General features: G+C 45.9%; 156 protein-coding genes and 1 tRNA gene (1 of these 157 only partly in view). 94 read left to right on the forward strand and 63 right to left on the reverse strand.

The features are described from left to right. The 5 genes from ACYVD4_RS28315 to ACYVD4_RS28335 all read left to right on the forward strand — a co-directional run. Positions 1-504, forward strand: partial view of an NADH-quinone oxidoreductase subunit J family protein gene (locus ACYVD4_RS28315; protein ID WP_460951367.1) — the 3' portion only. Its footprint begins 54 nt before the window's first position; only the last 504 of its 558 coding nucleotides appear in the window; its start codon lies off the left edge, out of view; its stop codon occupies positions 502-504. A gap of 132 nt (positions 505-636) precedes the next feature. After that, the gene (gene rimO / locus ACYVD4_RS28320) at positions 637-1947 is read left to right on the forward strand and encodes a 30S ribosomal protein S12 methylthiotransferase RimO (RefSeq protein WP_460951369.1); all 1311 of its coding nucleotides are present in this window, start codon (positions 637-639) and stop codon (positions 1945-1947) included. 79 nt (positions 1948-2026) lie between these two features. Next, positions 2027-3574 (forward strand): bacillithiol biosynthesis cysteine-adding enzyme BshC, encoded by a 1548-nt coding sequence (gene bshC / locus ACYVD4_RS28325; protein WP_460951371.1) that lies wholly within the window; start codon positions 2027-2029, stop codon positions 3572-3574. Positions 3575-3603: 29 nt separating this feature from the next. Next, positions 3604-4179: a 5-formyltetrahydrofolate cyclo-ligase gene (locus ACYVD4_RS28330; protein WP_460951372.1), complete on the forward strand. Its 576-nt coding sequence runs from the start codon at positions 3604-3606 to the stop codon at positions 4177-4179. A 200-nt stretch (positions 4180-4379) separates the two neighbouring features. Then, positions 4380-4994, forward strand: a complete 615-nt coding sequence (locus tag ACYVD4_RS28335) for a porin family protein (RefSeq protein ID WP_460951373.1) — start codon at positions 4380-4382, stop codon at positions 4992-4994. Between the two features lie 82 nt (positions 4995-5076). Here the strand turns inward: ACYVD4_RS28335 and ACYVD4_RS28340 are convergent, their stop codons facing one another. Next, positions 5077-6552: a M48 family metalloprotease gene (locus ACYVD4_RS28340; protein WP_460951375.1), complete on the reverse strand. Its 1476-nt coding sequence runs from the start codon at positions 6550-6552 to the stop codon at positions 5077-5079. Between the two features lie 314 nt (positions 6553-6866). Here ACYVD4_RS28340 and ACYVD4_RS28345 point away from each other — a divergent pair, with 314 nt between their 5' ends. Continuing rightward, entirely contained in the window at positions 6867-7598 is a 732-nt protein-coding gene (locus ACYVD4_RS28345; protein WP_460951376.1) for an FkbM family methyltransferase, read from the forward strand. Between the two features lie 8 nt (positions 7599-7606). Here ACYVD4_RS28345 and ACYVD4_RS28350 read toward each other — a convergent pair whose 3' ends face one another. From ACYVD4_RS28350 to ACYVD4_RS28360, 3 genes are all read right to left on the reverse strand, one after another. Continuing rightward, complete coding sequence (locus ACYVD4_RS28350) at positions 7607-8662, reverse strand: glycosyltransferase family 4 protein (protein WP_460951378.1); 1056 nt, start codon at positions 8660-8662, stop codon at positions 7607-7609. A 61-nt stretch (positions 8663-8723) separates the two neighbouring features. Then, a complete protein-coding gene (locus ACYVD4_RS28355) occupies positions 8724-9182 on the reverse strand; it encodes a regulatory protein RecX (protein WP_460951379.1) in 459 nt (152 codons plus the stop codon). A 97-nt stretch (positions 9183-9279) separates the two neighbouring features. After that, complete coding sequence (locus tag ACYVD4_RS28360) at positions 9280-10236, reverse strand: nucleoside hydrolase (protein ID WP_460951381.1); 957 nt, start codon at positions 10234-10236, stop codon at positions 9280-9282. 110 nt (positions 10237-10346) lie between these two features. On the opposite strand from ACYVD4_RS28360, the gene ACYVD4_RS28365 reads away from it, so the two are divergent. Then, positions 10347-11522, forward strand: a complete 1176-nt coding sequence (locus ACYVD4_RS28365; RefSeq protein ID WP_460951383.1) for a glutathionylspermidine synthase family protein — start codon at positions 10347-10349, stop codon at positions 11520-11522. Positions 11523-11680: 158 nt separating this feature from the next. Here the strand turns inward: ACYVD4_RS28365 and ACYVD4_RS28370 are convergent, their stop codons facing one another. From ACYVD4_RS28370 to ACYVD4_RS28380, 3 genes are all read right to left on the reverse strand, one after another. Continuing rightward, positions 11681-12439, reverse strand: coding sequence for a succinate dehydrogenase/fumarate reductase iron-sulfur subunit (locus tag ACYVD4_RS28370; RefSeq protein ID WP_460951384.1), 759 nt, complete (start codon positions 12437-12439; stop codon positions 11681-11683). Between the two features lie 132 nt (positions 12440-12571). Continuing rightward, entirely contained in the window at positions 12572-14509 is a 1938-nt protein-coding gene (locus tag ACYVD4_RS28375; RefSeq protein ID WP_460951386.1) for a fumarate reductase/succinate dehydrogenase flavoprotein subunit, read from the reverse strand. A gap of 87 nt (positions 14510-14596) precedes the next feature. Beyond that, entirely contained in the window at positions 14597-15292 is a 696-nt protein-coding gene (locus ACYVD4_RS28380; protein WP_460951387.1) for a succinate dehydrogenase cytochrome b subunit, read from the reverse strand. A gap of 392 nt (positions 15293-15684) precedes the next feature. Between ACYVD4_RS28380 and fabD the strand changes: the two genes are divergently transcribed. From fabD to ACYVD4_RS28395, 3 genes are all read left to right on the forward strand, one after another. Next, positions 15685-16560 carry an ACP S-malonyltransferase gene (gene fabD / locus ACYVD4_RS28385; RefSeq protein ID WP_460951389.1) on the forward strand — a complete coding sequence of 292 codons (876 nt, stop codon included), beginning with the start codon at positions 15685-15687 and terminating at the stop codon, positions 16558-16560. Between the two features lie 118 nt (positions 16561-16678). After that, positions 16679-16749: transfer RNA gene (locus tag ACYVD4_RS28390), tRNA-Gln, on the forward strand. Positions 16750-17074: 325 nt separating this feature from the next. Beyond that, positions 17075-17767 (forward strand): TetR/AcrR family transcriptional regulator, encoded by a 693-nt coding sequence (locus ACYVD4_RS28395; protein ID WP_460951390.1) that lies wholly within the window; start codon positions 17075-17077, stop codon positions 17765-17767. A 194-nt stretch (positions 17768-17961) separates the two neighbouring features. Here the strand turns inward: ACYVD4_RS28395 and ACYVD4_RS28400 are convergent, their stop codons facing one another. The 6 genes from ACYVD4_RS28400 to ACYVD4_RS28425 all read right to left on the reverse strand — a co-directional run bounded on the left by ACYVD4_RS28400 (position 17962) and on the right by ACYVD4_RS28425 (position 34375). Further along, the gene (locus ACYVD4_RS28400; RefSeq protein ID WP_460951392.1) at positions 17962-19317 is read right to left on the reverse strand and encodes a vanadium-dependent haloperoxidase; all 1356 of its coding nucleotides are present in this window, start codon (positions 19315-19317) and stop codon (positions 17962-17964) included. A 96-nt stretch (positions 19318-19413) separates the two neighbouring features. After that, positions 19414-22782: a VCBS repeat-containing protein gene (locus ACYVD4_RS28405; protein WP_460951393.1), complete on the reverse strand. Its 3369-nt coding sequence runs from the start codon at positions 22780-22782 to the stop codon at positions 19414-19416. Beyond that, on the reverse strand, positions 22779-26177 hold the full coding sequence (locus tag ACYVD4_RS28410; protein WP_460951395.1) for a VCBS repeat-containing protein: 3399 nt from the start codon (positions 26175-26177) through the stop codon (positions 22779-22781). The genes ACYVD4_RS28405 and ACYVD4_RS28410 overlap by 4 nt, the downstream gene beginning before the upstream one ends. 155 nt (positions 26178-26332) lie before the next feature. Beyond that, entirely contained in the window at positions 26333-29533 is a 3201-nt protein-coding gene (locus ACYVD4_RS28415; protein ID WP_460951396.1) for a VCBS repeat-containing protein, read from the reverse strand. A gap of 99 nt (positions 29534-29632) precedes the next feature. Further along, complete coding sequence (locus ACYVD4_RS28420; protein ID WP_460951398.1) at positions 29633-31204, reverse strand: RagB/SusD family nutrient uptake outer membrane protein; 1572 nt, start codon at positions 31202-31204, stop codon at positions 29633-29635. Between the two features lie 105 nt (positions 31205-31309). Continuing rightward, the gene (locus ACYVD4_RS28425) at positions 31310-34375 is read right to left on the reverse strand and encodes a SusC/RagA family TonB-linked outer membrane protein (RefSeq protein ID WP_460951399.1); all 3066 of its coding nucleotides are present in this window, start codon (positions 34373-34375) and stop codon (positions 31310-31312) included. Positions 34376-34850: 475 nt separating this feature from the next. Here ACYVD4_RS28425 and ACYVD4_RS28430 point away from each other — a divergent pair, with 475 nt between their 5' ends. Together ACYVD4_RS28430 and ACYVD4_RS28435 are read left to right on the forward strand one after the other, a co-directional pair. Then, entirely contained in the window at positions 34851-37802 is a 2952-nt protein-coding gene (locus ACYVD4_RS28430; RefSeq protein ID WP_460951401.1) for an FAD-binding and (Fe-S)-binding domain-containing protein, read from the forward strand. 268 nt (positions 37803-38070) lie between these two features. Beyond that, positions 38071-40635 (forward strand): GEVED domain-containing protein, encoded by a 2565-nt coding sequence (locus tag ACYVD4_RS28435; RefSeq protein ID WP_460951403.1) that lies wholly within the window; start codon positions 38071-38073, stop codon positions 40633-40635. 11 nt (positions 40636-40646) lie between these two features. Here ACYVD4_RS28435 and ACYVD4_RS28440 read toward each other — a convergent pair whose 3' ends face one another. Then, positions 40647-42044, reverse strand: a complete 1398-nt coding sequence (locus ACYVD4_RS28440) for an APC family permease (protein WP_460951405.1) — start codon at positions 42042-42044, stop codon at positions 40647-40649. Positions 42045-42205: 161 nt separating this feature from the next. Further along, entirely contained in the window at positions 42206-45223 is a 3018-nt protein-coding gene (locus ACYVD4_RS28445; RefSeq protein WP_460951406.1) for a TonB-dependent receptor, read from the reverse strand. Positions 45224-45439: 216 nt separating this feature from the next. On the opposite strand from ACYVD4_RS28445, the gene ACYVD4_RS28450 reads away from it, so the two are divergent. Continuing rightward, entirely contained in the window at positions 45440-46798 is a 1359-nt protein-coding gene (locus ACYVD4_RS28450; RefSeq protein WP_460951407.1) for a Gfo/Idh/MocA family protein, read from the forward strand. A gap of 44 nt (positions 46799-46842) precedes the next feature. Here the strand turns inward: ACYVD4_RS28450 and ACYVD4_RS28455 are convergent, their stop codons facing one another. The 3 genes from ACYVD4_RS28455 to ACYVD4_RS28465 form a co-directional block, all read right to left on the reverse strand. Further along, positions 46843-47736, reverse strand: coding sequence for an FAD:protein FMN transferase (locus tag ACYVD4_RS28455; protein ID WP_460951408.1), 894 nt, complete (start codon positions 47734-47736; stop codon positions 46843-46845). 168 nt (positions 47737-47904) lie between these two features. Continuing rightward, positions 47905-49008, reverse strand: coding sequence for a chorismate synthase (gene aroC / locus ACYVD4_RS28460; RefSeq protein WP_460951410.1), 1104 nt, complete (start codon positions 49006-49008; stop codon positions 47905-47907). 113 nt (positions 49009-49121) lie between these two features. Next, positions 49122-50429, reverse strand: coding sequence for a BatD family protein (locus ACYVD4_RS28465; RefSeq protein WP_460951411.1), 1308 nt, complete (start codon positions 50427-50429; stop codon positions 49122-49124). A gap of 266 nt (positions 50430-50695) precedes the next feature. Here ACYVD4_RS28465 and ACYVD4_RS28470 point away from each other — a divergent pair, with 266 nt between their 5' ends. After that, complete coding sequence (locus ACYVD4_RS28470) at positions 50696-50908, forward strand: hypothetical protein (protein WP_460951413.1); 213 nt, start codon at positions 50696-50698, stop codon at positions 50906-50908. Positions 50909-50968: 60 nt separating this feature from the next. On the opposite strand, the gene ACYVD4_RS28475 is transcribed toward ACYVD4_RS28470, so the two are convergent. Then, positions 50969-52363, reverse strand: coding sequence for an MBL fold metallo-hydrolase RNA specificity domain-containing protein (locus ACYVD4_RS28475; RefSeq protein WP_460951415.1), 1395 nt, complete (start codon positions 52361-52363; stop codon positions 50969-50971). A 148-nt stretch (positions 52364-52511) separates the two neighbouring features. On the opposite strand from ACYVD4_RS28475, the gene pbpC reads away from it, so the two are divergent. The 7 genes from pbpC (at position 52512) to ACYVD4_RS28510 (ending at position 66845) form a co-directional block, all read left to right on the forward strand. Next, entirely contained in the window at positions 52512-54842 is a 2331-nt protein-coding gene (pbpC, locus tag ACYVD4_RS28480; RefSeq protein WP_460951417.1) for a penicillin-binding protein 1C, read from the forward strand. A gap of 149 nt (positions 54843-54991) precedes the next feature. Then, the gene (locus ACYVD4_RS28485; RefSeq protein WP_460951419.1) at positions 54992-60475 is read left to right on the forward strand and encodes an alpha-2-macroglobulin family protein; all 5484 of its coding nucleotides are present in this window, start codon (positions 54992-54994) and stop codon (positions 60473-60475) included. A 136-nt stretch (positions 60476-60611) separates the two neighbouring features. Continuing rightward, positions 60612-61973 (forward strand): sll1863 family stress response protein, encoded by a 1362-nt coding sequence (locus ACYVD4_RS28490; protein ID WP_460951421.1) that lies wholly within the window; start codon positions 60612-60614, stop codon positions 61971-61973. A gap of 237 nt (positions 61974-62210) precedes the next feature. Beyond that, positions 62211-63389 (forward strand): acetyl-CoA C-acyltransferase, encoded by a 1179-nt coding sequence (locus ACYVD4_RS28495; RefSeq protein WP_460951423.1) that lies wholly within the window; start codon positions 62211-62213, stop codon positions 63387-63389. A 190-nt stretch (positions 63390-63579) separates the two neighbouring features. Beyond that, positions 63580-65391 (forward strand): acyl-CoA dehydrogenase family protein, encoded by a 1812-nt coding sequence (locus ACYVD4_RS28500; protein ID WP_460951425.1) that lies wholly within the window; start codon positions 63580-63582, stop codon positions 65389-65391. A gap of 166 nt (positions 65392-65557) precedes the next feature. Next, a complete protein-coding gene (locus ACYVD4_RS28505; protein ID WP_460951426.1) occupies positions 65558-66283 on the forward strand; it encodes a YqjF family protein in 726 nt (241 codons plus the stop codon). Positions 66284-66359: 76 nt separating this feature from the next. Then, positions 66360-66845, forward strand: coding sequence for a GyrI-like domain-containing protein (locus ACYVD4_RS28510; protein ID WP_460951428.1), 486 nt, complete (start codon positions 66360-66362; stop codon positions 66843-66845). 61 nt (positions 66846-66906) lie between these two features. On the opposite strand, the gene ACYVD4_RS28515 is transcribed toward ACYVD4_RS28510, so the two are convergent. Continuing rightward, positions 66907-67596: a porin family protein gene (locus tag ACYVD4_RS28515; RefSeq protein ID WP_460951430.1), complete on the reverse strand. Its 690-nt coding sequence runs from the start codon at positions 67594-67596 to the stop codon at positions 66907-66909. Positions 67597-67911: 315 nt separating this feature from the next. Between ACYVD4_RS28515 and ACYVD4_RS28520 the strand changes: the two genes are divergently transcribed. The 7 genes from ACYVD4_RS28520 to ACYVD4_RS28550 all read left to right on the forward strand — a co-directional run bounded on the left by ACYVD4_RS28520 (position 67912) and on the right by ACYVD4_RS28550 (position 77076). Continuing rightward, positions 67912-69078, forward strand: coding sequence for a Gfo/Idh/MocA family protein (locus ACYVD4_RS28520; protein ID WP_460951432.1), 1167 nt, complete (start codon positions 67912-67914; stop codon positions 69076-69078). Positions 69079-69399: 321 nt separating this feature from the next. Then, the gene (locus tag ACYVD4_RS28525) at positions 69400-71703 is read left to right on the forward strand and encodes a TonB-dependent receptor (protein WP_460951434.1); all 2304 of its coding nucleotides are present in this window, start codon (positions 69400-69402) and stop codon (positions 71701-71703) included. 82 nt (positions 71704-71785) lie between these two features. Further along, a complete protein-coding gene (locus ACYVD4_RS28530; RefSeq protein WP_460951436.1) occupies positions 71786-73177 on the forward strand; it encodes an HmuY family protein in 1392 nt (463 codons plus the stop codon). 68 nt (positions 73178-73245) lie between these two features. Then, positions 73246-74118: a heme/hemin ABC transporter substrate-binding protein gene (locus ACYVD4_RS28535; RefSeq protein ID WP_460951438.1), complete on the forward strand. Its 873-nt coding sequence runs from the start codon at positions 73246-73248 to the stop codon at positions 74116-74118. A gap of 5 nt (positions 74119-74123) precedes the next feature. Further along, on the forward strand, positions 74124-75227 hold the full coding sequence (locus tag ACYVD4_RS28540) for a FecCD family ABC transporter permease (RefSeq protein ID WP_460951440.1): 1104 nt from the start codon (positions 74124-74126) through the stop codon (positions 75225-75227). Between the two features lie 11 nt (positions 75228-75238). After that, positions 75239-76054 carry a heme ABC transporter ATP-binding protein gene (locus ACYVD4_RS28545; RefSeq protein WP_460951442.1) on the forward strand — a complete coding sequence of 272 codons (816 nt, stop codon included), beginning with the start codon at positions 75239-75241 and terminating at the stop codon, positions 76052-76054. Beyond that, positions 76051-77076, forward strand: a complete 1026-nt coding sequence (locus ACYVD4_RS28550; protein WP_460951444.1) for a hemin-degrading factor — start codon at positions 76051-76053, stop codon at positions 77074-77076. Before ACYVD4_RS28545 ends, ACYVD4_RS28550 begins: the two co-directional genes overlap by 4 nt. A gap of 77 nt (positions 77077-77153) precedes the next feature. On the opposite strand, the gene ACYVD4_RS28555 is transcribed toward ACYVD4_RS28550, so the two are convergent. The 5 genes from ACYVD4_RS28555 to malQ all read right to left on the reverse strand — a co-directional run bounded on the left by ACYVD4_RS28555 (position 77154) and on the right by malQ (position 84606). Then, a complete protein-coding gene (locus ACYVD4_RS28555) occupies positions 77154-77633 on the reverse strand; it encodes a heme-binding domain-containing protein (RefSeq protein ID WP_460951445.1) in 480 nt (159 codons plus the stop codon). Between the two features lie 59 nt (positions 77634-77692). After that, the gene (locus ACYVD4_RS28560) at positions 77693-78415 is read right to left on the reverse strand and encodes an ABC transporter ATP-binding protein (protein WP_460951447.1); all 723 of its coding nucleotides are present in this window, start codon (positions 78413-78415) and stop codon (positions 77693-77695) included. Positions 78416-78467: 52 nt separating this feature from the next. Then, positions 78468-81503, reverse strand: a complete 3036-nt coding sequence (locus ACYVD4_RS28565; RefSeq protein WP_460951449.1) for a tetratricopeptide repeat protein — start codon at positions 81501-81503, stop codon at positions 78468-78470. Positions 81504-81690: 187 nt separating this feature from the next. Next, entirely contained in the window at positions 81691-82767 is a 1077-nt protein-coding gene (locus tag ACYVD4_RS28570) for a hypothetical protein (RefSeq protein ID WP_460951450.1), read from the reverse strand. Between the two features lie 255 nt (positions 82768-83022). Beyond that, positions 83023-84606, reverse strand: coding sequence for a 4-alpha-glucanotransferase (gene malQ / locus ACYVD4_RS28575; RefSeq protein WP_460951451.1), 1584 nt, complete (start codon positions 84604-84606; stop codon positions 83023-83025). Positions 84607-84926: 320 nt separating this feature from the next. Between malQ and atpD the strand changes: the two genes are divergently transcribed. The 4 genes from atpD to udk all read left to right on the forward strand — a co-directional run bounded on the left by atpD (position 84927) and on the right by udk (position 88308). Beyond that, positions 84927-86453, forward strand: a complete 1527-nt coding sequence (gene atpD, locus ACYVD4_RS28580; RefSeq protein ID WP_460951453.1) for a F0F1 ATP synthase subunit beta — start codon at positions 84927-84929, stop codon at positions 86451-86453. A 113-nt stretch (positions 86454-86566) separates the two neighbouring features. Further along, positions 86567-87232, forward strand: a complete 666-nt coding sequence (locus ACYVD4_RS28585; protein WP_460951455.1) for a hypothetical protein — start codon at positions 86567-86569, stop codon at positions 87230-87232. A gap of 90 nt (positions 87233-87322) precedes the next feature. Further along, positions 87323-87568 (forward strand): ATP synthase F1 subunit epsilon, encoded by a 246-nt coding sequence (gene atpC, locus ACYVD4_RS28590; protein ID WP_460951456.1) that lies wholly within the window; start codon positions 87323-87325, stop codon positions 87566-87568. Positions 87569-87687: 119 nt separating this feature from the next. Next, complete coding sequence (gene udk / locus ACYVD4_RS28595) at positions 87688-88308, forward strand: uridine kinase (protein ID WP_460951458.1); 621 nt, start codon at positions 87688-87690, stop codon at positions 88306-88308. Positions 88309-88345: 37 nt separating this feature from the next. Here udk and ACYVD4_RS28600 read toward each other — a convergent pair whose 3' ends face one another. Continuing rightward, positions 88346-89404, reverse strand: a complete 1059-nt coding sequence (locus ACYVD4_RS28600) for a 2Fe-2S iron-sulfur cluster-binding protein (protein ID WP_460951459.1) — start codon at positions 89402-89404, stop codon at positions 88346-88348. A 170-nt stretch (positions 89405-89574) separates the two neighbouring features. Here ACYVD4_RS28600 and nadA point away from each other — a divergent pair, with 170 nt between their 5' ends. From nadA to ACYVD4_RS28655, 11 genes are all read left to right on the forward strand, one after another. Beyond that, positions 89575-90564: a quinolinate synthase NadA gene (gene nadA / locus ACYVD4_RS28605; protein WP_460951461.1), complete on the forward strand. Its 990-nt coding sequence runs from the start codon at positions 89575-89577 to the stop codon at positions 90562-90564. Between the two features lie 60 nt (positions 90565-90624). Beyond that, positions 90625-92214: an L-aspartate oxidase gene (nadB, locus tag ACYVD4_RS28610; RefSeq protein ID WP_460951462.1), complete on the forward strand. Its 1590-nt coding sequence runs from the start codon at positions 90625-90627 to the stop codon at positions 92212-92214. A gap of 219 nt (positions 92215-92433) precedes the next feature. After that, positions 92434-93807: a glutamine synthetase family protein gene (locus tag ACYVD4_RS28615; protein ID WP_460951464.1), complete on the forward strand. Its 1374-nt coding sequence runs from the start codon at positions 92434-92436 to the stop codon at positions 93805-93807. A 57-nt stretch (positions 93808-93864) separates the two neighbouring features. After that, entirely contained in the window at positions 93865-94908 is a 1044-nt protein-coding gene (locus ACYVD4_RS28620) for an aminoglycoside phosphotransferase/kinase family protein (RefSeq protein WP_460951466.1), read from the forward strand. Positions 94909-94922: 14 nt separating this feature from the next. Continuing rightward, complete coding sequence (locus ACYVD4_RS28625) at positions 94923-95516, forward strand: RNA polymerase sigma factor (protein ID WP_460951468.1); 594 nt, start codon at positions 94923-94925, stop codon at positions 95514-95516. A gap of 64 nt (positions 95517-95580) precedes the next feature. Next, the gene (locus ACYVD4_RS28630) at positions 95581-95904 is read left to right on the forward strand and encodes a hypothetical protein (protein WP_460951470.1); all 324 of its coding nucleotides are present in this window, start codon (positions 95581-95583) and stop codon (positions 95902-95904) included. Continuing rightward, complete coding sequence (locus tag ACYVD4_RS28635; RefSeq protein WP_460951472.1) at positions 95883-96428, forward strand: periplasmic heavy metal sensor; 546 nt, start codon at positions 95883-95885, stop codon at positions 96426-96428. Before ACYVD4_RS28630 ends, ACYVD4_RS28635 begins: the two co-directional genes overlap by 22 nt. Before the next feature lie 49 nt (positions 96429-96477). Next, on the forward strand, positions 96478-97293 hold the full coding sequence (locus tag ACYVD4_RS28640; protein WP_460951473.1) for a YHYH protein: 816 nt from the start codon (positions 96478-96480) through the stop codon (positions 97291-97293). Next, the gene (locus ACYVD4_RS28645) at positions 97265-97867 is read left to right on the forward strand and encodes a toxin-antitoxin system YwqK family antitoxin (protein WP_460951475.1); all 603 of its coding nucleotides are present in this window, start codon (positions 97265-97267) and stop codon (positions 97865-97867) included. Before ACYVD4_RS28640 ends, ACYVD4_RS28645 begins: the two co-directional genes overlap by 29 nt. After that, positions 97836-98543 carry an SCO family protein gene (locus tag ACYVD4_RS28650; RefSeq protein WP_460951477.1) on the forward strand — a complete coding sequence of 236 codons (708 nt, stop codon included), beginning with the start codon at positions 97836-97838 and terminating at the stop codon, positions 98541-98543. Before ACYVD4_RS28645 ends, ACYVD4_RS28650 begins: the two co-directional genes overlap by 32 nt. Positions 98544-98619: 76 nt before the next feature. Then, the gene (locus ACYVD4_RS28655; RefSeq protein WP_460951630.1) at positions 98620-99468 is read left to right on the forward strand and encodes a TIGR01459 family HAD-type hydrolase; all 849 of its coding nucleotides are present in this window, start codon (positions 98620-98622) and stop codon (positions 99466-99468) included. Here ACYVD4_RS28655 and kdsA read toward each other — a convergent pair whose 3' ends face one another. Continuing rightward, the gene (gene kdsA, locus ACYVD4_RS28660) at positions 99469-100278 is read right to left on the reverse strand and encodes a 3-deoxy-8-phosphooctulonate synthase (protein ID WP_460951479.1); all 810 of its coding nucleotides are present in this window, start codon (positions 100276-100278) and stop codon (positions 99469-99471) included. Positions 100279-100516: 238 nt separating this feature from the next. Here kdsA and ACYVD4_RS28665 point away from each other — a divergent pair, with 238 nt between their 5' ends. From ACYVD4_RS28665 to ACYVD4_RS28680, 4 genes are all read left to right on the forward strand, one after another. Beyond that, a complete protein-coding gene (locus ACYVD4_RS28665) occupies positions 100517-100756 on the forward strand; it encodes an acyl carrier protein (RefSeq protein WP_018617787.1) in 240 nt (79 codons plus the stop codon). Between the two features lie 92 nt (positions 100757-100848). Next, on the forward strand, positions 100849-102099 hold the full coding sequence (fabF, locus tag ACYVD4_RS28670) for a beta-ketoacyl-ACP synthase II (RefSeq protein ID WP_460951481.1): 1251 nt from the start codon (positions 100849-100851) through the stop codon (positions 102097-102099). 3 nt (positions 102100-102102) lie between these two features. Then, positions 102103-102864: a ribonuclease III gene (rnc, locus tag ACYVD4_RS28675; protein WP_460951483.1), complete on the forward strand. Its 762-nt coding sequence runs from the start codon at positions 102103-102105 to the stop codon at positions 102862-102864. 451 nt (positions 102865-103315) lie between these two features. Beyond that, positions 103316-104836, forward strand: a complete 1521-nt coding sequence (locus tag ACYVD4_RS28680; RefSeq protein WP_460951485.1) for a Do family serine endopeptidase — start codon at positions 103316-103318, stop codon at positions 104834-104836. A 75-nt stretch (positions 104837-104911) separates the two neighbouring features. On the opposite strand, the gene gmd is transcribed toward ACYVD4_RS28680, so the two are convergent. Both gmd and ACYVD4_RS28690 read right to left on the reverse strand, forming a co-directional pair. Beyond that, complete coding sequence (gene gmd / locus ACYVD4_RS28685) at positions 104912-106024, reverse strand: GDP-mannose 4,6-dehydratase (protein WP_460951486.1); 1113 nt, start codon at positions 106022-106024, stop codon at positions 104912-104914. An 82-nt stretch (positions 106025-106106) separates the two neighbouring features. Beyond that, positions 106107-106685 (reverse strand): SPOR domain-containing protein, encoded by a 579-nt coding sequence (locus ACYVD4_RS28690; protein ID WP_460951488.1) that lies wholly within the window; start codon positions 106683-106685, stop codon positions 106107-106109. Positions 106686-106807: 122 nt separating this feature from the next. On the opposite strand from ACYVD4_RS28690, the gene murB reads away from it, so the two are divergent. Then, positions 106808-107833 (forward strand): UDP-N-acetylmuramate dehydrogenase, encoded by a 1026-nt coding sequence (gene murB, locus ACYVD4_RS28695; RefSeq protein ID WP_460951490.1) that lies wholly within the window; start codon positions 106808-106810, stop codon positions 107831-107833. A 73-nt stretch (positions 107834-107906) separates the two neighbouring features. On the opposite strand, the gene ACYVD4_RS28700 is transcribed toward murB, so the two are convergent. Then, on the reverse strand, positions 107907-108821 hold the full coding sequence (locus tag ACYVD4_RS28700) for an ROK family protein (protein ID WP_460951492.1): 915 nt from the start codon (positions 108819-108821) through the stop codon (positions 107907-107909). A 117-nt stretch (positions 108822-108938) separates the two neighbouring features. After that, positions 108939-109613, reverse strand: a complete 675-nt coding sequence (locus ACYVD4_RS28705) for an SDR family oxidoreductase (RefSeq protein WP_460951493.1) — start codon at positions 109611-109613, stop codon at positions 108939-108941. Between the two features lie 158 nt (positions 109614-109771). Here ACYVD4_RS28705 and ACYVD4_RS28710 point away from each other — a divergent pair, with 158 nt between their 5' ends. Continuing rightward, complete coding sequence (locus ACYVD4_RS28710; RefSeq protein ID WP_460951495.1) at positions 109772-110503, forward strand: MlaE family ABC transporter permease; 732 nt, start codon at positions 109772-109774, stop codon at positions 110501-110503. Positions 110504-110595: 92 nt separating this feature from the next. Continuing rightward, entirely contained in the window at positions 110596-111348 is a 753-nt protein-coding gene (locus tag ACYVD4_RS28715) for an ABC transporter ATP-binding protein (RefSeq protein ID WP_460951497.1), read from the forward strand. 128 nt (positions 111349-111476) lie between these two features. Here the strand turns inward: ACYVD4_RS28715 and ACYVD4_RS28720 are convergent, their stop codons facing one another. Both ACYVD4_RS28720 and ACYVD4_RS28725 read right to left on the reverse strand, forming a co-directional pair. Then, a complete protein-coding gene (locus tag ACYVD4_RS28720; RefSeq protein WP_460951499.1) occupies positions 111477-113555 on the reverse strand; it encodes a ComEA family DNA-binding protein in 2079 nt (692 codons plus the stop codon). 132 nt (positions 113556-113687) lie between these two features. After that, on the reverse strand, positions 113688-114992 hold the full coding sequence (locus ACYVD4_RS28725; protein ID WP_460951501.1) for a hypothetical protein: 1305 nt from the start codon (positions 114990-114992) through the stop codon (positions 113688-113690). A 206-nt stretch (positions 114993-115198) separates the two neighbouring features. Here ACYVD4_RS28725 and ACYVD4_RS28730 point away from each other — a divergent pair, with 206 nt between their 5' ends. Both ACYVD4_RS28730 and porZ read left to right on the forward strand, forming a co-directional pair. Further along, the gene (locus tag ACYVD4_RS28730; RefSeq protein ID WP_460951502.1) at positions 115199-115834 is read left to right on the forward strand and encodes a thymidine kinase; all 636 of its coding nucleotides are present in this window, start codon (positions 115199-115201) and stop codon (positions 115832-115834) included. Next, entirely contained in the window at positions 115831-118077 is a 2247-nt protein-coding gene (gene porZ / locus ACYVD4_RS28735; RefSeq protein ID WP_460951504.1) for a type IX secretion system anionic LPS delivery protein PorZ, read from the forward strand. The genes ACYVD4_RS28730 and porZ overlap by 4 nt, the downstream gene beginning before the upstream one ends. Positions 118078-118082: 5 nt before the next feature. Here porZ and ACYVD4_RS28740 read toward each other — a convergent pair whose 3' ends face one another. From ACYVD4_RS28740 to msrB, 3 genes are all read right to left on the reverse strand, one after another. After that, on the reverse strand, positions 118083-119384 hold the full coding sequence (locus ACYVD4_RS28740) for a D-alanyl-D-alanine carboxypeptidase/D-alanyl-D-alanine-endopeptidase (protein WP_460951506.1): 1302 nt from the start codon (positions 119382-119384) through the stop codon (positions 118083-118085). 86 nt (positions 119385-119470) lie between these two features. Beyond that, positions 119471-122065 carry a T9SS type A sorting domain-containing protein gene (locus tag ACYVD4_RS28745; RefSeq protein ID WP_460951508.1) on the reverse strand — a complete coding sequence of 865 codons (2595 nt, stop codon included), beginning with the start codon at positions 122063-122065 and terminating at the stop codon, positions 119471-119473. A 214-nt stretch (positions 122066-122279) separates the two neighbouring features. After that, entirely contained in the window at positions 122280-122687 is a 408-nt protein-coding gene (gene msrB / locus ACYVD4_RS28750) for a peptide-methionine (R)-S-oxide reductase MsrB (RefSeq protein ID WP_460951510.1), read from the reverse strand. Positions 122688-122903: 216 nt separating this feature from the next. Here msrB and ACYVD4_RS28755 point away from each other — a divergent pair, with 216 nt between their 5' ends. From ACYVD4_RS28755 to ACYVD4_RS28830, 16 genes are all read left to right on the forward strand, one after another. Further along, positions 122904-124817 carry a RecQ family ATP-dependent DNA helicase gene (locus ACYVD4_RS28755; RefSeq protein WP_460951511.1) on the forward strand — a complete coding sequence of 638 codons (1914 nt, stop codon included), beginning with the start codon at positions 122904-122906 and terminating at the stop codon, positions 124815-124817. A gap of 113 nt (positions 124818-124930) precedes the next feature. After that, positions 124931-125383, forward strand: coding sequence for a DUF2141 domain-containing protein (locus tag ACYVD4_RS28760; protein ID WP_460951513.1), 453 nt, complete (start codon positions 124931-124933; stop codon positions 125381-125383). A 396-nt stretch (positions 125384-125779) separates the two neighbouring features. Then, positions 125780-127228, forward strand: coding sequence for an anthranilate synthase component I family protein (locus tag ACYVD4_RS28765; protein WP_460951514.1), 1449 nt, complete (start codon positions 125780-125782; stop codon positions 127226-127228). Positions 127229-127332: 104 nt separating this feature from the next. Then, on the forward strand, positions 127333-127899 hold the full coding sequence (locus tag ACYVD4_RS28770) for an anthranilate synthase component II (RefSeq protein ID WP_460951516.1): 567 nt from the start codon (positions 127333-127335) through the stop codon (positions 127897-127899). Continuing rightward, complete coding sequence (locus ACYVD4_RS28775) at positions 127896-128591, forward strand: SAM-dependent methyltransferase (RefSeq protein ID WP_460951517.1); 696 nt, start codon at positions 127896-127898, stop codon at positions 128589-128591. The genes ACYVD4_RS28770 and ACYVD4_RS28775 overlap by 4 nt, the downstream gene beginning before the upstream one ends. Before the next feature lie 10 nt (positions 128592-128601). Continuing rightward, positions 128602-129591 (forward strand): anthranilate phosphoribosyltransferase, encoded by a 990-nt coding sequence (trpD, locus tag ACYVD4_RS28780; RefSeq protein WP_460951518.1) that lies wholly within the window; start codon positions 128602-128604, stop codon positions 129589-129591. A 69-nt stretch (positions 129592-129660) separates the two neighbouring features. After that, positions 129661-130470 (forward strand): indole-3-glycerol phosphate synthase TrpC, encoded by an 810-nt coding sequence (gene trpC / locus ACYVD4_RS28785; RefSeq protein ID WP_460951520.1) that lies wholly within the window; start codon positions 129661-129663, stop codon positions 130468-130470. An 11-nt stretch (positions 130471-130481) separates the two neighbouring features. Then, entirely contained in the window at positions 130482-131126 is a 645-nt protein-coding gene (locus ACYVD4_RS28790) for a phosphoribosylanthranilate isomerase (RefSeq protein ID WP_460951522.1), read from the forward strand. 49 nt (positions 131127-131175) lie between these two features. Further along, the gene (locus ACYVD4_RS28795; protein WP_460951524.1) at positions 131176-131385 is read left to right on the forward strand and encodes a hypothetical protein; all 210 of its coding nucleotides are present in this window, start codon (positions 131176-131178) and stop codon (positions 131383-131385) included. Further along, on the forward strand, positions 131382-131774 hold the full coding sequence (locus ACYVD4_RS28800) for a PIN domain-containing protein (protein WP_460951525.1): 393 nt from the start codon (positions 131382-131384) through the stop codon (positions 131772-131774). The genes ACYVD4_RS28795 and ACYVD4_RS28800 overlap by 4 nt, the downstream gene beginning before the upstream one ends. Before the next feature lie 5 nt (positions 131775-131779). Then, positions 131780-132979, forward strand: a complete 1200-nt coding sequence (trpB, locus tag ACYVD4_RS28805; RefSeq protein ID WP_460951527.1) for a tryptophan synthase subunit beta — start codon at positions 131780-131782, stop codon at positions 132977-132979. A gap of 9 nt (positions 132980-132988) precedes the next feature. Further along, a complete protein-coding gene (trpA, locus tag ACYVD4_RS28810) occupies positions 132989-133789 on the forward strand; it encodes a tryptophan synthase subunit alpha (RefSeq protein WP_460951529.1) in 801 nt (266 codons plus the stop codon). A gap of 17 nt (positions 133790-133806) precedes the next feature. Beyond that, positions 133807-134430 (forward strand): bifunctional phosphoribosyl-AMP cyclohydrolase/phosphoribosyl-ATP diphosphatase HisIE, encoded by a 624-nt coding sequence (gene hisIE / locus ACYVD4_RS28815; RefSeq protein ID WP_460951530.1) that lies wholly within the window; start codon positions 133807-133809, stop codon positions 134428-134430. A 90-nt stretch (positions 134431-134520) separates the two neighbouring features. Continuing rightward, positions 134521-134856 (forward strand): phage holin family protein, encoded by a 336-nt coding sequence (locus ACYVD4_RS28820; RefSeq protein ID WP_460951531.1) that lies wholly within the window; start codon positions 134521-134523, stop codon positions 134854-134856. 77 nt (positions 134857-134933) lie between these two features. Next, positions 134934-135329 (forward strand): Rid family detoxifying hydrolase, encoded by a 396-nt coding sequence (locus tag ACYVD4_RS28825; RefSeq protein ID WP_460951533.1) that lies wholly within the window; start codon positions 134934-134936, stop codon positions 135327-135329. Between the two features lie 439 nt (positions 135330-135768). Next, positions 135769-136074, forward strand: coding sequence for a hypothetical protein (locus ACYVD4_RS28830; RefSeq protein WP_460951534.1), 306 nt, complete (start codon positions 135769-135771; stop codon positions 136072-136074). Here ACYVD4_RS28830 and ACYVD4_RS28835 read toward each other — a convergent pair. From ACYVD4_RS28835 to ACYVD4_RS28845, 3 genes are all read right to left on the reverse strand, one after another. Next, positions 136071-142151, reverse strand: a complete 6081-nt coding sequence (locus ACYVD4_RS28835; RefSeq protein ID WP_460951536.1) for an alpha-2-macroglobulin family protein — start codon at positions 142149-142151, stop codon at positions 136071-136073. The genes ACYVD4_RS28830 and ACYVD4_RS28835 overlap by 4 nt on opposite strands. 130 nt (positions 142152-142281) lie before the next feature. Beyond that, entirely contained in the window at positions 142282-145368 is a 3087-nt protein-coding gene (locus ACYVD4_RS28840; protein WP_460951538.1) for a PVC-type heme-binding CxxCH protein, read from the reverse strand. Positions 145369-145507: 139 nt separating this feature from the next. After that, positions 145508-146365, reverse strand: coding sequence for a sugar phosphate isomerase/epimerase family protein (locus ACYVD4_RS28845; protein WP_460951540.1), 858 nt, complete (start codon positions 146363-146365; stop codon positions 145508-145510). Between the two features lie 161 nt (positions 146366-146526). On the opposite strand from ACYVD4_RS28845, the gene ACYVD4_RS28850 reads away from it, so the two are divergent. From ACYVD4_RS28850 to ACYVD4_RS28890, 9 genes are all read left to right on the forward strand, one after another. After that, on the forward strand, positions 146527-147078 hold the full coding sequence (locus ACYVD4_RS28850; protein ID WP_460951541.1) for an RNA polymerase sigma factor: 552 nt from the start codon (positions 146527-146529) through the stop codon (positions 147076-147078). Positions 147079-147093: 15 nt separating this feature from the next. Further along, the gene (locus ACYVD4_RS28855; protein ID WP_460951543.1) at positions 147094-148707 is read left to right on the forward strand and encodes a hypothetical protein; all 1614 of its coding nucleotides are present in this window, start codon (positions 147094-147096) and stop codon (positions 148705-148707) included. A 12-nt stretch (positions 148708-148719) separates the two neighbouring features. Then, positions 148720-149196, forward strand: a complete 477-nt coding sequence (locus tag ACYVD4_RS28860) for a hypothetical protein (RefSeq protein ID WP_460951544.1) — start codon at positions 148720-148722, stop codon at positions 149194-149196. A gap of 296 nt (positions 149197-149492) precedes the next feature. Continuing rightward, entirely contained in the window at positions 149493-150734 is a 1242-nt protein-coding gene (locus ACYVD4_RS28865; RefSeq protein ID WP_460951545.1) for a serpin family protein, read from the forward strand. Positions 150735-150835: 101 nt separating this feature from the next. Then, entirely contained in the window at positions 150836-151291 is a 456-nt protein-coding gene (locus ACYVD4_RS28870) for an META domain-containing protein (protein WP_460951547.1), read from the forward strand. Next, positions 151291-151719: a hypothetical protein gene (locus ACYVD4_RS28875; protein WP_460951549.1), complete on the forward strand. Its 429-nt coding sequence runs from the start codon at positions 151291-151293 to the stop codon at positions 151717-151719. The genes ACYVD4_RS28870 and ACYVD4_RS28875 overlap by 1 nt, the downstream gene beginning before the upstream one ends. A 129-nt stretch (positions 151720-151848) precedes the next feature. Then, positions 151849-153138 (forward strand): LVIVD repeat-containing protein, encoded by a 1290-nt coding sequence (locus ACYVD4_RS28880; RefSeq protein ID WP_460951550.1) that lies wholly within the window; start codon positions 151849-151851, stop codon positions 153136-153138. 12 nt (positions 153139-153150) lie between these two features. Continuing rightward, the gene (locus ACYVD4_RS28885; protein WP_460951552.1) at positions 153151-153729 is read left to right on the forward strand and encodes a hypothetical protein; all 579 of its coding nucleotides are present in this window, start codon (positions 153151-153153) and stop codon (positions 153727-153729) included. Between the two features lie 390 nt (positions 153730-154119). Continuing rightward, the gene (locus ACYVD4_RS28890; protein ID WP_460951554.1) at positions 154120-154320 is read left to right on the forward strand and encodes a hypothetical protein; all 201 of its coding nucleotides are present in this window, start codon (positions 154120-154122) and stop codon (positions 154318-154320) included. Positions 154321-154460: 140 nt separating this feature from the next. Here the strand turns inward: ACYVD4_RS28890 and typA are convergent, their stop codons facing one another. Together typA and ACYVD4_RS28900 are read right to left on the reverse strand one after the other, a co-directional pair. After that, positions 154461-156275, reverse strand: coding sequence for a translational GTPase TypA (gene typA / locus ACYVD4_RS28895; RefSeq protein ID WP_460951556.1), 1815 nt, complete (start codon positions 156273-156275; stop codon positions 154461-154463). A gap of 238 nt (positions 156276-156513) precedes the next feature. Continuing rightward, the gene (locus ACYVD4_RS28900) at positions 156514-156720 is read right to left on the reverse strand and encodes a hypothetical protein (RefSeq protein WP_460951557.1); all 207 of its coding nucleotides are present in this window, start codon (positions 156718-156720) and stop codon (positions 156514-156516) included. A 78-nt stretch (positions 156721-156798) separates the two neighbouring features. On the opposite strand from ACYVD4_RS28900, the gene ACYVD4_RS28905 reads away from it, so the two are divergent. Beyond that, positions 156799-157221, forward strand: a complete 423-nt coding sequence (locus ACYVD4_RS28905) for a gamma-glutamylcyclotransferase family protein (RefSeq protein WP_460951559.1) — start codon at positions 156799-156801, stop codon at positions 157219-157221. Between the two features lie 17 nt (positions 157222-157238). Here ACYVD4_RS28905 and ACYVD4_RS28910 read toward each other — a convergent pair whose 3' ends face one another. Genes ACYVD4_RS28910 through ACYVD4_RS28920 form a run of 3 tightly spaced genes read right to left on the reverse strand, consistent with a single transcriptional unit; the run spans position 157239 to position 159132 of the window. Continuing rightward, positions 157239-158201 (reverse strand): polysaccharide deacetylase family protein, encoded by a 963-nt coding sequence (locus ACYVD4_RS28910; protein WP_460951560.1) that lies wholly within the window; start codon positions 158199-158201, stop codon positions 157239-157241. Further along, the gene (gene ybeY, locus ACYVD4_RS28915) at positions 158198-158614 is read right to left on the reverse strand and encodes an rRNA maturation RNase YbeY (RefSeq protein ID WP_460951561.1); all 417 of its coding nucleotides are present in this window, start codon (positions 158612-158614) and stop codon (positions 158198-158200) included. Before ybeY ends, ACYVD4_RS28910 begins: the two co-directional genes overlap by 4 nt. Further along, entirely contained in the window at positions 158611-159132 is a 522-nt protein-coding gene (locus ACYVD4_RS28920; protein WP_460951563.1) for a GNAT family N-acetyltransferase, read from the reverse strand. The genes ybeY and ACYVD4_RS28920 overlap by 4 nt, the downstream gene beginning before the upstream one ends. Positions 159133-159274: 142 nt before the next feature. Here ACYVD4_RS28920 and ACYVD4_RS28925 point away from each other — a divergent pair, with 142 nt between their 5' ends. Beyond that, positions 159275-160306, forward strand: coding sequence for a zinc-binding dehydrogenase (locus ACYVD4_RS28925; RefSeq protein ID WP_460951565.1), 1032 nt, complete (start codon positions 159275-159277; stop codon positions 160304-160306). A gap of 266 nt (positions 160307-160572) precedes the next feature. Here ACYVD4_RS28925 and ACYVD4_RS28930 read toward each other — a convergent pair whose 3' ends face one another. Both ACYVD4_RS28930 and ACYVD4_RS28935 read right to left on the reverse strand, forming a co-directional pair. Then, positions 160573-161406, reverse strand: coding sequence for an aminotransferase class IV (locus tag ACYVD4_RS28930; RefSeq protein ID WP_460951567.1), 834 nt, complete (start codon positions 161404-161406; stop codon positions 160573-160575). Between the two features lie 68 nt (positions 161407-161474). Further along, a complete protein-coding gene (locus ACYVD4_RS28935; protein WP_460951631.1) occupies positions 161475-163871 on the reverse strand; it encodes a TonB-dependent receptor in 2397 nt (798 codons plus the stop codon). A 256-nt stretch (positions 163872-164127) separates the two neighbouring features. Here ACYVD4_RS28935 and ACYVD4_RS28940 point away from each other — a divergent pair, with 256 nt between their 5' ends. From ACYVD4_RS28940 to serS, 5 genes are all read left to right on the forward strand, one after another. Then, positions 164128-164361, forward strand: a complete 234-nt coding sequence (locus ACYVD4_RS28940) for a DUF4926 domain-containing protein (protein WP_460951568.1) — start codon at positions 164128-164130, stop codon at positions 164359-164361. 76 nt (positions 164362-164437) lie between these two features. Continuing rightward, the gene (locus ACYVD4_RS28945) at positions 164438-165133 is read left to right on the forward strand and encodes a tetratricopeptide repeat protein (RefSeq protein ID WP_460951570.1); all 696 of its coding nucleotides are present in this window, start codon (positions 164438-164440) and stop codon (positions 165131-165133) included. A gap of 81 nt (positions 165134-165214) precedes the next feature. Continuing rightward, entirely contained in the window at positions 165215-165715 is a 501-nt protein-coding gene (gene ribH / locus ACYVD4_RS28950; RefSeq protein WP_460951572.1) for a 6,7-dimethyl-8-ribityllumazine synthase, read from the forward strand. An 89-nt stretch (positions 165716-165804) separates the two neighbouring features. Beyond that, entirely contained in the window at positions 165805-167130 is a 1326-nt protein-coding gene (locus tag ACYVD4_RS28955) for an aspartate kinase (protein ID WP_460951574.1), read from the forward strand. A 76-nt stretch (positions 167131-167206) separates the two neighbouring features. Then, positions 167207-168493, forward strand: a complete 1287-nt coding sequence (serS, locus tag ACYVD4_RS28960) for a serine--tRNA ligase (protein ID WP_460951575.1) — start codon at positions 167207-167209, stop codon at positions 168491-168493. Here serS and ACYVD4_RS28965 read toward each other — a convergent pair. Continuing rightward, positions 168490-168765, reverse strand: coding sequence for a hypothetical protein (locus ACYVD4_RS28965; protein ID WP_460951577.1), 276 nt, complete (start codon positions 168763-168765; stop codon positions 168490-168492). The genes serS and ACYVD4_RS28965 overlap by 4 nt on opposite strands. A gap of 82 nt (positions 168766-168847) precedes the next feature. Continuing rightward, a complete protein-coding gene (locus ACYVD4_RS28970; protein WP_460951579.1) occupies positions 168848-170122 on the reverse strand; it encodes a DUF349 domain-containing protein in 1275 nt (424 codons plus the stop codon). Positions 170123-170196: 74 nt separating this feature from the next. On the opposite strand from ACYVD4_RS28970, the gene ettA reads away from it, so the two are divergent. The 3 genes from ettA to ACYVD4_RS28985 are packed head-to-tail and all read left to right on the forward strand — an operon-like array spanning position 170197 to position 172528. Continuing rightward, positions 170197-171864 (forward strand): energy-dependent translational throttle protein EttA, encoded by a 1668-nt coding sequence (ettA, locus tag ACYVD4_RS28975; protein WP_460951581.1) that lies wholly within the window; start codon positions 170197-170199, stop codon positions 171862-171864. A 3-nt stretch (positions 171865-171867) separates the two neighbouring features. Further along, the gene (locus tag ACYVD4_RS28980; RefSeq protein ID WP_460951582.1) at positions 171868-172170 is read left to right on the forward strand and encodes a type II toxin-antitoxin system HigB family toxin; all 303 of its coding nucleotides are present in this window, start codon (positions 171868-171870) and stop codon (positions 172168-172170) included. Between the two features lie 4 nt (positions 172171-172174). Then, positions 172175-172528, forward strand: a complete 354-nt coding sequence (locus ACYVD4_RS28985) for a helix-turn-helix domain-containing protein (protein ID WP_460951584.1) — start codon at positions 172175-172177, stop codon at positions 172526-172528. A gap of 129 nt (positions 172529-172657) precedes the next feature. Here ACYVD4_RS28985 and ACYVD4_RS28990 read toward each other — a convergent pair whose 3' ends face one another. Continuing rightward, complete coding sequence (locus ACYVD4_RS28990; protein ID WP_460951586.1) at positions 172658-175279, reverse strand: PQQ-dependent sugar dehydrogenase; 2622 nt, start codon at positions 175277-175279, stop codon at positions 172658-172660. Positions 175280-175403: 124 nt separating this feature from the next. Beyond that, positions 175404-176543 carry a cystathionine gamma-synthase gene (locus ACYVD4_RS28995; RefSeq protein WP_460951587.1) on the reverse strand — a complete coding sequence of 380 codons (1140 nt, stop codon included), beginning with the start codon at positions 176541-176543 and terminating at the stop codon, positions 175404-175406. 74 nt (positions 176544-176617) lie between these two features. Between ACYVD4_RS28995 and ACYVD4_RS29000 the strand changes: the two genes are divergently transcribed. Next, positions 176618-177289 (forward strand): TVP38/TMEM64 family protein, encoded by a 672-nt coding sequence (locus ACYVD4_RS29000; RefSeq protein WP_460951589.1) that lies wholly within the window; start codon positions 176618-176620, stop codon positions 177287-177289. Between the two features lie 8 nt (positions 177290-177297). Here the strand turns inward: ACYVD4_RS29000 and ACYVD4_RS29005 are convergent, their stop codons facing one another. Continuing rightward, positions 177298-178125 carry an alpha/beta fold hydrolase gene (locus tag ACYVD4_RS29005; RefSeq protein WP_460951591.1) on the reverse strand — a complete coding sequence of 276 codons (828 nt, stop codon included), beginning with the start codon at positions 178123-178125 and terminating at the stop codon, positions 177298-177300. 113 nt (positions 178126-178238) lie between these two features. Here ACYVD4_RS29005 and ACYVD4_RS29010 point away from each other — a divergent pair, with 113 nt between their 5' ends. Together ACYVD4_RS29010 and ACYVD4_RS29015 are read left to right on the forward strand one after the other, a co-directional pair. Continuing rightward, a complete protein-coding gene (locus ACYVD4_RS29010) occupies positions 178239-179408 on the forward strand; it encodes an acyl-CoA dehydrogenase (protein ID WP_460951592.1) in 1170 nt (389 codons plus the stop codon). 173 nt (positions 179409-179581) lie between these two features. Next, positions 179582-180508, forward strand: a complete 927-nt coding sequence (locus ACYVD4_RS29015) for an AraC family transcriptional regulator (RefSeq protein WP_460951593.1) — start codon at positions 179582-179584, stop codon at positions 180506-180508. Positions 180509-180568: 60 nt separating this feature from the next. On the opposite strand, the gene ACYVD4_RS29020 is transcribed toward ACYVD4_RS29015, so the two are convergent. The 5 genes from ACYVD4_RS29020 to ACYVD4_RS29040 all read right to left on the reverse strand — a co-directional run bounded on the left by ACYVD4_RS29020 (position 180569) and on the right by ACYVD4_RS29040 (position 183369). Beyond that, positions 180569-181000, reverse strand: coding sequence for an energy transducer TonB (locus ACYVD4_RS29020; RefSeq protein WP_460951595.1), 432 nt, complete (start codon positions 180998-181000; stop codon positions 180569-180571). 3 nt (positions 181001-181003) lie between these two features. Beyond that, positions 181004-181753: a phosphoglycerol geranylgeranyltransferase gene (locus ACYVD4_RS29025; RefSeq protein ID WP_460951597.1), complete on the reverse strand. Its 750-nt coding sequence runs from the start codon at positions 181751-181753 to the stop codon at positions 181004-181006. Then, a complete protein-coding gene (locus ACYVD4_RS29030; protein WP_460951599.1) occupies positions 181737-182255 on the reverse strand; it encodes a hypothetical protein in 519 nt (172 codons plus the stop codon). The genes ACYVD4_RS29025 and ACYVD4_RS29030 overlap by 17 nt, the downstream gene beginning before the upstream one ends. An 83-nt stretch (positions 182256-182338) precedes the next feature. Beyond that, the gene (locus tag ACYVD4_RS29035) at positions 182339-182758 is read right to left on the reverse strand and encodes a phage holin family protein (RefSeq protein WP_460951601.1); all 420 of its coding nucleotides are present in this window, start codon (positions 182756-182758) and stop codon (positions 182339-182341) included. 224 nt (positions 182759-182982) lie between these two features. Beyond that, on the reverse strand, positions 182983-183369 hold the full coding sequence (locus ACYVD4_RS29040; protein WP_460951603.1) for a TraR/DksA family transcriptional regulator: 387 nt from the start codon (positions 183367-183369) through the stop codon (positions 182983-182985). A 336-nt stretch (positions 183370-183705) separates the two neighbouring features. Here ACYVD4_RS29040 and ACYVD4_RS29045 point away from each other — a divergent pair, with 336 nt between their 5' ends. Continuing rightward, on the forward strand, positions 183706-184980 hold the full coding sequence (locus ACYVD4_RS29045) for a Glu/Leu/Phe/Val family dehydrogenase (RefSeq protein ID WP_460951605.1): 1275 nt from the start codon (positions 183706-183708) through the stop codon (positions 184978-184980). 93 nt (positions 184981-185073) lie between these two features. Then, positions 185074-185742 (forward strand): phosphatidylserine decarboxylase family protein, encoded by a 669-nt coding sequence (locus ACYVD4_RS29050; protein ID WP_460951607.1) that lies wholly within the window; start codon positions 185074-185076, stop codon positions 185740-185742. A gap of 42 nt (positions 185743-185784) precedes the next feature. Here ACYVD4_RS29050 and ACYVD4_RS29055 read toward each other — a convergent pair whose 3' ends face one another. The 7 genes from ACYVD4_RS29055 to prmA all read right to left on the reverse strand — a co-directional run bounded on the left by ACYVD4_RS29055 (position 185785) and on the right by prmA (position 198215). Beyond that, on the reverse strand, positions 185785-186591 hold the full coding sequence (locus tag ACYVD4_RS29055; protein ID WP_460951609.1) for an SMP-30/gluconolactonase/LRE family protein: 807 nt from the start codon (positions 186589-186591) through the stop codon (positions 185785-185787). Between the two features lie 228 nt (positions 186592-186819). Further along, a complete protein-coding gene (locus ACYVD4_RS29060; RefSeq protein ID WP_460951611.1) occupies positions 186820-188199 on the reverse strand; it encodes a Gfo/Idh/MocA family protein in 1380 nt (459 codons plus the stop codon). Between the two features lie 51 nt (positions 188200-188250). Then, positions 188251-189435: an alpha/beta hydrolase gene (locus ACYVD4_RS29065; protein WP_460951613.1), complete on the reverse strand. Its 1185-nt coding sequence runs from the start codon at positions 189433-189435 to the stop codon at positions 188251-188253. 58 nt (positions 189436-189493) lie between these two features. Continuing rightward, a complete protein-coding gene (locus tag ACYVD4_RS29070; RefSeq protein ID WP_460951615.1) occupies positions 189494-191218 on the reverse strand; it encodes a GMC oxidoreductase in 1725 nt (574 codons plus the stop codon). An 80-nt stretch (positions 191219-191298) separates the two neighbouring features. Next, a complete protein-coding gene (locus ACYVD4_RS29075) occupies positions 191299-192240 on the reverse strand; it encodes a CPBP family intramembrane glutamic endopeptidase (protein ID WP_460951617.1) in 942 nt (313 codons plus the stop codon). Positions 192241-192299: 59 nt separating this feature from the next. Further along, positions 192300-197318 (reverse strand): hypothetical protein, encoded by a 5019-nt coding sequence (locus ACYVD4_RS29080; protein WP_460951618.1) that lies wholly within the window; start codon positions 197316-197318, stop codon positions 192300-192302. Positions 197319-197360: 42 nt separating this feature from the next. Beyond that, the gene (gene prmA, locus ACYVD4_RS29085; protein ID WP_460951620.1) at positions 197361-198215 is read right to left on the reverse strand and encodes a 50S ribosomal protein L11 methyltransferase; all 855 of its coding nucleotides are present in this window, start codon (positions 198213-198215) and stop codon (positions 197361-197363) included. A 121-nt stretch (positions 198216-198336) separates the two neighbouring features. Between prmA and ACYVD4_RS29090 the strand changes: the two genes are divergently transcribed. Both ACYVD4_RS29090 and ACYVD4_RS29095 read left to right on the forward strand, forming a co-directional pair. Continuing rightward, the gene (locus ACYVD4_RS29090; protein WP_460951621.1) at positions 198337-199122 is read left to right on the forward strand and encodes a cysteine hydrolase family protein; all 786 of its coding nucleotides are present in this window, start codon (positions 198337-198339) and stop codon (positions 199120-199122) included. A 9-nt stretch (positions 199123-199131) separates the two neighbouring features. Beyond that, the gene (locus tag ACYVD4_RS29095) at positions 199132-199761 is read left to right on the forward strand and encodes an LON peptidase substrate-binding domain-containing protein (protein WP_460951623.1); all 630 of its coding nucleotides are present in this window, start codon (positions 199132-199134) and stop codon (positions 199759-199761) included. Positions 199762-199903: the final 142 nt, after the last annotated feature.

Raw genomic sequence — 199903 nt, forward strand, 5'->3', positions numbered from 1 at the left:
CTTATTCTGACAGCCCTTACGCTGTTTAGTGCGATTGGAGTAGTAACAGCGCGTAACCCAATTTTTAGCGTACTGGCCCTTATTGCTACGTTCTTCTGTCTGTCGGGTCATTACATTCTTCTGAATGCGCAGTTTCTGGCAGCCGTCAACATAATTGTTTATGCCGGTGCCATCATGGTATTATTTCTCTTCACCATCATGTTCCTGAATCTTCGTAGAGAAGACGAAGAATCGAAAACAAATCTGACCAAAATGGCTTCGGTTGTGGTGGGCGGTTTGCTAATGGTGATGCTGATTACGATTTTCAGAGCTAAAAGTGCACAGGTGCCAACAGTTAGCCCCAATTCGCCTTTTGACCCCAAAACGGGCTTGGTTGAGCAGCTCGGCAGTTTACTATATAGCGATTATATTCTGCCGTTTGAGCTGGTATCTGTCCTGTTTCTGGTAGCAATGGTCGGTGCTGTAATGCTTGGTAAACGCGAAGCGGGCGACCGTCATTTCTAAGCGAAACGGCTTTCTCGCCAACGTAACATTGGGCCGCTCCTATGAGCGGCTTTTTCTTTCTGGCAATACATCCGAACTTTGTCGATAAAGAGCAACGTTATCAGCAAACGACGATTTGACAATTTATCTGTTTTGAAAACCAAAGGATTACGTACCAATAAAATCAATATTGTTACGCTCGGCTGTTCCAAGAATCTGGTCGATTCAGAAGTGCTGTTTACACAGCTCAAAGGCAATGGCATGGACGTAACGCACGAGTCGAAAAAAGACGACGCCAACATCGTTGTGATCAATACGTGTGGCTTCATCGACAATGCGAAAGAAGAATCGGTCAATACCATTCTGCGCTATGTTGATGCGAAAGAAGCGGGCGTAGTCGATAAAGTATACGTAACGGGCTGTTTATCGCATCGATACAAAGACGAACTGGAAGTCGAAATTCCAACGGTTGATGCGTGGTTTGGTACGAACGAAATGCCTCGTTTGCTGAAAACGCTACGTGCCGATTACAAGCACGAACTCGTTGGCGAGCGACTGCTGACCACACCGGCTCACTTTGCTTATCTCAAAATTGCTGAAGGCTGCGACCGGCCCTGTTCGTTCTGTGCGATTCCGCTAATGCGTGGCGTACACGTATCACGCCCAATCGATGAGTTGCTAACCGAAGCGAAATCACTGGCTCGTCGGGGAACAAAAGAATTGATTCTGATTGCACAGGACCTGACCTATTACGGTCTTGACCTGTATAAGAAGCGTAACCTTGCCGACCTCATAGACCAGCTGGCCGATGTAGAAGGTATCGACTGGATTCGCTTACAATATGCTTACCCCTCTGGCTTCCCGCTCGACGTATTGGACGTAATGAAAAATCGTCCAAACGTTTGCAATTATCTGGACATGCCTTTGCAAACTGGCTCAACTGAATTGCTGAAGCTGATGCGCCGGGGCATCACCCGCGAAAAAACAGAAGCATTGATTCACACCATTCGCGAAAAAATACCCGACATTACGTTACGTACTACGTTGATTGTTGGGCACCCCGGCGAAACCGATGCTATGTTTCAGGAAACCTACGATTTCGTGGAGCGGATGCGCTTCGACCGGATGGGCGTATTTACGTATTCGCACGAAGAAAATACCCATTCCTATTCGATGCCCGACGATGTTCCGGCCGACATAAAACAGGAACGGGCCGACGAATTGATGGAATTGCAGCAGGGAATTTCGCAGGAGCTGAATCAACGGAAAGTTGGTCAGACCTACAAAGTCCTCTTCGACCGCAAAGAAGGCGGTTATTTTATCGGACGTACCGCTGCTGATTCGCCCGAAGTCGACAACGAAGTGCTGGTTCCTGCTAGTCAGTACGTTCGGCTTGGCGACTTTGCCAACGTAGTGATTGAACGTGCCGAAGAGTTCGATCTGTACGGAACTGTCGTTAGCTAATTGTTATAAGCCCGCAAGACACGAACCTTGCGGGTTTTTCTATTGTTGAGCCGAATAAATACCTATCGTTGCCCACCGGATGGACTGTCAGTACCTGCCCCTTGCCTCAACCGGCCAGTTTTCGCCTTTATTTCTCGATTACATAAATCAAAAAGATAGTCTAAAAGCTTTCTACAATCGGTTTCCGCAATTGTCGGCTTTCGGCGACCAATTGGCCGAGAAGTCGTTTGATGAGTCGAAACGCCAGATTCTGGTCGACGCTCTTGCGCGCCAATATCAGTCTATTGAGCAGAAGCCTGATTTCTCGGTGCTACTCCAGCCAAATACGTTTACGGTAACGACGGGACATCAGCTCAACATTTTTACGGGACCGCTTTATATTCTTTATAAGCTCATTACGACCATTAAACTGGCTCGTAAGCTGAAAGAGACGTACCCAGATTACAATTTCGTGCCCATCTACTGGATGGCAACCGAAGACCACGATTTTGCGGAGATCAATCACTTTTCGATGTTCGGAAAGAGTTATGCCTGGCAAACCGAACAACGTGGTGCCGTAGGGCGAATGAATCCGCAGGAGTTGAAAAGTCTGTTCAAGGAAATTCCCGAAAAACTGACACTTTTCGAGAACGCTTATTTAAAGCACGATACGTTGGCCGATGCAGTTCGTTACTACGTTAATGAGTTGTTTGGCGCTGAAGGTTTAGTTTGTCTGGATGCCGACGATGCATCATTAAAACGGGTTTTTGCGCCCGTAATGCAGGATGAATTGCTACGTCAGTCGTCGGGTGAGCTGGTGCAGAAACAAACCAGTCTGCTAGAAAATCTGGGCTACAAAACCGTTATTACCCCCCGCGATATTAACCTGTTTTATCTGGACGATCAACTTCGTGAACGTATCGAACGGACAGAAGATGGAACGTATCGGGTGTTGCACACAAAACTAAAGTTTTCGGAAAGCGAACTGCTGTCGTTACTGAACGAACATCCCGAACGGTTCAGTCCGAACGTAGTGCTCCGGCCACTTTATCAGGAAACAATTCTACCCAATCTGGCCTACATTGGCGGGCCATCGGAAGTGCCTTACTGGTTGCAGTTAAAACCTGTTTTCGATCATTTCCAGACGCCATTTCCAATGCTGATGCCACGTAATTTTGCCATGTACGTGCCATCGGTGAGTGCCAAACGTATCTGCAAATTAGGCTTAACACCCGAAGAGTTGTTTCAGGATACGCTTAAACTCAAACGCGAATTTATTGAGCATCACACACGCCATTCGCTCAAGTTCGATAACGAGAATAAGACAGTAAATAAAGCGCTGGACGCCATTTTGCACAAAGCGCAGATGGTTGACCCTACGCTTGAAAAAGCGGTTCTAGCCGAAACCAAGCGGTTTGCCGATGCGGTAGCCCGACTGGAAAAGAAAATGCGCCGTGCTGAAGAACGCAATCAGGAAACCGGCGTACGTCAGTTGCTTGCCGTTAAGAATGAGTTATTCCCTAATGGTAGCTTACAGGAACGTAGCGAAAACTTCCTGACATTCTACCTGAACGATCGGCAGTTCCTGCAAAAAATGCTTTCGGTTTTCGACCCGCTCGATTTCCGTATGCAGCTTTGTCTGGAATAAGCCATACGGATTTTTTGCTGGGAGCGTGTATGACTAAAGCTGATTTACGAAAGTTATTTCTGGCAAAACGAAAAGCGTTATCACCCAAAGACGTAGCAGAACGTAGTGAGCAGATAGCCTGGCATTTTTTTGATTTTCTGAAGAGAAATGACTTTTCTGATACATCGGTGTTGGTTCATATTTTTTTACCAATCGAGCGTCAGAACGAAGTCGATACGTGGCTTATTATTAAGTCAATATGGGCGGATTTTCCTCGTATTCAACTGGCTGTTTCCGTAACGGACACTAAAACGTATCAACTCAATCATTACCCTTTAAATCGTGATACTCAATTGCAGAAAAATCGCTGGGGAATTCCCGAGCCGATTGCCATTGAGCAAATGCAATCAATTACCAGCAATCAATTCGATATAATACTTGTACCACTTCTTGTTTTCGATAAACAGAGCCATCGTGTTGGTTATGGAAAAGGATATTATGATCGTTTTCTGGCCGAATGCCGTCCGGATTGTTTAACGATCGGTCTATCGTTATTTGAACCTATAGACGTCATTGATGATATTCAGGAAACAGACATACCTCTGGGTTCTTTTATCGTTCCGTAAGGCTTATTTCTATTAAGAACAATAATATATTTCGTAATATTATTCAACATAAACATCTAGCTTTCAATCAATTAAAAAATACATCATATTTAAATCAATAAAAACATTGTAGACAATTTTAGTAAATAATAGTTGTACTTTCTGGCTTCGATAGAATTCATCGACGTCTATTCCATCAATTTACTCATACGTTAAATTTCATGAAAACGATCGCATTTGTTACGTTGTTCTTCGCAAGTATTACGTCATACGCTCAGGTTCGGGTTGGCATTGTTGGAGCCGGTGTAGTTAGCAATTTTTCTTATCAGGACCGAACTGGTGGCGATGATAGTAAATCGATTATTGGCGTTCAGGCTGGTTTGATGTTCGATGCTCCTTTGGGAAACAGTTGGTCTATTCGCCCACAGGTTCTTTATGCGCTTAAAGGTGCGAAACAGCAAGTTGGCAACTCTGAGGCTTCGCTTCATTTAAATTATATTGAAGTTCCCGTTCAATTTATGTACGGAATCCCAGCCGGGGCGGGACGGGTTATGTTAGGAGTTGGGCCTTATTTGGGCTATGCTTTTAGCGGAACATTGAACACCAATATTGGCGGTCGTGAAACGAAGGAATCTATTACGTTTGGTTCGGCACAGGATCAGTATCGGCAAGTTGATTTCGGTCTGCGCTTATCTGCGGGTTATGAAGTATCGTCTGGCGTAGGAGTTTCTCTGTTTTTTTCGCCTGGCCTGGCCAATATCAGCAATTATACAAACGGTGCTATTCGGAACACAAACGTTGGAATTTCGCTGGGATATTGGCTTAGTCGCCGATAAAAAGTTGTGCTAAATGATGTTTACAAAAATGCCCCGCTACGTATAGTGGGGCATTTTTTGTGGAGTAAAGCAAAGCACTACGTTAACGTCCAACAATTTTCAGCAACGCCCCTTTCGCAACACGATCTTCGACTTTCATGCTGTTTAGAACGCCCAATTCTTCGATACGTTTGGCGGGAATTCCAAAGGTTGTCATAACCTCCTGAAACGAACCATCGCGCGGGGCTGGTTTTATCAACATCCGTTCAGGCTTCCGGTTCAGTTTATCAGCATCGTTCAGTGACCGGAAGTTGTTAGCGACCTGCCGGAACGTTGGAAATAGATTGTTGAAATCAGCCGCTGCCGACAGTCCGTGAAGTGCATAAACAACATTGTTATATTGAATGAGCCACGTACCTATCTGAAGCGTTGTTTTGGGATCGGCTTGTTGCTGCTGCTGTCCTTGTTGAGGTTGCTGCTGCTGTTGTGAAACAAGCACATAAGCCGGATTGCCATTAATAGTTGTTTTACTATTTTCCAGTACTTTCAAACTGAGTTCTTTAACCAGATTCTGTGATGCTTCATCGAGCGTATTTCCCTTGGCCAGCATGAGAATCATTGCCGATTTTCCATCTTTAGGAGCCATCTGAAACTGAGAAGGTGCGTTTTGATGCTGCCAATCCTTAGGCACAGGAAACTGAAACTTTAGCTCGGGATGGTAGAACATATCATTTTCAACGAAGCCTTGACGAGGGTCTTCGCCATAAATAATACCGTCAATCATCTTCAGATAATTCTCCCGGTCGATCTGATACGTAGCAGGATTCTGTGTCTGATACGCTTTAGCCATTTCGTGAACTTTACTGAGACGGTCACCCGGATCGGGATGCGTCGACATAAACTGTGGTACTGCCTGCCCGGAGTTATCCTGAATCCGCTTAATGGTACCAAAAAAGTTGGCCATTTGATGGGCATCATAACCAATTTTACTGGAATACTCCACACCAATTTTGTCGGATTCGGATTCGTGGGCGCGACTATATCCTAACAAAGCCAGTTGTAATCCCTGCGCAGCCGCTTCGGTAAACTGCCCGGTTTTATCGAGAAATACAGAACCCAGAATTAGCCCGGCGGTACCAAACAACTGGCTTGTTTGCTGGCGAGCCGAGTGCCGAGCCGTAATATGCCCAATTTCGTGGCCCAATACACCTGCAAATTCGGCTTCATTGTTGAAATGTGCCATGATGCCCCGGGTAAAATAGACGTAGCCGCCGGGTACGGCAAAAGCATTCACAACCGGCGAGTCGACAATATAAAATTGGTACGGTAAATCTGGGCGATGCGATATTTGTGCCATCGCCTTCCCTTTTTCGTTAATGAATGCCTGTAATTTTTTATCCTCATAAAGCCCCATTGTTGCCACCACCGACGGATGCGACTCCTGCCCAAGAGCAATTTCCTGCTCTTTCGACATCAAAATAACTTCTCGCTTTCCCGTAACGGGATTTCTTGAACAAGCAGACCAAACGAGCAGGCCGCCGAAAAATATAATTTGGCGGCATGTAGTAGAAAAGTTCATGGTAAAGGGTAAATAAATTTCAATTGGTATTACTGACGAAACTACAATCTAAATCAGGCTTTAGCCAATCTATCTATTTGAAGGTATATTTATTTAGATACGATATAGCTAAATCATTTGCATTTACAGGCTATATAGCATTTAACTTGCTTAGGCATATATACTACCATGTAGACCGTTCTATAAACTATTAACAACTATCTCACCTAAACTCATTACTTTGTAGCCTATCTATTCTAAAAGAGCTTATGGCGGTAACGGGTATTAATCGGTATTTCAGGTTGTGGAAACATATTGGGAACCCTGGCGAGTATATGTTTCGGAAAGGCGAACGCCGTCGGCGCGATCTTCTTTTTACTACCCGACCCATACCCGTCAATTTTCGCGTTCCTGAAAGTCTTTACCAGCTTTTCAAAGAGATTTTCATGGCCGATGTCTACGAGATAGATGAGCTTGCTCGCGAATTGCCCGATTCACCCGTTATTCTCGATATTGGCGCCAATGCCGGCTTTTTCCCAATTCAGTTATTATCAAAAATTCAAAAGGCTACCATTTATGCTTATGAACCTGTTCCGGCTAACGTAGCAGCGTTTCAAGAAACAGTCGACAAAAACCCGCGACTAGCCCAGAATATTCAGATTTTTCAGATGGCTGTAACTGGAAAACCGCTCGAAAAATTGGAATTGTTTATGGAATCGGCAGGAAAAAATCAGGTGGTCGCATCTGTATTCTCCAATTTTCACGAGAATAATACAGAGAAAATCAATGTTCCTTGTATCAGGCTTACCGATATAATCCAGACAAATAAACTTAAGACAATCAATTTGTTGAAACTCGACTGTGAAGGCAGTGAGTATGATATTATTTATAATACAGCACCCGAGCTAATCAGACAGATTGATAAGATAATTGTGGAAGTACATGACCTAGACGATAAACGGAATAACGTAACAAGTTTCAATCAATACGTGCAATCATTGGGATACGTAACAAGCTACGAACCGATCAACTCGTTCTGCTACGCGCTGACAGCAACGAAGAAATAAAACGCCTGTTAAGTACGTATCAATTCCTGATAAAGTTGCCAATATTCGGCCGCTGCAATTTCCCAGCGAAATTTTGCGCTCTGCTGTTTGAGTCGTTCTGGCATAGTAGTATCATTCCGATACGTTTCCATGCCTTTCTGATATGTATCGACAATCGAAGCAGCATCAAATGATGGGAAATAAAAGGCTTCTCCCCCGCCCACTTCGGGAAGGCTGGTCAACGCGGAGCTAAATACGGGTTTGCCAAACGCCATGGCTTCAACAACCGGAATACCGAAACCCTCCATAAGCGACGGAAACATAAATGCTTCGCAGTGGGCATAAAACCACCATTTTGTCGACTCATCAATGGGACCCGGCATCATCAATCGGTCGGCAACGCCCAGTTCACGGGCCATTTCCCAAATCTTCTGGCTGTATTCGGGTTTGTCGGGGCCGGCCAATACTAACCAGAGATTAGCGTTTGCAGCCAGAATCGGGAGTAAGACATGTACGTTTTTATACGATTGCATCATCCCGATAAAGAATAAAAATGCCCCTCCCGGTTTAACTAAAGGCTCCGTCATTGGTCGGCTGTCGGGAATATCAACACCACAGTAAATGGTACGTATCGGTGTAGCAGATGGTACGTTCAGTTGCTGGGTTACGTCTGATGCTACATATCTGGATATGGTTGTTACAACCTGCGCTTGTCTGATTCGGGCCTGATAATGCTTTTTACGACGTTCTTTCCGCTGAGCAGAATACTGCGGAAGCGACAGATAATTTAGATCAAGAATAGTATAAACGAATCGGGTCGATAGTGTTGGATAAAAGCGGGTATCCTGATACAATGAGTGCCACACATCATACTTCCACCATCGCCATATCCGGCCCCATCGGGTTGCAATACGGTAGTTTACCGATGGCCCAAAAATGCCTATCTGATGTCGTTTTACCAGAAATGTCAGCTCCCAGTCAGCAGGTTTCTGACGTACCAGTTCATGCCCCAGATGCAGACAAAGTTGTCCCAGACCACTGTTCAGATTGGCCATTCGTTCGGTATCCAGAAATAAGCTGGGCATGAGTAACACAGATAGTTAGTCCGCAAAATAGGCGAAAAACTTCTCTTCGGGAAATACTCTATTATTCTTCGGTACCTAATACGGCAAAAATCAGATCCGATTCATAGCCTTTACTAAGTGCATAACGTACCAGTTTTTGCTTCACCACCAGTGGGTTAACATCTCGGATAGTACGTCGTTTGCGGTCTAACAAATCAGCCAATGTAGTCCGATAGTCGTCAGAAGCGATCTCTTTCATGGCCTGATCCAGATTGTATCCCGAAATGCCCCGCTGCTGGAGATGTTGTTTAATCTTTCGTTTTCCCCATCCCTTCACCCGAAATTTCCCCCCGGCAAAGGATTTGGCAAATCGTTCTTCATTTAAGTAGTTCTGCTCAATCAGCTCAGCAATAACCTCTTCGGCATCATCGCCCCAAACACCCCATTCTTTCAATCGGTCGCGCACTTCCTGTTGCGTTCGCTCCTGATATGCGCAAAACATGGCGGCTTTCTGAAGGACTTCTTTTACTACGTCTGTCATTGTATGTATAGAACAAAAGAGAGCCCGAAATGCTTCATTTCTGCCCCTATTTCCAGTAATAAATTGGGGCAGAAACTAGCAAAACCCACTACATATCTTATTTTTTTGGCTGATGCTGCATCAACTCATTTATAAGTGCTTCGACCTGCGAAACTGGCATTTTCACAATTAAATGTTTATGGTCTTTCCCCGCATCTTCCCAACCATTCGAACCATCTTCATTCATCGTTAATCGCCCTGATTTGACACTATAATAAGGTTCATACCCGCGAACGCCCACCAGCACAGCCGTCTGGTCCCAGCTCATCCGACCGTTTACGTCTTCTTTTGCTTTAGGCAGTGAAATTGTAAATACGTCTTTTACCGGGCTATTTTTAATGGCTTTATTCTGCGTAAGCGGCAAGCCAGAATGAATTTGCTTTCCGATTTCAAAACCGCTTAGCAAGATGGGCGTTGGCCAGTTAGCAAAAACAGTTTTTGAAGCAGGCGTATCTCGATGAACATTGTATTCGCGGCCTTTTGGAAACGTACCTGCCATACTGACCAGTTGTTTCACTTTTTGATCAACCAGCTCTTTTCCTGATAATTTAGAATACTGATCTGGCTCAGAACTTAACAGATTCGCTACGTTTGTTAAAAAGCCAACCGTAATAATTGTTACGCTGTGATCGGGTTGTTTGGCCAGTATCTGGCGATATAATGCAACAGCATCGGGAACGCTGTTGTTAGAAACAATTTTGTGTGGATAACGCGCCACAAGGGTATCAGACCAGTGCTGGAAATCTTTATCGCTAACTGCTTGTCCTTTGGGAACACCAATCGGCACATTTGGCCGTTTAAAATACGTATTCAATACACTTAGCACGGCTGCTACGTTCGGATAGTTCGTACTGGCAATGGTGGCCAGAATACGTGCTTCTCCCCTGTCAGCAAAGGCGTGCAGCATCGTAATTGCGCCCACATCGTCATAATCGGGGCCCATATCAGTGTCAAAAATCACAGGTTCGGCCGTCTTTTTCGAAACCGATTGTCCATTTACCAGACCAGTTGTCATGGAAACAAGCAAACAAATACAAAATAGGTACGTTCGGGTCATAAAGATTACGAGATTTAGGTTTGCGAATTTCGCAGGAACCAACCTTTCTCCCTAATAAATTTATCCGTATGATTTCATTAAGACCACTCGCCCTATCGCCAAACATACAGCTTCGTAATCTGGGCTGGGACTGGATGCTCGGTCAGGACACGCTTCCCTATCTGACCAACGAGGTTGTGCAGGTGAATCAGAACGAAACTGATGCGTACTACGATGCAGCAAACGAGCTGTTCGAGATGTACGTAGCGGCTGGCCAACACGTAATTGATCAGAATCGTTTTTCGGAACTGGGCATTCCTGATAACCTAATCGAATTGATAAAGCTTTCGTGGGAAGATGATCGAAATATCCATCTGTATGGCCGTTTTGATCTGGCGGGGGGAGTTGGCAAGAATCCTTCTATCAAACTTATTGAATTCAATGCCGATACGGCAACCTGCCTGCCCGAAACAGCCGTTGTCCAATATGCGCATTTACGGGCAAATGGTCTGGATGAAAGTCAGCAGTTTAATACGGTATTTGAAACCCTAACCACGCAGTTTGAGGAACTTCTAGCCATTAACCCCGATTTGCAGCCTACAATACTCTTATCGGCCGTGCGCGATTGTCCGGAAGATGATGCTAACGTAGCGTTACTTGGCGAAGCCGCTCGTGAAGCAGGCTATGAGGTTGAATTTGAATTTATTGACAACGTTGAATTTTCTGCAGAAGAAGGAATTTTCTGCCAAAATTCAAAGAATGGGCATTTTAAGAAAATCGATTTCTGGTTCAAGTTAGTGCCTTGGGAATCGATTGCCGAAGATGAACCCGAACTGACCGAAATCCTGACCGAAATCGTTCGTAAACGATTAGCCGTTGTCCTGAATCCGGCCTATACATTGCTGTTTCAGTCAAAATATATTCTGAAAATTCTTTGGGAGCTTTACCCCAACCATCCACTTTTACTGGAAACCGCCAGCCATAGGTTAGTAGGTAAGCCTTGTGTTGAGAAAGTGTTGTTTGGCCGTGAAGGAGCCAACACACGCATTCTCAATACCGATGGCAGCGAACGGCAGGCATCTGATGGCGATTATGGTGGTTATCCTAAAATTTATCAGGAATACGTTGAGTTTCCGCAAGATTCGGCTGGTTATAAATATCAAGCAGGTGTATTTTACGCTGGCGACGCCTGTGGGCTTGGTTTCCGACGGGGGGGACTCATTCTCGACAATGGTGCCGGATTTGTTGGACACATAGTAGATTAGTTCTTACCCTAGACCTCATAGAAGCCTTAACGATTTCGGGAGGTTATTGGATAAACGTAATTTACGCATCGGCTTAGACTGCTTTTACTCGTAATACGTAAAATCCGACACTTTCTACGCAATAGAAAGTGTCGGATTTTACGTATTACGAGTGATTCTTACCCGTTAACGTTATCAGACGTTAAGCGCGCTCCTAAGTATTCACGATTCAGACGGGCAATGTGGTCAAGTGAGATTGATTTTGGACACTCAACGGAACAAGCTCCTGTAAATGAACAGGCCCCGAAGCCTTCAGCATCCATTTGAGCAACCATGCGCTCAGCCCGCTCTTTATGTTCCGACTTGCCTTGAGGCAGAATTGCCAACTGTGATACTTTTGCCGAAACGAACAACATGGCCGAAGCATTTTTACATGCTGCTACGCAAGCTCCACAACCAATACAGGCTGCCGCATCCATCGCTTCATCGGCAATGCTACGTGGAATCAGGATTTCATTAGCATCGGGAGCCGAACCTGTATTAACCGATACGTAACCACCTGCCTGCATAATCCGGTCGAAGGCAAGCCGGTCGACCATTAGATCTTTGATGATCGGGAAAGCCCGCGCCCGCCAGGGCTCTACCACAATTGTGTCGCCATCGTTGAACGAACGCATGTGAAGCTGACACGTAGTAGCACCCGTTTGTGGACCGTGTGGCCGCCCGTTGATATACATCGAGCACGTACCACAAATACCTTCGCGGCAATCGTGGTCGAATGCAACGGGTTCTTCGCCTTTACGGGTCAGCGAATCATTAAGTACGTCGAACATCTCCAGAAACGACATATCTTCTGATACGTTATCCAGTTGATATTCAACTAGCTTACCGGCTGTATTATTATTTTTCTGTCTCCAGACTTTCAGTGTGATTTTCATCTTACAAAAGTTGTAAGGTTGTAGAGTTGTAGTGTTAGAAGGTTCAATAGTTGTAGTGTTAGGAAGTTGATATTGGCTATCCACTTTGCAACCCTAGAACTATACAACCGTATAACCTTACAACTTTATAACTTATTTATAACTCCGTTGTGTCAGTTTCACGTTTTCAAATACTAACGGCTCTTTATTAAGCAATTCGGGCTGACCTTCTCCCTGGTATTCCCAGGCCGCTACGTAGGTATAGTTTTCATCGTCGCGAAGGGCTTCACCGTCGGGCGTCTGATACTCTTCCCGGAAGTGTCCGCCACAGGATTCATTTCGGTTCAGCGCATCATCAACCATCAGCTCGCCCAGTTCCATGAAATCGGCCACGCGCGATGCTTGTTCGAGCGCCTGATTCATTTCATCAGCGTCACCAAGAATTTTAGCGTTTGTCCAGAATTCTTTACGTAACGCCTGAATTTTCTCTTTAGCGACTTTTAAGCCTTCGGCTGTACGTGACATACCGCAGTATTCCCACATGATATGACCCAGTTCTTTGTGCAAATCATCGACAGGACGCTGGCCTTTAATCGACATAAGCTTTTGAATCTGGTTCTGAATTTCTTTTTCAGCTTCCTTAAAAGCAGGCGAATCAACCGGAATTTTGTCGGCAGGGCCAATCGTTGCTAGGTAATCGCCAACAGTGTACGGAATAACAAAGTATCCGTCAGCCAAACCCTGCATCAGGGCTGAAGCTCCAAGACGGTTAGCACCGTGATCCGAGAAGTTTGCTTCTCCTAGTGCGTATAGACCCGGAATGCTTGTCATCAGGTTGTAATCTACCCAAAGGCCACCCATTGTATAGTGAACAGCAGGGTAAATCATCATCGGCGTTTCGTAGGGATTTTCGCCGGTGATTTTTTCATACATCTCGAAGAGGTTACCGTATTTAGCCTCGATAGTTTTCAGACCATCTCGCTTAATAGCATCGGCAAAATCGAGATATACTGCTAGTCCTGTTTTAGCAACACCCCGGCCCTCATCGCACATATTTTTTGCGTTACGTGACGCTACGTCGCGAGGCACCAAGTTTCCGAACGAAGGGTAACGCCGTTCGAGGAAGTAATCACGTTTATCGTCAGATAAATCTGAAGGCTTTAACTGGCCTTTCCGAATTTTTTCGGCATCCTCTTTTGTTTTCGGTACCCACACTCGCCCGTCGTTACGTAGCGATTCCGACATCAGCGTTAGTTTCGACTGATAGTGGCCCGATACCGGAATACAGGTTGGGTGAATCTGCGTAAAGCATGGGTTACCAAACACGGCTCCTTTTCGGTGAGCACGCCAGGCCGCTGTTACGTTACAGCCCATTGCATTGGTCGACAAGTAAAATACGTTCCCATATCCACCTGTACATAGCAGTACGGCATGTGCCGAATGCGATTCAATTTTCCCGGTTACCAGATTGCGGGTAATGATTCCGCGTGCTTTACCACCTTCAACAACCAGATCAAGCATTTCGGTACGGGTGTACAATTTCACCTTACCTGTAGCAACCTGACGGCTTAGCGCCGAATAAGCACCTAATAATAACTGCTGACCAGTCTGACCACGTGCATAGAACGTACGGGACACCTGGGCTCCACCAAATGAACGATTCGCTAACGTGCCGCCATATTCACGAGCAAAGGGAACACCTTGAGCCACACATTGGTCGATGATGTTAACGCTAACCTCGGCTAACCGGTGTACATTACCCTCGCGAGCGCGATAATCGCCCCCTTTGATTGTATCGTAGAAGAGTCGGAATACGCTGTCACCGTCGTTCTGATAGTTTTTAGCGGCATTGATTCCACCCTGAGCCGCAATTGAGTGTGCCCGGCGTGGACTATCCTGAAAACAGAAAGCCTTTACGTTATAGCCTAATTCTGCTAACGATGCTGCTGCTGACGCACCGGCTAGTCCTGTACCAACAACGATAATATCGTATTTCCGCTTATTCGCAGGGTTAACCAGTTTTAATGCAAACTTATGCCGTGCCCATTTTTCGGCTAGAGGGCCTTCGGGGATTTTAGATTCCAGTTTCATTCGTCAAATCTTGAATGATCGAATGATTGACTGATTGAATTAATAATCGAGTAGTGATAACTGCGATTAATTCAATCAGTCAATCATTCAAATTATATGATGAACCTGTAGATACACGTAAATAGGCATAGCTGCAAAAGCCGCCGGAATAATGATAGCAAAGAAATACGTACCCAGAAACTCAATAATGGGTGTATACTTTTTGTGACGAATCCCCAATGTCTGGAAACCACTCTGGAAGCCATGCCAAAGGTGATAGCCAATGGCTACCATACAGATAACGTACAGAGCTACGTACCATAACTGACTAAATGCCTCTTGTACCACAACGTATAAATCTTTGTACTGCTTACCATCATATTCTGCCATCGGTACCGAACCAAAGTGCATTTCGTACCAGAACGTACGCATATGAATAATGATAAACAGCAGCAGAACCGTGCCTAGAATACCCATATTACGTGATGACCACGCACTATTTGATTCGGGTTTACTATAAGCATATTTTACTGGCCGTGATGCCTGATTGTGGCGCGTAAGGACTAAAGCCATTAACGCGTGAACCAAGATCGATGTGTAGAGTAAATACGATACAGTCTTGATGAGCGGGTTGTGCGTCATGAAGTACGTATACTCATTGAAAGCTCGACCCCCATCTCCTTTGAATAACTGGAGATTACCGGCCATATGAACAATCAGAAATGAACAGAGAAATAGTCCCGTCAGCGACATAATAACCTTTCTGCCGAGGGAACTGGATAGCGTTTGTGTTACCCAAGCCATAGGATGAACGACACGAAATTTTAGTGGTAAACTATTGAAAAAAAGCCGGTTTGAATGGCGCATCAAAACTAAAGCACAAACCCGATGGAAACAAGATTAAACGCCTTTATCAGCAGCTTTACAGCTTATTTACAGTCGGTATAAATTAGACTAAATAGAATGTATGATATGATAACTGAATGATTAGCCAAGTAGTTAGGCTAGTAAACGTATTGATTGAGACGAATTTGATAAATTATCTAATCCATCTGTGTAATAATAGTGTTCAGGAATTTTATAATCAATTGAAAATGAATTCATTTCCAGCAACGTAGTGAATTCATTTTTGAACAACCCGTATTATACGGCTAATTTGCACCCCTACGACGATTTGTTTACTAACCGACTTTATAATGAAAGCATACGTATTCCCGGGTCAGGGCTCCCAATTTCGGGGTATGGGATTGGACCTTTACCAAAATTCAGAAGCCGCGCGTCAGTTATTCGATAAGGCAAACGATGTATTGGGCTACAACCTGACTGCTATCATGTTTGAAGGTTCTGACGAAGAACTAAAGCAAACAATTTATACTCAACCTGCGGTGTTTCTGCATGGTGTAGCGATGGCTTTATCGTCAGATTCATTTGCTCCGGATATGGTTGCCGGTCATTCATTAGGAGAGCTATCAGCACTCACAGCCGCTGGCGTCCTTTCGTTTGAAGATGGGCTTCGTCTAGCATCAGTACGTGCCACAGCGATGCAACGTGCCTGCGAGATTACGCCCTCAACAATGGCTGCTGTGCTAAATCTTGCTGATAACGTTATTGAAACTATATGTGGCGCAATCACAGATGAGATTGTTGTTCCGGCCAATTATAATTGTCCGGGTCAGGTTGTTATTTCGGGAAGCGTGCCCGGCATCCAGCTAGCCGAAGAACGCTTAAAAGCGGCTGGTGCTAAGCGGGTTGTTCAATTAGCGGTAAGTGGAGCTTTCCATTCGCCTTTTATGGAGCCCGCACGCACTGAATTTGCCGAAGCCGTAGAGCGTATGCCCTTTAATACACCACGTTGCCCAGTTTATCAGAATGTAAATGCCCAGCCAGTTACTGATCCTGTTCAACTGAAAGCAAATCTGATTGCCCAGTTAACATCCCCTGTTCGTTGGACCCAGTCTGTTGAACGCATGGTATCTGATGGTGCTACTGATTTTTTCGAATGTGGTCCCGGTAAAGTGTTACAAGGACTTATCAAAAAGATTAATCCTTCTGTATCATCGATTGGTATATAAGATAGCTTGTAGAAAAATAGTATTGAAAACGAGTTTAGGCAATACGTTCATATTTTTTCAATGCTCTATTTGCTTTTCACAATCGAAAAGAGTTATCTTTGCACTCGCAATTGCCGATAGCCCGATAGTATAAGGGTAGTACGACAGATTTTGGTTCTGTTTGTCTAGGTTCGAATCCTGGTCGGGCTACTACAAAAAGCCGCTTTACGAATTCGTAAAGCGGCTTTTCATTTATTTTCATTTCTATAAATACATTTATCATAAATATATAGCCCCCAATAATTAAGCATACATTTATTCACTTATAATATAAATCACAAGCTATAAGAATGTGCTTGGTAGTAAATTTTACATCACTTATCACCTAACCTCCTCTTGTGATAGCATTTATTTTATGTACGATTGTATATAAAATAATAAACCCATTTGTTAGCGTATTTCCTCTAATACGAAATCTAAAGTGACTTTATCACAAAGTTATAGTCTGATAGAGAATAGATACATGAAATAATTTATGAATGCCGTTAATATGGAGAAAGATGAGAAAGTAAGACGCAATCGGGTAAAGACCACCCAACGTATCGTAGAAGCTTTAGAAGAAGTTATTGCTGAACGCGGACTCGAAGGGGTTGGTGTAAACCGTGTTGCCGAAAAAGCCAATGTAAGTAAAGTTTTGATCTATCGTTACTTCGGTGGTATGGAAGGTTTACTGGAATACTACGTTAAGATGGGTAAACTATTTCCAGTATTTACAACTACATTACTTGACCAGATTCGTCCTCTACATGAATCCGACGTAGCGCGTATCTGGTATCGGCAAGTCATTCAAACCTATCGTTATTTCCGCACCTTTAAAGCTGCCCGCGAAATTATCAAAGCTAGTGTGATCGAAAATGATTCTATAGCCGAGACAACTGCCCGTGCACAAGATGAGGAAATGACACGTTTAGTAAGTCAGCTATCTTTTGTAAAAGGAGCTGATATACAAGCAATTTCGGCTGTTGTTTTAGGTGCAATGAATTATTTAACGATTATGGCTCAGAATGATCGGACCATGATCAGCATTGACCTACGTAGCGAAGAAGGTTGGCAACGGATCGAGAATGCAATTAAAACTATTTATATAGCTTTAAATAAACTGGCGATTTCTTCAAAAGAAGTAGAGCTAGAGCTCCAATCGGCTCATTTACCGATGGCTAAATGGTAAGTAATTTAGAGCGAACGCCCAATAAGTCATATACTTATGCGGCTCTTTACCTTGCGAATATTACTAACATTCGGTAATAGTCTTTACTGTTCGCTCTTTGAGGTCATCAATTCTCCTTTCCAATACAATAATAGCTGCTAAATACAATGTGATTTAGCAGCTATTATTTTTTAGCGTATTTGAACTACCAGCAATTAACGACTAGCAATTTTTGATTTTCTCGACCGGATTTTATCTATAACCCATTTACCTACTTTTTCGCCCTCAACCTGCCCATTTTCTAGCGCTGAGCGGTAGTGAATCCCTCCATATAATCGGCTAATTGATGCCTCATCTGCCGCAGCACGTAACGACTTAAATGAGCGCACACCGTGCCCATATTTAAACTCCGTAGAGTCTATAAAGGCAATATTGTCCCCAAAAAGCTGGGTTAAAACTGTCGCAGCCGCTGTAGAAATCACACTATGACCGCTTGGATATTCAGGAAAGGGGGGAGTTTGTAAGAAAGGAGTCCATTTAGGATCAATATGTTTGTTGATGACGGTTTCAGGACGTACTGTTTTAGTACGATATTTCTCGTCCCAGCAAGATATAAACCCATCACTCAAGGCAAAAGAAGCTAACGCATAGGCTTCGACCGTTTGGATCATATTGAATTTTTTCTGTCTCGCTACAGTCTGGGTGATGGCAAGCCAGTGACCTCCTGGTGTCATTTTTTTGCTGGCAAACATCACATGGCCTGCTACGTTCATCACAAATGCGTTATCATCCCAGAAATAAGCGATATCCTGTTTCTCTTTATCAAGGTTTTTACCTGTCAGATATACTTCATCCAATTCCTTTTCATAAGCACTACCCTTCGCCAAACTATACTGTAAAGGGCGAGGAGGCATAAACTGATTACAGGTATCCATTGCCCAGCAACGGATCTTATTCCATTGAGGTTCAGCGGCATCCATATAAGCTGGAGGAGTTGGCACCCAGGTTCCTTCCTCATTAGTTACTGTATGCTTAAAGCCCCGGGTTTGCTTATAATTATCTTTTGCGGCATAATCCAGTATATGTTTGGCAACAGCTTCTCCATAGGCCATTGAGCGCTCATATACTTCGTCTGGAACACCATCTTTTTTATACTGTTCGTAAAAAGGCTTCTCAAACTCGTCGTAAAATTCAACAGAAAACGTAAGCGCCCGCGCCACTGTCATAAAAGCACGCGTACTCGCCAAAGGAAAACAGTAATCTTTGCCTGTTTCTGGTTTAGGACCACTCTGAAAGCGTTTCAATTTGCCACCCAACGACTCATATTCTGTATCAAAAGGAACCAATGCTTCATAACCAGCCAAATTTGCATAAGAGTAAATTCGGCTAGCAACAGGAGGAGAAAAAATATCATGAATAATAACCTCAGTAAGCTTATTAAGTGCCGAATTGTAGTACTCAGGATTTGAGGTTTTCGTATTATACTCAGCCGGAGAGGCATCCTTCTTGCAACCGCTAATTCCTGTGAATAAAATACCCAAGACTAATCCAAAGCGAAACAATGATTTCATAGGGTCAAAGACAAGTTAAAGATCAGAATAGTCTGAATAGTAGCCATTCTGTGCTAACAAAATTAGCAGAAATTACTGGACTAAATGGACTGTTATTTAGTTTACAGGTATCTCCGAAGGTTTAAATACCTGAATACCTGAGCCGTTACGAGCCACGAGTATTAGCATCCCTCGGTTAGTTTTAATCGATTGAATATCACGTATTTCACCATTCAACAGAAAGCCACTGTCTATTGGCGACAAGGCTATAAACTCACCTTTCCCATCATTACGTAGTACCAATCCGTAGCTAGCATCGTACCGCCCCTGATACGTACTGACACCAAAGAAATTGCCACCTCCTAATACGTCTAAATCGCCATCATGATCGATGTCGATAGCTTTTAGTGCAAATATTTTCGATACCTGCGCCATCATTGGCAGTTCGTGCACCACGAACTTTCCGTTTTGATTTTCCAGATATACGGACGCAAATTGATTAACAGTAAATTCCTCCGCCCCTTTCAACTCATCATCTTTTACGACTTGATCCAGCGTTTTTCCAGCAAATGATACGTAGTCAGTAAATCGCTTGTTAATAATACCGGGCATTTGTTTCCCTAATTCATCTTTGAAAGCCAGCGGATACCATTCTTTCCCACGATTGTAGGCGATAATCTGTTCTGTACTTTGGTTATTATCGACATCTTTTACCCACATTCGTAATTGCGAGTCGGGCGTTTTTCGAAGCTTTGTGTTGGTACCAAGATTACCAGCGATCAGGTCAATATCGCCATCCTTGTCAAAATCTGCCGCAACGATACGTTGGTAAAAGCCATTTAGTGGCGTTTCATTGGCAGTGATATTTTTGATCTCTTCGAACGTACCCTTATTATTCGCAAAAACACGGATAGGCATCCAATCACCAGCCAGAATCAAATCCATATCCTTATCACCGTCGAAATCCTGCCACGTAGCATCAGTAATCATACCTGCTTTGCGTAAACCATTGGCTAATTTATCCGTCTGGTCTGTAAATCGCCCTTTCCCATCGTTGATTAATAGATACGAATTAGGTGATTTACCATAGCCAAAGCCTACCACACGGCCTCCCACAAATAAGTCAAGATCACCATCACCATCAATATCGTATGGCCGAACACAGCTTTTATTGTCATACATTGGCGGTAATGCGTTCACAGCACGGCTAAAATTTCCCTTCCCATCGTTAATATAGAGACGGTCGAACTGCTCCTGCATCTGGCCATAATACTCGTTTCCGCCCGACACTACGTATAAATCAAGATCTTTATCGCCATCGGCATCAAAGAAGACGGCATCAACATCTTCATATATAGAATCACGAGTAAAGGTAGATTGTACACTTGGTTTAAATGTACCGTTGCTCTGCTGAAGCAATAAACTTCCCGCTGTCCACTTCGCACCACCAGCATACATGTCGTCCAATCCATCACTATTTACATCACCAATGGCCAGATGGGGTCCTTCTGTCGATAGTTGAAAGGGCATTAGCGGCTCGCGAACGTAGTCGAAATAATCTCGATTTTCCAGATGGCGATATGGAATTGAATCTATCATCATTTGGCTAGCAAAAAGCGGCTGCCTTTTTATGTTCGTATAATGATACGTAGCAGCATCCTGTTTAGCATCGATCTGTTTCAAAAGCAGCGTTTGATTTGTTACTACGTTAGTACGTACTTCCATCCGCTGATTAGGCCATATAACAATCAACGAGTCGACCTTTTCCCGGCTTCCTGTACCAAAAATTAACTCAGGAGCTACTGATGATTCGAATCCTCGTGTGGGCATCAGTTGCTGCAACTGAATCGTATCACCACCGTATTTCAAAATAACCTTCGCCCCTACGCCAAACGTATTTGGCGCACTTCCCTTAAGTTTAATGGATAGATGTTTATTGGAAGGAAATAACTCGTTGGCATCGTTGCGATAAACTCCAGCAGGATCGTCGATATTATTGGTCACTAAATCTAGGTCACCGTCATTATCGAGGTCGGCATACGTAGCACCACAGGAAATCGTTTGAGTTGCAAAACCCCAAGCTTCTGACTTATCTTCAAACTGAAGGCCTTTTGTACCACGATACAAGTAGTTATGCACTTTGCCTTCAGGCATCTGTTGAATAGCTTTTTCATTGAGCTTTGATGAAGTGCTCATTTTTCGCTGAAGAGAGCCGTCAGAAATGTATTTAATGTAATCCAAATCGTTAGGTCGACGCGAAATGCCATTGGCCACAAATAAATCTTTTATGCCATCATTGTCGTAATCAGCCAGTAACGGAGCCCAGCTCCAGTCGGTTGCAGCTACACCAGCTAGCACACCTACATCCATAAACCTCTGACCCGACAGGCTGACTTGTAAGCAATTACGACTATACTGATTCATGTAACCATACGAAAGCTTGTACCGATAAATATCGATCGGATCTTCGCCTTGCGATGCTTTTTCAACTGCTTCATCGGCCGGATACATATCGAGGGTCATTATATCGGGATAGCCGTCGTTATTAATGTCAGCCACGTCATTTCCCATCGAGAAACGGCTAGTGTGTTCAAATACATCTCGGATGCTTTCTTTAAAGCCCCCTTTATGGTTATTTACGTAGTAATAATCATCTTCATGAAAATCGTTCGAAACGTAAATATCCTCCCAACCATCGTTATTGATATCAGCCACTGCTAGGCCCAATCCATAGCCCATGGCGGCCCCAAAAATACCTGCCTGGTCACTGACATCCGTAAACGTTACGTGTCCTTGTCGGATGCCGTCGTTGCGGAATAGGTAATCTCCCGAATCTTCATTGCGGATTTTACGGGCTGAAACATAATCAAAACTTCTTGAGGTATGAACGGCATGGTTTAGGAGAAAACAATCCAGATCGCCGTCGTGATCATAATCGAAAAAGGCCGCTTGTGTTGAGAAACCTGCAAAGTTCAGTCCGTACTCAGCAGCTCGTTCGGTAAAAGTAGGGATACCATCTACCCCCGGCCCGTTGTTGATGTATAGCTCATTTGTGCCATGCAAGCCTTTGAATTTGCTCACAGCGCAAACATAAACATCTAGCAAACCATCGCCATTCACATCTGCCATTGTAACACCCGTTTGCCAATCGGCTAAGCCAGCGGTTTTCGATTGCTGCGTTATGTCGACAAAAGCAAAGCGTCCTTTGTTGAGATATAGTTTATTCGGCCCCTGATTTGATACAAAATACAGGTCGGTTAGTCCATCGTTATTCAAATCGCCAGCAGCAACACCCCCGCCATTGTAAAAATACAGATAGTCAAGAATAGAAAGGCTATCTGTGTTTTGAAGTCGATTCGTAAAAGTCACACCTGTCTGACTAGAGTCAAGCGACTGAAATAGTGGCTTTTCAGTTATGGATGATTCTGACGAACAAGATGCCATAAACAAACCGAAAGCCGTAAGAAGTAACGCAATACGGATCATGGTTTGCTGTCTTTTGAGACCGTAAATAGCTGAGCACGGTCGTTATTCTTAGCTAATACAATGAATTGGCTTCCATTGGCTCCGCGTACCGCCTGCATCCGGCGAACCTGCCCCCTCACAAAAAAGCCTGTTTGCTCAGGTTTAGTACCCGCAAACCGCCCTTTTCCATTGCCCAACAATAACAAACCATAATTAGCGTCGTAACGACCTACTTCGCTAAGAACATCAAAGAAGTTACCCGTTAGCAAAATGTCCGTTTTGCCATCACGGTTATAATCGCCTGTCAAAATAGCATGGATTGGTGAAGTCTGAGCTTGAATCGGTAGAGCTTCAATCTTAAAATTGCCTTTGCCATCGTTAAGTAAAATGGATGTTTCGGCGGTCTGCACCGTTTTCACCGTCATTCCCTCACGTTGCTGAGCCGAGAAAATATCCTCAAAACTTGCCTTTGCATAATCAACATGTTTGATATACTTCGTTTTGATGGATGGAATACGCTTCTGTAAGTCAGGTTTCTGAACCATTACACATTCATGTGGTTGCCCATCCTTATCCGGCCTAAAGCACGTAATGATTTGCTCATAAGAGCCGTTTCGGTCGAAATCATTACCATATAGATGGGCCGGCCCATTAATAGAGGCTACCATGCGGCTATTGAGACCAAGGTTTCCTACTACAAAATCAATATCACCATCGTCATCAAGGTCGGCTGCACGGATCGTATTCCACCACCCACCAGTTGCGGCAAGCACCTTGTTGTCAATACGTTCAAATCCTTTCCCCTTTTTGTTTTTCAGGATCGTAATGGGCATCCAGTCGCCCACCTGAATCAGATCAGGGTAACTGTCGTTATCGACATCAGCCCAGACGGCATCTTTCACCATACCTAGATCTTTTGAAAAGGGCATCAGTTCCTCTGTGGCTTTCTGAAAGGAGCCTTTTCCATCATTAACCAACAACAACTGATCGGGATTCTGGCCATATTGTCCCGAAACCATTCGCCCACCTACAAATAAATCTTGATCGCCATCTCGATCAAAATCGGCGGCTACAACGCAGGAATTATTATCGGCACTACGTGGTAAGGTTTTATCCCAGGTAAAATTTCCTTTGCCGTCGTTGCGATACAAGCGATCCGCTAAATCGACGGATTCTACAAACTCATTACCACCGGTTGCTACATAGAGATCAATATCTCCATCCCCATCAGCATCGAAGAACGTAGCAGCTACATCTTCAGTGTAATTGGCATCAAGTAGAAATGGTTGCTTTTGGGCACTAAATACGCCACCGGGTTGCTGGATGTATAGCGATCGGGACGTATTAGCCGCTCCGCCCAGAAAAATATCGTCTAAACCATCACCATTCACATCTCCTACGGCCAGTGCCGGTCCTTCGCGAGAAAGCATCTGTTTCAAAAGCCCATCACGGTTGTAATCAACAAAGTCGTTTTCCTTATGTACAAAATCCAGTTTGGAGACGGTTGTTACGTCGGTGAATAGACGTGCTGGCTGTGGAAAAGTTGGTAGTGCTTTCAGCGTCTGGTTTGCATGGCTGGCATCCAGGCGAAGAGTACTGTTGATTTTAGGCTGGCGAATCACTTGTTTTTTATCAGGTTCATTAAGGAGCCCCGGCCAAATAACGGTTAATGAATCAATAACAGGCTTTTTACCAGTATTATCACTACCCAGACCGAAAACCATTGTCAAGTCGACTGATGACTGAAAACCTCGGTTTGGCATCTGCTGTAGATACTGTGTTTCATGCCCCTGATGCACATACACTTTTGTTCCAATGGCATTCAAGTTTTGTGCTGAACCGTGCAATTGCACCCGCAGGAAGTTTTTCTGCGCTTTTTCAACGGACAGATTCTTAAATATTGATACGGGCGAATTGTTGTTGTTAACCACTAAATCCAGATCGCCGTCGTTATCAAGATCACCATAGGCCGAGCCATTTGAAAAACTAGGATCACCTAACCCCCAGTCGGCGGCTTTGTTTTCGAATTTCATTCCACTGCCCGTATTTCGGAAGGCATAATTAGGCAGTGGACTAGAGCCCATTTTATTGACGTACTCTTTGTAGTCAAACTTTTTAGTACCTTCAATCATTGACCTCAGATCGGGATTATCGGACAAAAACGAGACATAATCCTGATCCGTCAGGTCTTTCAGAATACCATTTGCCACGAAAATATCTTTCTTGCCATCCATATCCATATCGAACAGCAATGCCCCCCAACTCCAGTCCGTTGAACTAGTTCCGGCCATTCTCCCAATCTCCGAAAACGTACCATTACCGTTATTCAGATGAAGCATATTACGGGAGTCTTGGTGGTAAAAATCACGGGACTCCTTGAGCTGATTTACCTCATAGCCGTCAAATGAGGTAGTGGTTTTAAGTCGATAGTCATCTTCGGGCAGCATATCTGTCACGAAAATATCCAGATTGCCATCGTTATTGATATCAGCTATATCGGCACCCATCGAAGCAAGGCTAATGTGCCCCATCTGGTTTTCAATGTCTTCTTTGAACGTACCGTTTTTCTGGTTGATATATAGATAGTCTCGCTCATAAAAATCATTCGAGATATAAATATCCAGCCAGTTATCGTTATTGACATCGCCAATGGTGATTCCCAATCCAAATCCGATCAGGCTTCCATAAATACCAGCCTGCGCACTTACATCGGTGAATTTTTTACCGGTCCCCTCATTCCGAAACAGCTTGTCTCCACCTAATTTATCTCGGGTATCGCGCATGTTGGCATAGCCCAGCCTGTCCATTGGAGTAAAGCTATTATTGAGCAAATACATATCAAGGTCACCGTCACGATCATAATCGAAAAAGGCTGCGTGGGTCGAGAAACCGCCATCTTCCAGACCGTATTCCTTAGCCTTTTCTACGAAGGTTGGCATAGCAGGCGCATTACTACGTTGTTGGATGCCCTGATTAATATATAATTGATTACCGCGTGCATCCCGACTCCCTGAATTGCAAACGTAAATATCCAACAGGCCATCACCGTTTACATCGGCCATCGTGACTCCTGTTGACCAAAATTTTTTGCCTGTAATTCCAGCTTTCTCTGTAACATCTTCGAACTTCATACCACCCTTATTCAGGTACAATTTGTTGTTCTCGAAATTAGAGGTTAGAAATAGATCGGGGAGGCCGTCGTTGTTAATGTCACCGATAGCGACACCTCCGCCGTTATAGAAATTCCGGTAACTGAAAATATTGAAATCCTTTCGGTCAAGGCTTCGATTGACAAAATCGACCCCCGTTTCGGAAGCGGGCAAATTATCAAACAATCTGTTTGCACTCTCTTTGCTGCCATTACACGACCATAAGCTCCATAGGACTATCGTTAGCAAGCCCAGTTTTATATTCATTTTTGTCGGGTTAATCAAGATTACGTTTTATTGCTGAAGCGGTTTAAAACTTCTAAGAAAGGTTAAAACATCGTTTATCACTCTTTCTCAATTAGACTAAAAGCAGTTAGTACTAGTTACTGTCTTAACATTTTCCTTCGACACACGCCAACTATCTATCGTTGCTTAAAGGCCTTTAGCTTCTGGCCAGTCAACCCAACCAGTATGTATTGACCGGCTTTTTTCAGATCGCGCACATCGCCCCGTGCAAACAGCCCTGTTTTCGCCGATGAAATTTCCTCAAACTGCCATTTGCCGCGATTACTAAGCACGAGGCCATGATTGGCATCTACTTTTCCGATACGTAGCCGCATTTGTGAGTTATTCCCCATTAATAGTAAATCAGTAGTACCATTATGATCGAAGTCGTCGGCCACGATGCCAAACACAGGCGAATATTGCGCAACTAAGGGCAGTGCATGTGGTATCAGTTCACCGTTCTGATTTTCTAATACAAGTGTACGCAGTTCGGTAATTTTTCTTGTTTTTGCCTGACTAAGTTGCTGTTCATCGAAACAGGTTTCCAGACTGGCATCGGCATACGCTTTATAGGATGTAAATCGCTTCCGCAACGTAGGCAGTTGCTCGCAAATCTCGTCACGTGAATAGGCCGGATAAGGTTTACCCTGAATCAGGTAACTCATAATAAAGTCCATCGTTCCGTTATGATCAAAGTCATCGTAGGTTAAGGTGGCAGGTTGTTGTTCAGTAGCTGCAACCTGCGTATTCAGGCCCAAATTGCCTACGATCAGATCCTCGTCACCATCATTATCTAAGTCAGCTTTTTCAATCTGATTCCACCAACCCGACAGGTTTTCGTAAGCTTTTGCCTCTTTAGACGATATACGGCCTTTCTGATTGAAGAGTATCGTTACAGGCATCCATTCTCCTACCAGCACAAGATCCTGCCATCCGTCTTTATTGATATCGGTCACAACAGCATCCGAGATTAGCCCTAAAGAACCCAGAGACTGCTTCGTAAAATTGGCCTGTCCGTCGTTTACAAGCAGGAAACTTTCATCAGCTGCCGGAAATCGAAATGGCTTTATTGAACCACCTACAAATAAATCCAGATCACCGTCATGATCTATATCGATTGGGTTCACACAGCTACCATTTTCGGTTTCAACAGGCAAGGGCTTCGGCATTAGAGTTCCCCCCTTCTGGATTAACCAGAGTTGGTCTTGCTGTTTCTGAGCCTCGCGGACATTATAGCCACCGTTTACTACGTATAAATCAGGTACTTTATCACCATTAAAATCCGCAAAGACCGCAGCCTTGTTGATTCGTTTATCCTGATTCATGATTATCTGAGGACTGAACGAGCCACTCGACTGCTGATAAAAAATCTGTCCTGGCTGCGATAGGTTTCCGCCAACAAATACATCTGGTAAGGCATCTGCGTTTACATCACCCACGGCAAAGCAAGGGCCTGTAGCGGCATATTGCATAGGTAGTAAGATCTGATTATCGAAACTATTAGTTGAATCCCTTTGATGAACGTAGTTAATGCCCGTAGCTGACTCTGTAAAAAACGGCGGATTGCTATCGTCTAATGTTACAATTTCAGTTTTCGCCTGCCGATAATCCAACACAATAGGCTGGTTTGGTTTAACATTACTACGTGTCTGCTGCTTGCCGTCAGGCCATTGTACAGTAACCCTAATCATTTTAGTATCGCTTCCCAAGCCGAATAATAGATTACCGTGGCTGCATGACTCAAAACCACGTGTTGGGTAATATTCCTGTACCTGGCGGCCACTATCGGTTTCAACGGTCACCTTTCCTCCAATACCAAACCGATTATTGGCCGAGCCCTTAAGTTGAACTGTTAGGTAATTAACTGGAGACGTTTCCTGAGCTTTGTTTCGATAGACCCGTGCCTGTTCGTTCAGGTTGTTTGTAATGATGTCTAGATCACCATCATTATCCAGATCGGCATACGCACATCCGTTGGCAGTTGTTGGCTCGTCGAAACCCCAGGCTGCCTGTTCGTTAACAAATGTCAGATCGTGATTATTTCGGAAGATATAATTTTTCGTTGGCGTGGAGGGCATCTGTTTAATCTGCTCAAGTATAGGCTGGCTTGTTACGTTGTCTGAAAATTTAATAAAATCAGCATCAGTGAAGTCGCGAAGAATACCATTACTGATAAAAATATCTTTGTAGCCATCTAGGTCAAAATCGGCCAGTAGAACTCCCCAACTCCAGTCGGTTGCAGCCACACCCGCTAGTTGACCAATTTCGGCAAACTGTCCATTGGGTTGCTGCATCTGGAGCATATTGCGCATATTCTGATGCCAGAATCCATTCCTGATTTGTGCTTGATAGACATTCCAGTTATCGGGCCAGGGCAAAAGTTTCTGGCGGGCATTGCTCTCGGGCAGCATATCGAGCGTCATAATATCAGGACGCATGTCATTATTCAAATCTGCTACGTCGGCACCCATAGCCGAATACGATGTGTGCTCAACTCGCTCACGTAACTCATCCCGAAACGTACCGTTACGTTGGTTGATGTAGCAATAATCATCTTCTACGTAATCATTGGTAATATATATATCAGGATAACCATCACCATTTAAGTCAGATACAGAAACACCCAGACCAAACCCTAACGGATTTCCCTTAATCCCGGCTTGCGCCGAAACATCGTTGAAATGGCCATTATCATTTCTAAATAGCTTATCTCCTGCATTATAGTCACGCTCGGCCCGCATTACGGCAGCTTCTTTGCGCTGATAATTTTTGAGGTTATGGTTGATCAGAAAACAATCCAGATCACCATCGCGATCATAATCGAAGAAATTAGCCTGTACCGAATAGCCAGCATCGTCCAAACCATACGTAGCTGCCTGATCGGTAAAGGTAAGATTATGATTGTTGATGAATAATTGATTTCGACGTAGTGAATCGGGGCGAAGACCCGAGTACGATACGTAAATATCGAGCCAACCATCGGCATTAACATCCGCCAACGTAACACCTGTTTTCCAGCCGTTCGCACGCCCCGAAACGCCTGCCTTTTCGGTTACTTCGTCAAACCTAAAGTCTCCTTTATTAATATATAATTTATTATCTACCTGATTACCTGCAAAATATAAATCGACTCGTCCATCGTTATTCAGATCGCCAGCAGCTACACCAGCACCGTTATAAAAATATTCGAAGGCAAGTACATTCTCTTGCTCCGTCTCTTTTAGTTGATTAGTAAATGAAATTCCAGTAGTAGTGGCGTCTGTTTTTTCAAATAATACTTTATGCTTTTGGCATCCGAGACAGACGAGTAAGAGCAGAAAAGAAACGATAAATTTCATTCAACAGTAACGTAAAAAGTCGCTCTTCATTCTATTAGGCCAATAAACAAACAGCAGCCCATGAATGAGCTGCTGTTTGCAACCAATATACAATTAGATTTAGTAACCAGCGTTTTGCTTCAAATTTGGGTTACTATCAAGAGCCCGTTGTGGGATTGGATAAATAACTTTCGTATCAGCCGACTTCGTAGGACGGTTGTCAACAGGATCGAGGAACGTACCAAAACGAATTTGGTCATTCCGGCGCCAGCCTTCGTAATATAACTCAAAACCACGCTCAGCCAGAATGGCTTTCAGATCGATAGGCGTTTTAGCGGCTACGCTACGATTTGCCCGAAGGTCATTAACAAGCTTTTCAGCCGTTTGACCCATTGGATCTGTACCTCCCCGAAGAATAGCTTCTGCCTTCATCAGTACTACGTCAGCATACCGGAAGAATACGTAGTCATTCGAAGGGCTATCTAAGGCTCCTGGCTGAGGTAAATACTTCATAACCCGAATCCCTTTTGCTTCGGTTGCATACGACAGATTCACATCTGGTGTAAAGATCAGCGGGTTACCACTACGGTCTTTCAACGCAACGCCTTTTTCATCATATTGTTGACCAACCAGAAAGCCAGCCCGTGTACCGATTTTGTCAGTCACACCCGGATAAGCTTTTCCTAAACGCTCATCAGCCTTATCAAAGCTGTTATAAAAATCAGCCAGAGTTGTAAAGCCATTCCAGCCACTAGGTTGCTGACTATAGTGCAAGCCCATGTAATAACGGTTACGCACGTTGCCCGGCTGAGACGAGTTATCATTAGGAATAACGAAGATACTTTCTTTCGACAGATTTGTGTTGTCAGGCGCAAACATGTCGAAATAGCCACCTTTAGGTTGTATCGAGAATTTACCCGACGACATAATTGCGTTACAAGCGGCAATAGCAGCATCCATATCTGCCTTGGCAAACGTGAATGGCCCAGCTGGTGTAGCGGGAGACTGTTTGTAAACCGCTTTGTTCAGCAGAACTTTGGCCAGCAGAAACTGAGCGGCTTCCTTGGAAGCAACAGGCACAGCAGTTGTAGGAACTGTATAGCCAGCTAAGTTAGGGATAGCAGCCGTTAAATCGGCAATAATATAGTCCGTAGCGGCTGAACGATCAAGTACTTTTGGGTTCGCATCAGCAGCATCAGTAACTTCACGAATAGGAACCTGACCATATAAGTCAACTACGTAAAACATGAAGAATGCCCGCAGAAACTGAGCCTGCGCTTTGATAGATGCATTACTACCAGCTACTGAAATCGTTTGTGTCGCTTTGAACACACCACTGTTCAAGTTATTCCAGGCGTCGATAATCTGATTATGTTGCGAATCCCAGGTATGCTGGTGTAGTTTACGCCACGTACCAAAGTCATCCCAGTCAGTTCCCCGTGTCGGACCCTGCATTTCATCAGTTGAATGCTCTTCCAGCGCGTATTGGTTTGCCTGATCCGCAAAAGAGTTTAGAGCCGAATAAACGCCTTGCAACGAACTTGCAGGGTCAATGACCACACCTCCTGTACCTGTAGCCTCTTTAGATGATAACTTACCAAGTACTGTATCATCTAAATTGGAACAACCTGCTGTACCGAGCAACAAGCTAGTGCACAGCAGCGTAATTGTTTGATATTTTGAGAAATTCATGAATTGAATTATTAAATAGTTGTTGACCAATCCCGAACCTTTTGTATGCTTTTCCTGAATCCACTATCTACATTGAGCCATACAAAAGGTTCGAACTATCAGCTTTTAAAATCCAACATTAAGTCCTAGCGTAACTGTGCGAGGCACAGGGAACGGTGTATAGTCGATAGCCAGCGACGGAATGTTGTTCAACGTTTTGATCGAGTTCACCTCTGGATCCAAGCCCGTATAATTCGTAATCAATAACAAGTTTTGGCCTGTAAGCGATACGTTCAACGTTTTAGCAAATCCGCCCTGTGGCAAAGCAAATGTATAGCCAATCGATGCATTTGCTAACCTCACGAAATCACTTTTCTCAAGGAAGCGTGTTGATACAGCTCCTGAATTCAACGCATTTTCAGGGCTGCTCAATACGTCCTTGGTCACATTTCGGCCATTTTTCAAAATACCTTTCAGGAACAGCGCATTGGCAGTATTATTGTACACGTAGCCCCCAAACTGGCTGTTGAAGAATAAGCTGGCATTGAATTTACCAAACGAAAAATTGTTTGTTAAGCCAATGCGGAGCCGTGGGAATGGATCACCCTGAATAGATGAGCTACCATTGTCAGCATACGTACCATAACCGCTCGCGTCATATCCTGTGAATACAGGAATATTAAACGAGAATGGAGCATAGCCATCCCGAACCGTTTGCGCATATGCGCCTGACAGACCTTGACCATTGACGGGCCCTGTTGGAACAATCGTACCGATACCCTTCACAACAGGCTTCAGAATAGTAGCGTTGGCCGATACATCCCAGCTAAAATTCTGCTTCTGAACAGCCTGATAGTTTAATACTACCTCAACGCCTTTGTTAATCACGGAGCCAGGTAGGTTTACCCATTTGTAATCAACAGGGGCGGGTTGTGCATAAAACACCTGAAAGAGCAGGTTGGTCGTCGATTTATTAAAATAATCAATAGAGCCACTCAACCGACCTTTCAACACAGTAAAGTCAAGACCCGCCCCGTAGGTTGTGTTTTGTTCCCACTTGATATCCGGATTGGGGTTGTTATCCTGCCGGGTTGATCCGTCCGAATTCCGGGTAAAGATGATTTTCGATACACCTCCCGCAAAATCCTGGTTACCCGTAACACCATAGTTGGCACGTAGCTTCAGATCATCGAAAACGCTCTTAGGTACGAAGCTCTCCTGCGATAAACGCCATGCACCGGCCAATGATGGGAAAATACCGTATTTGTTGTTTATCCCAAATCGAGATGAACCATCAGCACGTACCGTAGCGGTAATCAAATACTTGTCTGCGATATTGTAGTTAACACGGCCGAAGTACGACTGCAGGTCATTCTTGCTGTGATCCGACGTAGCACCAAATGCTTTGTTTGTCAATCCATTTGCACCACCCAGATTATCAGTGTAGCTTATCAAATCAAGGTCATAGCCAAAGTAGCCAGCAAAAGTCGTGTTCTGCTGGTTATTGAAGTTCTGGTATGAAAAACCGGCCAGCGCTTCCAACGTATTGTCACCCATCTTTTTGTTGTAATTCAGGGTATACTCTACCAGCTTGGATGTACGGAATTTGTTATTGATAATGGCCGCTCCATTTCCCTGAACAGCTACCTGGTTATTGCTGATACCCAAGCTGAAGTTACCAAACAGACGCGAATCTAGCTCCGTACGACGAACAGCGCTCGAATTGTCGATACCAAAGTTAGCTTTTGCCTGTAATCCATCGGTAATCTGCCATGTAATGCTTGCATTAGCCAGCGTCCGGTCGGTTATACCGTTGTCGTTGATATATTCTAACAAAGACGTCGGATTACGGAAGTCACCACCTGGGTTGTAAAACGTACCGTCAGCATTCCGTACTGGATACGTTGGGTTAGCCTGAATAGCAGCCCCAATCAGGTTACCTTGTGCGCCAGCGTTGGTTGTATTTAAGACATAAGCGTCCTGAACATTCGACGTAGTAGCATTCAGAGCCAGCGTCACTTTGTGATTGAACAAATCATGGCTGGCATTGACACGACCAGTGATACGTTTCTGAGCCGATTTTTTGATAATACCAGGCTGGTCCTGATAACCAAATGAGAAGCGATAACGAGTGTTTTCGTTTCCACCACCAAAACCAATGTTATAGTTCTGGGTTACGCTTGTCCGTAAAATTTCGTCCTGCCAATCTGTATTTGCTTTTTTATCGACAGATGCCAAATCACCACCTGCAGCCTGTACACCCGATAAGAATTGCTGTGCATTTAATAGATCATACCGCTTGTAAGCCGAAGCCACACTGGCCGAAGCCGAGAAAGTCAAATCGCTCTGACCCGCTCTGCCTTTTTTGGTTGTAATCAGAACAACGCCATTAGCACCCCGTGCACCATAAATAGCAGCCGCCGACGCATCTTTCAATACAGAGATATTCTCAATATCGGATGGGTTCAAAAAGCTCAATGGGTTACGCGGAGGAGACGTACCACCACCGAAATCAGTTGACGTGCCGCTATCGCCACCATCGAGGGGGACACCATCAATAACGAACAAAGGATTGTTACCCGCACGAAGCGATACAGCTCCCCGAATCGATACGTTAATCCCTGCACCAGGTTCACCGCTGGCTGGGGTGATCTGTACGCCTGATACACGACCTTGTAGCAGTTGTTCTGGCGAAGCAATTACCCCTTTGTTGAAATCTTTGGGACCAATCGATGCAACAGAACCCGTTGCATCTTTTACTTTTTGCGTACCATAACCAACAACAACAACTTCCTGAAGTGCTTTGGCATCGTCTGCCATCTTCACATCAACCGCAGCCTGATTACCCACTGGAATCTCTTGAGTAGAGAAGCCAATGAAGCTGAATATCAGTGTGCTGTTATCAGGAACATTTGCCACTGAGTACTTACCGTCCATATCGGTAGTTGTACCCCGTTGGGTTCCTTTAATCTGTACTGTTACGCCCGGAAGCCCCGAACCTGTAGGATCCGTTACGCGTCCCGTTACCGTACGTCCCTGTGCCCATGCAGCTGAATTACCTAGCAGCATGATCATCATAAGCATCGACAGAAAGCCTACCAGAGCTTTCCGGCCCGACACCCGAGGTTGATTTCGCTCAACCTTACCTACGAAACCACCTAGGGGGCTTCCTTTGTAGGATTTGTTCATCATAGGTTTACAATAAAAGTTTAACATATATTAGGTGATATAATTCGAGATAAGGCTACTAAATCTCATCGATCCGGATTATTCCTTTTCTTATTTGTCACCAAAAGTGACAAATAGTAGTATCATCCTGAGAATTTATAGAACGTAAGCCCGAACCATTGAGCAAATTACAACATGTTATTACCAAAATACAAGAATGCTCAGGTTAAAATCTGATAAGTCCTTATCAATATTGTGTCATAATATTTGTTAAATCATAGAATACTATTTGAATTATTTCAATTTTTAAAATATTTTTCTATATCTTATCAACTGATTTTCAATATATAAATCTACATAATCCTTCTTTTTTTTATAACTTATTGGAGATACGTTTATTCATTCCAAAATCTTATAAGCTCGGAATATTATAGGCAAATACCCCTATTTTTGTGCAACAATTTTTACTAGCTGCTTTCTATAAGCAGTTTACAGTTATATGCGGGCAGAATCTCTTAAAAAATTAGCGGTTCAATTAACTGGCGACCTCTTCGACGACCTTACTCACCGGACACTTTATGCTACCGATGCGTCAGCATATAGGGAAATGCCTACCGCTGTGGCAGTACCCAAAACAGTAGATGATCTAAAGACGCTCATTGCTTTTGCACAAGAACATCAAACAGCCCTGATTCCGCGTACTGCCGGTACGTCGTTGGCTGGTCAGGTAGTGGGTAGTGGCATCGTTGTCGATGTATCTAAACATTTTACCAAAATTCTGGAAATCAATCCTGCAGAACGCTGGGTACGGGTGCAACCGGGTGTAGTACGTGACGAATTGAACCAGTTCCTGAAACCTTATGGCCTTTATTTTGGTCCAGAAACCTCAACGGCCAATCGGGCCATGATTGGTGGCATGGTCGGAAACAATTCCTGTGGGTCAAATTCGGTAGTGTATCGGGCTACCCGCGAACATACGATATCGGTTAAAGTGCTTTTATCGGACGGCTCCGAAATTGAATTTGGCCCTATGAGCGGCTGGGATTTCACAAAGCAGATTGGAGAAGCAAGCCGTAAAAATGGTTCTGCTACGTTGGCCGATAAAATACTATTGAAAACAAATTCCATCTTATCCAATCAAGCCAATCAGGAGGAGATACGTAAGAATTTCCCAAAAAAAACTATTGAGCGACGTAACACGGGCTATGCGCTTGATACGTTGCTCGATATGGAACCGTTTACATCGGCGGGTGAGCCTTTCAACATGGCAAAATTCATTGCAGGGTCAGAGGGAACGCTCTGTTTCTTAACCGAAATCAAGCTGAATATCGTACCGTTGCCGCCTAAAGAAAGTGGGCTCGTTTGTGTTCACTGTCATTCTATAGATGAAGCGCTACGTGCTACGTTGGTTGCGTTGAACTACAAACCTTACGCGGTTGAATTAATCGACGATATTATTCTGGAACGGGCCGATACCAACCCCGAACAGCGTAAAAACAGTTTCTTCGTTCAAAAAACACCAACTGATCACTTCCCAATTATTCTGGTAGTAGATCTCTCGCGAGATACACGTACTGAAATTGAGGAGCTTACTGCAGCTATGGTGGCCGACATGCAGGCAGCAGGAATGGGTTATCATTATCCGTTACTCTTTGGAGAAGACTCTAAAAAAATCTGGACACTACGTAAAGCTGGATTAGGATTACTGGGCAATTTGCCCGGCGACGAAAAAGCCGTTGCAGTTATTGAAGATACCGCTGTCGACGTAGCAGACCTGCCCGACTATATTCGAGAATTCAACGAAATTCTGCAAAAGCATAAAATGCACTCGGTTCACTACGCCCACGCGGGTTCAGGCGAGTTGCATTTACGGCCAATTATTAACCTAAAAACCGAAGAAGGTCACCGGCAGTATCGGCTCATTGCCGAAGAGATTGCCACGTTGGTTAAGAAATATGACGGGTCGCTATCAGGCGAGCATGGCGATGGACGCCTTCGGGGTGAATTTATTCCACAAATGGTTGGGGCGCACAATTACGAATTGATGCGGCAGATTAAACACACTTGGGACCCTAACGGCATTTTTAACCCCGGTAAAATTGTAGAAACACCCCCAATGGATACGTTTCTGCGCTACGAAGCGGGTCAGCAAACACCAACGTTCCAGACTTATTTCCGCTATAAAGACCAGACTGTTCTTCAGCACGCCGAGCAGTGTAATGGTTCGGGCGATTGCCGTAAAACAGAGGCATCAGGCGGAACCATGTGCCCCAGCTACATGGCCACTCGTAACGAGAAAGATACAACCCGGGCCCGGGCAAATATTCTGCGGGAGATGCTAACGCGCTCTACGAAAGAGAACCGCTTCGATCATCAGGAAATTAAAAATGTATACGATTTATGTCTGTCGTGTAAAGCCTGCAAAAGCGAGTGTCCTTCCAATGTCGACGTAGCAAAACTGAAAGCCGAGTTTCTTCAGCATTATCACGACGCAAATGGCGTTCCTGTTCGGTCGTGGCTCATTGCTAATTTTGCGCGGCTTTCGAACGTAGCATCGTTGGTTCCCTGGGCGTGGAACGGTGTCTTAGGAACTCCTTCGCTCCGACGTATCGCCAATCGCATTGTTGGCTTTCACCCAGATCGGTCGATGCCATCGATGGGTAAAACAACACTGAAAAAGTGGTTTACCAACAGAAAGGGTACTACGTTTCCCAAACAGTTGCCCACTGTATTACTTTTCTGTGATGAGTTCACCAATTTCAACGATGTAGAAGTTGGTCAGAAGGCCGTTCAGTTATTTGAGCGTTTAGGCTATAACGTTATCATGCCCGAACATGGTGAAAGCGGTCGGGCAGCTTTTTCAAAAGGTATGTTGACATACGCCAAAACACTGGCCGAACGTAACGTAAAGCTTTTGAAAGACGTAGTATCAGCCGATACACCATTAGTGGGGCTGGAACCATCAGCTATTCTGACATTCCGAGACGAATATCCTGATCTGGTCGATGAGTCGCTCGTAGCCGATGCCAAACGTATTGCCGAACATACGTTGACATTTGAAGAATTTATTGCCCGTGAAATGGATGCTGGTCGTATTCAAACTGAACAGTTTACGGCTGATACCCGTCTTATTAAACTACACAGCCATTGTCAGCAAAAGGCTGTTTCATCGCAGGTTCACGGAAAAAGAGCGTTATCATTACCAAAGAATTATTCCGTACAGCTAATTCCGTCGGGTTGTTGTGGTATGGCAGGCTCATTTGGTTACGAAGCCGAACACTACGACGTATCGATGAAAGTAGGGGAGCTAGTATTGTTCCCAACCGTTCGGCAACAGCCTGATGATGTGTTGATCGCGGCTCCCGGCACTTCCTGCCGCCATCAAATCAAAGACGGAACGCATCGAATTGCTAAACATCCGGTCGAGATTCTATATGACGCATTAAACTAAGGTTTTAGTAGATACCCACTGCCGTGTTGTAGAAATAACTGCTTTGTACCCAATCGTAGCACCAGGCTAATACGTATATGCAAGTATACCGTATCGGCCTGGTGTTCTCTTTTTGTCTCCATAAAATAGTATTCGATAAATATTTTTTTTTCTTATGTGATTTTCTTGCACCTATGCAGTCATAAGTTAATATTTCTGTTTCCCTAATAACTAAAACTTAAACACATGAAAAATTTCAAACCCATAATGACATCATGTCGTAACATACATGACAAAACGGTTACTCATTCTTTTTGTGAGTTTAGGTTTACTACCTCATTGGTATTTGTTAGCACAGCGAATTCAATCTAATGGACCTACTTGTAATGTTGTTGAACTTACGTCAGACGAGCGTCAGACGTTGGAAAAACAAGTAATGTTGGCATTTAAGGCTAAACAGGCTACCAATGCTGCATTCTCCACAATTACGTATGTTCCTATAAGGCCGCATGTATTACGTCGTAGCGATGGCACTGGTGGTATATCCACAGCCAATATAAACTACGTAATCGCCATAACGAACCGGTACTACCTGTTTAATGGGTATGGTATTCAGTTTTATCTGGCTGGCGACAAACCCGATTACATCGATAACACAGATCAATATAATAGCTTCACAGACGAAAGGGCCCTTACAAGAGGGCATGATGTTAACAATGCGCTGAATCAATATTATATCAACAAATTTGCCTCGGGTATAGGTGGATATTCGTATTACCCCGCCAATAATGTACAGTCGACCCGTTCATTCGTCCTTCACGAACCATCTGGTCTGGACGATATGGCTCATCGCTTAATCCCCCACGAACTGGGTCATAACTTCAATTTGATTCATACGTTTGGCAATAACAACGGCACTACTGGTACAAGTGAGCTTGTAACACGGAGCGAAGGAGCCAATTGCTCCACAGACGGCGATCTGGTTTGTGATACGCCCGCCGACCCATACAATATGAGCGGGGCAAAGCTACTGTACGATGGCAACGGCTGCCCTCAATATGATCCGAACAGCACAGCGCGAGATGCAAAAGGTATGGCCTACACGCCATCAATCACGAATCTGATGTCTTATTACTTTCCATGTTCGCATGAGTTCACAACTGGCCAGTTTGAGCGCATGCAGGCGGCTTTAGCACTACGTCAGACTCATACAGCTTATTCGTTATCGTATCCACCAGCCAATGCTGCGGCCCCCGGAAATCTGATTGCATCTATCGTAAATGGTGTTGTAACGCTCACCTGGCAGGATAATGCAACCAACGAAATGGGATATTTTATTGAACGTTCAACTTCTCCCTCATCAGGTTTTATACCAATTGCTGGCGTAGGAACCAATGAAACCTCATTTTCTGACACTAAAACGCTTAGTAACACAACCTACTATTACCGAATTAAACCATCGAATAATACTACCTCAGGTTTTAGCTCGATTGCCAGCGTAACGACCTCTACCTGTCAGCCCAGATTTACAATAGGATGTCGGGAAGGCGATGGATTAGCCGGATTTACCTTCAATAACGTAACGTTGAGTCAGAATTCGGAATGCAGCCAGGGAAGCTACTCATCTTTCACAACCACAGCCGCCGTAACGCCAGGACGATCATATACGTTTACGGGCTCGACTCTTCAGTCTACGTATAACCAGGGCGTTAGCATCTGGGCAGACCTTAACCAGAACGGTACGTTCGAACCAACATTAGGCGAAATAATCTATCAAACAGTTGTACCTGCCTCAGCGGGTGTATTTTCGGGAAGCATCACGCTCCCAGCTAGCCTGACGGCTGGTTTTATTCCGCTTCGGGTAACGGTGAACTATAATACGATTCCAAGCGATGCCTGTGGTATATACACCTGGGGAGAAACAGAAGATTATCGGCTTCAGGTAACCGGAGAAGCAATAGCTGACCTGAGTGTGTCACTAATTTCCAGCACTCGTATCGCTCAGCCAAATCGGCCTGTAAGCTATTCGCTTACTATACGTAACGATGGACCAGATGACGCTACGGGCATTCGTTGGGAAAATCAACTACCACCCGGACTCAATTTCACCAGTGGTTCTTCCGATGTAACAGCCTCTGCCAATGCATTGTATGCAACTAGTAGCCTTTCACTGGCAGCCGGAAAATCAATTACGATGACCTATCAGTTACATCCATCTCAACTGGGTACGTATCGTAACGCAGTTCAGATTATAAGCTCCGATCAGACAGATCCCGATAGTGAACCAAATTCTGGTACCAACGATGGGCAGGATGACTCAGCAACCGTTGATTTTCGGACGACAATCGCTCACGATACGTTATATACTTCTCCAAATTCGGGGCAAAAACCACTTCCTGCCGCCGTAACAAATCAGCCCCTATCCGACGCTGGCAAAGCCGATTTATCATTGAAAATAGCGTCTAGTTGCCACGTAGCAGTGTTAAATAAACCGGTAAATTTTACAGTAAGCGTGTATAATGCTGGCGGACTGGAAGCTAAAAATATTGTTGTCCGCGATACGCTACGTGGTCTGGAGCCTATGTATTCGTTTGCAGGCGTAAACATAGTTTCTACCTCTTCAGAGTACACTGTTCTTGACATTATAATCGATGCAATACCAGCTAACGAGAAGGTAGATTTTGACTTTTCGGCTATAGTCAGGAATAAGAATATTGCTCGAAATGCGGGTCAGATATGGGCTGTCAACGTAGCAGATCCCGATTCTCGTCCAGGTTCTGCAACACCTGCTCCTGCTCTTTTTACTGGAGAAGACGACGAAGCCGGGGTTGATCTCCGTGTAATATCCAAGTGACAGGCTTGCCACTACGTATCCGAAAAAGGCCAGCGTTTTCTCAAAGCTGATGAGACTAGAAAAGCAATGATTCCCAAACCAATAACAATCAATCCTGAGATCATAAAAGTTACGCCGGTCGAGAAAAAGATAAACAGCCATATACCAATGGCCAGCAATACCGGCAACGGATAGAAAGGCATACGAAAAGGGAACGTAGCAGCCGCTCGACGGCGGTGAAGCAATAATAAGCCAATAGCCTGCCCAACAAACTGGATAACAATCCGCATAGCCAGAATTGCCGTAATTACATCACCTAACCGAAATAATAAGCTAAAAAGAAAACCTAATCCACCCAGAAACAGGAGCGAAATGTACGGAAACTGACGGGTAGGATGCAGCCGGGCAAAGATCGGGAAAAACTGCCCATCGGCTGCAGCTGCGTAAGGAACACGGGAATAGCCCAGCAGTACGGCAAAAAGCGACGAGAAAGCCACTAAAAGCACCAGAACAGTTGCCAAGCGAGCAGCGTCGTGCCCATAAAGTGTTTCGACAAACGTGCTGACAATAAAGTCGCTATCCTGAGCAATTTGCCAGGGTACTACGCTAACTACACTCAGATTCATGAGCAGATAAAGCCCGGCAATACCCACAATTGAGATAAACATACTTGCCGGAATATTACGCGCCGGTTGTTTGATTTCGCTTCCTAAATGACAGACATTATAGTAGCCCAGATAACAATAAATCGTTTTAACGGATGCTTGCCCTATTCCAGCCGCCAGAAGCCCGCCACTTACTGAACTGATCGACTCGAACGTAGTAGCCAGTGGAATACGGGCATTACTCAATCCACCGATAATAATCCAACCCAGCGTTAGCAACACAGCACCCCACATAACCAACCCAATTTTACCGATTGAATCAATTTTTCGGTAGAGCAACGCAATGATTAGTAAGACAATAGCACCCGAAACGGCTTTTCGTTGCCATTCATCCAACGGAACCAGATAGGACGCATACTGTGCGAAACCAATTGCACCGGAAGCAACAACTAGTGGGGCTTGTATCAGTGTTTGCCAAACGTACAGAAATGACAGTAGCCGTCCCCAGCGTTGTTCGCCGTAGGAGATTTTAAGAAAATTATAGCTTCCACCAGCCTGTGGAAAAGCCGCTCCCAGTTCGGCCCAAACAAAGGCATCGATCAACGATACTACTGCCCCTAGCACCCACGCCCAGATAAAGAGCGGGCCGCCCAGTGTTTTAATAACCAGCGGCAACACCACAAACGGCCCAATACCAACCATATCGATCATATTCAACGCCGTTCCCTGTAAGAGTGTAAGACGACGTGGTAATTCCTGATTGGAGAGTTGGGGAGTATCGGAAGGAGAATCGGAATCTGAGTGCGGAGATGTAGAATCAATCAATAGTGTAACAGTCTGCAGAACAATGAAAATGATTAACCTAACTATCGGGCAACGGACAGATACTAGGTAAAAGTTCGGTTTTAAGGCTGTATGGCAATAAAAATGCCCTCGCCCGATACGTATCGGGCGAGGGCATCAGCAAAACCAACTAAATGATTGAATTAATTCATCAATTCGTCGAACGAAAGGCTTACGTAGTACATCGAACCAATCAGCGGATTACCCCATGACTGGCGATACAGCGAGCCGGTCAGGTTGGTACCACCAATTTTGAGGATAGATTTGATACCCGAAAGCTTTTTGCTAACCTGCGCATCCAACGTGCTGTAAGCAGGTACAATCGTTTGTTTACGACCCGTAGCTTCGGTATTACCAAAACTACCCTCCCAAAGGAAAGCATCCTGGGCACGGAATACTACGTTAAACCCAAAGCCTGAGCCACCCACGTTGCGGTTACCGAACGTAACGTTATAGCGGTATTTAGGCGTATTGAAGAACGTAACAAAACCTACCGGAATTTTATCTTCTTCTACCAGATAGTTCGCCGATATGTTACCACCAATCGTATAGTTTTTTGGTAACAGATAATCTAATCCAAGTGCCCAACCAGCATTTTTCAACTGAGTTGGCGAGTTTGTCGGATACGAATATACATTACGTGTATTGCTGCTGATCAGTTGAAGCGCCGTGGCAGGATTTGTAAGCGAAACAGGTGAAATGCCCTGAACAGCAACTTCACTACCCAAAAAATTCAGGAAGCGGTTGTAATAATAATAAGCATCGATAAACAGCTTATTGCCCAACAAACCTTTATAGCCCACTTCGTAGGTTTCTACGCGCTCTGGATCATAACCGAGATCAACCGTAGGCTTCAGCAGAGCAAGTGCTTGTGGTAACGCAGCCTGTCCACCCTGTTGCAGAGCGGCTCCAAATGCCTGTACCGACTGAAGCGTATAGGTAGGATTGCTACTGAAATTATAGCGTTGTTTCAGGAAAGGTAGTCCACCAATCAGGCGCGCCGATGGTGTATTGAGGTCGATATATTGATCCTGATTGGTCGGAATACGGAAACCACGCTGGAACGACGCCCGAAAATTATGTACTTTGGCCACTGTCAACACGGCCGATAAACGCGGACTAACCTGAGCTTTAAAGTTCTGGTTTTTGTCATAACGTAACGAACCGGTCAATTTCAGCACATCGGCGATGGTTTTAGATGCCTGAGCGTAAGCCCCGTATTCGTCAATATTAAACTCCTTACCACCTTCATCACGCGCAAAAAGCGTTCCCTCTGAGTTCAGCGTATACCGACGGAAATTTGCTCCAACCAACAACTCAACAATTTTAGGGCTTAAAAGCTTGTTGAAGTTGTACATAAACTCGCCATGATACAGGTTCGTTTTGTCAAGGAATTTTGCGCCTACACCGCTGGCATTTCCCGGAATCGGCCGTCCTGTTACGTCGGTCAGTGCCCGGTCAAATTCGGGCGTACCGGGAAGGTAACGGCCTTGATCGGCAGCACCTCTTGCCTGATTTAACAGTGCGTTCTGTTGGCTTGTTACGTAAGCTTGCGCAGCCGCCAGTGCAGCCGCTGGTGCCTGACCAGCACCTAAAGCAGTCAAATAAGCACCGGCATAACCTTGCAAGGCGCTTTGTCCATACGTACCAAAGAAAGTTGGGAACCACTTGGCCACACTACCGCTCCAGGCTTCGTTTATACCCTGTCCCAGCGTCGACGTAGCATAGGCATCGCCCGAACGCTCCTGCGTTGTGTAAGCTCGTACAAAGAAATTAGAACCACGTAGTTCCAGTTTGTATTGGCCCAACTGGAATCCCTTAATATAATACCGGTCAGCCCCCGTATACACTGTTGTGCCCGTACCCCAGTTGGCCTGAAGAATTGCTTCTACGTTCTCATTCAGCCGATAATGCAAGGCACCATTCAGCTTCAGGTTGGTAGCATCATAATTAACTAAATCTCCCTCCTGATAGCCTGTCCGGGAAATATTTACGTTTGGAATAATGGCGTTAAAAATCTGCTGGGGTGTCATACCCGTCAACTGTGGCAAGGTTCTGTTTCCCGCCTGCGCAATTTGCGTCGTTGCGATGGCTCCTAACAAAGCCGACGTACCGTTCGTACCATTTCCAACCTGACCGTTACCGAAAAGCGAAGAATACATATTTGCGCTTGCATCGCCATAAATGTTGATACCATCATACCCCTGGTTATTAGCCCGGTTACCGGTTTCCAGATTAAATCCATTCGAGAAGCTTTGGTCGCGGTAATCGGTAGCCTGCCAGTCTTTCGACGATAGGAAAGACACCCCTACTTTAAAGGCAAATTTGTTGTTAAAAGCCTTGGCATAACGGAAAGCAGCATCATAAAAAGGCGTCGTGGCGGTTGTGCGATTACTGGCGTTCATAACACCCGTTTTTACATACGCACTCAAGCCCTGATACTGGAATGGACTTTTAGACGTCATTAGCAACAACCCGTTGATAGCATTCGGGCCGTATAAAGCCGAGGCCGCTCCGGGCAACAGTTCAACACTTTCCAGATCAAGCTCCGATACGCCCGCAATGTTTCCGACGGAAAAATTCAGACCCGGCGCCTGGTTATCCATACCATCCAATAGCTGAACTACCCGAGTATTACCGTTTGAGCCAAACCCACGAATGTTAACCGACTTAAACGTCTGGCTCTGGGTGTTCATGTCTACCCCTTTGATGTTCTGAAGGGCATCATAAAACGAAGCGGACGGCGTATTCTGAAACGACCGAATGTCTAGCCGTTCCACCGACACCGGCGATTTCAATACGCTTTCTTCTACCCGTGAAGCCGATACAACAACCTCCTGCCCCATCACAACCTGCTCTTTCAAACTAACGTTAATGTCGTTGCGATCGCCATTGATGACAACTTCCTGTGTTTGAAAACCAACGCCTGAGATGGCAATGGTGAATGGCGTAGCCGTGTTGGTTGATAAAGAAAAATTTCCTTTCTGGTCGGTAATTGTTCCAATAACTTTACCTTTTACCGCGATGTTGATACCCGCCAGAGCGTCTTTCTTGACATCATCAGTCACCTTCCCGGCAATACGTGTCTGGGCCAGTGTCGAAATGCTTAATAAGCACAGAAACGCCCACAAAAACGTCGAATATGTAGTCGATCTCATCATAAATAAATACTAATTAGTGAACAGGAAACCCCTGAATTACGTTGACGCTAAACTTACAGATAAGTCTGCTTTTTGTACAAAAATTTCTTGCAATTAATAAATAATTTTTTGTTCACTTTCCCCGAAATCAGTAGCGATTATTTAGACAAATAGTAAATTCGAAGCTGTATTTTCTTTTTTAACCTGCAACTCTCTCAACCAAAATTTTCAGTAGATATGACCAACGAATCGAACCAAGACCGGCGGGATTTCCTTAAAACCTCTGGTCTGTTAACCGGCAGCGCGCTCCTGAGCAGTTTGCCCTTCCAGACAAAAGCAACACCGGGCTATCATTTCTCGGCAAACGATACCATTAAAGTTGCACTGATTGGTTGTGGCGGGCGCGGTACGGGTGCAGCTCAACAGGCGTTAAGCACCAAGCAAAACGTACAGATTGTGGCAATGGCCGACGCGTTTCAAGATCGTTTGGACGAATCGTATCAGAATATCAGCAACTTTCTTACGGCTAAAAACTTAAAAGCTCCGGATGGTTCGTCGAAACTGAACGTACCAGCCGATCATAAATTTGTTGGTTTCGATGCTTACAAACAGGCAATGGCGCTGGCCGACGTAGTGATTCTGGCTACTCCTCCGGGTTTCCGGCCCAGCCATTTCGAAGAAGCGGTTAAGCAGAGCAAACAGATTTTTATGGAAAAACCGGTTGCTACCGACGCGCCGGGAGTTCGTCGTGTACTGGCTGCTGCAGAAGAAGCGAAAAAGAAAAAACTAAACGTAGTGGTTGGGCTTCAACGGCATTATCAGCCCAATTATCGCGAAATGATTAAGCGTATTCACGATGGCGCATTGGGCGACATTGTGGGTGGTCAGGTTTATTGGATTAGCGGTGGCGTATGGCATAAGCCCCGCAAAACGAACCAGACTGAAATGGATTACCAGATGCGCAACTGGTATTATTTCAACTGGCTCTGTGGCGATCACATCAACGAGCAGCACATTCACAATATCGACGTAGCAAACTGGGTCAAGAAAGGCTATCCGGTTTCATGCCAGGGCACGGGTGGTCGTCAGGTACGTAACGGCAAGGAAGACGGCGAAATTTTCGACCATCATATTGTCGACTTTACCTATGCCGACGGCACAACTATCAACAGCCAATGCCGCCACTACGAAGGTACATATAGCAAAGTAGATGAAATGTTTTTGGGTACGAAAGGACGAGTCGATTCGTTCGGTCAGAAAAGTGTATTGATGGGTTACAATGGTCAGCCAATTTACACGCATAACGGTAAAGCAGATGGCAACCCATACCAAATTGAGCATGATGAACTTTTTGCAGCTATTGCCAAAGGTGAATATAAATTTGCCGATGCTGAAAATGGCGCTAAAAGCACGATGACAGCCATTATGGGCCGCATGGCAACCTATTCGGGTAAAGTAGTAAAGTGGGACGAAGCGCTCAATTCACAGATTGATCTTTTCCCAACCACACTGGCTTGGGATGCCCAACCGAAAAGCCTGCCCGACAAAGACGGTTTCTATCAAATTGCCGTTCCCGGCAAAACAATCGCCGTGTAGAGACACGGCACGCCGTGTCTAACTAGCGTCAGCAATAACAATTTTCAGAATGGGGCCGATTGCCATTTGTGTAGTCGGCCCCGTTTATTTTCCAGAATTAGCAATTTGATACTCGGCAAACGCCTTATCAATCGGCGGCTTCGGCGAATACCTGCTACGCAGAAAACCTTTGTAAAGGCATCGGCCTGATAACCTTCGGGTGCCAGTACGGTAGCGCAAACAAAATGACGCAAACCAAGTCCGGAACGTGGATTCATTATATGTGAATATCGTCTCCCCTGAATTTCAAGAAAACGATACGTATCGCCCGACGTAGTAATGGCCGCGTTTTTGAGTGAAATCGTTGTTGTATCCCGATCGTCCTTCTTTCCTGTTCCCACCATAACGCGCCAGCCAGTACTACCTGGAGGAGCATTGCCCGCCAGAATATCGCCACCAATATCAATCAGGGCAGCCCGAATACCGAACTGATTTAATACAAGAAGTGCTTCATCAACGGCAAAGCCCTGCCCAATTCCACCAACGTCCAACCGCATCCCCGCCCGAAGCAACCGTACCGAATACGTAGCACTGTCGAGCTCCATAAATCGATAGCCAACAGCCCGATGTGCCTTCTGCCGAACGCTACGTGCTGGAAATTCTTTCCGCCGGACAGCCCTGCGCCATAAGAGCGATAGTGGCCCAATCGTTGGATCGTAACGACCCTTCGAAAACTCAGCAATTGCCTTCGCTTTTTTCAATACGTTAAACAAGTCGGTCGATACAGGAATCCATCTACCCGAGCCAGCCGCCGATGAGAGTCGATTGATTTCTGAACCATCCAGATAATCGCTCATTACCTGATTGAGCGTATCCATACGGGCCGATACGGCTGCGTAAGCACGTTGGGCTGTCAAGCTATCTGGCGCGTAAAACAATACGTTAAACTGTGTTCCCATAAGCCCTCGGTGAAATTCAAACCGAGGTTGTCCCAGTGCTACGTGTGTCAGTAATAAAAAAAGAAAGTTGCAAAAAAGCCGTTTGTGGTTCCACAAACGGCTGTATATCTTAACGTGAATCAATATAAGCGTTGAATAGATTGTCAATAAACTTCTACACGAACCTGTTTACAAAACTCCCGATTCCTTTTTTTCGACCTGAGAAACCTTATTCCGCAGATACATATCGGCTAAAACCAGCGCTGCCATTGATTCGACAATCGGTACGGCACGGGGTACTACGCAAGGATCATGACGGCCTTTGCCTGACACCGTAACTGACTGACCGTGAATATCAACACTGTCCTGATCCTGCATAATCGTGGCAACCGGTTTGAAGGCCGTCCGGAAATAAATGTCTTCACCATTGCTGATTCCGCCCTGAATACCGCCCGACTGATTAGTTTTCGTCCGAACTCGACCATCCGTATCCGTATAGAATTCGTCGTTGTGCTGCGAACCATATAATTCCGCACCGGCAAAACCGCTACCGTATTCAAAGCCTTTTACAGCGTTGATACTCAGCATAGCTTTACCAAGCTCAGCATGTAATTTATCAAAAACGGGTTCGCCCCAACCAGCCGGAACACCCGAAACAACACAATCGACTACACCCCCAATCGAATCACCCCGTTTGCGGGTTTCGTCGATATACTGAAACATTTGTTCGGCAGTTTCGGGGTCAGGACAACGAACTGCATTTTCTTCAGCCAAGCCCAGATTCAGTTCCTGATACGGCTTTGTCAGCTTTAACGTACCAACCTGCGATACGTATGCCTGAATCTGAACACCTTGTTGTGCCAGTAGTAATTTCGCAACAGCACCAGCCGCTACACGAGCCGCCGTTTCGCGCGCTGACGAACGGCCTCCACCCCGATAATCGCGGGAGCCGTATTTTGTCTGATACGTATAATCGGCATGTGACGGGCGAAACTGTTCGGAAATATGTCCATAATCTTTGCTACGTTGGTCGGTGTTCCGAATTAACAAAGCAATAGGCGTTCCTTGAGTAACACCTTCAAATACGCCTGAGAGTACTTCAAACTCATCAGCTTCGCGCCGTTGCGTGGTGATACGTGATTGACCGGGTTTCCGCCGATCTAGTTCGTGCTGAATGAAATCGGTATCAAATGAAAGTCCCGCTGGACAGCCGTCAATCACAACGCCGATACCCGGCCCGTGCGATTCTCCGAAAGTAGAAATTCTAAATAATGTGCCGTATGTACTGCTCATGCTAACCAACGCTACGTAATAGAAGTCCCAAAAATAGTGAAGAGTCGGCAGGTGGTTGCGCTATACGTACCAACTTCAGCCATGAATATCAGTTAACTGCCGAAAATGACCGCTTATTTCTTAAAAAAAACAACCACCATCCCCAAAAGCATCAGGATAATCAGCACATTCGCCACATTTCGGAATAAGGCCGATAAACTGATTGGTTGCTTTGTACTGTCCATCGCTTCGATACCTGCATAAAAGGAACCACCCGATGTAGCGGCTGAAGCGGCATCGCCCGTCAGCCCCGACGAGCTAGTTGCTACGTCACTATTGCCAGCAGGTGAAGTACTTCCGCCCACCAACAACCGATATTGTGGCACCAACGTATCATATTTTGCGGACTTAGGATCGAAGTAAATCCATTGGAATCTATCAGATAATGTTAAGGGGCCATTTTGGTGTGGTACAAGAAAATAGGTAAAGGTTTTATTTCCACTTATTCGGCGTCCGTTATGGTTGATAGTATGTCGTTCTTCCGGCGGAAAAATATCGAGTAAAGCATTATTATTCAGAAGTGTAGGTGCCGAAAGCGTAGCTATATTTCCTTCTCCTGTGATTGTGAACATATAACGCACACTTTTTCCCGCTGCCACATGCTGCCGTTCCAGACTTTCTTCGAGTTGAAATTCACCTACTGGCACTCGACCACGTAGCGGATGCTTCGGTAATGTTTTTACAGAAACAAGGAGTGGCATGCTGGTAAAAGTTACCAATTCGGTTTGGGCAGTTGGCGGGCCAATAACAGGACGTGGTCGAGCTAACTGCAGCGAAACCGCCGGAATACGTAGCGGCTGATTGGACAGTGGAAAAAAAACAGACTGATAAAGCCGAAATTCCCGAAACTTTTTGCCTTTGATAGTTACCGGAAGTGGCTTTAAATCATTTATTGGCAGATTTTCTTCCCAGGCATTGGCCGGCCGAATTTTTTTAATTATAGTCTGTAACTGTTTGTCAAGTGCGGTAAAATTTAAAACGTATGGGTAATTATCGGCCACAAAAAACGACAGTGTCATTGCCACGCCCTCACCCGAATAAATAGACTTACGTGAGGCACGTAACGCTAAAAAAGCTGCGCCGGTTGGTGTAATATCTTCTGTTGTTAACGCATCATTTTCAGGAGCGGGTGTATTCGCGGAAGGTTGTACAACAAGCGTAGCCCCTTCCGACTGTACGGTTTCATCGTTAACTGTAACCGTAAAAGACGCCAATCGGTACCGACCAGGAGCACGTGCCTGATAGTTTTGTGTAATCACCTGAGAGATAACTGATTTCCCTCCTACATCACTCGACGTAGTGCTCGTTGAGGTTCCTTTTTTCGAAAAGCCATCAATATCTGGAAACTGAACTGTAGCTCGCGTTTCGCTATTGGGAATCACAACAGAGATTGTGAAGGGCCTCTCAATAGGAAAAGTAGTTGCTCCCAATTCAATAGACGCAACGTTATCAGGCACTTGTGCTATACACACAAGTGTGTTAATGAAAAATAATACAAGAAATTTGCGGAATACTACAAGAAACATTAGTATTTTTGAGCAACAAAACAGCCTAAAAATCGTTACGATTCTAGAACCACATCATGAACATATCTGTCAACCCTTTTTTTGTATCCTTAGGTTTCTTTAACCAAAAAAATTAATAGTTTATGCTCTCTATGCTCGAGTACATCAAAACCATCCTTCAGAAGGTGAGTTTTGACAAAGGCCTCTTTGAGAAAGAATTAACTAAGGCTATTAAGTTATTAATTCCTAAAGAAATAAAGCAATTAAAACGCTGGTGTTACGTCCAATTCGGTAAAATGTACCGGGTTGTCTTAAACCGGTGCTTCACACGAGTACCTCGTTTGCGATTTACCTGACTACATAACGTATAAAAAAGCCCCGGTTGTAAAGCCGGGGCTTTTTTATGTCCCATTTTTTTACAAAGTCGATTTATCACGCATAGCGGGTATATCAACGTGCCGGAATCCGGCCCGATGCAAATGCTCTTTCCAGATGAGTTGCTTCTCGTATTCGCCATGAACCAGAAAAACAGCTTTAACTTTAGAGGGGTCCTGACAGCTTAAGAACTGGAGCATTTCTTTATAATCGCCATGCGCCGAAAAAGAGTCCATCGTTTCGATGCGAGCAATAACCGGAAGTCGCTCGCCAAAAATAGTCACTTCTTTATCACCACGCTTTAGCGCTCCGCCCAAACTGGTTGGCGATGCATAACCTACCATCAGAATGGTTGTGTTCGGCTTCGTGATATTGTTTCTGATATGGTGTTTAATACGTCCGGCCTCAGCCATACCCGAAGCAGAAATAATAATGCAAGGCTCTTTGCTGTCGTTAATCGCCTTCGAATCATTTACGTCCGTTACGTAGTGCAGGTTCGGGAAGTTGAACGCATCGCCATCTTTCTTGATGTACGCCAGAATTTCAGGATTGAAATAATCTTCATTATCGCGCATGGCATCGGTAGCCAGCACCGCCATTGGGCTATCAATATAAACAGGAATTACAGGCAATTTGCCTTCACTCGATAGCTGATCAAGGGCGTAAATCAACTCCTGCGTCCGGTCGACGGCAAAGGCGGGAATAATAAGTTTACCGCGATTTTCTACACAGGTTTTCCGAACGATACGTAGCAAATGCGCTTTCACATCCGGTTCCGGTTCATGCAAACGGTCACCGTAGGTCGATTCGCAAATGATATAATCAGCCTGCGGAAACGGCTCGGGTGAACGTAGTATTTTATCGTCATGCCGGCCAATATCACCGCTGAAAAATAATTTTTTCTCCGTGCCTTCTTCCTGAATCGTTAAGCTAATAGCGGCACTGCCCAACAAATGTCCGGCATCAGTAAGCATCCCCGTTACGCCGTCGCAGATAACGAATTTCTGACCGTATTCAACCGGGCGCATCTGATCGAGTGCTTTCTGCACATCGGCTTCATCGTATAGCGCTTCAAGTTCCGGCTCACCCCGCTTCACACGACGTTCGTTTACCCGTTCCAGATCACGTTCCTGAATACGGGCACTATCCATCAGCATGATTGCGCATAAATCTATCGTGGCCGACGTAGTGTAAATTGGGCCATCGAATCCTTTTCCTACCAGACGCGGAATCAAACCAGTATGGTCGATGTGCGCGTGCGATAATACCATATAATCGACCTGCGCCGGATCGAAACCGAGTTGCTGGTTTAACTCATCGGTATTGATACCCTGAAATAAGCCACAGTCGAGCAAAATTTGTTTGCCGCTGGCCGTAGTAAGTAGGTGTTTGCTGCCGGTAACGGTACGGGCAGCACCAAAAAATTGAATTGTCATCGTTTAAATTGCGTCGGCAAGCCGGCTGGGTTTTGTTGATTAAGGGAATATTTTAACGATTCGTATGACCTGAAAGGCCACCAAAATGTCACAGCGTATATCCATGCGAAGGCCAATATTGAAAAACGTTCTCGGTATTGTCAACCGTATGTGGAAATCGCATGTGGTAAAAACTCTGATCGGGGTCTTATTGATTGGTTTTACCCTCGATTTTTTCTTTCCTGTTCCGGTAAATGTGCCGTATTCAACGCTTATCACCGCCCGCGACGGCTCAATTTTACACGCTTTTCTGAGTCGTGACGACAAATGGCGGATGTACGCCGAACTGGACGAAATTACGCCTACCCTTCGCGATGCCATTCTGTTTAAAGAGGATAAATATTTCCGGTATCACTTCGGTTTCAATCCGGTAGCCATGATCCGTGCTACGTTCCGTAACATGATTAAGGGACGTAGAACGTCGGGAGCCTCAACCATTACGATGCAGACAATACGTTTGATTGAGCCTCGTGAACGTACCTATGGCAGTAAGTTTATTGAGTTGCTACGTGCCATTCAACTTGAACTGCACTACTCGAAAGATGAAATTTTGCAGCTTTATCTCAATCTGATTCCGTACGGAAGCAACATCGAAGGACTAAAATCGGCGTCGTTACTTTATTTCGGAAAACCGCCCGTTTTGCTCAGTCTAGCCGAAATCACTACGTTGACGATTATTCCCAACCGTCCGTCGAGCTTACGGCTGGGCAGACGTAACGCACTGGTTGTGCAAGAGCGCAATCGCTGGCTAAAACGATTTCAGGCGGCCAAACTATTCGACGAATCGACAATTTCCGACGCGCTCAATGAACCGCTTACGGTATATCGTCGGACGGCTCCTCAACAGGCCCCACATTTATCGCGTCGATTATTGGCTACGTACCCCAGCGAACCGATTATTCACACTATGCTACGTCCTGTAATTCAGGCAACCGCCGAACGAATTGTTCAGAATTATGCGAATCGAATGCGGTCATTGGGTATCCACAATTCGGCAGTATTGGTGGTGGATAACAAAACGCAGGAGGTTTTAGGTTATGTCGGATCGACTAATTTCAACGACGTTTACGATGGCGGTCAGGTCGATGGAGTACGGGCGGTACGTTCGCCGGGGAGCGCGCTTAAACCGCTTTTATATGGCCTGTCGTTTGATGCGGGTAACATTACCCCAAAAACCAAACTGGCCGATGTACCGACGAATTTTTCCGGCTACGAGCCCGATAATTACGACCGGCGTTTCAACGGTCCCGTTACCGCTGAATTTGCACTGGCAAACTCGCTTAACCTTCCGGCTGTGGCCTTACTGGAGGAAATTGGTACGTCATCGTTCATCGCAACGCTTCGACGTGCGGGTTTCTCAACTATAAAAAAACAGGCTAAAGGACTTGGCCTATCGATGATTCTGGGCGGCTGTGGCGTCACGCTTGAAGAAATGACCCGGCTCTATGTTGGTTTTGCCAATAATGGCCAAATTAAGCCTTTACAATTACGAGCAACAGACGTAGTGCATCCCTCCCCTGAAATCAGGGAAGGGGCCGGAGTAAACATACTATCGCCCGAAGCGGCTTATCTGGTGACGCATACACTTACGCAGATTACCCGCCCCGATTTGCCAAACAATTTTGACAACAGCTATCATTTGCCCCGAATTGCCTGGAAAACCGGTACGTCGTATGGTCGACGGGATGCGTGGAGCATTGGTTATAATCAACGGTATACGATTGGCGTTTGGGTTGGTAATTTTTCGGGGGCTGGCGTTGCCGAACTCAGTGGAGCCAACACAGCAACCCCACTCCTATTCCAGCTTTTCAACGCTCTTGATGATAATGCTTCAAATGGCTGGTTTCGTAACCCTAAAAATTCGGCCGCGTCACAACTAAGCATGCGACTCGTTTGTCCCGAAACAGGCGACGTACCCGGCGAATTCTGTACCAATCCAGTGACGGATTACTGCATTATGGGCGTATCGCGTTACCGGCGATGCCAACACCGAAAAGCGGTTTTCACCAACGTAGCAGGTACGATTTCATATTGCGCTCACTGCCGACCGGATTCAGGTTCAGTACGTCGGTCGTATCCAAATCTGGCGCCCGAAGTAGCCGCATTTTATCAAAGCAGTCATATTCCATTTGAGCGAATTCCCCCGCACAATCCAGCTTGTGAGCGCATATTTGGCGGTACGTCGGGGCCATTGATAACTAGCCTGAACGAGGGAAGTGAATATTTTATTAATCCAAAACAGCCCGCCGAAATGGAACTTGGTTGTCAGGCCGCGAACGATGTACAAACGGTTTATTGGTATCTGAACGATAAATTATACCGAAAAGCAAGCCCCTCACAAACTGTGTTTTTTCGACCACAACCGGGTACATTGAAAATATCCTGCGCCGATGATAAAGGCAGGCATAGCGACTTGCGTGTACTCATCAAAAGCGAGTAGTCGGCAGGTTTCCGTATCTTTTCGACCAAAACAAAACGCAGTTTGTCGTTAGTTTTCTGGCCCCTGTTGCCGCTCAGTAAGTTGCCTTGTTCGCCATACAATTTCGAGTCAGGTTTTTCGTCTATATTCGGCTTCTCACCCTTATTGCCATGCAAACGACTCCACAGATTTTACTACGTTCGTTAACGCTTATTTTTAGTCTTGCTTTTCTATTACTGATTGGTTGCTCCCGGCTGTCGTTCAACGAAGTATCGGTGGTTGGGCGCAATTTCGAGGACGAAGTACAGCAGACGCAGAACCTGACCTTTACCTTCAACAAAAACGTTGGCCCGACGAATGCACTCGATGAGTGGGACTCAACTCAATATGTTCGTTTTAAGCCAGCTATGCGCGGCAAATTTAAATGGACAGCCCCAAACGAACTGGTTTTTTCACCTGCTGTAGCCTTTGCCCCCGCCACCGATTACCGCGCCGAACTCACCGACGATATTTTAAAGCAATCGACGCAGAAAGACCTGAAAGTATCGGGCGATGACATTGCTTTTCATACACCTTATCTGCAACTCGCCAACACCGAGAGCTGGTGGGCACGCTCGCGCGAGACAGGTCAGCCTGTGGCAAAAGTCCGGCTTAATTTTAATTATCCGGTTAATTCTGCTGACGTATCAAGCAAACTAGCTGTTGTTTCCGACGACAAATCACTGGCAACCCAGACCGTTCAAAGTGATGCCCAAAACGTAGTAACACTAGCACTAACGAACGCTCCGGCCGTTAAAAGCGAGCAACCTCTGAATCTTAAAGTCGAAAAAGGATTAAAAGTTGCTACTACGTCCTATGTAAGTCAGGAAGCAATCGAGCAAAACGCTACGTTACCATCGCGTTATCAGGTCGACATTGCGGATGTACAAACCAGCTATGAGAACAGTCAGGGCGTGGTTCGGGTCATTACCACGCAGGAGCTTCAACCCGGAAATCTGAATCAGTATTACAGCATCCAGCCCCAGGTTGAAACTACTGCCGAACTTACCGAGAATGGGTTTATTATCCGGGGTGATTTTAACGAAACCGATACGTACGTACTAAATCTCACCGATCAGATTCGCGGAGTACTGGGAACAAAAATGAGCGAAGGCGTTACGCGGGACTTATTTTTCGGGAAGATGCCCGCCAGTATTCAGTTTGCCGCTCGGAAAGGGCTGTATATGTCGTCAAAAGGGTCACGTAACATCGGGCTAAAGATTGTGAACGTACCGAAAGTGCAGGTAAAGATTGCCAAGGTTTACGAAAACAACATCCTGAATTATCTCCGCACGAACCGCTACGAAGACTATCAGGAAGATGCATCGGGAAATTGGGGTCCGTCGGGCTCATTTAGTTATAGCGGTGACGACCAAAGCGACCTGAGCGACGTACTGGTCAACAAAACGGTTGAAACAGCCGATCTTCCCAAAGTCAAAGGTGTTTCGGCGCTGAACCTTTCGGTGCCCGATCAGAACAACAATTTTCGGGGTGTATATCTGGTATCCGTCGACTCGAAAGACGAAGCGTATTTACAGGCAAATCAACTCGTATCACTTTCAGACATTGGCCTGGTTGCCCGACAAACTAAAGATGAAGTACTGGTCTGGGCCAACTCCATTCGAACAGCCGAGCCGATTCAGGGCGTCGACGTAACGCTTGTCAGCAATAACAATCAGTCGGTCTTTACCCTGAAAACCGATGGCAGTGGTTTCGTAAAGTTCGAGAAAGTAGGCGAAAAAGCACCGGGTTTTAAAATCGCGATGCTGACGGCACGTACCGACGACGATTTTAACATCCTTTTCCTGCCCGATACCGAAGTCGAAACGTCGCGTTTTGACGTGGAAGGAAAACGCGATAACGAATCAGGCTTCGATGCATTCGTATACGGTGACCGTGATATTTACCGACCCGGCGAAACCATTCATTTCAATACGGTTATTCGCTCGCAAAGCTGGAAAAGCGTTGGCGAAGTTCCGGTGCTGATACGTGTTCTGATGCCTAATGGACATGAATACCGGGCATTACGTAAAACTACCAATGCGCAGGGAGCCGTCGAAACCGACGTAGCACTCGACCCGGCCGCTGTGACTGGTACGTATACTATTGAAATACTGAATGCGAATAAAGTGCTCTTGACCTCGCAGCCGGTGAGCGTTGAAGAGTTTATTCCCGACCGAATCAAAGTCGACTTATTGACCGACCGAACGAATTATAAATCGGGGCAGACCGTAACGATTTCGGCAACGGCCATGAACCTGTTTGGCCCACCTGCCGCCGACCGTTCCTATGAAATCGAACTTCAACTGAAGCGTAAAGTCTTTGCGCCGAAAGGATTTGAAGAATACAGCTTTTCGATTCCGAATTTATCAGCCGATGCCAAAGATGCGTTCCCGAAAGATTTACGACAGGGACGTACCAACGCCAATGGGCAAGCCACCGAACGATTCGAAATTCCTGCGCTTTATCAGGACATTGGTTTGCTCGAAGGTAAATTATTCGTTACGGTTTTTGACGAAAATGGCCGACCCGTCAATCGGCTTCGGCGGTTCGATGTGCGCACGCAGGAAACATTCTTCGGCCTGCGCCTACCCGACCGCTACGTAACAACCAACGCGCCCATTGCGGTCGATTTGGTTGCCGTTGACCCAGCTGGTCAGCTACGTCCTTCGGCAACCGCATTGGTCGACGTAATACGTTATGATTACCAGACAGTTATTGAGAAGAAGAATGATCAGATTAAATACACGACCCGCCGTCGGGAGAAATCGGTCTATACCAATACGTTGACGTTTAAGGAAGGGAAAGCCCAGTTTCGTTACGTACCGACGGTTTCGGGTGAGTACGAGATTCGCACCCGCCGACCCGAAGCAACGAACTATGCCGCCACCGGATTCTATGCGTACGGTTACGGCAGTACGTCGGCATCTTCGTTTGATGTGAGTCAGGAAGGTCAGGTATTGATGACGCTGGACAAACCAGCTTATCAGACCGGCGATAAGGCCAAAGTCCTGTTCAAAGCGCCTTTCGATGGCAAATTGCTCATAACTGTCGAGCGGAATCGGGTTCTGGAACATCACTGGGTAACTACCAGCAATAAATCGGCGGAGTGGAGTTTCTCTGTCGGTGATGAGCATTTGCCCAATATATACGTAACGGCCACGCTCATTCGGGCTATGGACGATACGAATTTACCGCTGACGGTGGCTCACGGTTTTGCGCCCGTACCCGTGCAGGACGATAATACTAAACTTCCTGTAACGATTACAGCAACGACGCAATCGCGCTCGAAAACGAAACAGACTATCCGGGTTAAAACGGCACGTAACGCACAGGTAACGTTAGCCGTTGTCGACGAAGGAATTCTTCAGTTGAAGAACTTCAAAACCCCTGATCCACATGGATTTTTCTACCAGAAAAGAGCTTTAGAAGTGGGCAGTCATGATTTATACGCGCTGCTGTATCCTGAACTTTCGCTCAAATCATCGTCCAGCGTTGGGGGCGATGGCTATGATCTCGAACGGCGGGTGAATCCGCTCAGCAATGGTCGAGTACGGCTGGTTGCGCTCTGGAGCGGCATTCTCGATACCGGATTAAATGGCGAAGCAGAATTTACGGTGGATATTCCTCAATTTTCGGGCGATTTGCGTGTGATGGTTGTTGCTTACAAAGACAATGCGTTTGGCTCAGCCAACACCAACATGAAAGTGGCCGATCCGATTGTGATCAGCACCGGTGTACCTCGTTTCCTCACGCCCGGCGATCAGCTCGAACTTCCGGTTAATCTGAGCAATACCACCCAAAAAGCAGCTACGGTTACCGCTAAACTTAGTCTGACAGGGCCGCTACAGGCCGATAGTATCATTACAAAACAGGTAACAATTCAGCCCGGTCGGGAAAGCCGCACTACGTTCCGGATTTCGGCGAAACAAGCGATTGGCCCCGGAGCTGTCACTATTTCGGCAATTGGTCTGGGCGAAACCTTCACCGAAAAAACCGACGTAACAGTACGTCCAGCTGCTTCGTTGCAGAAACTGACGCAGTCGGGCGTAGTGGCTGGCGGAAAAAATCAATCAATTAGTATAGCTGGCAATGGCTTTCTACCGGGTACAGCCCGCGCTAGTCTGACGCTGAGCCGTTCACCAGTGGCGCAGTATGGTCGTGAATTGTCGTATTTGCTGGGCTATCCGCATGGTTGTATCGAACAGACCATTTCAAAAGCGTTTCCGCAGTTGTATTTTGCTGACTTGACCAAACAGCTTTCGGCCAATACGTACTTCGTTCGGGCGGGTGAGAGCGATTTCAATCCATCAACCAATGTTCGGGAAGCCATTCAGAAAGTAGAAGGTTTACAAATACCCAATGGCGGTTTTACAATGTGGCCCGGACTCGTTACGTCGTCGGGTAATGCGCGTGATTTAGTCGACGAATGGGCCACGGCCTATGCCGTTCATTTCCTGACCGAATCGCAGGAAGCTGGTTACGCCGTTCGTTCGTCGGTGCTCAGTTCGGCCATCGATTACCTCACTACGTTCACCAGCACTCCATCGACCGAAGACGTTTATTCGTACGATGAAACGGGCACCCGAACAATTCAGAAAGTGGCGAACCGTACGAGCCTATATGCTTTATACGTATTGGCAAGTGCAGGCAAACCGAACCGTTCGGCTATGAATTACTACAAGCAGAATGCAAAACTGCTTACACCCGATAGCCGTTATTTGCTGGCAACAGCCTTTTTCCGGCTTGGCGATACCCGTAGTTACACAGCTCTGCTCCCGAAACGCTACGTCGACAATACAACAGGCCGACAAACAGGGGGCAGCTATGCATCTCCGCTACGTAACATGGCGCTAGTGCTCGATGCATTGGTCGACACTGACCGCGATAACCTGCAAATTCCAGCATTGGCACGGCAACTTTCTACCGCATTACGTCAGTCGGCCTATGTGAATACGCAGGAAGCTGCTTTTGCTTTTCTGGCGCTTGGTAAACTGGCCCGTCAAAATGCCAACAGTACGGCTACTGCTACGTTGCTGGCGGCTGGGAAATCGCTTGGAACCATGAAAGACGCCTTTCTGAACCTGAAGCGAGTACCAACAAATCAGCCGCTTCAACTGAACACGCAAGGCTCAGGAAATGTCTATTATTTCGCGCAAAGCGAAGGAATACCGGCTAATGGTAAAATTGCCGAAGAAGATAACGGGCTGATTGTTCGTCGGCAATATCTTACCCGCGATGGTCAGCCAGCAACCGATATTCGCCAGAATGATTTAGTGGTTATAAAAGTCACGCTTGGAAGTACGAACGGGTTAGCCGTCGAAAACGTAGTGGTTACCGATCTGCTTCCGGCGGGTCTGGAAGTAGAGAACCCACGTCTGACCGAACAGCGGGATATGCCGTGGATTCAGAAACCCAGCACGCCCGACCACCTTGACCTCCGCGACGACCGGATTAATTTTTACACGACCGCAACAGGCACACAAAAAACGTTCTACTATTTAGCTCGGGCTATCTCAAAAGGTCGTTTTATACTGGGGCCCGTATCGGCAGATGCGATGTATAACGGCGAGTTCAGAAGTTACAATGGAGCGGGCAACGTAACGGTTCGGTAGGGAATTTACTCCACAATTTATCGGGCAATAGCCTCCCCAAAAAAAAGGCGAAAGTGGCAACTGGGCTCAAAAAGCGACATGGTACGTTTTTTGAGCCCAGTTGCCATATTGACGTACAAACAAATGATTAAACGTTATGAAAAGGAAAGTATGGGTAGTAGGAACATTACTCGCAACGACATTTAGTTTATCCTCCTGCGCATCGTTCGAAGGCTGGTTATATGGTGACTCGAAAAACAGTCGTCAGGATATGGTTCAGCGCGACCGTACCAGCAATTCGCGCGATAGCCGTGACGAACGAGACCGCAAAGACGATAACGAACGTAGTGACCGCGATGAACGGAAAGGCGGTTTGTTTAGCCGGAAAAACAAGGACGATGATCGCAGAGATCGCGACGAACGACGTAGTGACCGGGATGCTGATCGCGACGAATATGCCAATAGTACGTATCGGAACCCATATCGCAGCGATTCGAGGTCTTACGATGACCGCGATAGCAGGGCCAGCCGTATGTCAGGCAGCGATTCGTATCGGAATCGGTATGATGACAGGGATCGGGATATGGACAGGGATGATGATCGGGACGACAGAGATCGGAATGACCGCTCAGATTACAGAGATTCCAGAAGACGCAACGATGATGATCGCGACGAACGGTATTCGATGAATGGCCGGTCTGATCGCTACGATAATTATGACAATGACCGTCGGAATGATTCCCGATCTGAGCGGTACAACTCGTACCGCTCAGAACGACGCGATGACCGTGATGATAATCGGCGGGACGACTATCGCGATGATAGACGTGATGACCGCGACAACAGAGATTCCTACGATAATCGCCGGGATGGTCAGTACAGTCGTAACGACGATGATCGCAGAGACGATCGGAACGACCGAAATGATGTAAGAGATCGGGACAACTATAGAGACGATCGCGATCGGGAACGTAATAGTGGAGGTGGCCTGTTCGGTCGACGTAACGATGATGATCGTAGAGACAGCAATAATGATGTTGACCGTGATCGGGAACGTAACAGCGGAGGTGGTTTATTCGGTCGACGTAATGACGACGACCGCAGAGATCGCGATGATCGACGGAACGACCGTGATAATGATGTTGATCGCAATGACCGACGTAACGATCGCGACGACGATGCCAACCGCAACGACCGCTCGTCGAACAACAGCTCATTTGAACGCGACCGCAAGGATTTGTCCAACCAGATCGCCGATCAGATGGACAAAATCGATAAGCAGATCGATGAAGCGAAAGCTGAAGTGAAAGGCGAAAGTCGCAAAGAACGTAAAGCGCGCGAGGAACGTGTTGACGACTTACAGGATAAGCGTCGCCAACTAGCCGATTCGTTTTACAAAGTGCAACGGTCTTCCGAGGACGACTTCAAAAAAGTGAAGCGAGAAGCAAATCGCACTATCGATGATATAGAAGATGCTTTCGAAAAAATGGTAGATAAAGTAAAAGACGATAAAAAATAATCGTCGCGAATAATTAATAGACACCTCACAACAAAGCGCTTCGCTACGTTGTGAGGTGTTTTTGTTTGTAGCTAAAAAGGGGACACGCCAGCCAAGCACTTTCTTAAGTGATTAACTTTAAAAAGGTCAAGTCAAAAATAGTATGCTTGCATAATAATTTCTTTTAGCTTTGTAATTATTCCAGCAGTGAATCGGTTAATCGGGTAGATTCCTGCCAAACCAGTAATCAAGAAAAACATGGATGCATACATCGTAGCCGGATACCGTACCGCCGTAGGGAAAGCTCCTCGCGGGGGTCTCCGTTTTACCCGCCCCGACGATATGGCGGCCGAAGTTATCAAGCATTTACTAAGCCAGGTTCCCAACCTCGACCCGGCTCGTGTCGAAGACCTTATTGTTGGCAACGCCGTTCCCGAAGCTGAACAGGGTATGCAGATTGCCCGATATATAGCCTTGCTTTCGTTACCGAAAAGCGTTCCGGGCATGACCATCAATCGCTACTGTGGTTCTGGACTGGAAGCCATTGCTATTGCCTCCGCAAAAATTCATGCGGGACTGGCCGATTGCATTATTGCGGGCGGTACCGAATCTATGTCGCTAGTGCCTGTGATGGGCTGGAAAACAGCGTTAAACTACGAAATCGCCAAAGCGCATCCTGATTATTATATCGGCATGGGTCTTACCGCAGAACAGGTTGCGCAACAGTTTAAAATTAGCCGCGACGCGCAGGACGAATTCGCTTTTGAATCCCATAAAAAAGCACTGGCAGCCCAGAAAGACGGGAAATTCACGGATGAAATTGTACCGATTAAGGTAAGCGAAACCTATTTCGACACCGAAAGCGGTAAGAAGAAAACCCGCGAATGGACTGTCAGTCAGGATGAAGGCCCCCGAAAAGACACCAGTGCCGAAGGACTGGCAAAGCTTAAGCCCGTTTTTGCCGCTGGCGGTTCGGTTACAGCCGGTAATTCATCGCAAACGTCAGACGGGGCCGCTTTCGTAGTCGTGATGTCAGAACGGTTGGTCAAGGAATTAAATCTACAGCCCGTAGCCCGTATGGTGTCGTACGCAACGGCTGGCGTAGAACCCAAAATTATGGGTATCGGCCCGGTAGCGGCCATTCCTATTGCTCTCCAGAAAGCTGGACTGAAACAGGATGACATCGACCAGATTGAACTGAACGAAGCCTTCGCTGCTCAATCGCTGGCGGTTATTCAGGAGCTTGGCCTTGATGCCAGCAAAATCAATCCGAACGGTGGAGCTATTGCCCTAGGTCACGCATTGGGTTCAACTGGAGCGCGTCTATCGGTTCAGTTATTAAATGAAATGCGTCGTCAGAATCAAAAATACGGCATGGTATCGGCCTGTGTTGGTGGCGGTCAGGGCGTAGCGGGCATTTTCGAACGATTAAATTAGTAACGCGGACATTCTGTCCGCCGTGTCAGGTGTTGGTTTACTTGCACTTTAAACTTAACACGGCGGACAGAATGCTGGTATGCCAGTCCGACCACGTTACATAAATTCTTAATAGTATGCTTGCATACTATTTTTAATAATACTTTCTTTGTTATATAATTAGTATGCAAGCATAACAATATCACAGACAATGATTGCAACCGAACCAAAAGCCTCCATTAAGGGTGGCGAATTTCTCATCAAGGAAACCGAAGCCTCGCAGGTATTTATTCCTGAAGAATTTACAGAAGAGCAGCAAATGATTGCGGCCACCTGCCGCGAGTTTCTGGAACGTGAAATCTGGCCACGTCTCAACGAAATCGACAGTGCAAAATCGCCGGAGTTGATTTCGTCGCTGATGGACAAAGCTGGTGAGCTGGGCTTACTCGGCACGTCGGTACCCGAAGAGTACGGCGGTTTCGGAACCAATTTCAATACGTCGATGCTGGTGGCCGAAACTACGGGGGCTGGTCATTCATTTTCGGTAGCGGTATCGGCTCACACAGGCATCGGTACGTTACCTATTGTATACTACGGCAACGAAGAGCAAAAGTCGAAATACCTGCCCAAACTAGCTTCCGGTGAGTTCAAAGCAGCCTACTGCCTGACCGAGCCCGACTCGGGTTCAGATGCCAATTCAGGTAAAACCAAAGCCATTCTGAGCGAAGACGGAAAACACTACGTGCTGAACGGTCAGAAAATGTGGATTACCAACGGCGGTTTCGCAGATGTCTATATCGTGTTTGCCAAAATTGACGAATCAGGTCAGACTGATAAGAATCTGTCGGCTTTCATTGTTGAGCGCACCTATCAAGGCATCACAATGAACGAGCCTGAGCACAAGATGGGCATTAAAGGCTCAGACACCCGCCAGATTTTCTTTAACGATGTAAAAGTACCCGTCGAAAACCTACTTTCGGAGAGAGGTAACGGTTTCAAAATTGCCGTGAATATCCTCAACATCGGTCGGATTAAGCTTGGCGTGGCGGCCGTTGGTGGTTCGAAAGAGGTAATTAACAACGCCGTACGTTACGCTAACGAACGCAAACAGTTTAAAACGGCTATTGCTAATTTTGGCGCGATCAAACATAAAATTGCCGAGATGGCAATAAAAGTTTATGCGTCTGAAACGGCTTCATATCGGGCTGGTCAAAATATTGATGATCTGATTGAAGACCTTAAAGCTAAAGGCGAGGAGGATGCAAAAGCTAAATTGAAAGCGCTGGAGCAGTTCGCCATTGAGTGCGCCATTATGAAAGTGCACGGCTCCGAAATGCTGGATTATGTAGTAGACGAAGGCGTTCAGATTTATGGTGGTATGGGCTATTCTGCCGACGCGCCAATGGATCGGGCTTACCGGGATGCACGTATCAATCGGATTTTTGAAGGCACCAACGAAATTAACCGGATGCTCATCGTCGACATGCTGCTGAAGCGTGCCATGAAAGGCGAACTCGACCTGATGACACCTGCTATGGCCGTTGCCAAAGAAATCATGTCGATTCCTGATTTCAATACCGAAGAAGAAGAAGGCATATTCGTAGCGGAGAAAAAAGTGCTTCGGAATCTGAAAAAAGCGGCTCTGATGGTAGCTGGTGCCGCTGTGCAGAAGTTCATGATGACCCTTTCGGAAGAACAGGAGATTCTGATGAACGTAGCGGATATGGCTATTGAAATCTACGCGGCCGAATCGATGTTGCTACGTGTCGAAAAACTGATCGGCATCAAAGGCGAAGAAGCTGTTACGTTACAAAAACAAATGGCACTGGTTTATCTTCAGGAAGCCGTTGAGAAAGTAAATAACGCCGGTCGCGCTGCCGTTACGTCCTTTGCCGAAGGTGACGAGCTGCGGGGTATGCTCATGGGAATAAAACGGTTCACCAAAATTGAGCCTATGAACCTGAAAAATGCCCGACGTCAGATTGCCGACGCCATCATTGCGGAAAACCGCTATATATTCTAATAACCATCAACAGCTAAAGACGTGAAGCCAGATCATATTAAGGTCTGGCTTTCGCGTTTATAAGGATTTACGTATCTATATTTAGTGGCAAAGCACATAGCGCATCTGAGATTTCTGTAAAATCGAATACTTTTCTTTCTATCGCAAACCTTTCGAATACCTCAATATGGAAAAACGAACCTTTCTCAGTGCGGAGTGGCGGAACCTGCTTATGCTCAACTATGAAGTAGATCCAGACATATTACTTCCGCACTTGCCGCCCGCCACCGAGCTGGATCTATGGAAAGGAAAGGCGTTGGTCAGTATGGTTGGTTTTCGGTTCCTAAACACAAAAGTGCTTGGTGTAAAATGGCCCTGGCATGTCAATTTCGAAGAAGTAAACCTCCGTTTCTATGTGCGCTATTTCGACGGAAACGAGTGGAAACGTGGTGTCGTTTTTATTAGCGAAATTGTTCCAAAAATCATTATTTCAACGGTGGCCAACGTATTGTATCACGAACGGTACAGTTCGATGCCGATGCGCCATACGATTGAACCGGTTGATGCTGAAAATACGCTCGTGCGTTATGAGTGGAAACACAAAGGTCGCTGGAATGCGCTTGGTGGCACTGTTTCCACTACGTTACAAACGATGCCGCCCGACGGTGCTGAAGCGTTTATTTTTGAACACTATTGGGGCTATAATAAGCTAAGCGAACGTAGTACGCATGAGTATCAGGTCGAGCACATTAGCTGGCAAATTGCCGAAGTACGTAACGCGTTTCTAGATGCAGACGTAGCGGATTTATACGGCAAAGAATTTGTTCCGTTTTTAGCCCAATCGCCCGTTTCTGTTTTCTATGCCGATGGTTCGCCGGTGTCCGTTCGGATAGCTGGTAAAATTCATAAGTAGTCCGTTTTCTGCTGACATACCGCTGTCACTACGTTGATCGATCTTTGTTGCAGTCAATCACCAATTCTCAACATCCATGACAACGCAACTGTCGATTCCAGTAAACGCTTTATCTGTTCAGGAAACCACTCCATTTACCGCGCTTACGTTCACCACACGTACTACGTTAAGTACGATCTCGCAATACGTGCGTACTGTTGCGGAAGACCTTTATGCAGAAGCCGCTCGGCTTAATCTCGACGTATCTGGCCCTATTTACTGGGTTTATACCGACGCCCGTGGCGATGAAAATCATGAGTTTCAACTGGAAATTGCCTTGCCGATTAGTCAGCCGGGCGAATCTTCCAGCCAATTTTCGTACAAAACATTTCCCTCCTTTCGCTCCGCAAACTATACCTACGCCGGTCCCTGGAGCGATTTTAAAGAGGTATATGCTATCCTGTTTGGCCAATTTTACCGGGATGGTTATCAGGGCAATGGCAACGTTCGTGAGGTGTATACTGTCATTGATTTTGAAAATCAGGAAAACTGCGTAACCGATATTCAGATTGAAATCGCTTAAGCGATTTTTCCCGAACTAACGTAGTGACATTCAGTATGTCGACGTACCGAATGTCACTACGTTAAAACCGGTATTCCAGCGAAAGAGACGCGTTTCGGTTTTTATAACTTCCGGTATAAAAAGGGAAATAAACATCGCCTGTGGGTACAATGTTTCTCATACCCAGTTCATAACCAACGCTGATAATTGTTTTACCCAACTCAACCCCAATGCCAGTGCCAATGCCATAATCGAACTTTTTCAGTCCGCGATTGCTGAATGTCGGTTCTTCAATTGTGCTGTAATCGATCATGTCGCCGTAAATAATGTCACCTGTCAGCTCAGTTTTACCACCAATTCCGTACGCAAAATAAAGTCCAGCATTAACGACAATAGTTGCCGCAGGAGACACTCTAATTTTATAGCCGATAAAAAGCGGAGTCTGCACATACATCTGGTTACTTTTTAGCTGTGCCTCCCGACCCGGATAGAGTATTCGGTCAGTAAAGCCAATTGGCGCATCACCTTTAATTTTAGCTCCTTTAGTCGTAAATGATAGCCCAGACTGAAGAAAAAGATTGTTTGTAAACGTATACGTCGTTGTAACACCTACATTTCCTCCAAATCGTATACCACCCGGAACATCGGTTTTCGCTAATGCTAATTGAGAGAAATTCCAGCCCCCTTTCAAGCCAAATTCGAATTTGGCAATTTGAGCCTGCGCGGTCAAGCTGGCAAAAAATAAACAGATGATTAGTAAAACGTTTTTCATCAGACGTAACATGAGTGGGGAAATTGATTAAGTGAGTAAGGAGACGTATCGGAAAACGGATATGATCATTCCCGATTAATAAACTGACTCATCCGCTTACCAAATAGTTGGAACGAAAATAAAATTTCTATGCGCACCTTTAATCATCCCAATAGTCTCCTGCTGTTTGAATGATAGCGATGTTTGAGCCTGTTTGGGTCTATACTCTAAGATCTCCCTCCTGAACAGTAAACAACCGAGTCCCGATGCTGGTAGAAAAATCAGCGTCGGGACTTTTTTACTACGTAGCGTTTTACAAGCCAACAACCGCCTTCCATGAAAAATAAACCATCTAATTCACGAAGAGATTTTCTACGCAATCTGGGTGCAGGCGCGTCGGCCTTATCGCTCCCGCTTTTGGGCCATGCCAACGATTCATTCGTCCATAACACCACTACTGGACTTTATACAAAACCACTATCTGAATTAGGTCAGCCGGGGCGAAAGCTGGGCATTGCTTTAGTTGGGCTTGGGGGCTACAGCAAAGGTCGGCTGGCCCCCGCGTTGCAGGAAACGCAGTATTGTAAGCTGGCTGGCATTGTAACAGGTACGCCAGCGAAAGCCGACGAATGGATGCAGAAATACAACATTCCGAAAGCCAACGTCTACGATTACAAAAATTTCGACCGAATTGCCGACAATAAAGATATTGACGTAATCTACGTAGTGTTGCCCAACTCAATGCACGAGGAATACGTAATACGAGCCGCTCAGGCCGGGAAACACGTTATCTGCGAAAAGCCGATGGCCATTTTTCCAAAAGCCTGCCAAAACATGATCGATGCCTGTAAAAAAGCGGGAAAAGAGCTTGCAGTCGGCTACCGGCTTCACTACGAGCCATTTACAAAAGAAGCAATGCGACTTGGACAGGAAAAAGTGTTTGGTCCGGTCAAATTTATCGAAAGCAGCGACGGCTTCCGCATTGGCGATCCGACCCAGTGGCGGATGAAAAAATCGATGGCAGGTGGTGGCCCACTCATGGATGTAGGTATTTACGCTGTACAGGGCTCGCGCTACGTTACGGGCGAAGAGCCCGTTTCGGTTACAGCCCAATTTTCGCCCAAAACCGAGCCGGAAAAATTCAAAGATGTGGAGGAGACGATGTTCTGGCAGTTCCAGTTTCCGAGTGGTGCCGTATCGAACTCAACAACGAGTTATACGGCTGGTATCGAACGCTTACGGGCTTCGTGCGAAAAGGGGTGGTTCGAATTGTCGCCTGCTTTCGGTTATGGTCCTCTAAAAGGTCAAACCAGCAAAGGACCCATGGATTTTCCGATCATTAACCATCAGGCGGCTCATATGGACGGTATTTGTAAAGACTTACTCGATGGCAAAAAACTTCCCAACCATGTTACTGGAGAAGAAGGTCTACGCGACGTGAAATTACTTCAGGCTATTTATCAAGCTGCTGAAACGGGGCGGAAAATCAATCTGAAAGCCTGACAGTAGCGAACTTCTTATTTATTGATAATCAACGAAGTCCCGCTTATCGGGGCTTTTTTTATGTCCAGTATTTATTTCTGATTGATTATTGTATGCTGATTAAATTAATTCAGACAAATTCTAAATAATTATTGACAACCTCATTTCCTTATCTCTATATTTGCGATCTATTTTTAATAAGTCTACATAGCAATAACACGTTTAATAGTTCTGTATCGCTACGTATACGAATCAGTTGCCCCTAATAACATTCTGACATAAAGCCTTTTATGGCTTTACTGATCAGCTTTATCAATACGTTAATTCGTATTAGCATATAGGATGAGAAATAGACTTTACGTTATTCTGTACCAACTGGGCTTACTGTTTTCACTGAGTGTTTCCACAAGCTGGGCACAGCACTCGGCAGGGAATCGTGTAGAAGGCACCGTTTATTTAGCCGACGGAACACCTGCAGCCTTTGCAACCATTCGGGTTGCTGGACTACAAAAAGTTACAGCGGCCGACGCCAACGGTCGTTTCACGCTATCTGATCTAAATTCCGGCAAGCATCAACTGCAAATTTCGATGATGGGCTACGAGCCTTTCCAGCAATCGATTACAATCAGAAATGAGCAGCCAACAAAATTATCAGCCCGTTTACAATCGGCTGATAATCAGCTAAACGAAGTTGTTGTAACAGGTCAATATGAACCTCAGTCGCTAAAAAAATCGGTTTACAACGTTCGAGTTATCGATAGCGAACGAATTCGTTTACGGGCCGCCGTGAACGTAATGGGTGTACTGAACAATGAGTTAGGCTTTCGTTTTTCCAATGATCTGACGCTTGGCACTACCGATGTTCAGCTAATGGGAATGTCGGGACGTAACGTAAAAATTCTGCTGGATGGACTGCCAATGGTCGACCGGGGCGATACGCGGGAAAGCCTCAACCAGATTGACATTAACAACATCGAACGTATCGAAATTGTGGAAGGGCCTATGTCGGTTTCTTACGGTTCTGATGCGTTGGCGGGAGTAATCAATATTATCACGAAAAAGCCCGGTAGTGAGCAACTCGGTATTAACGCACGAATTCAGGAAGAAACCGCCAATAAAGAATATAATTTCCTGAACAATGCAGGATTACACATTCAGAGTGCGGGTGTTACGTGGCAGAAAAAAGCCTGGAACGCTTCGGCAGGTGTCACCAATAACACGTTCGGTGGTTGGCAGGGGCAGGCTCCCGGACGTACTAAAGACTGGCTTCCGAAAGACCAGTTATTCGGGCACGGTAAAATCGGCTATCGTACCGAAAACGTAAACGTTTACTACCGGCTCGACGCACTAAAAGAAAACCTGTTGAGTCAGGGCATAGAGAACCCTACTACGAATCTGGCCCGCGATCAACGCTATATTACCAACCGCTATGTCCACCAATTTCAGAGCGATTTCAAATTAAGCGAGCGCCTTCAGCTTAATGCACAGGCTTCTTACACCGATTATCAACGCCGGACTCAGACTACCATTCTGGACGTAGCAACAGGTCGGCGTACACTTTCGTTGGGCGAAGGGGAGCAGGACGTATCAATCTTTATCAGTCAGACGTATCGGGCAACGGCTTCGTATAAAGCTTCCTCAATGGTATCGTTTCAGCCCGGTATCGATATTAATCTGGATGGCAGTTCCGGAGCCCGGATTTCAGGTTCGCCGAACATTAACGATTACGCGTTTTTCATCTCGTCGACCATCAATCCGAATGCGCGGCTGAGTATCCGTCCGGGTTTGCGGTTCATCAAGAATTCGGTATACAGTGCTCCACCGATTATTCCTTCGCTCAACGCCAAACTTGCCCTTACCCCTACTCTCGATCTTCGCCTGTCGTATGCGCGTGGGTTCCGTTCGCCAGCGTTGCGTGAGTTGTATTTCAATTTCTTCGACGCCAGCCATTCAATTAAAGGAAACCCAAATCTAAAGGCCGAAAACTCAACTAGTTTCAGCGGATCACTCGCCTGGCAAGCTAGTCGTAAGTTCAAATCGACGCTGAATCTTTTTTACAACAATTTCAATAACCTCATCAGTTACGGCATCGACCCGAACGACCCGAGAATTACGATGAATATCAACATCGACAAATTCAAAACAACGGGTGGTACGTTAGAAAACGTCTTCACCTGGAAAGACATTCAGGCCACGGTGGGCTTCTCGTATATCGGTCGCTACAACAACCTGCTGACCACAACCGATACCGTAAACTATGCTAGCGGCAAACTGAACAAATTCATTTGGTCGCCGGAGGTAAATACGAATTTCACGTATACGCTACGTAAACTCGACACCAAGCTTAGCCTTTTCTACAAATACTCCGGAAAACGCCCGAGTTATCTCGCTGTTGCCAACGCCGATGGTCAGGTAAGAGCGGTGTTGACCGAGATCGCTCCTTTTCACTGGGCCGATTTCACCATCACCAAACCGATGTTCAAGTATCTGACGCTGACAGCCGGGGTGAAAAACCTATTCAACATTACCCGGCTGGCCAATACGTCGCTCGACACCGGTGGAGCACACAGTACAGGTGGTCCGGCCCCTGTTAGCTACGGTCGTTCCTACTTCTTAGGTCTTACGTTCCAATGGTATAAACGGTAGGTATTATCACCAGACCTAACCCATAAATAACTGATTACAAACGCAATACACAAGCTAAATACCCACAATAAGTTTATATCGTATGAAAAAATCCATTTTGTTCGTTTTCGTCTTCGCCGTCACCGCGTTGAATGCCTGTAAAGAAAGCGAACCACCACTACCCGATAATTTAGTACAGTTTGAAAGTGCTGAACAAGGCTTAGATGCCGCTACGAAAGAAGCAACCATTAAATTGAAACTATCACGTGCGGTTGATGCGGCTACAGCCATAACAGTGCAGGTAGCTCCAGCCGGTATTGCCTACGGAACTCAGTTTACAACCATACCTGCCGCTACCAACAACTCGCTTACCGTAACCTTGCCAGCGGGTAGTAGCGAAGGTTCGTTCAAATTAACGAAGGCCGATAATCTCTTCCTGAGCGGTTCGGAAACCATCGATTTCACCATTGCATCGGCTGCAAGCCCGGTTCTGGTTGGAACGACAAAAGCCCTGAAAGTTAAGTTTACCTCGATTGTTTCGGCAGGTACTACGTTGACCCTCGACGGCGGAACGGGAGGAGCAAGCGCTATTAATGCCGTCTATACCGATCTGAGCAACAATGCGGGCACGTCGGTAAGACGGTCATCGTGGGATTTGGGCTTTTATACAGGTACCGATTTCCGCGTAATCCTGAACAACATGACGGGTGCGGCTGCCATTGCGCTCAACAAAACTGATCTGGCTCAGGTAACGGCTGCCGATACGGTTGGTGTCAATTTGACCTTCAGCTCTACCAGCCCTGCTGCTGCAGATATGAAACTGCTTGACGACGTATCGGGCGATCTGACCAAAACGGTTATTCCGAGCATTTCAGCCACCGACGCCGAGAATAAAGTGTATCTCATCAACCGGGGCGTTGGCGGAGCAACACTAGCTAAAGCCTGGGTAAAAATACGTGTACTACGTAACAGTACAACGGGTTATACGCTGCAATACGCAGGTATCAGAGAAACCACGTTCAAAACTGTTTCGATTACGAAAGACGCAGCTTATAACTTCAAATTCGTATCGTTCGACACAGGTGCGCTGGTTGACGTAGAGCCCGCCAAAGCGCGTTGGGATTTTGTCTGGACAGCCGCGATGAGCAAAACCTCTTTTGGTGCAGCCGAGGTTCCGTACTATTTCTCCGATCAGGTATTTATCAACCATTTAGGTGGCGTAACGGCAGCCGAAGTTCTGACAAGCGCTGTTACGTATGATGCTTACGCCGAGAGCAATATTGCTTCTACTACGTTCAAGAACGACAAGAACGTAATTGGCGCTAACTGGCGTAACACCACGGGTACAGTTGGCGTAAAAACCGACCGTTTCTACGTGATTAAAGACGTAGTTGGTAACGTTTACAAACTCAAGTTTGTCAGCTTCACTACGCAAGATGGCGGTGAGCGGGGTAAACCTAAAGTCGAGTTTAAGCTGGTTAAACAGGCTTCCTAATCAGAAAATGGTACGAGTTATTGGCACCTGCTAACAACTCGTACCATTTATACTAAACGACAGTAACAATGAAAAAACTAGTTGTTTTCACTACGTGGCTGGGCTGCCTGCTAACCGGTTTTTTAGCTGGTCAATTTGCGTTTGCTACGTCTCCACAAAAAGACGAACCCGTCCGGATTGTTTCGCTCGATGGTACGGTAAGTGAGATTCTTTGTGATTTAGGTTTACAATCGCACCTGATTGGCGTCGACGTAACGAGTACGTATCCCGAATCGCTTCAGAAACTGCCGAAAGTTGGTCATAATCGGAACATCTCGGCAGAAGGTGTCATTTCGCTAAAACCAACGCTGGTGTTAACGTCTGTAAACGCTGGAACGAAACCCGAAGTAATTGAGCAAATTAAATCGGCAGGTATAAAAGTCATTACGTTTCAGCAGGAATATAGCCTTGCCGGAACCAAAAAGCTGATTCAGGACGTAGCGGCTACGTGTCAGGTGCCTTCAAAGGCGAAACCCCTTCTTAAAAAACTCGACGCGGATATGGCGCAGGTAAAAAAGGCGTCAAACAGCCCGAAAGTCCTGTTCATTTATGCGCGCGGCACGGGTACCATGATGGTATCGGGAAAAGGAACACAGGTTGATAAAATGATCGAACTGGCTGGTGGCACCAATGCGGCATCTGGTTTCGACAATTACAAACCGCTTACAGCCGAAGCACTCGTTGCAGCCAATCCCGATGTAATTCTTCTCTTCGACAGTGGTTTGGAAAGCGTAGGTGGTGCCGAAGGATTATCCAAAGTGCAAGGTATTGCCCAGACGAATGCCGGTAAAAATGGCCATATCATTACGATGGATGGGCATTTGTTGTCAGGTTTTTCGCCCCGTTTAGGCAAAGCCCTTCAGGAACTGACGCAGAAAATCTCTCAGAAACCTAAAGCCTAGTTTTGATGGATTCAATAGCAACGATAAGTCCTTCCCGCGATACGTATCAGGCATCGAAATCGGCCATTAAAACGGTGGTCAATCCATGGCTGATGCCGGTTCTGGTTGTTACGTTACTCATCACCATCATCGTATCGGTGGGTATCGGCGCGCTATACGTAACGCCCTACGAGATTGGACTCATTCTTGCAAAATCGCTGGGTTATTCTGTCGAAGTCGATTCGACGAAAGAAGCTATTCTGCTGGCCATTCGCCTTCCCAGAGTTTGTCTGGCGGTACTGATTGGCGCAGGTTTAGCTATTTCAGGAGCCGCCATTCAGGGATTATTCCGCAACCCATTGGCCGATCCGGGACTCATTGGCATTTCGTCGGGTGCATCGCTGGCGGCTGTTACGATGATCGTACTGGAAGTAACGTTTTTCCAAACGCTTACAGGTATACTGGGCATGTATGCCTTATCGGCCGTAGCGTTTATAGGCGCCTGCGCCACCGCTTTTCTGGTGTATCGGATTGCTCGTGTAGCTGGTAAAGATGTGATCACAACCATGCTGCTCGCCGGAATTGCTATCAACGCGCTATCAGGAGCCATAACCGGCATTATGACGTATCTGGCAACCGACGAACAGCTACGTAACATTACGTTCTGGAGTCTAGGAAGTCTGGGCGGAGCAAGCTGGACATCGGTTCTGGCCATTCTACCGTTTACAGTTGTTGCGTTGATAGGTATTCCAAGGCTGGCAAAATCGCTGAACTTGCTGGCCTTGGGAGAAAGTCAGGCGAGTATGCTGGGCGTAAATCTGAAAAGCGTTAAACGACAGGTCATTATTTTCTCGACAATGGCCGTCGGTACGTCGGTAGCCGTAGCGGGCATTATTGGTTTCGTGGGGTTAGTGATTCCGCACCTGATACGTATGGGCGCGGGTTCAGACCATCGCCGTATGCTCACCGGGTCAGCTTTGGGCGGAGCTATTGTACTGACACTTGCCGATTCGCTGGCCCGCACCATCGTGGCTCCTGCCGAACTTCCAATCGGTATTCTGACCGCTTTAGTCGGTACGCCCGTGTTCTTGTGGATTTTATTTCGGGAAAGACGTCGAAACGGCTCATAAACCACATAAAGATGCTGGAAGTCAGAAACCTAACGTATCAACTTCGAAATCGTAAACTCCTGAACGATGTTTCGTTTGATGCGAAACCGGGCCAGTTAGTTGCTATTGTTGGTGCCAACGGGGCCGGCAAATCGACGCTACTCAAATCGTGTACCCGCGAGTTAAAGGCATCACAGGGGGAAATTCGGCTGAATAATAAATCAATTAATACCTATTCGGATAAGGAGCTTTCCTTATTCCGGGCCGTATTGCCACAGCAAAACGCGGTTGTGTTTCCATTTCTGGTGAGCGAACTGGTGCTGATGGGTCGATATCCGCACTTCGATTTCCACCCGTCAGACCACGATTACTACGTAGCAGAAATGGCGTTGCGCAAAGTAGGCATGTGGGATTTTGCGTCCCGCGTGTTCACTACGTTGTCGGGTGGCGAACAGCAACGGGTGCAACTTGCCCGCGTACTGGCGCAAATCTGGGACGTATCACAGGGCATTTTATTTCTGGATGAACCCACCACCGGTCTCGATTTACTGCACCAGCACCATATGCTGGAACTGGCGCGTGAGTTTACAGCCAAAGGCTTTTGTGCGGTTGTTATTCTGCACGATTTAAATCTGGCCGCTCAATATGCCGACCAGATTGTGATGCTACGTGCCGGACGTATCGAAGCCATTGGCACACCTCAGCAAGTCATTACTGTCGAAACGATCAAACACGTCTTCAATCTAAATGTATGGCTCGTTGCGCATCCCGAAATGGATTGCCCGATGGTCATTCCTCAACAAAATCAATTTACTAACCGACCAACTAAAACCGTCGACATCCCATGATTACAACACAAGGTCTCAAAGAACGCTGGGCTACGTTTAAAGAAGAAAACCCAAAAACAAGAATCCGCGATGCGGCTAAACAACTGGGTGTAAGCGAAGCCGATCTGCTGGCAACTCAACTCGGCGAAACCGTTCAACGGCTGGAAGGTGATTTCAAGGAATTGCTTAAAGACGTACCAACGCTTGGCTACGTAATGGCCCTGACACGTAACGACAACATCGTTCACGAGCGTAAAGGCGTATACGAAAAAGTATCCTTCAACGCGCATACAGGCTTGGTACTTGGTGAAGATATCGACCTGCGGTTGTTCATGTCGCACTGGCATTTTGGCTTTGCAGTCGATGAAAATGGCCGCAAGAGTCTTCAGTTTTTCGATCAGGACGGTCAGGCTGTGCACAAAATCTACATGACCGATCAGTCGGACGTAGCCGCTTATGATGCGTTGGTTCAGAAATACCTGAGCGAAGATCAAACCAATCCAATCGTTACGGTAAGCTATCCTGAAAAGGAGGTTAAAGAAGTAAACGAAGATGTTGATGTTCAGGCATTTCAGGAAGCCTGGTTAGCCATGCAGGATACGCACGAATTCTTCGGCCTGCTACGTAAATACAACCTCGAACGTCAGCAGGGAATTCGTTTAGCACCAGCCGGTCACGCGGAGCAAATTTCGGTCGATCAGTTCAAAAAGCTGTTTGAAACCGTTGCCGAACGTGAACTGCCTATCATGATTTTTGCGTCGAGCCCCGGTTGTATTCAGATTCACACCGGTCTGGTGAAAAAGCTCGTAAGCATGGGGCCTTGGTACAACGTACTAGATCCTGAGTTCAACATGCACCTACGCGAAGATCAGATCGACACGATTTGGGTAACCCGCAAGCCAACCAAAGATGGTATCGTGACCGGCCTTGATCTGTTCGATAAAGACGGAAATAACATTGCGCTGGTATTCGGCAAACGAAAGCCCGGCATTCCTGAAATGAAAGAGTGGCAGGACGTGGTGTCTGAAGTTATTGCTGCCTAGTTGCTTGTTAGCCTAAAAAAAATGAAAGCCATAACGCTCTGTTATGGCTTTCATTTTTTTAGAAATCTACATCCATACTAATGATGATGGTCTTCTTCATCTGCCGGAGCGGGTATCTGATTCCGTAGATTACTAGCCCAATCGGCAATCAATTTAGCTTCTTCTGATTTCAATTTAGCGTCGTGATGAATCCAGAGATAGGAACCTAACGGCATCCAGCCATCCGTAACCGCTTCGCCAACTTCCTCTAATTTATGACGCGCTTTCTTGGGCGAATACGTAGCAAATTCCGAGAAATTCAGTTCTTCTTTACCCTCTTCGATATGGTTACTGAGCCACCAGGCCACTGGCTGAATGTTGTAGTACCAGGGATACGTAGTGCTGTTAGAATGGCAATCGAAACAGGAGCGTTTCAACACCGCAGCTACGTTATCAGGCAGTGCATATTTAGTAGTAATGTCGGTTGGCGATACGCCTTCAGCCTGATTTTTTTCGGGCCGAAAAAACTGTATAATAACGAGAACGGCCAGCAAGGCCAGTAAGGTTTTACGGAGCATAGGAGTAGAATGTATTATATAGAGCCTAAATATAATTCTCCCAATAGCCACGTCCAAACTTACTCCAACGACTGCATCAGCGTTTGCGCCTTTCGAATGTTTGTGTTAACCCGATCAGTTTCAATGAGCCCATCACGTAACCGAATGATTCGGTGGGCGTATTCGGCAATGTCTTCTTCGTGCGTCACCATAATTACCGTATTGCCTTTACTATGAATCTGATCAAAGAGATCCATAATTTCATACGAGGTTTTGGTATCGAGGTTACCAGTTGGTTCATCGGCCAGCAGAATACTCGGATCGTTTACTAAAGCACGCGCCACCGCCACCCGTTGCCGTTGACCACCCGATAATTCGTTTGGGCGGTGGCCCGCCCGATTTTCCAGACCAACATTTTTGAGCGCCAGCATAGCTTTTTCGGTACGGTCGGCTTTGCTATATCCGGCGTAAATCAGGGGCAACGCTACATTCTCCAGCGATGTCTGGCGAGGAAGCAGATTAAATGTCTGGAAAACGAAGCCGATTTCTTTGTTACGTACCTCGGCCAGCTCGTTTTCGCCCATTCGGCTAACATCTTGCTCGTTAAGAATATATTGACCAGAAGTAGGAGAATCAAGACAACCGACGATATTCATCAGGGTTGATTTGCCCGACCCCGATGGCCCCATAAATGCTACGTATTCGCCTTTTTTAATACTGATGGTAATGGATTTGAGCGCATCGACTACTTCCGTACCCATTACGTAGCGCTTGGCGATATTACGTGTTTCAATAATATTCATATAGAAATGTCGATGATGGTTATCAACAGGTAACTAGGAAAACAAATCTACCTTATTGCATGAATTTTTGACGACTGTTTTCGACCGACGCCAGTTTTTCCTGATAAATCGTTGCAAATGCCTGATAATCGGCCGGTGCGGCCACCGCACGGTATTTTTCGAAGCCGCTCTGCGCATAATCGAACAGACTTAAATCGAGACACAACGTAACATAGGTTTTGAGCAGCTCCGCATTATCTTCATTAAAAGGCAAAGCTGTTAAAACCAGTTCATAAGCTTGTTTTGTTTGCTTTTGCTGTTGCTCAAATTGAGCGGCTGAGGCAACAATACGGGCATTTATCGGTGCCAGCCTCAAGGCTTGCCTGTATGCTTGCCGAGCCTTCGCTACGTAGCGAGTTCGTTCGTAGGTCTGTGCCAGCCAGTATTCCTGCTCAGCCCGGTAGTCGGGTACGATTGTTGTTTTCGCCATCGTTTCGGCCGAGCCAACACTACGTCGGAAAGCCGACAAACGGATAGCCGCTACGTTACGTAGTGATAAAGCAATTGGGCTAATGTGCGTAGAATCGGGCAAACCGGCCAATACCAGTTGAGCATTCCGCCACTGTAACTGATTCAGAAAATCATTCGTAAGAGCCGCTCCTGCAATCGTTTTAAGACTTGGGTCCTGAATGGTTTCCCAATACGCGCCCCGGTTCGGGTCGTCGATTCGATACGTAGCGTAAAAGGCTTTTTCAAAATCGGTTTGCGGTTTTCGCTCCTGATAATAAACCTGCTTTATGGCCGCTACAGCCGGATCGCCTTTGGAAGCCGTTTCCCACAACGATTGCGCTATAATCGGATCATAAGCCTTAGTAAAGGCAATGGCTCGGTAATATATCGACGTAGTATCTGTATTATAACCAAACGTTTCGGCGGCTTTCCGATACAAACCCTGTTCGATCATCCACAATCCAGTAATTGACCGATAAGCCGCCCCATTCTGCGGATTAGCCGATGATGATTCTCCTTCGGTCAGTTGATGTAGCAACCCAAAAGCTACAGCGTGGTTATGGTTTTTATATTCCGCAGTTGCTCGTGCCAATAACAATTCGTCGGTAAAATCCTGATTCACGGGCATACCTGCCATTTTCTGTAACGTAGCAGCCAACGTAGTGTCTGTTTGTTTAGTGGCTAACGCATAGTTATACAGACTGGCAAAACGCCCAACGCTTAATCCTTCGGTAGCTTGCTTTCCGGTTAACCAGGAAGGCTGCCGAGGCTGGGTAGTATCGACCTGCGCAACCAGCCGTAACGCCAGCGCATTGGCCTGATACGATTCATAGCTCGATTCGCCTGCACTTTTTGCCAATGTCGAATCGGCCTGTAAAATTCTGGGATTACGGGCATATAGTGACAGAAGATTTGCTTCGGGAACTTCGCTCCGCCCCGACTTGCTGGCCGCCGATTTGAAATAATAAAAAGCGGAATCGGCTACACTTGTACGGGCATAGAGATAACCCAGATTATTCTGCAACTCGCCACTTTTGGGGAAATCACGAATGCCTTTTTGGAGGGCTTTGATGGCTTCAAAAAATAGGTTCGATTGCAGATAAGCCTGGCTCAAACCGACATAATCCTGCGCTTGTGGCTGTTTCAGCAGTGCCTGTTTATAATAAAAAGCGGCTACGGGCTGATTGTTCTGCGCCATCGCGAGCGACGCCATTGCATAATTCGACTTATGATTCTGGAATTCACGCTCTAACGCCAACTGATAAAACGCATTGGCCGATGCAACTTGATTATCTGCTACGTAGTAATCGCCAATTCCATTATAATAGCCCGCTACGCTCTGGCGAAACGTAATATCGCTTCCAACGACCATAAATACCACTACGCCAAAAACTGCCGCTACGCGAAACAAACTCAATTCCAGACGCTTGGGCTTATACAAAACTCGGTATACAGGCAAATTTTGCTTATATACTGGCCAGAAATTAATCAGTACATAGGCTAGAAAAAACACGCCCATTACCAGATGGGTATCGACAACAATATCTTCAAACAGCTCAATGATCGGATCATTGGCCGTAACAAAGGCATACCCAATGGTGAGGGTTGTAAGCATTGCCAAACCTGCATACAGAAAAGCGCCTGAATCGCGAAACGAAACCGTATCCTGTTGCTGAATCAGCCGACGGAATCCCCAGATACCCAACGAAACCGAGATCAGATAAATAACAAACGGGCTTATCGACAGAATATCCCAGTCAATCGATTTTGTATTTTTCAGCCATATAAGTACGAGGTTCACAAAATACAAACCACTTACAAACAGCAGATTGTTAATGCCCAATACACGTTTTGGCGTTATTTGAGTCGGCGAACTAGTTTCTCGTCCAACCGACGTTAGCCAGACTAATCCGGCAATAATTTCGATAGAAATAAAGAAGATGAAGCCTGCGCTAATCACGAGTAGCACCGGCATACCATAACTCGCCAGCATGAGCGCCGGAAACGTAACAGTCGCTAACGAGCCTAAACCGATGGCGACCAGCCCGGTAAGTGCCCCAAAAACGCCGATTCGGTTCAGAATCGGTAAATCGGAACGAAAGGCATGGAAATAATAACTTACCGAGCCAAATAAGAAGGTAAGAAGCAAAAACACATAATTTCCGCCCAAGCCCGGCACTTCAAGCATTTCCCAACGAAAGAAAGCAAGTCCCAGAATCAAAAGGCCCATACCAACCAGATAGCGAACCCGGTCGAAGCGGGTAAGTGCGCTAATAATCAATACAAACGCAATACAGATACCGGCCAGTAAAGCTGTAGCCATTTCGGGTTGCACCTGCATAGCTCCGGCGATAAATTGCTCAGAAACCGCATAAGCTTTCCCATTTACAGCATAATCCAGCAGCCCATCGGAGAACATATGAAAAATAACTGGAACGTCGTTCAGTTCACTTAATACATCCCAATCCACTACGTTACCTAGCCCACGCAGCCAGGCAATGGCAAACAACAATAAGCTGATAATGAATAGACTAAAACTAATCAGATAAGCTAGTCGGTAGGGCCGACGCCACTGGTTCCAGAAAAATAAAGATGACATGAAAGAGAAACGTAACAGCTACTACGTTAGTGCCTATGAGCCAACGTATCATCTGTTTCGAAATGATAGTAATCCCGCAAATCTCGAACGACGCTACGTCATTTTCAAACTCAAATAGTCATAAAAAATGCCGGAAGACCCATTCCGCGAATAGGCTCTCCGGCAAAGGTGTGAAACAGAAATTCGATTAGTTGGAAATTTCCCAGTTGTAACGAACCTGATAATGTCCGCCATGATCAACATAGTTGAGCGTCTGGATTGGTGAATTCATGCTACCGTTGAACGTAGCGTTGATGCTACCAAATTCAGCAATGGCAACCTGCGGAGCAAACGTATCATCCTGAATCAGACCAACAATCCATTCAACCAGAGCGCCCAAAATAAACCCAATTGCGGCACCCGCCAGAATTCCTAACGGTCCGCCCACGGCACCACCAATAGCACCGCCTACAGCCGCTCCGATGGCACCACCAACAGCAGTGAAAACAGCCTGTAGTTTGTCTTTGATGGCATCGTAGAGTTTTTTAATAAACGTAGCAAAACCACCGCCATCTTTTTCGGAAAGCGCTAGAAAGACGGCATAGCTTTTGGGGAACGTACCGGTCGATGTAAACGGAAACTGTTTCAACACTTTAGCCGGATTGTAGGTCTTCACATCGCCATCGTCGAAATTACCGCCAACAAAAATCTCGTTGATCATCGATTCCTGTTTCGTATCGCTGAGGGCAATGCCACCCATCGCAATTTCGTCGCTGCCTGGCCATTCGGGGTTGGTTTCGTCAACACACTTCACTGTGTGCACCTTGAATTTGAGGTTTTTATTCACCGTGGCACCCCCACCGTTGCCGATCAGTTGTATCCCCATATACTTCTCAGCAAATTTTTTGTAATACGCTTCGTTGAAGGTGCTGTTGATAAAACTGAAATCGCTTTTCAGATTGATTTGCGTGGTTGCCAGCTTGGTTGCCCGCAAATCGACACCACGTAGCACCGCAAAATTCTGTAGATCAGGGCTAATCAGGTTGGTGGTTTTCAATCTTGTGTTGAATACTTTCTGACGATCGGCAGGCATTTTCTCGATACGTTCGGCTACGGCGGTTCCTACCTTACTCGTGCCTTTTTTCATCTTGAAAATAGCTGGCTGCGAACGTACTTGCAATTCCTGCAACACCTCAAGCTTAAGCATGTTTGTTACTTTGTTGACCAGTTCATTAAATACCTGATCATCGACCTTTGTAGTGTCGGCTAAACGAATAGTGTCCATGAGAATAAGGAGTAAAAAGGGTGATTGAGAAGTTTACCGATGCAAAGTTTGCCGACAATCGCCTACCCTTTTAGAGTCCAAACCCCTGATTTTCAATAGCATTATCTTTACGTAGTATCCACTGTTTTCCAAGCGAAGATACGTTTTTGCCTATATACGTAGTGTAGCTCAACTTAATCGTTTACCACTACGTAGTCAGCTACGTTCTTTGTTACGTAGTATCACCTATGTTACCAAAAATATTATTACAAAAACTTATCCTCGACCTGTCATCCGGGTTAGTTTCAGCAGTTTTTTAGCAACCTTAATAGTCAACTGTCCCGACTGCAAACGCCACTGCCAGCTTCGACCTCCCAGCCCCGGCGTGTTCATCCTATGAGTTTCATCAAGATTTAAAATATCCTGAACGGGCATAATGGCCAGACGGGCAACGGACTGCATCGTTAGTCGGCAAACCTGATCGACCACATTTTTTTCTGTGACCCTGAAGCCAAGATAATTATCCATACGTCGCCGATGAATCTCGTCGGATTCCCGGAACCATCCAAGTGTGGTGTTATTGTCGTGCGTGCCTGAATAGACCACAAAGTTTTCGGTGTGGTTGTGAATTGCATACGTCGAGGTAGCCATATCATGGCCGAAACCAAACTGAACAACGCGCATACCGGGAATGCCATAATGACGCAAATAAGGCTGAATATCAGCCGCTTTAGCGCCTAAATCCTCGGCGATAATGGGTAAATTCACAAACTGTCGGTGCATGGCATGCATGAAAGGCTCAATAGGTGCTTTGACCCACTCCCCTACTCGCGCTGTTGGTTCGCTGGCTGGAATTTCCCAGTATTCGGCAAAGCCCAGAAAATGATCCAGACGCGTCAGACTATACAGCGACATCTGATGCCGTAATCGCTGCATCCACCAGGCAAATCCGGTACGTTCGTGTTCGGGCCAGTCGTATATAGGATTTCCCCAGCGTTGGCCGTATTCGCTGAAGTAATCGGGCGGTGCTCCGGCAACAAATAGCGGCTGAAAATTGGCGTCAAGTTTAAACAGGGTCGGATTGGCCCAGACATCGGCGCTGTTGAATTGAACATAAATCGGGATGTCGCCTACGATGTGAATTTTTTTCTGATAACAGTAAGCCGTTAGTTCGTTCCATTGCCTAAGGAAGAAATACTGCATCACTTTTACGACCTCGATAGAATCATGAAGTAGTTTCTGTTGATGGGCTAGCGCAGCCGGGCTACGTCGCACCAGTTCTTCTGGCCAGCGTACCCAGGTTGGCTCACCAGTGGCCTCCTGTAAGGCAGAAAAAAGGGCGTAATCGTTGAGCCAGTCGGCCTGCCAGGCGCAAAAACGGTCATAATCGCTACGTTGCGCAGGATCTGCTTTTCGTAAAAAATTCTCAGCGGCCTTTTGCAGCAAAGGCCGTTTTTTTATCCAGGCAGCATGTAGAGTCGAAGGAGCCAGTACTAACGGCCCAGCCAATACGCCCACATCAATATTCCCCGAAGTAGGGGGTGGCGACGTAACGGTTACGTCCTGTATGGGCTGTTCATTAAATATACTCAGATCATTTTTGGTCAGCCATTTTTCCTGTGCCAGTTTCTCCAGACTAATCATCAGGATATTTCCGGCAAAGGCTGATGGACTACTATACGGCGAAAAACCAGAGCCCGGATCAACAGGCGTAAGCGGCAGAATTTGCCAGTACGTTTGTCCGGAAGACTCCAGAAAATCAGCAAAGCGATACGCTTCAGGGCCTAAATCGCCGACGCCGTGTGCCGAAGGCAATGACGTAATATGGAGGAGTAATCCGCTGGATCGTTGTTGAAGCATGCAAAAAAGGTTGTATCCAGACCGCCGGAGTGGCCAATAGTCGTTAGCGGTTAGTTAGTAGCGATAGCTGACTATAGATTCCTGACTAGCAACTATCGACCGCTCCGGCGGCCCGACGATAACAGCCAACTAACTTTTGTACAAATCCGCCTGGGGCCGATTTTGTTTAGGTTTTTACGTAAAAACCTTATTGCCAAACCCCTTCGGTTCAAAAATGATCGGAAAATGACAAAGTCGATTCTTGACCTTACGCTGTTTTTCTCCTAATTTTGCAGTCCCAAACAAAGGGCAATCGTAAAATCAAGCAATACCATATACAAATGACAACGGCAACGGCAGTCAATACAGGTAAGATTACGCAAATAATCGGGCCGGTTGTGGACGTGAGTTTTGAGGGTGAAGGCACCCGAATTCCCGCCATTCTGGACGCTCTCAAAGTAACGAAAAGCAATGGTCAGGAGGTAATTCTGGAAGTTCAGCAACACCTTGGCGAAGACCGCGTTCGGGCCATTGCCATGGACTCGACAGACGGATTATACCGTGGTCTGGATGTAATTGACCTGGGCGTACAAATCACAATGCCAGCTGGTGAAGGTATCCGTGGCCGACTATTCAACGTAGTAGGTCAGGCAATCGACGGTATTCCTCAACCAACATCGATTGGTGCTGGTCTGCCAATTCACCGGCCTGCTCCAAAATTTGAAGATCTCGCTACGTCGACCGAAGTACTTTTCACGGGTATTAAAGTAATAGACCTGCTGGAGCCTTACGCAAAAGGTGGTAAAATTGGTCTCTTCGGTGGTGCCGGTGTAGGTAAAACCGTATTGATTCAGGAGTTGATCAACAACATCGCGAAAGCGTACTCTGGTCTGTCGGTATTTGCCGGTGTGGGCGAACGTACTCGCGAAGGAAATGACTTGCTCCGTGAAATGATTGAAGCTGGTATCATCAAATATGGTGAAGGCTTTAAGCATTCGATGGAAGAAGGCGGATGGGATCTGTCTAAAGTAGATCTGGAAGAAATGAAGGCAAGTCAGGCAACCTTCGTATTCGGACAAATGAACGAGCCACCAGGAGCCCGCGCTCGGGTTGCCCTGTCGGGTCTGACCATTGCTGAACACTTCCGTGATGGTGATGGCGAAGGCGCTGGTCGTGACATTCTGTTCTTCGTTGATAACATTTTCCGGTTCACGCAGGCTGGTTCAGAAGTATCGGCTCTGTTGGGTCGGATGCCATCGGCTGTAGGTTACCAGCCTACACTGGCTACCGAAATGGGTGTGATGCAGGAACGTATTACGTCAACCAAGCGTGGTTCGATTACGTCGGTACAGGCTGTTTACGTACCTGCCGATGACTTGACTGACCCAGCTCCTGCTACTACGTTCGCTCACTTAGATGCAACGACGGTATTGAGCCGGAAAATCTCTGAGTTAGGTATCTATCCTGCTGTTGACCCACTCGATTCTACGTCGCGGATTCTAAGCGCCGAAGTTCTGGGCGACGAACACTACAACACGGCTCAACGTGTGAAGCAGATTCTGCAACGCTACAAAGAGCTTCAGGATATTATCGCTATTCTGGGTCTGGAAGAACTTTCGGAAGAAGATAAGCAAGTTGTTGCGCGCGCTCGTCGTGTACAACGCTTCCTGTCGCAACCGTTCTTCGTGGCTGAACAGTTCACTGGTTTGAAAGGCGTACTGGTTCCAATTGAAGATACGATCAAAGGTTTCAACGAAATCATTGACGGTAAATATGACCACCTGCCAGAAGCTGCGTTCAACCTTGTCGGTACCATCGAAGATGCTGTTGCGAAGGGCGAACGCATCATGAAAGAAGCGGGTCAGTAGTCATTTTCTCCAGTATATAGTTGATAATCTTAACCGTTTATTAACTATATACTGGAAACCAATAGTGATTCCTCAAGTCTAATAGTTGACAAACAAAACAGCTAATTAGTTTTATGAAAACTATTCGATTTACAGCAGGGGTAGCCCTTGTTTCCTTAAGCTTGATCACGGCAACAGCCATATCAGCGCAGCCTGAAACAGTAGCTGTACCTACGAAGTCTATTGCAAGTGGTGCCATCAAAGAGTCAGTGATTGCACCCGCTCAGGACGTATCGGCAACGGCTCACCTCGATAATGCGGTTGCAGCACTTAGCAAAGGCGATAAGTCGGCCACAACGCAGGAACTTCAGGCAGGTATTAGCGGTCTCGAAGCCGAAGCACAGGCCAAACCAACCTCGTTTAAGGACAAACTATTAGCCCAGGTTAGTAACCTGAAAGCGTTACTTCCCTTGATTCCAACAGGTGCTTTAGGCAACGGTGTTTTGGGGAAAGCGGTAAATCTAGCCAAACTAGCTTCTGGCGGTAATCAGCTTGAGGGACTTTTAGCCGCAGGCTCACTTATTGGTAAAGGAAGTCAGCTAACCAGTGGATTGTCTGGAATTGGTAGCGCTTTGTCAGGTCTGGGCGGCAGTACGCAATCATCAGGTCAGTCGTTGGTTTCTACGGCACTGGCCACGGTTGGCAAACTCAATCAGGGTGGTATAGCTGCTAAAGCCGCCGAGCCAGCAGCGAAGTCACAAATTGGCAGCGTACTTAATTTAGTAAAAGGAGCTTTATAAAGAATATATGATGTAGGATGTATGAAATAGTAAGGTGATTCTACATTATATTTCCTATTTCCTACATTATATATCATACCTCTTTCTTGTATGACATTAGAAATTATCACTCCCGACCGTAAGGTTTTTTCCGGCGAAGCCAGTGCTGTTACGTTTCCGGGTAGCGAAGGTCAGTTTCAGGTATTGAACAACCACGCTCCAATGGTTAGCACGCTCGACCGTGGGCCAATTATTGTGCAGACAGCATCAGGTCAGGAAACGTTTACCGTTGATGGTGGCGTTGTTGAAGTCCTGCAAAACAAGGTTCTGGTGCTGGCCGAAGCTATAGTAGCTTGAATAAATGTCTATTTTTAGTTGAAAAGCGATTCACTTAGTTTAGGTGGACCGCTTTTTTTTTGCCTATCTAGGTTTCCTGAATTATTTTTCCCCCATCTCTTGGGCAAGTTTACTTCATCATGGCTACTAAACCTTTCATCGTCGGTATTACTGGAGGCAGTGCATCTGGCAAAACTTCATTTCTTCGAGACGTAGTAAACGCGTTTACCGACGAACAGATTTGCCTGATTTCGCAGGATAATTATTATCGCACCCTCGATCATATTCCAGTCGATCAGAACGGTGTTTACAACTTCGATTTACCTGCTACGATTAATCATGAGCTGTTTGCAGAACATCTTAGCGAGATTCACGCCGGAAAAATTGTAGAAACGCCCGAATACACGTTTAATAATCCGGACGCTATTGCGCGAACGCTGGTGTATCGCCCAACGCCGATTATAATCGTAGAAGGCTTATTCGTTTTTCACTTTCCGGACGTAGGCAGCCAGCTTGATTTAAAAGTGTACATAACGGCCAAAAACCAGATAAAACTGGATCGGCGAATGCTACGTGATCAGGCCGAACGCGGGTTAAGCGAAGAAATGATTCATTATCAGTGGAAACACCATGTACGTCCGGCTTATCGCGAATTCGTGAAGCCTCATAAGGACGAAGCAGATATTGTTATCCCAAATAATCATCATTATAAAAAAGGCCTGGACGTATTGATTGCCTTTTTAAAGACAAAAATTGTATAACGCATTTGACTCGTGTAGTGCGGACAGAATGTCCGCACTACACGAGTTCTATCACAACACCGTCGCTTTCGGGATAGCCGGTGCAGGTCAATACCCAACCAGCAGCCAGATCTCGTTCGGTCAATACGTCGTTGATCGTCATGTGTACTTTTCCCGAAACACATTTGGCCGCGCAGGTCGAACAACGGCCACCCCGACAACTATAGGGTAACGTAACGCCTTCGTCCAGAGCCGCCTGTAGAATAGATTTATAAGCTGGAACCTGAATTTCAATTTCACGCGCTCGTAAACGTAGCATAACAGTTCGGTCCTGAGCAACTGTTGGCGGTGGCGCTAAAAAAACGGGTTCTATCACAAAATTTTCGCGACGTATCTGATCCAGCCGAAAGCCACTGAAAACCAGCGTAAACTGAACCATACGCATATAGTCGCTGGGGCCGCAAACGTAAAATCGTAATGAATCTGCATCGGAATTACCAACCAACTCTGGCAGTAAGCGCTCAAGCATTACGTTATTCAGCCGACCGCGCAACCCATTCCAATCTTCCGACGCATTACTCAGCAACTGTATTAACCGAAACCGCTCTGGAAACTGTGTTTGTAAAAACGTCAGCTCTTCCCGAAAAATGATGCCACGTTCGTTTGAATTGCTGTAGAGCAACGTAGCGCGACGAGTGGTGCTTGTCGATAAAATTTCTTTCAGAATGGCGAACAAAGGCGTAATGCCGCTCCCGGCTCCCAAAAGCACTACGTCGCCTGTTTCATGTTCATCTAACGTAAATCGCCCGGCGGGACGTAAGCTGTTTACTACGTCGCCAACTCGTAACGTATCATGCAAATACCGGGAAATTTCGCCATTCTCAACCCGCTTAATCGTTAGACGTAGCATTTCGCCGGGTGCCGAACTAAGCGAATAGGAACGTCGTACCTCATGACCACTCGGTCCGCCGTCGCGGTGCTGTAGAATTAACGTCAAAAACTGACCCGCGCGATACGTAACGGGTTGACCATCCAGCGGTTTCAGGAAATAACTGTTCGCTTCACTCGTTTCAGGAACGATGCGAACGATACGTAGCTTCAGGAAATCGTCGGTCATAAATAGAGAAAGCTTTGTTTTATAACGAATCAAATCAGTAACGTTGTTTGAAAGCCGAAAACGTTTCCTGAAATTCGTGCCTTCCGACAGCTTTGATTATACAGGAAAAGGCTGATTCTGTGACATTTTTCACCATTCATCGTTACTAGTATAAAGCAACTACACAACTAATGGAAACTCTCCTGGAAGAAGTTCAACGCATTGGCTACGTTAACAAGCCTGTTGCCGAAGAAATAGATCTGGTCGCTGAAATTAATCGGCTTAAAAAAGAGAAAAATGCGGTTATTCTGGCGCACTACTACGTCGATGGTGCGATTCAGGATCTGGCTGATTACATTGGCGATAGTCTCGGTTTGAGCCAGCAGGCTGCCGCTACGCCCGCCGACATGATTGTTTTCTGTGGCGTTCATTTCATGGGCGAAACGGCGAAAATCCTGTCGCCTGAAAAGAAAGTAGTCATTCCTGACCTGAACGCGGGTTGCTCACTGGCAGATTCGGCACCGGCTGATAAATTCGCGGCTTTCAAGGCGCAGTATCCCGACCATATTGTGCTGTCGTACATTAACTGCTCGGCTGATATCAAAGCTTTATCAGACATCATCGTTACGTCATCGAACGCGTTGAAAATTGTCGAAAGTCTGCCGAAAGATCAGAAAATCATTTTCGCCCCAGACGCCAACCTTGGTCGATATATTTCGAAAAAGACCGGACGTGACATGGTGCTCTGGGATGGTGCCTGCATTGTTCATATCGATATTTCGCTCGAAAAACTGCACAAACTACGTGTACAATATCCCGACGCGAAATTCATTGCGCACCCAGAATGTCAGGAGCATATTCTGAGCGAAGCTGATTACGTAGGTTCGACTACGGCGTTGCTGAAATACGTAGTAGACAGCCCGGAACAAACATTTATTGTAGGAACTGAAGCGGGAATTCTGCACAAAATGAAACAGGCGGCTCCGCATAAGAAAATCATTCCGGCACCAGCCAGCCAAAACAATACCTGCGCCTGTTCCGAATGTCCGTATATGAAGATGAACACGCTTGAGAAAGTGTACAATTGTATGCTCTACGAACAGCCGGAAATCTTTGTTGCTGAGGACGTTCGTCTGAAAGCGTATGAATCCGTTGCGCGAATGCTGGAACTGAGTAAGTAATTTGCTTACCGCTTGTTCCTTTTTCCTGAACCATTTTATAATTCGAGAACAACGTATCGAATGCCCCATCAATTCGATTTTCTGATTATCGGCTCCGGTATTGCGGGCCTGAGCTACGCCACCAAGCTGGCTATGCATTTTGAAAAAATAGGCCAGGACATTCGGATTGGCGTTATTACGAAAGTGCAGGCCGATGAAACCAATACCAAATACGCGCAGGGAGGTATTGCCGCCGTATGGTCGGAAGATGATTCGTTTGAGAAGCACATTGAAGACACGATGATAGCGGGTGATTTTCTGAGCGACCGCCACATTGTTGAAATCGTTGTTCGGGAGGGGCCCGGCCGAATTCAGGAGCTGATTGACTACGGCACCCGGTTCGATAAGGAGCACGACGGTACCGATTACGATCTGGCAAAGGAAGGTGGCCACTCCGACTTTCGTATTCTTCATTTCAAAGATATTACAGGCGCCGAAATTGAGCGGGCGTTACTGGACAAGGCTAATTCACTGAAGTCGATTGAAATTTTCACGCATTTCTATGCCGTCGAACTCATCACGCGGCATCAACTTGGTGAAACCGTTCATCGCTACGATTCTGACAACAAATGCTTTGGTGCCTACGTATTGAATACGAAAACCGGGCAAGTCGAGCGTTTTCTGGCTAAAACTACGCTATTGGCAACGGGCGGTATTGGTAACATTTACCAGAGCACAACCAACCCAAGTATTGCTACGGGCGATGGTATTGCGATGGCGTATCGCGCTAAAGGTATTTGCAAGGACATGGAATTTATTCAGTTCCATCCAACGGCACTTTATGAACCGGGCAAGAAACCTAACTTCCTGATTTCGGAAGCGGTACGTGGTTTTGGTGGTGTGCTACGTAACAAAAAGGGCGATACGTTCATGGAAAACTACGATCCTCGCCTATCGCTTGCTCCACGCGACGTAGTAGCCCGTGCGATTGACTCGGAAATGAAAAAATCGGGGGATTCGCATGTATATCTGGACGTAACACATTGCGACTACGAACGATTTGTTGAGCATTTCCCCACCATCACGGCCTACTGTCGCGACCGATTGGGGCTGGATTTACGTAAAGATTATATCCCGGTCGTACCGGCGCAACATTACCTCTGCGGAGGTATTCGCGTAAACGAGTGGGGGCAAACAAATATTCAGTTTTTATACGCCGTTGGCGAATGCTCCTGTACGGGTTTACACGGCGCGAACCGGCTGGCGTCCAACTCATTGCTCGAAGCAGTTGTATTCGGCCATCGGGCATACGAGAAAACCGTTGAGTTGCTTGATCAGGCTGTTTCGCCTGAAAATATACCTGACTGGAACGATGCGGGCACTACGCATCCGGAAGAACTGGTGTTGGTAACGGAGATGAAAAAAGAACTGGAGTCAATCATGTCGAACTATGTAGGAATTGTTCGTACCAACCGACGTCTGAAACGCGCTATGGATAGGCTCGAACTAATTTATCTGGAGCACGAAGAATTGTATCGCCAGTCGAAAGTTTCTGCACCGATTTGCGAGCTACGTAATATGATTGAGGTGGCTTATCTGGTTATAAAAATGGCAATGGCTCGGCGCGAAAACACGGGACTGCATTTTAATCTGGATAACGTAAAGGCCTAAAAAATATACTGAATGAAACTCAAGCGACAAGGCTGATACTGTCTTTGGGTGTTCGGCAACGGAACCTCGCAAAAATTTTGCACAATTTGCCATACATTCTTACAATGTATCAGTTGATAAACAGCCAGAGCTAGTTTCAGCCATTTAATTCACTGCTATTTAGGAGGATGTCAGTAACTTTGGCCGTTACGAATAGGCTGATGTAATATCAGGCATACTATGAATCACCAGGATATTATCGACTTCATCAACCAGACCGACAGCCCTAAAATAAAGTACGCCTTTACGGATATTGACGGGGTTTTACGGGGAAAAATCATTCACCGACAGAAATTTCTGGACGGTTTGACCGATGGCTTTGGCTTTTGCGACGTAGTATGGGGCTGGGATTCCGCCGATACGCCTTACGATAACGGTCATACAACAGGCTGGCATTCTGGTTATCCTGACGCGCCCGTACGGATTGATGTTGCTACGTTCCGCCAGCTTCCGTGGGAAGATAATATTCCGTTTTTTATTGCCGATTTTAGCCCGAAACCTAACACAGAACCAACTCATTACGCACAAGCGGCATGCCCACGTAGCCTGCTTAAACGTATCGCGGAGCAATGTCGGGAAATGGGTTTCCATTCGGAGTTTGCACAGGAATTTGAGTGGTTTAACTTTCGTGAAACACCGCATAGCTTACAGCAAAAAAGCTTTCAAAATCTGGAGCCGCTTACACCGGGTATGTTCGGTTACTCCATTCTGCGTCCGTCGCTCGAAAGTGCTTTTTACCACGATCTTTTCGATTTGTTAGCTCAGTTTGATATTCCACTCGAAGGCCTGCACACCGAAACTGGGCCGGGTGTTTATGAAGCTGCGATTCTACACGACGAGGTAGTTAGAGCGGCCGATAAAGCTGCGTTGTTCAAAACAGCAGTTAAGGAAATTGCGTACCGTCATAACGTAGTAGCTACGTTCATGGCAAAATGGAATGCCGATTTACCGGGCTGTAGTGGTCATATTCATCAGAGTTTGTGGAATCCGGAACAGACGCAGAATCTTTTTTTCGACGCGACTCAGCCTGATAATATGAGCGAATTGATGCGGCACTATATAGCTGGTCAGTTGTTTTGTCTGCCGCATATTACGCCCATGTTTGCTCCCACCATCAACAGCTATAAACGACTTGTCGAAGGAGCTTGGGCACCAACCACCATTACCTGGTCGGTAGATAATCGCACAACGGCACTTCGGGTATTGAATCATAAAGAAGCATATACCCGCGTTGAGCATCGCGTATCGGGGGCCGATACGAATCCGTATCTAGCATTGGCGGCTTCGCTGGCTTCGGGGCTATATGGTATCAAGCACAAATTAACGCTCGATATTCCCGCTTCTAAAGGAAATGGATATGCGGATAAACGTAACGGAATTCTCCCAACTAATCTGGACGAGGCAACCCGAAAAATGGCGGATTCACCGGTAGCAACCGAACTGTTCGGAGCAGATTTTGTTGACCACTTTACCCGTACCCGCAACTGGGAATGGCGTCAGTATTTGCGTCAGGTCAGTGATTGGGAGTTGAAGCGATATTTTGAAATTATTTGATTATTAGGCTTGAGCGAAAGACTTCACTTTTTCTTACGTCCTGCATAGTTCTTTTTTATGCGTCTGGTCGATTACCCTACAATAATAAAAAAAGCCTGGGCTGAATTCGATGGTTCTGTGGCGATTCACAGCATCGAAGATATTAGTGCCCGGGTTTCTACAAACCACGTTTTCAGAGTCAGGTTTGAAGACGGAGAACATATTATTGCCAAGCTCTCTTATTTTGGCAAATACGAGCATTTTCTGGAAGACCATCGCATTATTCATGCTTTGTCCAATAACCTGCTGTTTCCGTTCGAGAATGTACTGGCGAAATCACTCGTGCGAGATGGGCAGGTGTATACGTATCGACACAAAGACGCTTTTATCGATGCCTGGGTTGTGTTTTATAATCCAATACGTATCCAGCAAAAATTACCTCGACGGCCAGAAGAACATCAGATACAGATGTTAGGCCGTCAGATTGCCAAGTTTCATAAGGCCTGTTCACGAGTTAGCCCAGTATTACCTAAATCAAGCAAAACGCTACGTTCCGATATCTGGGATTTACTAGATCTGCTCGACACTGAGGTGGGGCAGTTTGAACACCGGCTCAATGTTGATGAACTCAAACGTCAGTGTGAATTATTCCTGACGAATCGGCAAAAACTGGTAGCGGGCACAGTGGAAACGATGCCTGTTTTTGTCGATTGGAATATTGGCAATTTCTCCGTTACACCGAATCTTGAATTATACTCCCGATGGGATTATGACTGGTTTCGAGTGAGTTACCGGGTTATGGATTTTTACTTTTTCAGCCGGGTAGCCTCAAACGTTGGTGACCGGACTGTTTTTAGTTACGGAATCGGCCCGTTAATGGAAGACCGTTTTCTGCTTTTTTTGAAGGAATATCACGCTGTTTACCCCTTAACAGAGAATGAAATTCGGTTCTTACCCGAAGCATATCGCTTTTTCATTCTCAACTATGTTATCAAATACGGTCGGTATTTTTTCCACCGAACCTACGCAACCAAACTTCAGCGCGAAGCCTACAAAACGTATTTTCCCTCTATTGAAACGTTTGATGCCGATAAGATTCTGAAAGCGTTAGGAATTTCCTGATTTTCAGTTCAGTAGTGAACGATAAGAAAAACCTGTTTCTACTAATTGAGCCGCTTCGGCAAGGCGATGAATCCGCCTTCCGGCTATTTTATGAATCGACGAAAAGCCGTGTATTTAATACGGCTCTCAGCTACGTGCGTTCACGAGAGGATGCAGAGGAAATCACACAGGACGTGTTCGTTGACGTATTTCGGTCAATCAGCAGCTTTAAAGGCGATGCAGATGTAACAACCTGGATTTACCAGATTACGATTAACAAATCGCTGGATTTCCTGAAATATAAAAAACGGCAGAAGCGGTTTGCTTTCCTGACCAGTCTGTTTGAGAAAAACACAGGCGAAATTCTTCATCATCCACCAGATTTTGCGCATCCGGGTATCAAACTTGAAAATCAGGAAAATGCTACCCGATTGTTTCAGGCCATTGACACCCTTCCAGACAAACAAAAAACGGCTTATATCCTCACACGTATCGAAGGGCTCAGCAACATTGAGGCTGCACAGGTTATGACGACCAGTGTTGGTGCTGTTGAGTCGCTTTTACAACGAGCAAACGAAAATTTAAAGAAACAGCTAGTCAGTGTATATAAGTCGCTGGTTGGTCGCTAGCAGAACGTAATGGTTAAACTAGTAACGCCCGTAGGAATCATCTATAGTTGTCGTCTCAATCAATATGGAACCGGAAAAAGAAAAATGGATTAACAACGCACTACGTAGTACAGACGGCATCGAACGGGCCGAGCCAAGCCCATTCCTGTACGCTAAAATCCGCCATCGCCTGTTTGAAGCCACTCCATCGGTTTATCTTCCTACTCGAACCGTTTGGCTGACTGCTACGTCATTTGCGCTATTATTATTGCTGAACTGGCGCGTAGTGAGTCAACAAGCAAGTCGTGTCAATACAGATGATACCGAATTGAGTACTATAGTTTCCGAAATGCAGCTTTATCCGGCAACAAATCAGCCCTACAGCGTATGGAGCGAACAAAACTATTGACTATCTCCGTTGTGGGCTTGCTTATCCTCAATCTACTCACGATTGGCTTTCTGGTATTCAAATCAGGACGACAGCCCGAGTTTACCGATCATCAGCATCCGCCAATGGATGGACCATTCCGCATTATTGTCGAACGGCTTCATTTTGATGAGGAGCAGCAACGACAATATAGAGAGATGGGTAATCAGCACCATCGACAAACAGAGCAACTCAACGAAGAATCGGTTCAATTGTTTCAGACGTATTACAAGCTACTGGCCCAACCCCAGCCCGATTCGGCTAAATCCAGTGTCTTGGTTCGGCAAATTGCCGATGTTCAACGACGTATTGCTGAGTTAAACTTCGCTCACTTTCAAGAGATTAAATCATTGTGTCGTCCCGATCAACAGGCTGACTTTACGAAACTGGTAGACGATCTAGCTCGCTTGTTTGGGAGACCACAACGGCGTCACGGCCCCGGCAATGGTGGCCCGCCGGAAGGTCGTCCTGATAGACCATCAGAAAATTTTCCGCCCCACCCGTAGGAATCGCAGGGGAGCATCGTCTAACGTGATACTTAACAAACAGATTAGTATGAATCGCTCTCACCTATTCACTACGTTACCCCTTATACTCGGGTTAATTACGTTTATTGCCTGTCAAAAGGGTAATGATGCCGTTACGCCAACAACAGGCACAACATCGGGTACTACGTCTGGTTCGACCAGTACAACAACGACGACTTCAGTTGGTACTGGGGTTCCGGAGGTTTACAAGAAAATTTACGGTGCTACCGAAATTTACGTCGAAGGTGCTAGCATCGTGATTAAAACCAAGAGCCTCCCAGACCATAAAAGCCCGTATTATCAGGGCACAACCTGGGCAAGTGCGCAGTACGAAGCATATAACGGCACCAACACCAAGTTCAATTTGAATCCGAATCTAATTAGTCAGAGCAATCTTACATTTAAAATTCCGCTGAATCCTACTGTCGATGCAAACCATGCGTCAACCCCCGGTGGGCCAATCGGTGTTTCGTTAAATGGTGTTCCGTTTTTTAATCAATACGCAGCCATGAGCGCTCCGCTGACAAATGAAATCGACAGTTTCGACCAATACGGAGGGCACCCACAGCAGCAAGGGCAATATCATTACCACATAGAGCCTACATATCTTACCAAGACTAAAGGGAAAGACGTATTGTTAGGTTTTCTGCTGGATGGGTTCCCGGTTTACGGCCCTACCGAAAATGGAAAAACCGTTACTAATGCCAGTTTGGATAAATACCACGGTCATACTCATGCTACATCTGATTATCCCAACGGCATTTATCATTATCACATTACGTCAGAGGACCCTTACCTTAATGGCAGCGGATTTTATGGCAAATCGGGCACTGTTTCGCAATAAGCTAGTTGGATTAACTGGTCTTTTGCTCATACTTTGCCAGTGTCGGCAAAAGACCGCCGAAAGCCCTATTATCCCCTCTATTTTTTCCAATTCAAACCTGACTGGCTGGCAACGTAGCGAAGGCCGTTTATGGTTAAACAACAAACCATTCAGCGGTTGGCAATACTCACTTTCTACCTCTGGCGACACTACGTTCATGGGAGCGTATTTTGATGGGAAAGCCGAAGGGCAACATCGTTCTTGGTACGAGAACAGGAAGCAAAAAGAGGTTCGACAATACAAAAATGGCTGGCAGGAAGGCGAGCAACGCGGTTGGTTCGAATCAGGGAAACCGGCCTTTGTTTATCATTTTCAGAATGATATGTATCAGGGCAATCGAAAAGAATGGCTAGCGAATAGTCGGCTGATATACGACGGAAATTACCGTGAAGGCCAGGAAGAGGGCGCGCAACGGCAATGGTTTGCCGACGGCAGCTTAAAAATGAATTATGTGGTTCGCAATGGCCGAACGTATGGATTCACAGGAGTTAAAAACTGCGTCAATGTCTGGGATTCGATTACTGTTGCTCACTAAACAAGTAATGCGACCGGGTCGCAAGGCGCGTTACTTCCTACTCATAATTGGTTGGGCTGCCGTTTTAGTCAGTTGTCAGCATAAGGAACAGCTTTCCGGTAACTCTGTACCTTATTACAATACGCCTGACTTCACACCCATCTGGTTGGATAAGTCTGGCGACGTAGCGCAGAAAATCACGCACTACGTTGCTGATTTTTCATTCCATAATCAGGCAAATCAGGTAGTTACACAGGAAACAGTAGCGAACAAAATTCACGTAGCAAACTTTTTCTTTACATCCTGCCCTAGCATTTGCCCCAAGATGACGAATCTTCTTAAAGCCGTGCAGGATACGTTTCAGCACGAGCCAAACGTAGTGCTGCTCTCCTACAGCGTAACGCCCTGGCTCGATTCAGTGCCCCGGCTACGTCGCTATGCTGATGCAAAGGGAGTCATAGTCAACAAATGGCATTTACTGACAGGCGAGCGTGGCAAGATTTATGACCTGGCCCGCCGATCTTACTTTGCCGAAGAAGCCATTGGTTTTACCAAAGACTCCACCGAATTTCTGCATACGGAACATCTGATTCTGGTAGACAAAAGTCGCAGGATTCGAGGGATTTACAATGGTACCACTCCGCTCGACGTTGATAAACTCATTACAGATATTCGAATTCTATTGAAAGAAAACTGATTAAAGACTCGGTCTGTATCGTATTTTTACGAATAATTTATAGATGAGTATCAACTCTGCCACATTTTATTCGTTTATGCAGCTTACCGATTTTAAGACCGCAGCCGCTAATTATAAAGTAATTTTTTTCGATGCATTTGGTGTACTCAAGAATTCTGAGGGCATTTTGCCGGGGATCGAAAAAACGTTTGAGTGGCTTCGGGAAACCGGAAAGACGTTTTACGTATTGACCAACGATGCATCGCGTGGCCCTCAGGAGTTAGCCGAATCGTATTATCGACAGGGTTTCTATGCTATCACACCCGAACGTATCATATCATCGGGTATGCTTGCCCGTGAATACCTCGATTTAAAAGTTCACCAGGGTACCGTGGCTTATCTGGGCACCGAAAAATCGGCGCACTATCTGGAAGCTTCCGGCCTAAAAACGTTGCCCATCAGTCAGGTTGACCTGAAAGAAATCGACGATATTAATGCACTCGTGTTACTCGATGACGAAGGTTTCGACTGGAATACGGATTTGACCAAAACCGTTAATCTGCTCCGGAAACGTAACATTCCGGTTATTGTAGCCAATACCGATGCTACGTATCCGGTTTCGAAGAATCGGATTTCTATTGCTATTGGCGCCGTTGCCAAAATGATCGAAGGCATTGTTGGCAAGCAATTCATCCGGTTTGGGAAGCCCGATGCTCAGGTGTTTATGTTTGCCTACGAACGTCTTGAAAACGCAGAACGTGTAAGCAAACGCGACATTCTGATGGTAGGTGATACGTTAAAAACCGACATCCTTGGCGGTAACAAATTTGGCCTCGATACTATGCTTGTGCTATCGGGAAATACACAGCCGCAAGACGCTGAAATTCTGATACGTAGCACGGGCATTATCCCAACCTACGTCTGCAAATCGATCATTATCAAATAATTACATAATGCTTTCACGCACCCGAACGAGTTTTTCAAGAAGCCCTTCCAACTGATCAAGCGGTAACATGTTTGCGCCATCAGATTTTGCTTCAGATGGATTTGGGTGCGTCTCGATAAACAAACCATCGGCCCCAACTGCGATAGCGGCTTTAGCAATGGTAGCAATCAGTGCAGGTTTCCCACCTGTTACACCTGAGCTTTGATTGGGTTGCTGGAGCGAATGGGTACAGTCCATCACTACGGGTACGCCAAAGGCTTGCATGGCCGGCAAATTTCGGTAATCGACTACCAGATCGCCGTAGCCAAATGAATTACCCCGGTCAGTCAGAAAAACAGTAGCGGCTGGATTGGTTGCTTTTACTTTTTCGACGGCAAATCCCATACTTTCGCCCGATAGAAACTGCCCTTTTTTCACGTTAACAGCCCGACCCGTTTTTGCCGCAGCTTCCAGTAACTCGGTTTGCCGACACAAAAACGCCGGAATCTGTAATACGTCGACAAAAGGGGCAGCGATGGCCGCTTCGTCTGATTCATGAATATCGGTTACTGTCGGAATATCGAACGTATCGCCTACCTCTTTCAGGATCGCCAACGCCTTTTCATCACCGATTCCTGTAAATGAGTTAAGTTTCGTTCGGTTGGCTTTTCGGTAAGACCCCTTGAAAATGTAAGGAATTCCAAGCTTATTTGTAATGGTAACGATACGTTCAGCAATTTGGAGCGCCATATCACGGCCTTCAATAGCACAGGGGCCTGCCATCAGGAAAAATTGGTTTCCATTAGCATGTTTCAACTTGTCGATTTGCATAACTGAGAATCCTTATTTGGAGTGCAAAGTTGCGTAAAACCGCTGAACTGTTCCCAATAATAAACTAATTTCAAGCCATAGCGTAAAACACTACGTTTAGAGCAAAAACCTGATTTTTAATCGTTTCAAACAAGGGCAGATTGAAGGCGGAAACGGCTTGGGGCCTAAAAAATTGTTTGATAATACAAAGGTAAATCCGTTTCTTTGCGCAGTTTTTTAACTCGAACAGACTACGAAAATGTCGGACATTGCACAAAAAGTTAAGAATATCATTGTAGAAAAACTGGGCGTTGAAGAGTCAGAAGTAACGCCTGAGGCAAGCTTCACCAACGATCTGGGTGCTGATTCGCTCGATACAGTAGAGCTGATTATGGAATTTGAAAAAGAATTCAATCTGCCTATTCCTGACGATGAAGCAGAGAAAATCTCTACGGTTGGTCTAGCCATCGAATATCTGGAAAAACACATTGGTAAGTAAGCCAGTGCCGAAATCCATTTAGTACCCGAAAGCCAGCGTAACAAATTTGACATTTGCGTTGTTTTTCAATTTTCATTACGCAGTAAAGCTGTATGACATTCAAGCGAGTAGTAGTGACCGGCCTCGGTGCGTTGACGCCGATTGGTAATGATGTAACCACATACTGGAACAATTTAGCCGCCGGTGTAAGCGGGGCCGGTCCCATTACGAAGTTTGACGCCAGCAAGTTTCGGACGCAATTTGCTTGCGAAGTAAAGGGACTGGACGTAACGCAGCACATTCCCCGACAGGAAGCGCGCAAAATGGATGGGTTTACCCACTATGCGCTTATTGCAACCGAACAAGCTGTTCAAGATGCTAACCTAAACCTCGATACGCTCGACAAAAACAAAGTTGGCGTGATCTGGGGTTCTGGTATTGGTGGTCTTAAGTCATTTGAAGATGAGATGATTGATTATGCCAAAGGCGACGGTACGCCACGTATCAATCCATTCTTTATTGTTCGAATGATTGCCGACAGCGCGTCAGGTCAAATTTCGATGCGGTATGGTTTCCGTGGTACGAACTACGTAACGGTATCAGCCTGTGCTTCGACCAACAACGCCATTATCGACGCATTAAATTACATCCGACTTGGCCGGTTAAATATGTGCGTTGTAGGCGGTTCGGAAGCGGCTGTTACGAAAGCTGGTATTGGTGGATTTAACGCCAACCGGGCTCTTTCGGAACGTAACGACTCGCCCGAAACAGCTTCCCGCCCTTACGATAAAGACCGAGACGGTTTTGTGATGGGTGAAGGCGCTGGCTCAATTATTCTTGAAGAATACGAACATGCCAAAGCTCGCGGAGCCAAAATCTACGCAGAACTAATTGGTGGCGGCATGTCGTCCGATGCATATCACATCACGGCTCCTCACCCCGACGGATTAGGTGCTTTTCTGGCGATGCAGGATGCGCTTAATGATGCTGGTATTGCTCCTGAAGCGATTGATTACATCAATACACACGGTACGTCTACACCCATCGGCGACCCTCAGGAGCTGAAAGCTATTCATCAGTTATTCGGTGAGCATTCGTTTAAACTGAATATCAGCTCAACGAAATCAATGACTGGCCATTTGCTTGGTGCTGCAGGTGCTGTTGAAGCAATTGCCTGTATTAAGGCACTCGAACATCAGATTGTGCCGCCAACGATTAATCATTTCACCAAAGACGACGAAATAGACCCTCGTTTTAACCTGACGTTCAATACGGCACAGGCACGCCCTTTAACCACCGTAATGAGCAACGCGTTTGGGTTTGGAGGCCACAACGCCATCGTCATTTTCCGTAAACTTAGCTGAGTCGTGCAAATCGCTCTGCCACGTAGTTTGTTCAATCCGTTCGACTGGTTTCGGTCCGGTAACAAAGACCCACGTAAGAATCTGCGTCGGTCCATTGGGCATATTATTGGCTCAAGTCCATCCAATCTGGGCTTGTATCAGTTGGCACTACGTCATACTTCGGCATCGAAGGCTACGGCTATTGAGGGATTCCGGGAATCGAACGAACGGCTGGAATATTTAGGCGATGCGGTTCTCGGTATGGTTATCGCTGAGTTTCTTTTCAAAAAATACCCCTACAAAGACGAAGGTTTTCTAACCGAAATTCGCTCTCGCATCGTGAATCGGGAAACCCTGAACGGTATTGCCCGAAAGATCGGTCTCGATCAGTTAATTGAATTCGATGGCAGTCGCACACGTAGTATGCCGGCTCGTACATCGATGTATGGCGATGCACTTGAAGCATTGGTAGGTGCCATTTATCTAGATAAAGGATTTCGGTTTACCCGCCGATTTATCCTAAAAAATCTCCTCTCGCACTACGATATTGAATCTGTAGTACAAAACAACGGTAACTTCAAGAGCCGCCTGATTGAATGGGCGCAACGCGAAGGAAAAGAAATTCGCTTTGAAATAGTTTCTGAAAAAGGGAATAGCCATTTCCGCGAGTTCATTGCTCAGGTGTTAGTCAATGAAGAAGCTTTTGCTATAGGCAGTGGCTATAGTAAAAAGAAAGCGGAACAGGCTGCTGCCGAAAAAGCGTTCGAACTACTAGCTATCAAATAATCTATTCTACCTTCATTCCTGCTTCTGTGCAGATATATGAGATAAGATACGACTAGTTATTTCTCCAACAGTCGGTTTCTACTACGTCATTCTGTCATAAAAAGCGTCCAATTAGTCTATAGTACGCCAAAATTGCCGTATACCGTCTGCGATTTTCGGTTGGTATGCTATTTGAAACTACTTATACGTCTGATTATCTGTTTGTGATAAACACGGTAACGCGAAATAGAGCCTTATATAGGAACCTGAAATAGCTTCCCTCAGAGCGAGAGTCTATGAAGGAATCCTGCGTGCTTTTTGTTAACTTGAAGGCCCTTTAACAAAGCTCTGTTAAATTTTGTTAAGGTCATGCCAGAGTCGAATTTTTCGGAATCAGGTTTCCGTTATACCAACAGACAACAATAGCTGTTTTCAACACAAATAAAGCAATTAGATTTCTCTCAATTAAATCATGAAAAGCAACTGGAAATTATTAGCGCTGATGGCCCTCATGTCGAGTGCAATCACGCTTGCCGCTTACAACCTGTTGGGTTTCAACAACCGGGATGTAATCTTCAACGAGTCGAACCCTAATGCTACCAGTACCAATCGTCTGATATCGATGCCTGGTGGCCCTACTGCAATTCCGGGTGATTTCTCAACAGCCGCCGAAGCTGTAACGCCTACAGTTGTACACATTCGTACAACGATGACACGTACTGTACGTCAGCAACAAATGCCCGATATCTTCCGGGAGTTCTTCGGTGATGAATTCGGTGGTGGCCAACGCCAACCACGTCGCCAGCAAGGACAGGCTTCGGGATCTGGTGTAATCATCAGCAAAGATGGTTACATCGTAACGAATAATCACGTAGTGCAGGATGCCGATGAAGTTGAGGTAGTTATGACCGATAAGCGTAGCTTTAAAGCAAAAGTTATCGGTACAGATCCTTTAACTGATCTTGCGGTTATCAAAGTAGAAGCAAACAACCTCCCTGCTATTACATTGGGAGATTCCGATGGCCTTAAATTAGGCGAGTGGGTTCTGGCAGTTGGTTATCCGTTGGATCTGGAATCAACCGTTACTGCGGGTATCGTAAGTGCCAAAGGTCGTCGGATTGGTATTCTGGATCAGAATATCAACCGTAACGAAGAAAAGCCAGATTCTCCTGTAGAATCGTTCATCCAAACCGATGCCGCTATCAATCCAGGTAACTCAGGTGGAGCCTTAGTTAACCTACGTGGCGAACTGGTGGGTATTAACTCTGCTATCGCTTCGGCAACAGGTTACTACAGTGGTTATGGTTTTGCAGTACCTGTATCGCTCGTGAAAAAAGTATCGGCCGATCTGCTCAAATACGGTAACGTACAACGTGGTTATATCGGTATTCTGCCACAAGAGCTAAATAGTACGCTTGCTAAAGAGAAAGGCACGAAAGTAGGCCGTGGTATCTATGTAAACGAGGTAGTTGCCAAAGGCGCTGCCGAATCTGCCGGCCTGAAAAAAGGTGATGTTATCGTAAAAATGGAAGGCCAATCGCTTGATTCTGACGCACAAATGCGTGAAATCATCGGTCGTCGTCGTCCAGGTGACGTAGTAACTGTAACCGTAAATCGCGATGGTACCGAGCGAGATTTCAAAGTTGAATTGCGCAATCGGAATGGTGGTCGTGATATTATCAAAAAGGCCGATGTTACTGCCGCTGCTACGTCCCTTAAATCGCTTGGAGCCAATTTCGAGGCACTAACAGCTCAGGAAGCCAAACAATTAGGCGTGAGTGGCGGTGTTAAGGTTGCGAAAATTGTGGATGGTAAACTGGCCGAAACCGACGTAGAAGAAGGCTTTATTATTGTAAAGGCCAACGGCAAAAACGTTAAAACAACCAAAGACCTTCAGGATATTCTTGCTTCGGTTAAAGAAGGTGAAGGCCTGATGTTGATCGGCATGTATCCGAACAGTTCGCGGATGTACTACTACGCGGTGCCTGTGTAAACACAAGCAACAACACCCAAAAAGAAAGGCTGACGTGGATACGTCAGCCTTTCTTTTTGGGTGTGTATAAAAAAATTATTCGAAGTAATTCGGAACTTGATGGCCTTTCTCAGCAAGAATCTGGTCGCGCCGGAACAATTTGATATCAGCCCTCATCATATCTTCAACAAGTGCTTTCAAGTCGTATTTAGGCTTCCAGTTCAATTGGGTCATAGCTTTCGTAGGATCTCCTAATAGTAAATCCACTTCAGTGGGGCGATAATAACGCGGATCAACGCAAACAACTGCTTGACCAATAGCTACAGGGAATTCAGCATTCGAAGTACTTACAACTTTACCAACTTCGGCAGCACCCTCGCCACTGAATTCTAGTTCTACACCTATTTCGGCAAATGCCATCCGCACAAAATCCCGAACGCTGGTTGTTACGCCGGTAGCTACCACAAAATCCTCAGGTTTTTCCTGTTGAAGTATAAGATACATAGCCTCAACGTAATCTTTCGCATGCCCCCAGTCACGTAACGAATCAAGGTTACCAAGATATACTTTGTCCTGAAGGCCTAATCCGATTCGGGCAACAGCACGCGTGATCTTACGGGTTACGAATGTTTCGCCACGTAGTGGCGACTCATGATTGAAAAGAATACCGTTGCAGGCGTACATGCCGTATGCCTCGCGATAGTTGACCGTAATCCAGTAACCATATAGTTTAGCAACAGCGTAGGGAGAACGAGGGTAAAATGGTGTTGTTTCAGACTGCGCATGCCCCTGAACACCTCCATATAACTCCGACGTAGATGCCTGATAAATGCGCGTTTTATGTGTGAGCCCCAATAAACGAACGGCTTCCAGAATTCGCAACGTACCAATACCATCGACCTGCGCTGTATATTCTGGCTCCTCAAAACTTACACGCACGTGCGACATTGCACCAAGGTTGTAAATTTCATCGGGTTGAACTTCCTGGATAATACGTATAATATTCGTCGAATCTGATAAATCGCCATAATGAAGCTTGAAGCGAATATTTTTCTCATGCGGATCTTCATAAATATGGTCAATCCGCTGCGTATTGAAGAGTGAACTCCGGCGTTTGATGCCGTGAACTTCATAGCCTTTTTCTAAAAGAAGTTCGGCTAAATAAGCTCCGTCCTGTCCGGTAATTCCGGTAATAATTGCCTTCTTCATAATAACCTATGCTGGTCAAAGCTCCTGCCTGAAATTGTACAAAATCCGGCAAAGGTAAACCTAACCTATCAAATTTTATAACTTATTTTATTAACAGGCTGCGTCGAATATCGACTTTATCGGGCTGTAACTGAGACCCTCCAATTAATTTCCGGATTGATGTATAATACCGTTCAGCATCAATTCTGCGCATAAAATCGCCCACCTTAAGCTTATACGTTGGCTGATTATACGTCAGATATGGGTTGAGTTCCGGGAAATTCTGATAAATCAGCAATTTGGCAGCATCAGCTTCCTGACGCTGATTGCCTACGTAAACTTGGATTCGAAAACCAGGCGCATATCGTATAGTACGATTTTGCGTAGCAATCGTATCAAGAACCAAATCCAGACGTCGGTTAATGTGTGTTGCTTCAACTAATGTATTTGGTTTGCGCGTGTCGGTACGACGAGGAGCAGTGGTCGTTGTTGCGTTCGTATTACTTACTGAGGTTGGTTTATTGGCTGTTGAACCCACCGTATATACAGGACGTACCGATGATAAGTCTTCGCTATAACTGTTATAATCTATGGATCGGCCTGTAGTAACTGGTCGGCTACTAGCACAGCCTGTCATCAATAAGAGGCTCAATATCCAGATTTCACCTAATCTGCCTTGCATAATTATTATCAAACAATGCTGTAAAATTAGCCATTTTGTGGGTTCTAAAACGTATCAGTACTGGCTTTGTTATAAAGCCAGTTAGTAATTGGTTAATTTTGGACGTTTACTTCGCGCTCCTTATGCTGAATATACAAAGCCACGTATCGCTTAAGCCTTATAATACATTTGGAATAGATGCTTCTGCACGATACTGGATCGAGATTTTCTCTGAAAACGATTTACAGACCTTACTACAGCTATCTGAGTATCTCGATACATCCAAATTCATTCTTGGCGGTGGCAGCAACGTATTGCTTTGTCAGGATTTTGACGGAATGGTTGTCAAAATGAATATTCAGGGTATAACTATTCTTCGTGAAGATGATAACCATATTTTCCTAACGGCCGGCGCTGGTGTCAACTGGCATGAGCTGGTCCAGTTTTGCGTAGCTCATAATTACGCAGGTATTGAAAATCTGTCGCTCATTCCAGGCACAGTTGGCGCTGCGCCTATGCAGAATATTGGTGCCTATGGCGTCGAATTAGAACAAGTATTTGAGTCACTAACGGCTATTCACATAACAACTGGAGAAAAGAGAACCTTTACCCATGCCGACTGTGCTTTTGGTTATCGGGAAAGCGTATTTAAACACAACCTGAAGGGACAATACATTATTACAAGTGTTACGTTCCGGCTCGATAAACACCCTATTTTTCACACGCGTTATGGAGCTATTCAGGAAACGCTTACTGACATGGGAGTAACTGAAAATACGCTGTCGATAAAGGCTATTAGTGAGGCTGTCATTCATATAAGACGTAGTAAACTACCTGATCCGGCCCAAATCGGAAACGCTGGTAGCTTTTTCAAAAATCCAGAAATTCCAAAAAGCCAATTCGATAGCTTGAAAGAGAGCTTCCCCGATTTGCCGGGTTATCCAGTAAGCGATAACGTAGTGAAAGTGCCTGCAGGCTGGCTTATTGAACGAGCTGGCTGGAAAGGATACCGCTCAGGTGATGCGGGCGTACACGCGAAACAAGCGTTAGTGCTGGTTAATTATGGAAATGCCACTGGAAACGAAATCATTGACCTGGCCAAACGCGTGCAGGCGTCAGTAGCAGATCAGTTTGGCATACGTATTTCGCCAGAAGTAAATATGATTTAACTAGAATAGCGCTGAAAGGAGGTTCTATTTTCCTTTTCAACGCTATTCTTATATCCTTTAAAGCACCAGATTACTAGTCAAAACAAAGCGAAGCTGCCCCGAGCAAGCCAGCATCGTTACCTAACGTAGCACGTTTGATACTCAGGCCATTTTTGTAATATTCGTTCAGCCAGTAATCAAGGGTTTTATTAACGGCAGGAAGAATGTAATCAAATGACGCCGATAAGCCTCCTCCTATTAACACTTGCTTGATATCCAGAATTTTAATCAACGACGCCAGACCTTCGGCCAGAATTTCGCCAACTTCTGTCCAGATTTGCAAAGCCAATTCATCACCTTCAGCGGCTGCTGCAACTAGTCCTGTTGTTGAAATATTACCATCGTCTGGTAACTGAGTTTCTCCTTCATATGCTTTCCGGCGCTCATTGGCGAGTTGCAGCAATTCTACTTTACCAATGTTACGTTCCAGCACACGCCCATTCCGGGAAGGAATGTGGCCCGGTTCCATCGCGTTACCGTCGCCACCCGTAAAGATTTTCTTATTGATAATGGCGGCTCCGCCAACACCAGTACCTAACGTAATGAAGATATAATTTTCGGTAATTTTCTCTTCAGCGAAATAATATTCGCCCAGAGCAGCCGCGTTGGCGTCGTTTGCCAGAAAAAATTGCGTTCCCGGAAAGCGTTTGCTCAACAAATCGACCATCGGAATATCATTGATTTCTGGAATAGCCGTAATTTCGAGCGGCACGGTACGTTCCCGGTTAAGCATACCCGGCAAGCCAATACCTACTTTCTTGACATCTTTATTGCTAAGCAATTGCAATGCAACGGCATCGCCAAAGCGATCGATAAAATGTCCCGATTCGCGCCAGCTAATGGTGTCGTGGCTATAGAAATTGGAGATTTTACCAGTATTGGCATCAACAATGCCCATTTTGACGTTTGTTCCACCAACGTCAATACCCAGATACTCAACGGATGCCATTCTTAACAGAAATCAGTTACAGTTAACAGTTAATTCGGTCAGGATTCGATGTAATAGGGCGCAAGATACGAAAGAGTGCTTAGTCAATCGCATCCGGGCCGCTGTTTCTAGTAAACGCTACAGGTCGCCCAATTGCGGACGTATCAAAATTTCCTCAACAACGGCACTTTTCGAGAGTGAGAAAGCGGCCCAAATGCTGTCTGCTACGTCGCCGGGTTTCATAAATCGATCCTCAGGCAAGTCTGTTCCGTCCCAGCTTGCGGTCAACGTAGCACCGGGCAAAACGGCTGTTACTTTCACGTCATGCGGTTTTAATTCTTCACGTATCACCCGACTCATACCCAGCAACGCAAATTTCGAGATACAATACGAACCTCCGTTTGTGTAAGCTGTAATACTTGCCGTTGAGCACATCATGAAAATATGCCCTTTCCGATGGGTAATCATATCACCAACAAGCCCACGCGTCAGATGATACGCACTTGCTACGTTGGTATTCATGAGCAGCTCAAACGTGCCCTCTTCCTCATTATGAATCTGCCCCGGCCGAAATATACCCGTGTTGTTCAGGAGCATATCAACAGGACGATTCAGCGACTGAATATAATTTACCAACGAGTTAACTCCTTCTCGAGTCGACAAATCGGCAGCAAACGGCAAGAGGCCATTCCCTGCTACGTTATCAATTGAACGGGCACAGACAACTGCATCGAAACCTTCGGCAATAAATCGTTCGGCCACCGCCCGGCCAATTCCTTTTGTACCTCCGGTAACAACAATAAGTGGATTCATAGTTAAAAAAGACCTTTTACAACTCGAAAAACCTCAATTCATTAAGGTTTAGTAAAGAGCGCAAGTTACGTCAGAAACCATTCTATCTTTACGGGGGTTCTCCCGAATGAAGCCTATTGCGTTTATGGCTGGGTTGATTCGTTTCGCTACACGTTTTTATGTCACGATTAGGTAATTATTTTATTTTTCTGGGCACCCTTTTCCGAAACCGGGAAAAGCTTCGTGTTTACCTGAATCTTATTCTGAACGAATGTACATCGATTGGCGTCGGGTCTATTTTTATTGTTGCGCTGGTCAATACGTTTATTGGTGCTGTTACGTGCGTGCAGACGGCCTATAACCTCACCAATCCGTTTGTGCCGAAAAACATTATTGCGCTTATTGTACGCGATAGTTCTATTCTGGAACTGGCTCCTACCCTTTCGTGCATTGTTTTAGCCGGAAAAGTGGGGTCCAATATTGCCGGTGAATTGGGCACGATGCGTATTACCGAACAAATTGATGCACTGGAAGTTATGGGCATCAATTCAAGTTCCTATCTGGTATTGCCCAAGGTGATTGCTTCCGTACTGATGTTTCCGTTACTGGTAATTATGGCAGGCTTTCTATCGATTCTGGGCGGTTACATTGCAGGCACGTTAGCAGGTGTGATTTCGCCTGAGGAATATGTATCAGGTCTCCGAGTCGATTACAAACCGTTCGGTGTTGTTTTCGCGCTAATTAAAACGTTTGTGTTTGCCTTTCTGGTTTCGACGATTTCAGCCTATCAGGGCTACAACGTGCGTGGTGGAGCATTGGAAGTGGGTGCCGCTTCGACCTCGGCTGTTACCAACAGTTGCATCGCTATTGTAGCCGCAGACTTCGTTCTGACACAGTTGTTACTTACTTAATTTTGAATGATTGAGTGGTTGAATGATTGACTAGAAAGTGACAAAACATCTACTCAATCATTCAACCACTCAATCATTTAATCATTACTACGATGATCGAAATCAAGAATATAGCTAAAACCTTTGGTGATCGGCAGGTTCTGGCGGGTATTAATGGTACGTTTGAACCGGGTAAAACAACGCTGGTTATTGGCGGTAGTGGAACCGGCAAAAGCGTGCTGCTCAAATGCATGATTGGGTTGGTAAAACCTGATGCTGGCGAGGTTCTTTACGACGGTCGTAATTTTCTAACCGCAGATATAAACGAACAAAAAGCAATTCGACGCGAAATGGGTGTACTGTTTCAGGGATCTGCGCTGTTCGATTCAAAAACCGTTCTTCAGAATGTCCGCTTTCCGCTCGATATGCTTACCGATTTGTCGGAAAGTGAAAAAGTTGACCGCTCTCAGGAGTGCCTTCAGCGGGTAGGGTTAGGCGATGCAGGCGAACGGATGCCTTCTGAAATTAGTGGTGGCATGAAAAAGCGGGTCGGTATTGCCCGAGCTATTGTCCTGAATCCCAAATACTTGTTTTGCGACGAACCTAATTCAGGTCTCGACCCGCTGACGTCTATAAAAATCGACCAGCTTATCTCTGAAATCACAGACGAGTATCAGATTACGACCGTGGTGATTACGCACGACATGAACTCAATGATGGAGATTGGCGAGAAAATCATGTTCCTCTACAAAGGCAAAAAACTCTGGGAAGGTAACAGTAATACGTTAACGCACTCAAGCATTGATGAATTGAACGAGTTTATCAATGCCAACAAACTCATCCGCGAAATGGGAATAAATGGTTAAGTTTTCCGCCATCAACGTAGTATCAGTGACTAAAGCTGAAGGCACGAATAGAGTTTGTATTTCTAAAAAATATAAATCGTGGTTTTGCTAAAGCCATGAAACTACTCGCTTTAACGTAGCAGGAGTGGTTAAAAACGCCAGCGGGCCTGTACTTTCACTTCCGATTTGTGCGGAGCATTGATCTGGTCGAGGTCAGAGCCAACCGTAGGTCGATTTGTTACGTTGATTCGAGCCCAACGCACCCAAATGTCGAGATGGCGACTTAGGTTGTATTGGGCCAGCACATAATGCCGGAAACCTCGATAGAAATAAGCTGGAAATGAAAACGCGTAAAGCACATCCCGTTCGTAAACGTACTGGCGACTGTCATAATCGTCGGTCCCAAACAGTGCGACCCTCCCGCTAACACTCAGCCGTCGATAATCGAACGTAGCGTCCTGCACAACTGCAAAACCACGCGAAGGCGATTGCCCCTGATACGTAAAACCTCCCCATTGCATGCGCGAACGTAACACTAAACCCTGCACAGGTTTGTACTCAGCATTCAATACGTAGTTTCGGCGGGTGGTGCCCACTACGTTCCGAGCCTTATCACCGGGCAGATTTTTCTCTTTTTTCTCGTCGTGATAAACGGCGTAGAAAGTTGTCTTACGGTTCGGTGTGTAACGTATCTGAACCAGATAATCGAAACCCTGCGCTGGTTTATCAACCAGATATTTCAGCCAAGGAAAACGAAAATAGTCGACAAAACCGCCGATCGTAATTTTCCGGTAAACGCTGTATTTCAACCCTAGATACGCACCTGATTCGTTGATGCTACGTCCGCCTTCGCTAAACCCATTGCTATAGAAACTATGAAAATTACGGTCGTAATGACGTAGCACCAATGCCGCATCTATTTTCCGTGTCAGGCTAACCAGCGTACCACCCACAAAACCCAATCCACCCGAATTCGTTGCCGAACCCGAACTTCGGGCTACTTCAGCAAACAGATTCCAGTTGTGCCAGATATAACTTCCGTGCACACCAGCTACTACGTTTTGCTTACCGGTAAATTCGTACTGATTGTATGGAAGATCCCGCTTTCGAACAAATGTATCGAATGTAGTACGCAATGCCGTAAAGCCAAGTTGCAACTGGTTTCGATTGCGATACAGAAGATGAGCGCCCAGATTCGTCTCTATAAGACTGCCCAGATCGGCAATTTCGGAAGGCGTTCGGTGCAGACCCGATGTCTGAAGCGACGTAGCAGTAACTCCTTCAGCACCTTCAACCGTATTGGCATCCCGCCGATTACGAGCCGTTAGAAGCATTACGTCGATTTTGGGACTTATGGCATACGTAGCGCTTATACCCCGAAAGTAACCGTATTCTGTTAGAGACGTGTAAGGTCGAGTACCAAGAGTTGGACGGCGAACTGTTTGCACCGTTGCCGCGCTTTTCCCCAATGTGAAGCCAGCGGAGAGAACCAGCCCCTGACCCGCCTGTACCTGATAATCGCCAACTAAAATTGTACGCCATTTACCTCTATTCTGCAACTGAGCATGAAATGATACGTAGTCAGCTCCATATCGGTTACCCGACGGTTGCCAGACTAACTGCTCTCCAGCGTCTTTTTCGAGCGTCAGGCCAATGCTAAATGCACGAGGTCGGCTATATCGATAACGAACGTACCACTGATTTGGCCCACCCAGATACCGAGTCGGGAGTTTCCCATTTTTATCTGGCGTAGCGTCTGAAAAACCTTTCTGCTGCTCCAGGATGCGTTCGTAACGTAGTACCACGTAATTGTCGGTAGGCGTGGGGAGTTTGTGTAACAATCCAGATGTATTTCCAACCGTTACAAAAGGCATTAGCCTGCGGATGGTCGGTACGTCAAAATCAGGAACGGCCTGAAGCTCGTAGATGGACAACAAATCCCCCAAATTAGTCCGATACGTAGTGAAGCTGTTGAGTTGCCGTTCACTAAGCAGATATGTTGCCGCGAGTTCTTCCCGGGTCGCCCGATTAAGGTCGAGGGGTTGGGCGTAGAGTTGCGTTAGCGCATCATAAACAGCCTCGTAGTCAACGCCTTCGCTTTGAAACGGAAACAAATCCTGTAAATAAAGGCTTAGCTCTCCTTCGCGACGAGAAGGTACATTTGTTTGAGACCATGCCGGTATATAAGCGAAGCAACCGACAAATAACAATACATAAATAGTTCGCAACGTCTTTCCTGAGATTCGGTATAAGCACCATCATCCCAATCAGACTTACGAACTATATATTGGCGATGAAGGCGATCTATAGGACGATCAACCCTCAAAAAAGATACAATTCTAAAAAAAAAGGATACAATTCTAAGCAAACCGACGTTTGAGAATTTCAACCAGTTCGCTTACTTCATCGCTACTCATGTCCCACAAATACTGCGATGCATACCGATACGAAATCAGATCGAGGGCTTGTCCGTAGTTATTCAGTTTATCAATCTCATCGACGGCTTGATTATAAGCACTCGAATTGCCATTAAAAAGCTGGTTGATAAACCGAAATTTCTGGTTGAGCGAAATGCTACGTGCTACGCTCTCAATGGGTGCCCGATTAAACTTCTCCGCAACAGAAGCGGGTTCAGCAGGTGTAGTTTCGCGCAACGTATCATTTAACGTGGTAGCTGACGTATCAGCCGAACGAGCTGGTTCTGACGGGGCAGGTGGTGTAATGGCGCCCGTTGGCATCGGCGATGGCTGACTAATGGGCGCAACCGGCTTAGGCCCTGATTCTCCATTCAGGAATTTTGTTCCAATAACCGTCGAGTCATAATCAACATCATGAAGCGGCCGTTCAATCGTCTTTGGTCGTTCCTGCGGTGTGTCTGTTTCCACAGAGTACGTTGGCTGTGGCGGCACGGCGGGCGTTACGCTTGCTGGAATTGAATCGACCGGGACTAATGGTGCCGGAGGAACCGCAGGTTCGTTAGACGTAGCCGTATCGAAGAACGAACGGGCGGGATTTGCCGGAATCGAATCGGGAACATGGCTTCGTAACAGCATCGATACGTCCATCGGAAGCTTCTCCGAAAACTGAGCCACAAATTTATCGTAGTGTTCAATTTCGTGACCACGTTGTGTCAGAGCTTCATCCAGATAGGTCAATGCCTGATTTACGTAAACAAAGGGTCGACCATTTACCCGCTGCATGATATGCTGTGGAATAAACTGGTTAATTTTTGTATATCGCACAATTTGTTTCAGGGCAGCGGCTGTTACCGTAAACTCGGGCTGTTCACGCAACACATCATCGAAGTACGATCTGGGGTCGAAAATCATGATGATAGCCCGGCGGGTGGCATCGGCCAGCAACGGTTCGAGGTGTTCGCGCCGAACCGAAATATGCTGCGATACTACGTTCATGAAATTCTGAAGCGCTTCCTGAACTTCGGCATCCGTAAAGTCGAAATAAGGACTACGAAATTTTTCCGCATCGGCCTGCCATTTATCAGATAAACTACTAATAATAAATAGGTTAACTTGAACAATAGGCGTCAACTTTAAAATTTGCTGACCATTAATCGTTGCATGATTCTGGAAAAAATCAGCCGCTATCCGACGGGCGTAGGACTTACTATATTCGCTAAGTGCGTTCGCGTTAAACTTGTTCGACATTAGGAAAAGCCTTTGTTTTGTAAATATATAGCTTTCGGGAACAAACCGACCTTTCTCATTAAAGAAATCAAATTCGGCAGGTCGTAAACCATGATTTAATCCTTGTACAGGTAATCTGTCTGGGTAGATGAAACTAGGCTCGTTTCGGTTAATCATGGTTACGATTATAGCTAATTTATATTGATTTTGTTACTTGTTTTAAAATTATGTTTATTGAACCTACCCGACGACGTGAACCACCCCATCTCCGCACAGGATGGATTGAAGTAATTTGTGGCTCTATGTTTTCGGGAAAGACCGAAGAGTTGATTCGACGGCTCACGCGGGCTCGAATTGCGAAGCTCAATGTTCAGATTTTTAAGCCCGGTTTAGATACTCGATATCACGCTGAAAATATCGTTTCTCACTCGGCCCACACAATTCATTCTACTCCCCTGCAAACAGCGGGCCAAATTTTAACGTTAGCCGGTGATTGTGATGTAGTTGGTATCGACGAGGCACAATTTTTTGATTCCGAAATCACAGAAGTGGTCAATACGTTGGCTAACCAGGGCAAACGGGTGATCATAGCGGGTCTCGATATGGATTTTTCGGGAAAACCATTTGGCTGTATGCCTCAACTGATGAGCATTGCCGAATACGTAACGAAAGTTCACGCCATCTGTGTTGTTTGTGGTGATATTGCCCACTATTCGTATCGGCTTGTTCCTTCGAAAGAACGGGTTCTTTTAGGCGAAACGGATAGTTATGAAGCCCGTTGCCGACGTTGTTTCAGCCTCGGCGACGAAGCCGGACGCAAGGAATGGGCGTATGAAGACGTTGAGAATAATAAAAATGTATGATGTATAATGTAGGATATAGGATGCGCCCTGTTCGTAAACCCATTCGACGGAGCTGTAAACTCATTATACATCATATATTATACATCATATACTTATTCGGCAACTCCTCTTCTTTCGCGCAAATCGGTACGTGGCAAACGCACGTCAGTTATTTGTCGGGGCAGTCAGTGGCACTAGTCGAAAATAAAGTTTATGCCGCCAGCCAGAACGGTTTTTTCTACTACGATAAGTCGACCAATGAAACCACTGTATTAGGTAAATCGCAGGGATTCAGCGACATGTCTGTGAGTCGGCTTCTGTATCTGGCCGATCAGCACCGACTACTTATTGCGTATCAAAACGGCAATCTGGATTTTCTGACCGTATCGGCTACAGGTGAACCGGGCGAAATCAAAAACGTCAATACCATTCTTTCATCGCTTGGTTCGGCTGGTCTTTATCACATCAATCGGGTCGGGAATGTGGCGTATTTAAGCGCCAGTTTTGGTGTAGTTGTGCTCGATCTGCTTAAAGATGAGATTCGTGATACGTATTTTACCCCACAATCCGGGGCACCTCTTTATTTAACAACAGAAACAGCTGTTGCGAACGATAGTCTATATGCGTTGATTCCACCAGCCAGCGACATACGTAATACGTATCAGATACGTTCGATACGACTTTCGCCATCGGTCAACATTGCAGATCCGGCCAATTGGCGTACCGTTACGTTACCCGGCAAAGGAGCTATTTCCCTGATTTCCAAAGACGGCAAATTGTTGGCAAGCGTTAGCGGAGAAGGAATTTATGAGCGGCAAAGCGGCAAATGGACATTGACACAGTCGCTTTCAAATTTGACCATCCGGCAGTTTTCCAGCACAAACGGGTTAATTCTTGCCACCGATAAAGCTGTTACATTACCGGGTCAGGCCCCATTTTCAGGTAATTTACTAACAAATCCACGTGAAGTGGTGGCCGATGGTAATACGGTTTGGGTCGCGGATACGCGCAATGGTTTGTTGTTTGGCAGCAACGCTACGTTCCAGCGTATTACACCAGAAGGGCCAAGTACAGATACGTTCTCACGCTTATATGCCTACCCGAATGGTCTTGTACCCATGATTTCGCAACCGGCACTTGAGTTATTTTCAATACCAACTGGTCGCTGGCAAACTACGCCACTAACTGGCGTTACGTCCGGTTTTTCGTCAGCGGCTTATCTACCTAACGAACAGCGGCTTTATCTGGCCGGACTCGCAGCCGGGCTATGGAGTTATAACGAAGGTAGTGCGCCCGCCCGCGTTACGTTGCCAGCCAACATTCCAATTAACATTACCAGCCTGAATGCTGACCTTGAGGGAAACCTGTGGATATCCACAAACACCCCCACTAGTACGCAGGCCGTTTTACACGTTCGGCGGCCCGATGGCCAGTTTCAATCGTTTCCATTTATCGGCCAACCGTTTATAACGCAAGTCGTAGCCGACGACAACGGATTTGTCTGGCTTAATTTAGGCAGTTCAGGAATTATGGTTGTCGATCCGCAAAACAATCGCAGCCGTTATCTGACTACTACCCGTGGACAGGGCGGGTTACTGACGAATAGTATACAAACATTGGCAAAAGATAAACAGGGAGTTATCTGGGTAGGCACAAGTCTGGGCCCTATGGTATTCGACAATCCGGCCGGTGCTTTCGATGCTTCGATTGATGCCCAATCACCTATCCTGAATCGACGTCGTTTGTTAGCGAATGAGAATATTATTTCTATAGCCGTCGATGGTGGAAATCGGAAATGGATAGGAACACCCAATGGCGTTTATCGAATCGCGGCAGACGGCTCACAGCTTCTCGAAAACTTCACAACCGCAAATAGCCCTCTACCGAATAACTACGTATCATCAATAACCGTTGAACCTGTTAGTGGGCTGGTTTTCATGCAGACTACGAACGGAATTCTATCATACCGAGGAGCGGCTACAGAACCCGCCGAAGAACTTAATAAATTGACGATTTATCCCAATCCGGTACGTCCTGATTTTACAGGTTCGGTGGGTATTAATGGGCTCACAGACAAAGCCACTGTGAAAATTCTCGATGCGGGTGGACAACTGGTTTATGAAACCCGTTCGCAGGGAGGAACAGCCACCTGGAACCTGCGTGATTATCGCAATCGACCTGCACAAACGGGTGTTTATCTGATCGTTACTGTTACGTCTGATGGCTCAGAGAGTTTATCCGGAAAGCTTGCGGTAGTACGTTAACTAGCCTAAAACCGCTCGTGAATTTCTTTCAGTAACGCTGCCGTCCGTTGGCGTATTTCGCTGACCGACTGCGTAAAATTATTGTGCATTATACTGAAATAGAGCAATTTATTCCGCTTAGAAAGGACGTAGCCACTCAGATTATAAACGCCTGTCATGGAGCCAGACTTCGCAAATACGTACGGTTTTCCGTTCAAATCCAGATTACGTAGCGTACCTGACCGCCCCGATGCAGGCAAGAGCGTAAACAAGCGTTGCTGTGGAACAAGCAGGTAAATTTTCACCAGCAAATCAATCAATACGTTCGGCGTAAACACATTATACCGCGATAACCCCGAGCCATCGACCCATCTCGCTACGTTACGTCCCGACGGGGTAGTTAATCCAAGCGTGTCGGCTATTCGACGCAATTCAACCGTAGGCTCCAGCATTGACGCACTACGTTCTGCCGAAATCATAAACAACACCTGTTCGGCAAATTGATTATCGCTCACATGAAGCATCCGTTTATAAAGCGAATCGGACGAAGAACCACGTAACAATTGGGTATTGGCCGGAACAGCTATTCTGACAAGCCCTACAGGTCGGTGCAGCGTATCGGCCAGCAGTTGTGTTACTAAATCCGACGACCATCGAAATGGTACGTCCTGCCGGTTTTTCTGGGTATCTGATTGTCGCGTAAACTGATTCGCAAATTCAGAACGCTGAATACTTCCTGCTCCTTTATTCTCTGCCGCAATTCGAATACTATCGGCAAATTGACGTGGTTTTATCTGATTGGCGGTGTACGTTCCTTTCGGAAAACGCAGCACATTCCCATAAATGGGCATTGGCGCTAATTCGGCTGAATAATCGTCGTTATAATCATCCCACGCCCAGCCCGGTCCAAAACGCGGACCTTCGTAGTTCTCGGCCGAAAAAAACAGTTTCTCTGATCGATTCCGGAGAAATGCCAGTGCTGTTGTGTCGGGCAAATCGGGGTGCAAGAGCAATGGATTTCCCGTACCCCAGAAAATAAGCGAATCACCCCGCACAACGTAACGCAACGCCGGAAGCGAATCACGTAATGAAATCAGGCCCGCATAAAAGCTGAATAGTTTGGTATTTGATGCCGGTGTAAATGGTTTGTCGGCGTTGTGCTGAATCAGATATTGTTGCCGAACCGGATCGTAGAGCGATACGCCGGTAAAATGATCCGTATAAGTCGATTCAGTACGTAGTGCACGAGTGATACGTCGGGCTGAAGAACACCCGATCACAATCAGCAAACTAAAAAAACACAGCGATTTTATGAAGAAGAAGCGCATCAGGCGATGGTAACCAATACGTTAGTTTATCGGAATATTCATTCTCGTAAATTAACGTATTAGCAGCGTAGCGTCAAAACCTTAACTTATTCAGCAACCAGCACTTTTTTGGTCAGTATCAGGTCGTTGGCTTTAAGTTGCAAAAAGTAAAGTCCCGTTGGCAACGGCCCCATCTCGAAAAGTTCGTTTACGCGCGTGCCACTCACTTTTAATGCCTGTTGACGAATGGTTTGTCCTGATACGTCGGTAAGCGAAAGATTGGCCTCAGATACCACTTTGGGGAAATCGGCAACGATACGTATCGACCCTTTATTTACTGGATTGGGATAGAATGAGAACGTAGCGGCTGCGGTCGGTTCTTCAGCCAATATTACCGGAGGAGCCGACTGAATCCGCAGATTGTCGATAGCCCATCCCCAGCCGTACGACAACTGGTCGGCAAAAAGGCGAAACCGAATCAGAATCTGGTCGCCCGCTTTAAAGGCGCTCCCTTGTTTCAATAACGAAATTTCCCGACGACGATATAAGGCTGGAACACCCGCCGTTGTCGAATTATCAGCAACGATACTGGCTTTGTATGCGTTGGCCCATTCGGTCTTATCGCGCGAACTATACGCATCGACCAGCGGCTTCCAGGTCAATCCGTTGTTACTGGAACCCTCCACAATCACATAATCGTAGAAATTGGCATCGCCCAGCTTGCTTCCGGCCTCACTCGGCTCAACCAGCACAATTTCATCGAACCGAATCATGGCGCTGTCAGGGTTTGTTTTTACCCGGATTGGCGACAGTAATACGTATTCATAATTGCTCTGTGCTCGAAAATCAGAGCCATTTCGGTACGGATGTTCGGAATGAATAGCCGGGTCGCTAAAACCCGCAACCGTCGTTACGCTAAAGCCGTATCCAATAAAATCATTGGCCGACGTAGCATCACTAAACGTATTAACGTATTGATCACGAGCCGCTCGCGGAGCCAACACCGGAATCTCGTAAAAACCATTGGCCGGATTGAACGTCTGATTTTTCGCTTTCGACATATCGACAGCCACAATACGATACGTAATCTTGTCGCCCGCTTTCAACGAATTAGCTGGAAAGTTGATTCGATTGACGTACATGCTATCGTACGTAACGTTATTGACGGTAAGCCGGGAAAATCTCAACGCTAGATTTGGCTGAGCTACTCCGTTGATTTTATACTCGACATAAGCCGCACTAATACCAGCCCGATTATCCTTAATTCGTGCGTAAATGGGCAGGCTGTCTGCCGCTGTCGAAGCAAATATGTAATTTTTGGTGGGCGAATACTGAATAACCGGCGCTACGTTATCGGGCCCCATCTGGGTATGGTGTACTACCTGTGTACCATCGGCTAGCTTACCCGGATTGGTATAGGTTCGTCCTAATCCGTCTTTCGCCACAAAATAGTACCATATGTCGCCCTGCGCCTGTGCTGATGGGAGTGTGTAGCGGTACTCGCCAGTAGTGCCCACCTGCGTAGGTGTGACGGTTGTAAATACCGAATCTTTTGCGGTTGGCTGCGTTTTTCGGTAAAGCAACCGAACCGAATTCGGTGTTAGCGTGGTGTCACTAATTACCCGTGTACTGAAAACGAGGTCGCCGGGATCTTCGCTACCAATTATAGGCTCATGAAGCACAGACGTTGTTTTCCACTCTAAATCTGCCAGAAAATTTAACACTATCGGCCCCGGATTGTGTATCGATTCTGCCTGAGCGAGCATAGGAGTCATTAACGAATTGATACTACCGGGCGGGTACGTATCTTCATTCAAATGATACACACTGGTAGACCGATCGAAATCGTACGGAGCGTGCAAACGGGCACGGTCGCCCGTAACCTGCTTGAGTGTTGTCCCGTTAACATACAGATTATGACCAGCTAACTGAAGTTTCAATGCTTCCGAATCGTTCGGAAAATCTTTCGTTGAGGTTACCAGTCGCTTTCCCTGACCTGTTTCGATAAACTGATCATATACCGATGAAAGAGCTTGTGTATAAAGGCCATTATCGCCAACCACTGTAAAAAATCCGATGAAGCCTAACCCATGTGCCAGCTCGTGCAAAACGGCCGTTACCAGATCCGTTTGCCCCTTTGGTGTTTTGCCATCGGTGCCGAAGTACCAATCGTTATTCCGGTTAAAATCAGCGATAATGTCGGGTTCATCAGTGCCGTTCAGTTCGCGTCGGGCTATTTTTTCGGCCAGTGCTATCGGATAAAACGCATAGGCTCTCTGCCCGCCATCGGCATTGTACCGATACGTAGCTGGTCCTGCCGAACCCAGCACATTAGGTTTCTGCGAAACCCAATTGGCCTGAATTCGAATCGGTACCGGCGATACGATCAGCGTTGACCAGATATCTACGGCATACTGAAAAGCCTGTTTTGCTTCGGTTGTAAATCCGTTATACGTAACAACAAACTGCGCCGTAGGAGCCGCAAGCCGACCGTTGGCAAGTTTTTTCAACGAAATGTTAGGAGCAGCTATTTGTGTAAGAGCGTCACGTTCGGCCTTGTAATACTCAATTCGTGGCCCAATAGCAGGGGTTCCAATCGGTGAGTTTGGTAAAACGGTATTTACTTTCTGCGCGATTACGCCATTCATGACCAACATGAACCCCAGCACCAACCCAGCTTCCCTCAACTTCCAGTCCTTCATTGTGTAAACCTGTAACTATCAAGGCTAAGTTCTGCTTCAGATGTTCACCTGAATAGCCTTTTCTCGACAAATACTTTCCCTAACAACCTATATTATAAATAAAACAGGCCTGAAATACAAAGCAATATGGGAAACTATTTGATTAAATGGGCAATGCTACGCCTGTTTTTAGCGTAGCATCGGGTATACACATGAAGATTGTATACTAGATAATCTACGTAGCGTCAGTAGTTCGTTTCAATACTAAAGCCACTGAATTCAGGCAGTAGCGCATGCCGGTTGGTGGTGGACCATCGTTAAATACGTGCCCCAGATGCGCGTCGCAGACATTGCACAACACCTCGACCCGAATCATACCGTAGCTATTGTCTTTCTCTAGTTTAATTCGCTCTTCCTCAATCGGTTCGGTAAAACTAGGCCAGCCTGTTCCCGACTCAAATTTGGTTGTTGACTCAAATAATTCGGTGCCGCAACATACACACGCATACAGGCCGGGGTCGTGTGCTTCGCAATATTCGCCAGTGAAGGGCCGTTCGGTACCTTTCGTACGCGTAACACGATATTGTTCGGGCGTGAGCTGTGCGCGCCACTCTTCGTCTGATTTTATAACTTTCTGAATCATAACTGCTCATTCTAGTGGTTGAGTATATAACTATAAACGTAAACTGTTCCGTTTCCGATTTGTCTATTCTACACCGTAAATTTGCGTGATAGTCGGTAAATGATCGACACCGACAGGCTGTGCCCGTTGGTGTAGCAGCAGTGGCTAACGACAACTCATCCGGCAATTCCGACAGACAGAGCCTGTCGGGGCCAATTTAACTAACGACTGATTACTTTGACTGTCCGGCAGATTTTACAGCAATTTTGGGGGTATCCTACGTTCCGGCCAATGCAGGAGGACGTAGTGAATGCTGTGCTGGAACAACAGGACGTATTGACACTGATGCCAACCGGTGGTGGAAAATCGATTTGTTTTCAGGTACCAGCACTGGCCATGCGGGGCGTTTGCATTGTGGTCACTCCGCTCATCGCCCTGATGAAAGATCAGGTTGAGCAACTGCGTAAACGTGGTATTCCTGCGGCTGCTATCTATTCGGGCATGCACCATCGCGAAATCGATACCACGCTTGATAACTGCATCTATGGCAATCTTAAATTTCTATACCTCTCGCCCGAACGGCTACGCACTGAAATTGTGATCGAGCGGGTGAAGCAGATGACGGTTTGCTTACTTGCTGTCGATGAAGCGCACTGTATTTCGGCATGGGGCTATGATTTCCGACCACCTTACCTTCAAATTGCTGAATTTCGTGAGTTAATTCCCACAACGCCCATTATCGCCCTAACAGCTTCGGCAACGCCCGATGTACAGGCTGATATTGTCGATAAGCTAACGCTACGTACTCCCCAGATTTTTAAGCAAACCTTTGCCCGTCCAAATCTATCCTACTCAGCCGTGCTGGAAGAGCATAAAGAATCCCGATTGCTACGTGTGCTGAACAACGTACCGGGCTGTGCGGTGGTGTATGTACGTAGCCGCAGGCAAACCCAGCAGATTGCCCAATGGCTTAGTAAACAGGGCATTTCGGCAGATTTTTACCATGCTGGACTAACTACGCAGCAACGATCGGATAAGCAGGATGCCTGGATTCAGGATAAAACCCGGGTTATGGTGGCAACCAATGCATTTGGCATGGGCATCGACAAACCGGATGTGCGTGTTGTGGTGCATCTGGACGTACCGGATTCGCTCGAAGCGTATTATCAGGAAGCGGGCCGAGCCGGGCGCGATGGACAAAAAGCGTATGCCGTTATGCTCTATACGCCGAACGATCTGGAAACGCTACGTTCGCGCACGGAGCAACTCTATCAACCCGTCGAGATGCTACGTCGGGTTTATCAGGCGTTGGCTAATTACACGGCTGTGCCGGTTGGTGGGGGCGAATTCAATAGTTATGACTTCGACATGGGCGCTTTTACCGCTACGTTCGGCCTTCCTCCGCAGGAAACGCACTACGCCCTAAAACAACTTCAGCTTGAGGGATTCATTCAGTTGAACGAAAACTATTATCATCCTTCCCGACTGGCAATCATACTGGACAATCGGCAGCTATACGAATTTCAGGTTATGAATTCCCGTTTCGATTCATTCCTGAAACTATTACTACGCTTGTATGGTGGCGAATTATTTACCGATTTCGTAACCATTTCTGAATCAACGCTGGCGCGTGCGTATCTAATGAATCAGGGCGAAGTAGAGAATCTGATAGAACAGCTTCATCAACGGAACGTAGTGATTTACGAAAAACAGAAAGACAAGCCCCAGCTTACTTTCCTGACACCCCGCTTCGACGCACCTTCGTTACCGATCAACGTAGCGGAGCTGAATCGTCGGAAAGAACTGGCGCTACGTAAAGTAAATGCGGCAACCATTTATGTTGAACATGCTACGCAATGCCGAACGCGGTTGTTACAGGCTTATTTCGGCGAAAAACCGGGTGACGCCTGCGGCATTTGCGACAATTGCCTTAAAAAGAAGAAAAAAGCGGAGAACGCACTTTCGTCAATACGGGAGCAGGTTCGGGAATACGTAGCACTTGCCAACGGCCCCGGCGTGCCACCCAAACAGCTTGCTCATCATTTTGCCCAAACAGATACCGATACGCTCGCGCAAATTGTTAAACAAATGCTGGCCGAAGAAGAAATTCGATACACGAAAAGTGGGAATCTAACGCTGAATCTGGATTAGTCAGCCCGTTAAACGTACCATTTGTCCCAAATTCCTGCTGTTCGTCCCTTTGGGTGAAAACGTAAATCGCGGTCTTATATGTTTGTGTCATCGAACCAAGACAAACACAAGCTATGAAAACGATTATTGCCTTTGCTACTGTCTTATTTTTTACAAATCTCGCTGCTGCTCAGCAGACTAGTTCTACTACGTCGACTACAGCGACTAAAGGCTATTCACTCACCGTTGTTGTTCATAATATAAACAATCGCACGGGGAAATTATACATTGGATTGGCCGATAGCCCGGCCAGTTTTAATGGAGAATCGAAGAATCCTAAATCTATTGACGTAACGCCATCGGGCGAAATCAGTGTTACGTTTGATGGACTCGCTCCCGGACGTTACGCGGTTCGGCTTTATCAGGATTTAAACGCCAATCAGAAACTGGATTTCTCCGGCCAGATGCCAACCGAACCGTTTGGCCTTTCGAACGTAACGATGCTTATGGGGCCACCCGACTTCGACCAGACTTCGTTTGAACTGAATGAGAACAAGAGCATCCGTATCGGTCTGATGGAAATGTAATGCATTTTGAAAAAATTCTAAAAAAAATAATTGGTCATTGACCAGAATTCCGCAAACGCTTTATATTTGTGCCCTTAATGCACTGTCGCAGTGCTACGTTCGGGATATAAGGTGCGAATCCTGTTGCCCCGATCAGCAAACAGAAAATTTTACAGCGATATAACGCTATGAATAATACGGTTAACAATATGATTTGGTGGTGGCACTCTCCTACGTTGGGATGAGGGTTGCCGCTATTGTTGTTTACCAACACAGTTTTAAAGGCTCACCGTCATCCCGGTGAGCCTTATTTTTTTGGTCTGGCTCCAACAGACTCCGGCTGTTGGAATCGCAATAACGAGTAATCAGTAACTAACCCGATAGCCGGAGCCTGTCGGAGCCAACTTGACTAGATTTATGACTCTTGATGTAAAACCCACTTACCGCGTTGTCAGCCGCCACAAGCGTATGCTGGCCGACATCATTACGCCAGTAAGCATTTACCTGCGTATCCGCGACCGCTTTCTAAACAGCATTCTGCTCGAAAGCTCCGATTATCACGGCAACGACAACAGTTTTTCGTACATCGCCTTCGATCCGGTTGCCCGATTCTCGTATCAGGATGGAAAGCTCACGACGCAATTGCCGGGTGAAACAGAACAGACACAAGTGTTGCCGATTCAGTCGATGCGGGAAGCGCTGCAACAGTTTAAAGACAGCTTCAAGCACGAAAAAGCGCCTTTCCCGTTTATTACCAATGGGTTATTCGGTTATTTTGGCTATCCGTCGGTACAGGGTTTTGAGGATATTACGCTTGAGGCTGCGGTACCAACCGAAAACCAGATTCCGGCGGCTGTATTTACAGTTTATCGCTACGTATTGGCCATCAATCATTTCAAGGACGAGCTTCACCTGTTTGAGCATAGCTACCTTCCTGAAGGAAGTGATGAGTCACACAATCCTGACTCAACCGAGGGATTAGATTATATCAGCGATCTGATTACGAGCCGCAATTATCCGACGTATACGTTCAGCCCGGCTGGCCCGGAGGTTTCCAATTTTACGGACGATGAGTTTCGAAGCGTTATTCAGAAGGGAAAAGACCATTGCCAGCGGGGCGATGTATTCCAGATTGTTTTATCACGCCGATTTTCGACACCTTTTCAGGGCGATGAATTCAATGTTTATCGGGCGCTACGTTCTCTGAACCCTTCGCCTTATCTGTTTTACTTCGATTATGGCAATTACAAGTTGTTTGGCTCATCGCCTGAATCGCAGATCGTTGTCAAAAAACGGCAGGCAACCATTTATCCAATTGCCGGTACGTTCCGGAGAACGGGCGATGACGTACGCGATGCTGAACTAGCGCAGAAACTGTATGACGATCCTAAAGAATCGGCGGAGCACGTAATGCTGGTCGATCTGGCACGTAACGACCTGAGCCGCAACTGCGACGTAGTGAAAGTAGAAACGTTTAAGGAAGTTCAGTACTATTCGCACGTTATTCACCTCGTGTCGAAAGTTGTGGGAGAGCTGACAGAAGATGCTGATCCACTGCAAATTGTAGCTGAAACGTTTCCGGCTGGTACGTTGTCGGGCGCACCCAAACACATGGCTATGCAACTCATCGACCGGTACGAAAATATCAGCCGTAGTTTTTATTCGGGTAGTATCGGGTATATGGGTTTCGATGGTGAGTTTAACCACGCCATTATGATTCGGACATTCATGAGCAAAGACAATACGTTGTATTATCAGGCGGGTGCCGGTATCGTAGCCAAATCGGTGGTTGAAAGTGAGCTTCAGGAAGTTCACAACAAATTGGCCGCCCTTCGAACCGCTCTTGAGCAAGCAAAACAACTGTAAACTATGAAGTACTAGGAGCGAGGAGTGCATAGTGAGAATGCTGCCGCATTATACCCGCCGGACGGATTCTTACTACTCGCTCCTAACTCCTAACTCCTAAAAATATGAAACTTCTCGTCTTAGATAATTACGATTCATTTACCTACAATCTCGTGTATATTCTGCGTGAGTTGGGACAGAAACCGGATGTTATTCGGAACAATAAAATCGCGCTCGAAGATGTCGGGCAGTACGACAAAATCTTGCTATCGCCGGGGCCGGGGATTCCGTCAGAAGCAGGTATAATGCAGGATTTGGTACGTGAATACGGCTCAACCAAGAGTATTCTGGGCATTTGTCTTGGACATCAGGGTATCGGCGAAGTATACGGCGCTCGGCTGGAAAACCTGGGCGACGTATTACACGGTGTTGCCCATCATGCAACCGTTACCGATCGCACCGAGAAGCTCTTTAATGACATTCCCGACGAATTGACCGTTGGCCGTTATCATTCCTGGACCGTTGTACCGGATTCGATGCCCGATGAGCTACGTATCACGGCCATTGACGAACTAGGCCGTGTTATGGGGCTGGCTCATACGAAATACGATGTTCGCGGCTTACAGTTTCACCCCGAATCTGTGCTGACCAAAAACGGGGTGACGATGATTGAAAACTGGTTGAAACAATGAAACTAGCCGAGGTTGTACCATGGGGCCGAACACTTGACGAATATCAGCGAATGTTCAACCTTACAGACACGGATTTATCCAAACGCATAGTAGGCGTAGGTGATGGTCCAGCCAGTTTCAACGCGGAAATGTCGGCAGTGGGCCACTCAGTTGTATCTATCGACCCAATTTATATCTTTTCAGAAACCGAGCTTAAACAACGTATCGATGATACGTATCAAACGGTGAAACGTCAGCTACACGAACATAGTGAGCAGTATAACTGGACAACTTTTCGAGATGTTGAGTCGGTATGCCATGAGCGTATGCGTGCGATGAATCTGTTTCTGAGTGATTACGAACAAGGTTTGCAGCAAAGTCGCTATCTGCCTATTTCATTACCAAAACTGCCGTTCTCTGACGGCTCGTTCGACGTAGTGTTGTGTTCACATTTGCTCTTTCTGTATTCTGAGCAACTATCCGAAACGTTTCATTTGGAATCGATACGTGAACTAATCCGTGTGGCAAACGATGTTCGGATTTTCCCGATCATCTCACTAGATGGTCAGCCATCATCCTATTTGTCTACCGTTGTAATGGAATGTCAGGCAAAGGGGATTCAGGCGGATATTGTGAATGTCGATTATCATTTCCAGAAAGGGGCACACCAAATGCTACGTCTTTCCACAAACTTTACGGAGCCTAACCGCTAACTAGTCAATAATGAAAGCCATTCTAAATCAATTATTTGAATACAAATCGCTAACAAAAAGCCAGGCACGCGAAGTATTGCTCGGCATTGGTCGGGGTGAATACAATTCGGCACAGATTGCTTCTTTTCTGACTGTGTTTATGATGCGTAGTATCCGTCTGGAAGAACTAGAGGGCTTCCGCGACGCCATGCTCGAACTTTGCCTCCCCGTCGATTTATCGGCATATGACCCGATGGATCTTTGCGGTACGGGTGGCGATGGAAAAGATACGTTCAACATTTCAACGTTGTCGTCTTTTGTCGTGGCTGGTGCAGGTCAGTGCGTTGCCAAACACGGAAATCACGGTGTATCATCACTGGTTGGTTCGTCGACAGTTATGGAACGGCTGGGCTATAAATTCACGAATGACGTGGGCGAGTTGCAGCGCAAGATGGAAACGGCGGGCATCTGTTTTCTGCACGCTCCATTATTCCATCCGGCCATGAAGAACGTAGCACCCATTCGGAAGGATTTGGGCGTGAAAACGTTTTTCAACGTACTGGGTCCGATGATTAATCCGGCGAAGCCTCAAAAACAGCTCGTTGGCGTGTTTAGCCTTGAATTGGCGCGATTATATGCGTACCTTTATCAGCAAACCGACAAGCGATTCATGATTCTGCACACGTTGGATGGTTACGATGAAATTTCACTCACCGGGCCGTTTAAAGTCATTAGCAACCAGACCGAGCAGATTCTGGAACCCGACGAATTGGGCATGGAAAAACTCACTCCCGACGTACTGGCGGGTGGGAGTACCCTCGATGAATCGGCACAGATATTCATGAACGTATTGAATAACGAAGCTACGTCGGCTCAAAAGCAGGCCGTTTTAGCGAATTCGGCGATGGCCTTACTGGCAGCCGGAAAAGCAACCACGCGCGAAGAAGGTATAAGTATTGCCCGCGAATCGCTGGAAAGTGGTCGGGCGTTAACCAGTTTTAAGAAATTGATTCAAGATTAAGCGACAGACGTAGAAGGATACGTAGCAATTTCATCCTTCAGTTAACCTCTTTCGCCCACCGAACGAAGTATGACGATTCTTGATAAAATTATTGCCCAGAAACGAATCGAAGTAGCCCAGCGCAAAGAAATTACGCCTGTAACTGCACTGGAACAAATGCCTGACTTCAAGCGGTATTGCCTTTCCGCACGTGACGCCGTTCAGAGTTTTCAATCGACGGGAATTATTGCCGAATTCAAGCGCAAATCTCCTTCCAAAGGCATTATTAACGATAAAGCCGACGTAACAGCAACCACACAGGGATACGTTGGGGCCGGAGCAGCAGTATTATCAGTTCTGACTGACGAACCCTTTTTTGGCGGTACACCCGCTGATTTACAAGCGGCTCGGCTGGCGAATCCGGAAACTCCTATTCTACGTAAAGATTTCATCGTTGACCGCTATCAGTTGCTCGAAGCCAAGGCTTGGGGTGCCGACGTAGTGTTGCTCATTGCGGCCTGTCTATCAGCCGAAGAAATGGCGGAACTGAGCCTTCAGGCCCACGACTTGAGTTTGCAGGTACTTCTTGAAGTGCATGACGAAGAAGAACTCGACCGAAGCTTGACGCCAAATATCGATTTGGTGGGTGTCAACAACCGCAACCTGAAAACGTTCACTACGTCTATAGACACATCGCTACGTTTGGTTGAGCGGATTCCGGATACGTTCGCCAAAATTACCGAAAGCGGGTTGCACGATGCAGAAACGATGTATTCGTTGTTTCGGGCGGGTTTTGATGGTTTCCTGATTGGGGAGGCATTTATGAAAACCGACAATCCGGCACAGGCTCTTACTACGTTGGTTTCTGAATTTAACCTATATAAAACGCCCTCAATTTAACTTGTACAGCCATGAAAATCAAAGTGTGCGGTCTGCGTGATGCCGACAACCTGAAAGAGATTGCCGCCCTTGGTCCTGACTTCGTTGGATTTATTTTCTATGACCAGTCCCCTCGCTTTGTTGGCGACGAGTTAGATGAAGAAGTCGTAAAATCCCTACCCCGGTCGATCCGGAAAGTGGGCGTGTTTGTCAACGCCAGTCCCGATTACATCCTGCGTAACGTAAAGAAATTTGATTTTCAATACGTTCAGCTACACGGCACCGAAACCCCAGAATACTGCCGAAGTCTGCGCAATCGGGGAATCAACATTATTAAAGCGTTTCGGGTCGATGAGTCATTCAACTTTTCGATGCTCAACAACTTCAAAGCCCAGTGCGATTTTTTCCTGTTCGACGCAAAAGGCGATCAGCCCGGCGGCAACGGCGTTACGTTCGACTGGAGTATCCTGAGCCGCTACGATAATGAAAAACCATTCTTCATCAGCGGAGGCATTGGTCTGGATAATCTTAATCTGCTCGATCAACTCAAAGGTATGAAGGTGTATGGCGTTGATGTAAACAGTCAGGTTGAAATAGCCCCCGGTGTGAAAGACGTAGCGAAAGTAAAAGAACTGATCAATCGGGTCAGACCGATTGAAGAGGAAGAAACGGTTTAGCCAACTTTTTGCAGCGTCCATCTTGTTAACCCGTTAAACAACAACGCTAATGGAAACGACAAAGAAACTTGATGATGAGATTCCTCCACTAAGGAGAGGGCGAAGCTATAAACCTGAAGATATTAAACGTTGGGGGGTAGAGCGTTTCTTCGACGCAGTTATACCCAAGACTCCATTTACTCGTCAATTTCCAGATTTTACAGAGGAAGAGAATCGGCGGATGGATGAACTATTGGCAGAAGGCGACCGTGGTGCATGATTTACGATACTAATTTACTAATACAGCACATTCGGCAAAAAACGTTACCACCAGCCCGAACAATATTGGTTATTGTTGTCATCGGTGAACTTGAAGCTTTTGCGTTGAAATCCGATTGGGGAGTACAAAAGTTAGATTTCATGCGCGATATGGTGGAACAATACCCGCCTGTCGACATAACAAATGACCTAATAAGGTATTACGCTGAAATAGATGCATATAGTCAGGGAAAATTAGATGGATATTCACTAGGCTCATCTGCCCGGAATATGGGCAAAAACGATATCTGGATAGCTGCGACAGCCTTGTACTTGGACATAGAATTGCACACGACAGATAATGACTTCGATCATCTAACTGCTTTAGGATTACGATTAGTTAAGCATTGATTACCATGCAAACCACCCTCGAACCAACAACCTCGTTTGAGGTTTCTGATAAAGGATTTTATGGTCATTTCGGCGGGGCGTTTATTCCCGAAATGCTTTATCCGAACGTAGAAGAACTACGTCAGAACTACCTCAATATCATTGCCGACCCTACTTTTCAGGCCGAATTCTGGCAATTGCTGGAAGATTATGTTGGGCGGCCAACACCTTTATTTTTAGCCAAACGGCTTTCCGAAAAAATTGGTGCTACGATCTATCTCAAGCGTGAAGACCTTTGCCATACAGGAGCGCATAAAGTAAACAATACGATTGGGCAAATTCTGGTAGCTCAGCGACTCGGCAAGAAACGTATCGTTGCCGAAACCGGAGCGGGTCAGCACGGAGTGGCAACGGCTACCGTTTGCGCCTTGATGGGTCTGGAATGTATTGTCTATATGGGCAGCATCGACATGGAACGTCAGCAACCCAACGTCGACCGGATGCGGATGCTGGGTGCTACGGTTGTTCCGGCAAAATCGGGCAGCCAGACATTGAAAGATGCGACCAACGAAGCCATGCGTCACTGGATTAACAACCCGGTCGATACGCACTATATTATTGGCTCGGTAGTCGGGCCTCACCCCTACCCGGATATGGTTGCCCGGTTTCAATCGGTTATTTCCGAAGAAATCAAGAAGCAGCTTGTTGCCAAAACGGGTCGTGAGAATCCTGACTACGTAGTAGCTTGTGTTGGCGGAGGCAGCAATGCGGCCGGAGCTTTTTTTCATTACCTCAATGAGCCTTCAGTACGGCTAGTAGCGGCTGAAGCGGCTGGTCAGGGCGTTACGTCGGGACATTCGGCAGCAACAACGGCGCTGGGAAAACCGGGCGTTTTACACGGAAGCCGAACCATTCTGATGCAAACCGAAGATGGTCAGGTGGTTGAACCTTACTCCATTTCGGCTGGTCTGGATTATCCGGGCATTGGTCCTTTACACGCTCACCTGTTCGATTCAGGACGGGGTGATTTTTATGCCATTACCGACGCCGATGCCTTGGAAGCGGGTTTTCAGCTAAGTAAACTCGAAGGTATTATTCCAGCTCTGGAATCAGCACATGCGCTAGCAGCTCTCGAAAAAATGAACCTTAAACCGACCGACGTAGTGGTTGTTTGCCTGTCGGGCCGGGGCGACAAAGATTTAGCTACGTATTCAAAACATTTGTAGCTGCAAACCATGACTCAAGAACTTACCCAAAATCGGATAACTGACCTGTTTTCGCAAAAAAGCGAACGGTTGTTAAACGTATATTTTACCGCTGGCTTTCCAAATCTGGACGATACCGTAACCATTCTGCGCGGGTTGCAGGCCGCTGGCGTCGATTTAGTAGAAATCGGTATGCCTTACTCTGATCCGGTTGCCGATGGCGAAACCATTCAACAGAGCAACGGAAAAGCGCTTGACAATGGCATGTCGCTTAAAACGCTGTTTGATCAGTTGGAAAACTGTCGCGATGAGCAGACTGGCGTTCAGGTTCCCATTTTATTGATGGGCTATATCAATCCCGTGCTTCAGTTTGGTATCGAAAATTTCTGCCAGAAATGTCAGGAAGTAGGCGTCGATGGGGTTATTCTGCCCGATCTTCCATTAGATTTATTTCTGGATGAATACGCTGATACGTTCCGCAAGTATGGCATTCTGAACGTAAACCTCATTACGCCCCAAACGTCAGAAAGCAGGATTCGTAAAATTGACGCGGAGTCGGATGGATTCATTTACATGGTTTCGTCGGCGAGTATTACAGGTTCAACGAAGGGCGTCAGCGATTCGATGCGCGATTATTTTGAACGTATTGAATCCATGAATCTACGGAATCCACGTCTGATTGGTTTTGGTATTAATGACCATGCTACGTTCGATACAGCCAGCCAATACGCTAATGGAGCCATTGTTGGCAGCGCGTTTATCCGGCATTTGGCCGAAAATGGTACGTCGGAAGAGAGCATTCGTCAGTTTGTGCAAACGATTCGGGCGTAGTCGCTTACCTTTACAGTATGAATTCCGAAATTAATTTCGATAAATCGCCCGACGGCCTTATTCCTGCCGTAATTCAGGATGCCGAAACCAGCAAAGTTCTGATGCTCGGCTACATGAATCGGGAAGCTTACGATAAAACGGTTGCAGAAAACGTCGTTACGTTTTTTAGCCGTAGTAAACAACGACTCTGGACGAAAGGCGAAACGTCCAACAATTTTCTGCACGTTCAGAATATTCTGGTCGATTGCGATGGCGATACGTTGCTGATTAAAGCCAATCCGGTGGGCCCGGTTTGCCACACAGGCGCCGATACGTGTTTTGAAGAAGCCAATCAGAAACCAGCAACGGCTGGCAAAGGTCAGTTTCTGAATTACCTTCAGAGCATCATACACGACCGAAAAGTTAATCCATCCGAAAAATCGTACACGACAACTTTATTCAATCGGGGCGTTAATAAGATTGCACAGAAAGTTGGCGAAGAAGCGGTTGAACTGGTTATTGAAGCGAAAGACAGCAACGACGATCTCTTTAAAGGGGAAGCGGCTGATCTGCTTTTTCACTTTCTGGTACTGCTGGAGCAAAAAAATATTGATTTAGACGATATTATCGCAGTTTTAGAGCATCGGCACGTAAAACAATAGCCAGCCTTACACAGTTTGTCATTTCGGAAATGGGTCGTCTTATAAGGCGACCCGTTTTCAATACAGTAATCATTTAAACCATTCGCTCCCATGGGATTAATTATTCGTATTCTGATTAGCGCAGTAGCCGTTTGGGTTGCTACGTACTTCATTCCGGGTGTGTCCGTAACAGGCGGCCCTGGCACGTATCTGGTTGTAGCTGTTGTTCTTGGCTTCCTGAACGCGTTCATAAAACCCATCCTAACGGTTCTAACCATTCCTATTACCATTGTTACGTTGGGGCTATTTCTATTGGTACTGAACGTACTGATGGTATATCTAACATCTTACCTAATTCCCAATTTTCACGTAACGGGTTTTATCGCAGCATTGTTGTTCAGCATTGTTGTATCGCTTGTTACGTCACTCATCGACGCGATTGTGTAAGTTTACATTTTGCAGTTAACAAGAAACGCCATGTCTGATAGATATGGCGTTTCTTGTTATAACCCTCACTCAAGACTATGACATTTATCGAAACACCAGAAGCACCAGTGCCCGGCGGTCATTATTCGCAGGCAGTTGCGCATAACGGATTCCTGTTCATTTCCGGAATTTTACCTATTACGCCCGCCGGACAAAAATTGACGGATGCTAGTGTTCCCGAACAAACAGAACAGATTCTGGCCAATCTCGACGCCATTCTATGTGCCGCCGGGAGCAAGCGGGAAGACGTAGTAAAAGTCTCAGTCTTTATTTCCGATATCAGTAATTGGGGCGATGTCAATCGATTATACGCCCAGTTTTTTGGGGAGCACCGGCCAGCCCGTTCCGTTATTCCCTGTTCTCCACTTCACTATGGTTTCGGTATAGAATTAGAAGCCATCGCCATCAGAAACGCGGATAAAGTATCTGCATAGTACGTAATAGGTCTACAGCCTACTGAAACTAAGTTGTCCCAGACAGCAAGATGCTGTCTGAGCCGTAGGCTTAATTTTATAGACCAGCCAACTACTAGTACTCTACCAAAATTAAAGATTAGAATTTTGTCTGGGCCAAGCTCCAGCTTGGCTTTGGTGACTAATTTAACGGCCCAAGCTGGAGCTTGGCCCAGACAAAATTCTGTTCAATTCGTATCTAACAATAAAATTGGCAAAGCACTAGTGGAATACAGACAGCATCTTGCTGTCTGAGACAACCGCAATACATCTATTTTTTTACTACGTAGCGCTGGCCAATTTGACCAGCGCTTTTTTGTGTAATACGTTTCTGAAAAGAACCGTTAACTAACTCATTAGATAGTACTACGTATCGCTACCACTATCTTAGCCCCATTCACCAATCATTTTATTTGCGTCTATGAAAACACGCTCTTTTCTCGCCATCCTGCTGGTTATGTTCACATTTGCGCTAAGCTGTAAAAAAAGCAGCAACGACCCTGCTCCGGGAGGTGATTGCACTCAGGCTAACATTACAGCCAGATCGAACGCTTACACAGCAGCCGTCACCACCTATGCAAACTCACCCACAACGGCAAACTGCAAAGCAGTGGTTACGGCTTATGACGCTTATCTGGCAGTAGCGCAAAACTGTAGCTTTGTAACTAAGGCACAGGTTGAAGCCATCCAAAAAGCACGCGCCGATCTGGCCAGCTCCTGCAATTAACGTTGACTGGCAGCACCTACCCGTACTCGTTCACCAACCGAATGAGCTGCAAATTCTGGTGCATAGAAACATTGTACCGTAGCTACACCCGCCGAAAAATCGCCCGTCTGGGCAACCCGTAGGTCGTATTCAAACACATGCGTACCTACGGGTAAATAACTCATAAAGAAATCTGTACTGGCATCACGTGGCGATTCATAATAACCCAAACCGTTCTGAAACTTGTAGCCCGACAAAGCCGCTACAGGCTCAAAACCGGATGCACGACTGTCTTTCAGATGTACATATTCCATCGCACGGTCAGTTTTCAGCACTAAACGTACTTTAATCAAATCGCCGGGTTTCAGTGCTGTTTTGGGCGAAACTGCCGTTATGACTGGCCCTTTCGGTGAATCTTTTTGAACGTAAAGCGTTTTCTGGACCGACAAACCCGCACTGCCCGGCATAACCCGGTCGAGCGGCTCAAAATGCTGCCAGTATAAAGCTCCCCAGGCCGGACCATCGGAAGTTTTAGTAAGTTGAATCGTTCCCATCTCTGGTTTGATTTCAGCAGCGGCATAGGTCACTTTTTCGTAACCTGTTATGGCATCTGATTTCGAAACCCGGCTTTCGATAGATTTTCCACCCAAACTTACCTGCGTTGTATTGCCCGTACCCATCCAGTCGCTACCACGTAGCAGCAAGGCATAAATAGCTTCGGTTGTGGCTTTGGTCGATGACCACGATTGCGTTTGTTTCTGACGTAGCAACCAGCGTTTCATATTATCCGTAGCCGCGTGGTCGGGCTTGATTTCTTCAAACGCTTCGATAATATATGACTGCGTTTCGATAGGTGTTTGATACCAGTACAAACCGCTCTGGTTGTCGGGCCAGTACATGCCTAATTCTTCCGATTCGCGTGCGCGCTCACGTAGCGAACGTAGCACTCCTTCTGCCGTTTTCACATCGCCAAAGCGAAACAAAGCCATCGCCGACAGCGCCTGTCCCTGTAAACTTTGTTTCGTCCAGTCTTCGGCAACTTTCTGCTTCAGATAAGCCAGCATAGCTTTGTCGATGAACGTATTGAGGTAAAAACTCCGGGCGTAGAGATACTGGCTTGCCGAGAAATACCAGTTTCCAGCCACTTTATTTTTCTTTTGCTGATCCAGTTTTTTCTGTTCGCCTACCCAACGTTTCAGTTCAGCATCAACGTACTGAATAGCTTTGTCCTGCATCTCTTTCAGCTTCGGTTGCATATCATCGGGAAGGCGCACACCTAATTTTTGCAGATGCCCGAAACCACTCAGAATATGCAACGTAATCGGAAGATTGGCATCCATACCGCCAAACCACCGGAATCCTCCGCTTTGAGTTTGTAGTTGACTTAGTTTCTCGAAGGTCTGACGTAGCTCGTTCTCCATCCGATTTGCATCTAGCAACTGGCCTAATTTGGCCTGCCGTTCGGTTTCTGAACGGGCATCAGCTAACCAGGGGGAGTTTTCCAACGTAACAGCTTTCAATTCTTCATTGGTCTGAAGCGGACTTTTAGGCGAATTTTTCTGCCACTCAGCAATCACCTGCCGAAATGCGGGTTTGCTACCTACAATGTGAGCGGCTAAACCATTGGCGTAGAATCGGCCAAATAACTGCTCAGCACATTCATACCGATATTCCATCAGATACGGCAGCGATTGCAGCGCATACCAAGCCGGATTGCTGGTCACTTCTACGGTCAGCCGTTCATGGCGAACGGGTAATTCCGGGCTTAGATTTGTCAGTGGTTTCAGCTTAAACTCCTTCGTCACTGCCAACTTGCCTGAACCGTTTACCCAAAACGGCTGCGTATCGGTTACGAGCATCCTATTGGGCAGAATCGGCACCGAAAACTCTTCGCCATCGGTAAAATTGCCCGATTGCGCCGTGAATCGACACGTAACAGCATCTAATCCACCGGGAACAACCAAGGTCCAGCCCACCGCCTGACCTTGCCCAGCGGCCACCGTTACGTTGGTTTGCAGTACCGAAAGACCGAGTTTCTGACTGATCGGTTCACCGGTCAAGGCATCCAGCAACGTAAGATTTGCCGTTACGGGCAATGATTTTTCGCTCAGATTATTGACACGCGCCATCACCCGAATCGTATCGCCTTCGCGTAGAAAACGGGGCGCATTAGCCGTAATCATCAACTCTTTCTGCGTTACGATTTCGCGCTCTAACGTACCCGTTTTTAGGTCTTTTGTATGCGCAAAAGCCAGCAAACGCCAGCGCGTGAGGGCTTCGGGCATCGTAAACTTCAGAATTACTTTCCCTTCCGCATCGGTTTGAAGTTGCGGTAAGAAAAAGGCTGTTTCGTTGAAATTCCGACGAGGATTTACTGGTGGATTTGTTTCGGCAGTTTCGCCTTTACTTTTCCCGTAACCTACCGTTACAACTTCGTTAAGCGCAAGCGCATCTTGCTCCATAACAGCCGCTGCTGGTGCAGCAGTTTTACTATACGCTCTGCCTAAATACTTCATCTCAGGTGCCGCCCCTCCTCTGGCAACGCCCCGAATCCGAATAGTTTTTCCGCCACCAACTGCCAATTGATCGTACTGACGTAGTGGCACAGGCTGTTCTGGTTTGTAGTTGTAAAACAGTGGATTAGCCGATTGACTAGTGAACGCTCCCGAGCGCCAGCCGTAGAAAATTGGTGAATACGCACTATAAAACGACACTGGCCACTCAAGTTTCGAAAACGCATCCAACGACGCATCATACAGTGTTGCCACCATTTCGGCAGGCATTTTCTGTAAACCGCCTACAGTCAGCGTCCATTCTTCACGCTCGCCGGGCTTGAGTTTGCTCCGGAACGTTTTCGTTTCGATGCTCAACTGCTTATCGGTGAATGGCACTGTAATGGTTTGCGATTTCTGATAAAGCCGCCCCAGTTGAATCATTGTAAAATGTACGGCAAAACCACCCCGCTGTTTTTCCGTTACAGGCAACGTAACGCGAAGTGGCTTGCCATCTGTTTTGAGCCACTCCTCCCGAACCGTTTTATGATCTTCCTCCACCCGCATCATCACCCAACCAGGCAAACTGTTGCCTACCCAGAATACGGCTTCCTGACCAACTTCCACTTTGTCTCTCCGAATCTGCACCCAACTATCGGGACGCGCCGAAGCAATGGGTTGTTTCTCATTGACCACGGCAAAAAACGCCTGCTCTTTATTGGTTTCACCAGCCGAATCGGTTACGGTTATTTCCGCTACGTATTCGCCGGGAACGTAGCGTGCTATGTCGGGTTTAATCAGCGAATCGGCCGACGTAGTGAAGGCTTTCTGTTGTACTACGTTACCTTTTGCCCACGAACGCGGGTCATTTTCATTGGCATAAATATCATTCGGGAACAACTTTTCGAATTCTTCCTTACTCAGCAATTGCCGATCAGGTCGACTCCACAAACGAGGACGTAACAGGCGCGTAGGTGTTTGCAGTTTATAAACCGTCAATTGTCCTTTCGCCGATACCTTCTCGCCCGACTGGTTTGTGACACGTAGCCGGAAATCGTCGGGATTAGTAATGTCGATCTGATCGGGAATTTCCAGATTCGCCTGTAAAGCCGAGTAACCGATACGTAGCGTTTGTGTTGCGCTACGTGTCTCACCAGCACGATCTGTTACGTCAATTGTTACGTTGAAATCAAAAACTGGGTTGGTTGCCCGTGCCTGTTCGCGGTCGGGTGTCGCTTCGAACGTAATACGAATATTGCCCTGTACATCGGTTTGAGCGATTCCATTGGCGATCTCAGTCTGATTTGTATTACGGGGAACATACCACCACGTCCAGCGAGGGCGGAGCTGGCGCATCACGCGGTAACGCACCTCTGCGCCGTCGACGTTAGCACCCGCAAAGGTTTTGGCTTCGGCCGAAAGCGTAACGGTTTGGCCAAGTTTAAACGCCTGCTTTATTGGTTTGGCTTTTACTTCGAATGTTGGTCGTTTGTATTCTTCTACGCTGATGCTGGTGCCGCCATAAGGCGTTTGCAACGTCATTGAGCCCGTTACGCGCCCAACGGGAGCCGTAAAGTTCGCGCTGAACGTACCAAATTCGTTGGTTTTTAACGTCTGTTTGGCAACCGATTGCCCGTTATTATCGAGTAATTCAATCGTAACATCCTGATTGGCCGAAACCGCAAATTGATTCGATTTCCCATTGTACACCAGTCCTTTTACATAAATTGGTTGCCCCGGTCGGTAAATAGCACGGTCGGTGAATAAACGAGCTTGTGTCTGCGCATTGGTTTCATTTTCAGTCGAGTTTCCATAACTATACTGTCGATCAGAAAGTAACGTATCTTTCCCGGACGTAATTAGGCAGTAAAATCCATTCTGTGGCGCACCTGAAGACATAACCTGCGCCCGCCCATTGGCATCGGTTGTTGTTGCATTACGCCCTTTTAACGTCGACCAGTTGGTTTCCAGCACATTCACGTTCGCATTTTGAATCGGCTCACCCGTTTGCCGATTGGTCACAAAGACACTCAGACCAGATTCCTGTTTCCAGTTTGAATCGGCTATATAACCAAGCGACGATACAGTAAAAGCTGCATACTGCACCGATTCCGTTTTTTCACGGAAAGCCTCGTCAGACGTCATCAGTAGCAAATAATGGCCGATGGGCAAAGCATTCAACGGCACTTCAACCGAATGCGTGTTCAGATCGCCATCATCTGGTAATGTTATTGACTTTTCGGCCAAAACCGGACGCTTCAGCCACGTAGCGAACGTCCGCTTCCTGCGATTTTCATCAATCATATCCTCGCGATACGATTGCAGTTCCGATACCGACGAGCGAATGATCCGATAGGTCAACTTATTGACGTTCTGGTAATTTACCAATGCCCGAAACGGCTGCGCGGGTATATTGACCCGCTCGACCTGCAAGGTGTAACTCTGACGTAGCAACCGGGCTAACAACTGTATCGCCTGTTTACCTGCCATTGTTTTCGGAAACCGTTTTTCCAGATCCCGGCAAATATCAGCCGCCTGTTTGTGATTCCAGCGTTTCGGGTTTACAGGCGGATTGAGTGGATCATCGTCGTTCAATAGTGGACGTATTGGCCCGCCGTAGTCGGCTAGAAATTCGGCTAACTGATAGGCGTAAGACGCTTCGGCAGGTTTGTTTTTGAACTGAACAATCTGTTGCTCAAGCACTTTCCGGTACAACGTATCGCGCTCTGGCAAAACACTGTACCGATGCACAAACGCCAGCCGTAAACCGTCGACATCGGCCAATGCATCCGCATTCGCATCGGGCAGATGTTGTGAAATTAATTGCTGATACAGCAGCAACGCCTGATACCGACCCGACAGCGAATCCCGGCTCTGGATAGTTTGCTTTACAAAATTGGCGGGGTTCGCAAAATAAGCGGGTTTATCTAATTCGAAGCGAAAGACTGGACGTAGTAAATCGGGTTCGGTATTCTGGAAAAAATCGATAGCCCGATGCGCCAGCAAATCATAAAGAGTCGGACGTAGCGCACGTGCTTCCGGATCACCTTTTTCCAGCAACGCATCGTAGGCCGATACTGGCGTTTTCTGCAATAATGCTTTCGATTGTACCGAAGCCAGATAAGCGTCCGTAACTGCACCAACCAGTTGCTGGGCATCCCAAGTTGTAAAATCGGCTGCTACGTTCGATTTCGAACCCTGAACGTCTGTATTTACCGTAGTGCGGTTATAAAATTTGTAGCGATTCTGTTGAAAATACTGCCAGTACGTATCGCCCAGCACCGATTGTAGAATCGATTTAGCGGGTTCAGGCGTTTCGGCAACATCAGCCTTCAGTGTTCTTACTAATTCTTTATAACTATCCTCATCGGAACTGGCCCGAAACGAGAGTCGGCGAATGGCGGCTTTGACTACCTGTGGATAGTTTTTCTGTGCTTTGGCTTCTTTATAAATCCGTTCGGCAATCTCAAGTGCCGATTTAGGTAACCCTTTGGCAACCAACGAATCAGCCCGTTTCCAATCACGAGCATAATCCGGTTGTGGCCGACTCTGACCCGATGCAGCCAAAGCCGCCAATATGAAAAAAATAGTTAGATACGAATGCATAGTACGTAGCAATGAACGGTTGTTGGGATAGATGAAAAAAAGATTGTTTTACCACAACGGTCGCTACTATGACTCTGGTCTACACGAAAGGGTTTAATCTGCGATTTGGTGACTTACTGTTCAGGGTACGTTATTGCTGCAACAAAAACGCGGTTAAATCGGCTAACTGCTGATTAGTCAGGCCCATAGCTTTAGGGTCGGGCATAAGACTGGTCTTGTATTGCCTTCGCGAAAAAACCTGATCGGCAGGAATGGTGTGTCTCTGTCCTGTAACGCCTTTGATAACCAGCGTCTGATCGCTATCGCTAACCAGAAAACCATAAAATGTCTGCCCTTTTTTGGTCGTAATCAGCCACGGTTCATAGCCAAACGCAATGCCAGCACTGGGATGTATGATAGCATCCAGCAAGCCGTTTTTGTCGAATTTCTGGTGAATCTGCGTGAGTTCGGGACCAACGTCCGTCCCCACCTGACCGTGTTTATGACACGTAGAGCAATTGGTTTTGAAGATGTTACGCCCGGTTTGGGAATCCCCGGTCAGCAACGAAATTTCGGCAATAGCGGGGTCCGTGCTACCCGACGACACCGACGCGGTTGCTTTCGCAGGAGCGGTTTCTACTTTCGCTGGAGCCGTTTCGGTCGATGCGGTTTGTGCAACGGTTTCGACGGAAACCTGAGTTAGAGTTGCCAAAGCAGGTGTTTCGGACGTTGTTGAAAAATATTCCTTTGCCATTGTCCGAACGGTTTGGTCCGGGTTTTTCAGGATGGCGGGTGCAATCGCTTTCAAGAGGTTGTCGGGAAGTTTTTTATCGGCTGCAAGTCCGACCAGAATTTTTCCTCCTTCGGGGTTCCGGGCCATTTCGAGGGCTGTTCTCCGCTTTTCGGAATCCGATTTATATTCATCCAGCAAAATCTGCCGATTCGCCAGCATTTTCTGTTCCTCAGCCGACACTTGCGTTGGCATTACGTCTTCCCACTTCATCAGCTTTGCCCAGTCATTTCCCCGCCGGAAGTTTACCCAATACGCAGCCTGCTCTGCTACGTCTTTGAGTGGCGATTTTGTCAAAGCAAACATAGTCTGAGCAGCGGGTGCGGTTTTGATGAACCCTAACGTAACGATAGCCTGCTTACGCGCTTCAGGACTTAGGTTCTGCGCTTCGGCTCGTTTTTTCAACATAGATACTGCTGTTGCCGGGTGAAATTCCCAAATGAGATTAGCGGTACGCTGATCCCATTCAACCGGATCAATTGGCAGTGTTGGCCGTAAGTCGGCGTATAACTGTTCCGCTTTCCCATCGGCCGCTTGCCCAAGTGCATCCAGGTACCAGGGATCTTGACCGTCATATCCTTTTATCAAATTCAGCAACGCCAGTCGGCAATCGTAATAGGGTACGTCACGTAGCGCAATGGCAACTTCCCGCCGAACTGCCGAACTCCGGTCGGTCGACAGATTTCCAAGCAGAGGTAAGAGAGCTTTCTGAGAAGCAGTTAGCGCCGGATTCGCTTTCGAATTTTCGGGTGTAATACTACGTAGTGCACGTAAAGCAGCTACCCGGACGGGCGCATCGACGGCTTTTAACAAGCGCTCTACTTCAAATTGGCCTTCGGCTCCTAACTGCGCCAACAGAAAAATAGCCCGCGCCCGATGGTATGGATTTGTAGCCGTCAGCAACTCCATAACAGGTTCAACAACTTTTTCACCCTGCTCTCTTAAAGCTTCAAAACCCATCATTCTGACGTTGATCGATGGATTTAACAAAGCGGCAATCTGTCCTTTGGTGGTCGTCAAATCTATTTTCGGAATGGTCAGTTTTTTGCCTTTTGGCGTAATCCGATAAATACGACCATACCCTTTACTGTCTTTCATCTGGTGACCGCCAACAATAGGATCATACCAGTCAGCTATATATAAAGCCCCATCTGGGCCAACGGCAATGTCGCTGGGGCGGAACCACTTGCGCGTATCGTTTGCTACGTCGTTCCACTTATAATTCACATCCACTTCAGGCATTGAACTTATGAAATCGGTATGCTGCAATCGATAACCTGCTCCTGAAACTTCGGGTTTGTAGCCAAAAATGACGTTACGTCCGGCTTCGGCGCTGAGCAACATGCCCCTATATTGCGGACCGAGTTCATCGCCTTCGTAAAAAACCATACCTGTTGGTGAGCCAGCACCCGTAATGTCACCAGCGGGCATGACGCCCGGATCTTCCTGATGCCAGTGCGCCATCGGAATCGTTTGTCCCGGACGTTGGTCGGCCTGCCAGAAACGCGTGCCGTCGCTACTGAAATAGCCAGCGTTGGCGCCTTCCATAAGCCAGCTCGTCCGACACGCAACTACCTGATCATCATTGTCATTCTGCCACATATTTCCGTACGAGTCGATAGCCGTTTCGTAGTTGTTCCGGAAATTCTGGCCCATCACTTTCAGGTTTGCGCCATCGGGGTCGATACGTAGCGCCATGCCGCCCGTCCAGATACGTCCATCGTCGCTAACCTGATTGCCGTGATTGATTTTGTTGTACGGCGTTCCACCCGTATACAAACTACCTGAACGTAGCGTCCAGCCGTTTTTGTCGGTTACTACGTGCGGACCGGCATTCCCTGTGTTGAAATAATATTTCCCATCAGGGCCAGCCACCACAGCGTGTAAGGAATGATCATGATCTAAGCCACCGAAACCTGTGAGTAGCAATTCTTTATGATCGGGTACGTCGTCGCTGTTATCGTCGGTATACATAACGAGACTTGGAGCCGCCGAAACAATGACTTTGTTCCCTAAAACGGCAATGCCCAATGGCGAAACCAGCGCCGAATCGGTAACGAAAGGTTTGCTTTTATCCGCTTTTCCGTCACCATCAGTATCTTCCAGAATCATAACCCGTTCGCCTTCGGGATGATTGAGTCGTTTATCCGCTTTGTTATTGAACTTCCGATAGTTTACGGCTTCAGTTACCCAAACCCGCCCTTTCGCATCGACGTCAATGTTGGTCGGATTATAAAACATCGGCGATTCGGCCCAAAGCGTAACTTCAAGGTCATTGGGCAAGTACAGCCGGTTTGAATCGGGATCAGCGATAACGGTACGTAGCGGATTCGAATTCAGATGAGACGTAACGAGTTTATCCGGTTGAAGGCTCTGTCCGGCCAGATATAGAAGGCCAGCCGCCGATAGGGCAATCGGTAAAGGATTCAGGGATAAGATTTTTTTCATCAGAATTCCAGAGTTAGTATGGGGTTAGCCCAGTTTTACTACGTAGCGACTTGTTACAAGACTACGTTCTTCGCTAACGTAGCGAATTATTCTTCCTAATATTATGCGATTACCTGAGCTCTTTGCTGTTAGACTTGAATCAGCTAAAAAGTGATCGCACCGTTTTATTGTTTTCGATATAGCTCTCCAGCATTGGTTTGCCTTTCGGAACGGCACCTTCAATCTGCAACCAGCCCGAATAGCCAATTTCATCAAGCACCTGCCGTACTTTTTTCAAATCGACATCGCCCTGGCCGAGTAAGTGCCCGTTCTCTTTCAGATGAATTTCGCAGATACGGTCTTTGCCAAGGCTACGAATTTCATCAAAAATGTTGTATCCGCCTACCGTCGAATTACAGACATCGTAGTAGACCTTCACCGCTGGCGAACCTACGGCATCCATGATAGCCAGATGTTCAGGCGCTGATAGCCATGATTCGATACCCAACGTAACACCCGCTTTCTCGGCTTTGGGCGCAACCGCTTTCAGTCGGTCGATGACCACTTGCGTGCCTTTTTTATCTTTTCGTAAGTCGTTATTACTGAAAAACGCCAGCAAAATCGCTTTCACGCCTAATTCCTGTGCTACGTCTACGCTGTCCTGAACCCACTGTTCGGTACGTGGGTCCGATTTATAGGGAATTTCGTTGAGCAACCCGATGGCCAGTCCTCCAATAGCTACCCCCGCCTGACTAGCCGCCTGTTTGACCCGCTGCTGCACCTCAGGACGTCGGAGGTGCTCATGGTCAGCTTTGGTGTTTAAACTCACCTGAACCCCATCGAGGCCAATCTGTTTGGCAACGGTAAAGCTGTTCAAGTCACCGGCTGGCCCGATCGACCAGTCGCAGGCGCCGATTTTAAATCGACTTTCGACTCGTATCAGATTAGACAGCGCTGGGTTAGCCAACGTAACAAATCCTGCTCCGAGCGTATAACGTAGCACATCACGACGATTCATGGTAATTTTGTTTATGAACCAACAATCAAAGGTACGTATCTATAAAGCACCGAACATTACTAATCTTACAGCGTATATAATTGTAACAAGAAAATATTTTTTTTGTGGCTGCTTTACAACCCTCTCTTTTTGAGCAGGGTCTTTACTGAGTCAACGTTGCTATGCAAGATGAATACGCATTAGTCGAAGGGTGCCGACAACAGAACCGAACTACGCAGCGACTGCTCTATGAGCGGTTTGCCGGGAAGCTCTTTGTCGTTTGCAAACGGTATATAAAAGACCCCGACGAAGCGGAAGATGTGTTGCAGGATGCGTTTGTGAAGATTTATAGACATATCGACTCGTTTCGATTTGAGTGCCCTCTGGAAGCCTGGCTGAAGCGGATTGTGATAAACACGGCATTGAAAGAACTACGAAAAAACAAACCCTGGGAACATGCGGCCGACGTACAGGAATTGGCCCCGGTTTTGCCTCAGGCCGACGAAAGTTTACCGACACTGAATTATCAATATCTACTACAATTGATTCAGGAGCTCCCACCCGGTTGCCGAACGGTTTTCAACCTGTATGCCATTGAAGGCTATACACATCCGGAAATTGCAGAGATGCTTGACATTGCAGAAGGAACATCAAAATCGCAATTCTCCCGTGCAAGGGGGCTATTGCAACAAAAATTACACTCGGATGGGCATCCGGCTCAGGGACGCTCTTAAGGAAACACACAGGAAATGGATGAACTAGACAAAAATATACCTGACGACCTGTGGCGAAAGGTGTTTGACGAAGCCAGTGAAACACCTCCGCTTCGCGTGTGGGATGCCATTGAACGTCAGTTAGATGAATCGAACGGGCCTAAAATACTTCCTTTGTGGGGCATGGGTCTGGCTTCATCTCGCCCAGTTGCCTGGGGAATACGTGTGGCAGCCGCCGTTGCCATGTTGCTCGTTGGCTGGTGGGCTATCACTACGTTGTCGGTTGATAAATCGGAGAAAACTATAAGTGCGGTACACCAATCTAAAGAAGCAGATGTAGCAAGCGCACAGGAATCCGACTCTAAAGACGTAGCAGAAAAGAAAAGCAGCACTAATTTACTAGCTCCGGAAACCAGATTATCACAAGAACCGGAACACTTAACAAGTCCAGACGTATCGGCTTCAGGAACGATCGCATCGCGGGCCAAATCTCAACGTAGCGAACGTAACGTAACGACTTCCGAACAGCATGAATCTGTATCAAATCGTTTTAGAACGAGGGGAGCTAGGCGTTACCAAAATACGGACGATTTAGCTTCATTTGATAAACGTGCTAATACGGTTGCATCGGTTTCACGCCCATCTGCTACGTTCTCAAAAGCACTGGCTGGCGAGGTAATGTATGCTCCTGTGTCGGCAGTAGAAGCCAGATCAATAGACGAACAGGCGTATGCAACGGCTTCGATTAGTCAGTTGCGTAACAAATCGCTTCGATTGGGTGGAGTGCGCCCCATTCAACGTATTGTATGGTTCCGTCCGGCAGAACTGCCTCTTGAATCAGCCATCGAAAATCGTAAACATGAGCGCCGGGAAATGTGGGCTTCGGTGGGAATGATGTCTGGTACGTTCAATCCGATGGTATCGGTTCAATCGGCACCAGCGATGGCAATGGTTAGCAGTGCGCCCTCTAAGAATAACCCATCGAGCGCCTTCAAAAATACCCAGCCATCGATCAATAGCCGATCTAGCTTATCCGTGGCTTATCAGGCTGGCGCAGGAGTTCAATTAAGTGAGCACTGGACGCTTGAATCAGGAATTGGCTTTTTGTCGGGTCGCTCTATCGTTGAAACACCAACCCAATCAAATGCTTACTCAAATCTGGCCGTAAGCAACAGTAATTTGTTCGTCGATGCACTACGTACGAGCACAAGTAACCGGGCAATGATGGATCAGCAGATGGTGAGTAACACTAGCAACAATTTTTCGGGTCAGACAGTCTACAACGAACTTAGCCAGCAGACACTGACCAACAATTACCAGTTTATGCAGGTCCCCGTGCAGGTCGGCTACCAGATACGTCCGCGCAAGCGTCTGAGTATGTCTGTATTGGGTGGCCTGTTGACCAACATTTTTGTTAAGAATACGGTGGGTGATAATGTTGTGGTAACGGCTCAGGACGGCGTATATCGGCCTGTATCTCTGGCTGCTACGATGGGAGCCCGTTTCCGCTATCGCCCGTCTCGTCAATGGTCGGCTTCGGTGGCTGGCGTTTATCAGCCTTCGCTGACGTCTGGCACGCAGGCCGAATCACAGGTACAAAGCCATCCTACAACCATGGGCATGAGCTTTGGAGTTGATTATCATTTTTAAACATGAATCGTTATGAAACGTTTTGGAAATCTTTTTGCCTTACTGGTACTTTTTACACAATGTACCAGTAGTGTTTCGCCAGTAAGTCCTGAGAATCTGGCTAGTGAGTTAACCATCCGAAGTGGTACTGCTTTCGGCTTTTGCATGGGCTACTGTGAGAAAGCGTATGTTTTTAATGGAACCCGCGTTTCGCTGACAGAAAAAGCGCCGGGCCAACTCACAACGCCTGCTCCACGCTCGTGTGAATCGACCATCAGCGAGGCCGACTGGAACAATCTCGTCTCAAAATCTGATCTGGAAACCTTTGGCAAACAACCCGCCGTAATTGGTTGCCCCGATTGCGCCGATGGTGGTGCTGAATATATTGAGTTAGAAGTGGGCACTCAGAAACACCGCGTTACGTTCCCGCATGGCGAAACAATTCCAGGGTTCGAAACACTCGTTAGTGACCTGCGGAAACACCGAGAATCGTTGAAAGAATGTAAATAACTTATCACTACGTCGTCGCTACGTGTGAATAATGGACAATAAAATAATCCCATCCTAAATTCCTCCCCCGTAGGGAGGGACTTCCCAGAGTTCACTTTTCAAGTCCCTCCCTACGGGGGAGGAATTTAGGATGGGGTTAATATTACACCTAACGGCATAACCATAAGAAACTACTAGTCAACAGGTTAACTCACTATCCGGATTAACGTAACCTAATTACGCAGCGACGTAGCAAATCTATTTACGAACCGTAGGTTATAAAACAATTTTCCCTCAAACAACAAATACTACTCACTATGAAAACGGGTCTTTTTTCGGCTGTAACACTTCTGACAGGAGGTATGCTGTTTACGGCCATCAGTTGTAAAAATGCCGACGTAGCAGCCGACGATACCAGTACAGCCAAAGAATTGCGGGTTTCGGCTCCATTTGCGAACCAAACGACGCAGTTTGCTTTCGATCTGGCGAAGAACGTAAGTACGCAGGAAGGCACGAGTAAAAACGTCTTTATTTCTCCGCTGAGTCTTCACATGGCGCTGGGCATGGTGTTGAATGGCGCCAATGGACAAACCGCACAGGAAATTCAGAAAACGCTGAAACTAGATGCGCAAACGTTGGCCGAAGCGAATCAGACGTACCAGAACCTGATGGAAAACCTACCGGGCGTTGACGCTAAAGTTACCCTGACTTTAGCCAATTCAGCCTGGTATCGGAATACGTATCCGGTTGCTACGTCGTATCAGGATTTGCTGAAACAATCGTTTAAGGCCGATATATCAGCTCAGGATTTTAACAACCCGGCTACGGTTGGGCTTATTAATAACTGGGCCAGCCAAAAAACAAACGGAAAAGTTCCGAAGGTGATTGAGAGAATCGACCCGGATAATGTGCTTTTCCTATTGAACGCCCTTTATTTTAAAGGTGACTGGAAATCACAATTCAAGCCGGAACTGACTACCGATATGCCGTTCAAACTGGCTTCGGGTGGTCAGGCAACGGTGAAAATGATGCGGCAAAATATGACTATGCGTCGGGCTTATCGTACTAATTATGGAGCTTTTGAGCTTCCGTACGGTTCCGACAAATACGCTATGACCGTTCTGCTTCCGTCTGAAAATTCTAACGCCGAAGCCTTACTGGCAAGTTTTGGAGAAACCGACTGGACACAACTTCAGAAAGATATGACTGAAGGAACGGTGGATTTCGGCTTACCCAAATTTACCCTTGAATACGAAATCCAGTTGAACGAAGTGCTGAAAACTATGGGAATGCCTACCGCTTTCACCAATAGTGCCGATTTAAGTAAAATAAGCACAGCAACGGGATTAAAGCTTAGCTTTGTGAAGCAAAACACGTTTGTTACAGTTGATGAAAAAGGTACAGAAGCGGCTGCTGTTACGTCGGTAGGCGTTGTTACTACGTCAGTACCTTTGCCCGTGCTCTGCAATCGGCCTTTTGTGTTTGTCATTCACGAGAAAACATCAGGTACAGTGTTGTTTGTTGGAAAGATTGCGAATCCGACCAAAACAACGAACTAACGTCTGGTGAATCGTCGGTAAGCGCCCTGACGCTCTCAATTCTAGATAACTATTATATTTTCAGACAGTTATCTAAAAAAATGCTTTAAACAACTTGAATCATGAAGCTATTAAAAAAAGTAGGTTTCGTTATTGCGGCATTTTCCTGTATTATAGTACTGAGCCAGTGTAGCAAAAAAAACGAAGAAGTATCACCGAAAATAGCTAGTCTACTTGGCAACTGGCAGCTTGTTCAACCTGATTCTTCCTATAAAGTGTCACTGGTTTTTACGCTGGACGAGAAAAATCCACCGAACGATGTTACGCCTTTATTCGGCAACGGCCAATCGTCTGTTAATCAATACAACGCTCGTTTTTTTGCTACTGTAGACGGCATGATGGTTGTTGATCCGATAGGCTCGACCAAAATAGGTGGAGAACCCGCTGCCATGCAATTTGAACAGAGGTATTACACCAACCTGAAAGCGGTTGTACGCTACGAGTTATCGGGCGACCAACTCAAATTACCTTATGGTGGCGAAGTGCCTGGTGTGTTGGTTTATAAACGCGTGAAATAATGAAACGCTATCAGTTGGGCGCATTCTGCTTTTTTCTGGTTTGGATCGCGTTGAGTTGTGAAAAGCGTCTGTGTGGTTGTTCTCCGCTCTCGCCAGTAGCAGGTGAATGGAAACTGGTCAGTATTACGTATGGACTGACGCAAAAAACCGTAACAGCAGCGGAAGTCGGTTACAGCGAATCACTTACCTTTTCGGGCTCAATTGAAGGTGGTACGTATTTACAGGTACGTAACGGTAAAACTCAGTCGCAGACATCTTATACAATGAAACTATCTGGGAATACGGGTTCAGAGGGTATTCTTTATTTCTCAGCCGATACAACCCAGCAGCCTTTCTGGATTACCGATAACAAGTTGTATTTATCAGAGCGAAGCCCACAGGGTGTTAAACTTGCCGACGGGGCGACCTACTTATATCAACGACCATAATTGCTTTACTTTTGTGTAAGATCAACATTGCCCGGCCGTAATTAAGACAGCCGGGCAATTTTTTCATATGTCTTCCAACGTTTTAGCAACTTCTGGAATCCTGTTTTCATAACCTTACCTTCTAAGCGTATGAAAGCTAATCGTTTACTTTTTTTATTGATACTCCCTCTTTTCTGGCAAACGGGTTGCACCGACCGTTGCGAAGAAACACGTACGTTCCGACGCTTCGTTCCGGTTACGTTGACGGTACGTCAGGTGCGGGAAGGCGTTCGGGTTGAAGAGGCTCGTGAATTAAAACAACCCGGAAAAATTTATACCAAAAGCGGCTATCTGTTCATCAATGAACTGAAAGAAGGATTACATATTATCGATAACCGCGATCCATCCTCTCCCAAGCCTATTGCTTTTCTGCGCATTCCCGGAAATGGCGATATGGCTGTTCGCAACAATATCCTTTACGCAGATAGTTATATGGATTTGGTGGCTTTTGATATTACCGACCCAGTCCAACCCAAAGAAGTAAATCGGGTTCAATCCGTTTTTCCAAATGGCGTATTTGAAGGTGCATCGTGGAGCGTGAATGCCCAAACCTTAACATTGAGCGATCAGCGTGTTGAATACGTAACAGAAACCATAAAAACGGATTGCGATGGAGCTGGTGCCAGTAGCTGGCGTAATTGCCCAACATGTATGGTCGATGCATCGTTTAATTCGCTCGGCTCATCTACAGGCGCAGCCTCACCTGCCAGTAATGGCGTAGGGGGTTCAATGGCTCGCTTTGCCCTGTACAACAACTTTTTATACACAGTTAGTCAATCAGATATGCAGTTGTTCAATATTCAGAACGCAGCGAATCCGATACAAGGCAATCGTATTTCATTGGGTTGGGGTATTGAAACAATTTTCCCCTATAAAGACAAACTATTCATTGGTTCACAAACCGGCATGCACATTTACGACAATTCGAATCCGGCTAGTCCGACCAGATTGTCTACGTTCGAACATGCCCGCGTCTGCGATCCGGTAGTAGTCCATGAGAATATTGCTTACGTAACACTACGTAATGGCACCCAATGTGGTGGTTTCATTAACCAGCTCGACGTAGTGGATATCAGTAGCCTAACCGCGCCACGATTAATCAAGAGCTACCCGATGGCTAATCCGCACGGTTTAGGAGTCGATTTTCCCAACGTATTTATCTGCGAAGGAAAGCATGGTCTGAAAACCTTCGACGCTACGTCGGCTTTGGATATCAAGCAACTTGAACATCTGGCTGGTCAGGATGCGTACGACGTAATACCCCTAAATAAAACGCTATTGATGATCGGGAAAGACGGTCTTTATCAGTTCGATTATACCAATCCAACCCGGCTACGTCAACTCAGTAAAATTCCTGTTAGCCGTCCATACTACTTTTAAAAACGCTACGTCATGAGAAACGTATTACTCCTTATGAGTCTATTGCTTCCTATACTGGCGCATGGACAAACAGAACCGTTTAAACCTGTTTTTACAAATATGACCGAGCTAGGCGTCTTATTTGGTCAGGTCAAATACGGCTCGATGGGATCGGAAACAGTGGCCAAACGAACTAACCTTACTGCTCAGACATTCAACGGAGTTTTGCTACGTCCGCGATTAGCTGTCGGCGCTACAGTGGGCGTTGATTGGTACAATACAGCTTTGCTGATGCCCGTTTGCGCAGGAATTCGCTACGACCTTGCCCGACCAAATGATAAAAATCTGCGCGTTTTTGCCAGTATGGATACAGGTTGGGGGTTTAGCTGGCTGAATGAAGATGCCGCTGGCTACAAAACGTCGGGAGGATGGGTTATTTCTCCAGGAATTGGTTTTCGGATCGGGAAAACCACAAGCTCGAATTTTATCATGACACTTAGCTATAAACGACAAGAAGCTGAAGCCGAAAAGCCGCTTTTCTGGAATGAGTTAGCCAAGCACGAAACACGAGTTTATAACCGGATGTCGCTTCGACTGGGTGTCAGTTTTTAAATTTTAAGCTTTAATTATTGGTGTTGGTCTAACAATTTATAGATGGATAGGTTATTCTAATGGTCAGATTTTTTAGCCGAACATTATATCTATTCTTATCTTAACTCGCAGCACTTATTGATACCATAACTACACTTGTGAATCAGTAACCTATCATTGCGTGCGATTAGGGCAGTTTTTGACAGATTTTACTGAAATTTCATGAAAAAATTGTCACTTTTTCACTGGTTATTCAGTCTCAATTTGGCAAATGATATAGTTACCAGTTACCGTTCGATAAGAGAAAAACTGAACATAAAAGGGGTGTCAATAAATTCGTGCATATTTGACTAAAGTTTCAATTTGAGGCATCTTATTCGCACCCATTAACAAGCAACTAAAGCAACCGTTATGAAAAAAGTTATTATGGCACTAATTGGTATTTCACTATTTCTTGCCGGGTATTACCACAAACTAAAACAGGCTGAATATATGGCGGCTAAAAATGCCGAAATTAAGCCTGATTTATCTGTTACATCTCCATTAGTAATTCCGGTGAGTGCACGGCCTACATTTGCATTTAGTTTGGAAAGTCCTTTTGTCGGGCGGTAAAGGTTATACGCTCATTACGTGCGCTTTAACTTTAATTTCTACTGAATAATTTGATTTACTTTCGCTATTTATTAATTGTTTAGATATAAAAAAATCCCTGCTCTTCAGCAGGGATTTTTTTATATCTAATAGTAGTTTTTTTACGCCATTGCGAACTTGCCTGCATTACGTTTCCGCTCATTTTCATCAAGGAAAATTTTGCGAATCCGGAGCGCCTTCGGCGTTACTTCAAGATATTCATCTTTCTGAATGTATTCCATACATTCTTCGAGAGAGAACGTGATTTTTGGCGCAATTTTTACGTTGTTATCCGAACCAGAAGCCCGCATGTTCGTTAATTGTTTCGCCGTTTGTACGTTTACTACGATGTCATTCTGACGGTTGTGTTCGCCAATTACCTGACCCGTGTAAATTTCATCACCAGGCTCAATAAAGAACGAACCCCGATCCTGCAATTTATCAATCGAATAAGCCGTAGCTGTACCACTGGTCATCGAAATCAACGAACCATTGATCCGCTCTGGAATCTGGCCTTTATACGGCTGATATTCCTTGAAACGGTGGCTCATTACAGCCTCACCAAACGTAGCAGTCAATACATTCGAGCGCAGACCAATAAGACCGCGTGATGGAATTTCGAACTCAAGGTGTTGCAGGTCGCCTTTAGGCTCCATAATCAGTAATTCACCTTTCCGTTGGGTAGCTAACTCGATTACTTTACCCGCCGTTTCTTCCGGTACGTCTACAACAAGGGTTTCAACGGGCTCCAGTTTATGGCCGTTTTCATCTTCTTTGTAAAGTACCTGTGGCTGGCCAACCTGTAGCTCGTAACCTTCCCGACGCATCGTTTCAATCAGAACCGACAAGTGAAGAATACCCCGACCATATACCAGGAAACGGTCTTCGCTATCTGTGTTTTCAACACGTAGCGCCAGATTTTTCTCAATCTCTTTGTAAAGACGATCACGCAGGTGACGCGACGTAACAAATTTACCTTCTTTACCGAAGAATGGCGAGTTGTTGATGGTGAACAACATGTTCATCGTTGGCTCGTCAACCGAAATCCGGTCAATAGCTTCTGGATTATCGTAATCGGTCAACGTATCACCAATCTCGAAATCTTCCAGACCCGTAACGGCGCAGATATCACCACACATTACTTCAGCTACTTTCTGTTTCCCAAGACCTTCGAACGAGTGTAGTTCTTTGATTTTCACCCGTTTTACCGAACCATCCGATTTAACAAGTCCCATGTTAGCGCCTTCTTTCAACGTACCACGGTGCACACGACCGATAGCAATCCGGCCTACGAAAGCCGAATAATCGAGCGATGTGATCTGCATCTGCGGCAAGCCTTCATTCATTGGAGGAGCCGGAATCGTTGCTACAATCGTATCGAGCAGATAGGTGATGTTGTCGGTTGGTTTCTGCCAATCCGGACCCATCCAGCCTTGTTTCGACGAACCGTAAACTGTTGGAAAATCCAACTGGTCTTCAGTTGCACCGAGGTTGAACATTAAATCGAAAACCTGCTCATGCACTTCGTCAGGACGGCAGTTTTCTTTATCAACTTTGTTAACGATAACAATTGGCTTCAGGCCCAATTGCAACGCTTTACTAAGTACAAAGCGCGTTTGTGGCATTGCTCCTTCAAAAGCATCGACCAGCAGACATACGCCATCAGCCATTTTCAGAACCCGCTCCACTTCACCACCGAAGTCACTGTGGCCCGGTGTATCGATGATGTTAATTTTAACATCCTTGTAACGTACAGATACGTTTTTAGAAACGATGGTAATCCCCCGCTCCCGCTCCAGATCGTTGTTGTCCAAAATCAGGTCGCCGAATTCCTGATTGTCCCGAAAGAGTTTGGACGCGTGAATAATTTTGTCGACCAATGTCGTTTTGCCGTGGTCAACGTGGGCGATGATAGCTATATTGCGAATCGATTGCATACAATGTTTGAACCGGGATTACGCTGACTTCAGGATTAACCAGATATGTTTTCGTCCTTCCTCCATCCGCTTTCCATGAAAGCAAATCAGCTTAACCTCTCAATCCATTAAATCTCGGTCAATTTTTTCGCAAAGGTAAGAAATTTTACGCTGAAACACAGATTTTTACAATTAAAAAACGAAAAAAAGCCCGTATAAGGGCCTGTATATCTTATAAGTACAATTTCTTAACAATTGTTTAATGATTCGGGCAACCGCAGGGGTTCTTCTTCCGGAAAAGACCGGTGTTGAAAAGCCCTCCACGCTTGGGTTTGTAGCCTTTGCGTTTACGTTTAAAAATGGCTGTCTCGGTCGACGCTGAAGCACGAGAAGCCATTGTTTCTAATGGGATCTCTACCAATACCAGCGACGCGGCTATCATCAGAACTACTTTTGTCTTTTTCATGTCCTCAACCTGTTTCAAACGTAACGTTAAAAGTAGCTATATTAGTCCATACGCCAAGGTCAATTTTTATTGTTTTTGATGATTCAGGACGCTGATTATCTGCTGGTATACGGTACGTTACGTGCTTCTTTCCAAAATCCGTTCGCCAAATTACTCCACCAACACAGCCGCTACGTTGGTAAGGGCAGTTTTTCGGGGCAACTTTTCGATATTGCTTCTTACCCCGGTGCTCTTTATCAACCCGACAGTACAACTATTGTTTGGGGTGATGTTTATGATATTAAGCAATTTAAGATCGAACTTTTACTACGTCTGGATGAATACGAAGGCATTGGTGCTACGTTTCCCCAGCCGCAGGAATATGTTCGGGAGATTATACCCGTTGACTGTGCCGGAGAAACACTAGGTTGCTGGATTTATCTGTATAACGATTCCATTGTTGAGAAAAAGCAGATAGAGTCTGGTGATTATGAGCGTTATATCAGATCAACAGGGCAGTAGCAGAACTGACAAAAAACTTATAGCTTTCGATTCGCCAATTCCTCAATCATGGCCGGTACTTCGGGTTCGCCTTTAAAGAAAGCTCCCTTTTTGCCTTTGGTCAGCGCCCAGCGATGAAGCCAAGATATGCCGCCCTTACCATAAAAGCGATCCTCGGAACGGTAAGCCGTGTCTTTTAACACCTCACCCAGTTGGACAAACGAATAGTTACGTCCTTTCAGACGCGCCAGTAAAGCGCCTAGATAATCAGCATTGATGGCGTTAGCGTGCATCAGCAGCGAATGCGCAATGGGTCGCCCGAAAAGCGAATCACTTTGTGCTTCATAATAGGCCACGCAATTTTCCATATAATCGACGTAGCGTTTGCCCACTTCCGATGCCAGCAACGTATCGCCAAGCAATAAAGCGTTGTCGTATGCACCAGAAAACAACCAGTCAGAATTATCGACCGTAACCGGAGCCTCCTGATAACCGCGTTGTTTCAGAAAAGCTTCGAGCGAATCTTTCTTAGCCTGCGAATCACCTTTCCGTAAAAACGGGTGCCTGAAATAGCGAAATGGCTTGTGCTGTTTTGTCACGAGATTTTTCACAATCTGTTCGCCGGCAATAACATCCGCCTTCATCTCGTCGAACGAAACCAGATTATAATCTTTGTGCGCGAATGTGTGATTACCCAATTCCAGACCAGCATTTATCCACATGGTCAAGAGCTTAATATGATCCGGGTCAGGTCGACCATTTGCCTGTAATGGCCTACCGATTACAAAGCCAATAGCCGGAACCTGAAATTTCGTGCAATGCGCTAGCAATTTCTGCGTCAGCTTTATCTGCGCGTCGGGCGTAACGTAGTATTTCGAAACAGTTGGTAAATCATCAATGGTAATTGCGATTTTTTTCTGGCCGTAGCCTACCAAAGCCAACAGCACACAAAGGCACAAAAGCAGCCCGCTACGTATCAATTGATGGTTGATCTTTTTCATGGCAAACGGCTCATCCATTCCTCTTCTTTCGCCCGCATTTGTGCTGCTTCTTCATCGGTTTTGTCGCCATAGCCGCATAGATGGAGCATACCGTGTGCCAAAACCCGGTGCATCTCCTGCTCAGGCGCATGACCCAACTGAGCAGCATTGTCAGCAACACGCTCAACGCTGATAAAGATATCGCCTTCGAGCTTACCTTCTTCTTCGCTCTGATCGAACGTAATGATATCGGTATAATAGTCATGCTGGAGATAATCGCGGTTTACCTGAAGCACATGTTCATCAGAACAGAAAATATAATTAAGCTCACCGATGGTGTAGCCTTCGCGCTCGGCTTCCTGTTTCAACCACTGGCGAACAGCCAGTTTCTGAGGAAGTTTATACGGTACGTCCTCATTAAAAAAACGAATCATAAAAGTCTGGTTATATCAGTCCATACGTAGCGGCAACAGTCCGAAAAGCTTCCGTCGGGGTTTTCCAGGGAAAGCTGCTCCTGATTATGTGCGCCTAAACTTTCGTAAAATTTTCGGGCGCTTGTGTTGTCAACTAACACCCAGAGGTAAAAACGAGTTGCTGATTTCTCTTCAACTGCCCAAAGAGCGGCTCGTTTAATCAGTTCAGTGCCAATACCCTGCCCTTTTTGCTGTTTATGAACGTGTAGATTATCGAGCAACGTTCCCCACGTAGCATCTTCGTTGGCATACGTACAGGCTAAACCACAAATTTTGCCATCTGTCAAAGCAACAATAACGTATTGATTTACTTCTGGTTTGGCTAAACGTTCGTACCATACGCTACGTCGGTTTACCAGCACATGATTCTCCAGAAAATCATCCTGCCAAATACCTCTGTAGTTTTGCTGCCAACTTAAGCTATGCAGTTGAGCAATTGCTTCAGCATCGGCTAAGGTTGCTTCGCGGTACGTAATCATTACGTTGTCAAATTTGCTGTAAATCTAAAAGTCGAACCCGGTGTTACAAGTTTATCGGGTTAGTTGCAGTTGAATTATATGCCGCCTACCCGACAATCTGGCGTCAAAAAGGGTTAATCTGTTTAAATCAGTTCTATTTACTATGAAAGCGATTTATCTCGAAGGTATTCATCAACCGATTCAATATACTGACCGACCAAAATCCGAAACTGGCGCAGGCCAAGTGCTGGTTAAGCTTCAGGCGGCTTCGCTGAATCATCGCGACGTTTACGTTCAGCAAGGCTTATATCCGGGTATAAAATTGCCGGTAATTTTGGGTTCCGATGGGTCGGGTATTGTGGAAGCAGTTGGCGAAGGTGTCGATACGTCGTGGTTGGGTAAATCGGTCGTTATCAATCCGGCACTGCATTGGGGCGATAATCCAGCCTTTTACGGAGCCGATTTCCGGATATTGGGAATGCCCGAAAACGGTACGTTTGCCGACTACATAGCAGTGGATGCCAACTACGTTCATCCAAAACCAGAATACCTTTCTTTCGAACAAGCAGCCGCTTTTCCACTGGCCGGATTAACAGCCTGGCGAGCCCTAATGTCGAGGGCGGGTTTGAAAACAGATAATGCTACGTTGCCCGAGAAGGTATTGATAACAGGTATCGGTGGTGGAGCAGCTTTGTTTGCGCTGCAATTTGCCGTAGCATCGGGAGCCGAGGTCTGGGTTACGTCTGGCTCCGACGAAAAACTGGCTAAAGCCAAAGAATTAGGCGCTACGGGCGGTATCAATTATCGAGAAACAGACTGGCATAAAACATTGATGGCGCAAACCGGAGGAGGACGCTCGGGTTATTTCAATGTAATTATTGATAGTGCTGGTGGCCCTAGTTTTGCTCGACTGATCGACGTAGCGGCACCGGGTGGGCGAATCGCTTTTTTCGGTGGAACAACGGGTAATATCACTGATATTGTACCGGCTAAAGTTTTCTTCAAGCAACTGTCAATCTTTGGTTCTACTATGGGCAACGAACGTGAGTTTGCGGAAATGCTTGCCTTTGTGGAGTTGAAAAAATTAGTCCCCATTATTGACTCCATCCTGCCTCTTGCAGAAGCGGAACAAGCCATGCTTAAAATGGAGTCAGGTAGTCAGCTGGGAAAAATTGTTCTAAAAATCAGTAGTTAACTAAATAGTAGACTGATTGTTTACTTGTTTTTTTATCCATTAAATAAGATTTTATCTACTAATCCACATAATGCTAAAGTTATCCACACAATAAATGTGGATAACTTTATGGTTACACACATTTCGCTCGTTTGAAGGATAGCGTACTATTTGCTACGTTTTCTACTTTGCAACATATAGTACTAAAACAGTAAAACAGGATGGGATTTAATGACAGTGATTCGTACTACGTATCATCTATCATTAAACCCAGTCCTGACCTTTATTTACCAGTTTTGAATTAATTCATTAAACTGCTCCAACAGGAATTTAGACGTTGGACCAACGTTGCCATCGGCAATAGCCAGATCGCCTATCTGCACAATAGGTAGTACTTTTTTAGTTGAGCTGGTTGTAAAGGCTTCATCGGCGTCATACAATTCAGAGAGCAAAACCGACCGTTCGACCACCTCGAAATCATTCTGTGCCAGTTGCATTATCGTCCGGCGAGTGATGCCATGCAGAATATGTTTGTCGGGCGTAATGAGCTGACTTCCTTTCACAATAAAGAAGTTACTACGGCTTAGTTCGCTTATTTCGCCCCCTTTCTGATACAATAAATCCGACGCGCCAGCCGCCCGAATGGCTTCAGCCATCAAAATAACCCGTTTGTAATCGGTGCTTTTCACTTCGGCCATTTCCCGAACGTATTCGTCCAGAATAACCTTGATACCCTGGTCATATTGAATAGACGGAGTCGGATGAATACTTTCGGCCAGAATCAGCAAATTGGGTCGCTCAATGCTCATGCCATCGGCCGAATAACCGCCCGTCATTACAAACCGAAACGCCATATCAGCCGGTGCACCTGCATTGACACTACGGTCGATAAGACCCATGATAACGGCGTAAGTTTCGTTTTTGGTTACCGGCAACGGCAAATGCATTCGCATCGCCGAATTTTGAAAGCGTTCCCAGTACCAATCCCATTGAAACGGCTTGCCGTTATACGTCAGGAAGTAATCGAACAAACCATACCCACGTAGCAGACTCAGATCTGTTACACCAATTGCAAGTTGGTCGGTTGGGGCAATTGTGCCATTGAAATAGCCGTAGTACATATAAATACGTTGTCTTTACCAGCAACAAAGGTACGGTAAATGCCCCAACTGACCGGAATTAGGCCTGTTTAAAATCGTAAACGTAATCCGAGCAGAAAATTACGACCCGCCTGCGGATAGTAATAATTATCGTTTACGACTCTACCTTCTGCTATGTAAGGAAATGCGGCTCCATTTGATTCATATAGAGCATTTAGCGCATTATTTAACAGGAACGTAACGGCGATTTCCTGCGCAAATTTTGGCTTGAAGGTATAAATCAGCCGAACGTCGTTCGTGAAATAGGGATTGAGCTTCCGACTTTCATCCGACGTGTTGTCCATATATTGTTTGCCAACATATTTCGAAAGAAGACTGACTTCTAGCCGTTTAAATGGGTTATATACTAATTGCGAACCAGCAATCAGATTGGGCGAAAATGAAATATCCGTCTGGCTGTATTGACGACCCACCTGCGTTCCGGCATCGTAATCATCGAGATACTGAATGAAGTTCTGAACCCGGTTGCGACTGAACGTAGCGTTTACATTCCAGCGGAGTTGTTTCGCCAGTCGCACGCCAGCTTCAAGCTCTAGTCCGGCCCGATAACTTACCGGAATATTGATTCGGTTGTAGGCACCTACATCGTTTAACTGACCTGACAAGACTAATTGATTCCTGTAATCCATGTAATAAACATTGGCGGTGAAGGCTATTTTCTCAGTCTGAATTTTATAACCAGCTTCATAATCAATCAGTCGTTCAGCTTTTGGGCGACTTTGCGGAGTCGACTGGGTGTAATCATCACGATTGGGTTCGCGATGCCCCACGCCTACCGATGCATAAACCGTAGCGCGGTCGTTCAGGCTGTACGTAAGACCTGCTTTCGGATTGAAAAAAGTTAGATTGGCATCCTGCTGTACATTTTGCAACTGATTGTTGAAACCCAGAAACGAGTATCCAACCTGTCGCACTTGTACATCGACGAAGCTATTTAGTCGATTCGTGAACTGATAGAAGGCTTTGGCGTATATATTGAAATCCGTTTTGACTGCATCATTATCATAATAATGCTGACGAATGTTGGTGTTTCCGGCGATACGTGCCCAGATGATTTCGCCGAAATGCTTTCCGCTATATTGATTCCAGCCACCACCGATATTGGCCGTTAACTTGCCAAAGCTGTTGTAATCAAGTGAGAATACAGTGCCATAAAAATGATTATCCAGCCAACGACGGCGAATAATATCGGTTTTGGTAATCACCGAATCGCCAATCGTTACGTTGGGTAAACCGTACTTGCTAAAGGCATCTTCGGGTTTGAACTGCTCATAATAACCACGGCCTTTCGTATAAAAAAGCGATACGTTCAAACGCCAGTTCCGACTCAGTTCATGAGACGTAATAAGCTGGTAGTTATCCTGCTGATAATTATCCGTCTCGTTATCATACGTATAAGGATTGTATGTCCGATTCGTTTTCACCAAACTTTCAGGAACACCACCCCACGATTGATACGTTTGCTCCTGCCCTGAAAATACGTTTAGCCGGAAAAAGCTCTTTTTTGTATAGTATCCACCCGAAATATAAAACGAGCGAAGATCGGAGAAAGCCCGGTCAACGAAACCATCAGAATAGATTTTCGACAGACGAGCATCCAGTACGAAGTGATTGTTAATCAATCCTGTCCCGGCCAATATATTCACCTTGCGCGTACCAAATGAACCGGCCGACAGATTGGTTTCAGCATAGGGTTTTTCTTCCAGTTTAGTCGTTTGAATATTTATGGAAGCCCCAAACGCCCCTGCACCGTTTGTCGACGTACCAACGCCCCGCTGAATTTGAACCGTACTAACCGATGAAGCAAAGTCGGGCATGTTCACAAAAAACGTTCCCTGCGATTCAGCATCATTATAGGGAATACCATTGAGCGTCACGTTCACCCGCGTAGCATCGGAACCACGTATTCGAATACCTGTGTAACCCACACCAGCACCCGCATCGGACGTAGTGACAATGGAAGGCGTAAAATTGAGCAGTTGCGGAATATCCTGTCCTAAATTCAGCTTGTTTAAATCCTGACGCGTTACGTCAGTATAAGCAATTGCCGATTTCTGATTGGCCCGCGTAGCACTCACAACCACCTCATCAACAGCCACGGCTGTTTTGAGTAATTGAACCGTCAACGTAGCATTTTGAGCTAAGTCAACAACTTTTAGTTGAGGCTCATACCCCAGCAGCGACACACGTACTGAAACATTCCCCGGCTTCAGATTATTTAGTTGAAAAGCACCTTTGGCATCGGTAAACGTACCTTTATAAGTACCTTCCAGCACAATAGCAGCACCGGGCAACGTACCACCATCGGCATCGCTAACAGTACCCGAAATTGAAAGTTGAGCCCAGACGGGCAACGTTGATAGGCACAACAAACCTATCAAGGGTAAAACATAGGCGAAAAATCGCACAATCGTACCTTTTTTCATCATTGAAAAAGAGTGACGATAGGCAAGGGGCCAAACCTACCAGTATGTTGGTATAGTTTTTGTAAAAGCTCATCAGAAAACTATCTGTGAGCACATTTCCCTTCACAGCATTACCTGCGCAGGTTCAATGGGTATAATCTCAGCCCGTTGTATTAGGGCACCCCTAAGAAGATTAGCAGGAGCAAAGGTAACGTATTTTTAACATAACAAGTCCAGACATAGGTCGTTTCTTTATAAAACCCCTATCGCTATACATATGAACGAATTTGATCTAGTTGTGCTCCAGGAAGATATCTCACATGGCCGTTTGAAATCAGGCGACATAGGAACCATTATGACTGTGTATAATAATGGTCAAGCTTTTGAGGTAGAATTTGTGACATTGACAGGTGAAGCCATTGCCACTGAAACGTTATTAGCCAATCAAATCAGGTCTGTTAGACCTTCTGAAGTACTGGCTGTACGCGACATGACCCTATGTACCGAATAATATTCGTAAATATTTAAGACTTAGGCTTTTTCACAATAGTAAATATTCCTAATTTTGCAGTCCAAATTGCAAAAGCATGAGCAAGAAGAACAGCGGATTGGAGTTTCTGGAAGACCCAGACGCGTTGGCCGGTCAATTTGAACGGGCTGAAGATTTTTTTGACCAGAACCGAAATATCATATTCGGGGTAGTAGGTGGGATTGTGTTGTTGATTGCTGGTTTCTTCGGCTATCGCTACTACATCGGTACACAGGACGAAACGGCACAGACCGAATTGTTCCCATCGGTTTATCAACTTGAAGCAGATTCGCTGAAGAAAGCGATCAGTGGCGACGGTAAAACGCCCGGCCTTCTTGCTGTAGCCGAAAATTACGGTTCCACAAAAGGTGGTAATCTGGCTGAGTTTTATACGGGATTAGCTTTTCTTAAACAAGGTAAGTACGACGATGCAATCACACACCTGAATAATTTCAGTTCGTCTGATTTGCTGGTTCAGGCACGTGCCTATGGACTTATTGGTGATGCCAATATGGAGAAGAAGAGCTTTGAAGAAGCAGCTAGTTACTATCGTAAAGCGGCAGATTATAAGCCAAATAAATTCTTCACGCCCGGTTATTTGCTGAAACTGGCTGTCGCTTACGAACAAGCCAAGCAGAACGATAAGGCGCTTGACGCGTATAACGAAATTATTGAAAAGTACGGACAGTCGGCAGAGGCTGTCAATGCCAAGAAGTATAAATCCGTGCTCGAAGCAACGGTCGGCGAGTCGTAAGCGTACTTGAACTCTCAATACAGCAAAAGGACAAAGCCGACCGGTTTTGTCCTTTTTTATTGACCATCAACCTCTACTCCAATGGCTTCTGCCCAAAAAAATCTGAGTGTCTTTTCAACAGACGTATTACCTGATATCAGCAATCGTCGGTTTGCCATACTGGTTTCAGAATGGAACAGTGAAGTTACCGAAGCTCTTTTCGACGGCGCTTACCAAACATTGCTGAAGCATGGTGCCCAACCCGAAAACGTAGTGCGTGGCAACGTACCGGGTAGCTACGAACTAAGTTTAGGTGCCCAATGGTTTGCCCAGCGCGATGATATTGATGCAGTAATTGCCATCGGTTGCGTTATTCAGGGCGAAACAAAACATAACGATTACATCAATCACAGTGTGGCCCAAGGGCTGACCAATGTTGGTCTGAAAACGAGTAAGCCTGTTATTTTCGGCGTACTAACTCCCAACGACCAACAACAGGCGCTTGATCGGGCAGGTGGAATACATGGTAATAAAGGCGACGAAGCCGCTATTACGGCCATCAAAATGATTGGCTTACAAGAACAGGTTTATACTAAATTTTAAAGAGTGAAAGTGCGAATGAGCGAAAGTGTGATTACAACTGCGCTCGTTGCTTCGCTCTTTCTCTGATTCACCCTTTCATTCATAAAAAAATGCACGTTTGGAAATTTGGTGGTACGTCGGTTGGAAAACCCGAACGCATGCACTCGATCCGTAATCTGATTACAGAAGACAGCACCCAGAAAATTGTCGTTTTATCGGCTCTATCTGGCTCAACCAATGCGTTACTGGCTATCGGCGAAGCGTTGAAAGCCAATAATGATACCGACGCACAAGCAAAAATTGATGCGCTGAAAGCCCATTACGATAGTTTCATCGGTGAACTATATAAAACAGAGAAAGGAAAAACCGCTGGGCAGCAGATTATTGATAACGAGTTTTCATTTATTCGCTCGTTGGGAACAATCAAGCCATTCACGCTCAAACAGGAGAAAGAACTGGTAGCGGAAGGTGAGTTGCTGAGTACACAGATTTTCCAGGCGTATCTGGTGGAGGAAGGTATTTCATCTGCCTTATTACCAGCGCTTGAATTCATGCGCATCGATGCCGACAATGAACCGGAAATCCACTATACGCAGGAGAAATTAGCTGAACTACTTTCTCAGCACAGCGACAAACATATTATTGTAACCCAGGGCTTTATCTGCCGAAATCCTCGTGGAGAGGTCGATAATTTAAAGCGTGGTGGCTCAGATTACACCGCTTCACTGATTGGTGGAGCGATTAAGGCTGAAGAAATCCAAATCTGGACCGACATCGACGGAATGCATAATAACGACCCACGTATCGTAAAAAATACGTTCCCGGTTCGTGAGCTAACGTTCGATGAAGCGGCTGAACTGGCTTACTTCGGCGCAAAAATTCTGCATCCGTCTACCATTACACCTGCGCGTATGTTCGGTGTACCGGTACGTCTGAAAAATACGATGGAACCAAGTGCACCCGGTACGCTGATCGCCGACCGCACCTCGAGCGAAGTGTTCAAAGCAATTGCGGCCAAAGATGGTATCACGGCTCTATACATTCACTCAACCCGTATGCTAAATGCGTATGGCTTCCTGCGTCGTATTTTCGAGATTTTCGAGAAATACAAAACACCGGTTGATATGATTACTACGTCGGAAGTATCGGTATCAGTAACAATCGATAATACCGAACGTATTCAAGAAATCACGGACGAACTTAATACGTTCTGCACACTCGAAGAACCGGATTACGATCAGACGATTATTTGTATTGTTGGCAATTTTAGTGCTGATAACGAAGGAGTTGCCGTTCGGGTTTTCAATGCGATGAAAAATATACCTATCCGTATGGTTTCGTACGGCGGCACCGAAAGTAATCTGTCATTACTTGTTCATGGCCGCTATAAAGCCGATGCATTGAACGCACTGAACGACGGGCTATTTTCGGCGTAATCCCGAATTGTATCAACGTAACAATTGACTACGTAGAGTCGATCTATTAACTAAGACGAATTATTCCTACAAACTAATGCTTCAACTTGCCTTCATTCGTGAGAATAAAGAAACTGTATTGGCAGGCCTTCAGAAACGCCATTTTGCCGATGCTCCAGCCGTTGTTGAGCAATTACTGACGCTCGACCAGCAACGACGTGATACCCAACGTGAACTAGATGATACGTTGGCTCAGTCGAATGCAAAAGCGAGTCAGATTGGGGCATTGATGAAAAGTGGTGATAAGACTGCTGCTGAAGCGGCCAAAGCCGAAACTGCTGAGCTAAAAACTCGTTCGAAAGAGCTGGGTGAATCGCTACGTCAACTCGAAACCGATCTTCAGAACGTACTGGTTACGGTACCTAACATACCTCATAGCAGCGTACCGGCAGGACGTAGCGCCGACGATAATGAAGTGGTGCTGGAACATGGCGAGAAGCCGAACCTTCACGAAGGTGCTCAGCCACACTGGGAACTCATCAAAAAATATGGTCCAGACGGCGGACCTATGATCGATTTTGAGCTGGGCGTTAAAATTTCAGGCGCTGGTTTTCCAGTATATAGAGGTAAAGCAGCTCGTCTTCAGCGGGCCATGATTAATTTCTTTCTGGATGAAGCGCTGAAAATCGGTTATGCAGAGGTTCAGCCGCCGATCGTGGTAAACGAAGATTCGGGCTTTGGCACGGGTCAGCTACCCGATAAAGAAGGACAGATGTACTACGCTTCAGCAGATAATCTGTATCTGATTCCTACCGCTGAAGTTCCGATTACGAATTTATATCGTGATGTGATTCTGCCAGAAAACCAGTTGCCTGTCAAAAATGTAGGTTATACGCCTTGTTTTCGTCGGGAAGCGGGTTCGTGGGGTGCTCACGTGCGTGGCCTAAACCGGTTGCATCAGTTCGATAAAGTTGAAATTGTCCGTATCGAAAAGCCTGAAAATTCGTATGCTGCGCTGGAAGAGATGAGCCAGTACGTTCAGGGATTACTGCAAAAGCTGGAGTTGCCCTACCGTGTGCTACGTCTTTGTGGTGGCGACATGGGTTTCACATCGGCTCTAACGTATGATATGGAAGTCTGGTCAGCTGCACAGCAACGCTGGCTCGAGGTAAGCTCGGTTTCGAACTTCGAGACGTATCAGGCTAACCGGCTTAAACTACGAGCCAAACTGGAAGGGAAAATGCAACTTTTGCATACGCTCAATGGCTCAGCACTGGCCCTTCCGCGTATTCTGGCGTCTATACTCGAAAACAATCAGACGCCAGAAGGCATTCGTATTCCAGCCGTATTGGTACCCTATTGCGGATTCGACGTAATCAATTAACAGTCACAGGAATAATTGGCATAACCCGGATAACGGGGCGACAATTTACCCGAAACGCTGATGACTTTGTCGAGTGGGATGGTTTCGCCCGTTGCCAGTTCAAGCCATTCAGCACCGTCGCTGTAGACAAGTTGTTTAATCAATACGTCGGTTTTTATGAATTCGCTCAAATCGGTCAGGTATTCGAGACGTACGAATTTACCGGGTACAATGGCCGACCGAAAATCGGCTTCTGAAATCAGAAAATCGGGGTTATTCAGGTTCGTTTCCATATCTGAATAACAAGTTCATAAAACGAAACGTGCCACGAAGTCAGCTTCGTGGCACGTTTCGTTTTATTCATTCGGTCGGTTATTATCCTACAGCATCCAGTTGTTTTTGTAGATCCCGAAGAATGGTTTCTTTCATCGCAATCTTACGTTTCTGGGTATTGATCTTGTTCAATATCTGCTTATCGGCTTCGTTATATGGATCGAGGCCGTCGGCATCCTGAAGAGCAAACTGCAAATCGCTCTTCTCCCGACGTACCAGATATTCCATTTCCCGAATCTTTGTCCGAATTTGTTCGCTCTGACTTTTCAGTTCAAAAGCAGGATATTTTCGGGTAATGACACGGCCAAGGTAGCTCAATTCGAAAATTTTGTCGCAGGCAGCCCGGAAACGGTCATTCAGCGATTTGTCCTGCAATTTGAATGGAACCCTCACTTCTTTCCAGCTATTGAGCAGTACTTTAGCCCGATCGGCAGCGGCAAAAATGTCAGACTGTTTCGATAGTTTTTCAACTTCATCGACCATTTTCATCTGTGCCTCAATACGTGGGTCAATCCGCTTCTCAATTACAATGCCTTTCGCGTCATTATACTTCGCGTAAAACATTGTGGTGGCTTTCTTGAACTGCTTATAGAGTTTGCCACTTTTCTTGATCGGTACTTCGCCAACAGCTTTCCAGGCATTATTTAGCTTACGTACTTCCTGAAAAGCCGCATCCAGATCACCTAGACGATTAGCCCGGAAGGCCAAACGAATCAGCTCATCGTACTTATCCAGACGCTCCTGAATAATTTTGTTCTGCTCGTTGAAGAATTCACGGCGACGCTGGAAAAAGCTATCCAGCAACTCCTGAAAACGCCCTTCAACAGCCGTTTCCGATGCTTTTTCAACAGGCCCCGTCTTAATCCACTTCGTCTTGATTTCCTGCAAGGCATCGGCCACCGGGCGCCAGTCATTGCTATCCACAATGGCTTCCGCTTCGGCAATCAGAGCCTGCTTGATCTCAAGATTTTTGCGTTGATTAACGGTAATCAGCTCCGATAACAGTTTCTCCTGCTCATCTAATCGATCAAGCAAGGGCAAAAAGTCGCCAAGGGCATCGAAGCCAATCAGTTTTTTGCGGAGTTGAACCAGTTTTGTCAGATAAGAGCCTTTGTTTTGAGCTTCCTCGATGTCTTTCTCGAGCTGACCAACTTTGTTTTCCGCAATGATGAAGCGATTCTTAAAATAATCGAGCGCTTCCTGCTCCGTGCGTTTTACTTCGCCAATCTGGCGGTCTTCATATTCCAGGTAGCCTTTTAAAAATACCTTTCCGTCTTTGACGTAACCGTATTCATCTACCAGTGAAGCGTTTTCCATTAATGTACTTGGTTAAGGCTGCGCTGTAGGTTAATTTTGAGGATTGTTGCCAACCACAAATCTATTAGAAATTAATGAGTCAGGAAACCATAATTTTCTCGATGGCAGGCGTGAGTAAAAATATTCCGCCAAACCGACAAATCCTAAAGAATATATACCTTTCCTTTTTTTATGGTGCCAAAATAGGCGTTTTAGGATTAAATGGGTCGGGAAAATCAACACTTCTCCGCATCATTGCAGGTATAGACAAAAATTATACCGGAGAAGTTGTTTTCTCGCCCGGATATTCTGTCGGCATGCTCGAACAGGAACCAAAGTTCGAACCGGGCAAGACCGTTCGGGAAGCAGTAGAAGAAGGTGTTCAGGAAGTTGTGAACCTGTTGAAAGAATTCGACGAGATCAACGAAGCCTTTGGCGATCCTGATGCTGACTTCGATAAACTGATCGCGCGGCAGGGTGAAGTGCAGGAAAAGCTTGACCATCACAACGCTTGGGAACTCGACCAGAAACTGGAGCGGGCTATGGACGCGCTACGTTGTCCACCTCAGGAGGCACTTATCGAAAATCTTTCCGGTGGTGAAAAACGGCGGGTAGCTTTATGTCGGTTACTGCTTCAGCAACCCGACGTACTATTATTGGATGAGCCGACCAACCACCTCGATGCAGAATCAGTGCTTTGGCTGGAAGAACATCTTCGGCAATATCCCGGAACGGTTATCGCTGTAACCCACGACCGGTATTTTCTGGATAACGTAGCAGGCTGGATTCTCGAACTTGACCGTGGCGAAGGTATTCCCTGGAAAGGAAATTATTCGTCGTGGCTCGACCAGAAACAACAACGGTTAGCGCGCGAAGAAAAAACGGAATCAAAGCGGCAAAAAACCCTGCAACGTGAATTAGAATGGGTTAAAATGGCCCCTAAAGCGCGTCAGGCTAAATCGAAAGCTCGTTTGGGCGCTTACGAACGATTGCTGGATGAAGACAATCGCCAGAAAGAAGAACGGCTCGAAATTTTCATTCCATCGGGGCCACGTCTGGGAGCGAAAGTTATTGAAGCTGAGGACGTAGCAAAAGCGTTTGGTGACCGGTTATTATTCGAACATTTGAATTTCCGATTGCCACAGGGTGGTATTGTTGGTATTATTGGACCAAACGGTGCAGGTAAAACCACACTCTTCAAGCTTATTACCGGCCGTGATAAACCCAATACCGGTACGTTCGATGTGGGCGAAACTGTGAAAGTAGCTTATGTAGATCAGGAGCACGATGGCCTTGATCCCAACAAAACCGTTTATGAAACCATTGCGGGTGGAAACGACTGGATTATGCTGGGCGGAAAGCAATCGAACGCCCGCGCGTATGTAAGCCGCTTCAACTTTGCCGGAGCCGATCAGGAAAAGAAAATTGGTACGCTCTCGGGCGGTGAGCGCAACCGTGTCCATTTAGCCATGACGCTAAAGGAAGGTGCCAATTTGTTATTGCTCGATGAGCCAACCAACGATCTTGACGTCAATACACTACGTGCGTTGGAAGAAGGTCTGGAAAATTTTGCCGGTTGCGCCGTAGTCATCAGCCACGACCGTTGGTTCCTCGACCGGATTGCTACGCACATTCTGGCTTTCGAAGGCGATTCACAAGTATATTGGTTTGAAGGAAACTTCTCAGAATACGAAGAAAACCGACGCAAACGCCTTGGCACCGATGCCACGCCAACGCGGATTAAGTATAAGAAGCTGGTGTAGTTGATGGCGATGCATATTATTTCGGTGAGTACCTTGAAGGCGTTCTGGGAGCAACACCCAGACGCCGAAGGTCCACTACGGGCATGGTATAGCGAAATTAAACGATCAGATTACCATAATCCGAATGAAGTTATTCGTGATTATCCAATGGCTGATACGGTCAAAAATAATCGGATTGTGTTCAACATCTGCCATAATAAGTATAGGCTCGTTGTGACGTTTCGATACAAATACAAACGAATCTACATTCGCTTTATCGGTACCCATAAGGAATATGATGCTATAGAAGACATTGCAAATATCTAATGTCATGAATATCAAACCAATTAAAACAGAGGCTGATTATCAAACAGTTCTTAGTCGTATTGACGAACTTATTGATTGTGCTGATGATAGTACGGAAGCTGATGAATTAGATGTGCTATCAATTTTGGTTGAAAGCTACGAGAGTGAACATTATCCTGTTTTGCCACCCGACCCAATTGATGCCATTCGTTTTCGAATGGAGCAAACTGGCATGTCGGAGCGGGAAGTAGCTGACTATTTGGGCGGGGAACAAACTGCCGAAGCTGTACTTAATCGCCGACAACCTTTAACTCTCGATATGATTAAACGGCTTTATCAACAGTTACACATACCGGCTGAGAGTCTATTAGCCTATTAATGACAAACTTATCCCGATTTCGGTCTCTAAAAAGCAGCAATAGAGTCAATATGACGACGATAGTCCTACACATTCTAAATTTTACGCTTAGAGACTTTTTTGACGTAACGTAGGATTCTAATTTTCATATCAGCGTATCAAAATTCGCTGATAGATAGCCGACTGGTCGGCAGGTTTTAGGTTAATCATATACATACCTGCTGACCAATCTGTTACTTCAAGTTCATAATCATTCTGACCAACGAGGAAACGTACTGGTCGTTCAACTACATGTCGACCCAATAAATCTGTAATTTCGAGTTGGGCTGTACCAGACGTAGTAGCTACGTAGCGTACCGTAATTTTATCGCGGGAAGGTATCGGAAAAACCGTCAGACTGGATTCAATATCAGGTTTTACAGACGTAATGGTTTCGTTGTTGAACAGATACGGTTTGGCGATAACTGCCCGCTCGAACTGGGGCGAACTCCAGAAAAGCCTCGCATTGGCATACCCTTCACTTTCGAAATATTCCATCCGAATATCATACAACTGCCCTTCTACCAAATCGACTTGGCCGAGCCATTCCATAGAAGGTTGCTGTGTCCAGTGATCGACGAGCAGTTTGTTATTTATCCATAGCCGGGTTCCGTCGTCTGTTTCCGTGAAAAAACTATACGTATCGGTAAGGGGAGCTTTTAGTTTTCCGGTCCAACGCACCGTAAAATTTTCTGAACCGATGCCCGAAGCGGGTTCATTTTCGGCCCAGTCGAAATCGATACGCTCATCTACACGGCTTAGGGTTGGCGTTCCACTTATTTCCCGGCTTTCTTTGAAATATTCTCCCCATAACCCGTTGCCCGATGAAGCTGGTAGTGCTTCATATTTCATATCAAGTTTTCCGCCACCCGCCACAACTTCATACGTAACAAGGCTTGCATTCTGGCCGTTTCCCCATCCTAAAAACTTATAAAACCCTTCTGGTGTAGCCAGATAAGGTTTTGTTTCCAGACTACGTAGCATTCCAACCACCGCATCGAATGTTACGTATCCGTCTTTCGGTGCACCATCTACATAAACTCGTACACCGGGTAAAGAGCTAGCAATGGAAATAGTAGCTATCTCTGGCTTAACATCAACAAATGTTTCGCTTGCGAGTCCCGATACGTCGGTAACCAGTAAATGTACCCGATACCAGACGGCTGTAGAGGTTTCGCCGACGCGAGGTACTCGGTAACTTCCGGTGTTCGTTCCCGAAACGGGGTCAAGAGCGGGGTGAACGTGGTCGTCATGGTGAAAATCAATCCACCACGTCATTTTGGCGTTTGCCAGCGTTTGCTGATTTGTAGTAAGTGCATCACCAACAAACATGATCAAGTCGCCACCGCGATACATAGTGTTTGTAACTGGCTGCCGAATCCGAGCGATTGGTCGCTGTGCCTGTACAACCTGCAACGGTATTTTTTTCGACGTATCGTTTCCAAGACCATTGCTTACAATACAATGAAACGTAGTATTATTATCGGCCAGAGTTGGGCTGTTGAGCAGAAAATTAGCCTGATTCGCACCTGCAATTGGTTTATCGTTCTGATACCATTGATACGTCAGTGGTTTTTGTCCCACAGCATCAACCGTAAACGTAACGGATTCACCAACAGGCACTAATTTCCCTGACGACTGCGTACTGATATAAGGTTTTCCTGAATCAAAAAATGACACTTTGTATAGCGACCCATTCCACGATGAGGTATTATCCTGCTGACTCCCCCCACCCATTCCTCCTCGCGCTACGTAGTACAGATACCCATCAGGGCTGGTAGCGATGGTCAACGGCCGGTCAATGTCTTTCAGGAACGTAGCGATTATCTGACCGTTCGCCGGATCGAGAATGTGAATACTCCCTTCGCAGTAATCGGAAAAGAAAACCCGACCTTTGTATTCATCGGGAAACCGAATTGTTGACGGATTATACGTAGCCAGTCCGGTTATCGCACAACCTGTATTATGATTATAAGCATAAATCGGATCGACGTAGTGTTCTGGTGCTGATTGATTTGTTCGATAACCTTCGATGAGCGGCCAGCCGTAATTTTGTCCTGCCCGGATGTCGTTAATTTCTTCGAAGCTATCGCCCCCAACATCACCCACCAGAAACTGCCCAGATACCGGATTGATATCCATTGAGAAAGGATTTCGCAGACCCAGTGCATAGATGGCACTGTAAGGAGCCTTCGTCTGATTGACAAATGGATTATCGGCCGGAATGCTTCCGTCTTCGTTCAGACGTAGTATTTTTCCCAGAAAGCTCGTCAGTTGCTGGGCAGCAGCTGCATTTGTACCATCTCCAATACCTACGTATAACTTCCGGTCAGGGCCGAACCGTAGTGCGCCAGCATTATGAACCGTACCCGGCAGTGGGTCAAGATCGAGTAATACGGTTTCGGTTTTAACGTCAGCTACGCCATTGACAAGCTGAAAGCGACTTAATCGGTTATGATTCTGATTTTTTACCGTGTAATAGACATAGAAATACGGCTTCTGTGGAAAATCAGGATGAAAGCACAATCCCAGCAATCCCCGCTCATTTGCTACGTCGACGTTCGGAATCGTCAGTAGTGGGTCAGGAGCCAGTACGTCGTTAATTACTTCCCGAATCTTCCCATCTTTCTCAACCACAAACAGCCGTCCATTGGGAGAAAAGACAAGTGTGGTTGGGTTAAGGTTACTAGCCACCTGCCGCTGTACAAAGCCCGCTGGTAGTTGAGCTAGCACCGGGCTTAAGTAAATAACTAGTAGAAACGTATATAATAAACGCATTAGCAATAGAGAAAAGCTTCTAAATTAACACTTTAGCCTGTCTCTATTACTTTCTGACGCTCAAATAATACGTTGGTTACTAACCAATAGCCTGTTCAAGATCTTTAATCAGATCGTCAACATCCTCAATACCAACGCTCAGCCGAATTAGGGTATCTTTTAAACCGTTACGTTGCCGTTCTTCTTTCGGAATACTGGCGTGCGTCATACTGGCGGGGTGTGTACAAAGTGATTCAACACCGCCCAGCGATTCGCCCAGCGAAAACACCTCGAAACTTTCCATAACCCGAACGGCGTCGGTCATTAAATCGCCTTTAAGCTCAAAGGAAAGCATACCGCCAAAGCCACGCATCTGCTTCTTCGCCAGCTCGTGCCCAACATGCGATTCCAACCCCGGATAATAAACCTGACTTACTTTGGGATGTTGTTTCAGGTAATTTGCCACCTGCATGGCATTTTCACAGTGACGCTGCATCCTGACATGCAGGGTTTTGATACCACGTAGCACCAAAAAACAGTCTTGCGGTCCCGGTACGGCACCACAGGCATTCTGAATAAAGGCCAGCCGTTGCGCCGTTTCATCATCGTTCAGAACAATGGCGCCCATTACCGTATCGGAGTGACCACCAAGGTATTTCGTAACCGAATGCATCACAATATCGGCACCTAAATCGAGCGGATTTTGCAAATAGGGCGATGCAAATGTATTGTCGACGACAAGCTGAATATTACGTTGTTTAGTAATAGCAGCCACTGCCGAAATATCGACCAGACGTAGCAACGGGTTGGTTGGCGTTTCAATCCAGACCATTTTTGTCGCCGACGAAATAGCTGATTCGAGATTTGCCGGATTCGATAGATCGACAAACTTGAACGTCAAACCAAATTCCTGAAACACACGTACCATAATTCGATACGTACCACCATACAAATCGTTACTGGCAATGATTTCATCACCCGGTTTGAACAGCTTCAAAATTGCATCGGTAGCGCCCAATCCCGACGAATAACAGATACCGTGTTTGCCGTTTTCGAGTGCCGCCAGATTAGTTTGCAGTACAGTTCGGGTTGGATTCTGCGTCCGTGCATACTCGTATCCCTTATGTTTACCCGGCGATTCCTGAACGTAGGTCGACGTCTGGTAAATTGGCGTCATAATTGCGCCGGTGGTAGGGTCCGGTTCGATACCGGCATGGATGGCTTTGGTTCCAAATTTCATAATCAAATGTAACGAAAATAGAAATCAACGTTTCTTCCGAAAACCACAAGTGCCCTCTTGACGTTTGATAGAAAGTGAAGAAAAGTATCTTAAAATCTCTTACCGGTCCTGCTGTTGCAGGCATCTTACTGTCTGTAACGCCAATTGTCTTTACGTCTGTACTGACCTACTATGCTGTTGTGTATGAGCACGTAATTGCTCAGTTTACAGCCTGGCATTGGGCCGGTATTACGTTGCTTTGCGCCATCACATCGGCTGGCCTTACGCCACCAACCATGCTTGCCCTCATTTTCGGCTATTTTCTGGGTTGGCAGGCCGTTTTGCCCATGTTCATGATCAATTTCGGCGGTATTCTTTTTATAAATGCGCTCGTTCGCTGGCTCGACCATGAGCAGGTGATGGCTTTTATTCGGCGAAATCCGAAATCTCAATCCGTACTTGATCGTATTTTAAATAACGAACTGGAAGTAATTTTTTTCGCGAAGCTCTCCCCTATTCTTCCTTTTGGTCTTACCAACTTATTATTTGCGTTATCAGGCGCTCGGCTAAAAAATATTTTACTAGGCGGTTTTTTCGGCATGACACCCCGAACACTTTTGGCAATCTGGTCGGGGCACGAAGCGCACGAAATCAGAACACTGCTCGAAAATCCAAATCAAAGTTCGACCACGCAGATTATTATAATTGCTCTGATTATTGTTTCTATAGTCGGCCTATGGCATGCTATTCAGAAGGCGCTCAAATAACGTAGCAATCAGCGTAGTAACGTATCATTCCACTCATCGTTCAGTCGTTGAGCAGCCAATTCTATCAGGTGATTATGACCTGTTTCTAAAACGGTTATCTCAAAATGCCGAAGTCGTTTTGTCAGTGGCAGAATGTATGAACTGGGTATAATCCGGTCGAATGCGCCCAAAAAGAAATGAATACATACTACGTTACTGTTCAATACTTTACCAATAACACGCAGATCGGGATGAATACCCCTGAATTGTGTCCAGCTTTTATAAACGAGTTCGCGACGAGCCGCCGTACCTAACGAAATTTCAGCAAAGCGCATTACGGTCCGATTCAGTAAGCCAAATCGTGTCAACGCATGGCCGAACGTAGTGAGCAGGGGTAAATGACGTAATACATATCGAAATGCGCTACGTCCTAAAGCCGAACCTGTTGCCAGTTGATACCAGAAATTACGGGTAATTCCGTCAGGAGCTATCAAAATAAGCTGATCCAAACGGGTGGCAAAGGCTTCTACGGCTGTTAACGCAAATCGCCCACCCAAGCTAAATCCCATTAAGGAAAACCGCTCAATTTTGTGCGTTTCCAGAAAATTACCCAATAATTTATTCCAATCAGTCTTCGTCAATAGCTGATCTGCTACGTAGTGACTATCGCCGTGAAAAAATAAATCAATGGCGAAAATGGTAAAGTGCTGCCCTAGCCTCTTCTCAACTGGCAGATAAATCTGGCTCGTCTGTCCAAAACCATGAAACGCCAGCAGCACATTCGGCCCGTGCCCGAATCGGCGGTAGGCGATTCGCGTATCACCGGCGATAAAATAAGCGACAGACGGATCAATCATCCTGTAAAATTGGCAAACTCCACACAATTAACAGTATGCATGCATACTGTTAACGTAGCATTTTTTATATTTACCTAACATCACAAACGTAGCACCCAAACAAGGCAATTGATATGGCATCGGCAGCAATTGATTTACAGGGATTGAATTTTAATTTATCGGAAGAGCACCTCGCTGTTCAGGAAGCTGCCCGGGATTTTGCACAAACCGAACTTTTACCGGGTATTGTTGACCGTGATAATGAAGCTCGTTTTCCGGCTGAACAGGTAAAACGAATGGGAGAATTAGGTTTTCTGGGCATGATGGTACCGCCCGAATATGGCGGGGGCGGTATGGATACGGTTTCTTACGTACTAGCTATGGAAGAAATTTCAAAGATCGACGCGTCGGCATCGGTTATTATGTCAGTAAATAATTCGCTTGTCTGTTACGGTCTCGAAGCATTTGGCACTGAAGAGCAAAAGCAGAAGTACTTAACTCCTTTGGCTAGTGGCGAAATGATTGGCGCTTTTTGCCTTTCCGAACCCGAAGCAGGCTCCGATGCTACGTCGCAAACCACTACGGCAGAAGATAAAGGGGATTATTATTTAGTAAACGGCACTAAAAATTGGATTACAAATGGCAACTCATCGGGCATTTGTCTGGTAATAGCGCAGACCGATCGTGAAAAAAAACATCGGGGTATCAATTGCCTGATTGTGGAAAAAGGAACGCCCGGTTTTGTTGTTGGCAAGAAAGAGGATAAAATGGGAATTCGATCATCTGACACTCATTCTCTGCTTTTTACAGACGTAAAAGTACCTAAAACCAATCGGATCGGTGACGATGGATTTGGATTTAAGTTTGCTATGTCGACCTTAAATGGTGGCCGAATTGGAATTGCGGCTCAGGCATTGGGCATTGCTGCCGGAGCCTATGAACTGGCATTAAAATATAGTCAGGAGCGTAAATCGTTTGGCAAACAGATATTTGAACATCAGGCTATTCAGTTTAAATTAGCTGAAATGGCCACAAAAATAGAGGCAGCACGGCTTCTTATTTATAAAGCAGCACGCTTAAAAGATGAACATAAGGATTATGTACAGGCCGCTGCTATGGCTAAATTATTTGCATCAGAAGTTGCTATGTGGGCCACAACCGAAGCCGTCCAGATTCATGGTGGCTATGGTTATGTTAAAGAATTTCACGTGGAGCGACTAATGCGTGATGCTAAAATTACTCAGATTTACGAGGGTACATCTGAAATCCAAAAATTAGTTATAGCCCGAGAGCTTATTCGTTAATGGTTTTCTTAGTAAAATAGAATTTTTGTAAAGGTGGAGTGCGTGTTCGGCTCGAATACGCACTATTTTTTTTATTTTTTGAAAATTTTTATACTTGTATTAGTTTTGTACAAATTATTAGTTTTGTGCAACTTTGAGCAAAACGTATATATCCGGGGAACTACCTTTCAGCTATGGAAGATTACAATAAAATAATCGAATCGCTGGGCGTGAAATTTATCAAGGCCCGTAACATTCGGATTCTTCAGCCAATCACTATTAAAAACTTCTATGACGTTGAAAATACGTTGCTGATTTTATACAATGGCGAAGTATCTATTGGCGACGAAAAAATAAAAGTAGAAGTCGGTGACATGCTGTTCATTCCCGGCGGTAAGCACGTTACGGTCACTTATGGCGATCCGTTGAATGCCAAAACAGTTTCGAACGAAGAGTTTATGACTCATCGCGAATCATACTGGGAAGGTAATCATGATCCAAAGCTAATCAGTCATCTGCCAAACTCGTTCGGATACGTATCATTCGAAGCTAAAGTTTTTGATTCGGTTAACTTCTTTAATTCGCTCGACGTTCCACCGTTCATTATCAAACGAGAGGAGCATCTGGCAACTACTATCGATCAGATTCTGGCCGAAGATATGACCGATCTGGCAGGAAAAGGCCGGATTATCAAGATAAAAACAGAGGAAATAGTTATTGAGGTTGTTCGATACATCCTTAAAAATCACCTCTTTGTTGAACAGTTAGTAACAAATAGCACCTACTTTAAAGACCCACGCTTGATCGATATTTTCGCTTACATCAAAGAAAACCTTGGTGGCGATTTATCGAACAAAGTACTGGCAAACGTAGCAAACGTATCAGAAGATTACGTAGGGCAATATTTTAAAATGCTGACCGGTATCAATCCACAGGATTATATTGAATACCAGCGTATGGAGGCAGCCGTTGGCTTACTACGTACCAGCAAGAAAAGTATTCGTGCAATTGGTTCGGAGGTGGGCTACAAGGATACAGCTTATTTCTGTCGTCGTTTTAAAATGATGTTTGGCATTCCGGCTGGCAAAATGCGCCGTCGAGAATCGCTGATGAATGTATAAATTGATAAAAAATGAAAAAGGCTTGATCAATCAAGCCTTTTTCATTTTTTATCAATTCGATTACTGCATTGTAACTTCAATAGGCAATGTGTAAAAAACAGCGACTCGCTTTCCACTGACTTCGCCTGGCTCCCAACGCGGCATTTTCTCAATTGCTGCGATAATATTAGCCATATAAGCTTCCATCATCTTCCGATTATTTTTGTCTAGCGGCTTTGTTGTTACTCGAATATCATGCACGTAGCCAAGCTCATCTATAATAAATTTGGCCGCAACAGGACCTGTATTATAGTGTTTTCTAGCCAATGAATTAGGAACTTTAATTGTAGCAGCCAGATAGCGACTTAAGGCAACACTTCCACCCGGAAATTCGGGGTCTCGCTCAACAACCGTATATACCTTTTGGCTGGCTGTTTGAGCGAAAATCGACGTAGTAACTGACGTAGTAAACAAAAAAAACAGGCTTATCCCAGCCAAACGAACGCATTTCATAAATTAAGCCTGTAGAACAGATTGATTAAATTCCCGTACCATAGTTGCCAACTGTGGTAACAAATCAGGATTTTGTTCGATACCATTTCCCACCACAATCATATCAGCACCTGCTTTAAGGGCTTCATAGGCACGTTCACCCGAATTTAACCCGCCACCAACAATTATTGGTACGTCTACCGCCGTCCGAACAGCCGCAATCATTTCGGGCGACACCGGCCATCGGGCTCCACTACCAGCATCTAAATACATTAATTGCAGACCAAGCATTTCCCCTGCCATAGCCGTACAGGCAGCAACACCTGGCTTATCACGAGGTAAAGGCATCGTACCACTAACGTATGAAACCGTTGTTTGCGTACCGCTGTCAACCAACATATAACCTGTAGGCAAAATTTCCAGTCCACTTCGTTTCAAAAGTGGAGCGGCAATTACGTGTTGACCAATCAAAAATTCTGGATTACGTCCTGATATAAGTGATAGCAGCAGAATGGCATCGGCCGAGGCTTCTATATGAAGCGGATTCCCTGGAAATAGAATAACAGGAACCTGACTATGTTTCCGAATAGTGGCAATGACTTCTTTATGAACGTAGTCAGTTACCAAACTTCCTCCGACCAGAAAAAAGTCGACAGGATATTTATTCGTATGGGCCAATAATTGAAAAAGGCCGTTCTGATCGATTTTATCTGGATCGATCAGAACGGCAAAGGCTTTTCGGCCAGAGTGCCTATAATTACGAAGTATAGCCAACAGGTTCTGTTGGGGCCTGTTGATGGTATTCAGTGGGGTCGGCGGTTGGATTGATGGCATTATTTGTACGGATGCGGGCTAAAAATCCAGTTAGCTGCTCACGGGCAATATTGGTTAGAACCGACGTAACGATTCCACTAATCAAGCCTGCGGCTGCCGATGTTTTGGCAGTTTCCTTCTGCAATTTTTCGGTCTGATAACGCAACGGGGCAGGTTCGCGGTATGCTGATGTTTCTTCATCCCAAACCTCATCCCAGTCTTCTGGTTCGCCGTATTTTTCGGCATACCGGTATTCATCAGACTTTGGCAGAATAGCATTTGCTACCAAATATACGGCTAAAGCAGCACCCGCTACAAATACCGCTGTTTTACCAATTTCGACGGCATCCTCTTTCATATCGTCGACGCCATCACTAATTGAGTTTTTAAATCGTTCAGTAGCAGCCATTAACTGTGCTCTACGCGCAGTAGTATCCGCAAATGGTACTTTAGGATCTTCCATTATTATCGGGCTTAAAATCGTGTAAATACGTTTTTCAATATAGATTATTAACCAGATACGTTGAACTCGGTTTTAAGAAACCGTCAATTTCGGCCTATATTGCTCATTGTGGAGCGGGTTTGTGCCATCAGTTCTTCAACTGCTTCCGATTTTTCCTGACTTTTTCGTTCCTGACCTTTCTTAATAATACTGTATGCTATTCCACGGATTTTCGATTTAAAAAATCCTTTAGCAGCGGCCCATATAATAGTAAGAACGAGAAAGAAAGCGGTAACAATCAAAAAACCAAGGTAACGGCTCTCTGTAATTTCATTAATATAAGCTGCCAGTAAAATAAAAATAAACAGCGTTGTCATTGTGGCAAACAAAGCCAGCACAATGCCATGAATACCAATTACGACACCTTCTTCAATTTTCCCCCGACTTTCTAGCGTAAACAACTCGATACGGGCTTCCAGATAGCGGAATATATTCTCCCGAATTTCTTCCAGGCGTTCCAGCATGTTTTTAAATGTTTAGTTTTCGCGCTACGTTATTTACCAAAATCGGCTCGATTTGTTTAAAAAACCCACTAAAATAAAATGGCCCCGGTATGAGCGGGGCCATTTTATTATGGAATCAATAGAAACCTATTGAGTATGTTACTACACGCGAATCACTGCCCGGTAAAGAGTTTAACCATCCTGTTAACTTTATATCGGTGATTATATTAACACAACTGATACTTTTAGCGCGACTGCCGTAATTTCGCTTCGATCGTCTGCTGTGTATGAGGAACTGCCCGTAAACGCTCTTTCGGAATTAACTTACCCGTATCTTTACAGACGCCGTAGGTTCCATTTTTAATACGTACCATGGCTGCATCCAACTGCTGAATAAACTTTTGTAACCGAGCAGCTAACTGGCTTAAATTCTCCCGTTCGCTGGTATCAGCTCCATCTTCAAGCAGTTTAGAGTTACCCGACGTATTATCAGTACCACTATCGTTGCGCTTGCTGAGCGTTTCTTTGATATAGTTTAATTCGCTACGTGTAGCGTCGAGTTTTTGGCTAATAAGCTCCTCAAACTCTTTCAAATCCTCCTCCGAATAACGCTTTTTTTCTTCCTGAACCATAGTTTATACTATGTAAAAGATGGGTGGTTTATTTTGGGCACAAAAATAACGCTTTATAGTCGGGATTTCAACCGTTCGCTTAAATATAAACGAACTTTTATTAAAAATTGAGCAATTGTTGATTGGCAATAAATCCAATTTATATTTGGCAATTATACAGTATAGTTGAATAACTATTTGGTAAATCAAATAAAATGTAGAGTAATTATACTGACTATTATTATTATATTAATCTTAGAAAAAATAGACCTTTGGCAATATCTTATTTGATTTATTAAGTTTGCGGGACACTTTATCAGTAAAATTGTTTTTTTGAAAGAAGTACACCTTGAAATCATGGGATATATTGAGCCAGCTCCAATAAAAGATAAAGAGAATCCGCTTCAATCAATGATGTCGCGCTTTGATGCGGCCGCAAAATTGGTCGGCATTTCCGACGAAATGTACGATATTCTCAAAGTGCCCGCCAAGCAGGTAATTGTCGGGCTTCCGGTTACGATGGATAATGGGGCCATCAAAGTATTTGAAGGCTATCGGGTTATTCACTCCAACATTCTGGGGCCAGCAAAAGGAGGTATTCGCCTTGATCCAGGCGTGCACATCGACGAAGTGCGCGCATTAGCTGCCTGGATGACCTGGAAATGCGCTGTTGTCGATATTCCCTACGGCGGAGCAAAAGGCGGTATTGCCTGTAATCCCCGCGAAATGTCGGCAGGTGAAATTGAGCGCTTGATACGTCAGTATACCGTTGCCATGCTCGACGTGATTGGACCCGACAAAGATATTCCAGCACCCGATATGGGCACTGGCCCACGAGAAATGGCCTGGATAGTGGACGAATACTCAAAGGCCAAAGGTATGACTGTCAATGGCGTAGTGACGGGTAAACCGCTTGTTTTGGGAGGTTCGTTAGGACGTACCGAAGCTACGGGTCGGGGCGTAACTGTAGCGGCTCTGGCCGCTATGGACAAATTACGGATGAACCCATATCGCGCTACCGCAGCCATTCAGGGATTTGGAAACGTAGGTTCATTTGCCGCTGAACTGCTCCATGAACGGGGCGTAACAGTAGTAGCCATCAGCGATATTTCAGGTGGTTATTATAACGAGAAGGGTATTGATATTACGGCTGCTGTCAATTACCGTAACAATAATAAAGGCACACTAGAAGGCTTTAAAGGAGCTGAAAAGATATCGAATGAAGAACTTCTTTCGCTGGCCGTTGATGTATTGGTACCTGCCGCCAAGGAAGATGTGATTACAGACGATAACGCAGCATCGATACAGGCTAAAATGATTGTAGAAGGTGCAAATGGCCCTACTTCAGCCAGTGCCGACGAAATCATCAACAATAAGGGAATTCTGGTCGTACCCGACATTCTTGCCAATGCAGGCGGTGTAACCGTATCGTATTTTGAATGGGTGCAGAATCGAATCGGGTATAAATGGCCACTCGACCGAATCAACCGCCGGGCCGACCGAGCAATGAAAGATGCTTTCGACCGTGTATATGAAACCTCGCAACGACACAAAGTACCTATGCGCCTGGCAGCTTATATTGTTGCTATCGACAAAGTAGCCAGTACGTATAAATTCCGGGGAGGATACTAAAAAGAATGTATGATGTATAGTGTATGATGTATAATTTTGTTCCTACTTGATACATCGAGAATATATCATACATCATATATCATACATTTTGTTATGCGCTTTCACCGCGAAGGGAATACCATCATGCTAACAACAGGGCTGGTTTTACTGGCCCTCAATCTGTTAGCTTATTATTATTTGTTCGCCGATAATTCCATTGCTATTGGCCTGCTCTTGGTTACAAGCTTAATTCTTTTCGGGCTGATTGTTCAGTTCTTCCGCATACCTACTCGTCAGCTAACTCAGGGCGAATTGCAGGTTGTTGCTCCTGCCGATGGGAAAGTCGTTGTAATTGAGGAAACAACGGAGCACGAATACTTTAAAGATCGTCGTCGGCAGGTGTCCATTTTTATGTCGCCCCTCAACGTACACGTCAATCGGAATCCTATTTCGGGTATTGTTCGTTATTTTAAATACTTCCCCGGCAAATATCTGGTAGCCTGGCATCCGAAGTCGAGCACCGAAAATGAACGTACTACGGTAGTTGTTCAAACCAAAAATGGCGTAGAAGTGCTTTTCCGTCAAATTGCTGGTGCGCTAGCCCGCCGAATTATCTGGTACGTAAAAGAAGGCCAGCCAGTAAGTCAGGGAGAAGAATTTGGATTCATTAAGTTTGGCTCGCGAGTCGACGTATTTCTGCCACTCGATGCAAAAATCAACGTGAATATCGGCGACGTAACAAAAGGTGGTGTTACGGTAATTGCAGAACTAAAGGAAGCCTGATAACGTAGCAGATAATCTGCTACGTTACGTATTGCCCGGTTACTAAATCATTACACTCCACAATTCTCCTTTTTCGGTCTCGGTTACAACTAAACCAAGCTTTCCGGAAGGGTCGAATGTGCAGTTGGACGGATTTGAGCCGGGCAATTTTATATCCCGAATAAACGTACCATCTTTCGAAAAGACCCGGATAATGCCAGCTCCAAATACTGCTACGTATAGATTTCCGTCAGGTCCTATGGTCATACCATCGGGACCTGGGATTTGTGCATCGTCTGGAGCCTCGATCACCGTTATCCAGACACGTATCGTTTCCCAGCTTAAACTGTCGACATCCCAATAGCCGCTCCAGATACGTTGCTGATGCGTTTCGGCAATCAGTAATGTTTCGTTATCAGGTAGAAACGCCAATCCATTAGGGTACGATAAACCGTCGGCAATAATATTTACGGTACCATCTGGCGAATAAACTATTACGTACCCCTGAAGACCATCGTCGGGCGAACCCGGACAGGTTACAAGCAGGTTATTTTCTTTGTCGAATAGTAAATCATTAGGCATATTCAACGGCTGACCGCTTACATGGCTGATGATCGTTTCTATTTCTTCAGTTGCTACGTTCAATCGCTGAACCGTATTTGTCCCTGAATCACAGAACCAAAGGTAATCCTGATGATAAATAGCCCCATTAGGCCGTCCGCCTGTGTTTACTCGTTTTGTACTACCATCAGTCAGACGGCAAAACAGGCTTTCTCCTTCCTGTTCTACACACCACAGATTACCTGATACATCAAATGTTGGTCCTTCCGGAAAGCGTAACCCTTCTGCCAATAGATGTATGTTATCCATAACGTTTTTGCTTATTGATTTATAGGGATCAAATCAGAACAAATCCCATATTACCAGCATAGTCTATTATTTAAATAGGAGAACCACAGGTTTTGTTTACGCTTTTTACGGAACGGCAGGTAAGTTGCTCAGTTTAAGGATTCATAAAAACAATGCTGCCCAATAATGAGCCATAACAGTCATTATCGGGCAGCACAAAACGTACTATTTTACAAACGCATTGATACGTTACACCTTGTTTGGATCGGGGTGTTTATAAGGATCTCGATAGGGACGAGCCAGTAATTTTGTCGCTTCTTTATCGCCAACAACTTCACGTTTTTTCGGGTCATACACAATCGGGCGACCTAACTCCATTGACATGTTAGCCAGAATACAACTGGCCGTAGAAATATGTCCTTGTTCGATATCAGCGACAGGGCGGCCTCCTTTCTCAATGGCGTCCAAGAAATTGAGCATATGCAGGCGTGTGGCTGGTGCAGCATTCAATTCAATTTTAGGCTCTGTAGGCTCCGTTACATCTTCCGGGTATTTTTCTTTTTCGTAGACAACATCAAAATGCATTTTCTTTCCATCCTTTCCTTCAGGAATGAAATCGGCCTGCATGGTGCTGCCCCAAAGCGTTCCTTTTTCGCCATAAAGCGTAAACGACCATGGATAATCCGGATTGTTTGGCGTTCCCCAGGTACGATGCTGCCAGACGCAGTTTAGTTCATCATACTCAAATACGGCCGACTGCGTGTCAGAAATATTAGACTTACCTTCTTTCTGAACATAAATTCCACCCGTCGATGAAATACGTTTGGGCCAGCCAAGATTTAACATCCAACGTACTGTATCGAACATGTGGATGCACATATCGCCCGTAATACCATTTCCGTATTCTTTAAAGGTACGCCACCAACGAACGTGTGGCAAACCATCGTAAGGACGTAGCGGAGCCGGGCCAGTCCACATATTATAATCCAGGAAATCAGGAATTGCCTGTACGGGTGGGTTACCATTGTTACGCATGTGAAAATAACAACACATTTCTACATGTGATATTTTCCCTAGTAGACCCGCATCTACTACGTTTTTCTTGGCTTCAATCAAGTGAGGGGTGCTTTTACGCTGCGTACCCACCTGTACGACTTTATTGTATTTTCGGGCAGCCGCTACCATCGCTTCGCCTTCCATTACGTCGACACTGATCGGCTTCTGCACATACACATTGGCACCTGCTTTCACTGCATCAATCGCCTGCAGGGCATGCCAATGGTCGGGCGTGCCGATGAGCACAATATCCAGCTCATTTTCGGCGAGCATTTTCTGATAATCTCCGTATAAGCGAGGAGTCTTACCTGATTTCTGGCGCTGACTAACAAGCTTAGCCGCTCCTTCCATCATTCGCTTATCTACATCGCAGAGTGCAACGACTTCAACCGGCGCTACCTGAATCAGACGAAATAAATCGCTTTTTCCGTACCAGCCCGTTCCAATCAGGGCTACTCGATAAGCTTTTGGTGGATTAATGAGATCCAGACCTCTGGGGCCAAAAGCCGAAAGAGCCAGCGAAGCACTAGAGCCCTGTAAGAACGTTCGGCGGTTAATATTAAAATTATCCATAAAGAAAAGAAAGGGGGTTCGGAATTAAGAAACTAACGTATTGACTGATACTTACTTAAGAAGCGTCATCACCGCTTCGTCACCCACAACTGCGCGCGCGGGTCGAGGATATTCTGCATTAAAAACCTGTAGCTTCGTAGGTTCAAGCGGAGTGTTGATACTTTCGTCGATTTCTCCATTCTTCAACACTCGATTCAAATCCAGATTTAGTTGTTTGGCTAAAAACCGGTAAGCTGCCATTCGTTTACTTGGGCCGTAATCGTGGCCTTCTGTTATCAAATGGACATTCTCGACCTTGTCCTTTGCATCATAATACCCATAAATGTTCTGGATATACGGAAACTCAACAGTAGGTGTGTTTTTTGTCCAGTCTTTTCCATCAGAAACCAGTAACATAGGGCGTGGAGCGGCCAGGGCTGCAATCTCTACGTTGCTTGTCTGATGCGTTGGCCGCTTATGAATCGGCATCCCACTTTCGCAGCTACAGCCGCCAAAAAAGAAGGACGAAACCATCACAACTGGCACAGATACTTTAATACGTTGGTCGAGTGCAGCCAGCACAAATGTTTGCGTACCTCCGCCCGATTCGCCCGTCATGGCAATCCGAGACGTGTCAACTTCGGCCAGACTGGTTAGAAAGTCGAGTGACCGCAATCCATTTAACGTCTGAAGTTTTAACGCCGACGGAAGTTTATGACTACACTGTTTTGAATCACCGTAATCGAGCATATCGTAGGTAAACACAACTGCACCCATGCGCGCCAGCGTAGCACAACGTTGCTGTGTATATTCTTTCAAACGAGCATCCAACGAAGCCATATGTCCATGCGGACAGAGAATTCCCGGCGATTTGCCCGTTGGATTAAGCGGTTTATATAAATTTCCGGTTACAAAAATGCCCGGCAGACTTTCAAACGCTACGTTCTCAACCGTATAACCGTTCAGCTCGCGAACACTATGTCGAATCGGTTCGAGCGGAGCAAAAGCAGGCCGATCGGGTAATGTCATACCATCGCGAAGCCCCTGCCGAATCAACGCTGCCCGAGTTTCCCAAGAAGCTTTGTCCTGATGCTTTTTTGCAAAGGCATTTAGTGAATCCGCACCCTGTTTTTCCGTAAAAAAAGCGCCCTGACACAAATCCGGACGTGCAGGATTCGGCTGTCCGAGAAGAGTTGCTGAGATTCCAGCGACGAAACTGATGGTAAGGAAAAATCGGCTGGCGTTCTGATTTATCATGAGAATTTGTTCAGCTAAAACTAAAAGATGCCTTCGTTAAACTCTTACTGTTTATGGGCTAAATATCACCCCGTTTCAATGCTTTTACCGCATAATCGGCGGCTCGAGCCGATAGTGCCATGTAAGTGAGCGAGGGATTCTGACAGGGCGATGATGTCATACTGGCACCGTCGGTACAAAACACATTTTTTACTACGTGGTGTTGATTGAATTTGTTGAAGACTGAATTTTTCGCGGTGGTTCCCATACGAGCCGTACCCATTTCGTGAATACTTAATCCCGGATTTGGCTGTGCATCAACACCTTCAATATTTGTAAAGCCTGCTTTTTCGAGCATCAGAATGGCTTGTTCCTGTGCGTCTTTGCGCATGAGTTTTTCGTTTTCCCGAAAATGAACATCCATTTTCAGAACGGGTTGACCCCATTTATCAGTCACTTCATTCGTCAGATATACCCGGTTGTCCTCGTAAGGCATGCATTCGCCAAAGGCATCGAGGGTTATTTTCCATCCACCAAACTGGGTGGCTTTCTCTTTAAAATCCGCCCCAAAACCTTCATCTCCAAAAGCATGCTCCCAGTTTTCACGATTGGTATACACCTCAAACCCATAACCTCGTTTAAATTCTTGTTTCGGCTGACCGGGAAGGTTTCGAAAACGCGGAATATATAATCCTGCCGGATGACGACCATAGTAATATTTGCCCAAATCCTGCTCGTAATCGGCAGTAGCGCCCACATGAAAATGATGATCCATTAGATTACGACCTAACTGACCACTATCGTCCATTCCGTTTGGAAAGCGCTTCGAGGTTGAGTTCAGCAGGATATATGTAGAACCCAATGCCGAGGCATTCAGGAAAATAATAGTAGCCCGAAATTCATGCCATTCATGGGTTTGTTCGTCAATAACCCGAACGCCCGTTGCACGCCCTTTCTGCTCGTCGTAAATAATCGAATTAACAATCGAATGTGGACGTATCGTCAGGCGTTTGGTACGTCGGGCGGCCGGTAAGGTAGCAGACTGTGTACTGAAATACGCTCCATACGGACAGCCTCGCATACACAGATTTCTAAACTGACATTTGGCCCGGCCCAATTCCGTTTGTTGCTGCGTTGGTGCTGTCAGGTGAGCCGCCCGCGCCGAAATCACTTTACGGTCAGGAAATAACGTATTGACGCTTTTACGTAAATGCTGTTCAAGACAATTATCGGGAAGAGCTGGCTGAAATTGACCATCAGGCAAATGCGGTAAACCATCCCGATCTCCTGCAATACCCGCGAATTTCTCTACGTAATCGTACCAGGGTGCCAGATCTTTATAACGGATGGGCCAGTCCGTACCGACTCCGTCTCTGAGATTTGCTTCAAAATCAAGGTCGGAGAAACGAAACGAGTAACGTCCCCACATCAGCGATTTCCCGCCAACGTGGTAGCCCCGAATCCAATCGAACGGTTTTTCTTCGACATAAGGATTTTCCAGATCATTTACGAAATGCTGGTGAGTTGCCTCCGTAATGGTAAAGCCTGTACGACTCTGTACGGGATATTGTTTCAGGAGCTCAAGTGGCACCTGCTGATTGCGATGCGGAAACTCCCAAGGAGCTTTTGTAGCCGTATGATAATCCGTAACATGCTCAATCATTCGACCACGTTCAAGTAACAATACGTTCAATCCTTTTTCGCAAAGTTCTTTTGCCGACCAACCTCCACTAATACCCGATCCGACAACAATTGCATCGTATTTTTTACCGGGAGCAGTGGATAAATTATCTTGTTGTCTCATACCAATAACAACGTTTGAGTTATAGATTATTGGATTAGACGTAGTGGTTTTAAACCGGGATACGTAGCATCAACACTTATTTATTTCTGTAGAAATGCCGCGATTTCCATTCCCCACGCAATGCCAATGTGAATGAGTAGTCCGCCCCAGATGCTACGTGTACTTAAAGCTAATACGCCCAATATATAGCCGCCAAATAACGAAGACACGGCTTCCCCCAATGGCCTTCCAAAATGAATGGAGCAATACCAGACAACCATTGGCAAAACGGCTCCCGGCCCTAAAACACGACTCATACCGATGACAAGAAATCCACGAAAAATTAACTCGGTCGGTACAAAATCCCAGCCATAGCAGAGTTCATAAATCAGCACGGTAACCCATTCAGGTACGCCCAGAACTTCGTTCGCATTAGTGTCGTGATACGTTGGGTACGACTGCAAAAAATCGGGTTGAAACGAGGCCAGTGTAATCAGGGGAATCATCAATGCCAACAGAATAGCGTAGAGCACTAATCCTTTACGTTTGGGCGTCATACCGTAAAAACTGTCGGGGCTGAATTGACTTAGTTGCGGCTCCAGCAATCGGTAAAACAGATATAGTGGCAATACGATGGTAACTATCGATTGCAGATTATGAAAACAGTAGTAAGCGAAAATAAAAATCTGACCATCCAGAATCTGCCGACTCCAATCGGCATAAGCGTAGAAACTGGCGTAGGTCGAATAGCTGATTAGTGCTACCAAACTACGTAGCCAGAATTCTCGTTTTCGCCATATATCCGTACGACGGTGAAAATATGCCCAAATGGCTACGCTAACGTAGTAAGCCGTGCCATACAACAAAAAATAAAGTACACCCCGAATTGGCTTTCCCAGATGTACATCGATGTAGGCATCCTCCAGATCGATGGAGTAATTAATGGTCAGCAACACGGCCGCCCAAAGTGCTGTTGCTACGTAGAGATCTAATCGAAAGTCGGTGCGCAAATGATCGCGCAAATCGCGCCAGAAGGCTTTCATGCGTTAGTACGTTGTTGTCCGACAAACAGTTATTGTTCATCGGACAACAAAAAACGGTATTAAAACCCTTCCTTCTCGGCTTCTTTATCTTTTTTCTTTTCCTCTTTCTTCTTCTCTTCTTTCACCACTTTTTGCCCCGGCTGCACTTTGGGTTTAGGAGCTGGTTTGGCCTTGGTTTTATACTGATCGAGATAGCGGTCAACAAAGATTGTTTTTTCATCAGCTATAGCGGCAAAAACTTCCAGCGTCGCTTTTCCCGAATTTTTAGAACTGGCCAGCAACCGGTCGTTAATTTCCTGCTCCGACGTAACGATTGCTAGTTGACCAAGTGCCGTTGGGCCATTACCCGGCTTGTAATCGTAGAATACCCATACATCGGGCGACGATTCGAGATAAATGCTTACTTCATCGCCATTGATCGTTTTTCTGATCTCGACAAAACCATCCATTTGGGCGTTAATATCGGTCGCCATAATATTCGATACGCCCAGTTGCCCCGTGCTGTAGAACGTATTGTATTTGGGCGACCAACGCAGATTGGCATTTGCCAGAACCAGCATCGCATTTAGTTTCGGCGACGCGGTATTGAGTGCTACGTGCTGGTTCTGCGCCTTTGTCCGATAGGCATCCACCGCCTGTTGCCCAATTAGTGGAACCAGCTTATCAGAAAGCCGATTCAGGTCGTCATCAGCCGCTTCATCATTTTTCTCTTCCTGATTTGTCTTGACGATTTTATCGGAAATCAGACTATTAATCTGGTCTGGAACCGGGAAGGCAAACGCGAGCAACGTATTGAACCGATATTGTGAACTGTCGATATTCACCCGCGCCGAACCTGCCGACAACAGGTACTCGTTTGTACCGGCATGAAGCAGATTCATTTTGCCTTTGAACGTCATCAATCCTCGCGCATCGTTGAACGTAAAGGCATTTTCAACGTCGGCTTCGGCAGCATTACTATCTGCCTTCGCTGTGCTATCCGTAGCTGCGGCTGTGCTAACATTCAGATCACTGCTTTTTGAAGCAATCCGATAAACCTTATCTTTCTCATCGTACCGCATCACACCCGTTGCCGAAAATAAATCCTGATCGCGCGAATCTTCTTTTGGTGATAGGAACGTCGGGTAAAGACCCGCATTGTCGGCCCGGAAATGAATACCCGCTACCAGTTGCTGACCGCCTTCGTTTTTCAGATTTTTGTCGACCTTAATTTCCAGTCGTTCCTCTACCTTCTCCTTAAATGGAATCCAGCCTGCAATTAAGTCCTGTCGCTTCTTTAAAGCGGGTTTAATGAAGCCATCCATTGCCAAATCGGGTTGGGGAGCCTGCATCGAAATGGAGCCTTTATAGAGCATTTTTGGCGCTAGTTGCAGATTATCCGCTTCATCGACTTCGGCTTTTGCTACGGTGAAGTAGGTTGTCAGCGAATTTGAATTAGCGCCACGTCTGTTTTTGGGTGTTTTTTTGGTATCGGCGGTTAACGTAGCAGAAGGCGCTTCTTTCAATTCAAAACTTCCCATTTTAATGCTGGCCGTATCGCCCTTCGCCGTAGCGAATTGATACGTAGCATCGCCAGTGAATTTGGTACGCGAGAGAATCTGAATATTACCATTTTTCAGCTTGTGAAATAAGCTGATGGTGTCCAGCTCAAGCCGAACGTTTTTCAGAGCCAGCATTTCGCCGTTACGTTTGATAGTAACCACGCCTTTGTCGGGATAGATACGGGCATCGGCCGATGTTACGTAGGGAACACCGCTAATGTTCAGCATCATTTTCTCTACGTCGTAGAGGGCAGCCCCGCCATTAAACGTTAACCCTTCCTGATCCTGTCCTGTGGCTGTAAAGGTTGATGTTTTTACATCGCCTTTCATGGCAATCGTTTTGGCGTTCAGGTTCCATTGGGCACGGTTGATGCTGGTTTTATAGGCTGCAAACGGAAATTCCATGCTTGAGCTGATCGTATCATCGATACTTTCTTTTTTGTTGGTTGCCAGTCCAACAATACCTTTCACCTGATTGAAATCCACATCAACATCGTTGCCTAACAAAATTGGTCGGGCTTCCTGTTTGTCAGAAATCACTTTAAACTGTGCTTTACCGGCTACGAACCCATCTTTATTGAATTTGATATTATTCGAAATCGCTTCTGAATCTTTCCGACGTAGCGTTCCTCTACCAAACAAACCAGATGAACGTAGCACTAGTCCGCCTTCGAGATTGGTCGTCGCATTATACAGATTGAAATTATTCTTCTGCGTTGAGATGACCATGCTATCGGCTTTGGGCCACCATTTCAGATTGTAATTGTTGAGCTGAACCTGCGGAAAATAAATCTGTGAAGTACCCGGCTTGCCCGTCAACCCTTCCTTAATTTCACCTTTTTCTCCCGAAGCCACTAACGAATCCGTCATAAACAGCATGTTCGTGTTACTCAAACTGGCCGTTACGTGATTTAAAACACCCTCAGCCCGCAAGCCATTCTTGTCCATTGTTAGGTCGCCCGTAAATTTTACGGTTGATGGACTGGAGCCTTTTTTACCGCTATAGACTGTATAGCCCGTAGCCGGGGCTTTATGTACAAACCCTAACGTATTATCGGGCATTGTTTTCAGCTCGGCCTTGAAAGGCGGAAAAATGCCGTCGGAATGGAATGTGCCCATGAACGAAATGTCGCCCTTTCCGAGACTGTCATTATCAATAGCCGGGATTTTGAAATAAACTTTCTCGTTGTATTTAATATCTCCCCGTACCGGCTGATTGAAATAAACCGTCATTCCCTCGGGCATTACCAGTCGTTGGGTCGTCTTTTTGCCGGCAACCCGTCCCGATTTATTATCGGCTCCGGCCAGATAAACCATGCCCGGATTTTCGTATTTAATATCGCCCCCAATCTCACCGTCTTTACCCTGAGCGGCCAGTTTTTGCGACGAGAACGTAATGGAGTCAATCTTATTAAGACTCATTGCGAACTTATCGTAGTTAAATTTCAAATCGCGACCGGCGTAACGTAGCGTTCCCGCTTTTAACTGACCGTTTAACATAAAATCGCGGCCTTTTCCTACACGTAGCACTTTATCGGATGGAAATCCAGCAATTTTCAACGAATCAGAAATGGTGAATCGGTCAACACCCCGGATGGTTAACAGCTTATCTTCCAGATTTATAGTCGCATTTTTGATACTATCGCTCGATGGAAATATCGATTGTACCTGAAAATTATCGAAGTCACTCTTATCGGCGTAGGCCAGAATATAAAGAACTCCCTTCCGACTCAAACGCATCATCTGCGTGTTTGGGTCACGAGTCATATAGCCTTCGAGCACCATTCGGTTGAGTGAGCCACGTAGTGCAGTCGGATTTACTTTGTTGGCACTGGCAAACTGAATGACATCCTCATCCAGAAACGTTTGCTGTTTTTTGGTCGATACGTAGTTGGCGACAACCTGAAGCGGGTGGAAACCATAATCGAGCGTTAAATCGGCAAAACGCTGTGGTTGAAAATAATCGAATGATTCAAACCGTACGGGTACTTCGCGTTTTGCACCAACCTGATAAAAATCGACTTTCCGGCGAGGTAAATCCCAACGTACTACTTCGGGCGTAATGTAAAATTTATGGTACGTATCAGCATAAGGAACTCGGGCATAATCAGTACGTTGTTCACGATCGAGCCAGGCGATACGTTGGCTCTTATCGTACCGAAATTTAACTGATGGGTGCGTTACTGAATCCGTATCGACATATCCAACAAAAGAAGCTGAGTTTGCCGAAATCAAAGGCGAAGCTGAGCGGCTTCCGGCTGGTTTTACAGGCTCTGTTGTATTAAATCCTGACTGAGCCAGGCCAGCCTGTGTTGAGTCGGGTAACGTAGCGTCGTTTGCAAAATCAAATCGGCGACTGCTGACTTTAAAGGCTGGTTTATTATTGTATTTGACTATTATCTGCGCTGGCTGACCGCTGGCCGATGCTCCAACCATCTGCGTTCCTGATAAAGCCAGTCCACCCCGATATTCAATATCAGCACCCAAGTCAGGTAGTTTTACATCGCTTTGCCACGACATAAAACGTGGGTATGTAACAGGCCCGCTTTTCTTTTTGCTTACGTACTCAAAAACGCCTTTAATCGGTTTAATCGGAGCACCGGGTTTACTTTCGTAAGTCAGTGTTACGTCGTCGGCCTGTAAGCGCGGATTTGTGGTTGTGAAACCATATTCGCTCAACGTAACGAAAATATCAGGTCGCCCTGCTGTGGCCCAGCTAAACTTGCCCCCTTGCCCAACCAACACACCATCTTTCAACATCAAATCGCCCGATGTATTCGATAATACAGCCGAATCACCATTAGCGATGATGACCAGCGATACGTCTTTTAACGTAATAACCGGTCCAGAAACAGATGGAATAGGTCTACGTTGTGGAATATATTGTGGGCCATATTGACGCGGTTGTGTTGAATCGGAATTAGCTGGGACATCCCAACCATCAAATCGGGAACGTTCCATTGATGCTTTCACCGAAGCAATTGAATCGGCTGCGCTTTGCGGAAGCCCAGATTTGCTCACAGGTTGTGCTCCTTCTACATAGCGGAATTGATACGTTCCACCCGTGGCTACTAGCTTATTGAATTTACTAGTATATACTTCCCGTTTTTCGAGAAACTGACGTATCGATTCCAGACTTTTTGTAAACCCTTTGGAATCATTTAACTCAAACAATTTTTCAGCAACGGTTAATATTTCATCGACACTTGTTGGCGAACTGGGTTGTTGCTGCGATGTTAAGGCCTGATTTAACGATTCATAAAATGGCATAAAGTGCGTAGCTGGTTGCCAACGCTTCTGGTTCATTTTACGGCTTAGAACCATTACGCGCTCTTGTTGAGCAGCCGATAATCGATTCTCGGACCAGAGCGCCTGCAAATTTGTTCCTGTCCGAACGGAAGCTGCCCCCCCGGTGGCCATTAACTTCTGGACATCGGCCATAAATTGATCCGGCTTATCGGAAATACGAACAGCCTGCCCAAACACAGTTGTTAACGAAACAAGCCAAACTGCGGTAATGGTGTATATACGATTCATCGCGTACCTGTTGCAAAAAGTTAACGTAATAGCTTCAGCTATCTATGATTTTTGGAATGCGAGCGACGTCCAATCATGATTCGTCAGCTTCTTAATTAATGTAAGACCCGATTCTTCAGCTTTCTGTTGGATGTCAGGTGCATCCTGCTCATAAAAACCACTTACGATTAAATAGCCTTTATCAGGCATTAATCCTGTGTAGATCGGGATTTCGCGCAGCAGCACATTACGATTGATATTAGCTAACACTATATCATAGGCAGCTGGCGATTGCTCCAGTAAATGAGTTGGTGGGTTTAAATCGTCAATAGTGCCCTGAAAAACAATAATCTGCGGGCAATTATTCAAATCGGCATTTTCGCGAGCATTTTCAACGGCCCATTCTTCAATATCGAAAGCCACTACGGTTTTTGCTCCCATTTTGGCAGCCAGCACAGCCAGAATACCAGTACCACTACCAACGTCTAATACTGCTTTCCCAGAAAACTCCAGATCGAGCTGTTGCTCAAGCACCATGGCCGTTGTTTCGTGATGGCCGGTTCCGAACGACATCTTTGGATTTATGATGATGTCGTAACGAAACCGGGCGTCCAACTCATGGAAGGACGCCCGGACCTGGACTTGGCCCGCCACTTCTATCGGCTCATAATCGCGCTCCCACTCGGCGTTCCAGTTTCGTTTTTCTAACGAACTGACTTCATAAGCTATTGCAGTCTGTGGGTTGTATTTATCTATTAATTGCTTCAAACTATCCTCATCAAAATCTGATTCGGGTATGTAAGCTGTAATTCCTTCATCTGTTTCCAGAAATGACTCAAAACCAAGTTCGGCCAACTCAGCCATCAATATGTCTGTATAATCGGGCGATACCCGCACCATTACTTCTGTGTAGTTCATATCTCAAGGTAATAAAAAACAAAGTTATCGGTCTGTAGCTTTATTTACAGGGGTTCTTTTTTGAAAGCGACTTCGTTTATTTGTCATTCTTAACGATGAGCAACCGTTTCATATCCGGCTTATGCAAAACGCTTTTTTAATTATTGACGCACAATTCGACTTTTGTCATCCCGATGGAGCACTCTACGTACCGGGGGCTGATCAGGATATAGAACGTATTGCTACGTTAATTCGAGAGCATAGCTTCAATATTGATCATATTGTCGCTACGCTCGATACGCATCATGTTCTGGATATTGCTCATCCGCTTTTCTGGCAAAATAAACAAGGCCAGCATCCAGCACCATTTACACGTATCACAAGCGAAGACGTTGAATCAGGTGAGTGGATCCCTCGTTTTTTGGCTGAAGAAGCAAAAAAATATATAGCAGATTTAGAATCTGACGGTCAGTTCGATCACTTTATCTGGCCTGAGCATTGTTTAATTGGTTCACGAGGAGCTGCTCTGCATGATACGTTGTTTTCTGCAATAAAAGATTGGTCACAGCAACGTAACAAAGATTATATAGCTATTCAAAAAGGTCTATATCCGTTATCAGAGCATTTTGGTATTTTTCGTGCGCAAGTTCCTAATCCAGACGTACCGGACACGCAGCTCAATACGTCATTAATCGATGACCTAAATCGTTTTGAGACTGTTTATTTGATGGGTGAAGCTAAGTCACACTGTGTAGCGAATAGTTTAAAGCAGATTCTGGATTTCGCACCAGCCTTAGTACCTAAACTCGTTGTCGTCACAGACTGTATGTCCGACGTAACGGGGTTAGGTCATCTAGCTGACCCGATTTATGCCGAAGCCAATTCTAAAAACGTCCGTTTCACAATATCGACTACTTTATTCAACTAGATCAATAACATGGAAAAAAAGCTATCTCTGTTTCCACTTAATTTAATTGTCTACCCTGGCGAAGATTTAAACCTACACATTTTTGAACCTCGCTATCGCCAGCTAATCAATGAATGTTTAGAGGATGAGAAGAGCTTTGGGATTCCGACCTTCATTAATAATAAACTGCCTGGCTACGGTACAGAAATGCACGTAACAGCCCTTCATAAGCGCTATGAGGATGGGAAGATGGACATAAAAACAAAAGGATTAAGAATATTTCGCCTGATTAATTTTGAGAATCCTCTTTCCGGGAAGCTTTATGCTAGTGGTGAAGTCGAATTGATTGATTCAGGTAATAGCTTTAGTAGTCATTCGAAAGCTTTATTAGAGCGCCTTAAACGGCTCTACGGCCTGTTACAAATAGATAACAATTATTCATTAGAAACAGAAAACCTTTCTTATAAAATTGCTCATAAGATTGGTTTATCTATAGAACAGGAGTATGAATTATTAACACTTGAAAGTGAAGCTGAACGCCAATTATTTATAATTCAGCATATTGATAACGTATTGCCCGTAGTATCGGATATAGAGCGTACTAAACAGCGGATTCGAATGAATGGTCATTTCAAAAATCTTGATCCACTCAATTTTTGAGTCTACCAAAATGCCATAAAACAAACAAAGTCGTCAACATTACGTTAACGACTTTTAAATGATACGGTGGCACCTACCTACTCTCCCACTTTTGACAGCAGTACCATCGGCAGTACGGGGCTTAACGGCTCTGTTCGACATG

The sequence above is a fragment of the Spirosoma daeguense genome, from assembly GCF_054776875.1.

Excerpts from the sequence above, each read along its gene's own strand:
- bshC (WP_460951371.1), top strand. The coding sequence starts at position 2,027 with ATGGACTGTCAGTACCTGCCCCTTGCCTCAACCGGCCAGTTTTCGCCT.
- ACYVD4_RS28330 (WP_460951372.1), top strand. The coding sequence starts at position 3,604 with ATGACTAAAGCTGATTTACGAAAGTTATTTCTGGCAAAACGAAAAGCG.
- ACYVD4_RS28335 (WP_460951373.1), top strand. The coding sequence starts at position 4,380 with ATGAAAACGATCGCATTTGTTACGTTGTTCTTCGCAAGTATTACGTCA.
- ACYVD4_RS28340 (WP_460951375.1), bottom strand. The coding sequence starts at position 6,552 with ATGAACTTTTCTACTACATGCCGCCAAATTATATTTTTCGGCGGCCTG.
- ACYVD4_RS28345 (WP_460951376.1), top strand. The coding sequence starts at position 6,867 with ATGTTTCGGAAAGGCGAACGCCGTCGGCGCGATCTTCTTTTTACTACC.
- ACYVD4_RS28350 (WP_460951378.1), bottom strand. The coding sequence starts at position 8,662 with ATGCCCAGCTTATTTCTGGATACCGAACGAATGGCCAATCTGAACAGT.
- ACYVD4_RS28355 (WP_460951379.1), bottom strand. The coding sequence starts at position 9,182 with ATGACAGACGTAGTAAAAGAAGTCCTTCAGAAAGCCGCCATGTTTTGC.
- ACYVD4_RS28360 (WP_460951381.1), bottom strand. The coding sequence starts at position 10,236 with ATGACAACTGGTCTGGTAAATGGACAATCGGTTTCGAAAAAGACGGCC.
- ACYVD4_RS28365 (WP_460951383.1), top strand. The coding sequence starts at position 10,347 with ATGATTTCATTAAGACCACTCGCCCTATCGCCAAACATACAGCTTCGT.
- ACYVD4_RS28370 (WP_460951384.1), bottom strand. The coding sequence starts at position 12,439 with ATGAAAATCACACTGAAAGTCTGGAGACAGAAAAATAATAATACAGCC.
- ACYVD4_RS28375 (WP_460951386.1), bottom strand. The coding sequence starts at position 14,509 with ATGAAACTGGAATCTAAAATCCCCGAAGGCCCTCTAGCCGAAAAATGG.
- ACYVD4_RS28380 (WP_460951387.1), bottom strand. The coding sequence starts at position 15,292 with ATGGCTTGGGTAACACAAACGCTATCCAGTTCCCTCGGCAGAAAGGTT.
- fabD (WP_460951389.1), top strand. The coding sequence starts at position 15,685 with ATGAAAGCATACGTATTCCCGGGTCAGGGCTCCCAATTTCGGGGTATG.
- ACYVD4_RS28395 (WP_460951390.1), top strand. The coding sequence starts at position 17,075 with ATGAATGCCGTTAATATGGAGAAAGATGAGAAAGTAAGACGCAATCGG.
- ACYVD4_RS28400 (WP_460951392.1), bottom strand. The coding sequence starts at position 19,317 with ATGAAATCATTGTTTCGCTTTGGATTAGTCTTGGGTATTTTATTCACA.
- ACYVD4_RS28405 (WP_460951393.1), bottom strand. The coding sequence starts at position 22,782 with ATGATCCGTATTGCGTTACTTCTTACGGCTTTCGGTTTGTTTATGGCA.
- ACYVD4_RS28410 (WP_460951395.1), bottom strand. The coding sequence starts at position 26,177 with ATGAATATAAAACTGGGCTTGCTAACGATAGTCCTATGGAGCTTATGG.
- ACYVD4_RS28415 (WP_460951396.1), bottom strand. The coding sequence starts at position 29,533 with ATGAAATTTATCGTTTCTTTTCTGCTCTTACTCGTCTGTCTCGGATGC.
- ACYVD4_RS28420 (WP_460951398.1), bottom strand. The coding sequence starts at position 31,204 with ATGAATTTCTCAAAATATCAAACAATTACGCTGCTGTGCACTAGCTTG.
- ACYVD4_RS28425 (WP_460951399.1), bottom strand. The coding sequence starts at position 34,375 with ATGATGAACAAATCCTACAAAGGAAGCCCCCTAGGTGGTTTCGTAGGT.
- ACYVD4_RS28430 (WP_460951401.1), top strand. The coding sequence starts at position 34,851 with ATGCGGGCAGAATCTCTTAAAAAATTAGCGGTTCAATTAACTGGCGAC.
- ACYVD4_RS28435 (WP_460951403.1), top strand. The coding sequence starts at position 38,071 with ATGACAAAACGGTTACTCATTCTTTTTGTGAGTTTAGGTTTACTACCT.
- ACYVD4_RS28445 (WP_460951406.1), bottom strand. The coding sequence starts at position 45,223 with ATGATGAGATCGACTACATATTCGACGTTTTTGTGGGCGTTTCTGTGC.
- ACYVD4_RS28450 (WP_460951407.1), top strand. The coding sequence starts at position 45,440 with ATGACCAACGAATCGAACCAAGACCGGCGGGATTTCCTTAAAACCTCT.
- ACYVD4_RS28455 (WP_460951408.1), bottom strand. The coding sequence starts at position 47,736 with ATGGGAACACAGTTTAACGTATTGTTTTACGCGCCAGATAGCTTGACA.
- aroC (WP_460951410.1), bottom strand. The coding sequence starts at position 49,008 with ATGAGCAGTACATACGGCACATTATTTAGAATTTCTACTTTCGGAGAA.
- ACYVD4_RS28470 (WP_460951413.1), top strand. The coding sequence starts at position 50,696 with ATGCTCTCTATGCTCGAGTACATCAAAACCATCCTTCAGAAGGTGAGT.
- ACYVD4_RS28475 (WP_460951415.1), bottom strand. The coding sequence starts at position 52,363 with ATGACAATTCAATTTTTTGGTGCTGCCCGTACCGTTACCGGCAGCAAA.
- pbpC (WP_460951417.1), top strand. The coding sequence starts at position 52,512 with ATGTGGAAATCGCATGTGGTAAAAACTCTGATCGGGGTCTTATTGATT.
- ACYVD4_RS28485 (WP_460951419.1), top strand. The coding sequence starts at position 54,992 with ATGCAAACGACTCCACAGATTTTACTACGTTCGTTAACGCTTATTTTT.
- ACYVD4_RS28490 (WP_460951421.1), top strand. The coding sequence starts at position 60,612 with ATGAAAAGGAAAGTATGGGTAGTAGGAACATTACTCGCAACGACATTT.
- ACYVD4_RS28495 (WP_460951423.1), top strand. The coding sequence starts at position 62,211 with ATGGATGCATACATCGTAGCCGGATACCGTACCGCCGTAGGGAAAGCT.
- ACYVD4_RS28500 (WP_460951425.1), top strand. The coding sequence starts at position 63,580 with ATGATTGCAACCGAACCAAAAGCCTCCATTAAGGGTGGCGAATTTCTC.
- ACYVD4_RS28505 (WP_460951426.1), top strand. The coding sequence starts at position 65,558 with ATGGAAAAACGAACCTTTCTCAGTGCGGAGTGGCGGAACCTGCTTATG.
- ACYVD4_RS28510 (WP_460951428.1), top strand. The coding sequence starts at position 66,360 with ATGACAACGCAACTGTCGATTCCAGTAAACGCTTTATCTGTTCAGGAA.
- ACYVD4_RS28515 (WP_460951430.1), bottom strand. The coding sequence starts at position 67,596 with ATGAAAAACGTTTTACTAATCATCTGTTTATTTTTTGCCAGCTTGACC.
- ACYVD4_RS28520 (WP_460951432.1), top strand. The coding sequence starts at position 67,912 with ATGAAAAATAAACCATCTAATTCACGAAGAGATTTTCTACGCAATCTG.
- ACYVD4_RS28525 (WP_460951434.1), top strand. The coding sequence starts at position 69,400 with ATGAGAAATAGACTTTACGTTATTCTGTACCAACTGGGCTTACTGTTT.
- ACYVD4_RS28530 (WP_460951436.1), top strand. The coding sequence starts at position 71,786 with ATGAAAAAATCCATTTTGTTCGTTTTCGTCTTCGCCGTCACCGCGTTG.
- ACYVD4_RS28535 (WP_460951438.1), top strand. The coding sequence starts at position 73,246 with ATGAAAAAACTAGTTGTTTTCACTACGTGGCTGGGCTGCCTGCTAACC.
- ACYVD4_RS28540 (WP_460951440.1), top strand. The coding sequence starts at position 74,124 with ATGGATTCAATAGCAACGATAAGTCCTTCCCGCGATACGTATCAGGCA.
- ACYVD4_RS28545 (WP_460951442.1), top strand. The coding sequence starts at position 75,239 with ATGCTGGAAGTCAGAAACCTAACGTATCAACTTCGAAATCGTAAACTC.
- ACYVD4_RS28550 (WP_460951444.1), top strand. The coding sequence starts at position 76,051 with ATGATTACAACACAAGGTCTCAAAGAACGCTGGGCTACGTTTAAAGAA.
- ACYVD4_RS28555 (WP_460951445.1), bottom strand. The coding sequence starts at position 77,633 with ATGCTCCGTAAAACCTTACTGGCCTTGCTGGCCGTTCTCGTTATTATA.
- ACYVD4_RS28560 (WP_460951447.1), bottom strand. The coding sequence starts at position 78,415 with ATGAATATTATTGAAACACGTAATATCGCCAAGCGCTACGTAATGGGT.
- ACYVD4_RS28565 (WP_460951449.1), bottom strand. The coding sequence starts at position 81,503 with ATGTCATCTTTATTTTTCTGGAACCAGTGGCGTCGGCCCTACCGACTA.
- ACYVD4_RS28570 (WP_460951450.1), bottom strand. The coding sequence starts at position 82,767 with ATGGACACTATTCGTTTAGCCGACACTACAAAGGTCGATGATCAGGTA.
- malQ (WP_460951451.1), bottom strand. The coding sequence starts at position 84,606 with ATGCTTCAACAACGATCCAGCGGATTACTCCTCCATATTACGTCATTG.
- atpD (WP_460951453.1), top strand. The coding sequence starts at position 84,927 with ATGACAACGGCAACGGCAGTCAATACAGGTAAGATTACGCAAATAATC.
- ACYVD4_RS28585 (WP_460951455.1), top strand. The coding sequence starts at position 86,567 with ATGAAAACTATTCGATTTACAGCAGGGGTAGCCCTTGTTTCCTTAAGC.
- atpC (WP_460951456.1), top strand. The coding sequence starts at position 87,323 with ATGACATTAGAAATTATCACTCCCGACCGTAAGGTTTTTTCCGGCGAA.
- udk (WP_460951458.1), top strand. The coding sequence starts at position 87,688 with ATGGCTACTAAACCTTTCATCGTCGGTATTACTGGAGGCAGTGCATCT.
- ACYVD4_RS28600 (WP_460951459.1), bottom strand. The coding sequence starts at position 89,404 with ATGACCGACGATTTCCTGAAGCTACGTATCGTTCGCATCGTTCCTGAA.
- nadA (WP_460951461.1), top strand. The coding sequence starts at position 89,575 with ATGGAAACTCTCCTGGAAGAAGTTCAACGCATTGGCTACGTTAACAAG.
- nadB (WP_460951462.1), top strand. The coding sequence starts at position 90,625 with ATGCCCCATCAATTCGATTTTCTGATTATCGGCTCCGGTATTGCGGGC.
- ACYVD4_RS28615 (WP_460951464.1), top strand. The coding sequence starts at position 92,434 with ATGAATCACCAGGATATTATCGACTTCATCAACCAGACCGACAGCCCT.
- ACYVD4_RS28620 (WP_460951466.1), top strand. The coding sequence starts at position 93,865 with ATGCGTCTGGTCGATTACCCTACAATAATAAAAAAAGCCTGGGCTGAA.
- ACYVD4_RS28630 (WP_460951470.1), top strand. The coding sequence starts at position 95,581 with ATGGAACCGGAAAAAGAAAAATGGATTAACAACGCACTACGTAGTACA.
- ACYVD4_RS28635 (WP_460951472.1), top strand. The coding sequence starts at position 95,883 with ATGGAGCGAACAAAACTATTGACTATCTCCGTTGTGGGCTTGCTTATC.
- ACYVD4_RS28640 (WP_460951473.1), top strand. The coding sequence starts at position 96,478 with ATGAATCGCTCTCACCTATTCACTACGTTACCCCTTATACTCGGGTTA.
- ACYVD4_RS28645 (WP_460951475.1), top strand. The coding sequence starts at position 97,265 with ATGGCAAATCGGGCACTGTTTCGCAATAAGCTAGTTGGATTAACTGGT.
- ACYVD4_RS28650 (WP_460951477.1), top strand. The coding sequence starts at position 97,836 with ATGTCTGGGATTCGATTACTGTTGCTCACTAAACAAGTAATGCGACCG.
- ACYVD4_RS28655 (WP_460951630.1), top strand. The coding sequence starts at position 98,620 with ATGCAGCTTACCGATTTTAAGACCGCAGCCGCTAATTATAAAGTAATT.
- kdsA (WP_460951479.1), bottom strand. The coding sequence starts at position 100,278 with ATGCAAATCGACAAGTTGAAACATGCTAATGGAAACCAATTTTTCCTG.
- ACYVD4_RS28665 (WP_018617787.1), top strand. The coding sequence starts at position 100,517 with ATGTCGGACATTGCACAAAAAGTTAAGAATATCATTGTAGAAAAACTG.
- fabF (WP_460951481.1), top strand. The coding sequence starts at position 100,849 with ATGACATTCAAGCGAGTAGTAGTGACCGGCCTCGGTGCGTTGACGCCG.
- ACYVD4_RS28680 (WP_460951485.1), top strand. The coding sequence starts at position 103,316 with ATGAAAAGCAACTGGAAATTATTAGCGCTGATGGCCCTCATGTCGAGT.
- gmd (WP_460951486.1), bottom strand. The coding sequence starts at position 106,024 with ATGAAGAAGGCAATTATTACCGGAATTACCGGACAGGACGGAGCTTAT.
- ACYVD4_RS28690 (WP_460951488.1), bottom strand. The coding sequence starts at position 106,685 with ATGCAAGGCAGATTAGGTGAAATCTGGATATTGAGCCTCTTATTGATG.
- murB (WP_460951490.1), top strand. The coding sequence starts at position 106,808 with ATGCTGAATATACAAAGCCACGTATCGCTTAAGCCTTATAATACATTT.
- ACYVD4_RS28700 (WP_460951492.1), bottom strand. The coding sequence starts at position 108,821 with ATGGCATCCGTTGAGTATCTGGGTATTGACGTTGGTGGAACAAACGTC.
- ACYVD4_RS28705 (WP_460951493.1), bottom strand. The coding sequence starts at position 109,613 with ATGAATCCACTTATTGTTGTTACCGGAGGTACAAAAGGAATTGGCCGG.
- ACYVD4_RS28710 (WP_460951495.1), top strand. The coding sequence starts at position 109,772 with ATGTCACGATTAGGTAATTATTTTATTTTTCTGGGCACCCTTTTCCGA.
- ACYVD4_RS28715 (WP_460951497.1), top strand. The coding sequence starts at position 110,596 with ATGATCGAAATCAAGAATATAGCTAAAACCTTTGGTGATCGGCAGGTT.
- ACYVD4_RS28725 (WP_460951501.1), bottom strand. The coding sequence starts at position 114,992 with ATGTCGAACAAGTTTAACGCGAACGCACTTAGCGAATATAGTAAGTCC.
- ACYVD4_RS28730 (WP_460951502.1), top strand. The coding sequence starts at position 115,199 with ATGTTTATTGAACCTACCCGACGACGTGAACCACCCCATCTCCGCACA.
- porZ (WP_460951504.1), top strand. The coding sequence starts at position 115,831 with ATGATGTATAATGTAGGATATAGGATGCGCCCTGTTCGTAAACCCATT.
- ACYVD4_RS28740 (WP_460951506.1), bottom strand. The coding sequence starts at position 119,384 with ATGCGCTTCTTCTTCATAAAATCGCTGTGTTTTTTTAGTTTGCTGATT.
- ACYVD4_RS28745 (WP_460951508.1), bottom strand. The coding sequence starts at position 122,065 with ATGAAGGACTGGAAGTTGAGGGAAGCTGGGTTGGTGCTGGGGTTCATG.
- msrB (WP_460951510.1), bottom strand. The coding sequence starts at position 122,687 with ATGATTCAGAAAGTTATAAAATCAGACGAAGAGTGGCGCGCACAGCTC.
- ACYVD4_RS28760 (WP_460951513.1), top strand. The coding sequence starts at position 124,931 with ATGAAAACGATTATTGCCTTTGCTACTGTCTTATTTTTTACAAATCTC.
- ACYVD4_RS28765 (WP_460951514.1), top strand. The coding sequence starts at position 125,780 with ATGACTCTTGATGTAAAACCCACTTACCGCGTTGTCAGCCGCCACAAG.
- ACYVD4_RS28770 (WP_460951516.1), top strand. The coding sequence starts at position 127,333 with ATGAAACTTCTCGTCTTAGATAATTACGATTCATTTACCTACAATCTC.
- ACYVD4_RS28775 (WP_460951517.1), top strand. The coding sequence starts at position 127,896 with ATGAAACTAGCCGAGGTTGTACCATGGGGCCGAACACTTGACGAATAT.
- trpD (WP_460951518.1), top strand. The coding sequence starts at position 128,602 with ATGAAAGCCATTCTAAATCAATTATTTGAATACAAATCGCTAACAAAA.
- trpC (WP_460951520.1), top strand. The coding sequence starts at position 129,661 with ATGACGATTCTTGATAAAATTATTGCCCAGAAACGAATCGAAGTAGCC.
- ACYVD4_RS28790 (WP_460951522.1), top strand. The coding sequence starts at position 130,482 with ATGAAAATCAAAGTGTGCGGTCTGCGTGATGCCGACAACCTGAAAGAG.
- ACYVD4_RS28795 (WP_460951524.1), top strand. The coding sequence starts at position 131,176 with ATGGAAACGACAAAGAAACTTGATGATGAGATTCCTCCACTAAGGAGA.
- ACYVD4_RS28800 (WP_460951525.1), top strand. The coding sequence starts at position 131,382 with ATGATTTACGATACTAATTTACTAATACAGCACATTCGGCAAAAAACG.
- trpB (WP_460951527.1), top strand. The coding sequence starts at position 131,780 with ATGCAAACCACCCTCGAACCAACAACCTCGTTTGAGGTTTCTGATAAA.
- trpA (WP_460951529.1), top strand. The coding sequence starts at position 132,989 with ATGACTCAAGAACTTACCCAAAATCGGATAACTGACCTGTTTTCGCAA.
- hisIE (WP_460951530.1), top strand. The coding sequence starts at position 133,807 with ATGAATTCCGAAATTAATTTCGATAAATCGCCCGACGGCCTTATTCCT.
- ACYVD4_RS28820 (WP_460951531.1), top strand. The coding sequence starts at position 134,521 with ATGGGATTAATTATTCGTATTCTGATTAGCGCAGTAGCCGTTTGGGTT.
- ACYVD4_RS28825 (WP_460951533.1), top strand. The coding sequence starts at position 134,934 with ATGACATTTATCGAAACACCAGAAGCACCAGTGCCCGGCGGTCATTAT.
- ACYVD4_RS28830 (WP_460951534.1), top strand. The coding sequence starts at position 135,769 with ATGAAAACACGCTCTTTTCTCGCCATCCTGCTGGTTATGTTCACATTT.
- ACYVD4_RS28835 (WP_460951536.1), bottom strand. The coding sequence starts at position 142,151 with ATGCATTCGTATCTAACTATTTTTTTCATATTGGCGGCTTTGGCTGCA.
- ACYVD4_RS28840 (WP_460951538.1), bottom strand. The coding sequence starts at position 145,368 with ATGAAAAAAATCTTATCCCTGAATCCTTTACCGATTGCCCTATCGGCG.
- ACYVD4_RS28845 (WP_460951540.1), bottom strand. The coding sequence starts at position 146,365 with ATGAATCGTCGTGATGTGCTACGTTATACGCTCGGAGCAGGATTTGTT.
- ACYVD4_RS28850 (WP_460951541.1), top strand. The coding sequence starts at position 146,527 with ATGCAAGATGAATACGCATTAGTCGAAGGGTGCCGACAACAGAACCGA.
- ACYVD4_RS28855 (WP_460951543.1), top strand. The coding sequence starts at position 147,094 with ATGGATGAACTAGACAAAAATATACCTGACGACCTGTGGCGAAAGGTG.
- ACYVD4_RS28860 (WP_460951544.1), top strand. The coding sequence starts at position 148,720 with ATGAAACGTTTTGGAAATCTTTTTGCCTTACTGGTACTTTTTACACAA.
- ACYVD4_RS28865 (WP_460951545.1), top strand. The coding sequence starts at position 149,493 with ATGAAAACGGGTCTTTTTTCGGCTGTAACACTTCTGACAGGAGGTATG.
- ACYVD4_RS28870 (WP_460951547.1), top strand. The coding sequence starts at position 150,836 with ATGAAGCTATTAAAAAAAGTAGGTTTCGTTATTGCGGCATTTTCCTGT.
- ACYVD4_RS28875 (WP_460951549.1), top strand. The coding sequence starts at position 151,291 with ATGAAACGCTATCAGTTGGGCGCATTCTGCTTTTTTCTGGTTTGGATC.
- ACYVD4_RS28880 (WP_460951550.1), top strand. The coding sequence starts at position 151,849 with ATGAAAGCTAATCGTTTACTTTTTTTATTGATACTCCCTCTTTTCTGG.
- ACYVD4_RS28885 (WP_460951552.1), top strand. The coding sequence starts at position 153,151 with ATGAGAAACGTATTACTCCTTATGAGTCTATTGCTTCCTATACTGGCG.
- ACYVD4_RS28890 (WP_460951554.1), top strand. The coding sequence starts at position 154,120 with ATGAAAAAAGTTATTATGGCACTAATTGGTATTTCACTATTTCTTGCC.
- typA (WP_460951556.1), bottom strand. The coding sequence starts at position 156,275 with ATGCAATCGATTCGCAATATAGCTATCATCGCCCACGTTGACCACGGC.
- ACYVD4_RS28900 (WP_460951557.1), bottom strand. The coding sequence starts at position 156,720 with ATGAAAAAGACAAAAGTAGTTCTGATGATAGCCGCGTCGCTGGTATTG.
- ACYVD4_RS28905 (WP_460951559.1), top strand. The coding sequence starts at position 156,799 with ATGATTCAGGACGCTGATTATCTGCTGGTATACGGTACGTTACGTGCT.
- ACYVD4_RS28910 (WP_460951560.1), bottom strand. The coding sequence starts at position 158,201 with ATGAAAAAGATCAACCATCAATTGATACGTAGCGGGCTGCTTTTGTGC.
- ybeY (WP_460951561.1), bottom strand. The coding sequence starts at position 158,614 with ATGATTCGTTTTTTTAATGAGGACGTACCGTATAAACTTCCTCAGAAA.
- ACYVD4_RS28920 (WP_460951563.1), bottom strand. The coding sequence starts at position 159,132 with ATGATTACGTACCGCGAAGCAACCTTAGCCGATGCTGAAGCAATTGCT.
- ACYVD4_RS28925 (WP_460951565.1), top strand. The coding sequence starts at position 159,275 with ATGAAAGCGATTTATCTCGAAGGTATTCATCAACCGATTCAATATACT.
- ACYVD4_RS28930 (WP_460951567.1), bottom strand. The coding sequence starts at position 161,406 with ATGTACTACGGCTATTTCAATGGCACAATTGCCCCAACCGACCAACTT.
- ACYVD4_RS28935 (WP_460951631.1), bottom strand. The coding sequence starts at position 163,871 with ATGAAAAAAGGTACGATTGTGCGATTTTTCGCCTATGTTTTACCCTTG.
- ACYVD4_RS28940 (WP_460951568.1), top strand. The coding sequence starts at position 164,128 with ATGAACGAATTTGATCTAGTTGTGCTCCAGGAAGATATCTCACATGGC.
- ACYVD4_RS28945 (WP_460951570.1), top strand. The coding sequence starts at position 164,438 with ATGAGCAAGAAGAACAGCGGATTGGAGTTTCTGGAAGACCCAGACGCG.
- ribH (WP_460951572.1), top strand. The coding sequence starts at position 165,215 with ATGGCTTCTGCCCAAAAAAATCTGAGTGTCTTTTCAACAGACGTATTA.
- ACYVD4_RS28955 (WP_460951574.1), top strand. The coding sequence starts at position 165,805 with ATGCACGTTTGGAAATTTGGTGGTACGTCGGTTGGAAAACCCGAACGC.
- serS (WP_460951575.1), top strand. The coding sequence starts at position 167,207 with ATGCTTCAACTTGCCTTCATTCGTGAGAATAAAGAAACTGTATTGGCA.
- ACYVD4_RS28965 (WP_460951577.1), bottom strand. The coding sequence starts at position 168,765 with ATGGAAACGAACCTGAATAACCCCGATTTTCTGATTTCAGAAGCCGAT.
- ACYVD4_RS28970 (WP_460951579.1), bottom strand. The coding sequence starts at position 170,122 with ATGGAAAACGCTTCACTGGTAGATGAATACGGTTACGTCAAAGACGGA.
- ettA (WP_460951581.1), top strand. The coding sequence starts at position 170,197 with ATGAGTCAGGAAACCATAATTTTCTCGATGGCAGGCGTGAGTAAAAAT.
- ACYVD4_RS28980 (WP_460951582.1), top strand. The coding sequence starts at position 171,868 with ATGGCGATGCATATTATTTCGGTGAGTACCTTGAAGGCGTTCTGGGAG.
- ACYVD4_RS28985 (WP_460951584.1), top strand. The coding sequence starts at position 172,175 with ATGAATATCAAACCAATTAAAACAGAGGCTGATTATCAAACAGTTCTT.
- ACYVD4_RS28995 (WP_460951587.1), bottom strand. The coding sequence starts at position 176,543 with ATGAAATTTGGAACCAAAGCCATCCATGCCGGTATCGAACCGGACCCT.
- ACYVD4_RS29005 (WP_460951591.1), bottom strand. The coding sequence starts at position 178,125 with ATGATTGATCCGTCTGTCGCTTATTTTATCGCCGGTGATACGCGAATC.
- ACYVD4_RS29010 (WP_460951592.1), top strand. The coding sequence starts at position 178,239 with ATGGCATCGGCAGCAATTGATTTACAGGGATTGAATTTTAATTTATCG.
- ACYVD4_RS29015 (WP_460951593.1), top strand. The coding sequence starts at position 179,582 with ATGGAAGATTACAATAAAATAATCGAATCGCTGGGCGTGAAATTTATC.
- ACYVD4_RS29020 (WP_460951595.1), bottom strand. The coding sequence starts at position 181,000 with ATGAAATGCGTTCGTTTGGCTGGGATAAGCCTGTTTTTTTTGTTTACT.
- ACYVD4_RS29030 (WP_460951599.1), bottom strand. The coding sequence starts at position 182,255 with ATGGAAGATCCTAAAGTACCATTTGCGGATACTACTGCGCGTAGAGCA.
- ACYVD4_RS29035 (WP_460951601.1), bottom strand. The coding sequence starts at position 182,758 with ATGCTGGAACGCCTGGAAGAAATTCGGGAGAATATATTCCGCTATCTG.
- ACYVD4_RS29040 (WP_460951603.1), bottom strand. The coding sequence starts at position 183,369 with ATGGTTCAGGAAGAAAAAAAGCGTTATTCGGAGGAGGATTTGAAAGAG.
- ACYVD4_RS29045 (WP_460951605.1), top strand. The coding sequence starts at position 183,706 with ATGGGATATATTGAGCCAGCTCCAATAAAAGATAAAGAGAATCCGCTT.
- ACYVD4_RS29050 (WP_460951607.1), top strand. The coding sequence starts at position 185,074 with ATGCGCTTTCACCGCGAAGGGAATACCATCATGCTAACAACAGGGCTG.
- ACYVD4_RS29055 (WP_460951609.1), bottom strand. The coding sequence starts at position 186,591 with ATGGATAACATACATCTATTGGCAGAAGGGTTACGCTTTCCGGAAGGA.
- ACYVD4_RS29060 (WP_460951611.1), bottom strand. The coding sequence starts at position 188,199 with ATGGATAATTTTAATATTAACCGCCGAACGTTCTTACAGGGCTCTAGT.
- ACYVD4_RS29065 (WP_460951613.1), bottom strand. The coding sequence starts at position 189,435 with ATGATAAATCAGAACGCCAGCCGATTTTTCCTTACCATCAGTTTCGTC.
- ACYVD4_RS29070 (WP_460951615.1), bottom strand. The coding sequence starts at position 191,218 with ATGAGACAACAAGATAATTTATCCACTGCTCCCGGTAAAAAATACGAT.
- ACYVD4_RS29075 (WP_460951617.1), bottom strand. The coding sequence starts at position 192,240 with ATGAAAGCCTTCTGGCGCGATTTGCGCGATCATTTGCGCACCGACTTT.
- ACYVD4_RS29080 (WP_460951618.1), bottom strand. The coding sequence starts at position 197,318 with ATGAATCGTATATACACCATTACCGCAGTTTGGCTTGTTTCGTTAACA.
- prmA (WP_460951620.1), bottom strand. The coding sequence starts at position 198,215 with ATGAACTACACAGAAGTAATGGTGCGGGTATCGCCCGATTATACAGAC.
- ACYVD4_RS29090 (WP_460951621.1), top strand. The coding sequence starts at position 198,337 with ATGCAAAACGCTTTTTTAATTATTGACGCACAATTCGACTTTTGTCAT.
- ACYVD4_RS29095 (WP_460951623.1), top strand. The coding sequence starts at position 199,132 with ATGGAAAAAAAGCTATCTCTGTTTCCACTTAATTTAATTGTCTACCCT.